The organism is Streptomyces sp. MMCC 100 (assembly GCF_041538145.2).
GTDB lineage: Bacteria > Actinomycetota > Actinomycetes > Streptomycetales > Streptomycetaceae > Streptomyces.
In genome coordinates this window covers 2,546,427-2,772,896 of record NZ_JBGORK020000001.1, presented here as the reverse complement: position 1 = coordinate 2,772,896, position 226,470 = coordinate 2,546,427, and the positions used below count along the sequence as shown (strand labels likewise).

General features: G+C 71.6%; 203 protein-coding genes, 1 tRNA gene and 7 pseudogenes (2 of these 211 running past the window's edge). 106 read left to right on the top strand and 105 right to left on the bottom strand.

Going from position 1 to position 226,470, the window contains the following annotated elements; translation table 11 throughout:
- The 5 genes from ABS735_RS12845 to ABS735_RS12825 all read left to right on the top strand — a co-directional run.
- Positions 1–712, top strand: the 3' end of a protein-coding gene (locus ABS735_RS12845) for an amino acid permease (protein WP_373905934.1). It extends 803 nt beyond the left edge of the window; 712 of the gene's 1,515 nt are visible here — the last part of the coding sequence; its start codon lies off the left edge, out of view; it ends in the stop codon at positions 710–712.
- Positions 713–921: 209 nt separating this feature from the next.
- The gene (locus ABS735_RS12840) at positions 922–2,001 is read left to right on the top strand and encodes a mechanosensitive ion channel family protein (protein ID WP_373905935.1); all 1,080 of its coding nucleotides are present in this window, start codon (positions 922–924) and stop codon (positions 1,999–2,001) included.
- 141 nt (positions 2,002–2,142) lie between these two features.
- Positions 2,143–4,362 carry an NADP-dependent isocitrate dehydrogenase gene (locus ABS735_RS12835; protein WP_373905936.1) on the top strand — a complete coding sequence of 740 codons (2,220 nt, stop codon included), beginning with the start codon at positions 2,143–2,145 and terminating at the stop codon, positions 4,360–4,362.
- A 100-nt stretch (positions 4,363–4,462) separates the two neighbouring features.
- On the top strand, positions 4,463–5,260 hold the full coding sequence (locus ABS735_RS12830) for an N-formylglutamate amidohydrolase (protein ID WP_373905937.1): 798 nt from the start codon (positions 4,463–4,465) through the stop codon (positions 5,258–5,260).
- Positions 5,261–5,333: 73 nt separating this feature from the next.
- Positions 5,334–6,557, top strand: a complete 1,224-nt coding sequence (locus tag ABS735_RS12825; RefSeq protein ID WP_373905938.1) for a cytochrome P450 — start codon at positions 5,334–5,336, stop codon at positions 6,555–6,557.
- A 24-nt stretch (positions 6,558–6,581) separates the two neighbouring features.
- Here the strand turns inward: ABS735_RS12825 and ABS735_RS12820 are convergent, their stop codons facing one another.
- From ABS735_RS12820 to ABS735_RS12810, 3 genes are read right to left on the bottom strand one after another with little or no spacing between them, the layout of a single operon-like run.
- Positions 6,582–7,127 carry a hypothetical protein gene (locus ABS735_RS12820; protein ID WP_373905939.1) on the bottom strand — a complete coding sequence of 182 codons (546 nt, stop codon included), beginning with the start codon at positions 7,125–7,127 and terminating at the stop codon, positions 6,582–6,584.
- A complete protein-coding gene (locus ABS735_RS12815; protein WP_373905940.1) occupies positions 7,124–7,762 on the bottom strand; it encodes an RNA polymerase sigma factor in 639 nt (212 codons plus the stop codon). Before ABS735_RS12815 ends, ABS735_RS12820 begins: the two co-directional genes overlap by 4 nt.
- Positions 7,763–7,770: 8 nt before the next feature.
- A complete protein-coding gene (locus tag ABS735_RS12810; protein WP_373905941.1) occupies positions 7,771–9,204 on the bottom strand; it encodes a S8/S53 family peptidase in 1,434 nt (477 codons plus the stop codon).
- 193 nt (positions 9,205–9,397) lie between these two features.
- Here ABS735_RS12810 and ABS735_RS12805 point away from each other — a divergent pair, with 193 nt between their 5' ends.
- Complete coding sequence (locus ABS735_RS12805) at positions 9,398–12,289, top strand: CHAT domain-containing protein (RefSeq protein ID WP_373906219.1); 2,892 nt, start codon at positions 9,398–9,400, stop codon at positions 12,287–12,289.
- A gap of 22 nt (positions 12,290–12,311) precedes the next feature.
- On the opposite strand, the gene ABS735_RS12800 is transcribed toward ABS735_RS12805, so the two are convergent.
- A complete protein-coding gene (locus ABS735_RS12800) occupies positions 12,312–14,114 on the bottom strand; it encodes a LuxR family transcriptional regulator AbsR2 (protein ID WP_373905942.1) in 1,803 nt (600 codons plus the stop codon).
- A 96-nt stretch (positions 14,115–14,210) separates the two neighbouring features.
- On the opposite strand from ABS735_RS12800, the gene absR1 reads away from it, so the two are divergent.
- Entirely contained in the window at positions 14,211–15,290 is a 1,080-nt protein-coding gene (absR1, locus tag ABS735_RS12795; RefSeq protein ID WP_373905943.1) for a beta-glucuronidase AbsR1, read from the top strand.
- A gap of 227 nt (positions 15,291–15,517) precedes the next feature.
- On the opposite strand, the gene ABS735_RS12790 is transcribed toward absR1, so the two are convergent.
- From ABS735_RS12790 to ABS735_RS12765, 6 genes are all read right to left on the bottom strand, one after another.
- Positions 15,518–15,591: transfer RNA gene (locus ABS735_RS12790), tRNA-Pro, on the bottom strand.
- Between the two features lie 117 nt (positions 15,592–15,708).
- Positions 15,709–16,782, bottom strand: a complete 1,074-nt coding sequence (locus ABS735_RS12785; RefSeq protein ID WP_373900917.1) for an Ldh family oxidoreductase — start codon at positions 16,780–16,782, stop codon at positions 15,709–15,711.
- 17 nt (positions 16,783–16,799) lie between these two features.
- The gene (locus tag ABS735_RS12780) at positions 16,800–18,509 is read right to left on the bottom strand and encodes a thiamine pyrophosphate-dependent enzyme (RefSeq protein ID WP_373900916.1); all 1,710 of its coding nucleotides are present in this window, start codon (positions 18,507–18,509) and stop codon (positions 16,800–16,802) included.
- Positions 18,510–18,522: 13 nt separating this feature from the next.
- Positions 18,523–19,383, bottom strand: coding sequence for an amidohydrolase family protein (locus tag ABS735_RS12775; protein ID WP_373900915.1), 861 nt, complete (start codon positions 19,381–19,383; stop codon positions 18,523–18,525).
- A gap of 161 nt (positions 19,384–19,544) precedes the next feature.
- Positions 19,545–20,744, bottom strand: coding sequence for an L-2-hydroxyglutarate oxidase (lhgO, locus tag ABS735_RS12770; protein ID WP_373900914.1), 1,200 nt, complete (start codon positions 20,742–20,744; stop codon positions 19,545–19,547).
- A 39-nt stretch (positions 20,745–20,783) separates the two neighbouring features.
- On the bottom strand, positions 20,784–22,232 hold the full coding sequence (locus ABS735_RS12765; protein ID WP_373900913.1) for an aldehyde dehydrogenase family protein: 1,449 nt from the start codon (positions 22,230–22,232) through the stop codon (positions 20,784–20,786).
- Positions 22,233–22,457: 225 nt separating this feature from the next.
- Between ABS735_RS12765 and ABS735_RS12760 the strand changes: the two genes are divergently transcribed.
- The gene (locus ABS735_RS12760) at positions 22,458–22,745 is read left to right on the top strand and encodes a putative quinol monooxygenase (RefSeq protein ID WP_373900912.1); all 288 of its coding nucleotides are present in this window, start codon (positions 22,458–22,460) and stop codon (positions 22,743–22,745) included.
- 51 nt (positions 22,746–22,796) lie between these two features.
- Here ABS735_RS12760 and ABS735_RS12755 read toward each other — a convergent pair whose 3' ends face one another.
- From ABS735_RS12755 to ABS735_RS12700, 12 genes are all read right to left on the bottom strand, one after another.
- Positions 22,797–23,801: a uroporphyrinogen decarboxylase/cobalamine-independent methonine synthase family protein gene (locus ABS735_RS12755; protein WP_373900911.1), complete on the bottom strand. Its 1,005-nt coding sequence runs from the start codon at positions 23,799–23,801 to the stop codon at positions 22,797–22,799.
- A gap of 3 nt (positions 23,802–23,804) precedes the next feature.
- Positions 23,805–24,284: a GlcG/HbpS family heme-binding protein gene (locus tag ABS735_RS12750; protein ID WP_373900910.1), complete on the bottom strand. Its 480-nt coding sequence runs from the start codon at positions 24,282–24,284 to the stop codon at positions 23,805–23,807.
- Positions 24,281–25,066: an alpha/beta fold hydrolase gene (locus ABS735_RS12745; protein ID WP_373900909.1), complete on the bottom strand. Its 786-nt coding sequence runs from the start codon at positions 25,064–25,066 to the stop codon at positions 24,281–24,283. The genes ABS735_RS12750 and ABS735_RS12745 overlap by 4 nt, the downstream gene beginning before the upstream one ends.
- Before the next feature lie 33 nt (positions 25,067–25,099).
- Positions 25,100–25,471, bottom strand: coding sequence for a VOC family protein (locus ABS735_RS12740; RefSeq protein WP_373900908.1), 372 nt, complete (start codon positions 25,469–25,471; stop codon positions 25,100–25,102).
- Positions 25,468–26,241, bottom strand: coding sequence for a fumarylacetoacetate hydrolase family protein (locus ABS735_RS12735; RefSeq protein ID WP_373900907.1), 774 nt, complete (start codon positions 26,239–26,241; stop codon positions 25,468–25,470). Before ABS735_RS12735 ends, ABS735_RS12740 begins: the two co-directional genes overlap by 4 nt.
- Complete coding sequence (locus ABS735_RS12730) at positions 26,238–27,686, bottom strand: NAD-dependent succinate-semialdehyde dehydrogenase (RefSeq protein ID WP_373900906.1); 1,449 nt, start codon at positions 27,684–27,686, stop codon at positions 26,238–26,240. Before ABS735_RS12730 ends, ABS735_RS12735 begins: the two co-directional genes overlap by 4 nt.
- 94 nt (positions 27,687–27,780) lie before the next feature.
- A complete protein-coding gene (locus ABS735_RS12725) occupies positions 27,781–28,701 on the bottom strand; it encodes a VOC family protein (protein ID WP_373900905.1) in 921 nt (306 codons plus the stop codon).
- A 109-nt stretch (positions 28,702–28,810) separates the two neighbouring features.
- Positions 28,811–29,722, bottom strand: coding sequence for a LysR family transcriptional regulator (locus ABS735_RS12720; protein WP_373900904.1), 912 nt, complete (start codon positions 29,720–29,722; stop codon positions 28,811–28,813).
- A 91-nt stretch (positions 29,723–29,813) separates the two neighbouring features.
- Positions 29,814–30,782 carry a sugar ABC transporter substrate-binding protein gene (locus ABS735_RS12715; protein WP_373900902.1) on the bottom strand — a complete coding sequence of 323 codons (969 nt, stop codon included), beginning with the start codon at positions 30,780–30,782 and terminating at the stop codon, positions 29,814–29,816.
- A gap of 100 nt (positions 30,783–30,882) precedes the next feature.
- Positions 30,883–31,905: an ABC transporter permease gene (locus ABS735_RS12710; protein WP_373900901.1), complete on the bottom strand. Its 1,023-nt coding sequence runs from the start codon at positions 31,903–31,905 to the stop codon at positions 30,883–30,885.
- On the bottom strand, positions 31,902–33,413 hold the full coding sequence (locus ABS735_RS12705; RefSeq protein ID WP_373900900.1) for a sugar ABC transporter ATP-binding protein: 1,512 nt from the start codon (positions 33,411–33,413) through the stop codon (positions 31,902–31,904). Before ABS735_RS12705 ends, ABS735_RS12710 begins: the two co-directional genes overlap by 4 nt.
- A complete protein-coding gene (locus ABS735_RS12700; protein ID WP_373901279.1) occupies positions 33,410–33,979 on the bottom strand; it encodes a carboxymuconolactone decarboxylase family protein in 570 nt (189 codons plus the stop codon). The genes ABS735_RS12705 and ABS735_RS12700 overlap by 4 nt, the downstream gene beginning before the upstream one ends.
- A gap of 233 nt (positions 33,980–34,212) precedes the next feature.
- On the opposite strand from ABS735_RS12700, the gene ABS735_RS12695 reads away from it, so the two are divergent.
- Both ABS735_RS12695 and ABS735_RS12690 read left to right on the top strand, forming a co-directional pair.
- Positions 34,213–34,623 carry a cupin domain-containing protein gene (locus tag ABS735_RS12695; RefSeq protein WP_373900899.1) on the top strand — a complete coding sequence of 137 codons (411 nt, stop codon included), beginning with the start codon at positions 34,213–34,215 and terminating at the stop codon, positions 34,621–34,623.
- Between the two features lie 92 nt (positions 34,624–34,715).
- On the top strand, positions 34,716–35,696 hold the full coding sequence (locus tag ABS735_RS12690) for a bile acid:sodium symporter family protein (protein ID WP_373900897.1): 981 nt from the start codon (positions 34,716–34,718) through the stop codon (positions 35,694–35,696).
- A gap of 131 nt (positions 35,697–35,827) precedes the next feature.
- Here the strand turns inward: ABS735_RS12690 and ABS735_RS12685 are convergent, their stop codons facing one another.
- The 6 genes and pseudogenes from ABS735_RS12685 to ABS735_RS12660 all read right to left on the bottom strand — a co-directional run bounded on the left by ABS735_RS12685 (position 35,828) and on the right by ABS735_RS12660 (position 42,525).
- Positions 35,828–37,141 carry an MFS transporter gene (locus ABS735_RS12685; protein ID WP_373900896.1) on the bottom strand — a complete coding sequence of 438 codons (1,314 nt, stop codon included), beginning with the start codon at positions 37,139–37,141 and terminating at the stop codon, positions 35,828–35,830.
- A gap of 238 nt (positions 37,142–37,379) precedes the next feature.
- Positions 37,380–38,210: pseudogene (locus ABS735_RS12680) on the bottom strand (Fe-S oxidoreductase); the annotation flags it as partial.
- 30 nt (positions 38,211–38,240) lie between these two features.
- Positions 38,241–39,203 carry an electron transfer flavoprotein subunit alpha/FixB family protein gene (locus ABS735_RS12675; protein ID WP_373905944.1) on the bottom strand — a complete coding sequence of 321 codons (963 nt, stop codon included), beginning with the start codon at positions 39,201–39,203 and terminating at the stop codon, positions 38,241–38,243.
- Positions 39,204–39,249: 46 nt separating this feature from the next.
- Entirely contained in the window at positions 39,250–40,035 is a 786-nt protein-coding gene (locus tag ABS735_RS12670) for an electron transfer flavoprotein subunit beta/FixA family protein (RefSeq protein WP_373905945.1), read from the bottom strand.
- Positions 40,036–40,102: 67 nt separating this feature from the next.
- A complete protein-coding gene (locus ABS735_RS12665) occupies positions 40,103–41,269 on the bottom strand; it encodes an acyl-CoA dehydrogenase family protein (RefSeq protein ID WP_373905946.1) in 1,167 nt (388 codons plus the stop codon).
- Positions 41,270–41,337: 68 nt separating this feature from the next.
- Positions 41,338–42,525, bottom strand: a complete 1,188-nt coding sequence (locus tag ABS735_RS12660; protein WP_373905947.1) for a CaiB/BaiF CoA transferase family protein — start codon at positions 42,523–42,525, stop codon at positions 41,338–41,340.
- A 227-nt stretch (positions 42,526–42,752) separates the two neighbouring features.
- On the opposite strand from ABS735_RS12660, the gene ABS735_RS12655 reads away from it, so the two are divergent.
- The 4 genes from ABS735_RS12655 to ABS735_RS12640 all read left to right on the top strand — a co-directional run bounded on the left by ABS735_RS12655 (position 42,753) and on the right by ABS735_RS12640 (position 47,222).
- Positions 42,753–43,724 (top strand): LysR family transcriptional regulator, encoded by a 972-nt coding sequence (locus tag ABS735_RS12655; RefSeq protein WP_373905948.1) that lies wholly within the window; start codon positions 42,753–42,755, stop codon positions 43,722–43,724.
- A 137-nt stretch (positions 43,725–43,861) separates the two neighbouring features.
- Positions 43,862–44,731 (top strand): HTD2 family dehydratase, encoded by an 870-nt coding sequence (locus ABS735_RS12650; RefSeq protein ID WP_373905949.1) that lies wholly within the window; start codon positions 43,862–43,864, stop codon positions 44,729–44,731.
- The gene (locus tag ABS735_RS12645; RefSeq protein ID WP_373905950.1) at positions 44,728–45,540 is read left to right on the top strand and encodes an HpcH/HpaI aldolase/citrate lyase family protein; all 813 of its coding nucleotides are present in this window, start codon (positions 44,728–44,730) and stop codon (positions 45,538–45,540) included. The genes ABS735_RS12650 and ABS735_RS12645 overlap by 4 nt, the downstream gene beginning before the upstream one ends.
- Positions 45,541–45,869: 329 nt before the next feature.
- On the top strand, positions 45,870–47,222 hold the full coding sequence (locus tag ABS735_RS12640; protein WP_373905951.1) for a phenylacetate--CoA ligase family protein: 1,353 nt from the start codon (positions 45,870–45,872) through the stop codon (positions 47,220–47,222).
- 104 nt (positions 47,223–47,326) lie between these two features.
- Here the strand turns inward: ABS735_RS12640 and ABS735_RS12635 are convergent, their stop codons facing one another.
- Positions 47,327–48,346, bottom strand: a complete 1,020-nt coding sequence (locus ABS735_RS12635; protein ID WP_373905952.1) for a zinc-dependent alcohol dehydrogenase family protein — start codon at positions 48,344–48,346, stop codon at positions 47,327–47,329.
- Positions 48,347–48,435: 89 nt separating this feature from the next.
- The gene (locus tag ABS735_RS12630; RefSeq protein WP_373905953.1) at positions 48,436–48,975 is read right to left on the bottom strand and encodes a YbhB/YbcL family Raf kinase inhibitor-like protein; all 540 of its coding nucleotides are present in this window, start codon (positions 48,973–48,975) and stop codon (positions 48,436–48,438) included.
- Between the two features lie 191 nt (positions 48,976–49,166).
- On the opposite strand from ABS735_RS12630, the gene ABS735_RS12625 reads away from it, so the two are divergent.
- The 4 genes from ABS735_RS12625 (at position 49,167) to ABS735_RS12610 (ending at position 53,653) form a co-directional block, all read left to right on the top strand.
- Entirely contained in the window at positions 49,167–50,732 is a 1,566-nt protein-coding gene (locus ABS735_RS12625; protein ID WP_373905954.1) for a helix-turn-helix domain-containing protein, read from the top strand.
- 660 nt (positions 50,733–51,392) lie between these two features.
- On the top strand, positions 51,393–52,196 hold the full coding sequence (locus ABS735_RS12620) for a hypothetical protein (protein WP_373905955.1): 804 nt from the start codon (positions 51,393–51,395) through the stop codon (positions 52,194–52,196).
- A gap of 66 nt (positions 52,197–52,262) precedes the next feature.
- Positions 52,263–52,799: a low temperature requirement protein A gene (locus ABS735_RS12615; protein WP_373905956.1), complete on the top strand. Its 537-nt coding sequence runs from the start codon at positions 52,263–52,265 to the stop codon at positions 52,797–52,799.
- A 170-nt stretch (positions 52,800–52,969) separates the two neighbouring features.
- Positions 52,970–53,653 (top strand): GntR family transcriptional regulator, encoded by a 684-nt coding sequence (locus ABS735_RS12610; RefSeq protein WP_373905957.1) that lies wholly within the window; start codon positions 52,970–52,972, stop codon positions 53,651–53,653.
- Positions 53,654–53,732: 79 nt separating this feature from the next.
- Here ABS735_RS12610 and ABS735_RS12605 read toward each other — a convergent pair whose 3' ends face one another.
- The gene (locus ABS735_RS12605) at positions 53,733–55,334 is read right to left on the bottom strand and encodes a sigma-54-dependent Fis family transcriptional regulator (protein WP_373905958.1); all 1,602 of its coding nucleotides are present in this window, start codon (positions 55,332–55,334) and stop codon (positions 53,733–53,735) included.
- Between the two features lie 271 nt (positions 55,335–55,605).
- Between ABS735_RS12605 and ABS735_RS12600 the strand changes: the two genes are divergently transcribed.
- Complete coding sequence (locus tag ABS735_RS12600; RefSeq protein WP_373905959.1) at positions 55,606–57,159, top strand: aldehyde dehydrogenase family protein; 1,554 nt, start codon at positions 55,606–55,608, stop codon at positions 57,157–57,159.
- Between the two features lie 24 nt (positions 57,160–57,183).
- Positions 57,184–57,525 carry a hypothetical protein gene (locus ABS735_RS12595; RefSeq protein WP_373905960.1) on the top strand — a complete coding sequence of 114 codons (342 nt, stop codon included), beginning with the start codon at positions 57,184–57,186 and terminating at the stop codon, positions 57,523–57,525.
- 53 nt (positions 57,526–57,578) lie between these two features.
- On the opposite strand, the gene ABS735_RS12590 is transcribed toward ABS735_RS12595, so the two are convergent.
- The 9 genes from ABS735_RS12590 to ABS735_RS12550 all read right to left on the bottom strand — a co-directional run bounded on the left by ABS735_RS12590 (position 57,579) and on the right by ABS735_RS12550 (position 66,250).
- Entirely contained in the window at positions 57,579–58,517 is a 939-nt protein-coding gene (locus tag ABS735_RS12590) for a LysR family transcriptional regulator (RefSeq protein WP_373905961.1), read from the bottom strand.
- A 51-nt stretch (positions 58,518–58,568) separates the two neighbouring features.
- Positions 58,569–59,705, bottom strand: a complete 1,137-nt coding sequence (locus ABS735_RS12585; RefSeq protein WP_373905962.1) for a CaiB/BaiF CoA transferase family protein — start codon at positions 59,703–59,705, stop codon at positions 58,569–58,571.
- Positions 59,695–60,942 (bottom strand): CaiB/BaiF CoA transferase family protein, encoded by a 1,248-nt coding sequence (locus ABS735_RS12580; RefSeq protein WP_373905963.1) that lies wholly within the window; start codon positions 60,940–60,942, stop codon positions 59,695–59,697. Before ABS735_RS12580 ends, ABS735_RS12585 begins: the two co-directional genes overlap by 11 nt.
- A gap of 1 nt (position 60,943) precedes the next feature.
- Positions 60,944–61,375 (bottom strand): Zn-ribbon domain-containing OB-fold protein, encoded by a 432-nt coding sequence (locus ABS735_RS12575; RefSeq protein WP_373905964.1) that lies wholly within the window; start codon positions 61,373–61,375, stop codon positions 60,944–60,946.
- Between the two features lie 27 nt (positions 61,376–61,402).
- Complete coding sequence (locus ABS735_RS12570; protein WP_373905965.1) at positions 61,403–62,614, bottom strand: thiolase family protein; 1,212 nt, start codon at positions 62,612–62,614, stop codon at positions 61,403–61,405.
- A 10-nt stretch (positions 62,615–62,624) separates the two neighbouring features.
- Positions 62,625–63,134, bottom strand: coding sequence for a MaoC family dehydratase (locus tag ABS735_RS12565; RefSeq protein ID WP_373905966.1), 510 nt, complete (start codon positions 63,132–63,134; stop codon positions 62,625–62,627).
- 24 nt (positions 63,135–63,158) lie between these two features.
- Positions 63,159–64,316 carry an acyl-CoA dehydrogenase family protein gene (locus ABS735_RS12560; protein ID WP_373905967.1) on the bottom strand — a complete coding sequence of 386 codons (1,158 nt, stop codon included), beginning with the start codon at positions 64,314–64,316 and terminating at the stop codon, positions 63,159–63,161.
- 152 nt (positions 64,317–64,468) lie between these two features.
- Positions 64,469–65,626: a CaiB/BaiF CoA transferase family protein gene (locus ABS735_RS12555; protein ID WP_373905968.1), complete on the bottom strand. Its 1,158-nt coding sequence runs from the start codon at positions 65,624–65,626 to the stop codon at positions 64,469–64,471.
- A gap of 141 nt (positions 65,627–65,767) precedes the next feature.
- Positions 65,768–66,250 carry an SDR family NAD(P)-dependent oxidoreductase gene (locus ABS735_RS12550; RefSeq protein WP_373905969.1) on the bottom strand — a complete coding sequence of 161 codons (483 nt, stop codon included), beginning with the start codon at positions 66,248–66,250 and terminating at the stop codon, positions 65,768–65,770.
- Positions 66,251–66,427: 177 nt separating this feature from the next.
- Here ABS735_RS12550 and ABS735_RS12545 point away from each other — a divergent pair, with 177 nt between their 5' ends.
- Positions 66,428–67,234 carry an SDR family NAD(P)-dependent oxidoreductase gene (locus ABS735_RS12545; protein WP_373905970.1) on the top strand — a complete coding sequence of 269 codons (807 nt, stop codon included), beginning with the start codon at positions 66,428–66,430 and terminating at the stop codon, positions 67,232–67,234.
- Positions 67,235–67,286: 52 nt separating this feature from the next.
- On the opposite strand, the gene ABS735_RS12540 is transcribed toward ABS735_RS12545, so the two are convergent.
- Complete coding sequence (locus ABS735_RS12540; protein WP_373905971.1) at positions 67,287–68,273, bottom strand: quinone oxidoreductase family protein; 987 nt, start codon at positions 68,271–68,273, stop codon at positions 67,287–67,289.
- 111 nt (positions 68,274–68,384) lie between these two features.
- On the opposite strand from ABS735_RS12540, the gene ABS735_RS12535 reads away from it, so the two are divergent.
- Positions 68,385–69,893 (top strand): MFS transporter, encoded by a 1,509-nt coding sequence (locus tag ABS735_RS12535; RefSeq protein WP_373905972.1) that lies wholly within the window; start codon positions 68,385–68,387, stop codon positions 69,891–69,893.
- Positions 69,890–70,534: a TetR/AcrR family transcriptional regulator gene (locus ABS735_RS12530; RefSeq protein WP_373905973.1), complete on the top strand. Its 645-nt coding sequence runs from the start codon at positions 69,890–69,892 to the stop codon at positions 70,532–70,534. The genes ABS735_RS12535 and ABS735_RS12530 overlap by 4 nt, the downstream gene beginning before the upstream one ends.
- Before the next feature lie 51 nt (positions 70,535–70,585).
- On the opposite strand, the gene ABS735_RS12525 is transcribed toward ABS735_RS12530, so the two are convergent.
- The 6 genes from ABS735_RS12525 to ABS735_RS12500 form a co-directional block, all read right to left on the bottom strand.
- Positions 70,586–71,116, bottom strand: coding sequence for an SRPBCC family protein (locus ABS735_RS12525; protein ID WP_373905974.1), 531 nt, complete (start codon positions 71,114–71,116; stop codon positions 70,586–70,588).
- Positions 71,117–71,184: 68 nt separating this feature from the next.
- A complete protein-coding gene (locus ABS735_RS12520) occupies positions 71,185–72,678 on the bottom strand; it encodes an aldehyde dehydrogenase family protein (RefSeq protein WP_373905975.1) in 1,494 nt (497 codons plus the stop codon).
- Between the two features lie 72 nt (positions 72,679–72,750).
- The gene (locus ABS735_RS12515; RefSeq protein WP_373906220.1) at positions 72,751–74,103 is read right to left on the bottom strand and encodes an MmgE/PrpD family protein; all 1,353 of its coding nucleotides are present in this window, start codon (positions 74,101–74,103) and stop codon (positions 72,751–72,753) included.
- Positions 74,104–74,249: 146 nt separating this feature from the next.
- Positions 74,250–76,205, bottom strand: coding sequence for a hydantoinase B/oxoprolinase family protein (locus ABS735_RS12510; protein ID WP_373905976.1), 1,956 nt, complete (start codon positions 76,203–76,205; stop codon positions 74,250–74,252).
- A 5-nt stretch (positions 76,206–76,210) separates the two neighbouring features.
- The gene (locus tag ABS735_RS12505; RefSeq protein WP_373905977.1) at positions 76,211–78,256 is read right to left on the bottom strand and encodes a hydantoinase/oxoprolinase family protein; all 2,046 of its coding nucleotides are present in this window, start codon (positions 78,254–78,256) and stop codon (positions 76,211–76,213) included.
- A 13-nt stretch (positions 78,257–78,269) separates the two neighbouring features.
- On the bottom strand, positions 78,270–78,491 hold the full coding sequence (locus ABS735_RS12500; RefSeq protein ID WP_373905978.1) for a hypothetical protein: 222 nt from the start codon (positions 78,489–78,491) through the stop codon (positions 78,270–78,272).
- Positions 78,492–78,795: 304 nt separating this feature from the next.
- Between ABS735_RS12500 and ABS735_RS12495 the strand changes: the two genes are divergently transcribed.
- Positions 78,796–79,743 (top strand): AraC family transcriptional regulator, encoded by a 948-nt coding sequence (locus tag ABS735_RS12495; RefSeq protein WP_373905979.1) that lies wholly within the window; start codon positions 78,796–78,798, stop codon positions 79,741–79,743.
- A 25-nt stretch (positions 79,744–79,768) separates the two neighbouring features.
- Here ABS735_RS12495 and ABS735_RS12490 read toward each other — a convergent pair whose 3' ends face one another.
- Positions 79,769–80,683: an alpha/beta hydrolase gene (locus ABS735_RS12490; RefSeq protein ID WP_373905980.1), complete on the bottom strand. Its 915-nt coding sequence runs from the start codon at positions 80,681–80,683 to the stop codon at positions 79,769–79,771.
- A 197-nt stretch (positions 80,684–80,880) separates the two neighbouring features.
- On the opposite strand from ABS735_RS12490, the gene ABS735_RS12485 reads away from it, so the two are divergent.
- A complete protein-coding gene (locus ABS735_RS12485) occupies positions 80,881–81,750 on the top strand; it encodes a helix-turn-helix domain-containing protein (RefSeq protein ID WP_373905981.1) in 870 nt (289 codons plus the stop codon).
- Between the two features lie 63 nt (positions 81,751–81,813).
- Here ABS735_RS12485 and ABS735_RS12480 read toward each other — a convergent pair whose 3' ends face one another.
- Entirely contained in the window at positions 81,814–83,310 is a 1,497-nt protein-coding gene (locus ABS735_RS12480) for a beta-propeller fold lactonase family protein (RefSeq protein ID WP_373905982.1), read from the bottom strand.
- Between the two features lie 178 nt (positions 83,311–83,488).
- Positions 83,489–84,169 (bottom strand): TetR/AcrR family transcriptional regulator, encoded by a 681-nt coding sequence (locus ABS735_RS12475; protein WP_373905983.1) that lies wholly within the window; start codon positions 84,167–84,169, stop codon positions 83,489–83,491.
- 102 nt (positions 84,170–84,271) lie between these two features.
- Between ABS735_RS12475 and ABS735_RS12470 the strand changes: the two genes are divergently transcribed.
- The 6 genes and pseudogenes from ABS735_RS12470 to ABS735_RS12445 all read left to right on the top strand — a co-directional run bounded on the left by ABS735_RS12470 (position 84,272) and on the right by ABS735_RS12445 (position 89,851).
- Positions 84,272–85,858, top strand: a complete 1,587-nt coding sequence (locus ABS735_RS12470) for an acyl-CoA mutase large subunit family protein (protein WP_373905984.1) — start codon at positions 84,272–84,274, stop codon at positions 85,856–85,858.
- Between the two features lie 168 nt (positions 85,859–86,026).
- A pseudogene (locus ABS735_RS12465) lies at positions 86,027–86,542 on the top strand (carboxyl transferase domain-containing protein); the annotation flags it as partial.
- 70 nt (positions 86,543–86,612) lie between these two features.
- Entirely contained in the window at positions 86,613–87,251 is a 639-nt protein-coding gene (locus tag ABS735_RS12460) for a DsbA family protein (RefSeq protein WP_373905986.1), read from the top strand.
- 158 nt (positions 87,252–87,409) lie between these two features.
- The gene (locus ABS735_RS12455) at positions 87,410–88,993 is read left to right on the top strand and encodes an FAD-binding oxidoreductase (RefSeq protein ID WP_373905987.1); all 1,584 of its coding nucleotides are present in this window, start codon (positions 87,410–87,412) and stop codon (positions 88,991–88,993) included.
- A gap of 73 nt (positions 88,994–89,066) precedes the next feature.
- A complete protein-coding gene (locus tag ABS735_RS12450; protein ID WP_373905988.1) occupies positions 89,067–89,504 on the top strand; it encodes a DUF6069 family protein in 438 nt (145 codons plus the stop codon).
- A gap of 74 nt (positions 89,505–89,578) precedes the next feature.
- Positions 89,579–89,851, top strand: a complete 273-nt coding sequence (locus tag ABS735_RS12445; RefSeq protein ID WP_373905989.1) for an acyl-CoA carboxylase epsilon subunit — start codon at positions 89,579–89,581, stop codon at positions 89,849–89,851.
- A 193-nt stretch (positions 89,852–90,044) separates the two neighbouring features.
- Here the strand turns inward: ABS735_RS12445 and ABS735_RS12440 are convergent, their stop codons facing one another.
- Both ABS735_RS12440 and ABS735_RS12435 read right to left on the bottom strand, forming a co-directional pair.
- On the bottom strand, positions 90,045–90,701 hold the full coding sequence (locus tag ABS735_RS12440; RefSeq protein WP_373905990.1) for a response regulator transcription factor: 657 nt from the start codon (positions 90,699–90,701) through the stop codon (positions 90,045–90,047).
- Positions 90,702–91,806: 1,105 nt separating this feature from the next.
- Positions 91,807–92,229, bottom strand: a complete 423-nt coding sequence (locus tag ABS735_RS12435; protein ID WP_373905991.1) for a secondary thiamine-phosphate synthase enzyme YjbQ — start codon at positions 92,227–92,229, stop codon at positions 91,807–91,809.
- A 55-nt stretch (positions 92,230–92,284) separates the two neighbouring features.
- Here ABS735_RS12435 and ABS735_RS12430 point away from each other — a divergent pair, with 55 nt between their 5' ends.
- Complete coding sequence (locus ABS735_RS12430; RefSeq protein ID WP_373905992.1) at positions 92,285–93,364, top strand: NAD(P)-binding domain-containing protein; 1,080 nt, start codon at positions 92,285–92,287, stop codon at positions 93,362–93,364.
- Positions 93,365–93,376: 12 nt separating this feature from the next.
- Here the strand turns inward: ABS735_RS12430 and mltG are convergent, their stop codons facing one another.
- Positions 93,377–94,132 (bottom strand): endolytic transglycosylase MltG, encoded by a 756-nt coding sequence (mltG, locus tag ABS735_RS12425; protein ID WP_373906221.1) that lies wholly within the window; start codon positions 94,130–94,132, stop codon positions 93,377–93,379.
- A 232-nt stretch (positions 94,133–94,364) separates the two neighbouring features.
- Complete coding sequence (locus tag ABS735_RS12420; RefSeq protein WP_373905993.1) at positions 94,365–96,167, bottom strand: ABC transporter ATP-binding protein; 1,803 nt, start codon at positions 96,165–96,167, stop codon at positions 94,365–94,367.
- A gap of 148 nt (positions 96,168–96,315) precedes the next feature.
- Here ABS735_RS12420 and ABS735_RS12415 point away from each other — a divergent pair, with 148 nt between their 5' ends.
- Positions 96,316–96,780: a MarR family winged helix-turn-helix transcriptional regulator gene (locus ABS735_RS12415; protein WP_373905994.1), complete on the top strand. Its 465-nt coding sequence runs from the start codon at positions 96,316–96,318 to the stop codon at positions 96,778–96,780.
- Between the two features lie 23 nt (positions 96,781–96,803).
- Here ABS735_RS12415 and ABS735_RS12410 read toward each other — a convergent pair whose 3' ends face one another.
- Positions 96,804–97,562: a hypothetical protein gene (locus ABS735_RS12410; RefSeq protein WP_373905995.1), complete on the bottom strand. Its 759-nt coding sequence runs from the start codon at positions 97,560–97,562 to the stop codon at positions 96,804–96,806.
- A 311-nt stretch (positions 97,563–97,873) separates the two neighbouring features.
- On the opposite strand from ABS735_RS12410, the gene ABS735_RS12405 reads away from it, so the two are divergent.
- The 4 genes from ABS735_RS12405 (at position 97,874) to ABS735_RS12390 (ending at position 102,824) form a co-directional block, all read left to right on the top strand.
- On the top strand, positions 97,874–99,763 hold the full coding sequence (locus tag ABS735_RS12405) for an ABC transporter ATP-binding protein (RefSeq protein WP_373905996.1): 1,890 nt from the start codon (positions 97,874–97,876) through the stop codon (positions 99,761–99,763).
- Positions 99,760–101,541, top strand: a complete 1,782-nt coding sequence (locus ABS735_RS12400; RefSeq protein WP_373905997.1) for an ABC transporter ATP-binding protein — start codon at positions 99,760–99,762, stop codon at positions 101,539–101,541. The genes ABS735_RS12405 and ABS735_RS12400 overlap by 4 nt, the downstream gene beginning before the upstream one ends.
- A gap of 476 nt (positions 101,542–102,017) precedes the next feature.
- Positions 102,018–102,488 carry a DUF5709 domain-containing protein gene (locus tag ABS735_RS12395; RefSeq protein WP_373905998.1) on the top strand — a complete coding sequence of 157 codons (471 nt, stop codon included), beginning with the start codon at positions 102,018–102,020 and terminating at the stop codon, positions 102,486–102,488.
- Positions 102,489–102,551: 63 nt separating this feature from the next.
- A complete protein-coding gene (locus tag ABS735_RS12390; RefSeq protein WP_030181930.1) occupies positions 102,552–102,824 on the top strand; it encodes a type B 50S ribosomal protein L31 in 273 nt (90 codons plus the stop codon).
- Between the two features lie 20 nt (positions 102,825–102,844).
- On the opposite strand, the gene ABS735_RS12385 is transcribed toward ABS735_RS12390, so the two are convergent.
- A complete protein-coding gene (locus ABS735_RS12385) occupies positions 102,845–103,639 on the bottom strand; it encodes a metal-dependent hydrolase (protein ID WP_373905999.1) in 795 nt (264 codons plus the stop codon).
- A 145-nt stretch (positions 103,640–103,784) separates the two neighbouring features.
- Between ABS735_RS12385 and ABS735_RS12380 the strand changes: the two genes are divergently transcribed.
- Together ABS735_RS12380 and ABS735_RS12375 are read left to right on the top strand one after the other, a co-directional pair.
- Positions 103,785–106,298, top strand: a complete 2,514-nt coding sequence (locus ABS735_RS12380; RefSeq protein WP_373906000.1) for a DEAD/DEAH box helicase — start codon at positions 103,785–103,787, stop codon at positions 106,296–106,298.
- 19 nt (positions 106,299–106,317) lie between these two features.
- Positions 106,318–107,184: an acyl-CoA thioesterase gene (locus ABS735_RS12375; protein WP_373906001.1), complete on the top strand. Its 867-nt coding sequence runs from the start codon at positions 106,318–106,320 to the stop codon at positions 107,182–107,184.
- Between the two features lie 13 nt (positions 107,185–107,197).
- Here the strand turns inward: ABS735_RS12375 and ABS735_RS12370 are convergent, their stop codons facing one another.
- Both ABS735_RS12370 and ABS735_RS12365 read right to left on the bottom strand, forming a co-directional pair.
- On the bottom strand, positions 107,198–108,199 hold the full coding sequence (locus ABS735_RS12370; protein WP_373906002.1) for a DUF6397 family protein: 1,002 nt from the start codon (positions 108,197–108,199) through the stop codon (positions 107,198–107,200).
- A gap of 140 nt (positions 108,200–108,339) precedes the next feature.
- Positions 108,340–108,753, bottom strand: coding sequence for a roadblock/LC7 domain-containing protein (locus ABS735_RS12365; protein WP_264331412.1), 414 nt, complete (start codon positions 108,751–108,753; stop codon positions 108,340–108,342).
- A 107-nt stretch (positions 108,754–108,860) separates the two neighbouring features.
- Between ABS735_RS12365 and ABS735_RS12360 the strand changes: the two genes are divergently transcribed.
- Positions 108,861–109,289: a PPOX class F420-dependent oxidoreductase gene (locus ABS735_RS12360; RefSeq protein ID WP_373906003.1), complete on the top strand. Its 429-nt coding sequence runs from the start codon at positions 108,861–108,863 to the stop codon at positions 109,287–109,289.
- A 28-nt stretch (positions 109,290–109,317) separates the two neighbouring features.
- Here the strand turns inward: ABS735_RS12360 and ABS735_RS12355 are convergent, their stop codons facing one another.
- From ABS735_RS12355 to ABS735_RS12335, 5 genes are all read right to left on the bottom strand, one after another.
- Positions 109,318–109,926 carry a GTP-binding protein gene (locus ABS735_RS12355; RefSeq protein ID WP_373906004.1) on the bottom strand — a complete coding sequence of 203 codons (609 nt, stop codon included), beginning with the start codon at positions 109,924–109,926 and terminating at the stop codon, positions 109,318–109,320.
- A gap of 64 nt (positions 109,927–109,990) precedes the next feature.
- The gene (locus ABS735_RS12350; protein WP_373906005.1) at positions 109,991–110,407 is read right to left on the bottom strand and encodes a DUF742 domain-containing protein; all 417 of its coding nucleotides are present in this window, start codon (positions 110,405–110,407) and stop codon (positions 109,991–109,993) included.
- 18 nt (positions 110,408–110,425) lie between these two features.
- Positions 110,426–110,863 (bottom strand): roadblock/LC7 domain-containing protein, encoded by a 438-nt coding sequence (locus ABS735_RS12345; RefSeq protein WP_373906006.1) that lies wholly within the window; start codon positions 110,861–110,863, stop codon positions 110,426–110,428.
- Positions 110,860–113,472: a sensor histidine kinase gene (locus ABS735_RS12340; RefSeq protein WP_373906007.1), complete on the bottom strand. Its 2,613-nt coding sequence runs from the start codon at positions 113,470–113,472 to the stop codon at positions 110,860–110,862. The genes ABS735_RS12345 and ABS735_RS12340 overlap by 4 nt, the downstream gene beginning before the upstream one ends.
- Positions 113,473–113,534: 62 nt before the next feature.
- Positions 113,535–114,317, bottom strand: coding sequence for an MHYT domain-containing protein (locus tag ABS735_RS12335; protein ID WP_373906008.1), 783 nt, complete (start codon positions 114,315–114,317; stop codon positions 113,535–113,537).
- A gap of 153 nt (positions 114,318–114,470) precedes the next feature.
- Here ABS735_RS12335 and ABS735_RS12330 point away from each other — a divergent pair, with 153 nt between their 5' ends.
- Positions 114,471–115,070, top strand: a complete 600-nt coding sequence (locus tag ABS735_RS12330) for a class I SAM-dependent methyltransferase (RefSeq protein WP_373906009.1) — start codon at positions 114,471–114,473, stop codon at positions 115,068–115,070.
- 1 nt (position 115,071) lies between these two features.
- Here ABS735_RS12330 and ABS735_RS12325 read toward each other — a convergent pair.
- Positions 115,072–115,413, bottom strand: a pseudogene (locus ABS735_RS12325) (alpha/beta fold hydrolase); the annotation flags it as partial.
- Here ABS735_RS12325 and ABS735_RS12320 point away from each other — a divergent pair.
- Positions 115,409–115,655 (top strand): annotated as a pseudogene (locus ABS735_RS12320) (PadR family transcriptional regulator); the annotation flags it as partial. The pseudogenes ABS735_RS12325 and ABS735_RS12320 overlap by 5 nt on opposite strands.
- Here ABS735_RS12320 and ABS735_RS12315 read toward each other — a convergent pair.
- Positions 115,641–116,540: an oxygenase MpaB family protein gene (locus ABS735_RS12315; protein WP_373906010.1), complete on the bottom strand. Its 900-nt coding sequence runs from the start codon at positions 116,538–116,540 to the stop codon at positions 115,641–115,643. The pseudogene ABS735_RS12320 and the gene ABS735_RS12315 overlap by 15 nt on opposite strands.
- Positions 116,541–116,634: 94 nt before the next feature.
- On the opposite strand from ABS735_RS12315, the gene ABS735_RS12310 reads away from it, so the two are divergent.
- The 3 genes from ABS735_RS12310 to ABS735_RS12300 all read left to right on the top strand — a co-directional run bounded on the left by ABS735_RS12310 (position 116,635) and on the right by ABS735_RS12300 (position 119,569).
- Positions 116,635–116,943, top strand: coding sequence for a hypothetical protein (locus ABS735_RS12310; RefSeq protein ID WP_373906011.1), 309 nt, complete (start codon positions 116,635–116,637; stop codon positions 116,941–116,943).
- Between the two features lie 141 nt (positions 116,944–117,084).
- The gene (locus tag ABS735_RS12305; protein WP_373906012.1) at positions 117,085–117,999 is read left to right on the top strand and encodes a hypothetical protein; all 915 of its coding nucleotides are present in this window, start codon (positions 117,085–117,087) and stop codon (positions 117,997–117,999) included.
- Between the two features lie 178 nt (positions 118,000–118,177).
- Complete coding sequence (locus ABS735_RS12300) at positions 118,178–119,569, top strand: tannase/feruloyl esterase family alpha/beta hydrolase (RefSeq protein ID WP_373906013.1); 1,392 nt, start codon at positions 118,178–118,180, stop codon at positions 119,567–119,569.
- Positions 119,570–119,573: 4 nt separating this feature from the next.
- On the opposite strand, the gene ABS735_RS12295 is transcribed toward ABS735_RS12300, so the two are convergent.
- Positions 119,574–119,756, bottom strand: coding sequence for a hypothetical protein (locus ABS735_RS12295; protein ID WP_061446050.1), 183 nt, complete (start codon positions 119,754–119,756; stop codon positions 119,574–119,576).
- A gap of 286 nt (positions 119,757–120,042) precedes the next feature.
- Here ABS735_RS12295 and ABS735_RS12290 point away from each other — a divergent pair, with 286 nt between their 5' ends.
- Entirely contained in the window at positions 120,043–122,907 is a 2,865-nt protein-coding gene (locus ABS735_RS12290; RefSeq protein ID WP_373906222.1) for a DEAD/DEAH box helicase, read from the top strand.
- Positions 122,904–124,172: an SWF or SNF family helicase gene (locus ABS735_RS12285; RefSeq protein ID WP_373906014.1), complete on the top strand. Its 1,269-nt coding sequence runs from the start codon at positions 122,904–122,906 to the stop codon at positions 124,170–124,172. Before ABS735_RS12290 ends, ABS735_RS12285 begins: the two co-directional genes overlap by 4 nt.
- A 196-nt stretch (positions 124,173–124,368) precedes the next feature.
- Here ABS735_RS12285 and xylA read toward each other — a convergent pair whose 3' ends face one another.
- The gene (gene xylA, locus ABS735_RS12280; RefSeq protein ID WP_373906015.1) at positions 124,369–125,532 is read right to left on the bottom strand and encodes a xylose isomerase; all 1,164 of its coding nucleotides are present in this window, start codon (positions 125,530–125,532) and stop codon (positions 124,369–124,371) included.
- 156 nt (positions 125,533–125,688) lie between these two features.
- On the opposite strand from xylA, the gene xylB reads away from it, so the two are divergent.
- From xylB to exaC, 5 genes are all read left to right on the top strand, one after another.
- On the top strand, positions 125,689–127,134 hold the full coding sequence (gene xylB / locus ABS735_RS12275) for a xylulokinase (protein ID WP_373906016.1): 1,446 nt from the start codon (positions 125,689–125,691) through the stop codon (positions 127,132–127,134).
- A gap of 259 nt (positions 127,135–127,393) precedes the next feature.
- Positions 127,394–128,602, top strand: a complete 1,209-nt coding sequence (locus ABS735_RS12270) for an ROK family protein (protein WP_373906017.1) — start codon at positions 127,394–127,396, stop codon at positions 128,600–128,602.
- A gap of 384 nt (positions 128,603–128,986) precedes the next feature.
- On the top strand, positions 128,987–129,592 hold the full coding sequence (locus tag ABS735_RS12265) for an N-acetylmuramoyl-L-alanine amidase (protein ID WP_373906018.1): 606 nt from the start codon (positions 128,987–128,989) through the stop codon (positions 129,590–129,592).
- 131 nt (positions 129,593–129,723) lie between these two features.
- Entirely contained in the window at positions 129,724–130,983 is a 1,260-nt protein-coding gene (locus ABS735_RS12260) for a GAF domain-containing protein (protein WP_373906019.1), read from the top strand.
- Between the two features lie 138 nt (positions 130,984–131,121).
- Entirely contained in the window at positions 131,122–132,645 is a 1,524-nt protein-coding gene (gene exaC, locus ABS735_RS12255) for an acetaldehyde dehydrogenase ExaC (protein ID WP_373906020.1), read from the top strand.
- A gap of 4 nt (positions 132,646–132,649) precedes the next feature.
- Here the strand turns inward: exaC and ABS735_RS12250 are convergent.
- Together ABS735_RS12250 and ABS735_RS12245 are read right to left on the bottom strand one after the other, a co-directional pair.
- Positions 132,650–132,799 (bottom strand): annotated as a pseudogene (locus ABS735_RS12250) (IS630 family transposase); the annotation flags it as partial.
- Between the two features lie 68 nt (positions 132,800–132,867).
- Entirely contained in the window at positions 132,868–133,599 is a 732-nt protein-coding gene (locus ABS735_RS12245; RefSeq protein WP_373906021.1) for a dienelactone hydrolase family protein, read from the bottom strand.
- Between the two features lie 483 nt (positions 133,600–134,082).
- Between ABS735_RS12245 and ABS735_RS12240 the strand changes: the two are divergent.
- Positions 134,083–134,388 (top strand): annotated as a pseudogene (locus ABS735_RS12240) (zinc-binding dehydrogenase); the annotation flags it as partial.
- A gap of 171 nt (positions 134,389–134,559) precedes the next feature.
- Here the strand turns inward: ABS735_RS12240 and ABS735_RS12235 are convergent.
- On the bottom strand, positions 134,560–135,288 hold the full coding sequence (locus ABS735_RS12235; RefSeq protein ID WP_373906022.1) for an SDR family oxidoreductase: 729 nt from the start codon (positions 135,286–135,288) through the stop codon (positions 134,560–134,562).
- 173 nt (positions 135,289–135,461) lie between these two features.
- On the opposite strand from ABS735_RS12235, the gene ABS735_RS12230 reads away from it, so the two are divergent.
- The 4 genes from ABS735_RS12230 (at position 135,462) to ABS735_RS12215 (ending at position 138,489) form a co-directional block, all read left to right on the top strand.
- Positions 135,462–135,968, top strand: coding sequence for an NUDIX hydrolase (locus ABS735_RS12230; protein ID WP_373906023.1), 507 nt, complete (start codon positions 135,462–135,464; stop codon positions 135,966–135,968).
- An 80-nt stretch (positions 135,969–136,048) separates the two neighbouring features.
- Positions 136,049–136,339 (top strand): hypothetical protein, encoded by a 291-nt coding sequence (locus tag ABS735_RS12225; RefSeq protein WP_373906024.1) that lies wholly within the window; start codon positions 136,049–136,051, stop codon positions 136,337–136,339.
- Positions 136,340–136,573: 234 nt separating this feature from the next.
- Positions 136,574–136,945, top strand: a complete 372-nt coding sequence (locus ABS735_RS12220; protein WP_373906025.1) for a DoxX family protein — start codon at positions 136,574–136,576, stop codon at positions 136,943–136,945.
- Positions 136,946–137,673: 728 nt separating this feature from the next.
- A complete protein-coding gene (locus tag ABS735_RS12215) occupies positions 137,674–138,489 on the top strand; it encodes an IclR family transcriptional regulator (protein ID WP_373906026.1) in 816 nt (271 codons plus the stop codon).
- 4 nt (positions 138,490–138,493) lie between these two features.
- On the opposite strand, the gene ABS735_RS12210 is transcribed toward ABS735_RS12215, so the two are convergent.
- The 3 genes from ABS735_RS12210 to ABS735_RS12200 form a co-directional block, all read right to left on the bottom strand.
- Positions 138,494–139,480, bottom strand: a complete 987-nt coding sequence (locus tag ABS735_RS12210) for a VOC family protein (protein ID WP_373906027.1) — start codon at positions 139,478–139,480, stop codon at positions 138,494–138,496.
- 296 nt (positions 139,481–139,776) lie between these two features.
- On the bottom strand, positions 139,777–140,160 hold the full coding sequence (locus ABS735_RS12205; RefSeq protein ID WP_373906028.1) for an EthD domain-containing protein: 384 nt from the start codon (positions 140,158–140,160) through the stop codon (positions 139,777–139,779).
- 47 nt (positions 140,161–140,207) lie between these two features.
- On the bottom strand, positions 140,208–141,416 hold the full coding sequence (locus ABS735_RS12200) for a cytochrome P450 (protein ID WP_373906029.1): 1,209 nt from the start codon (positions 141,414–141,416) through the stop codon (positions 140,208–140,210).
- Positions 141,417–141,426: 10 nt separating this feature from the next.
- On the opposite strand from ABS735_RS12200, the gene ABS735_RS12195 reads away from it, so the two are divergent.
- From ABS735_RS12195 to ABS735_RS12185, 3 genes are all read left to right on the top strand, one after another.
- Entirely contained in the window at positions 141,427–141,597 is a 171-nt protein-coding gene (locus tag ABS735_RS12195) for a hypothetical protein (protein ID WP_373906030.1), read from the top strand.
- A gap of 1 nt (position 141,598) precedes the next feature.
- Positions 141,599–141,880: a YciI family protein gene (locus ABS735_RS12190; RefSeq protein ID WP_373906031.1), complete on the top strand. Its 282-nt coding sequence runs from the start codon at positions 141,599–141,601 to the stop codon at positions 141,878–141,880.
- Positions 141,881–142,069: 189 nt separating this feature from the next.
- The gene (locus ABS735_RS12185; RefSeq protein ID WP_373906032.1) at positions 142,070–142,651 is read left to right on the top strand and encodes a hypothetical protein; all 582 of its coding nucleotides are present in this window, start codon (positions 142,070–142,072) and stop codon (positions 142,649–142,651) included.
- Here ABS735_RS12185 and ABS735_RS12180 read toward each other — a convergent pair.
- A pseudogene (locus tag ABS735_RS12180) lies at positions 142,646–143,350 on the bottom strand (IS5 family transposase). The gene ABS735_RS12185 and the pseudogene ABS735_RS12180 sit on opposite strands and share 6 nt — an antisense overlap.
- A gap of 311 nt (positions 143,351–143,661) precedes the next feature.
- Here ABS735_RS12180 and ABS735_RS12175 point away from each other — a divergent pair.
- Complete coding sequence (locus tag ABS735_RS12175; protein WP_373906033.1) at positions 143,662–144,222, top strand: MFS transporter; 561 nt, start codon at positions 143,662–143,664, stop codon at positions 144,220–144,222.
- 335 nt (positions 144,223–144,557) lie between these two features.
- On the opposite strand, the gene ABS735_RS12170 is transcribed toward ABS735_RS12175, so the two are convergent.
- A complete protein-coding gene (locus ABS735_RS12170; RefSeq protein WP_373906034.1) occupies positions 144,558–145,316 on the bottom strand; it encodes a YqjF family protein in 759 nt (252 codons plus the stop codon).
- Between the two features lie 114 nt (positions 145,317–145,430).
- Between ABS735_RS12170 and ABS735_RS12165 the strand changes: the two genes are divergently transcribed.
- The 10 genes from ABS735_RS12165 to ABS735_RS12120 all read left to right on the top strand — a co-directional run bounded on the left by ABS735_RS12165 (position 145,431) and on the right by ABS735_RS12120 (position 164,171).
- Entirely contained in the window at positions 145,431–146,519 is a 1,089-nt protein-coding gene (locus ABS735_RS12165) for a DNA polymerase III subunit beta family protein (protein ID WP_373906035.1), read from the top strand.
- Positions 146,520–146,640: 121 nt separating this feature from the next.
- Positions 146,641–147,495: a DUF4132 domain-containing protein gene (locus ABS735_RS12160; RefSeq protein ID WP_373906036.1), complete on the top strand. Its 855-nt coding sequence runs from the start codon at positions 146,641–146,643 to the stop codon at positions 147,493–147,495.
- Positions 147,492–152,672: a hypothetical protein gene (locus tag ABS735_RS12155; RefSeq protein ID WP_373906037.1), complete on the top strand. Its 5,181-nt coding sequence runs from the start codon at positions 147,492–147,494 to the stop codon at positions 152,670–152,672. The genes ABS735_RS12160 and ABS735_RS12155 overlap by 4 nt, the downstream gene beginning before the upstream one ends.
- 52 nt (positions 152,673–152,724) lie before the next feature.
- A complete protein-coding gene (locus ABS735_RS12150) occupies positions 152,725–153,894 on the top strand; it encodes an ATP-binding protein (protein WP_373906038.1) in 1,170 nt (389 codons plus the stop codon).
- Between the two features lie 71 nt (positions 153,895–153,965).
- Positions 153,966–157,823, top strand: a complete 3,858-nt coding sequence (locus tag ABS735_RS12145) for a vWA domain-containing protein (RefSeq protein WP_373906039.1) — start codon at positions 153,966–153,968, stop codon at positions 157,821–157,823.
- On the top strand, positions 157,820–159,712 hold the full coding sequence (locus ABS735_RS12140; RefSeq protein WP_373906040.1) for a hypothetical protein: 1,893 nt from the start codon (positions 157,820–157,822) through the stop codon (positions 159,710–159,712). The genes ABS735_RS12145 and ABS735_RS12140 overlap by 4 nt, the downstream gene beginning before the upstream one ends.
- A gap of 123 nt (positions 159,713–159,835) precedes the next feature.
- The gene (locus ABS735_RS12135; RefSeq protein ID WP_373906223.1) at positions 159,836–160,861 is read left to right on the top strand and encodes a LacI family DNA-binding transcriptional regulator; all 1,026 of its coding nucleotides are present in this window, start codon (positions 159,836–159,838) and stop codon (positions 160,859–160,861) included.
- A gap of 262 nt (positions 160,862–161,123) precedes the next feature.
- Positions 161,124–162,284 (top strand): glycoside hydrolase family 12 protein, encoded by a 1,161-nt coding sequence (locus tag ABS735_RS12130; protein ID WP_373906041.1) that lies wholly within the window; start codon positions 161,124–161,126, stop codon positions 162,282–162,284.
- A gap of 232 nt (positions 162,285–162,516) precedes the next feature.
- Positions 162,517–163,611, top strand: a complete 1,095-nt coding sequence (locus tag ABS735_RS12125; protein WP_373906042.1) for a lytic polysaccharide monooxygenase — start codon at positions 162,517–162,519, stop codon at positions 163,609–163,611.
- A 134-nt stretch (positions 163,612–163,745) separates the two neighbouring features.
- Positions 163,746–164,171, top strand: coding sequence for a luciferase domain-containing protein (locus ABS735_RS12120; protein WP_373906043.1), 426 nt, complete (start codon positions 163,746–163,748; stop codon positions 164,169–164,171).
- Here the strand turns inward: ABS735_RS12120 and ABS735_RS12115 are convergent.
- A complete protein-coding gene (locus ABS735_RS12115; RefSeq protein WP_373906044.1) occupies positions 164,134–165,735 on the bottom strand; it encodes an MFS transporter in 1,602 nt (533 codons plus the stop codon). The genes ABS735_RS12120 and ABS735_RS12115 overlap by 38 nt on opposite strands.
- Before the next feature lie 120 nt (positions 165,736–165,855).
- Positions 165,856–166,329, bottom strand: a complete 474-nt coding sequence (locus ABS735_RS12110) for a MarR family winged helix-turn-helix transcriptional regulator (protein ID WP_373906045.1) — start codon at positions 166,327–166,329, stop codon at positions 165,856–165,858.
- A 155-nt stretch (positions 166,330–166,484) separates the two neighbouring features.
- On the opposite strand from ABS735_RS12110, the gene ABS735_RS12105 reads away from it, so the two are divergent.
- The gene (locus ABS735_RS12105; protein WP_373906046.1) at positions 166,485–166,853 is read left to right on the top strand and encodes a DUF779 domain-containing protein; all 369 of its coding nucleotides are present in this window, start codon (positions 166,485–166,487) and stop codon (positions 166,851–166,853) included.
- A gap of 23 nt (positions 166,854–166,876) precedes the next feature.
- On the opposite strand, the gene ABS735_RS12100 is transcribed toward ABS735_RS12105, so the two are convergent.
- The 6 genes from ABS735_RS12100 to ABS735_RS12075 all read right to left on the bottom strand — a co-directional run bounded on the left by ABS735_RS12100 (position 166,877) and on the right by ABS735_RS12075 (position 172,269).
- Complete coding sequence (locus ABS735_RS12100) at positions 166,877–167,071, bottom strand: hypothetical protein (protein ID WP_061446032.1); 195 nt, start codon at positions 167,069–167,071, stop codon at positions 166,877–166,879.
- Between the two features lie 117 nt (positions 167,072–167,188).
- The gene (locus tag ABS735_RS12095; protein ID WP_373906047.1) at positions 167,189–168,052 is read right to left on the bottom strand and encodes a phosphatidylinositol-specific phospholipase C/glycerophosphodiester phosphodiesterase family protein; all 864 of its coding nucleotides are present in this window, start codon (positions 168,050–168,052) and stop codon (positions 167,189–167,191) included.
- 220 nt (positions 168,053–168,272) lie between these two features.
- A complete protein-coding gene (locus tag ABS735_RS12090) occupies positions 168,273–169,361 on the bottom strand; it encodes an acyl-CoA dehydrogenase family protein (RefSeq protein ID WP_373906048.1) in 1,089 nt (362 codons plus the stop codon).
- Positions 169,358–170,539 (bottom strand): acyl-CoA dehydrogenase, encoded by a 1,182-nt coding sequence (locus ABS735_RS12085; RefSeq protein WP_373906049.1) that lies wholly within the window; start codon positions 170,537–170,539, stop codon positions 169,358–169,360. The genes ABS735_RS12090 and ABS735_RS12085 overlap by 4 nt, the downstream gene beginning before the upstream one ends.
- Complete coding sequence (locus ABS735_RS12080; protein WP_373906050.1) at positions 170,536–171,591, bottom strand: NADPH:quinone oxidoreductase family protein; 1,056 nt, start codon at positions 171,589–171,591, stop codon at positions 170,536–170,538. Before ABS735_RS12080 ends, ABS735_RS12085 begins: the two co-directional genes overlap by 4 nt.
- A 102-nt stretch (positions 171,592–171,693) precedes the next feature.
- Entirely contained in the window at positions 171,694–172,269 is a 576-nt protein-coding gene (locus tag ABS735_RS12075; RefSeq protein ID WP_373906051.1) for a helix-turn-helix domain-containing protein, read from the bottom strand.
- A 76-nt stretch (positions 172,270–172,345) separates the two neighbouring features.
- Here ABS735_RS12075 and ABS735_RS12070 point away from each other — a divergent pair, with 76 nt between their 5' ends.
- The 8 genes from ABS735_RS12070 to ABS735_RS12035 all read left to right on the top strand — a co-directional run bounded on the left by ABS735_RS12070 (position 172,346) and on the right by ABS735_RS12035 (position 180,221).
- Positions 172,346–173,311 (top strand): NAD(P)/FAD-dependent oxidoreductase, encoded by a 966-nt coding sequence (locus ABS735_RS12070; RefSeq protein ID WP_373906052.1) that lies wholly within the window; start codon positions 172,346–172,348, stop codon positions 173,309–173,311.
- Positions 173,312–173,418: 107 nt separating this feature from the next.
- Positions 173,419–174,957, top strand: coding sequence for an ATP-dependent DNA ligase (locus tag ABS735_RS12065; protein ID WP_373906053.1), 1,539 nt, complete (start codon positions 173,419–173,421; stop codon positions 174,955–174,957).
- Complete coding sequence (locus ABS735_RS12060) at positions 174,954–175,415, top strand: NUDIX hydrolase (protein WP_373906054.1); 462 nt, start codon at positions 174,954–174,956, stop codon at positions 175,413–175,415. Before ABS735_RS12065 ends, ABS735_RS12060 begins: the two co-directional genes overlap by 4 nt.
- A 97-nt stretch (positions 175,416–175,512) precedes the next feature.
- A complete protein-coding gene (locus ABS735_RS12055; protein WP_373906055.1) occupies positions 175,513–176,898 on the top strand; it encodes an NADP-dependent succinic semialdehyde dehydrogenase in 1,386 nt (461 codons plus the stop codon).
- A gap of 25 nt (positions 176,899–176,923) precedes the next feature.
- Complete coding sequence (locus tag ABS735_RS12050; RefSeq protein ID WP_328559173.1) at positions 176,924–177,160, top strand: DUF6213 family protein; 237 nt, start codon at positions 176,924–176,926, stop codon at positions 177,158–177,160.
- A 117-nt stretch (positions 177,161–177,277) separates the two neighbouring features.
- Positions 177,278–178,480 (top strand): type III polyketide synthase, encoded by a 1,203-nt coding sequence (locus tag ABS735_RS12045; RefSeq protein ID WP_373906056.1) that lies wholly within the window; start codon positions 177,278–177,280, stop codon positions 178,478–178,480.
- Positions 178,477–179,691 (top strand): cytochrome P450, encoded by a 1,215-nt coding sequence (locus ABS735_RS12040; protein ID WP_373906057.1) that lies wholly within the window; start codon positions 178,477–178,479, stop codon positions 179,689–179,691. Before ABS735_RS12045 ends, ABS735_RS12040 begins: the two co-directional genes overlap by 4 nt.
- The gene (locus ABS735_RS12035; protein ID WP_373906058.1) at positions 179,688–180,221 is read left to right on the top strand and encodes a cupin domain-containing protein; all 534 of its coding nucleotides are present in this window, start codon (positions 179,688–179,690) and stop codon (positions 180,219–180,221) included. Before ABS735_RS12040 ends, ABS735_RS12035 begins: the two co-directional genes overlap by 4 nt.
- Here the strand turns inward: ABS735_RS12035 and ABS735_RS12030 are convergent.
- A complete protein-coding gene (locus ABS735_RS12030) occupies positions 180,218–181,444 on the bottom strand; it encodes an acyl-CoA dehydrogenase family protein (RefSeq protein WP_373906059.1) in 1,227 nt (408 codons plus the stop codon). The genes ABS735_RS12035 and ABS735_RS12030 overlap by 4 nt on opposite strands.
- A 170-nt stretch (positions 181,445–181,614) precedes the next feature.
- Between ABS735_RS12030 and ABS735_RS12025 the strand changes: the two genes are divergently transcribed.
- Entirely contained in the window at positions 181,615–182,271 is a 657-nt protein-coding gene (locus ABS735_RS12025) for a TetR/AcrR family transcriptional regulator (RefSeq protein WP_373906060.1), read from the top strand.
- A 31-nt stretch (positions 182,272–182,302) separates the two neighbouring features.
- Here the strand turns inward: ABS735_RS12025 and def are convergent, their stop codons facing one another.
- Positions 182,303–182,842, bottom strand: coding sequence for a peptide deformylase (def, locus tag ABS735_RS12020; protein ID WP_373906061.1), 540 nt, complete (start codon positions 182,840–182,842; stop codon positions 182,303–182,305).
- Between the two features lie 179 nt (positions 182,843–183,021).
- Between def and ABS735_RS12015 the strand changes: the two genes are divergently transcribed.
- The 5 genes from ABS735_RS12015 (at position 183,022) to ABS735_RS11995 (ending at position 187,621) form a co-directional block, all read left to right on the top strand.
- The gene (locus tag ABS735_RS12015; RefSeq protein WP_373906062.1) at positions 183,022–184,260 is read left to right on the top strand and encodes a Mur ligase family protein; all 1,239 of its coding nucleotides are present in this window, start codon (positions 183,022–183,024) and stop codon (positions 184,258–184,260) included.
- A gap of 23 nt (positions 184,261–184,283) precedes the next feature.
- Positions 184,284–185,012, top strand: a complete 729-nt coding sequence (locus ABS735_RS12010) for a type 1 glutamine amidotransferase (RefSeq protein ID WP_373906063.1) — start codon at positions 184,284–184,286, stop codon at positions 185,010–185,012.
- 217 nt (positions 185,013–185,229) lie between these two features.
- A complete protein-coding gene (locus ABS735_RS12005) occupies positions 185,230–186,255 on the top strand; it encodes a 6-phosphofructokinase (protein WP_373906064.1) in 1,026 nt (341 codons plus the stop codon).
- Positions 186,256–186,456: 201 nt separating this feature from the next.
- Positions 186,457–187,407 (top strand): cytochrome c oxidase assembly protein, encoded by a 951-nt coding sequence (locus ABS735_RS12000; protein ID WP_373906065.1) that lies wholly within the window; start codon positions 186,457–186,459, stop codon positions 187,405–187,407.
- A 43-nt stretch (positions 187,408–187,450) separates the two neighbouring features.
- A complete protein-coding gene (locus ABS735_RS11995; protein WP_107291848.1) occupies positions 187,451–187,621 on the top strand; it encodes a hypothetical protein in 171 nt (56 codons plus the stop codon).
- A 54-nt stretch (positions 187,622–187,675) separates the two neighbouring features.
- Here the strand turns inward: ABS735_RS11995 and ABS735_RS11990 are convergent, their stop codons facing one another.
- The 4 genes from ABS735_RS11990 to ABS735_RS11975 are packed head-to-tail and all read right to left on the bottom strand — an operon-like array spanning position 187,676 to position 191,855.
- Positions 187,676–188,881: a sensor histidine kinase gene (locus tag ABS735_RS11990; protein ID WP_373906224.1), complete on the bottom strand. Its 1,206-nt coding sequence runs from the start codon at positions 188,879–188,881 to the stop codon at positions 187,676–187,678.
- A gap of 8 nt (positions 188,882–188,889) precedes the next feature.
- Positions 188,890–190,698, bottom strand: coding sequence for a sodium/solute symporter (locus ABS735_RS11985; protein WP_373906066.1), 1,809 nt, complete (start codon positions 190,696–190,698; stop codon positions 188,890–188,892).
- Positions 190,695–191,090 carry a hypothetical protein gene (locus ABS735_RS11980; protein WP_373906067.1) on the bottom strand — a complete coding sequence of 132 codons (396 nt, stop codon included), beginning with the start codon at positions 191,088–191,090 and terminating at the stop codon, positions 190,695–190,697. The genes ABS735_RS11985 and ABS735_RS11980 overlap by 4 nt, the downstream gene beginning before the upstream one ends.
- Before the next feature lie 3 nt (positions 191,091–191,093).
- Complete coding sequence (locus tag ABS735_RS11975; RefSeq protein ID WP_373906068.1) at positions 191,094–191,855, bottom strand: LytR/AlgR family response regulator transcription factor; 762 nt, start codon at positions 191,853–191,855, stop codon at positions 191,094–191,096.
- A gap of 77 nt (positions 191,856–191,932) precedes the next feature.
- Between ABS735_RS11975 and ABS735_RS11970 the strand changes: the two genes are divergently transcribed.
- The 3 genes from ABS735_RS11970 (at position 191,933) to rocD (ending at position 194,630) form a co-directional block, all read left to right on the top strand.
- Positions 191,933–192,436 (top strand): Lrp/AsnC family transcriptional regulator, encoded by a 504-nt coding sequence (locus ABS735_RS11970; RefSeq protein WP_061446010.1) that lies wholly within the window; start codon positions 191,933–191,935, stop codon positions 192,434–192,436.
- Positions 192,437–192,561: 125 nt separating this feature from the next.
- Complete coding sequence (ddaH, locus tag ABS735_RS11965) at positions 192,562–193,410, top strand: dimethylargininase (RefSeq protein ID WP_373906069.1); 849 nt, start codon at positions 192,562–192,564, stop codon at positions 193,408–193,410.
- On the top strand, positions 193,407–194,630 hold the full coding sequence (gene rocD / locus ABS735_RS11960) for an ornithine--oxo-acid transaminase (RefSeq protein ID WP_373906070.1): 1,224 nt from the start codon (positions 193,407–193,409) through the stop codon (positions 194,628–194,630). The genes ddaH and rocD overlap by 4 nt, the downstream gene beginning before the upstream one ends.
- A 15-nt stretch (positions 194,631–194,645) precedes the next feature.
- Here the strand turns inward: rocD and ABS735_RS11955 are convergent, their stop codons facing one another.
- Positions 194,646–195,101, bottom strand: a complete 456-nt coding sequence (locus ABS735_RS11955) for an RpiB/LacA/LacB family sugar-phosphate isomerase (protein ID WP_373906071.1) — start codon at positions 195,099–195,101, stop codon at positions 194,646–194,648.
- 141 nt (positions 195,102–195,242) lie between these two features.
- On the opposite strand from ABS735_RS11955, the gene ABS735_RS11950 reads away from it, so the two are divergent.
- Entirely contained in the window at positions 195,243–196,757 is a 1,515-nt protein-coding gene (locus ABS735_RS11950) for an MFS transporter (RefSeq protein WP_373906072.1), read from the top strand.
- A gap of 105 nt (positions 196,758–196,862) precedes the next feature.
- Here ABS735_RS11950 and ABS735_RS11945 read toward each other — a convergent pair whose 3' ends face one another.
- Both ABS735_RS11945 and ABS735_RS11940 read right to left on the bottom strand, forming a co-directional pair.
- Positions 196,863–200,063 (bottom strand): M28 family peptidase, encoded by a 3,201-nt coding sequence (locus ABS735_RS11945; protein WP_373906073.1) that lies wholly within the window; start codon positions 200,061–200,063, stop codon positions 196,863–196,865.
- 235 nt (positions 200,064–200,298) lie between these two features.
- On the bottom strand, positions 200,299–201,729 hold the full coding sequence (locus tag ABS735_RS11940) for an NsdA family TPR-like regulatory protein (protein ID WP_373906074.1): 1,431 nt from the start codon (positions 201,727–201,729) through the stop codon (positions 200,299–200,301).
- Positions 201,730–201,945: 216 nt separating this feature from the next.
- Between ABS735_RS11940 and ABS735_RS11935 the strand changes: the two genes are divergently transcribed.
- Entirely contained in the window at positions 201,946–202,668 is a 723-nt protein-coding gene (locus tag ABS735_RS11935) for a lysophospholipid acyltransferase family protein (RefSeq protein ID WP_373906075.1), read from the top strand.
- An 83-nt stretch (positions 202,669–202,751) separates the two neighbouring features.
- Entirely contained in the window at positions 202,752–203,780 is a 1,029-nt protein-coding gene (locus ABS735_RS11930; protein ID WP_373906076.1) for an NAD-dependent epimerase/dehydratase family protein, read from the top strand.
- Between the two features lie 66 nt (positions 203,781–203,846).
- Here the strand turns inward: ABS735_RS11930 and ABS735_RS11925 are convergent, their stop codons facing one another.
- From ABS735_RS11925 to ABS735_RS11890, 8 genes are all read right to left on the bottom strand, one after another.
- Positions 203,847–205,460, bottom strand: coding sequence for an alpha/beta hydrolase (locus tag ABS735_RS11925; protein ID WP_373906077.1), 1,614 nt, complete (start codon positions 205,458–205,460; stop codon positions 203,847–203,849).
- 153 nt (positions 205,461–205,613) lie between these two features.
- Entirely contained in the window at positions 205,614–206,378 is a 765-nt protein-coding gene (locus ABS735_RS11920) for an urease accessory protein UreD (RefSeq protein WP_373906225.1), read from the bottom strand.
- Complete coding sequence (ureG, locus tag ABS735_RS11915) at positions 206,375–207,052, bottom strand: urease accessory protein UreG (RefSeq protein ID WP_373906078.1); 678 nt, start codon at positions 207,050–207,052, stop codon at positions 206,375–206,377. The genes ABS735_RS11920 and ureG overlap by 4 nt, the downstream gene beginning before the upstream one ends.
- Before the next feature lie 171 nt (positions 207,053–207,223).
- Positions 207,224–207,898, bottom strand: a complete 675-nt coding sequence (locus ABS735_RS11910) for an urease accessory protein UreF (protein ID WP_373906079.1) — start codon at positions 207,896–207,898, stop codon at positions 207,224–207,226.
- A gap of 8 nt (positions 207,899–207,906) precedes the next feature.
- Positions 207,907–209,628: an urease subunit alpha gene (locus ABS735_RS11905; RefSeq protein WP_373906080.1), complete on the bottom strand. Its 1,722-nt coding sequence runs from the start codon at positions 209,626–209,628 to the stop codon at positions 207,907–207,909.
- Positions 209,621–209,932 (bottom strand): urease subunit beta, encoded by a 312-nt coding sequence (locus ABS735_RS11900; RefSeq protein WP_373906081.1) that lies wholly within the window; start codon positions 209,930–209,932, stop codon positions 209,621–209,623. The genes ABS735_RS11905 and ABS735_RS11900 overlap by 8 nt, the downstream gene beginning before the upstream one ends.
- Positions 209,933–209,946: 14 nt before the next feature.
- Positions 209,947–210,249: an urease subunit gamma gene (locus tag ABS735_RS11895; protein WP_356868088.1), complete on the bottom strand. Its 303-nt coding sequence runs from the start codon at positions 210,247–210,249 to the stop codon at positions 209,947–209,949.
- Between the two features lie 281 nt (positions 210,250–210,530).
- Positions 210,531–210,812 carry a type II toxin-antitoxin system Phd/YefM family antitoxin gene (locus tag ABS735_RS11890; protein WP_373906082.1) on the bottom strand — a complete coding sequence of 94 codons (282 nt, stop codon included), beginning with the start codon at positions 210,810–210,812 and terminating at the stop codon, positions 210,531–210,533.
- Positions 210,813–210,925: 113 nt separating this feature from the next.
- Here ABS735_RS11890 and ABS735_RS11885 point away from each other — a divergent pair, with 113 nt between their 5' ends.
- The 3 genes from ABS735_RS11885 to ABS735_RS11875 all read left to right on the top strand — a co-directional run bounded on the left by ABS735_RS11885 (position 210,926) and on the right by ABS735_RS11875 (position 212,956).
- Entirely contained in the window at positions 210,926–211,570 is a 645-nt protein-coding gene (locus tag ABS735_RS11885; RefSeq protein WP_373906083.1) for an ATP-dependent Clp protease proteolytic subunit, read from the top strand.
- Positions 211,571–211,578: 8 nt separating this feature from the next.
- Positions 211,579–211,887: a hypothetical protein gene (locus ABS735_RS11880; RefSeq protein ID WP_373906084.1), complete on the top strand. Its 309-nt coding sequence runs from the start codon at positions 211,579–211,581 to the stop codon at positions 211,885–211,887.
- 595 nt (positions 211,888–212,482) lie between these two features.
- Positions 212,483–212,956, top strand: a complete 474-nt coding sequence (locus ABS735_RS11875; protein WP_373906085.1) for a C40 family peptidase — start codon at positions 212,483–212,485, stop codon at positions 212,954–212,956.
- Here the strand turns inward: ABS735_RS11875 and ABS735_RS11870 are convergent.
- Positions 212,927–213,439 (bottom strand): ATP-binding protein, encoded by a 513-nt coding sequence (locus ABS735_RS11870; RefSeq protein WP_373906086.1) that lies wholly within the window; start codon positions 213,437–213,439, stop codon positions 212,927–212,929. The genes ABS735_RS11875 and ABS735_RS11870 overlap by 30 nt on opposite strands.
- Before the next feature lie 216 nt (positions 213,440–213,655).
- Between ABS735_RS11870 and ABS735_RS11865 the strand changes: the two genes are divergently transcribed.
- Both ABS735_RS11865 and ABS735_RS11860 read left to right on the top strand, forming a co-directional pair.
- Positions 213,656–214,516 carry a helix-turn-helix domain-containing protein gene (locus tag ABS735_RS11865; protein WP_373906087.1) on the top strand — a complete coding sequence of 287 codons (861 nt, stop codon included), beginning with the start codon at positions 213,656–213,658 and terminating at the stop codon, positions 214,514–214,516.
- A 21-nt stretch (positions 214,517–214,537) separates the two neighbouring features.
- On the top strand, positions 214,538–214,768 hold the full coding sequence (locus ABS735_RS11860) for a DUF397 domain-containing protein (protein ID WP_373906226.1): 231 nt from the start codon (positions 214,538–214,540) through the stop codon (positions 214,766–214,768).
- Between the two features lie 42 nt (positions 214,769–214,810).
- Here ABS735_RS11860 and ABS735_RS11855 read toward each other — a convergent pair whose 3' ends face one another.
- The gene (locus tag ABS735_RS11855) at positions 214,811–215,938 is read right to left on the bottom strand and encodes an 8-amino-7-oxononanoate synthase (RefSeq protein WP_373906088.1); all 1,128 of its coding nucleotides are present in this window, start codon (positions 215,936–215,938) and stop codon (positions 214,811–214,813) included.
- 150 nt (positions 215,939–216,088) lie between these two features.
- On the opposite strand from ABS735_RS11855, the gene bioB reads away from it, so the two are divergent.
- From bioB to bioD, 3 genes are read left to right on the top strand one after another with little or no spacing between them, the layout of a single operon-like run.
- Entirely contained in the window at positions 216,089–217,336 is a 1,248-nt protein-coding gene (bioB, locus tag ABS735_RS11850; protein ID WP_373906089.1) for a biotin synthase BioB, read from the top strand.
- Entirely contained in the window at positions 217,329–218,615 is a 1,287-nt protein-coding gene (locus tag ABS735_RS11845; protein WP_373906090.1) for an adenosylmethionine--8-amino-7-oxononanoate transaminase, read from the top strand. Before bioB ends, ABS735_RS11845 begins: the two co-directional genes overlap by 8 nt.
- A 1-nt stretch (position 218,616) precedes the next feature.
- Positions 218,617–219,333, top strand: coding sequence for a dethiobiotin synthase (bioD, locus tag ABS735_RS11840; RefSeq protein ID WP_373906091.1), 717 nt, complete (start codon positions 218,617–218,619; stop codon positions 219,331–219,333).
- Positions 219,334–219,398: 65 nt separating this feature from the next.
- On the opposite strand, the gene ABS735_RS11835 is transcribed toward bioD, so the two are convergent.
- Entirely contained in the window at positions 219,399–220,073 is a 675-nt protein-coding gene (locus tag ABS735_RS11835) for a hypothetical protein (protein ID WP_373906092.1), read from the bottom strand.
- 244 nt (positions 220,074–220,317) lie between these two features.
- On the opposite strand from ABS735_RS11835, the gene ABS735_RS11830 reads away from it, so the two are divergent.
- Positions 220,318–220,995: a class I SAM-dependent methyltransferase gene (locus ABS735_RS11830; protein WP_373906093.1), complete on the top strand. Its 678-nt coding sequence runs from the start codon at positions 220,318–220,320 to the stop codon at positions 220,993–220,995.
- A gap of 12 nt (positions 220,996–221,007) precedes the next feature.
- Here ABS735_RS11830 and ABS735_RS11825 read toward each other — a convergent pair whose 3' ends face one another.
- Together ABS735_RS11825 and ABS735_RS11820 are read right to left on the bottom strand one after the other, a co-directional pair.
- A complete protein-coding gene (locus ABS735_RS11825; protein ID WP_373906094.1) occupies positions 221,008–221,382 on the bottom strand; it encodes a fic family toxin-antitoxin system, toxin component in 375 nt (124 codons plus the stop codon).
- 15 nt (positions 221,383–221,397) lie between these two features.
- Positions 221,398–221,625, bottom strand: a complete 228-nt coding sequence (locus ABS735_RS11820) for a toxin-antitoxin system HicB family antitoxin (RefSeq protein ID WP_373906095.1) — start codon at positions 221,623–221,625, stop codon at positions 221,398–221,400.
- A gap of 138 nt (positions 221,626–221,763) precedes the next feature.
- Between ABS735_RS11820 and ABS735_RS11815 the strand changes: the two genes are divergently transcribed.
- From ABS735_RS11815 to ABS735_RS11795, 5 genes are all read left to right on the top strand, one after another.
- A complete protein-coding gene (locus ABS735_RS11815; protein ID WP_373906096.1) occupies positions 221,764–222,654 on the top strand; it encodes an LLM class F420-dependent oxidoreductase in 891 nt (296 codons plus the stop codon).
- A gap of 75 nt (positions 222,655–222,729) precedes the next feature.
- The gene (locus tag ABS735_RS11810) at positions 222,730–223,155 is read left to right on the top strand and encodes a GNAT family N-acetyltransferase (protein ID WP_373906097.1); all 426 of its coding nucleotides are present in this window, start codon (positions 222,730–222,732) and stop codon (positions 223,153–223,155) included.
- Between the two features lie 82 nt (positions 223,156–223,237).
- Positions 223,238–224,602 carry a hemolysin family protein gene (locus ABS735_RS11805; protein ID WP_373906098.1) on the top strand — a complete coding sequence of 455 codons (1,365 nt, stop codon included), beginning with the start codon at positions 223,238–223,240 and terminating at the stop codon, positions 224,600–224,602.
- Positions 224,599–225,612, top strand: coding sequence for a hemolysin family protein (locus ABS735_RS11800; RefSeq protein ID WP_373906099.1), 1,014 nt, complete (start codon positions 224,599–224,601; stop codon positions 225,610–225,612). The genes ABS735_RS11805 and ABS735_RS11800 overlap by 4 nt, the downstream gene beginning before the upstream one ends.
- Before the next feature lie 81 nt (positions 225,613–225,693).
- Positions 225,694–226,470 carry the 5' portion of an SGNH/GDSL hydrolase family protein gene (locus ABS735_RS11795; protein WP_373906100.1) on the top strand. 6 nt of this gene lie beyond the right edge of the window, so the window shows 777 of its 783 coding nt (coding positions 1–777); it begins with the start codon at positions 225,694–225,696; the stop codon falls past the right edge of the window.

Sequence of the window (226,470 nt, the reverse complement as noted above, 5' to 3'; positions counted from 1 at the left end):
GCTGGCGGGTTTCGTACTGCTGGCCGGGCTGACCTTCGCGATCCAGGACTACGACGCGACCCGCGACACCGCGACGGGGGTGCCGCCCGCGCAGATCCTCCTCGACGGGCTGGGCACGGACGGTGCGAGCGCGCTGCTGCTGGTGGTGATCGTGGCGCAGCTGTTCTGCGGGAACGCCGAGGTGGCCGCCGCGAGCCGGATGGTGTTCGCGTTCAGCCGGGACGGCGCCCTGCCCGGCTCGTCGCTGTGGCGCAGGGTCTCCGCCCGTACCCAGACCCCGGTGGCAGCGGTGTGGCTGTCGGTGGTGGTGGCCTGTCTGCTGGCGCTGCCGTCCCTGTACTCGGCGACGGCGTACGGCGCGGTGACCGCCATCAACGTCATCGGCATCACCCCGGCGTACGCCATCCCGGTGCTGCTGCGGCTGCGGGCCGGCGACCGGTTCACGCCGGGGCCCTGGAACCTGGGCCGGTGGAGCAGGCCGGTCGGGTGGATCGCGGTGGTGTGGGTGGCGTTGGTCACCGTGCTGTTCTGCCTCCCGCAGTCGTCCCCGGTGACGGTCGACACGATGAACTACGCCGCCGTCGCCCTGGTCGTCGTACTGGTATTGGCCACGGTGTGGTGGTTCGTCGCCCGCCGTTCGTACGGCACCCCGACGACCGCGGCCTACGGCGACGACCGTGAGCAGGCGGAACTGGCCGAGGGCATCGTCTGAAACGCCCCGTTCCGCTCCTCGGCACGGTACGGAACACCGCCCGGGATGCGGCAGGATGAGCCCTCGCGCCGGTCGAACTGTCTTGCGGTTCCGCCGGATCGCGCATCCCCGACTTCCCGCAGGTATCGAGCAGGTGACGACGTGACGAGCAATCACATCCGGCCGTCGGCGAAGGGTTTCGCCGCGGCCGTGCCCCTTGGAGGTGGCCGGTGACCGACGAGCTGACCGTGGACCACCTGCTGCCCGCAGGCATCGCGCTGGGGGCGGGGCTGCTGGGCGCGTTCCTGCTGCGGATGCTGCTGCGGTGGCTGGCGGGTCACGCCGGGCGCACCCGCTGGAGCGGCGACGACGTGATCGTGGCCGCGCTGCGCACGGTGGCGCCGTGGGCGGCGGTCGCGGGCGGGGTGGCCGGCGCGGGGGCGGCGCTGCCGCTGACGCGGACCGTGCAGCACAGTGTCAACCAGGTGCTGACGGTACTGCTGATCTTCGTGGCGACGGTGACGGCGGCCCGGGTGGTCGCCGGTCTGGTGCGGACGGTGACGACCTCGCGCTCGGGGGTCGCCGGGTCGGCCACGATCTTCGTCAACATCACCAGGATCCTGGTGCTGGCCATCGGTTTCCTGGTGATGCTGCAGACGCTGGGCGTCTCCATCGCGCCGATGCTCACCGCCCTGGGCGTGGGCGGTCTGGCCGTCGCGCTGGCCCTCCAGGACACGCTGGCCAACCTCTTCGCGGGTATTCACATCCTCGCCTCGAAGACCGTGCAGCCGGGCGACTACATCCAGCTCAGCAGCGGCGAGGAGGGCTACGTCGAGGACATCAACTGGCGCCAGACCACCGTCCGCGAGCTGTCCAACAACCTGGTCGTGATCCCGAACGGGCAGCTCGCGAAGTCGAACATGACCAACTTCATGCGGCCCGAGCAGCGGCTCACGGTCCTGGTCCAGGTCGGGGTGTCCTACGACAGCGACCTGGAGCACGTGGAGCGGGTGACGACCGAGGTGATCGCCGAGGTGATGACGGAGGTCGGCGGCGCGGTGCCGGAGCACGAGCCGGCGATACGGTTCCACACCTTCGGCGACTCGCGGATCGGCTTCACGGTGATCCTCGGCGTGGGCGAGTTCAGCGACCAGTACCGGATCAAGCACGAGTTCATCAAACGGCTGCACAAGCGGTACCGCGCGGAGGGGATCCGGATTCCGTCGCCCGCCCGGACGGTCGCGCTCCAGCAGGGGGCCGTGGTCCTCCCGCAGCAGCGGGCGGGCGAGGACGTCGTCCCGCTCACCTGAGCATCCGTCGCCGTATGCACGTTCGATATCGGGGTCGCGTGGCCGGTTGTCCGGAATCACCGCGCGACCCCTGTCGAGCCGCGGTCGGTCACGAGATATCTTGATGTCGAGCAATGTTGCAGACGTGGAGCGGAGCACCCGGTGACTGACTCGACCATCATCTATACACACACTGACGAGGCCCCGGCCCTGGCGACGTATTCGTTCCTGCCGGTGGTCCGGGCGTACGCCTCGCAGGCGGGTGTCGCGGTCGAGACCCGCGACATCTCGCTGGCCGGCCGCATCATCGCCCTGTTCCCGGAGTACCTGACCGAGGACCAGCGCATCCCGGACGCCCTCGCCGAGCTGGGCGAGCTGGCCAAGACGCCCGCCGCCAACATCATCAAGCTGCCGAACATCTCGGCGTCCATCCCGCAGCTCAAGGCCGCCATCGCCGAGCTGCAGGGCCAGGGCTACGCGCTGCCGGCCTACCCGGACGACCCGAAGACCGACGAGGAGCGCGACGTCCGCGCCCGCTACGACAAGGTCAAGGGCTCCGCGGTCAACCCGGTCCTGCGCGAGGGCAACTCCGACCGCCGTGCCCCGGCGTCGGTGAAGAACTACGCCAAGAACCACCCGCACCGCATGGGTGCCTGGACCGGCGAGTCCAAGACCAACGTCGCGACCATGGGCGAGAACGACTTCCGCTCCACCGAGAAGTCCGCGGTGATCGCCGAGGACGGCACCCTGCGGATCGAGCTGGTCGGCGACGACGGCACCACCACGGTGCTGCGCGAGTCGGTACCGGTGAAGAAGGACGAGGTCGTCGACGCCTCCGTGCTGCGCGTCGCCGCGCTGCGCGAGTTCCTCACCGCGCAGGTCGCCCGCGCCAAGGCCGAGGGCATCCTCTACTCGGTGCACCTGAAGGCCACGATGATGAAGGTCTCCGACCCGATCATCTTCGGCCACGTGGTCCGCGCCTTCTTCCCGAAGACCTTCGCCCAGTACGGCGAGGTGCTCGCCAAGGCCGGCCTGACCCCGAACGACGGCCTCGGCGGCATCTACAAGGGCCTGGAGTCCCTGCCCGAGGGTGCCGAGATCAAGGCGTCCTTCGACGCCGAGCTGGCCGAGGGCCCGGAGCTGGCCATGGTCGACTCCGACAAGGGCATCACCAACCTGCACGTGCCCTCGGACGTCATCATCGACGCCTCCATGCCGGCCATGATCCGCACCTCCGGTCACATGTGGGGCGCGGACGGCGGCGAGCACGACGCCCTCGCCGTCATCCCGGACTCCTCCTACGCCGGCGTGTACCAGGCCGTCATCGAGGACTGCCGCGCCAACGGCGCCTACGACCCCTCCACCATGGGCTCGGTCCCGAACGTCGGTCTCATGGCGCAGAAGGCCGAGGAGTACGGCAGCCACGACAAGACCTTCGAGATCCCCACCACGGGCACGGTCCGCCTGGTCGACGCGGCCGGCAACGCGGTCCTGGAGCAGACGGTCTCCGCCGGTGACATCTTCCGCGCCTGCCAGACCAAGGACGCGCCGATCCGCGACTGGGTGAAGCTGGCCGTCACCAGGGCCCGCGCCACCGGCGACCCGGCCGTCTTCTGGCTGGACGAGGGCCGCGCCCACGACGCCAACCTGATCGCCAAGGTGAAGGCGTACCTGCCGGAGCACGACACCGAGGGCCTGGACATCCGGATCCTCAACCCCGTCGAGGCGACCAAGCTGTCGGTGGAGCGCATCCGCCGCGGCGAGAACACCATCTCGGTGACCGGCAACGTCCTGCGCGACTACCTGACCGACCTCTTCCCGATCCTGGAGCTGGGCACCAGCGCCAAGATGCTGTCGGTCGTCCCGCTGATGGCGGGCGGCGGCCTCTTCGAGACCGGTGCCGGCGGCTCGGCCCCGAAGCACGTGCAGCAGCTGGTCAAGGAGGACTACCTGCGCTGGGACTCCCTCGGTGAGTTCTTCGCGCTGGTGCCGTCCTTGGAGCAGTTCGCCGAGGTCACCGGCAACACCCGCGCCAAGGTCCTCGCCGACGCCCTCGACCGCGCCACGGCGACCTTCCTCAACGAGGACAAGTCGCCGACCCGCCGCGTCGGCGGCATCGACAACCGCGGCAGCCACTTCTACCTGTCCCTGTACTGGGCGCAGGAGCTGGCGAAGCAGACCGACGACGCGGACCTGGCCAAGGCCTTCGCCCCGCTCGCCGAGACGCTCACCGCGAGCGAACAGAAGATCGTCGAAGAGCTGAACGCCGTCCAGGGCAAGCCGGCCGACATCGGCGGCTACTACCAGCCCGACCCGGCCAAGGCCGCCGAGGTCATGCGCCCGTCGACCACCTGGAACGAGGCGCTGGCTTCCCTCGCCTGATCCTCGGGAACCGTTTCGCGTCCCACGGGCACCCCGTTTCCGCTCGGCGGAGACGGGGTGCCCGTCCGTCTGTCGTCCCCAGACCTCCGGAGCGCTCCGCATGACCGACGCCCCCGCTTCCTTCGAGCTCGTCCCGGGTGCCCCGCACTCCCCCGTGCTGCTGCACGTGCCGCACTCCTCCCGCGCGGTCCCTGCCGACGTCCGGCCCGGCATCGTCCTGTCCGACGCGGAGCTGGAGCGGGAGCTGGACCACATGACCGACTCGCACACCGCGGAGATCGCCGGGCGGGCCGCCGAACTGGCCGGTCTCACGCCCTGGCGGTTCGTGAACCGGGCGTCGCGGCTGGTGGTGGACCCGGAGCGGTTCCCGGACGAGCGGGAGGAGATGACGGCCGTCGGGATGGGCGCCGTGTACACGCGGACGTCGCACCGCGAGGTGCTGCGCCCGGACGGCACAGACCCCGCACCGCTGATCGAGCGGTACTTCCGGCCCTATGCGCGGGCGATGACCGAGGCGGTCGCCGACCGGCTCGCGGCCACCGGACGGGCCGTGATCATCGACGTGCACTCCTACCCGACCGAGCCGCTCCCCTACGAACTGCACGGCGAGGGTCCGCGCCCGCCCGTCTGCCTGGGCACCGACGGCTTCCACACGCCTCGCGAGCTGCTCGCCGCGGCCCGGGAGGCGTTCGCTCCCTGCGGGGAGACCGGCCTGGACAGCCCGTTCGGCGGGACGTACGTGCCGCTGGACTTCTACCGGAAGCGGAGCGAGGTCGGCGCGCTGATGGTGGAGATCCGCCGGGACACCTACATGACGGAGCCGGGCGGTCCGGCCGGGCCGGGCCTGTCCCGGCTCGCCGAGTCGCTCGCGGCGCTCGTGGACTCCGTGTCCCGCTGACCGCCGGCCGGCCGCCCACCGGCTGGAGCACTCCCGCGCGACAGCCGGGCGGGTGCGCGGCGAGGGTGGAGGGATGACGCAGGAGACCACCACCCTCACCGGCCAGTCGCCGCCCCCGGTACGGGACTGGCCCGCCCTCGACCTGGACGGCCCGGAGTTCGACCCGGTCCTCGCCGATCTCATGCGCGAGGGGCCGCTGACCCGCGTCCGGCTCCCGCACGGCGAGGGCTGGGCCTGGCTGGCGACGCGCTACGACGACGTGAAGGCGATCACGAACGACCCGCGCTTCGGACGGGCCGAGGTGACACGGCGTCAGGTCACGCGTCTGGCGCCGCACTTCAAGCCGCGCCCCGGCTCCCTCGCCTTCGCGGACCAGCCCGACCACAACCGGCTGCGGCGCGCGGTCGCCGGCGCGTTCACCGTGGGCGCGACGAAGCGGCTGCGGCCCCGGGCGCAGGAGATCCTCGACGGTCTGGTGGACGGGATCGTTGCCGAGGGGCCGCCGGCGGACCTGGTCGAGCGGGTGCTGGAGCCCTTCCCGATCGCCGTCGTCAGCGAGGTGATGGGCGTGCCGGCCGCCGACCGGGAGCGCGTGCACTCCTGGACCCGGCAGATCATCTCCACCTCCGGCGGCGCCGAGGCCGCCGAGCGGGCCAAACAGGGCCTGTACGGGTGGATCACCGAGACCGTCCGCGCCCGGGCCGGCAGCGACGGCGGCGACGTGTACTCGATGCTGGGCGCCGCCGTGGGCCGCGGCGAGGTCGGCGAGACGGAGGCCGTCGGGCTCGCGGGGCCGCTGCAGATCGGCGGCGAGGCCGTCACGCACAACGTCGGCCAGATGCTGTACCTGCTGCTCACCCGCCCCGAGCTGATGGCGCGGATGCGGGAGCGGCCCGAGGCGCGCGGCACGGCGCTGGACGAGCTGCTGCGCTGGATCTCGCACCGCACCTCGGTGGGCCTCGCCCGCATCGCGCTGGAGGACGTCGAGGTGCACGGGACGCGCATCGCCGCCGGCGACCCCGTGTACGTCTCCTACCTGGCCGCCAACCGCGATCCGGACGTCTTCCCCGACCCCGACCGCATCGACCTGGACCGCGAACCCAACCCGCACCTGGCGTACGGCAACGGGCACCACTTCTGCACCGGCGCCGTGCTCGCCCGGATGCAGACCGAGCTGCTCGTCGACACCCTCCTGGAACGGCTGCCGGGGCTGCGGCTCGCGGTCCCCGCCGACCGGGTGGCCTGGCGCCGCAAGACCATGATCAGGGGCCCGCGCACGCTGCCCTGCACCTGGTAGCCCCGTATCCGGGAGGCGGCGCGCTCAGGCCCGCAGCCACTCCGTGACGACCACCTCCCGGCCGGTGCGCAGTCGCAGCGCGAACGGGCCGGCAGGCGGGGCCTCGCCGGTGAACCGGCCCATGTCGTCGGCCGTCAGCCGCGCGTGCGCCCGCGGGCCGCTCAGCACCTCGATGCCGGCCGGACCCGGCGGCAACAGCTGGCCGATCAGACCGTCGGCGGTCACCTCGACGTCGACGGTCACGCCGTCCGTGCTGAAGGTCAGCATCCTCGGCGGGTCCGTCTCCCCCCTGACGGGGATGCCGTCCACCAGGGAGTCGAAGGTCAGCTCGGCGACGCGGGCGTCCAGGTCGTGCAGGGCGAAGGCGTCGACCGCGACGCGCCTCAGCTCGGCCGGGACCGGGTCCAGGATCGCGGCGGCCTGCCGCAGTTCCTCCTCCAGGAGACCGTCGTGCAGCTCCCCGTCGCGCTCGTCGTAGGCACCGCGCTCGTTGCGTTCGTCGTACTCGCCGGGCTCGTTGCGTTCGTCGTACTCGCCGCGCTCGTCGTGCTCGTCGCTCAGACCGCTCATTTCGTCCCCCGAGCCTCCATCCGGGCCCGCAGCCGGCGCAGACAGCGCTGGCGCATCGGCCCGATGCTGCCCACCGCGATACCCAGCGCGGCGGACACCTCCTGATAACTGGGCGGTGGCGAGGAGATCAGCACCCGCAGCAACTGGCGGCACCGCTCGCCCAGTTCCTCGAACTCCTGCCACAGCAGCCGGACGCGCTCGGTCTGCGCGGCGGCCTCCTCGGAGTCGAGCACCGACTCCTCCGGCGTGCGGTCCTCGCTCGGCCGGTCGAGCAGCTGCGGATCGTCGGTCGGCGCCCACCGTTTCGAGGCCCTGAGCAGCTTGAGGCACTCGTGCCGTGCCGTGCTCGCCAGCCAGGAGCCGGTCTTCTCCGGTTCCCGGATCCGACCCAGGTGCTGGGCGAACCGGAACCAGGCGGTCTGGTACACCTCGTGCGCGTCGGCGTCGGACAGCCCGTGCGACCTGGCCACGGACCACACGAGCGGGCCGAGTCCGTCCACCAGTGACTTCCAGGCCGCCGCGTCCCCGTCGGCCGCCGACTGGACGAGCGCCCCGACATCTGCACGGTCCACGGTCCCACCCCTCGTGTACGACGTGCCATCGTACGCCGTGGAGCAGGTGGTTCCGACCGGCATCAGACCGTTCACGACCCGCCGGCCGACGGGTCGACGGGGACCCGGTGCCAGGTGGGCGGCAGCAGCGCCGGCACGTGCGCCCCGCGCACCTCGGCGTACTCGGTGTTGGCCGCGAGCAGTTGCCGGCCGGCCGCGCGCGGATCGGTCTCCTTGTGCGCCGTCATGTGGGAGGCGACCAGGCCCGCGACCACCGGAGTGGCGAAGGAGGTGCCGCTCCACTGCGCGTGCCCCTCGAACATCACCTGGTCCGGCTTGGCGGGTGCCTCCCCCGGCTCGCTGAGCACCCCGTTGTGCCGGGGGTACTGGCAGGTGCAGGCGTAGGTGAAGCCGAACCGGCAGGCGTCGTACGTGGAGTGCCGGTAGACGTACGGCACGGGTGTCCCGAAGCCGGTGAGGGCGCTGGTGAGGCGCTCGCCGGGGGCGTAGGCCCGTACCCAGCCGCCGTGGTTGCTGAAGCAGGCGCCGAACTCGCCGTCGGAGCGCAGTGCGCCGACCGACAGCACGGAGTTCTCCCAGCCGGGCAGGGTGGCGTAGGCGGCGGGCCAGAAGGGCGTGGCGCTGGCGTTGTTGCCGGCGGCGGCGACCAGCAGGGTGCGCCGGCCGCGGAGTTCCTCCATGAAGGCGTGTACGCCGAGCAGGCCGTCGGTGCGGCCGTTGGAGGTGCCGGCGGAGAGGCTGAGGACCTCGGGCCAGCCGCCGCGGTCGACGGCCTCGAAGAGCTTCTCACCCAGCTCGGACTCCAGGATCGCGCCCGCGTCGTTGAGGGTGTTGCGGACGGTCACGTCGGTGTTGGGCGCGACGGCGGCGACGAGCCCGGCGATGAAGGTGCCGTGTCCGACGTACTGGCACAGGACGCCGTCGTCGTCGCACTCCCTGATCTGGGCGTCGCCCTCGGTGTGGGCCAGCAGCGGGTAGGACCGGTAGTCGTGCATGAGACCGGTGTCGATGACGAGGACGCCGACCGCGGTCGCCGCGTCGTACGGCGTCCCGTCGGCGGCCGGGTTGGGCGGCTCGCTCAGCGGGACGGGCACGGGTTCGTCGCCGGGGCAGGCGTTGACGGCGATGGAGACGACGTGGTTGCGGCTGATCAGCCGGCGGCCCGCGCGGCCCTCCATCGTCCTGAGGGAGCGCAGGGCGTGGGCGACGGTGGGATCGCCGTCGCCGTCGCCCTGGCCGGGGTCGGCGACCTGGATGCGGGTGATGCCGGTGCGGTTGGTCTCGGGGCTCGCCCGGCGCACGTGGTCCGGCGTCAGATCGGACATGGTGGTGAAGTGGTCGCGCACGGTGTCCTCGACGAGGCGGGCCTCCTCGCCGTCGCGGGCGAGGACGACGCCCTTCTCGTAGAAGAACTCGGCGGAGTCGTCCGGGCCCATCGCCAGCGGGACGTCCGGCATCGAGCGCTGGATCTGGTCGAACTGCTCGCGGAATCGCTGTGGTGCCATTCTTGTCCTCCACTGAGGCGGCGGCGGTGACGACGGTCTGGGCCGCGGTCGTGACCACGGTGGTGGCTGCGGTCGTCAATCAGAGTCCCGGGGTGGCCGATTGATACAGACTCGAACCTGTGTGGCGTGGTTCCGGAGCACTACCATCCGTGGGGTGACAGCGCGAAACGACTCGGTTCTCGAACTGCTGCCGATGGTGTTCGCCGCCCCGGGCGAAGCGCTGACGCGGGCGGAGGAGGTGCTCGGCTCCGATCCCTCGCCGCTGCACGCCTCGGTCGCCCATCAGGTGATCGGCATCTGGCAGCGGGACTTCGGCGACACCCGGCGGGCCCTGGCCCATCTGCGGCGCGCCCGTGACCTGGCCGCCCGCGCGGACTCGGCCGAGCGGGAGGCGGACGTCCTGGCCACGCTCGGGGTCGCGCTGGTGCACGCCGGGCGTACGCGGGCGGGGCTGGCGGCGTTCGAGCGGGGCGTGGCGCGCGGGAGCGGGCACACGCGCGCGCGGGTGCTGTTCCGGCGGGCGTACGTGTGGTGGGTGCTCGGCCGGCACGGCGAGGCGCTGGAGGACGTACGGCGGGCCATCCCGGTGCTGCGTCAGGTGGACGATGTGATCTGGACGGCGCGGGCGCTGACGCTCAGGGCGACCGTGCATCTGGCGCAGGGCTCGGTGGAGCGGGCCGACGCCGACTTCACGGCGGCGGAGGCGTTGTGGGACACCACGGGCCAGGAGCACGACAAGGCCGACGCGGTGGAGAGCCGGGGGCTGGCGGCGTTCCGGTCGGGTGACGTGCCGGCGGCGCTGCGGCTCCTCGACGAGGCGGAGGAGCGGTACGCGAAGCTGGGCACGCCGACGTTCATGCTCACCATCCGGCGCTGCGAGGTGCTGATGGCGGCGGGTCTCGCCACGGAGGCGCTGGCGGAGGCGGACGGGGCGGTCGCGGCGCTGGACGGGATCGGCGGGCAGTCCACTCGCAAGGCGGAGTTGCTGCTGGTCGCCGCGCGGGCGGCCCGGCTGGCGGGCGAGCCGCAGACCTCGCTCGCGCGCGCGGCCGTCGCCGTACGGCTCTTCGCCGGGCAGCGGCGCACCTGGTACGAGACGCACGCCCGGCTGGTGCTGCTCGAGGCGCGGGTCGCCACGGGGCGCGGGTCGGGCCGGCTGGTCGCGGACGCGGCGGCGGTGGCGGAACGGCTGGCGGCCTTCGGGGCTCCGGCGGCGCCGGAGGCTTCACTGCTGGCGGGCCGGATCGCGCTGGGCCTCGGCTGGACGGCCGACGCGGAACGGCATCTGGCGGTGGCCGCGCGCAGCCGGCACAGCGGGCCGCCGCTGGCCCGGATGACCGGCTGGGCGGCCCAGGCGCTGCGGGCGCGGGCGGCGGGTTCGGCGCGGGGCGTGCTGGAGGCCTGCCGGCGCGGTCTCGACGTCCTCGACGACCACCGGATGACGCTGGGCGCCTCGGAGCTGCGGGCCCGGGCCACCGCGCAGGGCGCGGAGCTGGCGGCGCTGGCGCAGCGGGCGTCCCTGGTCTCGGGCGGGCCGCGGCGGCTGCTGGGCTGGAGCGAGCGCTGGCGGGCGACGGTGCTGTCGGCGCCGCCGACCCGCCCGCCGGCCGATCCGGTGCTGCTGACCGCCATGACGGCGTTCCGGGAGCTCGCGGCCCGCGCGGAGGAGGCTCGCTCGGACGGCGGCCGGCCCGCTCCCGCGCTGGAGCGCGAACAGCGGCGCCTGGAGCGGGAGATCCGCTCCCGCACCCTGCACATGCGGGGCGAGGCACCGGGCGACGGCGACCGGTTCGACGTGGGACGGCTGCTGCGGCGGCTGGGCGACGAGGTGCGGCTGGTGGAACTGGCGGTGCTCGACGGGCGCGTGCAGGTGCTGCTGTGCGGGCAGGGACGGGTACGGCGGTTCGAGGCCGGGCTGCTGGCCGATGCGGAGGCGGAGGCGGAGCACGTACAGGCCGGTCTGCGGCGGCTGGCCCATCCGGGCGCCGAGGCGCGGCTGCCGCTGGTGGAGGCGGCCGGCGCGCGGCTTGAGCACCTGCTGCTGGGGCCGGCCGCGGCGCACCTGGGCTCCGGTCCGGTCGTCGTGGTCCCGCCGGGCCGGCTGCATCGCGTGCCGTGGGCCCTGCTGCCCGCCCTGCGCGAGCGGGTCCTGAGCGTGTCGCCGTCGGCGAGCAGCTGGCTGCGCGCGAAGGACACCGCTCCCCCGACCGGCGGCCGCCAGGTACTGGTGCGCGGCCCGGGCCTGGCGACCGGCGGCGCCGAGATCACGGAGCTCGCGCAACGGTACGGTGCGGCGCGGACACCGGGGGACGGGGATACGTGGCGCCCGCCGCCCGGGGGCGGGTACGGGGCCCCACGCGGGCCGGCCGACGGCAAACCGCAGACCCGGGTGACCGTCGGCGGAATCCCTGCCACGGCGGCAGGCGATGGGGACCCCTCTGCGACGGCCGGGCCAGGGCGCCCGCCCGCGACGGCCGCCCCGGGGAGCCGGTCCGCGACGGGCGGCGAGGGCGTGGGGGGTTCTGAGCCGTGCGCCGAACCGCGCCCCGCGGACGGCCGTTCACCGCGCGCGTCCACGGCGCAGCTCCCGGGCGGCCCGGCCCCGCACGGTGGGCCCACCGTGTTGGAGGGGGACGCGGCGCGGGTGCCGCGGGTGCTGCGGGAGCTGGACGGGGCGGCGTTGGCGCACATCGCGGCGCACGGGACCTTCCGGGCGGACAGCCCCTTGTTCTCTTCGCTGCGGATGGCGGACGGGCCGCTCATCGTGCACGACTTCGAGCGGCTCGACCGCAGCCCGTACCGGATCATCCTGCCCTGCTGCGACACCGCACGCTTCGCGTCGGTCGGCGCCGACGAGCTGCTCGGCCTCGTCACCGCGCTGCTGCCGCTGGGCACGGCCGGGGTGGTGGCGTGCACCGCGCCGGTCAACGACGCCGCCGCGGTGCCGCTGATGCTCGCGCTGCACAAGGGGCTGGACGCGGGACTGTCCCTGGCGGAGGCGCTGCGCGACGCGCGGGCCTCACTGCCGGACGACGCGGTGCACCAGGCGACGGGGTGGGCCTTCTCGGCGTTCGGGGCGGCCTGACACCCCGGGACCCGGCCACGGGTCAGGCGGGCTGGGGCTCGGGCAGTTCCATGAGCCAGGACAGGGCGCCACGGTCGCCCGCGCCGAGGCGGGTGTAGGCGCCGTAGAGGTGGTTGCCGACGGTGCGGACGGAGAGGGTGAGTCGCTCCGCGATCTGCCGGTTGCTCAGGCCGGCGGCGGCGAGCGTGACGATCTGCCGCTGCCGGGCGGTGAGTTCGCCGAGCACCAGGCCGGACAGCGCGGGGGTGCGGGCGCCCTGGCAGCGCCGGGCGAGGGCGGCGGCGCGGGTACGGGCGGTGCGGGCGGCGCGGGGGTCGCGGTGGGCGCGTACGGCCTGGGCGTGCGCCTCGGCCGCGAACAGCAGGAAGCCGTGCCGTTCCAGTTCCTCGGCGACCCGGTCGAGCGCCGGTCCGTCCTGGCGCGCGAGGGCGTCGGCGTGTGCCGCGAAGACGCCGGTCAGCCGGCCGGCCGCCTGCTCGGGCGCGCCGAGCCGGACGGCGTCGTACGGGTCGCCCGCGGCGGCCGCCCGGACCGCCTCGTCGAGGTCACCGCGCGCGGCGGCGGCCCAGGCGGCGCAGGCCCCCGCCGTACCGCCGCTCCCCGCCGGGTCGTCGCCCGACTGTGCGACGGCCAGGGCGAGTTCGCCGCGGCAGGCCGCATCGTCGTGGGCGTTCCGCAGGCCCTCGCGGGCCCAGGCCGCGGCGTCGCGCAGCCGGCCGCGCAGCCGTGCGTACCGGGCACGCAGCGCCGCGTACGGGGCCGGCAGCGGTGCGCCCTCGGCGGCCAGCCAGTCTCCCACGGGCGTCTCGACCGGTCGTACGTCCGCCTGCTCGACGCGCAGGGCGAGGGCGGCCCGCTCCGCCTCCAGGGCGGGTCTGGTCCGGTCGGGGGTGCGGGCCAGGCGCCGGGCCCGCAGCCGGCCCGCGGCGGCACGCAGCACCGGGCCGTGCAGCGGGTGGGCGAGACGGGTGGCGCCGTGGTCGTCGACGGTGACCAGTCCCTCGGCCTCCAGGTTCTCCAGGGTCCGCAGGTCGAGGGCGTCGAGGCCCAGGGGCAGCGGCTCGGCGAAGGCTAGGCGGTCGAGGGTCTCCCGCTCCTCGGTGCGGACGCGGTCGAGGACCCGGGCGGTGTGCTCCCGTACCGTCGGAGTGATCGGTACGGGTCCCCGCCACGCGCGCTGGTCCGTGCCCGGCACCGGCACGAGCAGGCCCTCCTCGCGCACGGCGGTCAGCAGCTCGCGCAGCAGCCGCAGGTCGCCCCGGCACAGGCGGTGCAGCCGGTCGACGGTGAGCGGTTCCAGGACGGTGTCCGCGCCTGCCGTGAGGAGTTCCGCGGTCTCCTCGCGGGGCAGCGGTTCCAGGGCGAGGCGCGGCAGCAGTTCCCCGGACCACAGCCGGGACACCGCGCCCGGTGCGGGGGCGCCGTCGGTGGCGACGACCAGGAGGCGGGTGCGGCCGTGTACGGCGAGCTGGTGCAGGAGGGCGGCGGAGGAACCGTCGAGCAGGTGCGCGTCGTCGACCAGCAGCAGCCGTACTCCGGACAGGAGACGGACCGCCCGGTGCAGGGTGACGGTCCCGGGCAGCAGGTGGGCGAAGGCGGCGAAGGGGATGTCCCGGGTCTCGGGCGTCCCGGCGGCCCGGGCCCAGTCCGCGCCGCGCACGGCCTCGGTCACGAGCCTCGTCTTGCCCGAACCCGCCGGGCCCGTCACCACGAGGCCGCCCCGTCCGGCCGCCACGGACCTGCGCACCAGCTCCAGTTCGTCCGCCCGCCCGGTGAACGGCCAGGGGGCCTCCAGCGTCTTCGCGTCCCGCAGAGAAGTCGTCACGGGAACATGAGTCGGCCTACTCAGCCGTGATACAGGGTGACTTGAGTACCCCTCGACTCAGGCGTCGGAGGCGGGTCGGACGGCACCCTGACGACCATGACCGCACGCTACTGCTCGCTCGCGCGGCAGCCCGCCCCCGTGCTCGCGCCGGGGCTGGCCGCCGAGCGCGCCGCCGCGCTCGTCGGCGGGCAGCGGATGTGGGTCAACGGAACCGTGCTGCACTACTGCTTCCTCGGCGGCGACATCGACACCTCGGTGGTCCCGATGCCGGGCACCGGCCGGCCGCGGCGGGGTTCGTGGGTGGGGACCGAGGAGCAGCGGGACGTGGTCCGCGACAGTTTCCGGGAGTGGCGGGACCTCGGCATCGGGCTCGATCTCACTGAGGTCCGCGACCGGTCGGAGGCGGAGCTGCGCATCGGCTTCCAGCCCGGCGACGGCTCCTGGTCGGCGGTGGGCAAGGACGCGCTCCGGGTCGGGCTCAACGACCGTACGATGAACTTCGGCTGGGACCTGACCGCACCGGGTGAGCGTGCGACGGCCCTGCACCAGATCGGGCACGCGCTCGGCATGCTGCACGAGCACCAGAGCCCGTTCGCCGGCATCCTCTGGGACGACGAGGCCGTCTACGCCGAGCTGGCGGGCCCGCCCAACCACTGGAGCCGGGAGCGGACCTTCCACAACATCCTGCGCAAGCTCGACGGCGACGAGGCCAACGGCCCGGTCTGGGACCCACAGTCGATCATGGAGTACCCCTTCCCCTCGGGTCTGATACTGGAGCCCGAGCACTACCGTTCCGGCCTGCACCCGCCCGGGGTCCTCTCCGCCGCCGACAAGGAGTTCGCCCTGCGCTGGTACCCGCCCACCGGCCGGCCCGGTCCGCTGGTGCCCTTCCGCTCGGTGCCGCTGGGTCTCGGGCCCGGCGAGCAGGCCGACTTCCGGGTGGACCCGCCGGAGACCCGCGAGTACACGGTGGGCACCTTCGGCGACAGCGACGCCGTCGTCGTCGTCTTCGAGGAGCGGGACGGCGTGCCCCGCTACTTCGCCGGACAGGACGACGGGGGAAGCCCCCGCAACGCCACGATCAGGGCCCGTTTCGTCAAGGGCCGCCGCTATGTCGTCCGGGTGCGCCTGTACTCCGCGTGGGGTGCGGGCGAGACGGCGGTCATGTACTGGTGACCGCACGGCTCGCAGACGCCCGGGCGCCGTGGCCACGAACCGGCGCCGGGGGCCGGCCGCGGAACGTCCCCTTCGGGGGAGGGCGGACGTTCCGCGGCCCACGCCGTGTCCGCCGCTGGGGGCGGCGGACACGGCCATGCGTTCGACGTGATCAGACGGGACGAAGCCCGTGCCCCAGCGAAAAGGGTCTCCGCGAGCTTCCGCCCGCGAAGACCCTCCGCACACCGTCGGGACGACAGGATTTGAACCTGCGACCCCTTGACCCCCAGTCAAGTGCGCTACCAAGCTGCGCCACGTCCCGGTGCGCGATCCGCATTTTCCGTGATCGCGCTGGTCAAGCCTACCCCATCCACGCGGCAGGGCGGAGTCGCCGGCCGGCCCCTCCCCTCCGGGGCGGCCGGCGACGTAAGGGTGCGCGCTACACGGTCGCGGGTGGGGTGATCCCGGACGCGGCCGCCCGCTCGGTGAGGTCGCGCCACACCTTCGGTGCCACCGGTACCCCGTCCGCGCCGCGTTGCACGGCGAGGGCGGCGCTGCGTTCGCCGGGGTAGTACACCCCGTCCGCGTCGTCCGCGACCGGCAGGCCCTTCAGGGTGGCGAGGGTGTCGTCGACGGCGTCGGTGAAGTCCTCCGCACTGCCGCCGAACGCGGCGGGGTCGAGGGCGCTGAGCAGGGCGTTCTGGCGGTGCTTGCGGCCGGCCGGGTCGTCGGAGTGGAAGGCGGCGAAGATCGGTGCCCCGACGAGCACACTGGTGAGCATTTCGAAGGCGAGGGACATGCCGGACCCCTTGGCGCCGCCCAGCGGCAGCGGCATGACCGCCTGCTCGGGGTCGGTGGTGGGGGTGCCGTCCGCGGTGGCGGCGGCGTTCTCGGGCAGCGGCGTGCCGTTGGTCTTCGCCTGGCGGATCTTGCCGAGCGCGATGGTGGCGGTGGCCATGTCCAGGAGGAGCGGGGCGCGGTCCGCGGCCGGGACCGCGACGGCGAGCGGGCTGGTGGCGACGGCGGCGCCCTTGACGCCGGTGTAGCCCATGTTGGGCATGCCGGCGACGAAGCCGAGGCCGACCAGGCCCTGTTCGGCGATCCGGGAGACGTAGTAGCCGATGGCGCCGGTGTGCACGGTGCGGCGCACGCCGACGGAGGCGATGCCGAAGGCGCGGGCCCGCTCGATGGCCTCGTCGGCGGCGGCGGTGAGCGCGACCGGGCCGGGAGCGCGGTCGGCGTCGATCACCGCGGCGGCCGGCCTGGTCGACTCGACCTTCAGATCCGGCGCGGCGTTGGCGACGCCCTTGGCGAGCAGGTCCAGATAGGCGGGGACGCGGGCGATGCCGTGGGACTCGACCCCTCGCTGTGCCGCCCAGACGAAGACGTCGGCGGTGGTGCGGGCGTGTTCGGCGCTCAGGCCGCCCTTCTCCAGGAGGGCGGCGGCGAAGGCGCGCAGGTCGTCGGCGGGGACGCGGACCTTCCCCGGCTTGGGGGTGGCGGTGTCGGTCATGGTGCGGGTCTCCTGGGTCAGCGGGTGACGAGGACGTCGACGACGGCGGTGGTGCCCTCCGCCACGGCCTTCAGCGCGCGCTCCAGGGCGGGCGCGAGGGCGTCGGTGGTGTCGACGGTCTCGGTGTGCATGCCGAACGGTTCGGCGAAGGCCGCGAGGCGGGGCAGCCGGTGCAGGTCGGTGCCGAGCCACTCGCCGGTGTCGGCCGCCGCGCCCTCGGGGTAGAAGCGGCGGTGGTTGAGGTTCATCGACTTGTAGACACGGTTGTTGAAGACCACGATCAGCACCGGCAGGTCGTAGGCCTTGGCCGCGTCGTACGACTGGATGACCGGGTTGTAGGTGAAGGCGCCGTCACCGATGGTGAGGACCACCGGCCGCTGCTTCGCGGCCAGTTTGACGCCGAGCGCGACGGCGATGCCCTGGCCGAGGCCGCCCTGGACGTAGAAGTACGAGTCGGGGTCGGCGGTCTGCAGGTGGCGCTTGACCACGCGGCTGTGGGTGATGGTCTCGTCGACGACGATGCCGTCCTGCCCGGCCAGCAGTCTGCGCAGGGTGGCGGCGACCAGTACCGGGTCGACGCCCTCGGACTGCTCCGCCTTGGCCTCGGCGGCGGCGACGGCGGCCTGTTCGGCGGCGTGCCGCTCCTCCTGCGCCGCACGCCGCGCCGCCACCGCCCGGCCGTCCAGGTCCTTCGCCCGCTTGGCCAGCTGGCGCAGGGTGTTGGCGACGTTGCCCTCCAGGTACACGTCCGCGAAGAGCACCTGGTAGACGATGTGCGGGCGCTGCGGCACCTGGTCGATGACGACGATCTTCGCCTTCGACGGCTTCCGGCTCGGCGGGTAGAAGGGGGCGCGGCAGTTGACCAGGAGGATCAGGTCCGCCTCGTCCATCCACGGGCCGATGTCGCTGCCGGCGTGCAGCGGGTGGGTGCGCGGGAAGTTGCCGCACACCGCCGAGTCGGGCTCGACGACCGGGATGTCCCACGCCTCGGCGAAGGCGACCAGGGCCTCGAAGCCGCCCGCCTCCCGGCCCGCGGTCTCGGTGACGATCACGGGGTTCTTCGCCTCGCGGATCAGCTGGGCGACCGGGTCGACCTCCTCGGGCGAGGAGTGCGTGGAGCCCGGCGCCACGGTCGGCTTGGCCTCGCGCCCGTCCCAGTCCTCCAGGAGGATCTCCAGCGGGATGTTCAGGTAGGCGGGTCCTGCCGGGGCCCGCCAGGCGAGTTCGGCCGCCCGCGTGATCATCGTGGGCAGGGTGCTGATGTCGGCGGCCTCGTTGGCCCACTTGGTGAAGGGCTGGGCCACGTGGTGCGGGCCGCCCACGATGGACAGGTTGCGGTACCACTGGCCGCCCGGGTCCTGGCCGGGGCCGTCGCCGTACGTGGTCGACTCGGAGGAGGCGACCAGCATCGGGACGCCGGCGAGGAGCGCCCCGTGCACGGCCATGGAGCCCTGGAGCAGGCCCGGCGCGGCGTGCAGCAGCACGCCCTGCGGGCGCCGTTCGACCAGTCCGTAGCCGGTGGCCATGCCGACCGCCACCGTCTCGTGGGTGAGGTCCAGGTACCGCGGCGCGGGCTCCCCGTCGCGGTGGCGGCGGGCCAGGGACTCCCACACCGGGGCCCACTCGGACCCCGATGAGCAGAAGATGTACTCGGCGCCGACGGCGTTCAGGGCGGAGACGACGGCGTCACCGCCGTCGGCGCCCGGCTTGTTCTTGCTGTCCGTCATCTCGTGTGTGTCCTCAGCCCTCGATCGGCCAGTTCAGGACCTCGGAGATACCGCGGCCCATGATCCATTCAAGCTCCTCGGGCGTGAAGTCCCAGTGCTTGGTGAACTGCTCGATCGTGTCGGTGTACGTGATGCCGTGGCCGAGCAGGCGGGTGATGTCGGTGCCGTAGAAGCACCGCTGCGGCCCCATCTTGTCGACCATCTCGCGGACGTACTTCTGGATGTTGTTGTTCGGGAAGGGCTGCGTGGAGTAGCCGGGCAGCGCCGAGACCTTGACGTAGATGTTGGGGTGGGCGGCTAGGTCGGCGGTCTCCGACACCCAGTAGCCGATCGCGTCGTCGACGCAGCGGGCCATGATGCCCATGTGGTCGATGATGATCTTCAGCTCGGGGTGCTTGGCGGCGATCTCGCCCAGCTCGCGCTTCCAGATCGGCGCGTGGACCATGGTGGGGATGCCGAGTTCCTCGGCGATCGGCCAGTACCAGTCGTTGGTGCCGTCGATCATCCAGTTGCGGTCCTGCGGGCGGTGGAAGGTGAGCCGGGTGCCCTTGATGTGCGGGTTCTGGGCGAAGTCCTTCAGCATCGCGGTGCCCTCGGCCTCGTTGTCCTGCGGGACGCGGGCCATGATGCCGAAGCGGTCCGGGTGGGCCTCGCAGGCCTCCAGGGCGTAGTCGATGCGGTTGCCCTCCCAGGACGGCGGGAGGATCAGCGCCCGGTTGACGCCGGCCTCGTCCATCAGCTCCAGGGCCTCCTCGTACGAGAAGGGGTCCTCGCGGTGGCCGTTGAGGCGGATCCGCTCGCGGGCGCCCGGGACCCAGGGGCGGTCCGGGGTCTCTTCCTTCCAGATGTGGATCTGGGTGTCGACGACGAACATGTCGTGGCCTCTCTCTTCTCGGACGTGCTGTCACGTGCCCGACGGGGTGGTGAGGTGGTGCGGCAAGAACGCTAGGCGGGTGCCGGGGACTTGCCGAGAGCCTGGGATGCAAGCTCTTGTTGCGCGGAGGACCCCTGTGAGCAGGGCATTCTCAGCATGCGTCAGCCGTCGCCGAAGACCTCGCCGGCGATGTGCTCGGCGATCGCCATGGACGCCGTGGCGGCCGGCGAGGGCGCGTTGCGCACGGCGGTGATCCGGCCCACCCGGTGGATGCGGAAGTCGTCCACGAGGGTGCCGTCCCGGTCCAGCGCCTGGGCGCGTACGCCCGCTCCGCCGCGTACGACGTCCGCCGCGCCGACGCCGGGGACGTAGAGCCCGGCGTCCTTCATGAAGGCCGTCCTGGACAGGGCGCCGCGGTACTCCTTGACGCCGGTGCGCCAGTGCTGCGCCGCCATCCGCCAGGAGCCGGGGTAGGCGGCGAGGCCGAGCAGGTCGCGTGGGCTGATCCGCCCGAGGGTGTAGCCCTCCCTGGCCAGGGCCAGTACGGCGTTGGGGCCGACCTCGACCGAGCCGTCGACGCGGGGGGTGAAGTGGACGCCGAGGAACGGGTAGCGCGGGTCCGGCACCGGGTAGATCAGGCCGCGGACCAGGTGGGTGCGGTCGGGCTTGAGCAGCATGTACTCGCCGCGGAACGGGACGATCTTCGGCTCCCGCCCGTCCCGGGCGAGCTTCGCGACGGCGTCGGACTGGAGGCCGGCGCACAGGATCAGCCGGTCCACCTTGACCTGGTCCTGCCCGGAGGCGACCTCGATTCCGCCGGGCACGGTGGTGATGCCGGTGACGGGGAAGCCGAGCTTCACCTCGCCCCCGGAGTCGGCGATGTCCTTGGCGAACTCGCGGGCGATCGCCGGGTAGTCGGTGATGGCGGTGCGCGGGGAGTGCAGGGCGGCGATGCCGCCGGCGTGCGGCTCCAGTTCCTTGATCTCGTCCTTGGAGACCTTCCTGAGGTCGGGCACGTGGTTGTTCTTCGCCCGCTCGTAGAGGTTCTCCATGCGGCCCAGCTCGTCCTGTCGGACGGCCGTCACCAGCTTTCCGATCTCCCGGTAGGGCAGCTCCCGGTCCTGGCAGTACTCGCGCAGCAGGGACACCCCGCGTACGCACAGGTCGGCCTTGAGGCTGCCGGGGGTGTAGTAGATGCCGGCGTGGACGACACCCGAGTTGTGTCCGGTCTGGTGCTGCGAGACCCTCTGCTCCTTCTCGAACACGACGACCCGGGTGCCGGGGCGCCGGAGCGCGATCTCGCGGGCCGTGGCCAGGCCCACGATGCCGGCGCCGACGATGCCGACCGTCTCGTCAGCCATCGGCATCCTCCTTCCTGTTCGTGCCGCTCTCCCGCGTGCTCACGCGCCGAAGTGGACGGCGACCGTCTTGACGCGGGTGGAGAAGCGCAGGACCTCTTCGCCCTGCTCCTTGTACGCCGTGCCGGACTCGCGGAAGCCGCCGAAGGGCAGGTGGACGTCCCAGCCGGTGGTGGTGGTGTTGACGGCGACCTGTCCGCACTCGGCCTCGTCGGCGAAGCGGTACGCGGCGGCGAGGTCGCGGGTGAAGACGGCGGCGGCGAGTCCGTAGTCGGAGTCGTTGACGGCCGCGACGGCGGCGGTGAAGTCGTCCACGGCACGCAGGGCGAGGACCGGGCCGAAGACCTCCTCGCGCCAGATCGCCGTCCCGGGGGTGACGTCGGCGAGGACGGTGGGCCGCACGTAGCAGCCGTGGGCGCGGTCGCCCTCGGTGTCGGCGGTGCCGCCGGTGAGTACGGTGGCGCCCTGCTCGACGGCCCGCTCCAGGTCGGCGAGGACGCTGTCGCGCTGGCGGGGGCTGGAGAGCGGGCACAGGGTGGTGGCCGGGTCGGTGCCGGGGCCGACGGTGAGGGCCTCGACCTCGGCGACCAGGAGGCGGGCGAACTCCTCGTACACCGGCCGCTCCACGATCACCCGGCTGGTGGCGGTGCAGCGCTGCCCCGCCTGGCCGAAGGAGGCGGCGACGACGCCCTTCGCGGCGGCGGCCAGGTCGGCGTCCTTGAGGACCACGGAGGCGTTCTTGCCGCCGAGTTCGCCCTGGAAGCGGACGTTGCGGTCGGCGAGGCGGCGGCGGATGCGGTTGCCGACGGCGTTGGATCCGGTGAAGGTGATGCCGGTGATCCGGGGGTCGTCGAGGAGGGCCTCCTCGATCTCGGCGGTGCGGCCGGTGACGACGTTCAGGACGCCGGCGGGCAGTCCCGCGTCGTGCAGGGCACGGGCCAGGTGCAGTCCCGACGCCGGGGTCTCGGTGGCCGGCTTGAACACCGCCGCGTTGCCCGTGGCGAGCAGCGGGGCGAGCTTGCGGGCCGGGGTGATCAGCGGGTCGTTCCAGGGGCTGATGACCAGGATGACGCCGATGGGCTCGCGCTGGGTGTGCGTACGGGTGTCGGGGCGGGCGTCGTGCAGGAGGGTGCCGTAGCCCTGGCGGGCGAGGCCCGCGTAGTAGTCGAGGAAGTCGGCGGCCTTGCCGGCCTCGCCGCGGGCCTCCGCGAGGGTCTTGCCGTTCTCGGCGGTGACGTCGGCGGCGATCGTGTCGAGGCGCTCGCGCAGGAGGCGGGCGGCGTCGGTGAAGATGCGGGCCCGCTCGAAGGGGCTGGTGCGCTTCCAGACCGCGAAGCCCTGCTCGGCCAGGTCGTAGGCCCGGGTGACGTCCTTGGCGGACAGGGCCGGAACACGGGCGACGGGGGCGCGGACGTCGGCCGGGTCGTGGACGTCGATCCACTCGCCGGTCGTCACCCACTCTCCGCCCAGGAGCGTTTCCACAGTGCGCATCAGATCACTTCTTCCTTCTCGACCGAGGTGCGAATGCCCGCGGTCCCAGCTGGTCGGCCATGCGGGGCCGGATGCGACAACACACCATGCGAGGGTTGGTTCACCAGCCCTGCGACGGCAGGCATTGGTTGCAGCGCGCGCAGGTCGGCGCGGGGTTGTTCCGTGCTGGAATCGGCCGGCCGGACGGTGTGCACGACGCCGCCGGGAACCGAGGAGAGTCGAGACATGGCCTACGCAGTCGTCGCCCGCTACCGCTGCGCCCCCGCCGACGAGGCGGCCGTGCGCGCCGCACTGCTGAGAGCGCGGGAGGGGACCCGGGCGGAACCGGCGAACCAGCTCTACGAGGTGCACGCCGTGGCGGACGAGCCCGGCGGCTTCCTGCTCTACGAGCGGTACGACGACGCCGCCGGGTTCGAGGCGCACAAGGCGGCGCCGCACTTCAAGGAGCAGATCGTCGAGACGGTGTGGCCGCTGCTGACGGAGCGGTCGGTGACGTTCGCCGAAGCACTGTGAAACGGAAGGTGGCGGGGAGGACCGGGTGCTCCCGGTCCTCCCCGCCACCTTTCAGAACTCGTTGCCCCAGCAGTAGCGGGCGATCGTCTCGACCAGGACCAGCTTCCTGCGCTGGTCCTCCGCGCTCAGCAGCGGCCGGGAGGCGATGTCGGCGAAGCCGCGGGACGGGGAGACGGCGGCGTCCTCGAGGTCCTTGAACTCGCCGACGGCGTCGACGCGGCTCATCACCGTGTCGATGTCCTCCAGCTCGGGCACGGTGGCGTCCACGACGCCCAGACACACGTCACGGTCCTCGGGCAGCGCCCGTACGAGGTCCAGTTCGGCCCGCGTGCCCTGGTCGAAGGGCAGCACCCAGCGGTCCGCCGGCACCTCGGTGTAGAGGCGCTCGGCCCGTGCCCGGTCCACGGCGGCCGGTGCCGCCCAGCCGGGCGCCACACCGATGCGTACGCCCTCGGGGCGCTCGTCCAGCCGTACCGCCGCCGCGTCCACCGCGAGCGCGTCCGCGAAGGACAGGGCGCTGCCGCCGGCCGGATCGACGGCGACGTGGTCCAGCAGGAGCGGGTTGTCCAGCTGGATCAGCCGGACGCCCTGGGCGACCAGCAGCGCGATCTCCGCCCGGACGATCTCGGCGAGCGCCTCGCCCAGTTCGCGGGCGGACGCCGGTCCGAGCCCGGCCTGGAACGTGGTGGCGGCGAGGTACGCCGGGGACGGCAGCGTCGCCTTCGGGGCGATCACCGTCAGCGCGGCGAGGCGGGTGCCGTAGTCGGGGAGCAGGGCGCCGTTCGCCTTCGGCACGGACTCGGCGACCCAGCGGACCAGGCCGTCGGGACCGGTCTCGCCGGTGCGGCGGAAGCCGTCGACGGCGTCGAGGACGGCGCCGCGGAAGTCCTCGCGGGGAAAGTCGCCGTCGGTGACGACGGTGGAGCGCAGCCCCCGCTGGAGGACGACCGCCTCCCGCACGGCCGCGTCCACCGACTCCGGGTCGTCGGTCGCGAGCCCGGCGGGCCGCACCAGGCTGCCGTGGTGGTCGATGCGGTAGTTGAACGTGTCGGCCATGGGTCAGGCGTCCTTTCCGGAGTCGCCGGCCGGCGTGCCCGCGACACCCCAGGCGGCGAACTCCAGTTCGTAGCCGAGGGCGGCGAGCACCTCGTCGGCGATCACCTGGTCCTCGTCGGCGGTGCCGCCGGCGATGCCGAGGCCGCCGATGATCTCGCCGTCCTTCTTGATGGTGACGCTGCCGTCGGTGGCCATGATGGGCATCGCGGCGCCGGGCAGCTGGGAGAGCTGGGAGAAGAAGACGGGCTGGCTCTCCTGCCACTTCTTGAGCATCTTGCCGGGGCGCTGCATGACGGCCGCGGTGTACGCCTTGGCGCGGGCGATGTCGGGGGTGAGGGGGCGGGCGCCGTCGGGGCGGCGGACGGCGACGACGAAGCCGCCCGCGTCGACGACGGCGACGCTCACCGCCTTGCCGATCGCCTGCGCGCGCTTGTGGGCGGCGGCGATGATCTCCTCGGCGGCGTCGAGGGTGATGTTGCTCATGCGGCTTCCTTCGGGGCGGTGAGGGTGCGGCGCAGGCGGGCGACGGCCGCGTTGTACGGCTCGGGTGTCTCCCAGTACATGGAGTGCGGGGCGCCTGGGACGATCTCCAGGTGCGAGCCGGGCAGCAGTTCGTGGGCGCGGGTCACCGTCTTGACGCCGAGGACCGCGTCCTTCTCGCCGGCCAGGAAGGCGACCTTGACGCCGGAGGCCTGGATCTCCTCCAGGGAGGGGCCGTCGGTGTCGAGGTTGCGCAGGTCCTGCATCCTGGCCACGTTGAAGGTGCCCATCTGCTGGAACAGGAAGGTGAGGTCGGCGCGCCCGGTCTGGAAGGGTTTGGTCAGCAGGCGGTCGATGACCGGCAGCTTGACGGCCTCGGCGCGGTCGGCGGCGGCCAGTTCCCTCAGCTCGGGGTGGCTGATGCCGCCGAGGGAGTGGCCGAGGACGACGCTGCTCACGCGCTCGGGCCGCAGCAGACCGGCGCGGAGCGCGGCGACCGAGCCGATGGACTGGCCGACCAGCATGACGTCGGTGAGGTCCTCGGCCTCCAGGACCGCGACCACGTCGCCCGGGAAGTCCTGGCCGTCGAACTCGGGCATGGACGAGTCGGACTTGCCGAAACCGCGCAGGTCGACGGTGACCACGGTGAACTCGTCGCGCAGCGCCGCGACCTGCTGCCACCAGGCGGCGTGGTGGCCGCCGCTGCCGTGCACGAACAGGATCGCCGGGCCGCTGCCGTGGCGTTCGTAGTAGATGGAGGTGCCGTAGGAGTCGGCGAGGGGCATGGGATGAACTCCTGAACTCCTGTGCGTGCCGGTCTAGTTGGGGCGCTTGGCGTGGTGGACCAGCTCGATCATCGTGTGGTCGGGGTCGTGGATGTAGCAGAACTTGGACTGGTTCTCGGGGCGCTGGATGGGCCGGGTGTGCCGGATGCCCAGCTCCTTGAGGTGGGCGAGGAACTCGTCCCAGTCGTCGACCTCGACGGCGAAGTGGTAGGGCGCCATGCGCTCCATCTCCTCGACCGGCGTGAAGTGCAGGTCGAAGTTGCCCCGGGTCATCAGCACCACACGGGTGTTGGACTTGGGCTGGATGCGCTTCATCCCGAACACCTTGGTGTACCAGGCGGCGGTCCGGTCGGGGTCGGTGGTGGGGAAGTTGACGTGGTGGATGTAGCGGGGTTCCGCGCTCATGACTGATTTCCTTCCAGGAGTACGGGGTTGGACAGCACACCGATGCCGCCGATCTCGACGTCCACGGTGTCGCCGGGCTCGAGGCGGCAGACGGACTCGGCGCCCATCCACAGCACGTCGCCGGGGTGCATGGTGTTGTGTTTGGTGATCTCGACGATGTAGGCGAAGGGGTCGAAGACCATGTCGCCGGTCGGGAACTCGGCGCGGGTGACGCCGTTGACGCGGAGTGTGGTGGTCTGGGCGAGGGCGTCGACGTCGGTCTCGATCCAGGGGCCCATCGGCTTGAAGGTGTCGCTGTTCTTGCTGCGCCAGAAGGTGCGGTCCTGGTGCTGCCAGGTGCGGGCGCTGACGTCGTTGCCGATGGTCCAGCCGAAGATCGCCTCGCGGGCCTCGTCGTGGGTGGCGTGGCGCAGGGTGCGGCCGATGACGGCGACGAGTTCGGGCTCGGCCTCGAAGCGGCCGGTGACGTCGGCCGGTTTGACGATGGGCGAGAGGTGGCCGGTGAGGGCGTTGTTGGCGCGGTAGCCGACCTCGGGGCGCTCGGGGGTGGCGGCTCCCGCGTGGGCGATGTGCCGGGGGTAGTTCATGCCGACGGCGTAGAAGACGGGCGGGACGACGGGCGGCAGCCACTGCGCGTCGCTGCGCCGGACGGTGGCGATGACGTCGCAGCCGGCCTCTTCGAGCGGGGAGCCGGACAGCAGCTCGACGTGCTCCTCCCCCACGCGGCCCCAGACCGCCCGCCCGCCGACCGAGATGCGCGCGTACCTCATGGCGCCAGCAGGTGGGAGACGCGCTTGGTGATCAGGTAGGCGTCCAGCGCCTCGGGGCCGCCCTCGCGGCCGTAGCCGCTGTCCTTGACGCCGCCGGAGGGCGCCTCGTGGACGGAGCCGCCGCAGTGGTTGAGGGAGAGGATGCCGGCCTCCAGTTCCCCGGAGAGCTTCTCGGCGGTCGCGGCGGAGCCGGTGAAGCCGTAGGCGGCCAGTCCGTAGGGCAGGGCGTTCGCGAGGGCGAGGGCGTCGTCGAGGTCGCCGAACGGGACGATCGGCGCGAGCGGCCCGAACGGCTCCTCGGAGAGCAGCTCCGCGTCCTCGGGTACGTCGGTGAGGACGGTCGGCGCGAAGAAGTAGCCGGGTCGGTCGAGGCGTTCGCCGCCGGTGAGGACCTTGGCGCCGCGGGCGACGGCGTCGGCGGTGAGGCGTTCCATGGCCACCAGGCGGCGCTCGTTGGCGAGCGGGCCCATGGTGGTGCCCTCTTCCCGTCCGTCGCCGACGACGACCGCCTCGGCCGCCCGGACGAACTCGGCGGTGAACTCCGCCACGATCGACTCGTGGACGAGGAAGCGGCTGGGCGAGGTGCACACCTGCCCGGCGTTGGCCCACTTGGCCTGCGCCGCCCTGCGGGCCGCCGTCACGGGGTCGGCGTCCGCGCAGACGATCACCGGGGCGTGGCCGCCCAGTTCCATCAGGGAGGGCTTCATGACCTCGCCGGCCCTGGCGGCGAGGAGCTTGCCGACGGGGACGGAGCCGGTGAAGGCGACGAGCCGGGTGACCGGGGAGGAGATCAGGTGCTCGGAGACCTCGGCGGGTTCGCCGAAAACGAGGTTGAGCACGCCGGGCGGCAGACCCGCGTCGGCGTAGCAGCGGACCAGTTCCATCGCCGTGGCCGGGGTCTCCTCGGAGGCCTTGATGACCAGGGAGCAGCCGGCCGACAGGGCCGAGGAGATCTTGCGGTTGGGCCCGCCGACGGGGAAGTTCCAGGGGACGAAGGCGGCGACGGGGCCTATGGGTTCGCGCCGGACGGTGAGCACGGTGCCGGGGGCGGAGGGGATGATGCGGCCGTAGGCGCGGCGGGCGTCGTCGGCGTGCCAGCGCAGGGTCTCGGCAGTGCGGCGGGCCTCGCCGGTGGACTCGCGCAGCGGCTTGCCCTGTTCGCGGGTCATGACCCGGCCGATCTCGGGGGCACGCTCGGCGATCAGGTCGGCGGCGGCGTGCAGGATGCGGGTGCGCTCGGCCACGGGGGTCGCGCGCCACACCTCGAAGCCCTTGGCGGCGGCGTCCAGCGCCCGGTCCAGGTCGGCGGCGGTGGCCAGGGGTACTTCCCCGATCACCTCCTCGGTGGCCGGGTCGACGACGGGGGCGGTGTCCTCGGTGCCGCCCTGGCACCACTGGCCCGCGATGTACATGCGGACGGCGGGGTAGCCGTGATCGGTGGTCATGGATGTATGCCCTCTCAGGGTCAGGACGGGGCGGAGGTCAGGGCGGGGCGCGTGGGTCAGGACGAGGCGGGGGTGTCGGGACAAGGCAGGGGCGTCAGGAAGAGGCGGGGGCGTCCTGGTCGCGGTTGGTGCGCAGCGCCCAGATGTGGTGGGGCGGGGTGGTCTCGTGGACGCGGGTCTCGTAGGTGTCGTCGACCCGGTCCATGTCGGCGGCGTACTCGACGCGACCGCCGCAGGGGGCGTGCAGGAAGCGGAAGACGTTGGAGCCGACGGTGTGGCGGCCGAGCCTGCGGGCCTCGCGCCAGCCGCGCTCGATCATGAAGTTGCCGCCCTCGATCACGTCGTCGAAGCCGGGTACCTCGTAGGCGATGTGGTTGACCCCGACCCGGTCGGGGCGGTGGCACAGCAGCATGGTGTGCTGGTCGTCGTCGCCGGGGGCCTGCATGAAGACACCCATGGGTTCGACCACGTCGGTGGGGCGGAAGCCGAGGAGGTCGGTGTAGAAGGCGACGGCCTCCTCCTTGCCCTCCTTGGCGATGTTGAGGGCCACGTGGCACATGCGCAGCGGGTGGGCGCGGGTGATCGGGTCCAGTGCCTGGTTCCAGCGGTCGACACTGCCCAGGGTGTTGGCGCGGCGGGGTTCGACGGTCGTCTTCTTCGGCCGGGCGAGGGTGAGTCCGACGCCGAAGCCGCTCAGGTCGGCGGTGTGGTGCACGCCGTCGGCGCTCTCGCGGACGTCGTGGTGCCGGCCGACGGCGGCGACCAGGCGGTCCAGTTCCGCACGGGTGTCGACGCCCCAGACGACCTCCCGCAGGGTGGGGCCGCTCTCGACGGGGGCCGGCAGCAGCGGTCCGGGGGCGGTGTCGAGGTGGAGCGTCTGCCCGGTGAGTGTCTCGAAGACCGCGTGTTCGTCGGTCCGCTCCACCAGGAAGAGCCCGAAGTCCTCGAAGAACCGCACACATGTGTCGAGGTCGTCGATGCCGTAGGTGGCCGATTCGATTCTCTGGATTCCCATGGATTCCTCGTTTCCGTCTCGCCCGGTGAGCGTAGGTTTGGGGGCGTGCCCGTCTCAATGGCCCGAGGTCCCCGGAGTTCGCAATCGTTTCTTGCGCCGTCGTCGGCGGTTACGAACGGATGGCGGGAGTGGGATTCCGGGAGAACCAGTCGGCGAGGAAGTCGAGGAAGACACTGACCTTGCGCGGGGTGTCCTGGCCGGGGCCGTAGATGGCGTACAGCGGGCGGTCCGGCACGGCCAGCTCCGGCAGCAGCTCCTGGAGGGCGCCGGAGACCAGCTCGTCGTAGACCGGACGCTGCGGGAGCAGGGCGATGCCCCGGCCGTGGACCGCGGCCTTCTGCAGGGCGAGGTAGGAGTTCGACGAGAAGGCGATGTTGCGGATCTTGTGCAGGGTGCTCGCGTGTCCGTGGCCGATGCGCCACACCGGGTCGTTGACGTGCACGAGGCAGTCGTGTGCGGCGAGGTCGTTGACGTGGGACAGCGTGCCGTGCTGCTTGACGTACTCCGCGGACGCGCACAGCACGAAGGGCAGCGAGGAGATCTTCTTCAGGCGGACACTCGAGTCGCGGAGGTCTCTGGTGTGGAAGGCGACGTCGAAGCCGCTGTCCAGGAAATCGTAGGTACGGTCCGACATCCCGCCCAGTTCGAACCGGATGTGGATTTTGGGATGGGCGGCGGAAAACGCGGCGATGGCGTCGCCGAGATCGAGGCTGCCGATCCATTTGGGACAGATGACGCTGAGCGTGCCTTCGGGGCGGTCGTGGCGCTGGGCGATGCCGGCGTCCTCGGCCTCGATCTCGTCCAGGATGCGGGCGGCGAATTCGGCGTAGCGCTGACCGGGTTCGGTCAGGCTCACCGAGCGCGCGGTGCGGTTGACGAGGCGGACACCTATCTGACGCTCCAGTTCCGCCACGTGCCGTGAGACCAGGGAGCCCGACGAGCCGAGTTTCTTGGCGGCCCCGGCGAAACTGCCCACCTGGGCGACGGTGACGAAGCTGTGCATCAGAAGCAGGCGATCCATGTTCTTCCTCCGAAGGCCGCCCCCCGCCCGACCGGCGCCGGGCGAGGAGCAGGGGTTCCGCCGTGACGGGCGCCGGTTCCCGGTGGGGGCCCTACTTGGGGCAGTACTGGGGAGCCTCGGTCAGGTTGTCCTTGGTGACCAAGACAAGAGGAATGTCGGAGATCTTGTCAACACCTTCCTCCTTCTTGTCGAGCAGCGAGACCGTGCTCTTCACCGCGGTCTGCCCGATGGTCGCCGCCGAGTTCGCGACGGTCGCGGAGAGGCGGCCGTCCTTGACCGCGGCGACGCCCTCCTCGGTTCCGTTGACGGACACGATCTTGACGTCCTTGGCTCCGGCGGCGTCGAAGGCCTTGCGGACGGCGAAGGCCATCTCCTCGTTGGCGACGAAGGCGTAGTCCAGGTCGGGGTGGGACTGGATCATGTTCTCGGCGACGTCCTGGGCCTTGGCGGGGTTGAACATGCCGGGCTGGTTGGCGACCACCTTCGCGGTCTTCGGCAGGGCGTCCTTGAAGCCGCCGACCAGCATGTCGGAGGCGGCGCCGGGGGCACCGGCGACGATGCCCACGCTCACGTTCTTGCCGCCCGCGTCCTTGCTGATCCACTCGGCGTCCAGGGCGCCGGCCTTCTTGAGGTCGACCACCGCGGCGCCGAGCACCTCGTCCATGTCGGAGGTGGCGACGGAGGTCAGGTAGATCGGGATGCCCGCGCTCTTGGCCTTGGCTATGTCGCCCTCGAGCGCGTCGACGTTCACGGTCTGGACGATGAGGGCGTCCACGTTCCGGGCGATCATGTCCTCGATGTTGGACAGTTCGGTGCCGGCGTCCTGCTTGGAGTTGGCCGAGTAGACCTTGGCGTCCTGCGCCTCGGCCTCCTGTTCGACGGCGCGGAGCAGACAGGTGTGGAAGTGCGTGTTGGAGCCGTTGACGAATCCGAGGGAGACCGAGCCGTCGGCGGCGCCCCCGGTGTCGTTCCCGGAGCCGCAGCCGGCGAGGACCAGGGCGGCGACGCCGGCGAGCGAGGCCGCGGCGGCGCGGCGGCGGGAGGGGGCGATGGACTTCATGGGGTCGGGCCTTTCCTGCGTCGTTGAAGAGAAGGTGCTTGCGTGGGGGCCGCGCGGAGTGTGGGGAGGCGCGAGGACATGGGGTCGCTCCGGCAGGCCGCTAATGGCCCGGTGAGGACTTGCGCTGGAACTCGTTGATGACCGCCGCGACCAGGAGTACGCCTCCGGTGACGACGAGTTGGTAGTTGCTGTTGACCTGGAGCAGGTTCAGGGCGTTGGCGACCACGCCGAGCAGGACCACACCGATGACGGTGCCGATGATGGTGCCGTGGCCGCCGGCGAGGGACGTACCGCCGATGACCACCGCGGCGACGGCGGTCAGCTGGGTCTGCAGGCCCGCGGTGTTGGGCGCGGCGGCGCCGAGCCGGGAGAGCAGCATCAGTCCGGCCAGGCCCGCGAGCACACCGGCGAGCGCGTACAGGGCCAGCTTGCGCGCGTTGACGTTGATGCCGCTGAGCCGGGCGACGTGTTCGTTGCCGCCCATGGCGTAGGCGTCGCGGCCGAAGGTGGTGAAGCGCATGGTCACGCCGACCAGCGCCAGGATCAGCACCGCCACGACGGTCAGATAGGGCACGCCGACGACCTCGTCGTTGCCGAGGGAGGACATCTTGTCGCCGATGGTGACGCTCATGCCGTCGAGGACCAGCAGGGCGACGCCGTCCAGCAGCATCGCCGAGGCGAGGGTGGCGACGAACGGGGCGACCCGTGTGTAGGTCACCACCAGGCCGTTGACCAGTCCGATCAGCGTGGCCAGCGCCAGACAGACGACCACGACGACGGGTGTGGACCAGCCGCCGTCGATCAGCTGCGCGCCCACGCACAGGGTGACGGCCGCGTTGCTGCCCATGGAGAAGTCCATGCCGCCGGCGGTCATCAGCAGGGTCAGGCCGGCCGCGATGACGGCGTTCACGCTGACCTGGCGCAGCACGTTGAGCAGGTTCTGCGAGGAGGTGAACGCGTCGGCCTGGACGGCGGTGAACACGCACACCAGGATCAGTACGACGACCAGCCCGCCGTGCGGGACGTGCAGCAGCCCACGGGCTCCGGAGCGGGAGGGGGCACGGCGTTCGGAGGGGCCGGGCGCCGCGACGTCCGGGGAGGCGGAGGGGGTTTTGAGGCTCACTTCGGTTGACCTCCGAGTGCGGTCGCGACGAGCTCGTCGCGGGTGATGGCGTTGATGTCGTGTTCGGCGACCGTGCGGCCGGCGCTCACGACGACGACCCGGTCGGCCAGCCGCATGACCTCCTCGGCGGAGGAGGAGGCGAGCAGGACGGCGACGCCGCGGGCGGCGAGGTCGTCGACGAGGGTGTGGATGTCGGCCATGGCGGCGACGTCCACGCCGTTGGTGGGGTCCTCCAGGAAGCAGGCGACCGGCTCGGTCTCCAGCCACTTGCCGAGCAGGACCTTCTGCTGGTTGCCGCCGGACAGGGAGCCGACGGGCGGGTTGCCGCTGAGGGCGACGACGCCGTAGGTGTCGCGCACCGGAGCGGCACGGCGGGCGAGGTGTCCGGTGCGGTGCAGCCTGCGCCGCGCGAAGCGGTCGCCGGCCAGCATCAGGTTCTCGTCCACGGTCATCCCCTGGACCAGGCCGAGCGAGCGGCGGTCCCCGGTGACGCAGCGCAGCCCGCTGGCGAGGGAGGCCGGGACCCGGCCGAAGGGCACGGCGCGCCCGTCGACGCGGACCTCTCCGGCGTCCGGGCGCTGCCGTCCCGACAGCAGGTCGAAGAGCCGGGACTGGGCGTCGCCGGCCGGGCCGAGCACGGCGACGATCTCGCCCTTGCGCACCTCGACGGTGAAGTCGCGGATGGCGCGGCCCTGGCTCAGACCCCGCACGACGAGCCCGTGGTCGTCCTTGGGAGCCGGGCGCTCGGGGCGGGTGGAGACCACGTCCCGGCCGACCATGCTGCGCACCAGCGAGGCGGGGTCCAGCTCGGCGGCCGGCGCGCTGCGGACCAGGCCGCCGTCGCGCAGCACCGTGACCCGGTCGGCGATGGACATGACCTCGTCGATGTAGTGCGAGATGTAGACGACGGCGACGCCCTCGTCGCGCAGCCGGCGCACCAGGGCGCGGACCTGCCCGGCGTCCCGGGCGCTGAGGCAGGCGGTCGGTTCGTCGAGGATCAGCACCTTGCCGCCGCGGCGGACCTCGCGCGCCACCTCGACCATGGTCTGCTCGGCGACGGTGAGCGTGCCCGCGACCCGGTCGACGTCGATGTCGATGCCGAGGCCGGACAGGGCGGCACCGGCCTGGACGCGGGCCGCCTTCCAGTTGACGGCGCCGAAGCCCCGGGTCGGCAGGTCGCCCAGCATGACGTTCTCGGCGACGGTGAGGCCCATGGCCAGTTCACGGCGCTGCGGCACCGAGGAGATGCCGAGCCTGCGGGCCTTGCGGACGGTCAGTCCGGCGTGCTGGTGTCCGCCCACCTCGATGGTGCCGCCGTCGGGCTGGTGGACGCCGCTCAGCACCTGTACCAGGGTCGACTTGCCTGCGCCGTTCATGCCCATCAGGGCGTGGATCTCGCCGGGGTAGAGGTCGAGGTCCACGCCTTTGAGCGCGGCGGCTCCGCCGAAGCTCTTGGTGACGCCGCGGACGCGGAGCACGGTCCGGGTCGTCGTCGCGGGCGAGCTCACGCCCGTGTCCCGTCGTTGCCCGGGGCGGCGGCGACCCGGCCGTAGCCGCGGACGTCGGGGAACGGGGGCTCCTTGTCGGCCTGGAGGTCCACCTGGAAGGTGTTCAGGCACATGCCGAGCATGGTGAAGTTGCCGAGCGCGCCGATGGTGTCGACCAGACCCTTGGCGCCGAAGTGCGCGAGCGCGGCGGCGAAGGTCTCGTCGGTGACGAAGTGCTCCTCAAGGATCTCGCGGCAGAACTGGTAGAACGCCTGGTCCGCCTCGTTGTCGAAGACCGCCTCGCGCTTCTCCGCGACGGCCTTGACGGCGGCCTCGGGGATGCCGGCCTCGATGGCCTGGTGCACGTGGGCGTTCCACGAGTACTGCGCGTCCCAGTTGCGGGCCGCCATGAGCAGCGACAGCTCGCGCAGGTGCTTGGGGAGGCTGCAGTCGAAGCGGGCGAAGGCGCCGAGGGACTCGGCCCGTTCGCACATCTCCGCGCTGTGCAGCCACACCCGGAAGGGGCCGCGGACCGCGCCGCGGCGGCCGGCGATACGAGCGGCCAGCTCCTGCTGCCGCTGGTCCATTTCCTCTTCGGTGAGAACGGGGAGCCTCATCTGGCCGATACCTGCCTTTTCTTTCCGGCGCGTTTCCGCAACGAGACGAGAGCCGTGCGGTGACAGGTGACGGTACAGCCGGGGAAAGGATGCTCACCCCTCTCGGATTGCAACGTAAACCTGCATGCCGGAGGGCACCGTTTCGCGTCGGCGCGACCTAACGTCGGTCGTCGCTACACGTTGGACTGGAGAGGAATCCCGGGATGACCACCATCATCAAGGCCGCGACGGTGCCCCTGCTCGACCGGGGCGGCGCCGTGGTGACGACGCCCCTGATCACCACGCCCTCGGCGGGCGGGGAGAACCGCATCACCAGCGGCATGAGTGTGTATCCGGTGGGCTCCGGGGCGCCTTTGCACTCGCACAACTGCGACGAGCACGTGACGATCCTGGAGGGTGAGGCGGAGGTCTGGGTCGACGGCGAGGTGACGAGGCTGGAGCGGTTCGACACCACCTACGTCCCGTCGCCCGTCCCTCACCTCTTCCGCAACGTCGGCGACACCCCGCTGCGCATTCTGTGGGTGTACTCGTCCGGCCATGTGACGCGGACGTTCACGGAGACGGGCAGGACGGTGGAGCACCTGTCGGCCGAGGACCAGATGGGCCGCGACTGAGCCCGTCCGCCGGTCACCCCCGCGAGCCGTCCCGATGATCACATCGCGAGACGGCCTTGCGTCGCGCCGCCCACCAGGCGTTGTCTCGCACGGTGCGAACCGAAAGAACCGAAAGTACCGAACGCGGCGAAGACCTGGGCAACGACGATGTCACCGGCGACCGCTCCGCGCGGCGCGCCGTCACCGTCTTCCCGGTCCTCGTCCTCCTGGCCGGCGCCCTCGGCCTGCTGCTCCCCGGGAGTTTCACCGGGTGGAGCGAGGCGGTGCCGTACCTGCTGGGCGTCGTGATGTTCTGCATGGGCATCACCATGACCCCGGAGGACTTCCGCGGGGTCGCGAAGCGTCCCTGGGCGGTGGCGCTCGGGCTGGTCGCGCACTACGTCATCATGCCGGGGCTCGGCTGGGCCATCGCCCACCTGCTCGACCTGCCCCCGCAGCTCGCCGCCGGCGTCATCCTGGTGGGCTGCGCGCCCAGCGGCACGGCCTCCAACGTGGTGACCTACCTGGCCCGCGGCGACGTCGCCCTGTCGGTCTCCGTCGCGACCGTCTCCACGCTGGTCGCCCCGCTGGTCACCCCGCCGCTGACGCTGCTGCTGGCCGGCGAGTACCTCCCGGTGGACGCCGGGTCCATGGTCACGGACATCCTCAAGACGGTGCTGCTGCCGGTCCTCGCGGGCGTCGTCGTACGGCTGCTCGCGGGACGGTTCGTGCGGCGGGCGCTGCCGGCGCTGCCCTGGCTGTCCGCGCTGACGATCGCCGTGATCGTGGCGGTCGTCGTGGCGGGCAGCGCGGACGCCATCAAGTCGGCCGCCGGGCTGGTTTTCGTCGCCGTCGTGCTGCACAACGGGCTCGGTCTGGCCCTCGGTTACGGCGCGGGGCGCCTCGGCCGGCTGGGCGAGCCCGGCAGCCGTGCCATGGCCTTCGAGGTCGGCATGCAGAACTCCGGCCTCGCCGCGTCGCTGGCCACCGCCCATTTCAGCCCCCTGGCGGCGCTGCCGGCCGCGGTCTTCTCCGTCTGGCACAACGTCTCCGGCGCGGTGGTGGCCGCGTGGCTGTCGCGCCGGGGGCGGTGACGTGACCTGCGGTCGGCTGAGCGGGGGCGCCGTGTCGTCCCTGCTTGCGGTCCGGCTGCGGATGCGTTGTGGCTCGCGCCCGCGCGGCGGAGCCGCACAATGTCACAGCCCCGCGCCCCTTCGGGGCGCGTTCAGTGGGCCGGGGCCAGCTTGTGCTCGGTCGGGGCGGCTGTCGTGCGCAGGGCCGCTATGCCGATGAAGACCATGGACGAGAAGCCGGCGATCGCGAAGGCGGTGAAGCCCCAGTCGCCCTTGTCCGCGGCGAGCAGCTGGCCGCCGAGCCAGGGGCCGAAGACGGCGCCGAAGCGGCCCATGCCGGAGGTCCAGCCGACGGCGGTGGCGCGGTTGGCCGGGGCGGAGCCGATGGAGACGGTCGCGTAGATCATGGTCTGGGCGCTGTTGAGGAAGACGCCGGTGAGGAAGACGACCACGAAGGTCAGTGCGAGCGGCATGTGGATGCTGAGCAGGAAGACGCCGCAGGCGGTCAGCGCGAACCAGATCGCCGAGATGCGCGGGGCGCCGAACCGGTCGGAGGCGCGGCCCGCGACCAGCATGCCGACGATGCCGCCGAGGTTGAACAGCACGACGAAGGTGAGTGCCGAGCCCAGTTCGTAGCCTTCGCTGCGCATCAGGGTGGGCAGCCAGGTGGCGACGCCGTAGACGAGGAGCAGTCCGCCGAAGGAGGCCAGCCAGTACAGCAGGGTCTGGATCCACTCGCGGCCGCGGAAGAGGCCCGCGAGGCTCTCCCAGCGGGCGGTGGCGGGCTTGCCGGCCGGGGTGGCGGGGAGTTCTACCTCGTAGCGGCCGGCCAGTGCGCGGGCCTCCTCGGTGCGGCCCTGGGCGACGAGGAAGCTGAGCGACTCGGGCAGGAGCTTCAGGAGCACCGGGACGAAGAGCAGCGGGACCACGCAGACCCAGAAGGCGGAGCGCCAGCCGAGCGGCTCGACGATCCACAGGGCCACGTAGGCGGACAGGATGCCGCCGGCGTGGTGGGCGGTCATCAGCAGGCCGATGGTGATCGCGGCACGGCCCCGGGGGGCGTAGTCGGAGACCATGCTGATCGCGGTCGGCAACAGCCCGCCGAGGCCCACACCGGCGAGGGTCCGGCCGAGCCCGAAGACGGCGACGCTTCCGGCGATCGCGCACAGGCCGGAGGCCAGTGAGAAGAGCGTGACGCAGGAGACCATCAGCTTCTTGCGGCCGATCCGGTCGGCGATCGTGCCCGCGGCCAGCGCGCCGACCAGCATGCCGAAGGTGGCGTAGCTGCCGAGGTCGCCGGCCTGGCCCGAGGTGATGCCGAGAGCCTTCTCTTCGAGCATGTGGGGCAGCACGGAGCCGTAGATGAACATGTCCAGGCCGTCGAAGAGGACGGCCAGCCAGCAGAGGCCGACGACCAGCAGGGCCAGTCTGCTGCCGCGGACGGACAGCGCGGGTGAGGAGGACATCGTTGTTTCCTCTCGTCCAGGAGGCGGTGCCTGGAGGGGACGTGTGATGGGGCGACGCTAAGGACCGCACTCCGGGAGTGTCAACGCTTTTGTTAACAATCTCAGCAACGATTTGGGGGTGGGTCGCGCACGCCGGCGTGCGTGCTCGGCAAACACGTCCCGCAGTCGCCCTCCGTCGTGTACGGCCACGGCGTCGCCCTCGGCCGACGCGTCCGCGACCTGCTCGGCGCCGAGGCNCGGGGTCGGTGAAGTCGATCGGCTCGCCGCCCGAGGTCATCGGGAGCAGCGCGCCCAGCGCGGTGCCGCCCTTCGCGTCGCGCTTGAACCAGATGTTCGGGAAGGCCAGGAAGCGGTGCCAGGCCACACCCATGTCGGTCTTCAGCGCGACCGTGATCATCCAGATGAACGAGGTCGCGATCTTCAGCATGGCCACCAGGTAGACCAGGTCCTCCAAGGCGGACGTGCTGACTCCGGCGAACATCGACACGAGCGGGTACGAGATGAGATACGAGGCCTCGTAGCCGTCCACGTGGTGGAGTGCGCCCTCCAGGCCGCGCAGCGTCAGGATCGCCAGGCCGATGATCAGGATGACGGCCTCGACGAAGTACGCCTGGCCGAAGTTGGAGCCCGTGAAACGGGACTTGCGACCGAGGCTCCTCGGGTGGTTCAGCTGGCGAATCACGATGAGCGTGAGGATGCCGCCTACGGTGAGCAGGCCGATGAGCTCGGTGAATACCTCGTACGGCGCCCAGTCCCCGATGAGCGGGAGGTACCAGTCGGCCCGGAAGAGCTGCCCGAAGGCGTTCACCAGGGTCAGGACGAGAGTGAAGAAGCCCACGGCCACGAACCAGTGCGCGACGCCCACGACGCCCCAGCGATTGAGGCGGGTGTGGCCGAGGAACTCCCTGAGCACGGTCAGGCTGCGCTGCTTGGGGTGGTCGGTGCGGCTGCCCGCGGGTAGGTCCTGCCCGAGCCGTACGAAGCGGTGGATCCGCACGACGGCTCGGGCGAACAGCGCCGCGCCGACCGCGGCCAGGACCAGCGACACGGTGATCGCGGCGAGTTGCATGGGGAACGCCTTCTGTGTCTCGGTGGAGGTTCAGCCCTTGCGGGACTTCACTTCCTCGGTGAGCTGCGGGACGACGTCGAAGAGGTCACCGACGACGCCGTAGTCGACCAGGTCGAAGATCGGGGCCTCGGCGTCCTTGTTGATCGCCACGATCGTCTTCGAGGTCTGCATACCGGCCCGGTGCTGGATCGCACCCGAGATGCCCGAGGCGATGTACAGCTGCGGGGAGACGGACTTGCCGGTCTGGCCGACCTGGTTGGTGTGCGGGTACCAGCCCGCGTCCACCGCGGCGCGCGAGGCGCCGACGGCCGCGCCGAGGGAGTCGGCGAGGGCCTCGATGATCGCGAAGTTCTCCGCGCCGTTGACGCCGCGGCCGCCGGAGACGACGATCGCGGCCTCGGTCAGCTCCGGACGCCCGGTCGACTCGCGCGGCGTGCGCGAGGTGACCTTCGTACCGGTCGCGGCGGCGGAGAACGTGACCGACAGGGCCTCGACCGCACCGGCGGCCGGCGCCGGCTCCACGGCCGCGCTGTTCGGCTTGACCGTGATGACCGGGGTGCCCTTGGAGACGCGGGACTTGGTGGAGAAGGCGGCGGCGAACACCGACTGCGTGGCCACCGGCTCCTCGGCGCCGGCCTCCAGGTCGACGGCGTCGGTGATGATGCCGGAGCCCAGACGCAGCGCCAGACGGGCGGCGATCTCCTTGCCCTCCGCGGAGGACGGCACCAGCACGGCGGCCGGCGAGACGGCCTCGACCGCGGCCTGCAGGGCGTCCACCTTCGGCACGACCAGGTAGTCGCCGTACTCGGACGCCTCGTGGGTCAGCACACGGGACGCACCGTGCTCGGCCAGCGTCGCGGCGCTCTTCTCCGCTCCCGCGCCGAGCGCGAGGGCCACCGGCTCGCCGACACGACGGGCCAGCGTCAGCAACTCCAGAGTGGGCTTGCGGACGGCACCGTCCACGTGGTCGACGTAGACGAGAACTTCAGCCATGGATCCTTGACCTTTCTCAAATGAACTTCCGGCCCGCGAGGCTGTGTCAGACGAACTTGTGCTCCGCGAGGAAGGCGGCGAGCTGCTTGCCGCCCTCGCCCTCGTCCTTGACGATCGTCCCCGCGGAACGGGCCGGACGCTTCGCCGCGTCGTCGACCGTGGTGTAGCGGCCCTCCAGGCCGACTTCCTCCGCCTCGATGTCGAGGTCGGACAGATCCCAGGACTCCACCGGCTTCTTCTTGGCCGCCATGATGCCCTTGAAGGAGGGGTAACGGGCCTCGCCCGACTGGTCGGTGACCGACACGACCGCCGGCAGCGACGCCTCCAGCTGCTCCGTGGCCGAGTCGCCGTCCCGGCGGCCCTTCACCACGCCGCCCTCGACCGAGACCTCGGACAGCAGCGTCACCTGCGGCACACCCAGCCGCTCCGCCAGCAGCGCCGGAACAACACCCATCGTGCCGTCGGTGGAGGCCATGCCCGAGACCACCAGGTCGTAACCGGCCTTCTCCACCGCCTTGGCCAGCACCAGGGAGGTGCCGATGGCGTCGGTGCCGTGCAGGTCGTCGTCCTCGACGTGGATCGCCTTGTCCGCACCCATGGACAGCGCCTTGCGCAGCGCGTCCTTCGCGTCCTCGGGACCCACCGTCAGAACGGTGACCTCCACGTCGTCGTCGGAGTTCTCAGAGATCTGCAGCGCCTGCTCGACCGCGTACTCGTCCAGCTCGGAGAGCAGACCGTCCACGTCGTCCCGGTCGACGGTCAGGTCATCGGCGAAGTGCCGGTCGCCAGTGGCGTCGGGCACGTACTTCACACATACAACGATGTTCACCATGAGGGTGTTTCCTGTTCTCCACGGCGGCCCGAAGGGGCCGCTTGCCTCGGTGCTTGCCGCGCACGTCCTACGCGTCGATGCCGCCGCGCTTGACGAGCTGGCTCGCGATCACGTTCCGCTGGATCTCGTTCGTGCCCTCGCCGACGATCATCAACGGGGCGTCACGGAAGTAGCGTTCGACGTCGAACTCGGTCGAGTAGCCGTAACCCCCGTGGATACGCACCGCGTTGAGCGCGATCTGCATGCCGGTCTCGGAGGCGAAGAGCTTGGCCATCCCCGCCTCCATGTCCACCCGTCGACCGGCCTCGGCCTCACGCGCCGCGTACAGGGTGAGCTGGCGGGCCGCCGTCAGCGAGGTGGCCATGTCCGCGAGGTAGTGGCCGATCGACTGGTGCTGCCAGATGGGCTTGCCGAAGGACTCGCGCTCCTGGGCGTAGGCGAGGGAGTCCTCCAGGGCCGCCCGGCCGACACCGAGCGCGCGGGCGGCGACCTGGAGCCGGCCGGTCTCCAGGCCCTTCATCATCTGGGCGAAGCCCTTGCCCTCGACGCCGCCGAGTACCGCGTCGGCGGGTGCCCGGTAGTCGTCGAAGGCCAGCTCACAGCTCTCCACGCCCTTGTAGCCCAGCTTGGGCAGGTCGCGGGAGACGGTGAGGCCGGGGCCGTGCTCGACGAGGAGGATCGAGATGCCCTTGTGGGCGGGGCTGGCGTCGGGGTGGGTCTTGCACATCAGCGCGATCAGCTTGGCGCGCCGGGAGTTGGTGATCCAGGTCTTCGAGCCGTTGACGAGGTAGCCCTCGTCGTCCTTGCGGGCGACGGTGCGCATGGCCTGGAGGTCCGAGCCGCCACCGGGTTCGGTCAGGGCCATGGTGGCGCGCATCTCGCCGGTGGCCATCCGCGGCAGGTAGCGGCGCTTCTGCTCCTCGGTGCCGAAGTGCACGAGCAGCTTGGCGACCACGGTGTGGCTGCCCATGGCGCCGGCCAGGCTCATCCAGCCGCGGGAGAGTTCCTCGGTGACGAGCACGTAGCAGGGCATGGAGACGGGGTTGCCGCCGTACTCCTCGGGGATGGCCAGCCCGTAGATGCCGAGCTGCTTCATCTGCTCGATCAGGGCCTCGGGGTAGGTGTTGGAGTGGTCGAGTTCCTGGACGACGGGCTTCACCTCCTTGTTGACGAAGTCGTGCACGGTACGTACGACGGACTGTTCGTCGTCGGACAGGGCGTCCAGGGTGCTCACGGTGTACTCCTTCTCGTTCTGTGCCGAACTCGTTCCATGCCGAACTCGTTCTGTGCCGTAGCGGGCTGTCAGACGACGCCGTCGGTCCGCAGTTGCGCGATCCGCGGTGCGGTGATTCCCAGTTCGTGCAGGACGCGGTCGGTGTGTTCGCCCGGGGCCGGCACGGAGTCCATGCGCGGGTCGACTCCGGCCAGGTCCGCCGGGGGCCGGAGGGCCGGTACCCGGGCCCCGCCGGGGATGCCCACCTCGTGCCAGCGGTTCCGGCCGGCGAGGACCGGGTGGTCGAGGAACTCCCGTACGTCGTTGACACCCGCGTTCGCTATCCCGGCCTCGGTCAGCAGCCGCATGGCCTCGGCGCCGGCGGACCGTCCGAACCGCTCGGCGACGATCGCGTTGAGTTCGTCCCGGTGGGTCACGCGCCCCGAGCCGGTGGCGAACCGTGGATCGTCCACCAGGTCCGGCCGGTCGAGGAAGTCCTCGCACAGCGCCGCCCACTCCCGCTCGTTCTGGACGGACAGCAGCACCTGCTTGCCGTCGGCGGCCGTGTAGGCGCCGTAGGGTGCGATGGTGGCGTGCTGGGTGCCGATCCGCGGGGGCTGGGTGCCGCCGTGCCGGGTGTAGTGGGCCGGCTGGCTCATCCATTCCGCGAGGGCCTCGAACAGCGACACCTCCACCGCTCGCGCCACTCCCGTGGTGGCCCTGGTGTACAGCGCGGTCAGGATCCCGGAGTAGGCGTACATGCCCGCGGCGATGTCGGCGACGGACACTCCGGCCCGGGCGGTCTCCTGCGGTGTGCCGGTCAGTGAGACCAGCCCCGTCTGGCACTGCACGAGCAGGTCGTAGGCCTTGCGGTCCGCCCAGGGGCCCGTCGTCCCGTAGCCGGAGATGGTGCAGGGGATCAGCGACGTGTGCCGCTCCGTGAGGGACGCGGTGTCAAGTCCCAGCCGCGCCGCCGCCCCCGGCGCGAGGTTCTGCACGAACACGTCGGCCCGGCCCAGCAGTTCCTCCAGCACGTCCCGGCCGGACGGGGCCTTCAGGTCCAGGACAACGGACTCCTTGGACCGGTTGAGCCAGACGAAGTAGCTGGACTGCCCGTGCACGGTGGTGTCGTACCGTCGGGCGAAGTCTCCGCCTCCCGGGCGCTCGACCTTGATCACGCGCGCCCCCAGGTCCGCGAGCTGGCGGGTCGCGAAGGGCGCCGCCACGGCCTGCTCGACACTCACGACGGTGATGCCGGTGAGCGGGAGTGCGGTCACTGCGGCCTCCGGGGACTCGACGGGGAAGGTGCTGCCGGGTGGGGGACGGCGGATCTCCGCGCAGGGATCACACGAAGATCCGCCGGTGCCGAGGGCTGTGCGGTAACCCTCGAGCCGCCCGATGCGCCAAGGGGCAGGCGCACTCTGGGAACCTCCCTCGTTCCCGCAGCAAAGCCATCATGGTTGCTCATGGAGCGGCCCGTAAAATGCCAATCCATGATGACCCCATGCCGGGGGCCGATGGAGCGGAGGAAGCGATGGACGTCAAGCAGCTCAGAGCGCTCGTCACGGTGGCCGAGGTGGGCAGCGTCACGCGTGCGGCGGAAGTCCTGCACCTGGTCCAGCCGGCGGTCACCCGGCAGATTCGCACCCTTGAGCATGAACTGGGCGTCGCCCTCTTCGAGCGCACCCGGCAGGGGATGCAGCCCACGGCGGCCGGCTCGACCATGGTCGAGCGCGCGCGGCGTGCCCTGAACGAGCTGGAGCGGGCCCGTGCGGAGATTCGGCCCACCCCCGGCGCGGTCTCCGGCATCGTGACCGTCGGCCTGCTCGACAGCGCCTGCAACCTGCTGGCCGAACCGCTGGCCTCCGTCGTCCTCCGCGACCACCCGGGCATCGAGCTGCGCCTGCTCACGGCGTACTCCGGCCATCTGCAGCAGTGGCTCGACGACGGCGACCTGGATCTGACCCTGCTGTACAACCTCTCCAGCACCCCCTCGCTCAACGTCGAACCGCTGGTGCGCGAGAGGCTGTGGGCCGTGGCGCCGCCGTCCGCCGGCCTGCGGGCCGACCGCCCCGTCCCGTTCGAGGAGGCCGTGGCCCATCCGCTGGTGGTGCCCGCGGCCGGTCACGGGCTGCGCGCCGTGATCGACGCGGCCGCGGCGCAGGCCAGGGTGGAGATGAACCTGATCGTTCAGACCAACTCCATGCACGTGCAGAAGCAGCTCGTGCTGGCGGGGCACGGGTGGACGATCCTGCCCGGTGTCGGTATCGCGGAGGACGTCGAGCGGGGCTCGCTGAGCGCCGCGCCGCTGTGCGATCCCGAGGTGTGGCGTTCCATCGTGCTCGGCACCTCCAGGTCCGGGCGGATCACCCCCGCCGCGGAAGTGGTGGCCCGCGAGCTGACCCGCCGGATCCAGTCGTCGGTGCGTCAGGGGTTGTGGCCGTCCGCGGAGTTGCACACCGCGAAGGACGCATGAAGGCACCTGCCTCGGCACGACCGTCATGCCCCTGCGACATGCCGCCATCAGACGTTTCTATTACTCAGCGTCATCCATCAGCGCGCATGATGGGTCCGGCCGGTCGCCAACGCCCAAACCGCTTGAGGAGAAGACCCGTGCAGAGCACACACAGCGGGCTCGGCCCGTACGTGGAGTCGTGGAGTCCCGGGGCCGTCACCGAGGACGATGTCCTGTCCCCCGGCCCGGTCGCCGCGCTCTCGGCCCTGCTGGACCGGCCGGGCGCCGTCGCCGCGGCCGGCGATCCACTCCCCCCGCTCTGGCACTGGCTGTACTTCCTCCAGTGGCCCGCGCAGCGCGATCTGGGGCCGGACGGGCACCCTCAGCACGGCCATTTCCTGCCGCCCATTCCCGACCGGCAACGCATGTTCGCGGGCGGGCGCTGCGACATCTCCTCGCCGTTGCGCATCGGCGAACGGGCCCAGCGCATCAGCAGCGTGAGCACGGTGACGACCAAGCAGGGTTCCACCGGGGAACTCCTCTTCGTCACGGTGCGCAGCGAGTATCTCCAGCGGGGCACGACGTGCCTGGTGGAGGAGCAGGACATCGTCTACCGGTCGGGGCGGAGCGCCGGACGGCATCCGGCGGGCCTCGACACCTCCGCGCAGCCGGGCTCCGACGAGGCGTGGCAGCTGCCCGCGCATCCGGATCCCACGCTGCTGTTCCGGTTCAGCGCCGTCACCGCGAACGCCCACCGCATCCACTACGACATGCCGTACGCGACCGGCGAGGAGGGCTATCCCGGCCTCGTCGTCCACGGCCCGCTGCTCGTACTCACGATGCTGGAGCTCGTACGCCGCGACGTGCCCTCCCGTCCCGTCGGATCGCTGTCCTACCGTCTGCGCCGCCCCGCGTTCGCGGGTGAGCGCCTGCTGGCTTCCGGGACACCGGACGGACACGGGGCCGCGCTGCGCATCGCCTCGCACCGCGAAGAGCGTCACGCCACGGCGGAGGTGACCTTCGCATGACCCTCTCCAGCAGGCGGCTCGAAACCGCCCGCAGTCTGCTGTTCGTGCCCGGACACCGCCCGGACCGCTTCGCCAAGGCGCTGGTGTCCGGTACGGACGCGGTCATCATCGACCTGGAGGACGCCGTCGCGGGGGCGGACAAGGACCGCGCGCGGGACAACGCCGCGGCCTGGCTCGGCGAGGGCAACGACGCCGTGGTCCGGATCAACCCGCCGGGCACGCCCTGGTGCGACGAAGACCTCGACATGGCGGCCCGTCACGGCGCCCCCGTCATGGTGCCCAAGTCCGAGGACCCCGCCGTGCTGGCCGACCTCGCCTGCCGTACCGCGGGGAAGTGCCTCCTGATCCCGCTCGTGGAGACGGCGGCCGGTGTCGAGCGTGCGGCGGAGGTGTGCGGCACCAGCGGCGCGGTACGGATCGCCTTCGGCAACGTCGACCTCGCCGGTCAGCTCGGCGTCGCCCACGACGACCACGCGGCGCTCGCCTATGCCCGTTCCCGGCTGGTCTCGGCGTCGGCGGCCGCGGGCCTGGGCGCCCCCGTCGACGGTGTCACCACGAACGTGAAGGACCTCGGCGTCCTCGCCGCGGACATCGCCCACGCACGTCGGCTGGGCTTCACCGGGAAGCTCTGCATCCACCCCGGTCAGATCGTGTCCGTGCGGGAGCGGTTCGCCCCCACGGAGGACGAACTGCGGTGGGCCCGGTCCGTGGCGGAGATCGGCGACTCGGTGGCCGTGGTCGACGGTCAGATGGTGGACAAGCCCGTGCTGGAGCGCGCCCGGCGCATCCTCGCCGCCGCCGACGGCTGACCTCGGACCGGTCGTTGCGAACCGGGTGCCGAGACGCGGGTCAAGCGCCTGGGACCAGTCGCGTGCCGTGGTCGCGGGGCCCGCCTGCGCGAAATCGCCCGCCACAGACAGCTCCTGGGCCTCGTCGACGACGACTTACCCGTAGGCGCCGGCCGTGCCGGACCCTCCGCGGCGACGTCCCGCGGTACACCTCGACCTGCCTCGACCCGGAACCCCCTAGAGAAGTCACATATGATATATAGTTTTTCGGGATTTCGATGACACCCGCACAGCGCGTGCAATGAGGATCGAGACGCCTGCAGGCATTTCGATAACAAGAAGGAGGCGTCATGGCAGCAGCGCCATTCTCGGAGAAGTACTGGAATTCGGTCGAGACCATTTCTCCCGCCCAGTCGCGAGCAGTCCAGGACGAACGCCTGAGAGAACAGATCGCTCACCTGGCTGCGAACAGCGTCTTCTATCGCGAGAAGTTCTCCGAACACCACGTCGACGTGTCGAGGATCAGGACGGTCGACGACCTGGCCGGCCTCCCGTTCACCGAGAAGCAGGAGCTCCGCGACAGTCTGGCCGGCTCACCGCCGCTGGGAGCGCACGTCGCCGTCGACGACGCGGACATCGTGCAGATCCAGGCGTCCTCCGGCACCACCGGAAGCCCGTCGTACGTGGGGCTCACGGCGAGCGACATCGTCACCTGGTGCGAGCTCGGCGCGCGGGCACTGTACGCGAACGGGTTCCGCCCGGGGGACCGGCTCCTGCACGCCTTCGGCATGAGCAAGGGCTTCGTCGGCGGACTTCCCGTCGTGCAGATACTCCAGTACATGGGCATCGTAGACATCCCGATCGGCGCCGAGGCCGGTGCCGAGCGGCTCCTTCGGGTGCAGGCGGACCAACGGCCGGACGCACTGATCGGCACGCCCTACTTCCTCACGCACCTCGCCGAACAGGCACCGCGGATCGTCGGCCGTGCCGCACGCGAACTCGGCGTCCGGGCGATCAGTGTGGGCGGCGAGCCCGGCGGCGGACTGCCGGCCGTGCGCGAGAAGCTCGAGTCGTTGTGGGGCGCGACCGCGCGCGAGATGCTCGGCGGCACCGACATCGCCTGCACCTACTGGGGTGAGTGCGAGGCGGGCGAGGGAATGCACTTCCTCTCCCCCGACCTCATGATCGCCGAGCTGATCGACCCCGCGACCGGCGAGCAGGTCGCACCCGTGGAGGGCGCGCAGGGTGAGCTCGTCTACACCGCTCTGCGCCGCCGGGCGTCCCCGCTGCTGCGTTTCCGTACCAGGGACCACGTCGTGGTCACCGGCACCGACTGTTCCTGCGGTCGCACCGGGTACAAGATCCGGTGCGTCGGCCGCACGGACGACATGCTCATCGTGCGCGGGATCAACGTCTTCCCGTCGGCGATCAAGCAGCTCGTCGTCGAGCTGGCTCCGGCCGCCACCGGCGAGATGCGCATCCGCGCGGACTTCGAGGGCCACTCGACCCAGCGGCCGCTCCCCCTGGTCGTGGAGCACGCCGCGGGAATGGGTCAGGCACAGCAGCAGGACCTGCGAGCCGCGCTCGAGCAGCGCATCAGGTCGGCGCTCAATGTGAAGACGGTCGTCGAACTCGTCCCCGAGGGGACGTTGAAGCGCCCGGACCACGTCAAGGTCGCCCTGATCGAGCGCGTGAAGCCGTAGCGCGCTGCCGCACCCGGACGGGGGGCGGCATACGACATCGACCCCAGGTCCTGCGATCGGCTCGAGGACCTGGGGTCGGTGCGCTGCAGGTCGTCGGAAGGCCGTCAGAACTCGAAGACACCCTTGCCGTCGGCCTGCTCGTCGAACCATGCGTACGCCTCGGCCGCGCGGTCGAGCGACCAGCTGTGGGTGTAGAGGCCGTCGACCGGCAGCCGGTGCGTGACGACGAACTCGGCGCAGCGGGCCTGTTCGACCGAGGACATCGTCCACGAGGTCATGAGGGTCCACTGCTTCTTGTACTGCTGCTCGGTCCTGAAGCCCACGTCGCCGGGCAGCCCGATGAAGCAGGCCCGGCCCCACTTGCCGAGGATCTCGAGCGCGTCGGCGCCGGCCACGCCCGATGTCTCCAGGATCACCTCCGCTCCCCGGCCTCCGGTGATGTCGGCGATCGCCTCGGCCAGGTCCGTCTCGGCGGAGTTGACGACCTCGGCCGCACCGAACTCGCGGGCGCGGTCCAGCCGCGCGTCCTTGACGTCCACGGCGACGACGCGGGCACCGAGGGCCGCCGCGAACATGGTCCCGGAGAGGCCGACCGGGCCCTGTCCCATGACCACCATGGTGGCGCCACCTATGTCGCCCAGGCGCTTGATGCCGCCCCATGCCGTTCCGGTCCCGCAGCCGATGGCGGCACCCGCCTTGTAGCTCAGCGCGTCGGGCAGCGGCAGGAGTGTCCTGGCCGGGACCACCATGTAGGGGGCGTGACCGCCGTGCGCGGTGATGCTGAGCGTCTGCCCGTTCTGCCGGTCGCACATCTGCGGCCACCCGGACCTGCAGTGCTCGCAGGCGTCGCAGCCCCAGTAGTGATGAATCATGACGCGGTCGCCGACGGACGCCATGTCCGCGGTGACCCCGGGGCCCACCGCATGGACGTCTCCGCAGGGTTCGTGGCCCTGGATGGTGTTCTCGCCCCCGCCGAACGACGCGGTGCCGCGGTAGAAGTGCAGATCGCTGCCGCACATCCCGGAGGCCCGCATACGCACGACCACTTCCCCCGGCCCGGGCTCGGGGTCCGAGAATTCCTTCAGAACCGTACGACGGTCACCGGGGAACGTAACTCCCTGCACAGATCTCTCCTCATTGTTCAAGTGAGAATTCTCGAATTCTCACTTCGTCATTTCGAAACCGGTATGGCATCGGGTCGTCGCCGTGGGCGTCAGGCCGGAGTCGCGAGCACCGGTGTGAGCATCGCCCGCGCCAGGGTGTGCCCGAAGAGCTGGAAGCCGAGCCAGGCAGGGGTCGCCTCCGGCGTGATGTCGAGCGTGGGAACGTCCAGCGCGTGCACGACGAAGATGTAGCGGTGCCGACCGTGCCCGGGCGGGGGTGCGGCGCCGAGGAAGCCCCGTCGCCCGGCATCGTTGGCCAGCGTCCTGGCCCCGTCGGGCAGGCTCTCCCCTCCGGGGTCACCCGCGCCGGCGGGGAGCTCGTGCACCGTCGCGGGAATGTCGTGAACCGCCCAGTGCCAGAAGCCGCTCACCGTCGGCGCGTCGGGGTCGTAGCAGGTCACCGCGAAGCTCCTGGTCCCGGCCGGGTGACCGTGCCAGGCGAGGTGCGGTGAGCGGTCCCCACCCGCGCCGCCGAACAGCTCGCTGCGCTGGGCGACGGGGAGCGTCTCGCCGTCGGCGATGTCGGTGCTGCGCAGGGTGAAGGTGGGGACGGGGGGAAGCGTGCGGTACGGGTCGAAGAGGTTGGCCATGTCGAACTCCTGGGTCTGAGCCCGTCCAGAAGATGGTATATTTTATTTCTATCCTGTTCCCGTCGCGTCGACAACCTGAACCGCAGAGCGCGCCGGCCTGAACCGCGAAGCGGTGGCCCACCCCGGGTTCGGCGTCCCCAGGAGTGGAGGGGTCCCGCGTGCACGATGCTCCGTACCTCTATGCGCGAAGGATGCAGCCCGAGATCGAGTCGTCGCGGACGCGCAGTCGATTACTCGGACTGACCGAGGACACGCAGCCGCACGTCACCTTCGCTCCGATCGCCACGGACGACGCGCTCGTGCGTGCCGCCCGGCCCGTGCTGGACCAGGTGAGACACGAACTCGACGGAGCGGCGGCCCTGCTCCTTCTCGCCGACCGGTCGGCCTGCATCGTCGATGTCCAGTGCGCCGACCGCTCGGTGTACCGGGAGATGACCGATCTCGGCATCGCGGTGGGCGTCCGGGCCGGTGAGGACCAGCTGGGCACCAACGCTCTGGGAACCCCCGCGGCGACCGGGCGGGACGTACTGCTGCGCGGGTCCGAGCACTTCATGGCGGCGTTCAATCCCTATACCTGTTACGGGCATCCCGTGGTCCACCCGGTGACGCGCCGGCTCGAAGGTGTCCTCAACATCGGCAGCCGCTCGACGGAGGAGCACCCGCTCCTACGGCCCCTGACCAGGCGCGTCGTCCAGGACATCGAAGACCGCCTCCAGCCCGACGTGAGCCGCGCCCAACGGTTGCTCGTGTCCGCCTTCCAGGCGGCGGCACGCCGACGGGGACGGGCGGTCATGGTCATCGGGCAAGGGCTCGTCCTGTCCACTCCCCCGGCGCTCGACCTGCTCCAGCCCGCCGACCACGCGATCGTCCGCGCGTGTGCGGAGACGACGGGCGCTGTCGGTGAGAGCGTCCAGCGGATCACGCTGAGCTCGGGCCGGACGGTCCGCCTGCGCTGCACGCGGACCGACGGAGTCGAAGGAGTGCTGGTCCACATCGTCCCGGAACAGGACGCTCTGCGCGGCGAGCCCGGCCCGGGGACGGCCTGGCCGCTGCTGATCGTCGGGGAACCGGGCAGCGGCCGTACCACCGCCGCACGGCGGGCGGCCGGCTTCGGCGCGACCGCGCTCGACGCGACGGACGTCCTGGGGCACGGCGAGCCGGGCTGGGCCAGGGCCGTGGGCGCACTCCTGGAGGCGGACGGGCCGGCGGTCGTCATCGAGAACCTCCACCTTCTGTCCGAGCGGCTGGGGACACTGCTGGCCCGGTACCTGCGTGCCACACCGCGGAAGGTCGTCCTGACCTCGTGCCCGGGTGACCGCCTCGAAGCCCTGCACGCGCCGATCGTCGCGGTGTGTGCCACCCGCCGGGACCTGGTACCCCTGCGGCGCCGCAGGCAGGACATCCCGCGACTGGCTCGGCAGATGCTCACCGAAGTCGAGGGCTCCGGGCGGCTGCGGCTCACGTCCGAGACCCTGCGCATGCTGGCCGAACAGCCGTGGCCCGGCAATCTCGCCGAGCTGCGCAAGGTGGTCGGGATCCTGGCGGAGATCCGTTCGGCGGGCGACGTCATCCCCTCGGACCTCCCTGTCTCGCACCGGGGCGCGCCGCCGCCCGCCTCGCCGTTCCGGCAGGCCGAGCGAGAGATCATCGTCGCCGCCATCGACGCGGCCGGCGGGAACAAGGTACGGGCGGCGCGCGCCCTCGGGATGAGCCGGTCCACGCTCTACAACAGGATGCGCGCACTGCGCATCCACTGACCGGGCTCCGCGACCGCCGCGTCGGTACCCCGCGAGGCGCACCGCGCCGCGGCGGAGCACCTCTGCCCGCAGCTCGGCGCCCTGTCCAATTTCTTGAACATCCGCGCCCGCGAGCCCTCTCTAACGTGAACGGCAGCCGCCGAGCAGCATCGGTCGGCGCCCCGCGTCGAAGCCGAAGGGGCCCGACTTCCCCGCCTCCGGAAGCAGTGCCGGGGCCGACTGCCGGCGCTCCCCCATCAGGTACCGCCCGAGCAGCAAGGCAACCCGTGAAGTTCATCGACATGTGGGACCTGGACGTCCGCCCCGGCCGGTTGACCGTGTGGCGGCCGGCGACCGGCGCCCCTCGCACCACCGGCTGGGTCCCCGACAGCAGGCCGGCGTCGTACCTCCAGGAGGCGCATCTCGGAGAAGCCCTCGGCTCCGCCGCCGGCCACCGCAGCCCCTCCTGGCTGGCCCTCTCCTTCGAACTGCCCGGCCCGCTCGACCCGTCCGCGCTCCGGACGGCGCTGCTCGGGTGGGTCGACCGGCACGAGACCCTCCGCAGCAGGCTGACCACGTACTCCGAGGCGGGCACCGTCCGGATGGCCCGCGCGACCCTGCCGCCGGGAACGGTCGGGCTGGCCAGTGACGACTGCGGCGCCTTCGCCGACCCCGCCCTACTTGCGTTCGCGGATCGAGGACATCCTCGACCGCGGTACCGACCCGCTGGGCTGGCCGTCCTTCGTGTTCCTCACCGTGACGCGGCCGGACGCCGCCACGGTGTACGTGGGGCTGGATCACCACCATGCGGACGGCTATTCGATCCTTCTGACCGCGGGCGAGATACACGAGCTGTACCTGGCAGCGGTCGAGAAGCGCGGTCCCGGTCTCTCACCGGTGGGCAGCTACCTGGACTTCACCGGTCCCGAACGCAAGGCCGCCGACCTGCTGCACGAGCGACACGGCCTGGTCCGGGGATGGCGGAACTTCGTTGCCGAGTACCGCGGCCTGTCGGTCGTGCACACGCGGCACGAGAGGCGCTGGCTCACCGCCCAGGGTTGGTTCATCCCTGGTCCCGGTCGCCTTCCCCCTCGCCGAGGCCGGCGATGCCCTGGCCCTGCCCAACTCCTCGCGAACGCCGGCACCGCGTTCCGCAACGCGTGCAAACTGGCCCGAGTCTCACCGCTGCGCGTCGCCGAGCTCGCCGGTCTGCCCCTGCAACCCGACGACTCCGCGGTGCTGCCGATCGTCTCCTACATCGACGGACGGCATGTCCCGGGCTCCCGCGACTGGGACGCCGCCGAGTGCAACGGGCTGTACGACTCGAGCCCGAGCAACGAGGTCCTGATGTGGGTGAACCGCCGTTGGGACCGGACCTACGTCAAGGTCACCCACCCGGACACCCCGGAGGCCCGCGTCAACGTGCCGCGCTTCTACGACCTCTTCGGGCAGGTGGTCAGGCGCATCGCCCGGGGAACCGCTTGAGACCGGGGGCAGGGGCATGCTGCACGGCTCCCGCAGGCGTCGTCACCGCCGCAGTATGGTGGGCGAATGGCGAAATATGCCCCCACTGAGCGAGGGTTGGCGATCCGGCTGCAGGTCTCTCCGCTCGAGTTGTTCTTCGACCTCGTCTTCGTCTTCGCCGTCTCCCAGCTCTCCCACCACCTGGTGGACCACCTGACGTGGAGGGGAGGGGCCGAGACCGCGGTGCTGCTGGTGGCCGTGTGCGGAACCTGGGCCTTCACCAGCTTCGTGGCCACGCTGCTCGACACCGACCGTCCACGGACCCGGCTGACGGTCGTCGTCGTCATGGGGCTGGGTCTCTTCATGAACGCCGCCGTCTCCCGTGCGTTCACCACCGCCGCCTGGCTGTTCGTGGTGCCACTGCTGCTGATCGTGCTCGGTGTCCAGGCGCTGACGGCGCCCACCGCCGCGCTGCGCCGTCACTACCGGCGCGGCCTGGTGTGGACCGCGGCGTCCACACCGCTGTGGCTGGCAGGAGCGGCCGCGACACCGGACTCACGCCTGTCGTGGTGGGCCGGGGCGCGGCGCTCCTGGCGCCGGCTTCCCTGGCCCTCCTCGACGTGATCCTGGTGACTGTCGCCGTCGTGCTCTCGCGCGTCCACCGTCGGCTGGTCGGCGAGGTCGCAGCCGCCCACGGCGGCCCGCAGCAGTGAATCGCGGGTCCGGCGGCCGGCCGACCCTATATGATGTTTCTGTTTCTGGCAGTCGGCCCGGGTGATGCGAGGCAGATCTTCATGGCACGTGACCGCGACCCCAAGCGGCAGCAACTCTCCGAAGAGGTGGCGAGCTACGTCCGTGAGCTGATCATCTCCGGCGAGGTCCGCCCCGGGGACTTCCTGCGCATGGAACCCATCGCCGAGGCCGTCGGGGTCAGCAACACCCCGGTCCGTGAAGGGCTCCTCACCCTGAGCAGCGAGGGATTCATCGAGCTGGTCCCCCGCCGTGGTTTCGTCGTCACCGCCTTCTCCCCCCAGGACGTGCGCGACCTGTTCTGGGTCCAGGCCCAGCTCGGCGGCGAACTCGCCGCCCGCGCGGCCAAGAGCATCACCGCCGAACAGCTCGACGGACTGGAAACCATCGTCAAGCAGCAGGAAGAGGCCATCGAGGCCGACGACGAGGAGGGCATGGTCGAGTACGGTCACGCCTTCCACCGCCAGATCAACCTCGCCGCCGACTCCCACCGTCTCGCCCTGCTCCTGCGTTCCGTGGTCAAGCACCTGCCCAATCGCTTCTACATCAGCATCGAGGGGCGGGCGTCCGCCACCCGCGAGGAACACCCGCTGATCCTCGAAGCCCTGCGCCGGCGCAGCTCACGCATGGCCCGGTCGCTCATGGAGCAGCACATGCTCGAGAGCGCCGACCACCTCATCGAGACCCTTGAGGCCCGGGGCCTGTGGCAGGACGCCCCCGCGTCCTGACCGCATCCCTGGGCAGTCCGGTGGTCCAGCGGTCCGGCGGTCGGCCGACGCACGACGAGGGCCGGGTGACTGCCCGGGGTCAGTGGATGTGCAGGGCCCGCATCCGGTTGTAGAGCGTCGACCGGCTCATGCCCAGCGCACGGGCCGCCTTGAGCCTGTTCCCGCCCGCGCCCTCGATGGCGGCGACGATGATCTCGCGTTCGGCCTGGCGCAGCGGTGACGTCGGAGCCGGCGCACCGCGGTGCGACAGGGGCAGATCCGACGGGGTGATGTCCCCCGCCGCCCGAGTGCCGGCGACGAGCTCGATCACTCGCCGCAGCTCGGCGAGATTGCCGGGCCACGGCTGCCCGGCCAGCACCCGCAGACTGTCGGCGGTGAGCCGGACCTGCCCCGAGCCCGCCGCTTCGGCCAGCATGCTCTGTGCCAGGCGGGGGATCTCCTGTCGGCGGCGGCGCAGGGGGACCAGGTCCCGGCGCGCGTCGCAGACGGCGACCAGCGGCGCGTGCACCCCGTCGAGATGTTCGCCGGGCGTCGCGGTCAGGACCGTCCTGCGCCGTGCGGAGCGGACACATCCGGCCGCCGGTGCCGTCGACTCCTCGGCCAGCAACTGGACGTTCTCGATGATCACCGCGGGTCCGTCGCTCTCCAGCAGCGCCGACATCTCCTCGACCCACTCCCGCTCCCCCTGCCACACGGCGTCGGTCGCGTCGAGGGTGCGGGCGTCGGCACCGGCCGCTCGCCGCGCCTCGGTGGTACGTCCGCTTCCGGGCTCGCCGACGACCAGGAGCGGCCAGCCGTCCGCGTGGTCGGCGGCGCCGGGCGCACGGCGGTCGAGCCGCTCGGGATCGATGTCGACCAGGACCCCCTCCGCGCCTTCGACCGGTGTGCACCGCAGTGCGACCGTCCGGCCGGTGGACAGGGTCAACCGGTGGTCGGCCCCGGCGCGCACGCCCTCCACGCACGCCTGGACAGCCGCGTGGTCCGCCGGTTCCAGGAGAGCCAGTGCGGACGGCGTGGCCAGTACGACGCCCTGCCCCACCACCATGACCGCCCGCCGGGGAGAGCGCGCCGCTGTCTGGAAGGCGGCCAGGAGGCGCTGCTGGCCCTGCGTCGAGTCCAGCCGGAGCCGGTCTTCTATGTCCCGGACCATCCGTCGCACCAGGGGCGGGAACAGCTGGTGCTGCGCCTTTGAAAGTCCGCCGATGTTCACGACTCCTTCCAGCCGCCGGGTGATCGGATGGATGACCGGATGCCCGTAGCAGGTGAACGCGTGGAACGCCGTCATGAAGTGTTCGGCGCCCCGCACGATCAGGCCCTGCCGGGTCTCCAGGGGTGTGCCGACCGCGTTGGTGCCCACCTGGTCCTCGGCGAGCCGCACGCCCGGCACGATGCCGAGGTCCGCAAGGGCGTGGCGGAACGAGGTGTCCGAGCACCGGATGTCGGCGACGCGCGCCTCCCGGTCGGCGAGGACCAGTGCCAACCGGGAGCCGTCGAGATCCGTCCGCCCGCGCTCCAGCACCGGTGCGGCGGCCCGGGCCAGGGCACCCTCTCCGGTCACCGGTCCGTGGCTGAAGGCCGGTGCGCCTTCCTCGTGCAGGCCGCTCAGGCGCGACCGGGTCCACGAGGACTCGATCTCGGGCCGCGGCCGTCCTGCGCGAAGATCCCGGGAAGTACTGTTCACGCGAGGCCGTCCCTTGTCCGTCGTTGCTTCCGGGTCATTCGATCCGGCTCGTTCGCGGCGGGGAAGGTGCCTTCCCGGAAGTGTCCAGGAAATTGGACACTCGATCCGCGGCACGCCCGCGCAGGGCCGGGGAGGTCCGCTCGACGACGCCGGCCGCGGCACGAGGTGTCCAAATTCCTGGACACGCTCACGCCCGATGCCTTCCTACCGTTGCAGCGAGGCCGCCGGGACGAGGTTTCGGCGGTGCGACCGTGAGCGAAGCAAGGAGTGGATGGTGGCGACTCGCGCCGAGGGCCCTGCGACGGACCGTCAGGGCGTCCCGCACTACCGCATGTTCATCGGGGGCGAATGGGTGGACTCCGACGAACACTATGACGTGATCAATCCGGCCACGGAGGAACTGGTCGCCACCGCCGCGAAGGGAAACGCCGGCCACGCGGACGCCGCCGTCGCTGCGGCCAAGCGGGCGTTCGAGGGCGGCGAGTGGCGCACCACCCCGCCGCTCGAACGGGCCGCCGTGATCGACCGCGTGATCGCCGCCCTCACCAGCCGCATGGACGAGTTCACCGAGACCGGCTCCCGTGAATGCGGCTTCCCGCTGCGCCTGTCCCAGGCGATCTGCGTCGGCTTCCCGCTGCTGCACATGCAGCACTACGCCGACCTGACCCGCCGGTACGAATGGGAGCGCCCGGGTCCGGTGGCCGGGCAGGTGCTGAGCGCCGGCCTGATCCGCCGCGAGCCCCTCGGTGTCTGCGTCGGCATCGTCCCGTGGAACTTCCCTCTGGTCCTGACCGTGTGGAAGGCGATCCCGGCGCTCGCCGCCGGCAACAGCGTGGTCATCAAGGTCGACGAGAAGACCCCGATCGCGGCGCTCGAGGTCGCCCGGATGCTGCGCGACGCCGGCGTGCCCGACGGCGCCTTCAACGTGGTCACCGGTGACGGCGAGAGCGTCGGCGCCCATCTCGTCGCACACCCCGACGTGCGGAAGGTGTCGTTCACCGGGTCCACGGCGGTCGGTCGCGAGGTGATGCGCAACGCCGCGGACACCATCAAGCAGGTGACCCTCGAACTGGGCGGCAAGGGACCCAACATCGTCCTCGACGACGCCGACCTCGACGCGGCCGTCGACGGTGCCGCCTACGCGTTCCTGCTGCACGCCGGGCAGGCGTGCGAGTCCGGCACCCGGCTCCTGCTGCCGTCCTCGCTGCACGACGAGTTCGTGCGCCGACTGGTCGAGCGCCTGAGGACCCTCAGGATCGGCGCCCCCCTCGATCCGGCCACCGACATCGGCCCCGTCATGGGACCCGCCCAGCACCGGCGCATCCTCGGCTACATCGAGCGCGGCCGGAAGGAGGGGGCCACGCTCGTGCACGGCGGCGCCGTCCCGAGCGGTCCGGGCTTCGAGAAGGGGTACTGGGTGGAGCCGACGGTCTTCACCGACGTCCGCAACGACATGTGCATCGCACGCGAGGAGATCTTCGGGCCGGTGCTGTCCGTGCTGCGCTACGACTCCGTGGACGAGGCGATCAAGATCGCCAACGACACGGAGTACGGCCTGTCCGCCGGGGTGTGGAGCCGGGACGTCCCCCGCGCCCTGGAGGTGGCCAAGCAGCTGCAGGCGGGCAGCGTCTGGATCAACGACTGGCACAACATCGCCGCGCACCTGCCCTTCGGCGGCTTCAAGCAGAGCGGGAACGGCCGCGAGCTGGGACCGGGCGCCCTCGACGAGTTCACCGAGCAGAAGTCCGTGACCGTCGACCTCTCCGGCCGCGTCGACCGGCGCGCCTACGGGCTCGTCCTCGGGACGCCCCCCACCACTGTCTGAGTGCCGATCGCAGGAGGCGACACCGTGCCCAAGTACACGTACATCGTGCTGACCAATCCGGTCGAGGGGAAGGAGGACGAGTTCAACGACTGGTACACGAACACGCACCTTCGGGACGCGCTCGACGTGCCTGGCTTCGTCTCCGCCCAGCGGTTCGAACTGGCCGGCGCCCAGCGCGCCGAGAGGCCCTACCCGTGGCGGTACCTGGCGATCTACGAACTGGAGACCGACGACCTGCAGAAGTCGGTCGACGCCCTGGCGGAGCGCTACAACACCCCGGCCATGGCCATCAGTGAGGCGCTCCACCCCGAGCGGCTGGGCCTGCTGTTCGAGGCGATGACGCCCCGGCTGGAGGCACGGGCCTGAGTGGCGGTGGGGCCGGTCCGTCCGGACCGGCCCCACCGGGACGACCGCCGTGCTCAGCCGCGGCTCGGACACGCGTCGTCCGCCGGGCGGTCGAGCAGCTGGTGGAGGAAGGCGCGCGTGGCCGGGCCCGGCGTGCGCCCGTGCGCCGTGGCGATGTGAATCTTCCGCACCGCCCACGGCTCGGCGAGCTCCAGCATCGTCACACGGGCCAGCACGTCCGGGGTGAGCAGGCATTCGGGTTGCACGGTGACACCGAGCCCCGCCTGGACCAGGCTGATCGCGACATCCGCGCCGCGCACGTGGTAGCCCGGCTCGAACTCCTGCTTCAGCCGGCGTGCGGCGGCGCGGAAGGCGCCCAGCAGGGAGTCGGCCGCGATCAGGTTCTCCGGCAGCAGGTCCTGGAACGTCACGCTCGCCCGTTCGCTGAGCAGGTGGTCCTGCGGCACCACGGCGACCAGGCGGTCTCGCCGGTAGGGCGTCACGTCGACACCGTCGAGGTCGAGCTCGTACGCCGCCGCGAACACGCCGATGTCCGCCTCGCCGTGGGCCACCTGCCGCGCGATCTCCGCGTTCTCGACATCGTGCACCGCCAGGTCGACCAGCGGGTACTCGCGGCTGAAGGCACCCAGCTCCCGTGCGAGGAACGGCACGAGAATGGTGCGTGCCGACGCGATGGAGAGGTCCCCGCGTACGCCTTCGGTGAAGGAGGCGATCTCGGAGCGCATGTCTTCGAGGCTGTCGAAGATCGTGCGGACGTATCTCGCCAGGACCGCCCCGGCGGGGCTCGCCACCACGCCCTTGGGCCCGCGTTCGAGGAGCTGGATGCCGGCGATGTCCTCCAGGACCTGGATGCGCTTGGTCGCCGTGGAGGCGGCGATGTTCTCTCGCATCGCCGCCCTGCCGATCTGCTGCTCCTCGATGGCCGAGAGGAACAGCCTCAGCGTGAACAGGTCGACCTGGCGGATCAGGTGGAGCCGGTTGAAGGTCCCCATGTCATCGCCCTCGCGTTCGCGCGGATTCCCGGATCGGCGGTGCTTCGCCTCTCACCGGAGTGGGCCCACCTGGTCGTTGTCCGCGCCGACCGCACGCGCGGCGTGCAGGGGCGGCGGACGCCTGCCGTCGAACGACAGGGGCAGACCGACCAGACCGATCTCGTCCTCGGAGGGCCTGCCGATGATGCCGAGCGCGCGCGTCTGCTCGTGGTCCACGATCTCCGCGGTGGTCTGGATGGGTGCCACGGGTATGCCGTGTGCCTGGAGCCGCTCCTGCCAGTGGGCTCGGGACCTCCCGGCGAGGCACTCCCCGATCAGCCGGTCGATCTCCTTGCGGTTCTCCAGCCGTCCCGCGTTCGTGGCGAACCTGTCGTCCGCGGCCCATTCCGGGTGCTCCAGCACCTCGCACAGCCGGGCGAACAGCGCGTCGTTCGCACAGCTGACGACCAGGTCCCCGTCGGCGGTCCCGTAGGCGCGGTGCGGCACGATGAAGGCGACACCCGAGCCGTGACGTCCGCCCGGCTCGCCGTCGGCGTTGTGGTTCGCGATGCCGACGGACATCCAGGCGAGGGCGGTCTCCAGCAACGAGCCGTTCACCGTGGCACCGCAGTGCTTGGCCTGCCGCCGGTGGAGCGCCGCCAGGATGCCGATGACGGCCCACATCCCGGTGCCGAAGTCGACGATGGAGACGCCGGCCCGCACCGGGGGCTGCCCCTCCTCGCCCGTGATGCTCATGATGCCGGAGAAGGCCTGCATCAGCGGGTCGTACCCGGGCAGCGTGTTCATGGGGCCCTCGTGCCCGAACGCCCCGATCTCGCAGCAGATCAGCTCCGGCTTGGTCACCCGCAGACTGTCCGCGTCCAGCCCGTACTTGCCGCTGGAGCCCGGCCGGAGGTTGTGGAGGAAGACGTCGGCCCGTTCGGCGATCAGCCGGTGCAGTACGGCGAGCTGGTCCCGGTCCTTGATGTCGATGCTGAGGCACCGCTTGCCGCGGTTGAGGGCATGGAAGGCGGCACCGCTCCCCTTCCACGTGCTCGGGCCCCAGCCCCGCGCGGAATCGCCCGACGGACGCTCCACCTTCCACACCTCGGCGCCGAGTTCGGCGAGGATCTTGCCGCTGAACGGTGCCGACGCACTGTCGCTCAGCTCCACCACCACGACACCCGCCAAGGGCAGATCACCCGGCATCGTGCCCACCGCCTTCCCTGTCGTCGGCCGCCACCTCGCGCACCCGCGGTCCGTGGACGGCGCCGCAATCCAGCAGATCGCCGATCTCGTCCTCGCTGAAGCCGTATTCGGCCAGCAGCTGCGCCGAATGCTCTCCGAGTCGCGGAGCGGGGTGGCGCAGTTCCGGGCTGCTCTCGCTCCACTGCTGCGGGATGCCGAGTGCGCGCAGCCTGCCCTCGGAGGGGTGTTCCTGGTCGACGAAGAAGCCGACCTCCTTCATGTGCGGGTCGTCGAGCAGCGACTCGGGCGTGTTCATCTCGATGACGGGTATGTCCGCCTCGGTGAGGAGCGCCACCCACTCGGCGGTCGTCCTCGTCTCGAAGGTCCGCGCCAGGAACTCGTAGAGCAGGCCGATGTGCTGCGTCCTGCCGTGGATGTCGGCGAAGCGCGGGTCCCGGCCCATGTCCGGGTGCCCGGCCAGCGTGAAGAACCGCTGCCAGTGCTGGTCGGTGTAGACGTTCACTCCCAGGTAGCCGTCCCGGGTGCGGTACGGCCGGCGGTCGGGGTTCATCATGCGGGCGTAGCCCCAGTCACCGATCGCGGGCCGGAACGTGTGCCCGTACAGGTGGTCGCCCATGACGAAGTGCGCGAAGGTCTCGAACATGGGGACCTGGACCTCCTGCCCCCTGCCGGTTCTCTCCCGGTGGAACAGTGCCATGGACACGGCGGACGTCGCGGCCATGCCGACCACACGGTCGGCGATGGCGGTCGCCACGTAGTCGGGCGGGCCGCTCTTGCGGCTCTGCAGCACCGGCATGCCGACCGCTGCCTGGATCAGGTCGTCGTAGGCGGGGCGGTCCGCGTAGGGGCCGTTCTGCCCGAATCCGTAGGTGCCGCAGTAGATGATCCGGGGGTTGATCTCCCTGGCCTCCTGGTACGACAGTCCCAGCCCGGCCATGGACCTGGGCCGCAGGCTGTACAGCAGCACGTCCGCGGTGCGCATCATCCGCTTCAGTGCGGCGTTGCCGTCGCGGCTCTTGAGGTCGAGGACGATGCTGCGCTTGTTCCGGTTGAGGTGCAGGAAGATCGCGCTCATTCCGGGGTGGCGGCAGGGCCCGACTCCGCGTGTGGTGTCACCCTGCCGGGACTCCACCTTCGAGACGTCCGCGCCCATGTCCGCGAGCAGCAAGGAGGCGTACGGGCCCATGAAGTTGGACGTCAGGTCCAGGATCCGCACTCCGTCCAGGGGACCGGCCATGTCAGCCCTCCTCGTCGGAGGTCACCAGCGTGAACACGGGAAGCTTCTGCTCGCCACGCCGCACGAAGCGCACGGAGACTTCCCCGCCGATCGCGATGTCGTCCGGTTCGCCCTCGATCTGGGTGAACAGGAAGTACCCCTCGTCCATCCGCACGAAGCCGACGGTGTACGGGGCGATGGCCGACCAGACGGGGGTCGGACCCCGCATGATCGTGCTGTACGAGTAGACGGTGCCGTGCCCGCCGGACTGCTCCCACGACAGTCCGGAGGCGCCGCAGTGTGTGCAGACGGAGTGCGCCGGCCACACCGCCTGCTCGCAGTCGGCGCAGCGCTGGAAGGTCAGCCGGTCGTCCGACAGGGCTTCCCAGTACGGCTGCGCGTCCATGAGGCGGTACGGCTGCGGCCAGTCGTTCGGTGCTTTCGCTTCACTCATGCCGTGCTCCCAGCTTCCGTCGGCTGCTCATGTCGAGGAGGACAGCAGTGCCACGCTGCCGGCGGCGAGCATGCCGCCGGCGCCCTGCACCAGCGCCGTCCGCGGGCGGCGTGCCGGTGCGAGTCCCAGGGGCTGTCCGCGCAGTTGACGGACCGCTTCGACCAGACTGTCCATGTTGCAGGAGATGCCGGGCTGGCCGAAGGACAGCCAGCCGCCGTTGGTGTCGGTGGGGAGGTCTCCGTCGATGCCGGTGCGTCCCTCGCGGTAGACGTCGATTCCGTGGCCCTTCTTCGCGAAGCCCAGGTCCTCCATGACGATCGGGCCCATGTGCGCGAAGTTCACCGAGATCTGCATCATGTCGACGTCACTCGGGCCGAGACCTGACATCCCGTACGCCTGGCGGGCGGCTTCCGCCGTCGCGGTGTGCGTCAGGTTGGGGAACGCGCCGAGGCCGGGGTACCGGCAGTGGCGCATGTTCATGCGGTCGCCCAGGTACTCGTGGGTCGTGGCCGACCCGTGGCCGAGGACGTACACCGGGTTGCGGGCCTGTCGTGCCTTTTCCGGCGAGGTGACGATCAGCGCGCCGCCGGTGCCGCCGCCCCAGGTGGAGCACATCCAGCGGCGCAGCGGGGTGGCGACGTAGGGCGAGGCGAGGACCGTGGCGCGGTCGATCTCGCCGTGCTTGCGCTTCGCGGCGTGCGGATGTCCGGCTCCCCAGCGCTGGTTGGCGACGGCGACGTCCGCGAGGTCCTCCTCGGTGAGGCCGAACTCGTGGAAGTAGCGGTGCGCGGCCTGGGCGTAGAGCGCCGGGATCGTGGGCCCGTAGGGCACTTCGAACTGCGGGTCGGCGTCGGCCTCGGCACCCATCGCCACCGCGTCGACGAACAACTGCGTGGCATCGCTCTGGAGGCAGAGGACGTACTCGGCGGCGCCGGCGGCGATCATGTGGGAGGCGACCGCGATGGTCGCTGTCAGGCCGGCGCCGTGCATGGTGAGTTCACTCGTGAGCGTCACTGGCATCTGCATGTGCGAGATGAAGATGTTGCTCCACTGCGAGCGCTTGTCGGCCCATGGCGAGCGGCCGGTGAACACCGCGTCGACCTGGTCCTTGCGGATCCCCGCGTCGGACAGGGCGGCCGTGGTGGCCTCGACGGCGAGCTGGAGCGGGTCCTTGCGGTTGTCGAGCGACGCGTAGGCGTCGCCCATGCCGACGACGGCGGCGACGGGTGCGGAGGGCATAGGGTGGACCTCAGGCCTTCTGGCGCGGCTTCTCGGTGGGCACCGACCCGGAGACCAGGGCCTCCAGATCCTCACGCCTGCGCAGCATGAGCAGGCTCCACTCGGACTTCTGGCACACGTCGCCGTGCTGGTTGAGCGCCTTCATCAGGAAGGTGACCACGCCGAACTTGTCGTCCTTCTCCTTCTTGCCGACGACCTCGCAGGTCACGTAGATGGTGTCGTTGATGTGCACCGGCTTGAGGTAGCGCAGGTTGTCGATGCCGTAGTTGGCCTGGATCGACGGGCCGAAGGTGATGAGGCCCGTCATGATCGAGTACGTGAGAGATCCCTGGACGAGGCGCTCACCGAAACGGGTCTGCGACGCGTAGTGGACGTTGGAGTGGATCTCGATCCAGTTGCCGGTCAGCGCACAGTAGTTGACGACGTCGGTCTCGGTGATGGTGCGGCCGCCGGAGCGGAAGACCCGGCCGACCTCGATCTCGTCGAGCGGCATGTCGATACGGTTGTCGATCATGGTCATGGTGGGTGGTGTCCTCTCCTGGGCTCAGGCGCCGACGGACAGTCGCATGGACTTGGCGATGATGGTGCGCTGGATCTGCGACGTGCCGCCGCCGATCGTGGACTGGACGCTCTCGCGCAGGTAGCGCTCCATGTCCGCCTCGGGGAGGTTGGCGTAGCCGCCCAGGATCTGCATACCGTCCAGGGCGCACTGCTTGAGCGTCTCCGAGCCGTAGAGCTTGGCCATCGACGTCTCCCGGGCGGCGGGCAGGCCCTCGGCCTTCATCTGGGCGGCGCGGTAGCAGAGCAGTCGGGCCGCGTCGACGCGGGTCTGGTTCTCGGCGAGCATGTGCTTGAGCACCTGGAACTCGTAGATCGGCTTGCCGAACTGAATGCGCTGCTGTGCGTAGCGGTTGGCGGCGTTCACGGCTTCCTGGGCGTTGCCGGTGTACGCCGCGGCGACCGCGCAGCGCTCCAGCTCCAGGTGGTCGGTGATGATCTTCCAGCCCTGGCCGGCCTCGCCGAGGAGGGCGTCGGCGGGGACGCGGACGTCCTCGAGGAAGATCTCGGTGGTGCCGGTCGCGTGGCGCGACAGGGTCGGCAGCTTGCGGATGTCGAGGCCCGGGGTGTCGTTCGGGATCAGCAGGACCGAGAGGCCGCCGTGCTTGTCGTTGTTGTCCGTGCGGACCAGCATGGCGATGACGGTGTCCTTGGCGGCGGCGCCGCTGCACCACAGCTTGGAGCCGTTGACGATCCAGTCGCCGTTCTCGTCGCGGCGGGCGTGGGTCTTGGTGTTGGAGGCGTCGGAGCCGGCGTCCGGCTCCGAGATCGAGACGGAGAAGCGGATCCTGCCGTCGATGAACGGCTTGACGTACTTGGCCCTCTGCTCCGCGCTGCCGAACTTGATGATGTTCATGGCCGTGAACGTGGGGACCAGCACCGAGCAGGCGAAGTCGAAGCCGAACTTGCCGAGGCCCTCGGCCATCAGGGAGTAGTCGAAGATGTCGCCGCCGGAGCCGCCCTCTTCTTCGGGGATGAGGATGCCCAGCCACCCCTGGCGCGCGATCTTCTCGTACGCCTCGTAGGGGTATTCGCGTTCCGTGTCGCACTTGCGCACGTATTCGACGGTGACTTCATTGTCCATGAAATCATTCACGGTCCTGAGCCAGTCGGTCTGGGCTTCGCTGAGGAAATTCGAAGACATTTCGCCACCTCTTCAAATCACTGTGATCGGTCCCGGCATTGCGGTTACACGAACATTAAAGGCGGGTTACGTGCGATCCAAGTGGCAAGTTTCGAAGCCGCGATTCGAAGGGCGTGAACCGGCATGTTCCGCAGGTTCGGTCCGGGCACCGGTCAGCAGATCACGCCCGCCGCGCGCAGCGCGGTCAGGTCGTCGGACGTGAGGCCCCAGTCGGTGAGGACTTCCTCGGTGTGCTGCCCCGGCCGGGCGGGGGCGCTCCGGACGGCTCCGGGGGTACGGCTGAAGCGCGGGGCCGGCGCCGGCTGGAGTACGCCCTCCACCTCGACGAACGTCCCTCGCGCCCGCAGATGCGGATGGTGGGGCGCTTCGGCCAGCGACAGGACCGGGGCGAAGCAGACGTCCTCGCCCTCGGCCAGCGTGCACCACTCGTCGCGCGTCCGGGTGCGGAACACCGCCGCGAACGTGTCGTGGACCTCCGGCCACCGGGACCTGTCGTGCTGGTCCGGCATGTCGTCCTCGTTCAGTCCGAGCAGCCGCAGGGAGTTGCGCCAGAACCGCGCCTCGTTGGACCCGACGCTCAGCCAGCGCCCGTCCTTGGTCTCGTAGACGTTGTACCAGGGAGCGCCCGAGTCCAGGCGGTTCGTGCCGCGCTCGTCGCTCCAGTACCCGGCCGCGTGGAGTCCGTAGAAGAGGGTCATCAAGGACGCCGAACCGTCCACCATGGCGGCGTCGATCACCTGCCCCAGTCCCGAACGCCGGCTCTCCAGCAGCGCCGACACGACGCCGAGCGCGAGGTACAGCGATCCTCCGCCGAAATCGCCGGCGAGGTTGAGCGGGATCGTGGGCGGCCCGCCCGCGGTACCGACGGAGTGCAGCACGCCCGTGAGCGACACGTAGTTGACGTCGTGGCCGGGAGTGTGGGCCAGCGGGCCGTCCTGGCCCCAGCCCGTCATCCGGCCGTACACGAGCGCCGGGTTCACGGCCAGGCAGTCGTCGGGCCCCAGACCCAGTTTCTCCGCGACACCCGGGCGGAAGCCCTCGACCAGTGCGTCGGCCCCCTCCACCAGCTTCAGGACCGCTTCGACGGCTCCTTGCTTCTTCAGGTCCAGTGCGGCGCTGCGCCGTCCGCGGTTGAGCAGGTTGAACCGCGGCTCGACCGGCGCTCCACCGTCGTAGCCCGGGGGCCGGTCGATGCGGATGATGTCCGCGCCGAGATCGGAAAGGAGCATGCAGCAATAGGGCACCGGTCCGACACCGCCCAGCTCCACGATTTTGATGCCGGCGAGCGGTCCGCTCGATTTATTCGCCATTTCATTCTCCTGTCTCGTGGCCGGGACACTATCCCGCGCTGCGAAGCAGGCCAATTGCAAATCTTCGAAGTCACGATTCGAAAGTGTCGTCCTGGTTCCGGACGGCCTCCGCGCCCACGGCAGCACCGCCCTGGCGCGGTCTCAGCGCGCGAGCCAGCCGCCCTCGACCGCCAACGCGTGGCCGGTGACGAACGAGGCGTTGTCGGATGCGAGCCACAGCACCGCCTCGGTGACCTCCTCCGGGCGCCCGAGGCGGCCCATGGGCTCGAGCGCGACCATGGATGCGCGTCCCTCCGGGGTGCCTCCACTGAAACTGGCCGCCATCGGGGTGTCGAACGTGGCGGCGTTGTTGAAGGCCACGTCCAGACCGCCGAAGCGTGCGACGGTCGCCGCGACGGCGCGTTCGACCTGGGCGGGGTCGGCCACGTCGGTCGGGAGGGCCTCCGCGGTACCTCCCCCGCCTTCGATCAGGGACGCCGTTTCCTTGAGGCCGCCGGCGTCGAGGTCCACGAGTGCCACGCCGGCCCCGGCCGCGGAGAAGGCCAGGGCGGTACTGCGGCCGATCCCGGATGCCGCGCCGGTCACGAGGACGGTCCTGCCGGAGAAGTCGTGGGCGAGTGCCATGAATGGGCTCCTGTGGTCGATGCGGGTCGGCAAGGTGCCGCGGAGCGCCGTCCCGACGACGGTTGCCGAGGATGAGGATGTCGGCGTGCGGCGTTCCGCCCCGGCCAATCCGTCGGCGGGAGGTTCGAGTGCCTCTGAAGCCTAGACCAAATATTTTCTGCATGATACATCATGCATATGAGGCACTTCACTTCTCCCGCATCCGCGTCCATCGGCGAGCTCATGGACCTCAGCGGCAAGACCGCAGTCGTCACCGGCGCCGCCATGGGGATCGGCCTGGGCACCGCACGCCGCCTCCACGAGGCCGGCGCCAACATCGTGATCGCAGACATCAACAAGGAGGCCACGGAGGCCGCCGCGGCGGAGTTCGAGGACTCGTCCAGGGTGCGGACGGTCGTGACCGACGTGAGCAAGCCGGAGGACGCGGACGCGATGGTGCGGACCGCCGTCGACGCGTTCGGCCCTCTCGACATCCTGGTGAACAACGCCGGCATCTACCAGGGTTCCCTGTTCCTCGACGTGGGCCTGGAGGTCGCGCGGCGCACCCTGGAGGTGAACCTGCTGGGCGTGATGCTCTGTTCGCAGGCGGCCGCCCGCCAGATGATCGAGCAGGGACACGGAGGCCGGATCATCACGGTCAACTCCGTCGAGTCCGTCAATCCGTCCGTGATCGGCCTGAGTCACTACGCCGCGTCAAAGCACGGTGTCGCCGGCATGATCAAGACGATGGCCCTCGAACTCGCGCAGTACGGCATCGCGGTCAACAATGTGTGCCCCGGCGGCACGAAGACGCCGGGTCTGGCTCCGTTCATGGACGACGAAGGCATCAAGGAACTGGAGAAGCGGATCCCGCTCGGCCGCATCGGCCTGCCGGACGACATCGGCCGCGTCGTGCTGTTCCTCGCCTCCGACCTCGGCGCCTTCATGACCGGTACGCAACTCGTCGTCGACGGCGGCCAGATCCTCCGCGGGGCGACCGTCTGACGGGCCGGCTCAAGAGCGCTCGCACACGGGCGGGGGTGCCGTGCCCCGCCCCTCAGGGCACCGTGAGGACGATCTTCCCGCACGCCTGGTGCGAGCGCAGGCGCCGTGCGGCCTCCGGGGCCGCGCCGAAGTCGTAGGTCGCGTCGATCAGCGGGCGCACGCGGCCGTCCGCGACGGCGGACCGGAGACCGGCCGCGGCCTCGGACAGCACGGCGCCCAGTGCCGCGGGCCGGGAGAACCCGAACGACACTCCACGCACCTTGAGGTGACGGTAGGCCAGGACGTCGAGGTCGACGGTGGACTGGGCCCGGTCGAGACGGCCGATGTTGACCACGGCCCCGTCGACACGGGTGGCGGGCAGGCAGGCGGCGAAGGTCTGCCCGCCGACATGGTCCAGGACCAGGTCCACGCCCTGCCCGCCGGTCGCGTCGAGGACGGCGGTCGTGAGGTCCTGCTCCGCGGTCGCGACGACGACGTCCGCCCCCACCCGCTCCAGCAGGTCACGCCTGGCGGCACTTCGGGTGGAGGCGATCACCGCCCCCGCGCCGAGGGCCCGGGCGATCCGGACGCCGATCAGGCCGATGCCCGACGTCGCGCCGGTGATCAGGACCGACTGCCCGGTCGAGAAACCACCACGCGCCAACGCTCCGTGCTCGGTCAGCAGGGCGGTGGGCAGCGCGCAGGCCTCCTCGTACGTGACGCCGTCGGGCACGGTGACCACGTGCCGGTGGTCGGCCAGGACGTACTGGGCGAAGCTTCCCGGCGTGGTTCCCATCACCCGTGTCCCGGGCGCCGGTCCGGTGACGCCCTCCCCCAGGGCCGCGACGTCGCCCGCGAACTCGTAGCCCGCCGTGTACGCCTCACCGGTGCCGCCGGCCGTGGGGTCGGCGGCGGCCAGCGCGACGGCGTCACCGTTGTTCAGGGCCGCGGCGCGGGCGCGGACCAGCACCTGTCCCGGTCCGACCGTGGGGACGGAGACCTCGCGCAGCTCCCAGTCGGGGCCGGAGCCGCCGAGCAGCGCACTCATGGTGTCGGACATCGTTCTCCTCGCGCACGGGTACTGCAGGATCAGGTCCGGTCGTCGCCGATATAGTATGTCATCGCTCAATGACATGCATTGAGGACACGTTCGTGGGAAGGACACCGCAGTATGACCGGCGCTCGACGATCGCGCCTCCTCCTGCCATCCCTGATGTTCACGGCGCTGACCGTGTCCGTGATCAGCACGCTCGGGGCGCCCATGGTGCCCACCATCGCGCGGGAGCAAGGGGTGTCGCTCAGCGCCGCCCAGTGGGTTCTGACCTCCACCCTGCTCGCCGGGGCGATCGCCGGCCCGGTGCTGGGCCGGCTCGGTGACGGGCCGCGGCGCCGGGGTGCCATCCAGGGAGCCCTCACCGCGGTGTGCGCCGGGAGTGTGCTCGCCGCGACCGCACCGGGGCTCGCGCTGCTGCTGGCGGGGCGCGTCCTGCAGGGCGTGGGCATGGGCCTGCTGCCGCTGGCGATCTCCGTCGCCCGTGAGCACCTCCCCGCGGACCGGATGCGCTCGGGCATCGCGTCGCTCTCGATCACGACATCGGTCGGCGCGGGCATCGGCTATCCCCTCACGGGCGTGATCGCCCAGCATCTGGACTACCGTGCCGGGTTCTGGTTCGCGTCGCTGCTGAGCGGTCTGGCGCTCGTGGTGGTGCGGCGAGTCGTGCCCGTCGGGTCGTCGACCCCCGGCCGTCCCCTCGACGTGACCGGAGCGGCGCTGCTCTGCTCGGGGCTGGCCTTCGTCCTGCTGGCGGTCAGCCAGGGCATGGCGTGGGGGCCGCGGTCGGGCGCCACGCTCGGGTGCCTAGGTGTCGGGGCCGCACTGCTGGCCCTCTGGGCCGTCCAGGCGCACCGGGCCCGGCATCCGCTGGTGGACGTGCGGCTGATGCGCAACCGCGCGGTGCTGGCGGCCAACACGACCGCCCTGCTCACCGGCGTCGGCATGTTCGGTGTGCTGTCCCTGGTCAACCTCTACACCCAGGTGCCCGCGGGAGCCGGGTACGGATTCCGGCTCACCCTCACCGGCGCGGGGCTGGTGCTGCTGCCGATGTCCGCGGGCAGCCTGGCGGCGAACCGTCTCGCCTCGGCCCTGGTGTCCCGGTTCGGACCCCACCGGGTCCTGCCCATGGGCTCCCTCGTGGTCACGATCGACCTGGTCGTGCTCGCCCTGTGGCGCGACCACCTGTCCGTACTCGTCCTCGGCACCTTCCTGCTCGGCGCCGGTGTCGGCGCGGCGTACGCGGTGATGCCGCTGCTCATCGTCCGCCACGTCCCGCCCTCCGAGACCGGCAGCGCCACCAGCTTCAACCAGGTGTTGCGCACCGTGGGAGGCGCTCTCGGCAGTGCCGCCATCTCGGCCGTCATGCTCGCCGGCACCCCGTCCGGTGGTCACGTCCCGCGGGACTCCGCATACACCACGGCGTTCCTCATGACCGGATGCGTGACGTTCCTCGGTGTCCTCGCCGCAGTCGCCCTGCCGCCGCGGCGCGACACCGCCGGCGCGCCGGTTCGCGGTGTGGTGCATCGTGGTCCGGCCGCCCGCACGTCGTCCGAGGAGTCCGAGGCGGATGCCGTCCCCCTCGGATCCGGCAGCCGACCGGACCCCGCTTCGAAAGGATCCGCATGAGCTCGCCTCCCGAACACCCGCGAGGCAGGAAACGTGACGCGGACGCGACCAGGACCGCACTGCTCGACGCCGCCCGGGAACTGTTCGGCCGCCACGGATACGAGGCGGTCACGCTCCGGGACATCGGCGAGCGGGCCGGAGCGGACGGTTCCCTGATCGCACGGTACTTCGGCAGCAAGGCCGCCCTGTACCGCTCGGCCGTCGCCGAGGACAGCCGTGACGCGGCCGCGCCCGCGGAGGGGCTTGAGCTGCGCCCCTACACCGTGGGCTCGCTGCAACGGGCCGATCTCAGGGGCGCCCCCGGGCCGCTCGTCCAGGCACTCCTGTCCCGGGGCGGTGCCGCGGAGGTGCGCGGCGCGGCGGCGGACGAGATCCGCACGCGTCTGGTGGAGCCGCTGGCCGCCGGGCTGTCGGCCGAGGGCGCCGACGACCCGGAGGCCGGGGCCGAGCTGCTCGTCGCGTGCCTGGTCGGGGTGATCGCGCTGCGCACCAGCGGCCACTTCGACGCCCTGGCGCGGACGAGTCCGGACGTGGTCGGGGCCGTCCTGGAGTCCGCGGCGCACGCGTACACCACGGAGGCACCGCGGGCTTCCGGGGCTCACGAGCGGCCCGGCCCGCGCGGAAGCGCCTCGTCGGTGTGACCGGACGTTCAACCTGCCGTGCCGCGTCTGGGCGCCGGCTCCCGAGCCCTCTCAGCCGGCCCGCTCCGCCAGTTCCTTGATGCCTGCCAGCGTCTTCTCCATCCCGGCACGGAGTTCGCCCACCCGGAAGGCGAGGATCTCCTCCCTCCGGTCCGGCCGGCGCTCGACGGCGAGGGTGACGCCGTTGCGGCCCGGTCCCAGGACCGCCTCCTGTCGCAGTCGGGTGCCGTCGCCCTCCGCCTCGAGTTCGTAGCGCCAGGAGGCCAGGGCCTCGGCGGGGCCGCCGGCCGGTTCCCCGAAACGGCCGTCCTCGTCCACGACGGCCCAGCCGAACGCCCGGTGCTCGTCGAGCCGCACCACGTGGGAGACGGTCCGCCACTCACCCAGCAGCGGGTGGCTGTTGTGGCCCTCGAAGCGCGCCCCGACCGCGGGTCGCAGCGCGCCGTCGAGCCAGGCCACCCGCTGCAGCTCGGGGCTGAGCCGGGCCGGCAGGTGAATGTCCGTCACGAGGTCCCAGACGCGCCGCACGGCCGCCCCGATCCACACGTCGCACTGCACCCGTGCCGGCCCCGCAGAGCTCATTTCGCACCCTTCCGTGTCCTCGGCGGCCCCCCGGGGGGCCGGGGCCCCTGGCGACCCGCGCTCGCACCCTAGTCGAGGTTGATGTACACGGCCTTCGGGTACAGGAAGCTCTCCACGTGTTCCCTCGCTCCCTTCCAGCCGTAACCGCTCATCTTGGTGCCGCCGAAGCCGATGGCCGGGTCCAGGACCCCGTAGCAGTTCACCCAGATCGTCCCGGCCGTGATCCCCCGCGAGACCTTGTGCGCGGTGGACAGGTTGCGGGTCCACACACCGCCCGCCAGGCCGTACGGGGTGTCGTTGGCCACGCGCAGCGCGTCGTCGACGTCGTCGAAGGGGATCACCGAGGCGACCGGTCCGAAGATCTCCTCCCGGGCGACGGTCATGTCGTTCGACGCACCGGCGAAGATCGTCGGCTCGACGAAGTAGCCCGACGCGAGGTCGCCCCCGAGGCGGCTGCCGCCGCCGGCCAGCCGGGCCTCGCCGCCGCCCACGTCGATGTAGTGCATGACCCGTTCGAGCTGCCGCTGGGAGATCAGCGGCCCCATCTGGGTGTCCGGGTCGAGTCCGTCTCCCACGCGGATCGTCTTGGTGAAGTCCTTCATGCGCTCGACGAACTCGTCGTGGACGGAACGCTGCACGAGGATCCGGGTACCGGCGACGCAGACCTGACCGCTGTTGGTGTAGACGCCCATGGCAGCGCCGGGCACGGCCTTGTCCAGGTCGGCGTCGGCGAAGACGATGTCGGGCGACTTGCCGCCCAGCTCCAGCTGCAGCCGCTTGAGGTTGCCGGCCGACGCCTGGACGATCGCCCGCGCGGTGCCCACCGAACCGGTGAAGGCGATGCGGTCGACGTCCTTGTGCTCCGCCAGGGCCTGGCCCGCGTCGGCGCCGTAGCCCGTCACGACGTTGATCACGCCGTCGGGCACACCGGCTTCCAGCAGCAGTTCGGACAGCCGCAGTACGGACAGGGAGGCGTCCTCGGCGGGCTTCAGGACGGCGGTGCAGCCGGTGGCCAGCGCCGGGCCGAAGATCCACCACAGGCCGATCAGCGGCCCGTTCCAGGGGATGATGCCACCGACCACGCCGACGGGGGCGAGGTGCTTCAGTGTCAGGAAGTTGCCCGGGAGCGAGTTCTGCGGCGCGGACACGCTCGCGCTGTCGCACTGCGAGGCGAAGAACTGGAGGACCTGCGAGGTCCACTCCTTGAGCCCCTTGGTCCGCGACAGGGGCGCGCCCATGTCGAGGGTCTCGATCATGGCCAGTTCGTCGAAGTGGTCGAGGACGACGTCGTGGATCCGCAGCAGCAGCTTGCGGCGCTGGTGCGGCGTCCAGCGGCTCCAGTCCCCCTCGAAGGCGCGCCGCGCCGCGGCGACCGCGAGGTCGACGTCGGTGGCGCCGCCCTGGGCGATGCTGCAGAGCGCCTGCCCGGTCGCGGGGTTGATGACGTCGATCTGTTCGCCGGAAGTCGGTTCGACCCACTTGCCGCCGATCAGAAGCCGTTTCGGGCCGGTGACGAACTCCGGGACCGCGGGTGGTGTCTCATGTCGGGTGGGCGTAGGCATTCGGTCTCCTCATTTCTGCTTTCCCTGCGCAGAAGCGGCTCGGTGAGAGGTCGTGCGGGAGAGGCCGGGCGATCAGATCAGCAGGAGCTTGGCCATCGTCCCGGCGGCCAGGCCCTCGTCGCCGTCGTTGATGGCCCGCAGCAGCGCCTCACTGCGTTCCTCGCCCATGCTCGTGACCGTCAGGTCGCGGAACTTGGCGTCGAGGTCCGTCTGCGACACCGGGTTCTCGGCGGTGCCCAGCGGGTTCTCGACGAAGAGGTGCTCACCCGTGCCGTCCCGGTAGGTGACGGTGATGTCGGCGACCCATTTGCCGGGGTGGGCGGTGTCGAGCTCGGGCTTGGGCGTGATGCGGATCCGGTTCGCCAGTTCCGCCGCCTCGCTGCCCTCGGACAGGTCGAGGCCTCCGTCCATGAAGGCACGGTGCGGCGTGAAGCCGTTGCCGCGGCCCAGGAGCGAGAGGGCGAACTGGAAGGGCAGGCTGTACTGCAGGTTCTCGATGCTCTGCGGCGCGTAGGCGTTGGCGTTGCGTGCGCCGACGATGATGTTCCCACCGGTCTGGATGCCCAGTTCGACGGTGTCGATGAGCTCCACCCGGTCCGCGAACCGCCGCGCGCCGTCGATGTAGGCGTGGTTGATGCCGCAGCAGCAGTAGGGCTTGATCCAGACTCGGGTGATCTCGAAGGGAGCACCGGGGGCGAACGCGGACGCGGCGTCCGGGCCCACCTCGCGCCCGACGAAGGTGCGGTAGAAGCCCTTGGCTCCCGTGAGGTAGGCCGTGGGTCCGGTGATGCCGGCCTCGGCCATCTCGGCCGAGCGAATCCCGTTCCGGGTGCCGATACCCGCGTGCACCCGCTTCACGGAGCCGCCCGACGACGTGTACTCGGTGGTTCCCGAGCAGTGGCTCATCGCGATGGCCAGGGCATGGGTGGTCTGCTCCAGGTCCAGTCCGCGCATCTTGGCGACCACCGCGGCGGCGCCGAAGTTGGACAGGAGCGCGTGCGGGTGGAAGCCGCGTTCGAGCAGTTCCGGTGCGGCGAGCACGCCGATGCGCGTGTACACCTCGTAGCCCGCGACGATGCCGAGCAGCACGTCCCGCATGGACGCGCCGATCTCCTCTCCCACCGCGAGGGCGGTCGACACGACGCAGCTGCCGGGGTGGCTGGAGCTGGCGCGGTGGGCGTCGTCGTACTCGAAGCCGTGACCGAACGTGGCGTTGACGAAGGCCGCGTCCGCCGCGCTCATCGTGTCGCCGGCGCTGACCACGTGTGCCGTGCCCGGAGCGTGCCGGTCCCGGGTCAGGTTCAGCACCACCTGGCTCCAGGGCAGGCTCGCGCACCCGATCTGCACGGCCAGCTGGTCCTGCATCAGCCGCCGGGCGCCCTGTACGGCCTCGGGCGGGAGTGAGTCGTACTCCAGCTCGACCACCAAACGCGCTACCGCTGCTTCGACTGGGGGGATGTTCTGCACGACGTGCGCCTCGCTTCCGGCGAAATCCTAGGGAGAAATGAAATATATTTTATTGCTGACGGCTTGGCTAGAGCCGGACTCGTCGAAAGCGGGGCGCACTCACCTCACGCCCGGTGGCCGGTGCGCAGGGCCGTGGTGGCCTCCATGTCGATGCGGAGCCCTTCCGGGTCGAAGTGGGGGTCGCCCAGTACGACGACGCCGTAGTCGCGAGCAGCGCCCTCGACGCTCACGTACTCGTCCCGCACGTCGGCGAGCACCTTCTCGGGGTCGCGTGCGAAGGGCGCCCCCCAGCCGCCGCCGCCGTTCGTCAGGCAGCGCAGCACCGCGCCGGCCCCCGTCCGCCATGTCTTACGGCTGGCGAAGTAGTGGTACGTGCCGTTCACCGGGTCCAGGACGTTCGTCTCCGGGTCGAGCACACCGGCCACCGGGACGCTGTCGGCGTAGGCGGCCGGCACGGTTGCGACGAGGCCTGCGGGGCCGTCGGTCCCATCCCGCGGCGGAAAGATCCACATGGCTCCGGCCGGTCCGGCCTGGCCACCGCCCGCACCCACTCCGCTCGGCTCCCTGGTACGGAACGGCGACAGGTAGTGGTCGGCTTCGGTCAGCCAGAGGGTGTCCTTGAGGTTGGCGGCACCGCCGCGGTGGACGCCGGGCCCGCCGGTGTCGATCGCGTGCTCCTTGCGGAGCACCACCACGGGGGAATCGTGCTCGATGGTCTCGGTCGCCGGGTCCAGGTTGTTCAGGTTGAACAGGACGGTGTAGCTGTCGCCGTCGCCCGCCTTGGTGGCTCCCCAGGGCCCGTGCTCGCCGCCGCACTGGGTGGCACTCGTCCACGGGGTGCCGTCCTGCCGCACGCCGTTGGCGTTGTGGGTGTTGGTGGAGCCGTAGTCACCGCCCACGGCGTTCTCGCCGAGGGCCGGGTTGAGCGCGTTGAAGATCGCCGCGATCAGGGCTCCGGAGGCCTCCCAGAACATCATGGGCGCTCCCTCCGGAGGCAACGCCGTCAGCAGGGTCCCCGGGGGCGCCACCAGGTCGAGATGGCGCCAGGTGCCGGAGGTGAACGGGATCGCCGGGTCGAGGAGCATCGTCAGGGCGACGCCCAGGGCGGTCTTCGCGTCGGAGATGCCGCAGTTGATACAGGTCCTGGCCTGCGCCGACGTCCCCGACAGATCGGCCTCCACGTCGTGGCCGCGCTTGCGCAGGGTGACGTGGACGGCGTAGTCGACCGTGTCGTCCAGTCCGTCCGCGTCGATCGTCGCGGACCCGGTGTAGTCGCCGTCGGGGATGCGTGCGATCGCCTCGCGCATCAGCTCCGCCGAGGTGTCGCAGGCGTAGGCGAGCGCGCCGAGGTGGGCGCCGGGCCCGTAGCGTTCGATGTTCTCCCGCACGAGCCGCTCGCCCAGCCGCAGTTGCTGGTGGATGCTCTTGAAGTCGGGCAGGAGTATCGCGCCCCAGCGTGTGTTGTCGAAGATGAGGCTGAAGGCCGAGCGCACCGGCTCGTCCTTCGACCACAGCAGGACGGGCGGGATCACCAGGCCGTTCTCGTAGACGTTCGCCTTCGTGGCCGAGAAGCCGCCGGGCACGGTGCCGCCCATGTCGAGCTGGTGGGCGCGCATGCTCACGAAGGACACGATCCGGCCGTCGACGAAGACCGGCCTGGTGAACAGCACGTCGTTGACGTGTGTGCCGCCGCGGTACGGGTCGTTGCAGATCAGTACGTCGCCCGGGGCGAGGTTGTCCGGTCCGTACTCCTCGACGGTGTTGCGTACGGCGTCCGGCATGGTGCCGAGGAACGGGGTGAGGCTGTTGCTGACCACGGCCATCCGGTAGTCCTGCTCCGGGGGCCCGCTGACCGTGCAGGCGAAGTCGTACCAGTCCCGGATGATGGGTGAGAACGCCTCCCGGAGGAACGCGGTGCTCATGTGGCCGACCGCGTACTTCAGCCGGTTCACGATGACGGACGCGGTGAAGCGGTCGCAGCCGTACGCGTCTTCGAAGGCTTCGTCGGTCAGGTCCCGGATGCGCGTCGGCTCGGTCGCGGGAATGTCGAGAGTATGCACGCCGCTCACTTCCTCCGGATGACGAGTTCGCCGTGACGGCCGACGACCAGGCGCTGGCCGGCGCCGACATGGGTGGTCGACAGACGCTCGTTGACGATGACCGGGCCCTCGATCTCGTCACCGGCGCGCAGCGCCGCCCGGTCGTAGACGGCGGCCTCCTGACCGGCGTCGTCGTCGATCGCGTCCAGGTCGCCGAGGTAGCGCAGCCGGACGGTCCGGGTCGGGGCGAGCTGTTCGTCCGGGCCGCGGCGCGGAAGCTCGGGATACTCGACCTTCTCCGTGTCCAGCACGGCGCGGACCCGGAAGGTGACGCCCTCGACGGGCAGCGTGTCGAAACGGTTGCCCGACCGCTCCTGGTACGTGTCGTGGAACGAGGCGATCATCGCGGCGACGGCATCGGCGTCGACGGCACCGGCCGGAACCGGCACGAACGGGGTCTCCCAGCTCTGGCCGACCAGATGGCCGTCGTAACTGCGCTCGAACGTGACGGTCGCGTCGGAGTCGACGCGTTCCCGCAGCCGGGTCTCCATCTCGGTGAACAGCGCGTCGATGCCCGGTGCCGCCTCGGGTGTGAGGACGGTGTAGGCGCTGCGGTTCGCGGTGAACACCTGGTCGGCCGAGAGCAGCCCCAGGGCCGAGAACAGTCCGGGGTTCGGTGGGACGACGACCTGCTTGCAGTGGACGGCGTCCATGGTGGCCGGCAGCAGCATCGGGCCCGCCGCGCCGTAGGCGATCAGGGTGTAGTCGCGTGGGTCGACGCCGTTCTTGATCGCCACGTTGAACACGCCCTCGGCGATGTTGTGCACCGCCATCTCGTAGGCGTAGCGGACGCGCTGCGCGAGCGTGAACTCGGTGCGCAGGTTCTTAAAGGCCGCACGCGCCTGCTCGACGTCGAGATTCAGTTTCCCGCCGGCGAAGGTCTCCGGATCGATGATGCCGATCATCAGACATGTGTCCGTGGTCGTCGGCCGGGTCCCGCCGCGGCCGTAGCAGGCCGGTCCGGGGGTGGAACCGGCACTGCCCGGCCCCACCCGGATCTCACCGGACTGCCCGATGGTCACGAGGCTGCCGCCTCCGGCGCCGATGGCGGTGACCTCGTTGGCGAGCGCGTTGACGACCAGGTCGTGCTCCAGCTCGAAGGTCGTGTCGACGTACGGCTCGCCTCCGGTGACGACGCTGATGTCGCAGGACGTGCCTCCGACGTCGGCGCAGAGCAGGTCCGGTTCGCCGATGAGCGAGCCGAAGTGGGCACTGGCGACCGTGCCCGCCGCTGGCCCCGAGAAGACGATCCGGAACGGCTGTTCCATGGCCCGGTTCGACGGCACCAGGGTGGCGGCGCAGTCGGCGAAGTTGAGCTGCCCGGTGAAGCCGATGTCCGCCAGCCCCTTCTCGAGGGTGGCGGTGTAGTCGGCGTAGATCAGCTTCATCAGCGCGTCGACCACCGTCGTCGACGCGCGGGTGTACTCCTTGGCCAGCGGGGAGACCTCGCTGGAGATGGAGCACGGCACGTCACCGAGCACCTCGCGCACCAGCTCGCGCAGCCGCTCCTCGTGTGTCCGGTTGACGTAGGCGTTGATCAGGCAGATCGCCACCCCGGTGACCCCGCAGCCGCGCAGGACCTCCAGTTCCGCCCGGGCCTGGGTCTCGTCCAGGCCGAACAGCACTCCGCCGTCGGCCGTGATCCGCTCCCGGATCCCGCGCCGCAGGTACCGCGGCACCAGCGGGCGCGCGGCGTCGCCGAAGCTGCGCCGCCAGTGCGGATCCAGCATCGCCTCGGCGGGCCGCCACACACGGCCCATGTCGAGGATGTCCCGGTGACCCTCGGTGGCCAGGAACCCGATCTTCGGGAGCCGGCGGGTGATCACCGCGTTGAGTCCGTGGGTACTGGCGTGGTTGAAGACGTGGGAGCCCTCGACCCCCAGCGCCGCCGCCCCCTCCAGCACCGGCTTCGTCACGTCCGTGTAGTCCGTGGACACCTTCGCCGTGTGGATGGCCCCGTCCCGAAGGGCGACCACGTCGGTGAAGGTGCCTCCTACGTCCACTGCGATCATCGTCGATCCTTTGCTACAGCAGGTCGGAGAGGAGCCGGACAGGTCCGAGGCGCGGTCCGCGGTCACGGCTGACCGACAGCAGGCAGTTCTGACACTTGACGACGTCGAACCACCCTCCTTCGGAGTTGACGGGATAGCCCCGCAACTCTTCGGCGCCGCAGCGGGGGCAGGCGCCCCGCCTCGGTTGCCGCTCGACGAGGAGCGGCCGGATCGTGGTGCGTGAGTCCTCGCTCATGTCGCACAACTCCACAGGTCGGCTCAAGGACGGCGCAGGTCTGCGCGTCGACGGCAGACGCTAGGCCGCGGCACAAGCACGTCACCATCCGCGGACCGCAGGAGGACATCCGCGAACCGAACGGCGCTTCCGGGCGCTCGTCCCCGTGCCCGCGGCGACCCTGTTCGGGGAGGGAAATATCGAATATCGTGTGTGCGCTTCTCGCCGCCATCGGCTTCGCAAGCCGGCCCGTACACGCGAGGGAACCCGTAACACGCGAGGGAATATGAACACCGATCGGCAAACGGTGCGACCGGAGCCTCGGTTGCGCTTTCGCACCACCGACCTCGACGTCGCCCGCACCCAGGTCACGAAGACGTTCGCGGAGCACGAGATGTCGGTCGGCGACAGAGCGACGCTGGACTGCCGGCTCGATCTGACACCCTCGGGCCGACTGACACTGGCACGGCTCGGATACGGCACCGACGTCACGATCTTCGGTCCTCCGATGGGGTCCGTCTACCACGTCAACCTGCCCCTCTCCGGCGCCAGCACGGTGCAGCAGAACGGCACGACCCGCACTTCGACGGCCGGGCGCAGTGGTATCGCCATGATTCCGAGCGGGCCCGTGACCATGTGGTGGAGTCCGGACGGTGTGCAGCACGCGGTCAAGATCCCCAGGGAGCTGCTGGAGGCCCACGCCGCGAAGCTGACCGGCCGGCCCGTCGACGGCCACATCCGGTTCGCCCTGGAATTCGATCTGAGTGGCGCACCTGGTCAGATGCTCGATGCGACGGTGGGTTTCCTGTACACGGAGCTGCTCCGGCCGAACGGCCTCGCCACCATGCCGACCGTCCGGCACGAACTCGAGTCGGCACTGATGACCCAGTTGCTGATGACCGTCCCCAACCAGCTCAGCGAGACGCTGCACGGCAGGCCCGCGCCCAGTCGGCGGGCCAGGATCCAGCAGGTCGTGGAGTACATCGACGAACACCCGCACCTGGAGCTGAGTACGGCCGATCTCGCCGCCATGGCCGGGATCGGTGAACGGTCCCTGCAGGCCGGCTTCCGTGACCAGGTGGGGATGTCACCACGCGCGTACGTGCGCGCCGTCCGGCTGGACCGGGTCCATCTCGAGCTGAGTACGGGAGCGCCCGGATCCGTCACCGACGTCGCGGCGCGCTGGGGCTTCTTCCACCCCGGGCGGTTCGCCCAGCAGTACCGGGACCGGTTCGGGGTGCTTCCGTCGGACACGGTGCGCTCGGCCCGCTGAGGGGCCGGGCGCACCGGTCGGATGCTCAGGCGCTCAGGTGCCTGCCGAAGAAGTCGGTGAGCTTGGTGACGGCGGGGGTGACGTACTCGTCCTTGTCGTAGAGGTCGACGTGGGTGGCGCCGTCGATCTCGAAGAGCTCGGCGTTGGCGCCGGCCTTCTCGACCGCCTCGTGGCTGAAGTAGGCGGTGTCCGCGGCGGTGCCCGCGATCATCAGCAGCGGCCGCGGGGCGATCAGCCCGATCATGGCGTAGGAGTCGTACTGGGCGATCTGGTCGATGCTGCGCAGGACCCACTCGTTGGTGGAGTTGCAGTGGCCGCCGCGCGGGGTGCGGTAGTAGTCCTGGGCCTCGCGGTACAGGACGGGGGCTTCTTCCAGGCCCTCGGGGCTTTCGGGAGCCCAGTTGAGGGTGGCGGGGGCTTCACCGCGGGCCTCGGCGGTACGCAGGGCGCCGGCCTGGTCGAGCATCGCCTGGAGGACCTCGGGGCCCTGGGTACGGCCGAGGCCTTCGACGAGGAGGCTGCGGATGTCGACGGCGGAGACGGTCGCCACGGCCTTGATCCGGTGGTCGGTCTGCGCGGCGAAGGGCACGTAGCCGCCGGAGGCGCAGATGCCCAGGGCACCGACGCGGTTCGGGTCGACGTCGTCGCGGGTGGTGAGGTAGGTGACGGCGGCGCGGACGTCCTCGGCGCGCTGGAAGGGGTTCTCCAGGCCCCGCGGGGTGCCCTCGCTCTCGCCCTGGTAGGCGGCGTCGAAGACCAGGGTCGCGTAGCCCTGGCGGGCCAGGCGCTCGGCGTAGGTGCTGGCGGTCTGTTCCTTGACGCCGCCGCCCGGGTGGGAGACCACGACGGCCGGCAGCGGTGCGCCGGTGTGGGAGTCCGGGGTGAACAGGATGCCGGCGAGGTTGAGGCCGGCGCTGGGGAAGGTGACGTTCGTCTTCATGAGCTGGTGGTGCATCCTTGCCGTTGTTCGCGCGGTTGCGCTGATCCGGTGCGTGGTCGCCGTTTCCTGCGGCCACGTATTCGAGAGTCGCGCCCACGGGTCCTGGGCAAAAGGGGCGGGAATCAGCCCAGGACAGCGGTGTCCTGGGACAGAACCGGCCCCCTCACGAAGGCCGGGTGTACTGCGAGACTGGGTGCATGGATCGCAACGCGCACCGCGGTGAGCTGGGTGACTTCCTCAAGGCCCGCCGCATGGAACTCGTCCCGGCCGCCGTCGGGCTGCCCGACACCGGCAGCAGGCGTCGGGTGAAGGGGCTGCGGCGCGAGGAGGTCGCTCAGCTCGCCTCGATCAGCACCGACTACTACACCCGGCTGGAACAGGGCCGCCGACAGGCGTCGCATCCGGTGCTGGACAGCTTGGCCCGCATCCTGCAACTGGACGAGGACGAGCGCGCCTACATGTTCGAGCTGGCCGGCAAGGACGCCACCCGGCCCCGCCGACGCACGACGCAGAAGGTTCACCCCCAGCTGCAACGGCTGCTCGACGGGCTGGTCACCGTGCCCGCCACCGTGCTGAACCGCCGCATGGACGTCCTCGCGTGGAACCCGATGGCCTCGGCCCTGCTGACGGACTTCGCGCGGATCCCGGAGAAGCAGCGCAACTACGTGCGCCTGGTGTTCACCGACCCCGCCGTGCGGGCTCTGTACCCGGACTGGGAGGGCGTCGCCCACACCTGCGTGGCCCAGCTGCGCATGGAGGCCGCCCGGGACCCCAACGATCCGCGGCTGACCAGCCTCGTGGGCGAGCTGTCGGTGCAGGACGAGGACTTTCGCCGTTGGTGGGGAGCCCATCATGTCGCGGTCAGGGGCATGGGCACCAAGGTGTTCCGCCACCCGGTGGCCGGTGACCTCACCCTCGACTGGGACACGCTCACCTCCGCCTCCAACCCCGACCAGCAGCTCGTCACCTGGACCGCCGAACCCGGCAGTCCCTCCCAGGACGGTCTGCGGTTCCTCTCCTCCTGGGCCGCGAGCGACGCCTCCCCGGAGACAGAGAGCTCACGCTGACTCCGGCAGGCCCGCGACGCCGTGGACGGACCGCCCTCGGGGCCGGCACGTTCACCGCGGTACCTACGGACGGCCCACGTCGATCCGCTCGGTCGCGCGAGCCCGTGCGCCGCCACGGCACTCGACCGTGGTGCCGTTGTAGACCAGCACGGTGGAGCAGCCCTCGTCGTCGGTCACGGTCACGGTCACGGTCACGGACACGGTCCGGGGGCCGGCGGTGGAGTACCGGTGTGTGACACGGGGCGTGGTGGTGGTCTCGGCGGATCCGTCCCCGAAGTCCCACCGGTAGCGGGCGACGCGTCCGTCCGGATCGGAGGACCCCGCGGCCGAGAACGTCCGGGTGGGTCCGCGGCCGTGCCCCTCGGCACGGAGCGCCGCGATCGGGCCCTGGTTCGGCGTGAGGAACGCGTTCGAGCCGTCGTGCCAGAACAGGCCGGTGCTGATGGACGGGAATCCGGTCGGGGTCAGGCTGCCGTCGGGCCGGACCGCGAGACTGGACACCTTGCCGCTGCGCCGCGGGGCACCGGTCATCGCGTAGAGGACCTGCGCGTCGGCGCTGAGTACGACGCGTGCGACACCGGGGCTCGAGTAGGGCGAACCGGGGAGCGGGCTCAGCCGGCCGTCCCGGCCGATCGACCAGCCGGTGATCGTGTCGCCCGCGGCGTTGGCGACATAGACGCGGCGGGAGTCCGGGGTGAAGACCGCCCCGTGCGGCGTGCCGCCGCTGACGTAGGGGGAACCCGGAAGGGGACTGAGCCGCCCGTTTCGCCCGATGGCGTAGCCGGAGACGTCGCCGCTGCCCTCGTTGCTGACGTAGAGGCGCCGGCCGTCGGGCGAGATCGCGGGAAGCGCCGGCTTGTCCCCTGTGGGGACGGGTGCGCCGACGGGGCTGAGGCCGGCGTCGGACGCGATCTCGAAGCTGGACATGTTGTTCGTCAGGAAGTTGCTCACGAAGAGGTGCCGCGCGTCCGGGCTGATCGCCACCTGGCTGACCGCGCTGGGCACCGGTACCGGCGGCGCGCCGGTCGGTATCAGGTCCCCGGACGGGGAGACCGAGTAGGACAGCACCTCGCCCGTCGTGCCCGTGGCGACGGTCACGAACAGGCGTGAGCCGTCCGGAGTGATCGCCGCGCCGATCACCGGGCCCGCGGCAACGGTCTCGCCCGTCTCGGTGAGTGTGCCGTCGGCAGCTGTCCGATAGCGGGTGATGCTCCCCGGCTGGAGCGGGAGGGAGCTGAGCTGCAGCCCCGCGCTCACCGAGTAGAGCGTCCGGCCGTCCGGTGTGATGGCCATTCCCAACGAGGAAGGACCGGAGGGGAACGGGGACGAGGACACCAGGCGCATCGCGCCGTCCCTGGTCACGGACGCTCCGGCGATCGCCGGGGAGGCGAATCCACCGACGTAGAGGTGTCTGTGCCGTTGCGCAGGTGCGGACGGGGCCGGGTCGGTGGCCGCCGGGACTCCGGTGGCGGACGCCGAAGTGGCGACCACCCCCGGAGCGACCAGCAGGGTCAGGGCGAGTGCGACATGCCTGGAACGAGCCATCGTGAACCTGGCCATACGGTTCTTCTCTCTCCTGGATCGAAGAGGCACCCCTGTCCGGGGCGCGCTCGGGTGAGGTCTCGCCGTCCGTCGCGTCCGGCCGGTGCTGTCCAGGAAGCCGCGCGACGAGGTGCTCCTCTGTCTACCGGAGAGAGTCCGCGCGATGTGTCCAGCTACTTGGACACCGGAACCCGCCTCACGGACCCCCCTCGACGAGCCGGCGCAGCGCCGGGAGCAGCACGGCGAGGTCCTGCCCGGTCCGGAAGGCGACGACCGTGCTTCCCCCCTCGGGCATGCCCTCCCGGGCCGCGGGCGCCGGAAACAGGGCCAGCACCTCGCGCATCGCCTCGTCGACCTCGTCGACCGGGTCGGAGGACTCGCCCCGCAGCCACCGCCGCAGCACGTGGTTGTGCGCGGCGACGACCGAGGCCGCCATGAGTTCGGCCCGCAGTGAGGCCGCCGCCGTCGGATCTCCCATCCACTCCGCGATGAACTCGCGGAACAGTCGCTGATAGCGGGCCACACTGGCGATCTCCCGGTCGCGCAGGGCGGCCACCTTGCTGGTGAGTGCGTAGCGCCGCCGCGCGAGCTCACCCTCCTCGATGTAGTGCAGGAGGACCAGGCGTACCGCGTCCGACACGGCGACCAGGGCGGTGCTGTGGCTGGACGTCGCCAGCCGGTCCCTGATCAGCTCCAGCAGCCGGTCGTGGTCGGGGAAGATCACCGCTTCCTTGGACCGGTAGTGCCGGAAGAACGTCGTACGTCCCACTCCGGCCCGTTCGGCGATGTCGTCGACGGTCGTCTGCTCGTAACCGCGCTCGTCGAAGAGCGCGAAGGCGGCGTCCGCCAGTCGGATGCGCGCGGGTGGCTTGCTCATGGGCGGCCATCCTTCCCTGTCTCGGCTCCCGGAGACCACTTGCCCAGTCCAACGGTACTGAGTACCGTCTATAAGATATTCAGTACCAGAGGAGGTCGGGGCATGGGTTCCGTTGCGCAGAGCGAGTCCGGACTCCCCATCCAGCCGGTCTACGACGGCTGGTCACTGACGGGCTTCGACGCGGACGCCAAGCTGGGCGCCCCCGGAGGGTTTCCGTTCACACGGGGCGTGTATCCGTCGATGTACACCGGCCGGCCGTGGACGATGCGGCAGTACGCCGGATTCGGCACCGCCAAGGAGTCCAACGAGCGCTACCACGAGCTGGTGGCCGCCGGGACCGGTGGCCTGAGCGTGGCCTTCGACCTGCCGACGCAGATGGGCTACGACTCCGACGAGGCCATCGCCCGCGGTGAGGTCGGCAAGGTCGGCGTGGCGATCGACTCGATCGAGGACATGCTGACCCTGTTCCGGGGACTGCCCCTGGACAAGGTGTCGACGTCGATGACGATCAACGCCCCCGCTTCGACGCTGCTCCTGCTGTACCAACTGGTGGCTGCCGAACAGGGCGTCTCGGGCGGGCAGTTGACCGGCACCATCCAGAACGACGTGCTCAAGGAGTACATCGCCCGCGGCACCTACATCTTCCCGCCCCAGCAGTCCCTGCGCCTGATCAGCGACATCTTCGGCTACTGCCATCGGGAGCTGCCGCGCTGGAACACCATTTCCATCTCGGGCTACCACATGGCCGAGGCCGGGGCCACGCCGGCGCAGGAGATCGCGTTCACCCTGGCCAACGCGAAGGAGTACGTCCGTGCCGCGCTCGCCGCGGGCCTGGACGTGGACGACTTCGCGCCGCGCCTGTCGTTCTTCTTCGTCGCCCGGACCACGCTGCTGGAGGAGATCGCGAAGTTCCGCGCCGCCCGCAGGATCTGGGCGCGCATCATGCGCGACGAGTTCCACGCCAGGAACCCCAAGTCGCAGATGCTGCGCTTCCACACACAGACTGCCGGCGTGCAGCTGACCGCGCAGCAGCCGGAGGTCAACCTCGTCCGGGTCGCCCTGCAAGGACTGGGCGCCGTCCTGGGCGGGACGCAGTCCCTGCACACCAACTCCTACGACGAGGCCATCGCCCTGCCGACGCAGAAGGCGGCCCGGCTCGCGCTGCGCACCCAGCAGGTCATCGCCTACGAGACCGATGTGACCAGGACGGTCGACCCCTTCGCCGGCTCCTACGTCATGGAGTCGATGACCGACGACGTCGAAGGAGCGGCCCTGGAACTCATCCAGGCGGTCGAGGACCGGGGCGGCGCGGTGGCGGCGATCGAACAGGGCTTCCAGAAGTCCGAGATCGAGAAGTCCGCGTACCGGATCGCCCTGGAGATCGACAACGAGGAGCGGACCGTGGTGGGCGTCAACAGGTACGCCCTCGACGAGGAGGAGCCCTACGAGCCGCTGCGCGTCGATCCGCAGATCGAGGCCGACCAGTGCGAACGCCTGGCGGTCCTGCGTGCCGAGCGCGACAACGGCGCCGTCGAACGGGCCCTGGACGCACTGCGCTCCGCCGCGCGGGGCACCGACAACGTGCTTCCGGCGATGCGGGAAGCGCTGCGGCAGCGCGCCACGGTCGGTGAGGTCTCCCACGCACTGCGCGACATCTGGGGCGTCCACGTCCCGCACGACACCTTCTGATCCGACGACCCCGGGGTGGAACAACCAGTGAACGACATCGACATCCACACGACCGCGGGCAAGCTCGCGGATCTCAGGCGCCGTATCGAGGAAGCGACGCACGCCGGTTCCGCACGCGCCGTCGAGAAGCAGCACGCCAAGGGCAAGCTGACGGCTCGTGAACGCNGCTTCGTCCAGATGTGCGACGCCTTCAACATCCCCATCATCACCCTTCTGGACGTACCCGGCTTCCTGCCGGGCGTCGACCAGGAGCACGGCGGCATCATCCGCCACGGCGCCAAGCTCCTCTACGCGTACTGCAACGCGACCGTGCCCCGGATCTCCCTCATCCTGCGCAAGGCGTACGGAGGTGCTTACATCGTCATGGACAGCCAGTCCATCGGCGCCGACCTCACCTACGCCTGGCCGACCAACGAGATCGCGGTGATGGGCGCGGAGGGTGCCGCCAACGTCATCTTCCGCCGGCAGATCGCCGACGCCGAGGACCCCGAGGCCATGCGGGCGCGCATGGTCAAGGAGTACAAGTCCGAGCTGATGCACCCCTACTACGCGGCCGAGCGCGGCCTGGTCGACGACGTCATCGACCCCGCCGAGACCCGCGAGGTGCTGATCAAGTCCCTGGCGATGCTCCACACCAAGCACGCCGACCTGCCCTCCCGCAAGCACGGCAACCCCCCACAATGAGAACGCACTTGACCAATTCGTCCCGTTGGAGGCAGGAATTTTGGAACAGCAGACGCCAAGGAACGCGACGGTGCGCGTACGGATCGCGCTGGACGTGATCTGCGTGCACTCCTATCTCGGCTACACCCGTTTCACCCGGGTGGCGGAGCGGCTGCGCGCCGAGGGCCGCCAACTGGCGGTGGAGTTCCTGCCGTTCGAACTGGCGCCCGGCGCGGGTACCGAAGGCGAGCCGCTGCTCCCCGTGCTGGAGCGGGTGTTCGGAGCACAGGCCGTTCAGCAGACGTTGCAGTTCGCCCGGCAGCTGACCGCGGAGGGCCTGGAGCTGCACTACGAACGCGCTGTGGCCACAGGCACCTTCGAGGCCCACCGGCTCATCGCGCGCGCCGCTCGGCAGGGCCTGGCCGAGCCGATGGTGGAGCGTCTCTTCCGCGCGCACTTCACGGACGGGCTGCACATCGGCGACCCCGCCACCCTCACGCGGCTCGCCGACGAGATCGGTGTCACGCCGGACAGCCCCGGTGCGGCACAGGCCAAGAGGGACGCGGAGACGGAACGGCTGCGCGCCGAACTCGTCCGGGTGCGCCGGCTCGGCGTCACCGGAGTGCCCGTGTTCTTCATCGACGGCGTACGGCAGCTGACCGGCTCCCAGTCGGAGGCGGCGCTGGCCGCGGCGCTGCGGGAGGCGGCCGGGACAGGGAACGGGTTCTGACCGGAGTGTGCGAAACCTCAACTTTTGCATCGAGACACCACAGATCCACGTCAAGCGCGGGGTGGCGGCCCCCGGGGACTGATTGGCTGACGTCCACCCCCGGGCCGCATGCGTCCATGCGGTGATTTCTCAACATCCCAGCACAGATAGGGCACAACATGGTTTCGCGACGCAGGTTCCTGGGCTCCTCGATAGCGGTGGCCGGCGCCACCGCCGGCTTCACCGCACTGACCTCGCCCACGGCCCGGGCCGCGCAGGCCGCACCGGAGGTGATCGTCAGACCGGGCGACGCTCGCTACGCCGAGCTCGCGGAGCGCGGATACAACAACCGCTTCGTGGCCACCCCGGACGAGATCTGGCTCGTGCACGGCGCCTCCCAGGTGGAGAAGGCGGTAAACCAGGCCATCGCCAACAACCAGCGCATCACGGTGCGCGGCGGCGGCCACTGCTTCGAGGGGCTCGTCGACGACCCGCAGTTCCGCATCCTCGTCGATCTGTCCGAGATGAAGGACGTCACCTTCGTTCCGACGATGAACGCCTTCGCCGTCCAGGCCGGGGCCCGCCTCGGTGAGGTGTACGAGGCGCTGTACCAGGGCTGGGGTGTCACGGTGCCGGGCGGTGTCTGCCCGGAGGTGGGCGTCGGCGGTCACGTCACCGGCGGCGGCTACGGCCCGCTGTCCCGCCGGTACGGCCTCATCGTGGATCACCTGTACGCGGTCGAGGTCGTGGTCGCGGACCGGGGCCGCCAGGCACGCACCGTCATCGCCACGCGCGACGCCAGGGACCCGAACCGCGACCTGTGGTGGGCGCACACCGGCGGCGGGGGGGGCGGGTTCGGCATCGTGACCCGGTTCTGGTTCCGCAGCCCGGGCGCGCACGGCAGCCCGTCGGCGCTGCTGCCGAAGCCGCCCGCACGGATGCGCAAGACCATCGTGACGTGGCCCTGGGCGAAGCTGACCGAGGCGGGCTTCACCCGTCTGGTGCTCAACCACGGTGCCTGGCACGCCGCGAACAGTGATCCGTGCTCCCCGTACAACTCGATGCACAGCTCGCTGCAACTGCACTCGTCGCTCGCGGGCACGGTCGAGCTGGAGATCCGCATGGACGCCACGCTGGCGGACACCCCCAAGCTGCACGACGACTACATCCGCGCGGTCAACTCGGGTGTCGGGCTGGAGCCGACGGTCGACGTCACGGAGGGAACCTGGCTGGAGATCGCCCTGGAGCCGACCCCCAGCTACGGCGCCTACTCGCGGCAGAAGTCCATGGGCGGGCATCTGCGCAAGCCGCTGAACCGGACTCAGGTCGGCGCGCTCTACCGCTCGCTGACCGACCCGAACCACTACGGGGCCGGCCTGGTGTACCTGGCGGCCTACGGCTGCGAGATCAACACCGTCTCGTCGTCGGCGAGGGCGATCCCGCAGCGCGACTCCATCCTCAAGCTCTGGTACTCGAACAACTGGGCCGATCCGGCCCAGGACGACATCGAGGTCAACTGGCTGCGCACCCTGCGCAAGAACGTCCACGGCGAGACAGGCGGCTTCCCGGTGCCGAACCGCCAGCAGGACGGCGGCTACATCAACTACCCCGACGTCGACATGCGCGACCCGGAGCAGAACACCTCGGGTGTGCCCTGGTACTCGATCATCTGGAAGGACAACTACCCCAGACTGCAGCGGGTCAAGAACACCTACGACCCCAACAACGTCTTCCGGCACGCCCTGTCCCTGAACCCCACCTGACGGATCGGTCGGGCGGTCGGTCCTCGCGCCGGAAGTACGCACCACCCATGAATACGACAGCCCGGAGGGCTCCATGACCAGCAGTAACCCCGCTGCCACCCGTTCCGCTCAAGGACGGCGCGCGCTGCCCGCGTGGCAGGCCGTGGTGGGGGGCGCGGCCATCGCCGCGGTCGTCAACCTGATCGTCCTGTTCATCGGCGATGCCGCCGGAGCCTCCCTGGTCCTGGAGCTCAACGGCAAACCGGACGAGATCGGCGCCAGTGACGTGATCTTCATGTCGGTGGCCGCACCGGTGCTCGGCATTACGGCCGCCGTGCTCCTGGCCCGCTGGAAGCCGGCCTTCCTGCGGGTGGGGCAGATCGCGGGCGGCGCGGTGGCGGTACTCACCGCGATCGGCCCGCTGACCCAGGAGACCGACGGCCAGACCGCAGCCACCTTGATCGCGATGCACCTGATCGTCGGAATCGTCGCGGTGGCCGCGCTGGAGGCGATCCGCCGGTCTCGCGTCTGACACGGCACAGCCGCCCGGCGGCCCTTTGGAACCGACCGGTTCCAAAGGGCCGCCGACTCGTACGAGGAGGAAGCATGACAGCAGAAGGCAACACCACGGTGGACACCACCACCATGCTGAGCACGCGGTACTGGCGCATCACGAGCGGGGACCCCACCGCCGAGGAGGTCGCCGCGGTGACGGTGGCACTGGCCGGCGCGCTCGCAGCGAACGCCGCCCAGGCGGCGCAGCCGGCGGACGCTCCTGCCGGTCGTCGCGGGGCGCCCTGGACGCCGTTCTCAGCCAGGCGCAGGACGGCCACCTCGTGGGCTGCCGGACCGCTGCCGGGGTGGCGCGGCGCGGCCTGAGTCCGCCCCGACCCGGGCGGATTCCCACTTGGTCATGATCCCGCATTCCGCGGCGGACCATTTCGTACGACTCAACAACGAAGAAGGACCGCCGATCGCCCTTGACCGGGGCCCCTTTCCGGATCACTGATCCTGGGCTCTTTCACGGGGTCCGTTCTCGAATACGAGAAGAACCCTCAAGAAAGAGACGATGTCAGGGATGCCCCAGGCGGAAGCCGACTCCACGGGCCGTAATAATCCAGCTGCTCGACCCCAGCTTGCTCCGCAGACTGCTGACATGGGTGTCGATGGTGCGCCCCGGCTCCGACCGGGAATCCCGCCAGACCTGCGCCATGATCTGCCCTCGGGTGACAACACTTCCCAGGCGGGAGGCGAGCAGGTAGAGCAGATCGAATTCCTTGCGTGTCAATTCCACGGGACGGCCGTCCAGACGGATTTCCCGGGCGCGGGGATCGATGCCCAGCGGGCCGACGGTGATGACCTCGTCAACCGTGACCGGCTGCCGCAGCACCCGGCGCATGACGGCCTCGATGCGGGCGACGAGCTCGGCCAGGCTGTAGGGCTTGGGCACGTAGTCGTCCGAGCCGGCCCGCAGACTGAGGACCCGGTCGAGCTCGGAGTCACGGGACGTCACGACGATGATGGGCACGTCGCACACCGCACGGATGCTGCGGCACAGTTCGACCCCGTCCAGATCGGGAAGGTTCAGGTCGACGAGGAGCAGATCGGCGTTCCGGTACTGCTGCAGGGCCTGTGCGCCCGTCGCCACGCTCTCCGCGTGGTATCCGTGCCGCCACAGGTCACGAACCAACTCTTTGGCCACTTCGGTTTCGCTCTCCACCGCGAGCACCCGTAAAGCGTTACGGACTCGCCTCACGCCGGGCACGGTGTGCGCACCCCGTAGGGGTACCTGACGCGGAGCGCGCGGTTCAAGAAGCCTCACGGACTGATGCCCCATCCGAAAATCCCCCATATTCGTCTGATCTAGCGGAGCGTCGAGCCAACGTCAAAGCAGATCTACGGGAAGGGTACAGACGACGCAATCGATCCGCCAAAGTTTAACCATTGACGACCCGAGTAAATGGGAAACCGAAACACCGGCGAAACATAATGAAACCGACCTCGTCGGAAAAGCCGTCCGGTGCACAGCGATTTGCCCCCGAGGAAACAACGGCCAAACGAAGAAAAATCGTCACGCCGCCAACTGCACCAGCCCCCCGTACAGACGTGTTCCAGCCTTTCTTGATACATCGTACACGTGCCAGCGTACTACGTACACGAGTGCTGGGTCACATGTTCGTGGCCGCAAACCTGCTCGCACGCAGAAGTCACCACACGAACACGATATCGATACCGTTCGTGAAGATTCAGTGGGGAATCGGCCACCCTCGGCGGCCGACACACGGCAGGACCGAAGGCACTTGACACCGTCGCCCTGGAGGGACGGTCGGCACATGCTCCCCCAGGCCTCCATGGCGAAGCGGTTCTCGTCGTTCTTCGGATCGTCGGGGTTCCGAACGGGCTCGTGCCCGTAGGTGACGAGGAGCTTCCCCCCGTCGCGCATTTTGTAGCCGGTGTTCAGGCAGTCGACGACGGTGCGGCCGAGCCGGTGAACAGCCGCAGCGACGATCCCGTTGTACTTGCCCCGTTCATCGCGCAGCCACGGACCGAGCTTCGGCGGTCATAGGGTCGGTGGCGACGGACACCTCCCAGTCATCCAGTCATCGGCCCAGGCGACGATGTGCCCGCCGACGGCAGCGGCGGCGGCAGCGGCAGCGGCAGCGGCAGCGGCAGCGGCAGCGGCAGCGGCAGCGGCAGCGGCAGCACATCCTCCCGCAGCCGTCGTACGGCCGCTCGATCTCTTCCAAGGTGGTGCCACGCACCCTTCTCCCGTTTCGAGCCAGAGCGTAGGGAGAATCGGCGGCCGCACCCAGGACGATCTTGGTCGCCCCGGGTCATCCCAGGAAACTCAACCGCACCTGCCGGTGGGGATTGTCCCTGTTGGTGTCCACCAGGCACACCGACTGCCAGGTTCCGAGTTCCAGGCGGCCGCCGATCACCGGCAGCGTCGCGTGCGGTGGTACGAAGGCGGGCAGGACGTGGTCGCGGCCGTGGCCGGGGCTGCCGTGGCGGTGCTGCCAGCGGTCGTCGGCCGGGAGCAGGGTGTGCAGGGCGGACAACAGGTCGTCGTCGCTGCCGGCGCCGGTCTCGATGATCGCGATCCCGGCGGTGGCGTGCGGGACGAAGATGTTGAGGAGGCCGTCGCGGCCGGACGCCGCCTCGCGGAGGAAGGACTCGCAGTCACCGGTGATGTCGGCGACCCGCTCCGCCGAGCCGGTGGCGAGGTTGAGGACTCGGGTGGTGAAGGCATCTGGCATGACCCCATCCTGACACCGGGGGAAGACCGGGGCCTCCGGCGCCGTTGGTACAAACGTGAACAACACACGCGAGGTCGAGGTCGTCGTCATCGGGGCCGGTCAGGCCGGACTCGCCGCCGCCTACCATCTGCGGCGCACGGGGTTCGAGCCGGAGCGCGACTTCGTGGTGCTCGACCACTCCCCCGGGCCCGGCGGCGCCTGGCAGTTCCGCTGGCCGTCGCTGACGTACGGCAAGGTGCACGGGATGCACGCCCTGCCGGGCATGGAGCTGACCGGCGCGGATCCGGCGCGGCCGTCCGCGGAGGTGGTGAGCGGGTACTTCGCGGACTACGAGCGGACCTTCGACCTGCGGGTGCTGCGGCCGGTCGACGTACGCGCCGTGCGTGAGGGGACGGACGGGCGACTGCTCGTCGAGACGTCGGCCGGGTCGTGGTCGACGCGTGCGCTGATCAACGCGACCGGCACCTGGGACCGGCCCTTCTGGCCGCGCTACCCGGGGCAGGAGACCTTCAGGGGGCGGCAGCTGCACACCGCGCAGTACGCCGGGCCCGAGGAGTTCGCCGGCCGGCGCGTGATCGTGGTGGGCGGCGGCGCCTCGGGGACGCAGCACCTGCTGGAGATCGCCCCGTACGCGGCGGCCACCACGTGGGTGACCAGGAGGCCCCCCGTCTTCCGTGAAGGGCCCTTCGACGAGGAGGCGGGCCGGGCGGCGGTGGCACTCGTGGAGGAACGGGTGCGGCAGGGGCTGCCGCCGAAGAGTGTCGTGTCGGTGACGGGTCTGCCGCTGAACGACACGATCCGGGCCGGGCTGGAGTCGGGCGTGCTGGACCGGCAGCCCATGTTCGACCGGATCACGCCGGAGGGGGTGGAGTGGAACGACGGGCGGCGGGTGGCCGTGGACGTCATCCTCTGGGCGACCGGGTTCCGCCCCGCCCTCGACCATCTGCGGCCGCTGCGGCTGCGGGAGGCGGGCGGCGGTATCCGGGTCGAGGGAACACGCGCGGTCGCCGACCCGCGGATCCATCTCGTCGGCTACGGACCCTCCGCCAGCACCATCGGCGCCAACCGGGCGGGACGCGCGGCCGTGCGGGACATCAGGCGGCTGACGGCCGAGGGGGAGCCGGTCGCCGCGTGACGCCCCGACCGGTCACGTGGCGGCCTCGGCCTTCTTCGAGGCGCTCTCCTGGAGACGGTTGAACTCGGCCACATTGCGCTGGTGTTCGGCGTAGTCGGCGGTGAAGCGGGTGTCGCCCGGCTTGACCGTGACGAAGTACAGCCAGTCACCGGGGGTCGGGTCGATCGCGGCGCTCATCGCCTCGTCGCCCGGATTGGCGATGGGGGTGGGCGGCAGACCCATGCGCTGGTACGAGTTGTAAGGACTGTCGATCTTCGTGTCCTTGGTGGTGGTCTTCAGAGTGGAACGGCCCAGGGCGTAGTTGATGGTGGAGTCCATCTGCAGCGGCATGCCGCGTTCCAGCCGGTTGAAGATCACGCGGGCCACCTTGCCCATGTCCTCCTCGTCGGCGGCCTCCGCCTGCACGATGCTGGCGATGGTGACCGCCTGATAGACGTTCAGCGCGTTGCGCTGGGCGCCCGCGGCGACCGGCGCGCCCGTGAACCTCTTGTTGGCCTTGTCGACCATGGCCGTCAGCAGCTTCTCCGGGGTGGGATTCTCACCGAGCGGATAGGTCGCCGGGAAGAGATAGCCCTCGGGGTTGCCCTCGGCGTCGTTCGGCAGCTTGAGGTCGGCCTTGGCCAGGGACTTCTTGGTGGTGCCCGCGGGCAGGGCGAGGACCTTGTCGACGGCCCCGTAGACCTGGGTCGCGCGCCAGCCCTCCGGGACGACCAGGGACGTGGGACGGGACTCGCCCTCCTCGTCCGTCGTCAGCAGCGGCACCGCCACCGCGGTACCGGCCACGACGGCGCCGACCGCGATCAGGGCGATACGGCCCCGGCGCGTCAGCCGGATCGCTCTCCTGGGGCTTCTGGGACCTCTGAGGTCTCTGGGGCTCCCGAGGCTCCTCCTGGGACCTCTGGCGCTCCTCGCGCTCCTCGCGCTCCTCGCGCTCCGTGGTGGAGTGTTCATCTGCATGCGGGCACGGTAACCCCCAAATGAACACAAACCCGGCATATCTTCATCTTGTCGGCTCCAGTCGGGCGTCCCGGCGGACCAGCGCGGCATACCTCCCGTCCTGCGCCAGCAATGCCTCGTGCGTGCCCTGTTCGGCCAGGCGTCCGGAGTCGAGGACCACGATCCGGTCGGCGCCCTGAACGGTGGAGAGCCGGTGGGCGATGGTGATCGTGGTGCGGTTGGCGGACAGGGCGTCGATGGCGCCCTGCACGGCGGCCTCGGTACGGGTGTCCAGGGCGCTGGTCGCCTCGTCCAGGACGAGGACGGGCGGGTCGCGCAGGATGGTGCGGGCGATGGCCAGGCGCTGCTTCTCGCCGCCGGAGAACCGGTGGCCGCGCTCGCCGACCACGGTGTCGTAGCCGTCGGGCAGGGCGGCGATGTGGTCGTGGATCTGCGCGGCCCTCGCCGCCGCCTCCAGCTCCGCGTCGCTGGCGTCCGGCTTCGCGAAGCGCAGGTTCTCGGCGACGGAGGCGTGGAAGAGGTACGTCTCCTGCGAGACGACGCCGACCGCGCGGGCCAGCGTGTCGAAGTCGAGGTCGCGCACGTCGACCCCGTCGAGGGTGACCCGGCCGTCCGTCACGTCGTACAGCCTCGGCACCAGGTGGCCGAGCGTGGACTTGCCGGCGCCGGTGGGACCGACGACGGCGAGGCTGCTTCCGGCGGGGACGGTGATGTCGATGCCGTCGAGCACCGGGCCGCCCTTGCCGTCGTAGCCGAACCGGACGCTCTCGAAGCGGACCTCACCCTTGACGTGGTCGAGGTGGACGGGGTCCTCCCGCTCGGTGATGTCGACCGGCAGGTCGAGGTACTCGAAGATGCGCTGGAAGAGCGCGAGCGAGGTCTGGATCTGCACTCCGGTCGACAGCAGGCTCACGGTCGGGCGGAACAGACCCTGCTGGAGCGAGACGAAGGCGACGATCGTGCCCAGGGAGACGTCCGGTCCGCCGAGTTGCAGGGCGATGCCGGCGGTCCAGTAGATGACGGCCGGCATGGCGGCCATGACGATCGTGATGACGGCCATCCGCCAGCGGCCCGCCATGTTCGACTTCACTTCCAGGTCGACCAGGCTCTCGGACTCGTCCGCGAAGGCACGGGTGAGCGAGTCGGACCGGCCCATGGTCCGGCCGAGCAGGATGCCGCTGACGGAGAGCGACTCGGTGACCGTGGCGGCCATCGCGGCCATCTGCTTCTGGCGCCGGGTGGTGATCTTCCTGCGCTCCTTGCCGACGCGACGGCTGATCCACACGAACACCGGGAGGAGGAGCAGCGAGACGACGGTCAGGCGCCAGTCGAGGACGACCATGGCGACGATCGTGGCGACCACGCTGGTGAGGTTGGAGACCAGGGAGGTCGCCGTGGAGGTGACGGTGGCCTGCATGCCGCCGATGTCGTTGGCGATGCGGGACTGGACCTCGCCGGTGCGGGTGCGGGTGAAGAAGGCGAGGGACATCTGCTGCAGCCGGCCGTAGACGGCGGTGCGCAGATCGTGCATGACTCGCTGACCCACGGTGGTGGAGATCAGGGTCTGCAGCACGCCGAAGACGCTCGTGAGGACGGCACCGAAGATCATGCCGAGGGCGAGCAGGCTCAGCAGGCCCGTGCGCCCCTCGGGGATCGCGACGTCGAGGATCTCCCTGAGCAGGAAGGGCGTGGCGACCGACACCAGGGAGGCGGCGCCGACCAGCAGGCCGACGACTGCGAGGCGGCCGCGGTAGGGGCGGAACAGCTTGAGGATGCGGCGCACCTGCCGGGGCTGTTCCTTGGCGTCGGCGGGTGCGGTCCAGGCGGATTCGCGATCGGGGTGCATGGGCTCCTTCGGAGGCGGCGACGGGAGGTCCGCGAAGCCCTCCGGGCGGCAGACCTTCGGATACTGCCACGGGCACGCGGGGACCTTACGGATCGTAGGTCATTGTTACCTATACTCACAATGAACGTCATCCTGATATTGTTCCCGCATGACCGCCCCCGATCCCGACGGCCTGCTCGCCGAGCAGTTGCTGCGGCTCACCCGCCGGGTGCACCGCATCCAGAAGCGCCATCTCGAGCACCGCGACCTCGGCATCACTCCGGCCCAGTCCCGGCTGCTGCGCACGCTGGCGCACTGGGGTTCGCCCCCGCGCATGGCCGACCTCGCCGAGCGCCTGGAGGTCGTGCCCCGGGCGGTGACGACACTGGTCGACGGACTGGAGACGGCCGGGAAGGTGCGCCGCGTCCCGGACCCCGACAACCGCCGCGTCATCCGGATCGAGCTGACCGACGACGGGCGCGCGGCCCTCAGGGAACTGCGCGCCGCACGCCGGTCCGCCGCCGAGGAGATCCTTGCCCCGCTGACCGACGATCAGCGCGCGGTGCTGGGCGGACTGCTGGACACACTGATCGACGGGCCCGACAGCGGCCGGGACCATCGTCACACGGCCTGATCCGGGCGCCGGGAGGCCCGTGCTCAGGCCTTCAGCTCCGCCCTGTCCCCCATCACCACCACGGGGTGCTGGTCCGGGTCCAGCGTGCGCAGCAGGTACTCCATCGCCGGCTTGGGCAGACTGACGCAGGCCGACGTACCGCTGCCGTGGTCCATGTGGAGCCAGATCGAACCGCCCTTGGACAAACCCTCGGGGCGGGTCGGGTCGTTCGGCGGGGTCCCCTTGACACGGTTGTAGTCGATGGCGATGACGTAGTCGAAGTCGTGCCAGTACGACTTCGCCCACCAGCGCGGTGCCGCGAAGCTCGAGGACCGGCTGTACGGCAGGCCGGTACCGGGGGTCGGGTCCGGGTCCGGGAGCACGCCGCCCGCGTCGCTGAGCGTGAAGACTCCGACAGGGCTGCGCTTGTCGTTCTCGTGGTGGCCGGCCGTCCAGCCCTTCGTGCCGTTGTGCGCCGCCCAACTGCGGGCGCGCTGCCAGGCGGACCCCTGCTTCGTGTAGAGCACGGCCGTGGAATCGGCGGAATCCCTGCCGTCGCCGTACACCGCGACGACCTGGCGCGAGTCGTCGGGGATGCGACGCTGGAGCCGGTCGCCGACGCCGGGGATCGTGGTCGGGTCGGCCGTCGTGCTGCTCCGGCCCGCTCCGCCGGGGGGCGCGCTCGCCCCGGTGTCCGCTCCGTGCCCCGTCGGGCCGCCGCAGGCGGACACTGCCGTCACCGTCAGCAGGGAGCCAAGGGCCGCCATCGCGACCGCCGTACGCCGTACGCCACCACTCACCATCCGTCCATCGTCGCACTCGTCCCGGGCATGCCGTCAGGACTGCGGCGGGCGAACGCGGGTGGAGTGCCTCGGGCGGGCGTGGGTGGGGTGCTGCGGGCGGGCGTGGGTGGGGCGCTGCGGGCCGGCGCGGGTGGGGCGCTGGGGGCGCTGGGGGCGCGTGTGGACGACGTGCGGCGGGCCGCAGCCGGTTTCGTGCCCCATCGCGGAAAACCGCTTGATTTTGGGCACGTGGCGACGCGAACCTTTCACGGTTTGCAGCCTCTTGATGCCGCACAGCAACGGCACCTCCTGACACGAGCCACTGGGACGTCATGCAGATCCAAGACCTTCCGTATCCCGACCCGGGCGTGCCTGACGCACGCTCGGGCCCCCGATTCCTGTGGTGGCTGTTCCGCAACCAGCTCGGTGGCCAACTCAAGGCACTGGCCTGGGGCCTGCTGCACTTCGCCTCCGTCTCCGCCCTGCCCTTCTGCGTCGGTCTCGCCATCCAGGCGGTCGTCGACCGCTCCGGCACCCGACTCGCCCTCGCGGGCGGCCTCATGGTCCTGTGCTGCGCCGGCAACGCGCTCGGCGACACCTTCCTGCACCGCGCCGCCGTCACCAACTGGATCACCGCCGCGGCCCGCGTCCAGCAGCTCCTGGCCCGCAAGACCGCGCTACTGGGCTCGGCACTGACCCGGCGCGTCGCGGCCGGGGAGGTCGTGGCCGTGTCCACCGGCGACGTCGAGAAGATCGGCTGGTTCGTGGAGGCCGTCTCCCGCTTCACCGCGGCCGCGGTCACCATCGTGCTGGTCTGCGTAGCACTGGTCGTCTACCAGCCGGCGCTCGGCGTCGTCGTGATCGTGGGCCTGCCGGTGCTGGCCCTCGCGGTACTGCCCCTGCTGCCCCGCGCCACCCGGCGGGCCGACGTCCAGCGCGACAAGGCCGGCCGCGCCACCGAGCTCGCCTCGGACACCGTCGCCGGGCTGCGCGTGCTGCGCGGCATCGGCGGCGAGGAACTCTTCCTCGACCGCTACCGCGAGGCCTCCCAGGAGGTGCGCCACGCGGCCGTGCGCAGCGCCCGCATGTGGTCCCTGATCTCCGCGATCCAGGTGCTGCTGCCGGGGCTGCTGCTGATCGCGGTGGTCTGGCACGGCGTCCACCTGGCCCGCGAGGGCCGCATCGGCGTCGGCGAACTCGTCACCGTCTACAGCTCCGTCATGATCCTCACCTACCCGCTGCGGCACTTCGAGGAGATCGCCATGGCGTACTCCTTCTCCCGGCCCTCGGCCAAGCGGGCCGCACGGGTGCTGTCCCTGGAGCGCGCCACGGACACCGCGGGCTCGCGCGCCGCCGAGATCCCCACCGGGGACCTGTACGACCCGGCCACCGGTCTCCTGGCTCCGGCGGGCCGGTTCACCGCCGTGGTGTGCGGTGACCCGGACACGGCCGGACGGCTGGCGGAACGGCTCGGCGGGCACCCCTCGGAGAAGGGCACATCGGCCCTGCTGGGCGGGGTGCCGCTGGACGAGCTGCCCCTGAAGTCCGCGCGCACCGCCGTTCTGGTCCAGGGCAAGGACCCGGTGCTGCTCTCCGGCACGCTCCGGGAACTGCTGGACGTGCCCGCGTCCGGTGCCGTCGCCGCCGAGGACGCGCTGAGCGCCGCCCAGTGCGGTGACGTGTTGACGGCGCTCGCGCAGGGCTCGCTCGGCGCCGACGACCCGATGGACGCCCGCATCACCGAGCGGGGCCGGTCGCTGTCGGGGGGCCAGCGCCAGCGGCTGGCACTGGCCCGGTCCCTGATCACGGACCCCGAGGCGCTGGTCCTGGACGAACCGACCTCGGCCGTGGACTCGCACACCGAGGCGCGGATCGCGGAAGGCGTGCGGGCCCTGCGTGCGGGGCGCACCACGGTGGTGTTCACCTCGTCCCCGCTGCTGCTGGACCGCGCGGACCGGACCGTGTTCCTGCACGACGGCGAGGTCGCGGCGGCCGGCGCCCACCGGGAACTGCTGCACACCGAGCCCAGGTACCGGGCGGTGGTGACCCGCGAGACCGACGAGGAGACCGCGGCGCACCACGACGGCGTACCGGCCGGGAGAAGGCCGGCGAAGCCCCTGACCGACGAGGGCCGCGACGACGGCCGCCGTGACGGCCGTGACGACGCCCTGAGCGACGACGACGTACTGCACCGACTGGAAGAGATCGAGGAAACGGCATGATCGGCGTCGCACCCCCGGCCTACGACCCGGCGGCTCCCACGACGGCGAGCACCCTGCCCGTCGGCGCTCGCCCGACCGTGCGCGCCTACGTGGGAGAACTGCTGCGCCGGCACCGTCGGGCGTTCCTCTTCCTCGTCACCGTCAACACCGTCGCCGTGATCGCCTCGATGGCGGGTCCCTACCTGCTGGGCGGGCTCGTGGAACGGGTCTCGGACGACACGCGCGAGTTGCGTCTCGGCCTCACCGCCACGCTCTTCGTGCTCGCCCTCGTCGTGCAGGCCGTGTTCGTGCGCGAGGTACGGCTGCGGGGGGCCATGCTCGGCGAACGGATGCTGGCCGATCTGCGCGAGGACTTCCTCGTGCGGTCGGTCGGACTGCCGCCCGGTGTGCTGGAGCGGGCCGGCACGGGTGACCTGCTCTCCCGGATCACCACGGACATCGACCGGCTCGCCAACGCCATGCGCGAGGCCGTGCCCCAGCTCGCGATCGGCGCCGTCTGGGTGGTGCTGCTGCTCGCCGGGCTGGTGGTCACGGCGCCGCCGCTGGCGCCTGCGGTGCTGATCGCGGTGCCGCTGCTGGTGATCGGCTGCCGCTGGTACTTCCGCAGGGCGCCCTCCGCCTACCGCTCGGAGGCCGCCGGGTACGCGGCGGTGGCAGCCGCGCTCGCCGAGACAGTGGACGCCGGGCGCACCGTCGAGTCCCACCGCCTCGACACCCGTCGCATCGAACTGTCGGAGCGCCGGATCAGGGAGTGGACGGCCTGGGAGCGCTACACGCTCTGGCTGCGGTCGGTGCTCTTCCCTGTCATCAACGTCACCCATGTGACCGTGCTCGCCTCCGTCCTGCTCATCGGCGGTGTGTTCGTCCTCCAGGGCTGGATCGGGGTCGGCCAGCTGACCACGGCGGCCCTGATCGCGCAGATGCTCGTCGACCCGGTCGGCATCATCCTGCGCTGGTACGACGAGCTGCAGGTGGCCCAGGTCTCCCTGGCCCGGCTGGTGGGCGTGCGGGACATCGAGCCGGACGCCGGTGACGCCACGCTGGCCCCCGACGGGCGGCACGTGCGGGCCGACCGCGTGCACTTCGGCTACCTCGAGGGCGTGGACGTTCTGCGCAAGGTGTCGCTGGAGGTCGCCCCCGGTACCAGGCTCGCCCTGGTCGGCCCCTCGGGCGCCGGCAAGTCCACCCTGGGCAGGCTGCTGGCCGGCATCTACGGTCCTCGTGAGGGCCGGGTCACCCTCGGCGGCGCGGAACTCTCCCGGATGTCCGCCGAACGGGTCCGCTCGCACGTCGCCCTGGTCAACCAGGAGCACCACGTCTTCGTGGGCTCCCTGCGCGACAACCTCCGTCTCGCCAGGACCGGCGCCACCGACGCCGAGCTGTGGGCGGCACTGGGCGCGGTCGACGCGGACGACTGGTCCCGTGGGCTCGACGAGGGCCTGGACACCGAGGTCGGCTCGGGCGGCTTCGCGCTCACCCCGGCGCAGGCCCAGCAGATCGCGCTGGCCCGCCTGGTGCTGGCCGATCCGCACACGCTGGTGCTGGACGAGGCGACGTCGCTGCTCGATCCGCGGGCCGCGCGCCACCTCGAACGGTCCCTGGCCCGGGTCCTGGACGGCCGCACGGTGATCGCGATCGCACATCGCCTGCACACCGCCCACGACGCGGACGTCATCGCTGTGGTCGAGAACGGCCGGATCAGTGAGCTGGGCAGCCACGGCGACCTCGTCGCGGCGGACGGCGCCTACGCGGCGCTGTGGCGGTCCTGGCACGGGTAGCCGTGCGCGCCTCCGTTCGAGGGTCGCGTCTCCCTTCGAGGGTGGAGTGGTCCCGGGCCGGGTGACTGGGACGGAACCGGCGGGCCAGGGCCGGGGCCGGTCGAATGCGGGCCGGCTCGGAGCCACCCGGCTCCGGCCGGGCCGGGCAGGGCACGGTGCTGCCGGACGACTCGGGCGGGGTCCCGGTGAAGGGCCGGGCGGTGGGCAGGGGGCCGACACGTCGCCCGGGCCGGGCCGGTCGGCGTGGGCCGGCCCCGGCCCGGTGGAACCGTAGGAGCGGGCGCGGCAGGTACCCCGGCGGGGTCCGTGCCGTTGCGCGGTCCCGAACGGGAGTGGAAGGCTGGGAAGAGGCACCGGCTCGAGGCAGGCCCCGGAACCGTGCGGTTCCGCGACGGGTGACGCCTGTGCCCCGTGCAGCGGCGACCCGCCGCGGTCCACGGTGAGAAGGGGCCGGTCCCCACCCCCTGGAGGTACCCGTGAACAGCGTCGACGGATGGGGAGATGACGTCTACCAGCCCGACGGATCCGAGCAGAGGGAGGACACCGGCCTGCTCGACGGCGAGGACACCCTCGAGGAGGACGGTGTCGACGATCCGCTCGACCGGGGCTGGTCCCCGCCCGAGCGCCCCTGGGCGGTGGAGCACACCGGTGTGACGGCCGCCGAACGCCACCGCGGTGAAACGCTGGACCAGCGACTCGCCGAGGAGCGTCCGGACCGGCTCGCGCCCGACGGCGACGGGCTGGGCGACTCCGACGGCACCGACGGAGAACTGCTGGACAACGAGGTCGGCGCGGACCGGTCCGGCCGGCTCGTGGCACCCGACGAAGGGGCGCACGAGGACGAGGAACCGGCGCTGGTGGCCATGGACGTGGGCATCGACGGCGCGGCCGCCTCCGCCGAAGAGGCCGCGATGCACGTGGTCGACGAGGACTCCCTGCCGGGCTGACGCCACTCGCGACGGCGGACCCGTGCCGTCGCCCCGATGATCCCTGCCGTACGAGGAGCAGCCATGCAGCAGGACAAGCACCCCGACTACCGGCCCGTCGTCTTCCGTGACCGCAGCGCCGGGTACGCCTTCCTGACCCGGTCCACCGCCACCAGCGACCAGACCATCGCGTGGGACGACGGCGAGACCTACCCGGTGGTGGACGTGGAGATCTCCTCGGAGAGCCACCCCTTCTACACGGGCAAGGCGCGAACGGTGGACTCGGAGGGGCGCGTCGCCCGCTTCGAGCGGCGTTACGGCGCGGGCGAGGGACAGGACGCCGGGGAAACCGGCTGAGACGGCCGGGCCCGCGTCGCTCAGATGAAGTTCAGTGCCGCCGCGCCGCCCACTCCGCCGAGCAGCATGAACACCGGCATCAGTACCTTCAGCTCCACCCAGCTGCCTGCCCGGAACCGCATGGCCTTCGGCGGGCCGATGGGGTACCACCGCTTGCGGCCCACCGGTATCGGCCAGAGGATCGGGCAGCCCGAGACGGTCAGCGCGTCCCCGATGTCGTGCACCAGCGCGCCGAGCACGATCGGCAGCCCCAGCCACAGGTACTCCTGGCCCGGCGCGGTGAACAGCCAGTCCGATCCACCGTCCGGCTTGTCCAGGATCCCGGCGAGTATCCACGCGCTGGTCCCGGCCAGCAGCCAGACCAGGACGTCGCTGCTGGAGCCGCGGGTGGCCCGCCAGAGCAGCCCCTCGATGGCCAGCACCATGTGCACGAACAGGATCGCCAGGACCGCCCAACGGCCACCCGCGATGGCCAGGACCGAGGTCCCCCCGCCGATCAGAACCGCCCACAGCCAGGTGTGCGTCAGCGTGCGGTGGCCGCCGGAGCGACGCGGGTCGCCCCGCTTCTTCGTGGCCTTGTAGACGGCATAGGACAGCTTGTCGACGATCTCGCACAGCCCCCGTGAGACCGGCCCGAAGGCCCGGGAGATGGTGGCCGCCTTGTGGTCGAGGTCCGGAGCGAGCGCCGCTCCGGCGCAGATCAGGGCTCCGGCGAGCAGCACCGGCCAGGGCATCGGGTGTCCCGCGGCGGCGGTCGCCGCTCCGACGCCGAGCCACGCCGCGGCGCCCGACAGTGAGTGTGCTGGTCCCATCATCGCCGTTGCCCGCCCCATTCCTCGTGTGCCGCTGTGCAGTTGTCCGGGTCCGCTGTTGCCGCGTCGGCGACCCAGCGTAGCGTTCGTGATCTTCACGCGGACAGCCGATTCCCCCATCACGGCCCCGGGCAGGCAAGATGGGGGCGTGACCCTCATCGATCAGCTGCCGCGGACCGCCGACCCCGATGCCCTGTACGAAGCCTTCGAGGCGTGGGCCCAGGAACGCGGTCTCACGCTCTACCCCCATCAGGAGGAGGCGCTGATCGAGGTGGTCTCCGGCGCGAACGTGATCGTGTCGACGCCCACCGGCTCCGGCAAGAGCATGATCGCGGCGGGCGCGCACTTCGCCGCCCTGGCCCGGGACGAGGTCACCTTCTACACGGCTCCGATCAAGGCGCTGGTGTCGGAGAAGTTCTTCGAGCTGTGCAAGATCTTCGGCACCGAGAACGTGGGCATGCTGACCGGCGACGCCTCCGTGAACTCCGACGCCCCCGTCATCTGCTGCACCGCCGAGGTTCTGGCGTCGATCGCGCTGCGTGACGGCAAGCACGCGGACATCGGCCAGGTCGTCATGGACGAGTTCCACTTCTACGCGGAGCCGGACCGCGGCTGGGCCTGGCAGATCCCCCTGCTGGAACTGCCCCAGGCCCAGTTCGTGCTGATGTCGGCGACGCTCGGTGACGTCTCGTTCTTCGAGAAGGACCTCGCGCGCCGCACCGGCCGTCCCACCGCGGTGGTCCGCTCGGCCACCCGTCCGGTGCCGCTGTCCTACGAGTTCCGCTACACCCCGCTCACCGAGACGCTCACCGATCTGCTGTCGGCCCGGCAGGCCCCCGTGTACATCGTGCACTTCACCCAGGCGCAGGCCGTGGAGCGGGCGCAGGCGCTGATGAGCATCAACATGTGCACGCGGGAGGAGAAGGAGCGGATCGCCGAGCTGATCGGCAACTTCCGTTTCACCACGAAGTTCGGCCGCAACCTCTCCCGCTACGTGCGGCACGGCATCGGGGTCCACCACGCCGGCATGCTGCCCAAGTACCGGCGGCTGGTGGAGAAGCTCGCGCAGGCCGGCCTGCTGAAGGTGATCTGCGGAACGGACACGCTCGGCGTGGGCGTCAACGTCCCGATCCGCACCGTCCTGTTCACGGCGCTGACGAAGTACGACGGCACCCGGGTCCGCACGCTGAGGGCGCGGGAGTTCCACCAGATCGCCGGCCGGGCCGGGCGCGCCGGGTTCGACACGGAGGGCTTCGTCGTCGCCCAGGCTCCCGAGCACGTCGTCGAGAACGAGAAGGCGCTCGCCAAGGCCGGTGACGACCCGAAGAAGCGGCGGAAGGTCGTCCGGAAGAAGGCTCCCGAGGGCTTCGTGGCCTGGTCGGAGAGCACGTTCGACAAGCTCATCGGCTCCGATCCGGAACCGCTGACGTCCCGCTTCCGGGTCACCCACACCATGCTGCTGTCGGTGATCGCCCGCCCCGGTGACGCCTTCTCCGCGATGCGGCACCTGCTGGAGGACAACCACGAGCCGCGCAGGCAGCAGCTCCGGCACATCCGGCGGGCGATCGCCATCTACCGCTCGCTGCTGGACGGGGGCATCGTGGAGAAGCTCGACCAGCCGGACGCCGAGGGACGCATCGTGCGTCTCACGGTGGACCTGCAGCAGGACTTCGCGCTGAACCAGCCGCTGTCCACGTTCGCCCTGGCCGCCTTCGAACTGCTGGACCCGGAGTCGCCGTCGTACGCGCTGGACATGGTGTCGGTCGTGGAGTCCACGCTGGACGACCCGCGGCAGATCCTCGCCGCCCAGCAGAACAAGGCTCGCGGTGAGGCCGTGGCCGCCATGAAGGCGGACGGCGTCGAGTACGAGGAGCGCATGGAGCGCCTCCAGGACATCACGTACCCGAAGCCCCTGGAGGAGCTGCTCTTCCACGCCTACGACACGTACCGCAGGAGCCACCCCTGGGTCGGTGACCACCCGCTGTCCCCGAAGTCGGTCATCCGCGACATGTACGAGCGGGCACTGACCTTCACCGAGCTGGTCTCCCACTACGAACTGGCCCGCACCGAGGGCATCGTGCTGCGCTACCTGGCCAGCGCCTACAAGGCCCTCGACCACACCGTCCCCGACGACCTGAAGTCCGAGGACCTGCAGGACCTGATCGAGTGGCTCGGCGAGATGGTGCGCCAGGTCGACTCCAGCCTCCTCGACGAATGGGAGCAGCTCGCCAACCCGGAGGAGATGACCGCCGAGGAGGCCCAGGAGAAGGCCGACCAGGTACGGCCGGTCACCGCCAACGCGCGCGCCTTCCGTGTGCTGGTCCGCAACGCCATGTTCCGCCGTGTAGAGCTCGCCGCCCTCGACCAGGTCGACGAGCTGGGCGAGATGGACGCCGACGCCGGCTGGGACGCCGACGCGTGGGGCGAGGCCATGGACAAGTACTGGGACGAGTACGACGACCTCGGCACCGGCCCGGACGCCCGCGGTCCGAAGCTGCTGCTCATCGAGGAGGAGCCGCAGAACGGGCTGTGGCGCGTGCGGCAGATCTTCGACGACCCGAACGACGACCACGACTGGGGCATCAGTGCGGAGGTCGACCTCACCGCCTCCGACGCGGAGGGCCGTGCGGTCGTCCGCGTCACCGATGTCGGCCAGCTGTGAGCACAGGAGAAACCCACCGATGACGAATCCGGCCGAGAGCCTCGTCGCCCTGCTCGACCTGGAGCAGATCGAGGTCAACATCTTCCGTGGCCGCAGCCCCGAGGAGTCGCTGCAGCGGGTCTTCGGCGGCCAGGTGGCCGGCCAGGCGCTGGTCGCCGCGGGCCGCACCACCGACGGCGACCGCCCGGTGCACTCGCTGCACGCGTACTTCCTGCGTCCCGGTCGCCCCGGCGTACCCATCGTGTACCAGGTCGAACGGGATCGGGACGGACGGTCGTTCACCACCCGCCGGGTCACCGCCGTGCAGCAGGGCCGCACGATCTTCACGCTCACCGCCTCCTTTCACAAGCCTGAGCAGGGGAGTTTCGAGCACCAGCTGCCGCCGGCCCGCAAGGTCCCCGCTCCGGAGTCCCTGCCGACGGTCGCCGACGAGGTGCGGGAGCACCTGGGTGCGCTGCCGGAGCAGTTGGAGCTGATGGCCCGCCGTCAGCCCTTCGACATCCGCTACGTCGACCGGCTGCGCTGGAGCGCCGAGGAGGTCGAGGGAGCCGAGCCCCGCAGCGCCGTGTGGATGCGCGCGGTCGGGCCGCTCGGCGACGACCCGCTCGTGCACACCTGCGCCCTGACCTACGCCAGCGACATGACGCTCCTGGACGCCGTGCGCCTCCCCGTGGAGCCGCTGTGGGGTCCCCGGGGGTTCGACATGGCGTCGCTGGACCACGCCATGTGGTTCCACCGGCCCTTCCGGGCGGACGAGTGGTTCCTGTACGACCAGGAGTCGCCGATCGCGACCGGTGGGCGCGGTCTGGCCCGTGGGCGGATCTACGACACGGAAGGACGGATGCTGGTGTCCGTCGTCCAGGAAGGGCTCTTCCGGTCCCTGTAGGTCAGGAGGCAGGTCAGGAGTCTCTGCGCCACAGCCGGCCGAACAGGCCGCTCAGCCGTCCGGGTCGCTGCTCCGCTTCGCGCGGCTCCTGGTTCTCCGTCTCGGGCGGCACGCGTCCCGCCGTCTCGTGCGGCAGGAGCTCCGCCGCCTCATGCGGCACGGCCCCGGGGCCTGGCCGGGCCGGCACGGCGTGCAGAGCCGGGCGGGGTGCCGGACACTGCCGGCGGGCCGCTTCCATCGCGTCCGCCAGGTCGGAGCGGAGCCAGTCGATCTCGTCCTGGTCGGCAGCCGTCACGATCTCCCCGACGAGCTGTGCGACCGGGGAGCCCGGCGAGCCGTGCGCCGTCGGAGCGGGACGGAACCGGCGCAGATGAGACCGCTCGTAGGGGTCGGAGACGACGTCCGAGACCTCGGCGGCGTCGAGCAGCGACGCCACGGCCGCGGCCCGGGCCCACGGGTCGTCGGTCGCCTGGCGGAGCAGGAAGCCCAGGTGCCTTCCCCGCCAGTTGCGGGGCCTCAGGTCCAGCCCCTCCCCCAGTTGGGCACGGAGTACTTCGGGGGTGCGGCCCTTCAGCAGTGCGGCGTTGCGCTCGTCGGCCGCGAAGCGCCGTAGCTCCTCGGCCAGATACAGCCAGACGACGGCGCGGTATCGGTTGACGTAGAACTTCACCGGCACCAGCAGCCCCAGCCGTGCCAGACGTGTGAACCGGGCTTTGGTCACGTCCATGAGGGCCGCACCCTGTGTGGTGCCGACGGCCCGGACACCGGTCCGAAGCTCCTCGGGGAAACCGTCCGCCGACCGGATCCGGTCGATCTCGTCGCGGGGGACTCGCCGCCCGCCTCCTCCGTCGTCGGGGACCGTGCGGATACGGCCGAGGTGCACCGCGAGGTCGAACTCGCTTCGCTTGAGCCCCAGTTCCCGTGCCGCGCGATTCGGCGCGACAGAGGTGTCGCGGGTGGTGCAGGTCCGCTCGGCGGCTACGGCGGTCTGGTGCGTGACGGTGTCGCCGGACATGGTTCGTCTCCCCCGTGGAGTGTGTGGCAGCAGGTGCCGTTCGCACCCGCTGACACAAAACCGTAGCCGCAGCCGCGACATCCGTGGCAGGCCTGTGGAAAACCCTCCGTCCGACCCCGTCGGCGCACCGAAAACGCAGGTCAGAGCTCGGTCGGCGATATGCGTCCCGGCTGCCGCGCATCGACGTCGAGGTGCTCACCCACTCGGTTCACGAGCAGTGTCATCTCGTACGCGATCTGCCCGATGTCGGCCTCCGCCCCACTGAGCACACACAGGCAGCTGCCCGAACCCGCCGCGGTGACGAACAGCACGGCGTCGTCGAACTCGACCATCGTCTGCCGTACCTGACCGGCGCCGAAGTGGCGGCCCGAGCCCTTGGCCAGGCTGTGCAGTCCGGACGAGACGGCGGCGAGGTGCTCGGCGTCCTCGCGTCGCAGGCCCGTACTCGCTCCGGTCACCAATCCGTCGTTGGACAGGACCAACGCGTGCCGTACGTGTTCGACACGCGCCGTCAGGTCGTCAAGCAGCCAGCCCAGTCCCTGGTTCTGCACCATGGTCCGATATCTCCCCGTGTCTCCCCGTACGCGTTGCCTCCCCCTGGCCGGGGGATCCGTCCGCCAGCCTTCACCACGCCCGTGCTCCGGGCAAGGAGGATGGGGGCATGGCACAGAAGATGACCGATGAGGAATGGCGGGCGTTCGTCTCGGACGGCACCCGCACCGGAAAGCTCTCGACCGTTCGGGCCGACGGCAGCCCGCATGTGGCGCCCGTCTGGTTCCTGCTGGACGGGGACGACCTGGTGTTCAACACCGGCAAGGAGACGGTGAAGGGGCGCAATCTGGTCCGTGACGGCCGCATCGCCCTGTGTGTGGACGACGACCGGCCGCCCTTCGACTTCGTCGTGCTGCAGGGGCGTGCGCGGATCTCGGAGGACCTCGGTGAACTGCGGCACTGGGCCGCCCGCATCGCTGCCCGGTACATGGGTGAGGAACGCGCCGAGGAGTTCGGGGCACGCAACGGTGTCCCGGGGGAACTCCTCGTCCGTGTCACCGTGGAGAAGGTCCTCGCCCAGAAGTCGGTGGCGGACTGAGCGCTGTCTGTCGTGGGCGCCGGTCCGGTCAGCGGACGGAGTCGAGGAGCCGGGCGGTGTGCATCCGCCCCGCGTACTCGACGAGCCGGATCAGCACCTCCTTGCCCGAGTCCCGGTCCCTGGCGTCACACAGCACCACGGGCGTTCCCGGGTCGAGGTCGAGAGCGCGCAGTACGCTGTGGGCGTCGTGGTGGCGTGCTCCCGTGAAGCAGTTCACGGCCACCACGAACGGGATGTGCCGGTGTTCGAAGTAGTCCACCGCGGGAAAGCAGGCCGCCAGGCGCCGGGTGTCCGCGAGGACGACGGCGCCGAGCGCGCCCTGTGCCAGTTCGTCCCAGAGGAACCAGAACCGGTCCTGCCCAGGGGTGCCGAAGAGGTACAGGGAGAGTCCGGAGCGGATGGTGATGCGGCCGAAGTCCATGGCGACGGTCGTGGTCACCTTCCGGTCGATGCCGTCGGTGTCGTCCACCAGCTGGCCGGCCTCGCTGAGCAGTTCCTCCGTGCGCAGCGGCCTGATCTCGCTGACCGCGCCCACCAGGGTTGTCTTGCCCACGCCGAACCCTCCGGCGACCAGGATCTTCAGGGCCAGCGCGGTCGTGTCGTCGCCGTCCACGGCGTCGGAGCGTTCGGTGACCATCGATCACTTCTCTCGGTGCGGGTGGTGGTGCACGTGCGTGCCGGACATGGTCTTTCGGCCTTCCCTACAGTGCGCGCAGTCCGTCGATCACTTCGCGCAGGATCCGTTCGTCGGGCAACTGCGCCGGCGGCACGGGGCGGCTGACGGTCACGCAACCCAGTTCCACCAGGTCACCGAGGAGCACCCTGACGACACCCACGGGCAGATCCGAGTCGGCGGAGAGCTCGGCGACCGACTGGGTTTCCGTGCGGCACAGGTCGATCAGTGTCCGGTGTTCCGGTCCGAGCGCGCAGTCGTCGACGTCCGGTGCGCCGACTGCGCGCGTGACGAGGGCGATCAGATCGAACCGCACTCCCGTGGGGCCCGGCCGGGTGCGGCCGCCGGTCATCGCGTAGGGGCGGACGAGGGGTCCGGCCTCGTTGTCGTACCACTGGCTGCCCGGCCCTTCCCGGCCGCCACCCGTCATGTCGTCGTCGGTCATCCGTGAGGCCCTTCCGGGTCATCGGCCGAAGGGCGGCCGGGCGGCGGCACGTGGCGCGGTGCGGAGGTGCTCGCCCACGCGTCTCACCAGCCGTGCCATCTCGTAGGCCACGAGACCGATGTCGGCGGTCACGCCGGTGAGGACGGCGATGCAGGAGCCGTCCCCCGCGGCGGCCACGAAGAGGAACCCGTCGTCCATTTCAACCATGGTCTGGCGCACGCCGCCGGCACCGAAGTGCCGGCCCGCTCCCTTGGCCAGGCTGTGGAAGCCGGAAGCGACGGCGGCAAGGTGTTCGGCGTCTTCGCGGTCGAGTCCGTTCGACGCTCCGACGGCGAGTCCGTCGTTCGACAGCACCACGGCGTGCCGCACGTCGTGTACGCGTACGACCAGGTCGTCCAGCAGCCAGTCGAGTTCACGGGTCCGCCGGGTGGTCCCCGTGCCGGGATCCTGGATCATGCGGGGTCTCCTTCGGTGCTGTTGCCGGACGGCGGCTGCGGCGGTACCGGCCGGCCGGGACGACGGCCGCCGCCGCGCGACCAGCCGTCGCGGTATGCGGCCATGCGGTCCCGCACGGCCACGGGGGTGCGCTCCTCGTCACCGCGCAGCCGGCCGGGGCGCGCCGGCGGTTCCGCGGGGCTCCCGTCGCGCAGTTGGGGGGCGAGGCTGGCCTGCCGTACGCGCCGGGGAAGGTCGTCGGACTCCCCTGTCGGCTGCGGCGGGTGAATACCTTCCCTCTGCGCGGAGGCGTCGGCGGCGTCGGGAGCGTCGGGAGCGTCAGAGGATCGGTGCAGTCGCAGGGCCGGGGCTCCCGGAGGCCTGCCCGTCGTGGTGGTGCTCGTCGCCGCCGGTAGGGCGGACGTCAGCGCAGGCCGGTCGACCGGTGCGGGAACGGGCTCCTGCCGACCGCCGACGTCGGACACGCGCGCGTGCAGGCGCTCCTCGGGCCGGGCCGCCTCGTGTGCCGCCCCGGGAGGAGTTGCCGCCGTTTCGGTGTGCAGGAGCGCGGTGGGCAGCAGGACGACTGCGGTGGTGCCGCCGTAGGGGGAGGTCTTGAGGTGCACCTTGATGTCCTGCCGGGCGGCGAGCCGGCTGACGACGAACAGGCCGAGCCGGTCGCTCTCGAACAGGTCGAGCGTCTCGGACCGTGTGATGCGTTGGTTGGCCTCGGCGAGGGTGTCCTTGCCCATGCCGAGGCCGCGGTCCTCGACCTCGATCGCGTAGCCGTTGCCGACGGGTTCACCGGTGACCCGCACGCGCGTGTGGGGTGGCGAGAACTGGGCGGCGTTCTCGATGATCTCGGCCAGGAGGTGGGTGACGTCGGCGACGGCCGCGCCGACGACGGATGCCCCGGGGAGCTGTCGTACCTCCACGCGCGCGTAGTCCTCGACTTCGGAGACGGCGGCACGGACCACGTCGGTCAGGGAGACCGGCATGCGCCAGGCCCGTCCTGGCGCCGCGCCGGAGAGGATGATCAGGCTTTCGGCGTGGCGCCGCATGCGAGTGGTGAGGTGGTCGAGCCGGAAGAGGTCACTGAGTTCGTTCGGGTCGTCGGAACGGCGTTCCATGCTGTCCAGGAGGCTCAGTTGACGGTGGACGAGGATCTGGCTGCGGCGGGCGAGGTTGACGAACACCCCGGCGATGCCACCGGCGAGTTCGGCGCGTTCCACGGCGGCGCGCAGGGCGGCCCGGTGCACGGTGGCCAGCGCCTCGGCGACCTGCCCTGCCTCGTCCTCGGCGTGCGGCAGCGGCGGCGCCTCGGACCGGATGTCCATCTCTTCTCCCGCGCGGAGCCTGCGCATCGCATCGGGGAGTTTGTGCCGGGCGATCTCCAGAGCGCTGTCGCGCAGGCTCACCAGTTCGACCACCAGGCCACGGCCGATGCGGACGGAGATGACGAGTGACGCGGCGACGGCGAGGAGGCCGAACAGGACCGCGGCCCCGGCCGGAGTGAGCACACCGCGGGTGAACGGGTCGGCCCGGTCGGCGACCGCGCGTCCGGCGTCCTGCTCGATCGCCCGCATGCCGTCACGCACGCGCGCGTGTGCGCCGTTCCAGGTGGACCGGGGCGCCGTGGCCTCGACCGGCTGTCCCTGCGAACCGATGTCGAGCAGCCGGTCCTCCGTCGCACCCACGGTCATGTACGCGCTGCTGCCGGCCAGTTCCTGCCAGGCGGCGCGCTCGGAGCCGCGCAGATCGGTGACGGCGGACTCGGTCAGCGTGCGGCGCGTGTCGACGGCGCCGGTGAACAGGCGCAGCCGCTCCCCGCCGAGCCCGTCGGCCAGGCGGGCGCCGGCCAGCAGGGCGTCCTCCTGGGCCAGTGCCTCACCCGCGCGGGCGAACTCGACCAGCACGCGTGCGTCGGATCCCGGACCGGCGTCCTGGACGTCGCTCAGCGCACCGCCCACGGGGAAGGCCGCCGAGATGGCCGCCGTGTACCGGCGGTAGGCCTCCTCCCAGTCCGCGCGGTGGTCGAGTACGGCGGTACGCAGCGACGCCAGCCGTTCGGCGCCGCTGACGAACGCCTCGAGCCGCCGGGCCGCTCCGGCGGGCAGTTCCTCGCCGTCGGCGACGGTGTGGCGGTCGCCGAGCCGCAGTTCCCCGACCGCGCGGTCGGTGCGCGCGGACAGTTCCCGGTAGTCGGCGCCGGGCACCGACGACGGATCGGTGGCGTGGCGGACGGCTGCGTACCGCTCGGCCTGCAGGGCGGCGACGGCGGCGCTGACGGGCGCCCGGACGCGGGCGTCCACGCGCTGAACCTGCCGCAGCCGGGAGATGTCCTGTGCGGTGGTGACGGTGGCGTAGGCCCACAGGGCCAGCAGGGAGACGACGGGCACCATCAGGAGGCAGATGACCCTGGCGCGCACGGTGCGGGGCTGTACGCGCCCGCGCCACGCGCGCGTGGCGGGCGCGTCGGGTGTCTTGGGTGCCTCGCCCGCGGGCTCCGCCGGGCCCTCGTCCGCCGGTGGTCCGGCGTGCGCGCGACGGCCGCGCAGGGGCGGCTGGGGCGGCGTCCGGGCGCCTGCTTCGGGCACGGTACGGGCGGGGCTGGTACGGGGTGGACGCATGGCCTCCTCGCTCGGGACGGGGTCGGTGCGCTGTCGCCGGGCCCTGACGCCCGGATCCGCCGTTACGGGGCGGTGGTGGTCCCAGCGGGCTGGTGTTGCCGGGCCGAGGCGGACGCCCCGTGCTCCCCGGCCGTCGGCGACAGCGCGACGAAGGCCGATGTCAGGAAGAGGTAGGACCCGAGGCCTACGGCGAGGGGGAAGATGAACTGCATCGCCGTGGCCCCGGACAGCGCCTCGCCGGAGGGCGTGACCCGCACGCTCACCGCGTACATGCCCGTGTAGTGCATGCTGCTCACCGCCGCTCCCATGGTCAGTGAGGCGATGGTGACCGCGAGGGGCGACTCGGTGTTGAGCGCCGCCCACAGGGCCGCGGTGGCGGCTGCGACGGCTATGAGCACGGAGAGTCCCACGCGTACCGGGTCGTAGCTCACCTCGCCGTGCAGGCGCATGGCCGCCATGCCCAGATAGTGCATGCTCGCGACGCCGAGCCCCGTGGTGAGACCGCCGAGCATGAGTGCTCGCGCACGGTTGCGGCCGTAGCCGACGGCGAAGACGCCGGCGCAGACGACGAGTACGGCGACGAGCAGACTCACGAGGGTGAGCGGTACGTCGTATCTGATGTCGGTGCCGCTGACCCGGAAGCCGAGCATGGCGACGAAGTGCATCGTCCAGATGCCCGTGCCGATCGCCGAGGCCGCGGTCAGGAGCCAGTTGCGGCGCGTGCGCCCGGTGGCGGCCAGGGCGCGCACGGTGCAGCGCAGCCCGAGGGCTGCGCCGGTACAGGCCATCGCGTACGACAGCGCGGGGGTCAGCCAGCCCAGGGCGGCGTGGTGCAGGTGTCCCATGGCCCCGGGACGGTAGTCCCGGAACGGGCGCACAACGGGGGCGCATTTCGAAAGGTGTTGCTATCTGACGCAGAGGAGCGCTGGAACGATCGCGTCATGCTCGAACGTGTGCGCTGCGGCATCATCCGCGCTCTCGGGGGGATCATGCGAAGCATGAGCGACGACCACACGCACGTGCAGGAATTCTTCGGTTCCCGGGCCGCCGACTGGGACCGCCGGTTCCCCGACGACGGACCGGCCTACGCGGCCGCGGTCGCCGAACTCGGACTTCGGAAAGGTGATCGCGTGCTGGACGCGGGGTGCGGCACCGGGCGCGCCCTGTCCCCTTTGCGTGCGGCGGTGGGGCCGTCGGGGCTGGTCGTCGGCGCCGATCTGACGCCTGCCATGCTTCGGGCCGCCGTACGGGCCGGGAGGGACCGTGACGGGCGCCTGCTGCTGACCGACGTGGCCGCGCTGCCGCTGCGTTCGCGGTCGCTCGACGCGGTCTTCGCTGCGGGTCTCATCGCCCACCTGCCCGACCCGGCCGGAAATCTGCAGGAGTTGGCCCGCGTCGTGCGTCCCGGTGGTGTGCTGGCGCTCTTCCACCCGATCGGCCGGGCGGCGCTCGCGGCCCGGCAGGGGCGGCAGCTCACTCCGGGCGACCTGCGTGCCGAGCCCAACCTCCGCCCGCTGCTGGCCGGTTCCGGGTGGGACATGACGGCATACGTCGACGAGGACGCCCGTTTCCTGGCCCTGGCGGTCCGCGCGGGCTGAGTCAGTCCCGCCCGTCGACCACCGCCGCTAACGCGTCGGGGCGGTCGAGCATGACGTTGTGCCCGGCTCCCGGCGCGGTCGTCACGCGCACGTCCGCTGCTTCCAGGGCCTCCCGGCCCTCCAGTTCACCACTGAGTTCGCTCTGAAGGTACACACGCTCCATCGCGAGCCCCTCGAGAAGCATGCGCGTGACAGGATCCGATCCCCGGCAGAGCCCGACGGCGGAGCGGTGCATGGCGCGGGGATCGGCCAGCCGCATCGTCGCCGCCCACCGGGGGCCGACGTCCTCCAGCACGCGCGCGTGGCCGCCGTCGACGAAATCGTCCTCCTTGTAGGAGGCGATCGAACGCCTGGAGAAGGCGGGCCTCCTCGCGCGGACCACGCAGCCCGGCTCCGTGGCCGCGCCGCGTCACGTTCTCACGCTCACCGAGGAGGGCCGGCGGGAGTTGCGCCGACGGCGACCGGCCACTGAGTGCCGAGGAGCTGGACGACCCGTTCCGGCATGGCGTCCTGCCCGTCGCGCGGGCCACCTCACGTGCCGAACTCAGCTGGCTGCGCGAGACGATCGCTTCACTCGACGGCTGACGTGTCGATGTCGCGGACCGGGCAGCCCCGGGCGCCGGGGACCGGGCGGGTGCCCAGCTCCGCCAGCCGGTAGCCCTTCGGATAGCCCTTGATCTCCCTGTTCTGACGGGCATGGTGCGGAGCACGCCTCGGCGGCAGCAGGCGGACCGCGCGCCCGCGCAGCCTGACGGCGCGGCGCACGACCGCGCGGGTGACGGGGCTCGGAGGGGCGTAACCGAAGGCCCGCAGGAGGGGCTCGTCGAGCAGGGCGAGGGTCCCGGCGCGCAGGAGCGGTGCGAGGGGGCGCGGATACCAGGAGGCCATGAGGTCGAGTGTGGCGTCGGAGACGCGACGCCCGCCCTCGTCCCAGGCGAAGTGGGCCTCCTCGTAGGCGTCGAGACAGGCTTCGAACTCCTCGTAGGAACCGGGAATGTCCTTGATGCCCATGTGCCGGCCCAGGGTGCGGTAGTGGACGGCGGAGGCGACGGTCTCGTGGCGCGACAACCGGCGCCATCCATAGGCGTCGATCCAGCGTTTGGGGATCACGACGAACGTGCACAGGACGTACCGCATGTCGTCGTTGGTGATGTCGTAGCTGCGGTGCATCCGGTTGATGCGCCGGATCGCCGTGCGGCCCTGCTCGCTGTCGAAGCCGTGCTCGACGACGGCGTCGAGCAGCAGCGCCGTGTCGTCGTACCGCTTCTGGGGCCGTTCGGTGAACTCCGCCGTCTCGGCGAGCAGCCGGCCGATGCTCGGCACGGCGTAGGTACGGTAGAGCGCCAACTCCAGGGCGCGGGCGAAATCCCAGGGGAACTCATGGGCGGAGGACAGCCGGTAGATCTCCGAGGCGTTCTCGTAGGGATCCATGCGCCTGATCCGTGCCAGTAGTTCGAAGCGCCGCACCATCGTCGCCCCCTTCTGCCGTCGGAACTTCAACTCTACGTTGAGCAGCAGGAGATGTACCGTCAGACAGGGTGATCGCAAGGGGAGGGTGGTCCACTTGTTCGGCAGGATCCGCGAGGCTTGGGAAAGATCTCGTACCGCTCGGCGCACGGAAGCGTCCAAGGAGGGGGGTGCGGGGGGCGGGCCGCGTTCGCACAACCTGTTCGAGGCCGCTGCCGCCTACGTCTCGGCGTGTGTGGACGACGACCAGGACCGGATCGACGAGGCGGCGGGCCGGGTGTCGCCGGAGGCCCTGTCCTTCGGGGTCAACGAACTGGCGTGCCGGGCCGTGATCGCACTCGCGCGGGAACGGGACGAGCCCCCGCGGGACGTGGCCCGCGCACTCCTGGGGCTGCCGGTGACCTGAGTGTCGTTCCTCGGCGCCGAGCGGTCGATTCGCCCCTGTCCAACCGGAAAGCTGCAGCTCGGGTGCGTCTGGGAGTCGTGACAAGGGCTTCCCGGGCACACTAGGGTGCCCGCCATTGGACGAACCGATGGGGAGGCTGGGATGGCCGGGACGGACGAGGACACCGTCGCCGCCGCGGACGATGCGCTCTATGTGCTCACGGCGGTGCTGCTGACGCCGGCGAAGTTTCCGAGTGTGCTGGGCGACGACTACCCGGAGGCGTGCGCCGCGCTCGGTCTCCCACCGCTGGCCGACGGCTACGGCCTGGTACTCGGTCAGGACAGTGACGGCGCCCGGTGGACCGTCGTCGTCGACGACGTCTCCCTGGTCGCCGTCGCCGTGGCGTCCTGGGACTGCGGCATGGAGTACGACCTGTCTCCGGACGAGCGTACGGTCGTCACCGCGCTGCCCGGCTGGCCTCTCGCGGTCGCTGTGGCGGCACCCGGTGTGCCCGTGCCGCACGACCCGGGGCCCGAGTCCGCCGACCAGCCCGCTCTGTGCCCGCCGGACACCACTGTCTGGGGTCCGGCTCAGCGCCGTCTGGGTGCCGACGAGATCGCCCTGCAGTGGGCACAGTGGCGGGAGCAGATCGACGACGCGGAGTTCCCGACGCCGGGCGGCGCCACCGGTTCCGCGGCCGACGCCCCCGACGGCGACGGTGTAGCCGATGCGAGCACCGGCGAGGGCGCGCAGGCCGCCGTGGGCGGGGCCGTCGCCACGGACGACCGGACGGTCGCGGGGACCTCCGGGCACGACGGCGTCCGGCGGGTTCTCGCGGAGGCCCGCGCCTACGTCGACACGCCGCCGCCGCTCGGCCGGGTCCGGTCGTCGTTCGCGCCGGGGGACGCACGGACGCTGCGTGCGGACGGCCCCGGCTGGTCGCTCGTCGCCAGGACCGACGACATCGCGTTCATCCTGCTCGACGAGGAGCCCGGTGAGGTGCTGCCGGTGGGGCGTGGACCGTCGCTGCCCGGACTCCTGGCGGCCCTCGACAAGATGGCCGTACGGCCGAGCTGAGCGGGGACAGGGAAGGCGTTCCACCGCCGGGAGCCGAGGAACCACGGGTCCCCGGCTGTCTTCAACCGCCATGGTCCGCCCTCCGCGCATGTGGCGCCGGCCCATGGAACAGGTCGTGGTGGGCCCGCACGATGGGGCAGCCCTCAGCTCCACTTCCCCGTCGTGCTCGGAGGACCCGATGCGTCTGTCCCGTGGTGTCCCGTTTCTCGCCGCCGCTCTGACCGCCGTCGCGCTCACCGGACCGTCTCCCACCGCCGCCGCGGCCGACGCCGGCACACACTGCGCCCGGAAGGAGCATGTGCGGGTACCGGGCGCGGCTGTTCAGCGCAGCGCCTGCCTGGGCGATCTGACGACCACGGGGCTGGCGGGGACCCCGTACACCGACCTCGCGGACCAGGCCGGGCTGACGGCTGGCGGCACCAGGACGCCGTCCGGGGTTCCCGGCATCCAGGTCGACGGGTACTTCCCGGATTCCTCGCATTTCAATGCCACGCACGGCTGGCGGCACGACGCCCAGTTCGTGATCCGGCTGCCGGATCACTGGAACGGCGGCCTGGTGGTGACGGGGGCACCGGGCACCCGCAAGCAGTACGCCATGGACAAGGCGATCTCCGACCGCGTACTGGCGCAGGGGTACGCCTACGCCGCGACCGACAAGGGCAACAGCGGAACGGACTTCTACCGGGACGGCAAGCACCCCGGAGACGCGGTCGCCGAGTGGAACACACGGACCACCCAGCTCACCCGGGCCGCCCGGCGGGTCGCCGCGCAGCGCTACGGACGCGCGCCACGGCGCACGTACGTCGCCGGCATCTCCAACGGCGGCTATCTCACCCGCTGGCAGCTGGAGAACCACCCCGAGCTCTACGACGGCGGCGTGGACTGGGAGGGGGCACTGTGGACCTCCGACGGCCCCAATCTGCTCACCTCGCTTCCGGCGGCGGTGGCCCGGACCTTGGGCGCGGCCCGGGACGAGGATCTGTACGCGGTGGGGTTCGCACGCGGGTCGGAGTTTCTGTGGCCATACCACGAGAACGCCTACTGGGGCGTGACGCAGAAGATCTACCGGGCCGACTTCGACCCGGCCTACGACCCCCACTGCCCCGGGGCCGGCGCCGGGACCTCACTCGAGGAGATCCTGGCGCCGTGCCCCTCTGACGCGGCGTACGACTACGCGGCACGCCCTGCCTCCGTCCACCGCGCGGTGGCACGAGTGGCACTGACCGGACGCATCGGGAAGCCGCTGATCACGCTGCACGGCGATCTGGACGCCCTGTTGCCCAAGGCCGCCGACTCCGACGTCTACGCCCGGATGATCGACGCGAGCGGGCGGGGCGGGCTGCACCGCTACTACACGATTCGGGGCGGAACCCACGTCGACGGGCTGTACGACACGTATCCCGACAGGCTGCGGCCGATCCTCCCCTGCTTCCGGTCCGCCTTCGACGCGCTGACCGGGTGGGTGGAGCGGGGCACCCTGCCGCCCGCGGACCACACGGTCGGCGAGCCCGCGGGCGGCGACGTGCTCAATTCCTGCGGTCTGGCCGAGCCGGCCACGTCGCGGCGTTAGCGCTTCAACGGCCTATCTCCTTGCGCGAGACACGGCGCAGCCTGCGCCGCTGGGAGGGGTCCAGGGCGAGGTAAGCGGCGGCCGGGACTCCCAGAACTATCAGCAGGGCAGCCCACCAGGGCAGCCAGATCAGCAGGATGAGTCCGGCCGCCACACCCCCCGCTGCGACCTTGGCGTTGTTCGACATGGTGTCGCCTCCTTCGCGGCCACTGCCGCTCTCTGTCCTGAAAACGGGCCCGCGCTCCCGGCAGTTCCGTACCTCGACCCTGAGAACCCCCTGAGGAACGACCCCTACGGGCCCCCGAGAGCTCGTCGGCGACCGAGTCCGGAGAGGCACCGAAGAAGCCCTTCCCCTTCTGAATAGTGACCCATTGAATAGTGACCCATGCCACACCTGGATCGCAGCCCGCAGCTCCGACAATCGGGTATGATCGGCCGCCGCGTCTCGGCTAGTCAAATTTGAGGAATACATCATCGCTGCGCAGAACGCTTCTCCCACTCCCTCCGAGATCTCCGCACTCGTCGGCTGCTGCGCTGTTTTCCTGCCCGGCGACCCGGGCCGCACCGGCACGGTCGCGTTCTGGCGGCCCGACGGCGAAGCACCCGGCGCCCTCCCGTCGGGGACTGCGGGAAGCCTGACGGTCGTACTGCCCGACGGCGACGGCGTGGAAGCGGTGAGCGTGCCCGCGGTGCTGCTGCCGGTACGGGCCGCTCTGCCGGTGCTCACGCGCGCGCGTGCCGGCGCCGACGGCCACCGGGCGTCGGTCTTCTGGGGCGCGGTCGCCGTCGAGGCCCTGCATCTCGTGGCGCGCGGGCTGTTGCTGCCCGGCCTGTCCGCGGCCGACCACGACGTCTGGCGCGCGGGCCCACTGGATGCGGAGGAGACCGAGCGGGTCCGCCATCTCGCCGCCGCCATGCCTCCCGAGGCGTACGCGGTCCCGATGGACGGCACCGATCCCCTGCGACTGCCCGACCCGGAAGGCCTGGTGCGATCCTTCCTGGACGCCGTCGCGGACACGCTGCCCCGCTCCCCCGCCGCCGAACTCCTGACGGCCGGGCCCGCCTTCGCCTCGTGGGAGCCCCGGCGGTCGCCCGAATTGCGTGAGTGGGCCTCGGACGTCGCCGCGGCACACGACACGGGCGTGCGGCTGTCACTGCGCGTCGAGGTGCGAGGGCTGTCTGCGTCGGCTGCCGCGGACGTCCGGCCGGCGTTCCGGGTGGTGCCCCAGGTGCACAGCGTCAGCGATCCCGCACTCGTCGCGGACACCGCTCAGGTGTGGGCCGGCGCCGTGGGCGAGGCGTTCGGCACGCGCGCGCGGATGGACGCCCTGCTGGCCCTGCGCCGGGCGGCACGGGCCTGGCCCTCCCTCACGCCCCTGCTGTCGGCGGCCGTTCCGCACGCCGTCGAGCTCACCGACGAAGAGATCACCGAGCTTCTCGGAGTCGGCACCCGGGCTCTCGCCGGCGCCGGAGTCGACGTGCACTGGCCGAGGGAGCTGGCCCGCGACCTGACCGAGCACGCCGAGGTGGGACCGCCCGACAGCGACCCGGCCTCGCGTGCGGCCGCGTCCGAGGCCGGGTCGTCGTTCCTGTCCGCCGACGCGCTGCTCGCCTTCAACTGGACGTTCGCCCTGGGCGGCGAGGGCCTCACGCGCGAGGAGTTGGACCTGCTCGCCGAGGCCAACCGCCCCGTCGTGCGCCTGCGCGATCAGTGGGTGCTCGTCGACCCCGAGGAGGCCCGCCGCGCCCGCGCCCGACAGGACCACAAGGTCACGCCGGTCGACGCGCTCGCCGCGGCCCTGACGGGCTCGACGGAGGTCGACGGACGCCGCGTGGAGGTGCGCCCCACGGGGTGGCTGGCGACCCTGCGGGAACGCCTCGCCGACCCCGAGGCGCAGGAGGCCGTGTCGCAGCCCGCAGCCCTCGACGCCACGCTGCGCGATTACCAGCGACGGGGCCTCGGCTGGCTGGTGCGCATGACGTCTTCGGGACTCGGCTGCTGTCTTGCCGACGACATGGGGCTCGGGAAGACCATCACGCTGATCGCCCTCCATCTGCACCGGCAGACGGACGGTGACGCCGCCGGTCCCACTCTGGTGGTCTGCCCGACCTCCCTGATGGGCAACTGGCAGCGGGAGATCGAGCGGTTCGCGCCCGGAACGCCGGTACGCCGCTTCCACGGCGCCCGCCGCGACCTCGACGACCTGGCGGACGGCGAGTTCGTTCTGACCACCTACGGCACCATGCGTCTGGACAGCGACCGGCTCTCCGCCGTGCCATGGGGCATGGTCGTGGCGGACGAGGCTCAGCACGTGAAGAACCCGTACTCCGAGACAGCGCGGCAACTGCGCACCATCGGCGCACGCGCGCGTGTGGCGCTCACCGGCACACCTGTGGAGAACAACCTCTCGGAACTGTGGGCCGTCCTCGACTGGGCCACCCCGGGACTGCTGGGCCGCCTCGGTACCTTCCGCCGGCACTACGCCCAGGCCGTCGAGGGCGGACAGGATCCGGCCGCGGCGGAGCGACTGGCCCGGCTCGTACGGCCCTTCCTGCTGCGACGGCGCAAGTCGGACCCCGGAATCGCACCGGAGCTGCCGCCCAAGACCGAAACGGACCATCCCGTATCGCTGACCCCGGAGCAGACGGGCCTGTACGAGGCGGTGGTGCGCGAGGCACTCGCGGAGATCGCCGGGGCCGATCACATGGCGCGGCGCGGCATGATCGTGAAGCTGCTGACGAGCCTCAAGCAGATCTGCAACCACCCGGCACAGTTCCTGAAGGAGGGCCAGCCGAAGATCACCGGCCGCTCCGGGAAGCTGGAACTGCTGGACGAGTTGCTCGACACGATCCTCGCCGAGGAGGCGAGCGTGCTGGTCTTCACTCAGTACGTGCAGATGGCGCGGCTCCTCGAGCAGCATCTGGTCGCGCGCGGCGTGTCGTCGCTGTTCCTGCACGGCGGCACGTCCGTGACCGCACGGGAGTCGCTGGTGCGGCGGTTCCAGGACGGCGAGGTCCCGGTCTTCCTTCTGTCGCTGAAGGCGGCCGGCACCGGACTGAACCTCACGCGCGCGGAGCACGTCGTGCACTACGACCGCTGGTGGAACCCGGCCGTCGAGGCACAGGCCACCGACCGTGCCTACCGCATCGGGCAGACCCGCCCCGTGCAGGTGCACCGGCTGATCGCCGAGGGGACCATCGAGGACCGCATCGCCGCGCTGCTGAACCGCAAGAGGGAACTCGCCGACGCCGTTCTGGGCACGGGCGAGGCGGCACTCACGGAACTGACGGACGCGGAACTGGCCGACCTGGTCGAGCTGCGAGGGGGTACGCGATGACTCGGTACGACAACGACGTGGAACGGACGTTCCTCGCGCTGCCGCCCGCGCAGGGACGGGGCTTCGCGCAGACCTGGTGGGGCCGCGCCTGGCTGAAGGCGCTGGAGGACGCGGCGATGGACACGGCGCAGGTGAAGACGGGGCGCCGCCTCGCGCGGGCGGGAGCGGTAGGCGCGGTTTCGGTGCGGCCGGGGCGCATCACCGCGGTCGTCCAGGACCGGGACCGTACGGCGCATCGGGCCGACGTCCTGCTGGAGCAGCTCTCCGACACACAGTGGGATCACTTTGTCGACATGGCGATCGAGCGGTCCGGGCATGTCGCGGCGCTGCTGGACCGCGACATGCCGCCGCATCTGGTGGAGGACGCCGCGGCCGCGGGCATCGACCTGCTGCCGGGCATGGGCGACTTGGAACCGGAGTGCGACTGCGGCGCCTGGGACCACTGCGGGCACACCGCGGCGCTCTGCTACCAGGTCGCCAGGTTGCTGGACCAGGACCCCTTCGTCCTGCTGCTGATGCGGGGGCGTGCGGAGAACGCCGTTCTCGACGCCTTGCAGACACACGGCTCCGCCCCCGCGGAGGAGGTCGCTTCCCGGACGGAGGGCGTGGACGCCGCCGAGGCGTACGCGGTGGGGCAGGTGCTGCCTCCGTTGCCCGCACCGCCCGGCCTCCGGGTGGGTCCGGGTGTACCTCCGTCCCTGGAGACGGAGGTGGCGCCCCCGCCTGGCGTCGACCCGTCCGACCTGGCCTTCTTGGCCTCGCGGACGGCGGCGGAGGCCCACCGTCTGCTCGCCGAAGCCCTGCGGAGCGGGCACGGCCGGCAGGCCGTGGGCCCGGAGCCGACTGTGGCGCAGGATGCGGTGCGCCTGGCCGCGGGAGATCCCGGACCGGGCATGCTGGACCGCCTCGGCGAGGGCTCGGGGCGCACCCCGGAGGAACTGGCCGTGGCCGTACGCGCGTGGCGGCTCGGCGGCGCGGCTGCTCTGTCCGTGCTCGAGGAGGGGTGGGCGGTGGAGGGCGACACGCTCGCACGCGCGCGTGCGGCACTGGAGTCGGCCTGGGAGGAGGACGAGCGCCCCTCGTTGCGGGCGCGGGCCAACCGGTGGACCGTCGTCGGCGCGCCGCACCAGCTCCGCCTGGACCCCGACGGGCGCTGGTGGCCGTACCGCAGGGAGCACGGCCGATGGGTCCCCGTCGGCGGCGCGGCCCGGGACCCGGCGACGGCCCTGGCGTCGGCGGCCCTCGCCACGGGGGACGAGCCCTGACATCCCGTCCTGTCCTGCCTTGCCCCGCCTCCTCGTCTCTTTCCCGTCCCGTAACGACGCGCACGGGTTCGGGCTGTTGACGCCCCGCACACGCTCCGGCCCCGTCCGCGATGGAGGGGGCCGGAGCGTGCACACGGGGGCCGGCCCGATCAGCGAGCGCCGAGCGGGCCGGAGCGCGCACACGGGGCCAGCCCGATCAGCGAGCGCCGAGGAGGTGGTCCATGGCGAGCTGGTCGAGGTGCTCGAAGGCCATGCCGCGCGCGGCGGCCGCGTCCACGTCGAAGGTGTCGTAGGCGCTCCGGTCGGCCAGCAGGGCGGCGAGACCGTCCTCGGCGGTGGGACGGGCCAGCTCGTCCAGCCGGGCCGCGGCCAGCGCCTCCTGCACCTGCGGGTCGGCACGGAAGGCCGCCGCCCGGTCCTTGAGGATCAGGTAGTTGCGCATGCAGCCGGCCGCCGACGCCCACACGCCGTCGAGGTCCTCGGTCCGCGGCGGCTTGAAGTCGAAGTGCCGCGGACCCGCGTACCCGGCCCGCTCCAGCAGGTCGACGAGCCAGAACGCGGCCCGCAGGTCGCCCGCGCCGAACCGCAGGTCCTGGTCGTACTTGATGCCCGACTGGCCGTTGAGGTCGATGTGGAAGAGCTTGCCCGCCCACAGCGCCTGGGCGATCCCGTGGGGGAAGTTGAGACCGGCCATCTGCTCGTGGCCGACCTCCGGGTTCACCCCGTACAGCTCCGGCCGCTCGAGACGCTCGATGAACGCCAGGGCGTGTCCCACCGTCGGGAGCAGGATGTCACCGCGCGGCTCGTTGGGCTTCGGCTCGATCGCGAACTTCAGGTCGTAGCCCTGCTCGGTGACGTACTCACCCAGCAGGTCGAAGGCCTCCTTCATCCGGTCCAGGGCGTCCCGCACGTCCTTGGCCGCGCCGGACTCCGCGCCCTCCCGGCCGCCCCAGGCCACGTAGACGCTCGCGCCCAACTCGACCGCGAGGTCGATGTTGCGGATCGTCTTGCGCAGCGCGTAACGGCGCACGTCCCGGTCGTTGGCCGTGAAGGCGCCGTCCTTGAACACGGGGTGCGTGAACAGGTTGGTCGTCGCCATCGGCACCTTCATGCCGGTCGCGTCCAGCGCCTGCCGGAACCGCTTGACGTGCGACTCCCGCTCGGTGTCGCTCGACCCGAAGGGGATCAGGTCGTCGTCGTGGAACGTGACGCCGTACGCGCCCAGCTCCGACAGACGCCGCACGGACTCCGCCGGGTCCAGGGCCTGCCTGGTGGCGTCACCGAACGGGTCACGGCCCTGCCAGCCGACCGTCCACAAACCGAACGTGAACCTGTCCTCGGGAGTGGGCTGGTAGTTCATTCCGCGGCTCCTCACTCGCTGCCGATCACTCGCTGCCGACTATTTCGTCATGGCGCTTTACAAATTAGTATGCACACACGGTCCTGGGAAGGGACAAGGTGTCCCCGAAGGAGTGAAGTCCGGGTCCCAGGACCCGCCGGAAGAGGGAGAAGCCCGATGTCAGCAGCCGAGGGTCCGCTCGTCGTCGGCGTGGACACGTCCACCCAGTCCACCAAGGCACTGGTCGTCGACGCGGCCACCGGCCGGGTCGTCGCGAGCGGCCAGGCGCCCCACACCGTGTCCTCCGGGACCGGCCGGGAGAGCGATCCCCGCCAGTGGTGGGACGCGCTGAGCGAGGCCCTGAGCCAGTGCGGCGAGGCCGCCCGCGAGGCCGCCGCGGTGTCCATCGGCGGGCAGCAGCACGGTCTGGTCACGCTGGACGCGCAGGGCGAGCCGGTGCGCCCCGCCCTGCTGTGGAACGACGTGCGCTCGGCCCCTCAGGCCCGCCGTCTGATCGACGAGCTGGGCGGCGCCAAGGCCTGGGCGGAGCGCACGGGCAGTGTGCCCAGCGCCTCCTTCACGGTCACCAAGTGGGCCTGGCTGGCCGAGCACGAGCCGGACGCGGCGCGCGCGGTCAAGGCCGTACGCCTCCCCCACGACTACCTCACCGAGCGCCTCACCGGTGAGGGGACCACCGACCGCGGCGACGTGTCCGGCACCGGCTGGTGGGCGTCGGGCACGGAGGCGTACGACGAGGGGATCCTCGCGCGCGTGGGGCTCGATCCGGCGTTGCTGCCCCGGGTTGTCCGGCCCGGTGAGGTGGCCGGTACCGTGCGCGACGGCCACGGCCTGCCGTTCTCCAAGGGCACCCTGGTCGCCGCCGGGACCGGCGACAACGCGGCCGCCGCGCTGGGCCTCGGACTGCGCCCCGGCGTCCCCGTGATGAGCCTCGGCACGTCGGGCACGGTGTACGCGGTGTCGCAGCGCCGGCCCGCCGACCCGACCGGCACCGTGGCCGGCTTCGCCGACGCGCGCGGCGACTGGCTGCCGCTGGCCTGCACCCTCAACTGCACGCTCGCCGTCGACCGCGTCGCTGCCCTGCTGCACCTGGACCGGGAAGCCGTCGAGCCCGGCACCGACGCCACGCTCCTGCCCTTCCTGGACGGCGAGCGCACCCCGAACCTCCCGCACTCCTCCGGCCTCCTGTACGGGCTGCGCCACGACACGACCGCCGGCCAGCTGCTCCAGGCCGCGTACGACGGCGCCGTCCACTCGCTGCTCGGCGCGCTCGACCTGGTCCTCGACGCCGACGCGGATCCGTCCGCGCCGCTGCTCCTGATCGGCGGCGGCGCCCGCGGGGCGGCCTGGCAGCAGACGGTACGGCGGCTGTCGGGGCGCCCGGTCCAGATCCCGGAGGCCAGGGAACTGGTTGCGCTCGGTGCCGCCGCGCAGGCGGCCGGCCTGCTGACCGGCGAGGACGCGGCCGCGGTCGCCCGGCGTTGGAACACGGCCGCGGGGCCGGTGCTCGAGGCAGTGGAACGGGACGAGGCGACGCTGAACAGGATCACCGGGGTAGTCTCCGACGCGGCACCACTGCTGGAAGGGGACGCGGCCTCCCACTGAGGACGCGCTCGCACGAGCGGGTCCACCGGCCGACACCCGTGAACCGTTCCTGCGGGGCGCCGCAGGAACGGGGCGCCCTCAGATCGGGACGGGGCAGGGCACCGCGACCGGCGCGTCCCGCCGTCAACCGCCGGGCACGTGGACCGCGACCAGTGGTCACCGGCCGAGGTCCCGTTCCGGGTGCCGGCCGCGACCCGCTCCGGCGGGACGGCGGCCCGGGACCGGACCGAGCGACGACAGACCAAGGACTGACGGAGGCATGACCGCACCGCCGCACGAAGCCCACCCGGCCCGCCCCGGGCGCGCGCTGCCGGACACCCAGCAGGGAATGCGCCGCCGCAATCTCGCGCGCGTGATGCACGCCGTCAGCGCCGAGGGCCCGCTGTCCCGGGCCGCCGTCGCCTCACGGATCGGGCTGACGCGAGCCGCGGTGTCGACCCTCGTGGACGAACTCGTCCGCTCGGGCCTGCTGGAGGAGCTGGGCCCCGAACGCCCCGGCCGCGTGGGCCGGCCCGGGTCCGCGCTCGCCGTCAGTGCGCGGGGCCCGGCCGGCATCGGGGCGGAGGTCGGTGTCGACCATCTCGCGGTCTGCGCGGTCGACCTGCGCGGGCAGGTACGCGCGCGTGCCGTACGGCACGGGAGCAACCGGGGCCGTTCGCCGGAGCCGGTACTCGAGCAGCTCACCGGCCTGGTGGGGCAGGTCGTCTCGGAGGCGGAGGCCGAGGGACTGTGGCCGGCCGGGCTCGCGGTCGCCGTGCCGGGTCTCGTGGCACGGGACGGCCGGACCGTCGTACGCGCCCCGAACCTGGACTGGCACGACGCGGACCTCGGCGCGCTGCTGCCCGCGGATATACCGCTGACCGTGGACAACGAGGCCAACTTCGGCGCACTCGCCGAACTCTGGCTCCGTGACGGCACCCCCCAGGACTTCTTGCATGTCTCGGCCGAGATCGGCATCGGTGCGGCCGTGGTGTTCGACGGCCGGCTGCTTCGCGGTACCCGCGGATTCGCTGGTGAGCTCGGTCATGTGCCGGTCCGTCCCGACGGGCCGGAGTGCGCTTGCGGCGGGCGAGGGTGCCTGGAGCAGTACGCGGGCGAGAAGGCGGTACTGCGCGCGGCGGGCGTGGGACCCGGGGAAGACCGGGTCGGGCTGCTCGCGGGGCGTGCCGCGGAGGGCGACGAGGACGTACGGCGTGCCCTGCGCGAGGCGGGCACGGCGCTCGGCATCGCCCTCACCGGTGCGGTCAACCTGCTGGACCCCGAGGGAGTGGTGCTGGGCGGCGCCCTGGCCGGACTCGCGCCCTGGCTGGTGCCGTCACTGCGCGACGAACTCGCCCGGCGCACGGCCGGCCCGGCCTGCCCGGTCGCGGTGTCGGAACTGGGCCCGCAGGGACCACTGCTCGGCGCCGCACACTCCGTGGTGCGGGCCGTCCTGGACGACCCGGGCGCGGTGGCGGAGCGGGCCTGACACCCACCGCGCCCCGCCACCGGCGACCACGGAGCGATCGCACGGCACTGTGCCACACGTCGGCCACATGCTGCGACGACCGTCGCGGTGACGGCTGAACCGCACCGCCGGAGGATTCACCGAGGAGCTGCCCCGCACCCCCCGTTCACTCGATCGAGTGAGCGCGGTGTCCACAAGGCGGCGGCTGTCCACGGAACGGCGCGGCGCTCTACTGCACAACCCCCGGTCCCCGTACGGTGATTCACGCGGACGCACCTCGCCCACGGGGCGGTCGGACGTCCGCGTCGGCGTTCTGCTCCGCAACCATGTCGCTCCGTCATGTCGAACAGTTGAGCACCCACCCCCCACCGGGCCCAGAGCCCCACCGACGAAAGGGCAATCCCCATGGACAGGGAAAGGACAGCACCCGTTCCGACCAGGCGGCGGCTCCTGAAGGGTGCCGCGCTGGCCACCGTCCCGTACACCCTGCTCTCCGGTACACGGGCCGCAGCACAGGTACGTGCCGTCGACTACCCCGCCGCCGAATGGCAGCCGGCGAGCGCGTCCAACTACAGCCGATCGAGCCGCCCCACGGCCTATCCCGTCGACTACGTGGTCGTCCACGTCACACAGGAGACGTACGCCGACGCCCTGTCCATCTTCCGCGATCCGGAGAAGCAGGTGTCCGCGCACTACGTCGTGCGGTCCTCCGACGGGCACGTGGCGCAGTGTGTCCGTGAGGCGGACATCGCCTGGCACGCGGGCAACTGGGACTACAACACCCGCAGCATCGGGATCGAACACGAGGGCTGGGTGGACCGGCCCGAGTACTTCACCAACGCCCTGTACGAGCAGTCGGCCCGGCTCACCGCGGCGATCTGCACCGCCTACGGCATCCCCAAGGACCGCACGCACATCATCGCGCACCACGAGGTACCCGGCAGCGACCACACGGATCCGGGACCCTTCTGGGACTGGACCCGCTACATCAGACTGGTCAACTTCGCCTGACCTGCTCGCCGGTCTTCGTCCCGTCCGCTCGGGATGCCACATTCGGGTGATCCGGCTGGTCGAAGTGGTTGTCCGTGCGTATCCACGGAGTCACGATGTCCCAAACCGCAACAGCGTCCGGGGAGGCCGAGTTGACTGATTCATGGCTGGCTCTGGAACCGGGGGCCGACCCCGTGGAGCGTGCGCGGACACTGCGCCGGGCCCACGAGACGTTCACCGAAGCGGGGACGGTGCCCCGGCCCGTGCGCGCCGTGGTGGCGGATTCGTGGCGGCGATCCGTCCGGGCGGGTGTCGGCCCGGACGGCACCGCGAGCGTGGAGCTGATGGACGGTGACCTCGGCGCCTACCGGTCCGAACACCCGCTGGCGCGGGTGATGCCGCTGGTCCGGGAGCTCCTGGGCACGTTCGCCGCCGACGGCGAGCATCTGCTCGCGGTGTGCGACGCGCACGGCAGGCTGTTGTGGGTCGAGGGGCATCCGGCCACCCGACGCCGGGCGGGACGGATGAACTTCGTGCCCGGGGCCCGCTGGGCGGAGTCGGCCGTCGGGACGAACGCACCGGGCACGGCGGTGGCCGTCGGACGTCCGGTGCAGGTCTTCGCGGCCGAGCACTTCATACGCCGGGTCCAGCCCTGGACCTGCGCCGCCGCTCCGGTGCACGATCCCCGCACGGGGCGGGTGCTGGGCGCCGTGGACATCACCGGTGGGGACGGTCTGGCGCATCCGCACAGCCTGGGTTTCGTACAGGCCGTGGCACGTGCCGCGGAGTCGCAGCTGGCGCTGCTCACTCCCGAGCGGCCCGGGACCGAGTCGGCCGAACTGACCGCGCTCGGCCGGGACGAGGCCCTGCTGAGCGCGGACGGTCGCCGGGTCCGGTTGAGCCGGCGGCACAGCGAGATCGTCGTGCTGCTGGCCCACCACCCGGAGGGCGTGACCGGCGACGAGTTGCTGTGTGCGCTCTACGAGGACGAGGCGGTGCCGCCGGTGACGCTGCGGGCCGAACTGGCCCGGCTGCGGGGCATCCTGGGACCCGGCCGGCTGGCCTCCCGGCCGTACCGGCTCACGATGCCCGTCGAGACCGACGCCGCCGTCGTCGAACGTCGGCTGCGGGCCGGTGCGGTCACGGCGGCCGCGACGGAGTACGCGGGTCCACTGCTGCCCGGCTCCCAGGCTCCGGCGGTGAAACGGCTCAGGCGCCGGCTGGCCGACGGTCTGCGGGCAGCGCTGATCGCCTGTGGCGATCCCGACCTGCTGGCCGACTGGGCACACGCACCGTGGGGGGAGGACGATCTCGACGTATGGCGCGCGCTCGCGGCGGTCCGGCCCACGGCGGCGACCAGCTCCCGGCTCGCGGCGCTGGAGTCCGAGCTGACGGCGGCGGACATGTGGTGAGCGCCCGCCGGCCGGCGGCGCTCCGGGAAACCGGGCGGTGACGACGGCGCACGCAACGTCACTGCAACGTCCCGCTTCCTAGCCTCACGCGCAGAGCTGTCCAACGGCGGGCAGCGCTCGTTGAGGGAGGCACACAGGATGACCCGTTACGCGGCGCCCGGCACCGAGGGCGCGATCGTCTCCTATCAGTCGCGCTACGACCACTTCATCGGCGGGGAGTACGTGCCGCCGGCGCGCGGGCAGTACTTCGAGAACCCGTCCCCGGTGAACGGCCTGCCGTTCACCGAGATCGCGCGCGGCACGGCGGACGACGTCGAGCGGGCACTCGACGCCGCGCACGAGGCCGCTCCGGGCTGGGGACGTACGTCGGTGACCGAGCGCTCCGACATCCTGCTGAAGATCGCCGACCGCATGGAGGCGAACCTGGAGCGCCTGGCGGTCGCCGAGAGCTGGGAGAACGGCAAGCCGGTGCGCGAGACACTGGCGGCGGACATCCCGCTCGCCATCGACCACTTCCGCTACTTCGCGGGTGCGGTCCGCGCCCAGGAGGGCTCACTCGGCGAGGTCGACGACGACACCGTGGCGTACCACTTCCACGAGCCGCTGGGGGTCGTGGCACAGATCATCCCGTGGAACTTCCCGATCCTGATGGCGGCCTGGAAGCTCGCCCCCGCCCTCGCCGCCGGAAACGCGGTGGTCCTGAAGCCGGCGGAGCAGACCCCGGCCTCGATCCACTACTGGCTGAGCCTGGTGGCGGACCTGCTGCCGCCCGGAGTCCTGAACGTCGTCAACGGCTTCGGTGTGGAGGCGGGCAAGCCGCTGGCGTCGAGTCCCCGGGTGGCGAAGGTGGCGTTCACCGGGGAGACCACCACCGGGCGGCTGATCATGCAGTACGCCTCGGAGAACATCAAACCGGTCACGCTGGAGCTGGGCGGCAAGTCGCCGAACATCTTCTTCGACGACGTCTGGGCGCAGGACGACGACTTCCGCGACAAGGCGCTCGAGGGCTTCACGATGTTCGCGCTGAACCAGGGGGAGGTCTGCACCTGTCCGTCCCGGGCGCTCGTCCAGCGCGGCAGCTACGCCGAGTTCATGGAGGCGGCCGTCGCCCGCACCGAGCTGATCAAGCCGGGTCACCCCCTGGACACCGACACGATGATCGGCGCGCAGGCCTCCAACGACCAGCTGGAGAAGATCCTCTCCTACCTGGACATCGGCCGCCAGGAGGGTGCCAAGGTACTCACCGGTGGCGAGCGGATCGAGCACGACGGCGAGTTGAAGGGCGGCTACTACGTCCAGCCGACGATCTTCGAGGGCCACAACCGCATGCGGATCTTCCAGGAGGAGATCTTCGGCCCGGTCGTGTCGGTCACGTCCTTCGACGACTTCGACGACGCGATCAAGACCGCCAACGACACCCTGTACGGCCTCGGCGCCGGAGTGTGGACCCGCGACATGAACACCGCCTACCGCGCGGGCCGCGCGATCCAGGCGGGACGCGTGTGGACGAACTGCTACCACGCCTACCCGGCGCATGCCGCCTTCGGCGGCTACAAGCAGTCGGGCATCGGGCGGGAGAACCACAAGATGATGCTGGAGCACTACCAGCAGACGAAGAATCTCCTGGTGTCGTACTCGCCGAAGAAGCTGGGCTTCTTCTAGAGACCATCTTCGCCACCGGCATGCCCTGCGCGGACAGCAGGACCATCTGGGCCCGCCGCCATGTCACCACTGACCCGGTGCCTCTGCAGGTGATCCGCAGCAGGCGCTGCCCCTCGTCATCGTCGATCTGTCGAGGCTGAACTCTGTCGGCCATGCCGACCGGTTTCAGCGAACGCGCCGATCGGGATCCGGTTCCCGATCGGCGCGTCGCAGGCCGCGGTATCAGCCGAGGTGCCGGGCGAAGAACCTCAGCGTGCTCTCCAGCTCGAATGCCGGGATCTCCCCGTGCTTGCCGGGGTTGGCGTGCATCGTTTTCTCGGCCGAGGCCAAGGCATCGAACAGCGCCATGCTCTGAGCCCGCGGCACCCGCTCATCGTCCCACTGCACCAAGAACTCCACTGGGACGGTGATCCGCGTGGCGGCCTCGGCCGACGCCGGCATCCCGCCCAAGCCCAGTACCGCCGCGCGGATCCGCGGTTCGGCAGCGACGAACGGAACACCGAGTCCGCATCCCAGCGAGACCCCCCAGTAGCCCACCGGGCCGGCGCCAACGTGCTCGAGTTGCTGGACCGCGTCCAGGACCGCCCGCCATTCCGGCACGGTCTGGCGGGCCACGAGCGCCTGGAAGTCGGCGATCAGCGGGGCCAACTCTTCACCGGCGTCCACGCGAGCCTGGTTCTCAGTCGCGATCCGGTCGTACTCCTCAACCTTCGGCCGGTCGCCATGGGCGGGAACGTCGACCGCCACGACCGCGAACCCGCATTCGGTCACGAAGCGGCGTGCACGAGCCAGGACGTCAGGGGCCTTCTTGTGCTGACCGCCACCGTGTCCCATCAAGACGAGCGGACGAGTGGCGACGGCACCCTCCGGCGTCCACAACACGCCAGGAATCTCGCCGAGGGTGAAGAGTTGTTCGCGGACGCCGTCGGACGACGTCTCAGAGATGAAGCGCATAGCGATTCATGCCTTTCGGGATGCCTCTACGGGCGCTCCCTAGGCCATGCGGGGGAGGGAGGCCCGACCTGTCAATGCGTTGATCGGTCTCACCTCCTCAGTTGCAGCGATGCACGGCGGCAGGAACCTATCACGACGGGCTCCACCCTGACCCGGGCGAAGGTGCCGACGGGGCGAACGTTGTCTGATACGGCACTGGACAGTCGTAGCGCTTCACCGCTCCCGGCCGAAACGGACGCCCTCCGTGAGCGACCCCGCGACCCCGCTACCCTGCAGCACATCGACACTTCGGTCCCGCAGTCGGCCCGGATCTGGAACTACTGGCTCCTGCCGAACGGCCTCCTCCGCGTCGGCATAGACGCCGCGCAGCGCCGGCCGAATGCCACTCCATCAGGGCACGACGCCTTCCTTGTACTGACCGGGGTGGCCTGGCTGAAGGCCGGCTGCACCGTCCTGGCACCAGGCATCGGCGGCTCTGTCGGCATGAGCGCCGTGGAGGTGGCCCGCGAGCTCGGCGCATCCCTGGTCCTGGCCACGGCAAGCCGCACCGACAAGGCGGAACACGCTCGCGCCGCTGGTCACCAGCACGTGATCGACCTGTCCCGCAGATCCTTGACCGACGGTGTCGCACGCATCACCGAGGGCAGAGGCGTCGACATCGTGGTCGACGGCGTCGCCGGCCTGCTGCTCGGTGACTGCATCGCCTCCCTCGCACGCGGAGGTGTCCACCTCGGCGTCGGATACGCCGGCGGCATCGAAGGAACGGTGAACATCACCGACTTGATAGGGAAGAACGCCACCGCCTGTGGCTACACGTTCACGACGACCCCGCGGGACGTCTCCCGGGCCGCCCGAGTGACAGTCGGCAACGGGAGCTGCCTGAATGCCCGCGGCCCGTCGGCGATGGCCGTCCGGGCGGCCTGGCGTCAGCCGTCGTACGGCGACGGGCGAGTGCACGGGTCAGACCTGTTCGAAGTGGAACGCCTTGATGAAGCAGTCACGAGGTTGGGCGACGGCGAAGAGGATGCACTCCACGAGCGACTGCGCCGTGAGCGCGTCCTCGGCTTCGCGCGAAGTGGTCTCCCACTCCTCGGAGAGCGGGTCGGCATTGTCGAAGTCGGGCGGGTAGAGCGAGATCACCCGGACTCCTTGAGGACGCAGGCGCCTGGAGAGGATCTCGGTGAACCCTGTCTGGGCACTCTTGGCCGCGTAGAAGGCGCCGTGCGCGTCGGACCGGTGGTGGCCCGGTGTTCCGCATGCGGAGACCATCGTCACGACATCCGGCTTGTCCGAGTTGAGCAAGAGGGGGAGGAAGCTCTTCGTGGTCAGGACCGTGCCGGTGGCGCCGGAGGCGATGGTGTCGACGACGTCGGCGTCGGTTGCGGACAGCAGGTCCGGCCCTGTCAGGTAGCGAGAGCCGTTGTTGATGAGTACGTCGACGCGCTCGGTGTGTTCCGCGACGCCGGAAGCGAAGTCGCGGATCGAGCCGGGCTCCGTCAGGTCGCAGGCGAAGGCGTGCACCCGTTGATGGCCACGGTCGCGGATCTCGTCGCGGACTCGTTGGGCGGCGGCGAGGTGGCGTGCCGAGAGGAAGACCTCGGCGCCGAGGTCCGCGAGGCGGATGGCCAGGGTTCGCCCGAAGTCCCGGCCGGCGGCCGTGATGACGACGCGGTGGTTGTCCCATCTCATGTTGTCGTTCCTGGTTCCTGGTTCCTGGTTCGCGGTTCGTGGATCGGGGGGTGCGGTGCATCGCGGCCACTGCGGTCTGCGGCGCAGGCAGCCCGGTCCCCGGCGGCTGCTCGCTGTCACCGACCACGACGACTCCGGCCAGCCGGGCGAGGGCCAGCTCTACGCTATCGGTCATGCCCACTCCCAAACGGTCGTTCACCGTCAACGACGATGTCGAGGTGCCCAGACCCGGTGCGGACGAGGTCTGGACCGTCGGCACTGTCATCCTCAACCGGGAGGGGCGTGCCTTTGCCCAGAAGCGGAGCTGGGACCGTCGCCTGTTTCCCGGTGCCTGGGACGTTGTGGGCGGTCATGTCGAGAAGGGGGAATCGCTTCTGGGGGCTCTCGCACGTGAAGTCGAGGAGGAGACCGGCTGGCGCCTGACCCACGTGCGGCGGTTCCTCGGCACCACGACCTGGACGGGGAACGACGGCGGTGGCCTGCGTCACGAGGCCGACTACCTGGTCGAGGTCGACGGCGACTTGGACCACCCAAAGCTGGAATGGTCCAAGCATTCCGCCTACGACTGGTTCGGCTCCGACAATCTCGCCCGCCTCAAGGAGAACTGCGCACCTGGGCAGTTCGTGATCCACGACCTCATAGCAAGTGCCATCGAAGATCGCCCGCGCACGTCTCCGTGACGTGCGTCGGAGGTTCTTCGGGCAGGCACTCGTTCCAGTTTCCGGCTCAGGTCACCAGGTCACCTTCTAGGGTCGTCCGTATGGTGATCGACACCGATGCCTCCGGCTCGCTATTCGATTCCCTCCGGGTGGACGCCCTCACCAGCCCGGACCAGCTGCGCGAGCTCTGCCCGCAGCCGAACCCGAACTCGCTGCGCAAGGAGACCGACCGCCTGACCGAGGAGACACGGGCGCTGATCGGCTGTTCCTCACTGGTGTTGCCAGCCGGATCCGCTTCCGGACCTCGCGCAGCTCGGCCGACTCGCCCGGCGTCGTTGCGGGGCTGGCGCCCTCGTCGGTGCAGGAGCGGCGCAGCCACTTCGCCGGCGTGATCGGGTGGACGCCGAATTCGGCATGAGCGCGCCGGCCTGAGACCCGGATGACAGTGCCCCAACGCGACACGGTCCGGATCGCCGCCTGTCAGCACCTCTGACAGCAACACCGGCGTCCTGGGGTCTTGCCGGCGGCCGGGTTGGCGAAGTAGTTCAGGCGCGAGTCCATCATGTGCTCCTCCACGTCCATCGATGCCTTCACCCCCGAGACGAGGCGGCCCGCACTCCTGTGACATGGCACGGTGTCACCCACGTCTCTCCGTTGTCTGTCTGGTGGGCAGCTCCAAAATGTTCGTGCCGCAGAAGAAGCTGGCCGCGGTGGGCCCCTCCGCGCAGTGGGTCCTGGAGTTCAGCCCCGGCGCTCTCCAGGCCATCGGCGCCGTCGAGCTGCCGGCTGCGGTCGGCCTGCTTCTGCCCGCAGTGCTCGACATCGCGCCGGTGCTGGTGCCGCTGGCCGCCACCGGACTCGTTCTGCTCTTTGCCTGCGCCGTCACCATGCGCCTGCGCCGTGGCGAAAAAGCCACCGTCTCCGGCGATGTGATCTACCCCGCCCTGGCTGCCTTCGTCGCATGGGGCCGGTTCGGTCCCATGCCCTTCACCGGCTGACCAGCGGGGCCGAGTGCCGTCCAGGCCCGGCTCGCTCCTCCTTGCCGCCATCGTCTTCGCCGCGCTGCACGGGGTGCGCCTGGGCACGGCCTTCGCGCCCGACCACCGAGACGAACGGCCTCGACGACGCCCCAACCGCCCAGAGCGCACGGCCTCGGTGTCACGAAGGCCGAGGTGACTGCGCTAGTCCACCAGGCCCCTCGTCGAACCCGTCGGCGACCCACCCGAGGCAGTCGCCACGCGGCATTCGGGACCGAAGCCCCTTCATCCCCGGCCGGCTCACCGGACTCGCCGGTCTCCTCGCCGGCGGCCTCGACCACGGACTGAGCCGCACCGACATCGATGCCATCGCGCGCTCGAACGGCCGTGCGTTCTTCGCCCGAGAGGTCCGATCCTGACCACGTCGCCCATCCTCCCATGGTCGGATCGGGACGGTCCCGTGCCGCCCACCGGGCGGCACGGGACCAGAGCACGGCCCTCCGCGGCCGCACGCCGGGCGGTCCCGGGAACTACGCTGCGTCACCAACTTCCTGGCTGGGTACATCTGGAGCCCCCGTCCGACCCTCCCGGCGATCCGCCGGCGCAACCGGTACTTCCTGAGGCGAGAGCCTCGCCTCGGGGGCTAACGTGAAAGGTGATCGGTGTTGGCTCACCGTGGCCCCACAGCAGTATGTACGCAGGTTCCCGGCCGCCGCCCTGAGCGTGCGTCGGGCGAAGGAGAGCGGCTCATGCCGGCCAACGGCGAGACGATGATCGAACGTGTGATCCGTATACTTGAGGTGTTCGACGACGAGCAGTCGCTGACTGCGTCCGAGATCGCGCGCCGCACCGGCATCCCGGTACCGAGCGCTCATCGGATCGTCACCGATCTCATCCGCTCGGGCCTGCTCGAACGAGACGGGCGCAACGGCATCCGTATGGGGCTGCGGTTGTGGGAGCTCGCCACCCGTGCGTCCGGTGCGCTCACGCTCAGAGACGTCGCCCTGCCCTACATGGAGGACCTGCACGCGGCGGTCCAACAGCACACGCAACTCTCGGTGCTGGACCGCAACGATGTTCTGTACGTCGAGAAGCTCACCTCCCCGCGCAGCAGCTCGACCAACATCACTCAGCCTGGCAGCCGTCTTCCCGTGCTCGCTTGCGCTGCGGGCCTGGTGCTCACCGCGTTCTCCTCCCGTCAGAACCGCGAGAGCATCCTGACGACAGCGAAGCTCACGAGGTTCACCGAGTCCACGGTCGTCGACCGTGGGCGACTCCGTGAACTCGTTGCCGATGTCCGCCAAACCGGTTTCGCCGTGGCCCGTGCCTGGATACATCCCGGCACATCCGGGACTGCGGTCCCCATCCTCGGCAGGGACGGCACGGCCATGGCGGCCCTGTCCGTGACAACGCCGCTGCCCACGGACGAACGGCTGACCCTCGTTCCCGCGCTGCGCACGGCCGCCCGAGCCATTGCGCGAGCCGCCGACACGGACGTGCGGGCGGCGGACCCCCGACTGAACGTGCTCAAGCAGAAGGTCCGCCGCGCGACGGCAGCCAGCTGATCAGTCATGCCTGATACGGAAGCTCCGCGATGAACCGCCAGCGCACGCCAAAGGCCTCACCAGGCTCGATCGTGACGACATCGTCGCCGAGGCGCTGCGGCGTGAGCCCTACAGAACGCAGATGCGTGTCCACCGTGTCGAGGTCGGCCACTTGCAGGCTGATCTCCGTGTAGTGGTCCTGCCCGTCGGCCACCGTCGCCAGGAGCGGACTGCCGGGATCGGGCACCGCGAACTCGACGACCGAGTCCCCCAGCGCCACGAACGTGCTGGTGGCAGCGAGTTCCCGGTTCAGTCGCTCGGCCAGCACGGTGCCACCCGAGGCATCGACGTAGAGCCGCAAGGCCCGCGCGAGATCCGTCGTGACGATCGTGTGGTGCGAGCTGCGGACGATCCGAAGCGGATCGTCGGTGGCGACACCGGGCCGCGTCCATCCAGGGCGCAGCCGGGGATCGGCCCTGCGGGAGTAGAACTCGTGGTGCCGGTGCCCGAGTTCCTCGAACTCGTGGCGCATGCCTGCCTGCTCCGGAAAGGTGAAGCCGACCAGGATGTCCTTGGCGATCGATGAAACCGGCGGGTTGTCCGCGCCGATCGTCCGTCCCCGCTGGTCGTGGGCCGGAAAACCGAATCGCGCGAGACGGTCGAACATCGCAACCGCGTCGTCGGTGTACCAGCCGATTCCGATCATTCCGTCAGGGACGCCACGGTATCGGGACTGCCCGGCCAGCGCTCCCCGCGCGTGCAGCTCAGGACAGAGGACCACGAAGTGAAAGTCCTTGATGAACATGAAGAAGGAGTAGTTCACGGGGTAGTCCGGCTCGAGCTGCGCGAGATCGAGAGTGTCCTCCCAGCGCAGTGTCGGAAGCTCGAAGACGCGGGAGAACCAGCTGCGCGCTGCCTCGAGGTCGTGTACCCCCAGGGTCGGGTGGTAGATGGCCGGTACGCGAGGGGCCTCGATGTCGTTGGAGCCGGGCCCCACAGATGTGGACGTCATGCCCGCCATGGTTTCCGCGCGTGAGCCCCTGCGGAACACGGCTTCTCGGTCACCGAGAAGAGATCGGACGTCGCAGACGTCAGGTCGGCAGATCGCCGCTCTCGATGCGGTGGAGAAATCCGTCGCGGCGGAGGCGCCGGACTTCCACCGCTGGTCCGGCTCGACCTCGTGGACTCCGCAACTCCGGCAGCACCAGCCACCAGGCACGTATCCCACCGGGCTTCCGCACGGGCGGCGCACCAGAACGAGCCGTTGCCGCCGCTCGATCCAGATACGGCAGCAACGACTCGAACTGCTCAGTCTGCCGAGTAATCGTTGACGACCACCGGATCAGCGTCGGGTATCCAGGTGATCCGCTCGACGCGCTGCGAGAAGGAATGGCTCGCGAAGCCGATGTCATCGTCCTTCGCGATCCTCCAATCCTCCGTATTCCGCATTTCCTCGAGTGCTTCCTCAGACTCAATCTTCATGATGACGTACGCGTCAGGGCGGGGGCGCTCCTGAGCTTGCCAGCTCGGAGTCGGGTGCTCGTTGAGGAAGGTCTCGTACCAGATGACGCCCGGGATCTTCTTTCCCAGCTGAGCGTGCACCTTGATGTAGTGCTCGCGGAATTCCTCGGGCGTGGTGCCGGCCCAACGGTAGACTTCGAACATGAGAGTGGGACGGTACGGCGTGGTCATTTTGCTCCTTCAGTCATCTCTCGTCGGCGCTGCCGGTCGTCGTGTCTCTAACTTCGCTTGGAGAGGAATCTCACCGGAATCTTCGTGAAGCCGAATCCCTGCATGTTGTCGGACACTTCCGGTTCCCCGGTCAGCTGCATGCTGTCCACGTGCGACAGCAAGGCGGTGAGTACGGCCCGGGTCTCCATCCGAGCGATGTGCTGTCCGAGGCAGGCGTGGATTCCGACGCCGAACGACATGTGCCCGGAGATGTTCTCCCGCCGAATGTCGAAGGCATCCGGGTTCTCCCAGAACCTCGGGTCCCGGCTGCCGCTCAACCACATCGTCATCATCTGAGCGCCCTCGGGGATGACATATCCGTCGACTTCCGACTCCACTGCGGCTACGCGTCCGGTGTAGCGGACCGGCGGGTAGTACCGCAGGACCTCCTCGATCGCGTTGTCGACCAGATCCGGATTCTCCTTGAGGAGTGCCCACTGGTCCGGATTGTCCGCGAAGGCGCGGATCGAGTTCGAGATCGATCCCACGGTCGTGTCGAAGCCCGCGGCGAAAACGAGCTTGACGAGCTGCTGGCCGTCCTCCTCGCTCAACCTGCCTTCGTCGACCATGGTATAGACCTGCTTGCCCCAGCCCTGCTGTCCGGCGGTCTCCCGCTTGGTGTTCTCTTCGACCCATTCAAGTGCCGGAGCGCCGATGGCGTGCTTGCGGTAGTAGAGGTCGTTCTTCGGTGCCGTCGAATTGAGCGCGGCATCGGCGAAATGCTTCAGCAGCTCACGTCCTTCCTCGGGTGCGCCGAGGGCGTCGAGGAACACCTTCGTGATGAACTTCGTGCCGATCGCGTCGACGGCGTCCAACTCCACCGCACCATCGGTCATCACGCCGGCGATGAGCTGTTCCGCCTCGTCCCTGAACGCGGCATCCAGTGCTTGCAGGTTTTCCTTGGAGAACAGCTCCAGGGCCAGCTTCTTGATCGCGGTGTGCTCGGGTGGATCCTGAAAGAGCATCAACGTCGGCTTGTAGGGCGACAGGTCGGCGAAGGCGCGCGATTTGTTCGAGAACTTCTTGCGATCGCGTCCCACCTGGCGCAACTGGTCCTGGCGGGTCACCGCGTACACGTCGTACTTGGTCAGGTGGACCACCGACGCGTACTCGCGCAGTTCTCCGTCATAGCGGATCGGATCGGCGAGCGCCTCGGTCGTGAAAGGGTCGTAGTCACTCGTGGGGACCGCGCTCGGCGCGCTGTCAGTCGATGTCACGATTGCCTCCTTGTTGCTGGTTCGGATGACCTTCGACGTCGTCGACCTCGATGCGGTCGAGGCACATCTGAAGAGCCACGGCGTCGGCCTGGGGCGGGTCGGTGACGAGCTCGTCACCGGCCCCCGCACCAGCTTCGGCGCGCGCTGGGGCTTCGTCTCCACCCACCAGAAGGAGTCCTGAGATGGCAAAGTTCCTCGTCCGGTACACCTACGACGCCGCCCTCGCCGACGACCGCGCCACGCAGCTCGACGACCACCGCGAGTGGCTCGCCGCTCTTGACGCCCGAGGCGATCTGCTGACCGCCGGCGCCTTCTGCGACGGCACCGGCGCCGTACTCGCGATCGTGGCCCCCGACGCGGCCGCGGCGGCCTCCACCATGGACGCTGACCCGCTCTGGACAAGGGGGCTCGTCGCCGACCGCTCGATCGACGAGTGGAACGTCCGCTGGGGCCCGCTGGCCTGAGAGTCACCAGGGGCCTGAAACTGCAACTTGGCGAACCTGTGGCTTCTGAAGCCAGGGCCCCGCGGACATGACCTAGTTGTATTGAGAACGCTGTTCGCGGTGCTCGTCGGTGACTACGGGCAGGGCTAGATGCACGAGCCGGGGGTTGTACGCGCCACCCGCTCAGTCACAGAGTTGAACACGTTCAACATGTCTGACAAGGTATCTCTCCACGGCTCACCCCTATCGGTTGGCCGATGCAGGCTGAGGGTGGGGGTCCTGGTGGCGGGCGGCAGCAGGTTGCGTGCGTGGGGGGCGGCTCTCGGCGGCTTGATGGTGGTTTTGGCTTTTCTGACGGCATGCGCCGGCCCCTATCAGTACTACGGGGGAACAGGGATCCACGACACCACGACGGCCGAAGTCACTGGGGGCTGGGAAAACGTCGAGGGGACCCGCGTGGCGCTTCGTAAAGACGGAACGGCTCTTCTCGAAAAGCTCGACGGGCAGGACTTCGACTTCGAGGACGGCTGGCGTCTGTCCGGTACGGGAACCTGGCAACTGAATGACGACGACGGCGGACAGGTCGTCCGACTCGCGCTGACAGCCCGGACCCGAGTGGAGAGCCGTTTCCCCGCGACGGCCACTGACACCTCGGCTCCCGAACCCCCATCGACATACGTGTGGTCCTTCTACGTGGATCGCGGTCAGCACGACGAGTTGAAGCTGTTCTTCTTCTACGGCGATCCCGACACCGGGAACACATACGTGATGACGCGCGAGACAAGGTCATAGCCATCCGTTGGTCGCTGCGACCAGCACAGTCGCCTCAAAGCGCACCGCGGGCTTGTCGCACCGAGTGGCAACAGCTCGGTGTCTCTTGAGGCGGTTGATCCCGCACTCGAGTCCGAATGACGCTCGCGGTAGTCGACTGGGTCGACGCGTGGCGGCCGGCGGCCACCGGGGGAACCGAGCTTCTGGCGGTTGCGCGCTTGGTCGGCCTTGTCGGGGATGGTGCAGTCTGGCTCTGCTCGACCGCCAGGTGAAGCTTGGTGGTGAACCCGCCGCGCGAGCGTCCCGGCCCGTGACCACCCGGCTCAGTGAAGACACCGCCCGGCGGCTCTTTCTGCAGGACCCTGCTTGCGGGCCCCGGCCGCATGCTGATGGGCACGACACACCGTGGAATCGACACTCAGGTTCCACGTGATCGCACCTCTCGCATCGGCCAGGGACTGCAGCCGGGTCAGGATGCGGTGCCAGGTGCCATCCCGCCGCCACCGGCGAAACAGGCTGTAGACCCGGGCCCCACGGCCCCTACTCGACAGGCACGTCTCGCCACGGAACACCGGTCCGGACCCGAAACCGTATGCCGTCGATCAGCCGCCGCCGAGGCCAGACCGGCGGCCGACCCGCCCTCGTGCCCATCGGGAACAACGGCTCCAACACCGCCCACTGCTCGTCCGGGAGATCCCCCGCCCCATGAACCGTGATCATTCACAGTCCAAGATCCACTTTTCATACACGACCTTAGAAGTGGTCGCGGACAATGCGATCGAACGCTGCCGTGAGGTCCGCGCGCAGGATCTGCGCGAGTTGCGTTGTCGTCCATGCGGCGCCGACAAGATCGAGGATCTTCCTCATTGCGGAATGTCGGCTCCAGCGGCCTGCTTCCCGCCCTACATTCCCGTCTCATCGTGGCCTGCACGCCTGGCTCCCGAATCACCGAGCGATCAAGGACGCTCCAGGCCGAACCGCGCAGCAGAACCATCTCAGTCCAGTGTTCCACAAGGTGACTGAGTGCGTTTATGCCCCTCGCATTCGCGACCAGCTTCGTGAAGATATCCGGAAGCGTGATGCTATGGGTGATGATCGCGGGTTACGCCGGGTGTCTGATCACTCAGCCGCTCGCCGCGATCGTCAGTGACAGAATTGGACGCCGTCCGGTGCTGATCGGCGGCTGCCTGCTTTGCGCGGGAGCGGTCTGGTTCTACTTCTGGGCGATCAGCACCGCCAACGTCGGACTGATCGTCGCAGGCTTGATCCTCGCCCTCGCCGTCGCCTACGGTCCGGTGAACGTCATACACCCGGTCCTCTTCGCCGAGTTGTTCAGCGTGCGTTACCGGGTCACAGGGATGGCCCTCGGCCTGCAACTCGGCGCTGTGATCTCGGGGTTCGCACCGTCGATCTCCCAAGCGATGGCCGGCGCCGACGGCTCGCGGTGGTGGCCGGCATGCGTCTTCGCCATGGCCGCAAGCCTGATCGCCGCTGTCACAGTGCTGTTCTCGCGGGAGACGTTCCGCGTCCCTCTGGACCAACTCGGAGCAGCGGCTTCCTCCCAAGCGTGCCCCCATGACTCCGTCCAGTAGAGAACGCGGCCCTCGCAGCCCCGCGTCCAGACCACGACTGTCGGCGTCGCTTGAATAGTGAGCCGTTCCCGGCGGGTGAAAAATGAAAGGCGAGGCCGGGATCGAACGCACCGGCGTGATCCGCATCCACAGATCCCCGACGAACTCGGGCTGGAGGTCGTCCCGTCTCGGCGGGATTGCTCAGGCCAACGCGAACGGACCGCAGGAGATGGATACGGCCGGTCGCTGCAGCGATCCACGAAATGGAATGTGCGTCGATGTCCGCGGCCTCGGGTTCGATGGGTGCGCCCTGTGGGTTCAGGCGGGCCACCGTGGTACCTCAAGCGCGCCCGCGGTCAAGGACCGACGGGCACGGCGGCGACCGGCCGGGCGGGGCGCCCGAGGCGCACCGGTACGCCGGGTGAGTAGAGGACGCTGACCGGGGCGTCCGTCGGGGCGGGTATCCCGGCGCTCGCGACCAGGTCCTCGTCGCAGGAGACGAGTCGGGCCCGGTGCAGGGGCCAGCGGGGATGGTGGTTGGGGAGGTACGCGGCCCCGCCGAAGAACATGTTGTGCGTGCCCCAGCGGGCGGTGAGGAAGTGTTCCAGGGGCGTGGGCTCGTGGATGCGTTCGCCGGTCCGCAAGGTGATGCGGCTGTGGGCGCCGCGCGGTCCCGGCCAGCGGCGGGTACTGGTGTAGGTCACGGTGTCGCCCACCGAGCGGACGGTCATGCGGGACCACAGGTAGGGCAGCCGGAAGCCGACACGTCCCATCACCACCGGTATCAGCCGTGAGGCGTCCATCGACCGGAAGACCACGCCGCGCCGCCCGTGCGCGTCCACGCTGTACAGGCGCACGTTGGTCTCCGGGAACGAGCCGAAGTAGGGGATCCCGGGCAGCCTGAACCACCCGACCCGGTGCATCCGGAACGCGACGAGCCCGACGTACGTGAGCCCGTCGTGGGTGTCGGGAACCGTGCCGCTCGGCATCAGTCCCGCCACGGCGGAGGGCTCTACGGCCCAGTGGACGAAGGCGAGGCCGAGCCACTCCTGGGTGAGGAGCGGCATCCGTATCGCCGTGGGGGCGTCCGGCGTGACGGCGCTGGGCTTGTGCACGGCGCAAGAATGACAGACGGCCGGGCCGTGCGAGCCGGCCGGCCACTACGGGGACGCCCCGTTCTTGACCCTCGACCTGGTCAAGGGGTCAGAGTTCCGGACGTGGAGAGCGAGATGCGCAGCATTGGGGAGATGGCCCGCGACAGCGGACTGGGCGTGAGCGCCCTGCGGTTCTACGACCGTGCCGGTGTGCTGGTCCCCGCCTGGGTCGATCCGGTGAGTGGCTACCGTTGGTACGCCCCCGAGCAGCTCGACGAGGCCAGGTTGCTGGCCCGGCTGCGGCGGGCCGGCATGCCGTTGGCGGACATCCGGCTGGTGCTGGCCGGCTGGACGGGCGCGGACACGGACCTGGTGCGAAAGCTCCTCCAGGCGCACGTGCGCCGTCTGGAAATGGGGCTCGCCGAGACGTGCAGCGAGTTCTCCACGCTCCGAGCACTACTCGATCACAGGGAGAACCCCATGACCTCTTCGCCGCGTACCGGCACCGTCCGCCTGTCCCTTCCCGCGCCCGAACTGGCGACCGCGCTCGACGCGGTGCGTTTCGCCGCCGGCCAGGACCCCGAGCTGCCGATGCTCGGCGGTGTCCTGTTCGACGTCGAGGGCGACGCGCTCCACGTCGTGGCCACCGACCGGTACCGGATGGCCGTCGCTCGCGTGGACGCCGTCGGACACGACGAACCGCGGGAACAGGTCGTCGTGCCCGCCCCGCTCGTCGACGCGATGCGTGCGCTGCTGGGTGACGACGAACCGGCCCGCTTCGCCGTCGAGGCCGACCGCGTGACGCTGGAGGCGGGGAAGCGCGAGGTGTCGGGAGAGCGCCTGGCCCACGACTTCCCCGACTACCGCCGTCTCGTCCAGCTGCCGGCCGGGCGGCGGATCGTCGTCGATGTGCCCGCGTTCCGGCAGGCGCTGGAGACCGGGCCCGTCCGCGTGACCGAGGCGAGCGAGCCCGGCCGGACCGCGCGTGATGTCAGCGTGCTGGCGACGACGGACGACCGTACGGTGACCGTCTGCGGGGACGGCGACGAGGACGGGAACAGCGTCGGCGTCGACCGGGGGTTCCTGCTGGACGCGCTCGCCGCCGCGGACCGGGACCGGCTCGTCCTGGAGTTCGGAGCCGCCCCCACGGCACCGCTGGCGATCCGAAGGGCGGACGACGAGGGTACGTTCTCCCTGCTGATGCCGGTCCGCCTGGACCACTGACGGCGAGCCCCCGCACCCTCCCCCACGGCCGCCCCGCCCTCCGTCCCCAGCGCTCACGGCGTTGTCAGTGGCCTCGCCTAAAGTCGTCAGCACTTGATCACTGCGGTGCGGGGAGGCACTCATGGGGTGGGTGACGGCCGGGGACTACGAGGTCGCCCTGGACGACGGGAAGGTGGTGTGCCGCAACGCCACCGGACGGCGGCTGAAGTCGGTGCCGGCCAAGCTCGCGGACGATCCCGCGGTGGTCGGACTGCGGCAGCTCGCCGAGTGGCTGGGGCGGCACGAACGCGAGTGCCTGAGCGACGTGGAGCGGTGGATGGTGCGGTCACTGCCCGTGCCCCTGGCCGTGCTCACCCGGGTGTGGCCCGACCCGGCCTGGCGCTCCGCCCTGCGCGACCTCGTGGTCACCGGCGCCGACGGCGAGGTCGCGGGCTTCCTGCGGGACGCCGACCCGGAGCGCGGCCTCGGCCTCGTCGACCTCGACGGAGACACGGTGCGCATCACTCCCGACCTCGTCCGTCTTCCGCATCCCGTGCTCCTCGAAGACCTGGAGGAGTTGCGGGAGTTCGCCGTAGAACTCGGCGTCGAGCAGCGGGCTCAGCAGCTCTTCCGCGAGGTGTGGCACCGCCCCGCCGCACTCGATGCCGAGGCCACCTCCGTCGAGGAGTACGCGGGCGGCGCCTTCAAGGAACTGCGTTTCCTGCACGGTCGGGTCGCCCAGCTCGGTCACCGCGTTCGTGGCGGGTACGCCGTCTGTTCCGCCTGGGAGGACGGCCGGGGCGTGGAGGCCCGCGTCTGGGTCGGCGACTACGACGGCTACGAGGAGACGGAGACCGGTCCCCTGATGTGGACCGACACCGCCGGGCGGGTGCTGGAGCTGGGCCGGGTCGGTCCTGTGGCCTGGTCGGAGGGCATGCGCATGGCCGCCGCGCTGTACGCCGGTCGCGACATCGAGGACGAGGAGCGGGCCGCATGAGCGCCATGAACACCACCACCACGGCCCACGGCGGCACCGCCGCGCACGGGGCCAGCGGCCCCGACGACGCCACCGCCTCCGCCCTGCTCGAAGCCGGCGCGCTGCTGCCGCCGGGCAGCAGCGGCCGGGAGGACGCCGACACCCTCACCGTCCGTACGTACACCCATGCCGCGCTGGGTGAGCGCAGCGTCGTCCGGCTGGTGCCGGGCACCCTCGGGGAGGCCGAGGACCTCGCTCTCGACTTCCTCGGACTCGTACGGGACGCGGAGACTCCCGAAGTCGGGCAGGTCAGGCGGGAGACCCTGGGATTCCCCGCCTGGGCCCTGGTCAACGACCCGGCCAACGGACACCACGCGCTGGCCCTGGTCAAGGACGTGGAGCGGCTCGCGCGCCAGGCCAAGTCCCGCCCCGGCACCGCCAAGGAGGGCTTCGAGAAGCTCGGCGATCGGCTCGGCCGTGCCGTGCCGCACTTCCTGCCGACCTTCTACGAGCAGGCCGCACGGGTTTTCCTCCAGTTCGACAACACCACCTACGCCGCCGCCTTCTTCGGCAAGGCCCGTGACGCGGAGCGGGTGCACGCGCTCGCCGTCGACGAGCAGCGACAGCGTGCCGTGTTCCTGGAGTTCGCTTTCGCCGGGGCCCTGACGGTCAAGGCGCTGAAGCAGCATGTGAAGGATCTCGCCGCCCGGTTGGACGCCGCCGAGGCGTGGGCGCAGTTCCGTCAGCTGGCCGTGGAACGCTGTGCGGCCGGTATGCCGCCGTACGCGTCGCTGCCGCAGGACGCGCGCGTGCTGATCAAGGCGGCCGGGCTGCCCAGGGTGGAAGCGGAGTGCGACCTCGTCGCCGACCTGGTCGCCTCGCCCGCCGCGGTCCGGGCACCCGCCTCCTTCTGGACCGCCTACCGGGCGACCCTGCGTGTCCTCGCCGAACGGCGGCCCGCAGTCAGGGAGCGGCTGCTGGAGATCATGCCGGCCGGACTGGACCACGACGCCAAGAGTGACGACTTCTGGCTCGAACTGCTGGCCGAGTGCGGTGCCGACCGGCTGTTGACCGGCGAGGACGCTGGGACGGCGGGCGGGAGCGAGGCGGCGGTCGAGGTCGCGTGCGGTGTCGACGCGGCGGACTGGCTGAGCCGTTGGGCCGCGCACCGCAAGCGCGGCGCCACGGTGTGCGACAGCTCCCCGGCCACGCTCGCCCTCGTCGCACGGATGGCACCCCGGTTGCGCGCCGAGGGACGGGCAGTCGACCTGTTCACCGGCCGTCGGCACGCGGGCGTCGACATCGCCCTGCTCGACCTGTGCGCGGCGCAGGAGATCCCCCTCGCCGTGCCGGCCCCCGACGTCGAGGTCCACCTCGGACTGGACCGTTGGGTGCGCGACGCCCGGCCCGGGCGGCGCGATCTGGCCGCGGTCGCGGCGGACGCGCGACTGCGCCCGCTGCTGCTGCGGGCGGTCGGGGCCGCGGGACACGAACGGCGGTCCGGCCAGGTGCTGGACCACCTCGCCGACCATCCCGTACTCGGCGGAGTGCTGCGCGAGTGGCTGGACGGCGCCGTCGGTGCACTCGCCGGCGCGGCGGGCCTGCCCGGGGCCCGCGAGGCACTGAACCGGCTGAGCCCCTACCGGTCGGTGGCTCCCCGGGCCAACCCCGAGGCCGTCACCCGTGTCGCCGGGTACGAGGCGGCACCGCTGCTCGGACGTACCGTGCGGGCCGGCATTCTCGACGAACTGGGCTGGCCCGCCCTCGAAGAGGCCTTGCGGCTGCTCGACGCCGAGACCCGGGCCCGGGCCGGAAAGGGGAACGGGGCCGGGGCGCACAGGGACCGCGACACCGCTCTGGTCGTGAACGAGGCGTGGCCCTTTCTGATCCTCAGCCGCGGGCACAAGGCGGTCGTCGTGGGCCCGGACAGGATCCTGCTCGAACACGACCTGCGGCTCCCGCCCGACCTGGACCGCTGGCAGCGTCCACAGTTCCGTTACACCGACGGGGAACTGCTCGTGGTGTGGTGGCAGGACGGCAAGCAGCGCGGCTACTGGTCCACGCGCCCGGCCGAGGTCCTGACACTGACCGGCGAGCGGATCTCCCACTGGTGGCGCAACGACGACGCGGGCGCTGTCTCCATCCCGTTGCCGGGCGGCGGCCGGGCCACCGGGGGACGCACCCTGCACGCCGGCGACAGCGTCCTGCCCGCGAGCCGGCCCGTCATCGGGGACGGCACCTCGTACTGGCGGCAGGGCAGGCAGGGGCGACAGCACGTGTGGCTGGAGTACGACCCCGCGACGGGCTCTCACAGTCGCGCGTCCCTGCCCGCCTTCCTCCGCCTCGGCATCAGCGACGACGCGACACTGCTGCAGGACCGGTGCGAGGTCCTGCCCCTGCAACCAGGTCTGGAGCAGAGCCCGTTCGGAACCGACGGCACCGTACTCGGGCGCTGGGTGAGGGCCGAGGAGGAGGCGGGTGAGGCACTGACCACCGCGGGTACGCCCGACGGCCGGACCGTCACCCTGCGGACCTCCCGGCACGGCGAACGCGTCGCCCCGCTCGGTGCGCTGCGGCTGCCCGGGGGCGCCGCGCCCGTCGTGGCCCGCACACGACGCCAGATCGCCCTGTTCGCACAGGACGACGGTAGCGACACGGGCGTACTCGGCCGAGTGACACCGAACGAGCGGGGCGGGGAATTCGCCGCGGGCACACCTCTCGTCCCGCCGGTCGCCTTCTGGCACGCGCTGCGGCCCCGGGACGAGCGTGCGTCGGCCGTGTTGCGTGCCTTCACCGACGAGGAGGCGGCCGGCCTGCTGCGTGCGGCGACGCGGGCACTGGCCGAACGCCAGGCACAGGTGAGCGCGGCGAAGGCCGCGGACGGAGCGGCCGGTGATCCCGGCGCGGACACGGAAGCGGCCACCGGCTCGACCGCCGCCGGGAACTGGCCGGCGGTGCCGTCCGCCGAGGAGGTGGTACGGCGGGCCGTGGCCCGTACGCTTCCCGGCCTCACCGACAAGCGGCTCCTCGCCGGTGTCACCGCCCTGGTCCGCACCACGGTCCAGATCGCGGACACGGTCACCCGATTCGTCACACCGCCCGCGGAGCAGCCGAAGCCGGAACGGAAGCGGACCGAGGGGATGTTCGCGGACTACCGGCCCCGGCACGGCGACGACCGGACCCTGCGCGCGGCCGCCGACGGCCTGGCCCGGATGTGGGGGTCGTGGGGCGGCGACGGTCAGTGGACCGCGCTCCGGCAGATCCGTGCCGTGAACCACGTGCTCTCGGGAAGGCCCGCCGACGGCAGGCGGCTGCCCGACCGCACCCGTCTGCCCGCCCTCGGCGACGGGTGGCACAGCGACGAGCACACCGTCCCCGGCATCGGCATGGTCTGGCCGACGCTGCTGGGCGCACTGCGGCCGCTGGCCTACCGGGCCACCGCACCGACCACGCCGGAGGCCGAACGGGAGGCGTTGCTCCTCCTGTTCGAGGCACTCGCCGAAGGACCTCTCGCCGCTCCCGGTGACGGCCTCCGGGAGATCGTCCTGGGCGAGCCGTACGACAAGAAGCGGCAGCAGGAGCGTGCGGGCCAGGTCCTGCGAAGGGACGGCCGAACCGTGGTCGTCCTCGGCTGCCAGAACATCGACTACGCCCGCGACCGCGTCAACTGGCTCGCGCTCGACCACGATCCGGCGGACACGTTCGGGGCGGTCGCCCACTTCACGCTGGAGAGGGAGACCCGGCACGCCACGACGCTCCCGGCCGACACGCTCGCCGCGGTCACCCGGCTGACCCGGGACAAGGGAGCCGCGCCCTGGCAGTCCGAGGCGCCCGCCGCCCTCGCCGCCGCCACCCACGGCGGCGTCGGACCACTCCAGGCCACCGTGCTTCTCGCGGGACAAGTCGAGAGTCTCGACGCCGGCGCGCTCGCCACGGCCGGGCTCAAGCCCCGTCAGCTGGACGCGGGCAACCGCATGCTGAACGCGCTCCCCGACACGGACCGGGCCGCGCTCATCGGCGCCCTGCTGCCCGACGACCCCGCCGAACTGTGGACGGCCGGGCCGGACACGGGCGCCGTGGGCAGGACGTGGGCCGAGCGTCTGGGTTCCCTCGTCCGCGTGCCCGAGGACCTGGCCGCAGCGCTGGACGGCCTGCCGACCGGGTCCGCCGAGGCCGTGCTCAACCCGGCGCGCACCCCCTGGCTCAGCCGCACCACGGTCCAACGGCCGGACAAGAACGGCCGGCTGGTCGCGGAGGACCCCGCCGCGGTACCCCGCCGCCATGCGCTGACCGGCGCCGTCGACGCCCTCGGTTCGCTCGCCTACGCCCTCCCCCACGGCCACCCGCTGCGCGCGGCCCTGCCGCAGGGTCTGGCCGCCTTGCGCAGCCGCCTCGCCGACCCGGGACTGCTGTTCGACCTGGGTCTCGAGTGGACGGAGAAGGGCGGCACCACCGCCGCCGAACTCCGCAAGGTCTACGGGCTGCCCGCCGCGGGCGGCGCCGACGCGGACGGTACGACCCGGATCGGTGAGGCCCTCGTCCTGCGCCCCTGGCACGGTGACAGGGAAACCGTACTGGTGCGACCGGCGGGTCTCACCGGCCCGGACGACGCCGTGTTCGGACTGGTCGAAGGGCTCGTGGGTGCCGCGCACGGCGCCGGGGTGCGGACCCTGCGCACCATCCTGGGGGACGAACTCGCGCGAGCCCTCGACGCCGGTCTGGATCCCGAGGGGACCACCGGGTCCGCCCAGAATCCCGCGGTCAGTGTTCCGGCACTCGTCACCGAGGCGGCGGCGGCCCACGGCCTGAGCGAGGACGCGGCCGTGCTCTACCTGCAACTGCTCGCCCTGCCCGACCCGACGGACCGCAACTGCGCCCGCTGGACCGGCTGGAGGCCCGCCCGGTCGAAGAAGGCCCGGGCCGAGCTCGCCGCCACGGAACTGGTCGTCGAGGCCAAGCGGCCGCGGGCCGGCCGTTCCCTCTTCCTGCCCTGTGGCTGGCGTGACCTCAAGTCGCCCGCCCTGCCGGTGGAGACGTGGAAGGAGGGCCTCTACCCGGTCGGCGAAGGGTTCCGGGCCCTTCCGCTGCTCCCGGTGCCCGAGTTGTTCACCCGTGCCTGGGAGCGGATGCGTGCCCAGGACGTTCCCGCCTACGAGGAACTCACCACCCGCGCCACGCGCAAGGGTCGCCGCCGGTGACCCCGCGCGAAGCCACTGTGACCGCCGCCCGATCCCACCGGAAGATCCGTCGATGACCACCACCCTCTCCCCCGACACTGCCCGCCAGATCGTGCCGCCCGAAGACCGGTACGCCTCGGAACTGGCCTTCCTCGCCGCCTACGACGACGGTCCGCGCCCGCCCGCCTGGCGGCTCACCCCCCGCGCCGTTGTCACCTTCGTCATGGGCAGCGACGGCCGTGCCCTGAAGTTTCCCGAGGACGCCGAGGCACCCGAGGGGGTGCCGCGCCGACTGGTGGTGGAGGGCAAGTTCGTCGGCGACCGGGCGCTGGTCGAGCGGTGCGTCGTCACGCTCGCCGGGGAGCGCGGTCTGCTGCTCGTCGGTGAGCCCGGTACCGCCAAGTCCATGCTGTCCGAGTTGCTGTCGGCGGCCGTGTGCGGCACCAGCGGCCTGGTGGTGCAGGGCACGGCGGGTACGACCGAGGACCAGCTCAAGTACGGCTGGAACTACGCCCTGCTGCTCGCCCAGGGCCCCAGCCGGACGGCGCTCGTGCCCTCACCGGTCCTGACCGCGATGACCCGGGGCGGCATCGCCCGCGTCGAGGAGGTGACCCGCTGCCTGCCGGAAGTGCAGGACGCCCTGGTCTCCCTGCTCTCCGAGCGGCGCATCGCCGTCCCCGAGCTCTCGGGCACCGAGGACGCCCTGGCACACGCCACACCCGGGTTCAACCTGATCGCCACCGCCAACCTCCGCGACAAGGGCGTCTCCGAGATGTCCGCCGCGCTCAAGCGCCGCTTCAATTTCGAGACGGTCGGCCCCATCCCGGACCTCGACGCCGAGACGGCCCTGGTCCGCAGCCAGGCACGGGCCTCGGTCGAACGGGCCGGGGCTCCCTTCCAGGTCGACGAGGTGGTCCTGGAAGCACTGGTCGTCGCGTTCCGCGACCTGCGCGAGGGGCGGTCGGCGGAGGGCTGGGAGGTCGAACGCCCCTCCACGGTCATGAGCACCGCGGAGGCCGTGTCGGTCGCGGGCGCGCTGGGGCTCGCCGCGGCCTACTTCCCCGGGGACCGCGACGTACTGGGGCTGCTGCCCGGGCATCTCCTCGGCGTGGTCCGCAAGGACGATCCCGCCGACGCGGCCCGGCTGCGCGGGTACTGGGACGGGCCGGTCCGGCGCCGCGCCGAGCAGGGTTCGGCCACCTGGCGCACCCTGTGGGACCTGCGCACGGTCCTGGAGGGCTGACGGCCGTGTCCCGCCCCTCGTCCTCCCCCGGCGCCCTTTCCTCCTCTTCACCGCTGTCCGCGGACCAAGCGGTGGAAGCGCTCACCGATCCCTCGGCGCCCTTCCTCATCGGCGTACGGCACCATGCTCCGTCCCTGGCCGCGGCCGTGCCCGCGCTGCTGGACCGGGCCGCTCCTGACGTGCTGCTGGTCGAGCTGCCCGCCGAGATGCAGGAGTGGCTCCCCTGGCTGGGCCACGTGGAGACGCGGGCGCCGGTCGCGCTGGCCGCAGCCGGCGCGGAGGAGGGGGCGGGGCCCGCCTTCTATCCGTTCGCCGACTTCTCCCCGGAGCTGGCCGCCGTGCGCTGGGCCTCCCGGCAGGGCGTCCCGGTCGTCGCCTGCGACCTGCCGTTGGCGGACCGGACGTGGCGGGAGGCAAGGCGCTCAGGGGCACCCACCGCACGCACCGGGCCCACCACACGTACCGGGCCCAGCACCGGCACCGCACCCACAACCCGCACGGCACTCACCGCGCCGGAGCCGGACCGTCCGGGCAGCGTGGACCGGGACCGTGCCGGGCTCAGCACGGCGCTGCGGGCGAGGCTCACCGGCCGTCCCGGCGAGGGCCTGTGGGACCGTCTCGTCGAGGCCACGGCGCCGGGTTCGGGGCCGGAGGCGTTGCGCCGCGCCGCGCTCCTGACCGGGTGGGCCCTGCGGGAAGAGGCCGTCGCCTCGGGAGGCGTCCCCGAGCTGGATCTGCGGCGTGAGGCCTGGATGCGCTCCCGTCTGGCCGCCGTTACCGCGGACGGTGCACGGGCCGCCCTGGTCGTCGGCGCGTTCCACGCGCCGGCACTGGTCTCCCCGGCCGCGGCGGCCGAACCCGGTCGGAGCGGCTCCGGCGAGCCCGCGCAAACGGCCGACCGGCCCGGCTCGGCCGACCGGCCCGGCTCGGCCGACCGGCCCGGGTGGGTCACGTCCCTCATCCCGTACACGTACGCCCTCCTGGACGAGCGGTCCGGGTACCCCGCGGGTATCCGGGATCCCGAGTGGCAGCATCTGGTGGTGCGGGCGGCCGGTGATCCCGCCGCGTTGGAGGAGGCGTTGACGCACGCGGCCGTACGTGTGTGTGCGGCACTGCGTGACCTCGGGCATCCGTCGGGGCCCGCCGACGCGCGCGAGATCGTGCGGCTGGCCTCGGACCTGGCACGGCTGCGCGGGCTGCCCGCGGCGGGCCGGGGTGAGCTGGTCGAGGCGGTGCAGACCGTGCTCGCACAGGGCGAGCCGTACGGCAGGGGGCGGGCCGTCGCCAGGGCGATGGAACAGGTCCTCGTCGGGACCCGCAGCGGCCGTCCCGCCCCGGGCGCGCCGCGCAGCGGCCTCGCTCCAGCGGTCGAGGCCGAGCTGACGGCTCTGGGGCTGCCCGGCCCGGACTCGGCCGCCGGCTCACGACCGACGGGGACGGGTGGCGCCGCACGCGGAACCATCGCGTCGGGCACCACCGTTTCGGCCGCGACCGCACGGGATCTGCGGTTGGACCCCCTGCGGTCCGACCTCGACCGCGCGCGCGATCTGTTGCTGCGCCGCCTGACGGTGTGCGGCGTGCCGTACGCCGAGGCGCGCGGCGTCGTCGGTGCGGGCGGCGCCGAGACCTTGACGACACGGTGGGAGGTGCGCTGGACGCCGGCCACCGAGGCGATGCTGAACGCGGTCGGCGTTCACGGTGTCACGCCCGCCCAGGCCGCCGAGGGGGTGCTGCGCGAGCGGTGGCGGGCGGAGCGGGACGAGGGCGGACCCACCGCCGCACAGACCCTGGACGGACTCCGGCAGGCGGCCGAGTGCGGCCTGCCTGACCTGACGGACGCACGGCTCGCGGAGACCGCCGACGTGCTGCCCGGTGCCGCCACGTTGCCCGAACTCCTCGGCGGTCTGGGCCTGCTCGACCGGTTGCGGGCGGGGCACGTCCCGGGGCTGGGTGCCGACGAGGAGCGTGCGGTCCGGGCCACCGCCGTGGCCGAGCTCCTCACCGCCGCGGCGGTACGCCAGGTGGACGGGCTCAGCGGCGCCGAGGACCCGGCGGACGCGCACGCCCTGCTGGAGCTCGCCCACCGCGCGGACGTGCTCGGGGGCGTCCGGCTGACCGACGCGCTGGCCCGGCTGGCCCGTGAGGGCTCGCCCCTGATGCGCGGCGCCGCGGGAGCCGTCCGGGTGCTCCTGGGACACGAGGACCCCGACGTACTCGGCGAACGCGTGGCGTCCTGGGTCGACACGGCACGCGACCGCGCGTCCCGAGCCGCGCTCACCGCCCGGCTCACGGGGCTGCTGACGGCCGCGGGTCCGCTGCTGGAGTCGGCGGCCCCGGCGCTCCAGCCGCTCCTCGACCGGGTGTCGGAGTTGGCCGACCAGGACTTCCTTGACCGGCTGCCGGCGTTGCGCGGCGGCTTCGACACGCTCAGCCCGGCCGCGCGCGACCGCCTCCTCTCCATCGTCGAGGAGCGCCTGGACGTCGACCGGCCGGCCGACACGGGTGGGGTGGATCCTGCCGCGCTCGCCCTGTGGACCCGCGCGGACCTCACGGCACGGTCCTTCCTCGGCGGGCTCGGGCTGCTCCCCCCGACTCCGGCTCCGACCCCAATCCCAACCCCGGCCCCGGCCCCGGCCTCGACCCCGACCCCGGCCCCGGCCCCGGCCCCGGCCCCGACCGCAGCCAACCCGGCCGACGAACCCGGCAAGGCCAAAGAGCCCATCAGGAGCGACACGGCCGACAAGGCCGACGCAGCGGGGACACCCGACAGCACCGCCGCGGCTGCCGCCGCCCCGTCCGTCGTCGGGGATCACCACCTCACCCCGGCCGACCGCTGGCGGCTCGTGCTCGGTCGCCGTACCGACCGGCTGTCCCCGGCGGCGGTCGCACCGGCCACCGCGTTGGACGAGCTGTACGGCAGCGGTCGCGGCGAGGGCAGCCGGGGGGACCTGACCGGGCCCGGTCGGGGCGGCTCGGGCGGCGGCCGGGAGCCGTCGTACCCGAGTGTGCGTGAGTGGTCGGAGGAACTGGCGGCGCTGTTCGGGCCGGGGATCCGCGAGGAAGTGCTGGCGGCCGCGGCCTCGTCGGGCCGGCCGGACGTCCTGGCCGAACTCGCCCCGGACAGCGTGCGGCCCTCCGTCGACCTGCTGCGCACCGTGCTCCGGCATGCGGGCGGCCTGCCCGAGACGCGGCTGGCCGCCCTCCGGCCGCTCGTGCGGCGCCTGGTCGAGGCGCTGACCCGGGAGCTGGCCACGCGCCTGCGCCCCGCACTGCACGGCACCGTGGTACCGCGTCCCAGCCGCCGCCCGGGCGGTGGCCTCGACCTGCCCCGCACCCTGCGGGCCAACCTGTCCTCGGCGCACCGCGGTGCGGACGGCACGGTCCGGGTCCTCCCCGAGCACCCCGTCTTCCGCACCCGGGCCAGGAGAACCGCCGACTGGCGGCTGATCCTGGTGACGGACGTGTCGGGCTCCATGGAGGCGTCCACGGTATGGGCCGCTCTCACCGCATCGGTGCTGGCGGGCGTGCCCACGCTGTCCACGCATTTCCTGGCCTTCTCCACGGAGGTCATGGACCTCACCGACCACGTCGACGACCCGCTGTCCCTGCTGCTCGAGGTCAGTGTGGGCGGCGGCACCCACATCGCCGCGGGGCTGCGGCACGCCCGCGAACTCGTCACCGTGCCGTCCCGCACCCTCGTGGTCGTCGTCAGCGACTTCGAGGAGGGCTGTCCGCTGGGCGGGCTGCTCGCCGAGGTCCGCGCACTGGTCGGGGCCGGCTGCCATGTGCTGGGCTGCGCGAGCCTCGACGACGCGGGCCGGCCCCGCTACTCCACCGGGGTGGCGGGGCAGCTGGTCGCCGCGGGCATGCCGGTCGCCGCGCTCAGTCCACTCGAACTCGCCCGCTGGGTAGGGGAGAAGATCGCATGAGCCCGCACCTTCCGCCGGTCAGCCCTTCGGTGACCGCCCAACTGGTCGCGGCGCTCTCCCCCAGGCTGCGCAAGCGGCTGGACGCCGGTGTCGCCAAGGTCACGGGGCGGCCCGTGGTCCGGGACGGCGACGTCGTACGCATCGCGGTCGACGACGACACCGACCTCGAACTGCACGCGTCCGGTGGGGTCGTGACCAGTGCCGAGGCGATCCGCTGCGGTTGCCTGCTCGCGCCCGACTGCCTTCACCGGGCCGCCGCGGCATCGGCGGCCCCGGTCGCCGACCTCACGGAACCACCGAAGACGGCACAGCCGACGTCGGCCTCGGCCTCGACTCCCGCTGCCGTCCCCACCCCCGCTCCCGCTCCCGCTCCCGCTCCCGCTCCCGCTCCCGCTCCCGCCTGCGACCCCTACCCCGAATCGGCCACCCCCGCCCAGTGCGCCGCCGCGGCCGCCCTGCGCGATGCGGCGGCCGCGGTGCTGGAGGCCGGCACCGACGGCGCCGGAGCCGTACTCCAGGCCGAGTTGCTGCGGGCGGCGCACACCGCTCGGCTCGCCGGACTCCCGCGCGCGGCCGGCCGTGCCGTGGCCGTGGTCACGGCGTTGCGTGCGGCCCGTGACGCCGACCCCGCCCACCGCCTGAGCGACCTCGCCGCCGCCCTGCGCGACGTCCTGGTCATCGCCCACCGCCTCCCGGAGGCCACCGGGCCCGAACTCGCCGGGCTGCGCGGCAGGGTACGGCAGCCATACACACCGGACGGCTCACTGCGCCTGTACGGGCTCTTCGCCGAACCGGTCCTCACGGCGACCGGTTACGCGGGCACCGTCACCTGGACCTCCGATGCCTCGGGGCGGCTCTGCACGGTCTCGGACGTGGCCCCGGGCGGCGCCGACCGGGCCACTGCGTCGGCGGACCGAGCCGTACGCATCGGCGACACCACTCTGACCCACCGTGAACTCTCCCGTGCGGGACTCGCCGTGTCCGGGGCGACGGTCTCCCCGACGGGGCGTCTGGGGGCGGGGGCGGGTGTACGGGCCGTGCGTGCGCCCGGCGCCTCGTGGTACGCCGAGCCGCTCGACCGCCTGTGGGCGGTGCCGGTGACCGAACAGGTCTCCCGGGCGCTGGCCAGCGGCCTCGACCTGCCCGACGCCGGCGGTGCGAGCGCGCGGGACGATCGGGACGGCCAAGACCTGCTGTTCCTCGACGTCTCAATCATCGGCACGGTCCGCGAGGCGGCGGGCGAGTGTCTGCTCGCCGACTGCGACGGTCTGGCCGTCCGGCTCGCCGCAGCCCACGACGACCCCGCGCTGTACCACCGTGAGAACCTCCGTCTCCTCGCGCTCCTCGCGTCCGCGCCGGGCGCCCGGCTGCGCGTGGTCGCCCGGCTCACGCCGGCCCCGCTCCCCCGCGCGTTGCTGCTGGCGGCGAGCCATCCCACCGATCCGGGCGCCCGTGTCGACCTCGGCCTCGACCGGCTCCGGCGCGCGGACCTGCCCGCAGAACCGGCTCAGGGCACCGCACCCGGCGCCCGGAGCGCACCGGCCGTGCAGCCGGCGCCCGTCGCCGACGAAGCTCCCGTGCATCTGCTGCGGCGCCGGGTCCACCAGGCCGTGTCCGGGGGCCGCCGCGTGCTCGCCTTCCCCGGAAGCCGGGAGTCGGAGGCCACGCGGCTGCGCCGGTACGGCCTCGGCACCGCCGGTGAGCTGCTCGCCGAGTTGCACGCCACCGCCGCGGAACGGGCACGCGACCCCTTCGGCCGACTGCTCCCTGCCGACACCGGGCGCTTCGCCCGCGCGTGGCTCGGCGCGGCCCTCTACACGGAGGAGGTCGACCGGGCCCTGTGCGCCGCCGCATGGGGCGCGAGCCTCCCCGGCCTCACCGCGCGGTGACCCCACCGTCCCGGCGGGCACCACGGAACGGGCCGATGGTCTGACGCCACCCTCGCGATCGCCCCGCCGGGCCGGGGCGGGTCACCGTAGTATCGGATGATCTCGTGGGGGAAGGCGGCGGACATGGGCAGGCAGCGTCCCGGTACGCCGACCCTGGAGGAGGTGGCCGCCCTCGCCGGCGTGGGCCGGGGCACCGTCTCGAGGGTCGTCAACAACGCGGCGGGCGTGCGGGATTCGACGCGCCGCGCCGTGCAGCGGGCCATCGTCGAACTGGGGTACGTCCCGAATCTCGCGGCCCGTTCCCTGGCGGGACACCGCGCCGACGCCATCGCGCTGGTGATGACGGAGCCGGACTGGCGGCTGTTCGGGGAGCCGTTCTTCACCGAGGTCGTCCACGCGGTCGGCGACGCCCTCACCGACACCCCGGTGCAGTTGCTGCTCACCCTGGTCCGTACGGACACCGAGCGGCAGCGCTTCGTGGAGTACGCGCGCGGCGGCCGGGTCGACGGCGTGCTGCTCATGTCCGTGCACGCCGAGGATCCGCTGCCGGACATGCTCGCCAAGGCGGGACTGCCCACCGTCATGCTGGGGCGGCGTTCCGGCGAGGAGGGCGTCACGTATGTCGACGCCGACAACGCGGGCGGCGCGCGGGTCGCGGTCACGTATCTTCTGGACGCCGGCCGGAGCACGATCGGGGCCATCAGCGGACCGCTCGACATGTACGTCGCCCAGTGCCGACTGCGCGGGTACCGGGAGGCGCTGGAGTCGGCGGGCGTGGCGGCCGCGGCGTCGCTGGTCGTCGAGGGGAGCGACTTCGCGGAGGAGAGCGGGTACCGGGCGATGACCGGCCTGCTCGCCCGGCACCCGGAACTCGACGCGGTTTTCGCCGCGTCGGACACGCTGGCCGCCGGGGCGCTCAACGCGCTGCGGGCTGCGGGCCGCCGGGTGCCGCAGGACGTCGCGGTGATCGGCTTCGACGACTTTCACCCGGCCCGCCCCACGGACCCGCCGCTGACGACGGTCCGGCAGCCGCTGGAGGAGATCGGCCGCACGATGGTGCGGCTGCTGCAGGAGGAGATGGAGGACTCCCCCGCCGCCTGGCGGCACGTCATCCTCCGTACGGAGCTGGTGATCCGCGACTCCGCCTGAGCGAGGCCTGGCACGACGCCTGGAACGACGCCTGGGACGACGCCTGAGTGCCATGTCCGCCGGGAGCGCTCCCGGCGAGGGCGCCTCTCACCTGTGTCTTCGAGATTCGTTCGACAACATGGGCGCGCACAGTCTTGTCAGGAACATGAACCACTCCTACAGTCCTCAATCAACCGGTAAGTGGGAGCGCTCCCATCAGTGGGGAGTTGGGAGCGCTCCCGCACCGGCCCCCTCCTTCCCCCCGCACCCCCGGAGAGGCCCCATGCGAACGTTACGGCCCCGACTCCGCGCCCGGCGTGGCCTCTTGGGCGCCCTGAGCGCTGCCTCAGTGGCCTTCGCCCTCGTCGCGTCGCTCGCGACCGCCGCGGCGCCGGCCCAGGCGGACACGACGATCTGCGAACCGTTCGGGACGACGACGATCCAGGGACGGTACGTCGTCCAGAACAACCGCTGGGGTTCCAGCGCCACCCAGTGCGTCACCGCCACCGACACCGGCTTCCGGGTCACACAGGCCGACGGCTCGGCACCGACCAACGGGGCGCCGAAGTCGTACCCGTCGGTCTTCAACGGCTGCCATTACACGGCCTGTTCGCCTGGCACCAACCTCCCCGTCCGGCTCGACACCGTCTCCGAGGCGCCTTCCAGCATCTCGTACGGCTTCGTCGACAACGCCGTCTACAACGCCTCGTACGACATATGGCTCGACCCGACCGCCCGGACCGACGGGGTCAACCAGACCGAGATCATGATCTGGTTCAACAGGGTGGGCCCGATCCAGCCCATCGGCTCACCGGTGGGCACGGCGACCGTCGGCGGACGGACCTGGGAGGTGTGGAGCGGCGGCAACGGATCCAACGACGTGCTGTCGTTCGTCGCGCCGTCGGCGATCACCGGCTGGAGCTTCGACGTCATGGACTTCGTCCGGGCGACCGTAGCGCGCGGACTCGCCGAGGACGACTGGTACCTGACGAGTGTGCAGGCAGGGTTCGAGCCCTGGCAGAACGGCGCCGGACTGGCCGTGAACTCCTTCTCCTCCACCGTCGAGACCGGCGGCACCCCGGGCGGCACGGACCCCGGTCCGGACCCCGGCGACCCGGGTGACGCGTCGGCGTGCGAGGTGTCGTACGGCACGAACGTGTGGCAGGGCGGCTTCACCGCCGACGTCTCCGTCACCAACACGGGCACGGCTCCGGTCGACGGCTGGCAGCTCGCCTTCGCCCTGCCCTCCGGCCAGCGGATCAGCAACGCCTGGAACGCCTCCGTCACGCCGTCCACGGGCAGTGTCACGGCGACCGGCGTGAGCCACAACGCCCGGATCGCACCCGGCGGCAGCCTGTCGTTCGGCTTCCAGGGCACGTACAGCGGCGCGTTCGCCGAGCCGGCCGGCTTCCGCCTCAACGGCATCGCCTGCACCACGGCCTAGCAGCCGGCCTCCCCGCCCCACCGCCTCCTCGCCCGTCCGGTCGAAGCGCCCGCCCCGGACGGGCGGGGGTTCCATCACAGCCAGTCCTCACTTTGACATGAACCGACCAACACGAAGAACGCGACCTGCACCGAGAACACAACAGAGGACCCACCCCGACCCAGACCCGTACCCCGACCCAGACCCGTACCCCGAACCGGAACCGGAACCGGAACCGAACCAGGAGACCCCTATGGCTCGACGCAGCAGATTCCTGTCTTTAGCGGCGGTGATGGCCACCCTGCTCAGCGCGCTCGGCGTGAGCTTCTTGCTCGGGCAGGGGCAGGCCCAGGCGCACGGCGTGGCGATGATGCCCGGCTCCCGCACCTACCTGTGCCAGCTGGACGCCAAGACCGGCACCGGTGCCCTGGATCCGACGAACCCTGCCTGTCAGGCCGCGCTCGACCAGAGCGGGGCGACGGCGCTGTACAACTGGTTCGCCGTGCTCGACTCCAACGCGGGCGGCCGCGGCGCCGGTTACGTGCCGGACGGCACCCTGTGCAGCGCGGGCGACCGTTCCCCGTACGACTTCTCCGCCTACAACGCCCCCCGCGGTGACTGGCCCCGGACGCATCTGACGTCGGGGGCGACGATCCCGGTGCAGTACAGCAACTGGGCGGCCCACCCGGGTGACTTCCGCGTGTACCTGACCAAGCCGGGCTGGTCGCCCACCTCCGAGCTGGGCTGGGACGACCTGGAGCTGATCCGGACGGTGACCAACCCGCCCCAGCAGGGCTCTCCCGGGACCGATGGAGGCCACTACTACTGGGACCTCGCGCTGCCCTCGGGTCGCTCGGGCGACGCGCTGATCTTCATGCAGTGGGTGCGTTCGGACAGCCAGGAGAACTTCTTCTCCTGCTCGGACGTCGTCTTCGACGGCGGCAACGGAGAGGTCACCGGCATCCGCGGTTCCGGCAGCACTCCGGGCCCGGATCCGACGCCGGACCCGACGGACCCGACGGACCCGCCGACGCACACCGGTTCCTGCATGGCCGTGTACTCCGTGGAGAACTCCTGGAGCGGCGGCTTCCAGGGCTCGGTCGAGGTGATGAACCACGGCACCGAGCCGCTGAACGGCTGGGCCGTGCAGTGGCAGCCGGGCAGCGGGACCACACTCGGCGGGGTGTGGAACGGTTCGCTGTCCAGTGACGCCGACGGCACGGTCACGGTCCGGAACGTGGACCACAACCGCGTCGTACCACCGGACGGGAGCGTGACCTTCGGCTTCACCGCCACGTCGACGGGCAACGACTTCCCGGCCGGCTCGATCGGCTGCGCCACCCCCTGACATCCTCTGAACCGCCTGACACACGTCGGCACACGGTCGGCGGGGCCCCCGCTGGGTTCCCCGCCGACCTCACGTGCCGGTTACGAATCGCTCAACCTCTGGTTGCGAAGCGGTGATCGAGCGACGATAGGGCCATGACTCTGGCCCAGCGCGCCTTTGAGCGGCTGCACGCCTGGCCCGACCTCTCCGCGGGTCCGGCCAGTTGCCGAACCGGACGGGCGCTGCGCTCCGTCCGCGACGAGATCGTCCACTTCCACTCGGACCGGGACGTGGACCTCCACCTCACCCATCGGGCCATCCAGCGCTTCCAGTACGACCTCGGCGGCTCCACCGCCATCCGCCTGGTGCCCGGCTCCCGTTGGGTGACCGTGCACCTGGACTGCGACGCGGACGTCGACCTGCTGCTGAGCCTGACGAGCATCGCGCTCAAGGCCCACCAGTCCCGGCCCCCGACCGACCTCACCTCGGGACCCTCGGGGTCCTCCGGGTCCTCGGCGCCCCCGGGGTGCAACTTCCACCGGGTCACGGTGCTTCCGCGCTCCGCGGCCGGGGAGGCCTGAGCCCCGCCGCGGCAAGGACCGCGCCGAGCACGCAGAGGGCGCCGGTGACGGTCACGGCCACGTGGACGCCGTTCATGAACGCCTGCCCGCTGCCCTCCACCACGGCGGCCCGCAGCCCGGCCGGCATGTCACCGGAGACGGGTGCCACGCCCATCGCCACGGCGTCCTTGGCCTCCTGGAGACCGTCCGCCACGGCCGGGGGCACCCCCGCCCCGGTCAGCTCACCGGTGAGCGTGGCGCCGACCTCGGCGCTGATCAGGGAGACCAGCACGGACGTGCCGAGGGCCCCGCCGATCTGCAGGGTCGTCGCCTGCAGGCCTCCCGCGACACCGCCGTCCTTGACGGGGGCGTTGCCCACGATGGCGTCGGAGGAGGCGGACATCACCATGCCGACGCCGAGGCCGAGCGCGATGAACGGCGGCCACATCGTGGCGTAGGAGGAGTCGGTCTGCCAGGTGAGCATGCCGAAGCAGGAGGCCGCCTGGAGCAGCATGCCCAGCGGCATCGTCAGCCGGGGGCCGAAGCGCTGGGTCAGGGCCGCACCCAGGGGCGAGGCCACCAGCGAGGCGAGGCTGAGCGGGAGCGTCCGCACGCCCGCCTCGACCGGCGTGAAGCCGCGCACGTTCTGCAGGTACAGCATGACGAAGAAGATCATGCCGAGCAGGACGAAGAAGTTCAGCGCGGTGACGATCGCGCCGATGGTCAGCGCGCGGCTGCGGAACAGGCGCATCGGCAGCAGCGGGTGCTCCACGCGGGTCTCGTGCCGGCCGAACACGAGCAGGAGTACGAGACCCGCGGCGACCGCGCCGAGGGTGCCTGCGGAGGTCCAGCCCCAGGTCTCTCCCTTGACGACGCCGAAGACGACGGCCAGGAGGCCGGCGGCGAGCAGGACGAGGCCGGGTATGTCGAAGCGCTCGCGGCCTGCGGCGTTGCGGCTCTCCGGGAGGACGAGGGCACCGAAGACGACGGCGACGACACCGATGGGGGCGTTGATGTAGAAGACGGATTCCCAGTCGACGTGCTCCACCAGGAGGCCGCCGACGATGGGTCCGAGGGCCGTCGCGACGGCGGAGACCATGGCCCAGATGCCCACGGCCATGGCGAACTTCTTCGGCGGGAAGACGGAGCGGAGCAGTCCGAGGGTGTTGGGCATCAGCAGTCCGCCGAAGGCACCTTGGAGGGCGCGGAAGGCGACGACGCCCTCGATCGAACCGGACAGGCCGATGGCGACGGAGGCGAGGGTGAAGCCGGCGACGCCGACCAGGTAGTAGGTGCGGCGGCCGAACCGGTCACCGAGCTTGCCGCCCAGGATGAGGGTGGCGGCGAGCGCGAGCAGGTAGGCGTTGGTCACCCACTGGAGTTGGGCGGTGGACGCGTGCAGGTCGCTGCCGATCTCGGGGTTGGCGATGGCGACGACGGACCCGTCGAGCTGGACCATGAACAGTCCGAACGCGACGGCGAGGAGAGTCAGCCACGGGTTGGACCGCAGGCGGCCGGCCGCAGGTGGGGCGGTGGCGGTCTCGGCCGCGGGCGTGAGGGGGTGATCCACGGACGTGGACGGCATGGCGGAGCCTTCTCTTCCGGATTCGGCGGTGCCGCAGCGAGGGGTGCTGCAGGGGGCGGTAGCGCAAGAAGGGGTGCTGCGGGAAAGGGAACGGCGCGCCGCGGGGGGCGGGCGCGTGTGTCAGCGAGCGCTGGGGTGGAGGTGCCGCGTCAACGCGTCGAGGGCGTCCAGGGCGGAGCCGAGCGCGCCCTGCTGGCCTTCGGTGAGGGCGGTCAGGGCGTGGCGGATGAACGCGGTCTCCAGTTCCCGCACCTCGGACAGCCGCTCACGGGCCATGGCCGTGAGGTGGAGGTGGGCGACCCGCTTGTCGGCGCTGTCCCGCCTGCGCTCCAGGTCGCCCTGCTCGGTGAGCTGGGAGACCAGGGCGCTGACGTTGTTCGGCTTCATCAGCAGGGCCTCGGCGGCCTCGCGCACCGTGGCGCCCTCGTGCTGCGCGACGAACCGCAGCAGGGCGAGCTGCCCCTCGGGGGGCTTGGGGTGCGGGTACCGGGCGGCGACCTGCCGGTCCAGCGCCCTGTGCAGCGCGGGAAGGCACGCCGCGAGCCCGGAGGCCATGCGGTCGATGTCCCGGCGAGGGGTGCTGGAGTCGGTCACCCGCCAACAATAGATATGAACAGATAGGTATGTCAAAAGAGGCAGTAGGGGCGACCGTCCGACCGCCACCCGGCTGCCCGGCCGCCCGGCCGCCTGACTCCCGCCACCGGCGCCGCGCAACGCACTCGCAACGTTCCCCGTGCTGACATGGCGGTATGGGCGACACATACGAGGAGACCCCGCGCGTCGAGCTGACCCCCGAGGCGTCCGCACTGCTGCGGCGGCTCCGCGAGGCGCACGGCCCGCTGATGTTCCACCAGTCCGGCGGCTGCTGCGACGGCAGCGCCCCCATGTGCTACCCGGCCGGCGAGTTCCGCACCGGCGCCTCGGACGTCCTGCTCGGCGAACTGGCCGTGGACGGCGTCGCGGAGCCGGTGGAGTTCTGGATGTCGCGCAGTCAGTACGAGGTGTGGAGTCACACCCGGCTGATCGTGGACGTCGTCCCGGGCCGGGGCAGCGGCTTCTCGCTGGAGGCGCCCGAGGGGGTGCGCTTCCTCATCCGTTCCCGGGTCGTGGACGCCTAGCCCTCGCGCACCTCCTCGACGTTCTACGGTCTGAGGCTGCTCACGATCTCCGCCGTCGCGGTCAGCCCACTGCTGATGGTCGGGGCGATGCTCGTGCTCGCCAGGTAGAAGCCGAGCAGCAGGCACACCAGTGCGTGCGAGACCTTCAGCCCGCCGTTGCGCAGGAAGAGCACCGCCAGGATGAACAGCAAGAGCACCACAGAGATGGAAACGGCCATCGTCAACCTCCTCCGCCACGTCCACTTCGCGGCGTTCGGCCGCAAGTGTGGCGTAGCGGAGGGTTCGTCCGTGCGGCTGACCTGTCCTCCGAACGAGTGGTATTCCGGCGCCTGCCCCTACCGCTCCCGGCGGGCGTCGAGGAAGGCCTCCAGACCGGCGAGGTCGTCGGTGTTGAGATGGTCGACACCGGCGGCGAGCAGTTCGCCCCACACGGCGTCCCGCGCGGGCCCGGCCACGTCGGGCGTGGCCCAGAAGCGCACCCGCTGCCCGCGGGCGTGGGCCGCACCCACGATCTCCCGCAGCCGGCGCCGCTCGGCCGCCGGGAAGGCGCCCACGCCCTGCCAGGTGAAGTTGAGCGTCCAGTTGTCGCTGATCAGAGGGACGAAGGAGGCCGGTGCGGCGGTGCCGAGATCGGTGAGCCGGCCGTCGTAGAAGGCCCGGCGGGTGCGCTGGGCCTCCATGGGCGCGCGGGCGGCCCGGTCGCCGGAGACCACCGCGGTGACCGCGCCCGGGAACACGCGTCCGTGGGCGCAGGAGGTGAACAGGTGCTGGTAGCGGCGCAGGTGCCGGTCGAGTTCGAGGTACGTCGACTCGCCCTCGGTCTTGATGTCGATCAGGAGTTGCAGGGAGCCGCGGTCCCGCCGGTACACGCGACCGTGGTTCGCGCGGACGCGGGCGGCGAGCGGGTCGAGGTAGAGCGACTCCAGGGTGCGGGACGGGTCGAGGTCCTCCGGGTCGTGGGCGACGAGGAGTTGGCCGCCGACCAGGTAGATGTCGGCCTCGACGCTGCCGAAGCGGTGGTCGAGGGCGTCGAGGAGGGGACGGGGGTGCTCGTAGTCGTTGTGGGCGTGCGCGCGCCACAACGGGCGCGGCCCGTGCCTGCCTTCGGACGCCAGCGCGGTGCCGGCGGGCAGGGCGACCGCGCCCGCGAGGGCGGCGCCGAGGGTGGTGAGGGCTCTGCGTCGGGTGGTGAGGGCCATGCTCTGCCTCCCTGGAAGTGCCGTACGGGACCCAGTGAGTATGGGGTCCCGGTGGCCTCACGGAGCAGAGCCGTGCGGGGAGTTGGCCGGACCGCCGCCGGTCGTTCACTTCCCCGCGCCGGGCGCACGGGAATGCCCGCCCCCGACGAGGGGAGCGGGCATTCCCGGTCGACGCGGCCGTACACGCGCACACGCGCACACGCGTACGGGTGTACGGGTGTCAGGGAGCTCGCAGGTCGACCAGTTCGGCCAGCGCCGCGCGGTGGGTGCCCGCGGCCCCGTATGCGATCGAGTCGGCCTTGGCCCGCTTGAGGTAGAGGTGGACCGGGTGTTCCCACGTCATGCCGATGCCGCCGTGCAGTTGCAGCGCCTCCTCGGCGGCGTGGACGGCGACCCGGGCCGCGTACGCCTGGGCCACGGCGACGGCCACGTCGGTGTCCTCGCCGGTCGCCAGGGCGTCGGCGGCGCTGCGGGCGGCGGCGCGCAGGCCCGCCACCTCCAGCCACAGCCGGGCGAGCCGGTGCTTGAGCGCCTGGAAGCCGCCGACCGGTCGGTTGAACTGCTTGCGTTCCTTGAGATAGCGGACCGTCTCGGTCAGCAGCCAGTCGGCGAGGCCCAGTTGTTCGGAGGCGAGCAGCCCGGCACCGGCCCGCAGGGCCCGGCGCACGGCGGGCCCCGCGTCGCCGAGCCGACGCCCGGACACGCCGTCGAGGGTCACCCGCGCCACCGGCCGGGTGAGGTCGAGCGACACCTGCGGAGTCACGGTCGCGTCGGCGGCGCGGACCGCGTACAGGCCCCCGTCGTCGGCGGGCACCAGCAGCACGTCGGCGACGGCGGCGTCCGCGACGGCCGTCAACTCCCCGTGCAGGCCCCCGCTCTCCAGTCGCACGCTCGGAACGGCGCCACCCGGTGCGACGTGCAGCCCGACGGCCAGCGCGGCGACGGTCGTGGCGGCAGCCAGCTCGGTGAGCAGGTCCTCGGCCCCGCAGGCCAGCAGCGCCTCGGTGGCGACGACGGCGCTCGTCAGGTACGGCACCGGCGCGACGGCACGTCCCAACTCCTCCAGGACCACGGCGGCTTCCCGGTGCGTGGCGCCCTGCCCGCCCAGTTCCTCGGGGATCAGCAGGCCCGCGAGGCCCATCGAGTCGGAGAGGGCCTTCCACACCGAAACGTCGTGCGGAGCGGCCGACTCGGTGCGGGTGATGACGCCCGCCGGGTCGCAGTGGTCGGTGAGCAGGTCCCGGACGGCGGCGCGCAGCGCCTCTTCCTCCTCCGAGTAGAGGAGAGCGGGTTCGGACTGTGCGCTCATCGGGCGAGGTCCTTCCATGCGACGTCCTTGTCGGTGCGCGGTTCGGCGGGCAGGCCCAGGACGCGCTCGGCGACGATGTTCAGCAGGACCTCGCTGGTCCCGCCCTCGATGCTGTTGCCCTTGGACCGCAGGTAGCGGTACCCGGCGTCGCGGCCGGTGAAGTCGACCAGCTCGGGGCGGCGCATGGTCCAGTCGTCGTAGAGCAGGCCCTCCTCGCCGAGGAGTTCCACCTCCAGGCCGCTGATCTCCTGGTTGAGGCGGGCGAAGTTCAGCTTCATGCCGGCGCCCTCGGGGCCGGGCTGGCCCGCCACCAGTTGCTGGCGCAGGCGTACGCCGGTGAGGCGGGCGACCTCGGCCTCGACCCACAGGCCGAGCAGCCGCTGGTGCAGGTCGTGGGTGCGCAGTCCGGGGCGCTCCCGCCAGGTCGCGGCGATCTTGCCGATCATGCCGCCCTCGCGGGGGATCGGGGTGCCGCCGATGGCGACCCGCTCGTTGTTGAGCGTGGTCTGCGCGACCCGCCAGCCGTCACCGATCTCGCCGAGGCGCCGGGAGTCGGGGATGCGGACGTCGGTGAGGAAGACCTCGTTGAACTCGGCCTCGCCGGTGATCTGGCGCAGTGGCCGCACTTCGACCCCGGGGTCGGTCATGTCGCACACGAAGTACGTGATGCCCCGGTGCTTGGGCACCTCGGGATCGGTGCGGGCGATGAGGATGGCCCAGCGGGCGAGATGGGCGCTGGAGGTCCACACCTTCTGCCCGTTGACGACCCAGTCCTCGCCGTTCCGGACGGCGCGCGTGCCGAGGGCGGCCAGGTCGGACCCGGCGCCCGGCTCGCTGAACAGCTGGCACCAGACCTCCTCCCCGGTCCACAGCGGGCGCAGCAGCCGGCGCTTCTGCTCGTCGGTACCGTACTGGAGGATCGTCGGTGCGGCCATGCCGAGGCCGATGCCGATGCGCCGGGGGTCGTTGTCGGGCGCGCCCTCGGCCGCCAACTCGGCGTCCACGACGGCCTGGAGGGAGCACGGGGCACCGAGTCCGCCGAGCCCCTCCGGGTAGTGCACCCAGGCGAGTCCGGCGTCGAAGCGGGCCCGCAGGAAGTCCAGGCGGTCCGTGGCGGCCGGTGGGTGCGCGGCCAGCAACTCGCGGGTACGTCGGCGCAGTTCCGCTGCGTCGGTCATGCGGCGGTTCCCTTCTCCAGCTTCTCCGGTACTGCCTTCTTCGGCACTTCCGTCTCCGGTACCGCCTTCTCCGGTACCGCCTTCTCCGGTACCGCCTTCTCCGGTACGACGGCCACCCGGCCGGTGGTCCTGCCGTCGGCGACGCGCTGCACGGCGTCCGCCGCCCCGTCGAGCGGCACCCGCTCGCTCACCAGCGGCTTGACGGCGCCCCGTGCGGTCAGCTCGGTGAGCTGCTCGTGGCAGTGCCGGACCAGTGCGGGGTTCTTGGTGTTGTACAGGCCCCAGTGCAGGCCGAGGATCGTGTAGTTCTTCACCAGCGCGTGGTTCAGTGCCGGGCTGGGGATCGTGCCGCTCGCGAAGCCGACGACGACGATCCGGCCCTCGAAGGCGACCACCTTGGCGGACTGGGCGTAGGCCGGGCCGCCGACGGGGTCGTAGATCACGTCGGCGCCCCGGCCGCCGGTGGCCTCCTTCACGGCGGCGACGACGTCCTCGCCGTGCCGGTCGACGACCACGTCGCAGCCCAGCTCGCGGGCGACGGCCGCCTTCTCCGGGCCACCGACGACGCCGATGACGGTGGCGCCGGCCGCCTTGCCGAGCTGTACGGCGGCGCTTCCGACGCCCCCCGCGGCGGCGTGGACGAGCAGGGTCTCGCCGGCCTCCAGTCGGGCCCGGCGGTGCAGGCCGAACCAGCCGGTCTGGTAGCCGATGTGCAGGGCGGCGGCCTCGGCGTCGTCCAGGGCGTCCGGCGCGGGCAGCAGGGCGCGCGCGTCCGCGAGGGCGTACTCGGCGAAGCCGCCGTGCGGCAGCGCCGGGTTCGCGATGACGCGGCGGCCGTCCTCGGTCTCGCCGCAGATCTCGACGCCCGGCGTGAACGGCAGCGGCGGCCGGACCTGGTACTGGCCCCGGCACAGCAGGGCGTCCGGGAAGTTGATGTTGGCGGCGCGGACCTTCAGCAGGACCTGGCCCTCGCCGGGCGTGGGCGGCGCCACGTCCGCGAGGCGCATCACCTCGCCCGGCTCGCCGTTCTCGTGCACCTGCCATGCCTGCATGCGGGGCCTCCACCGACTGCGTCGTCCGACCGGGTCCTCCGCATACTAAGCGGTCGCTTGCCGTTCGGGGAACAGCTTCCACGCAGTCGTACGTCACGACCGTCAGGACCGGGCGGGCCTCGCCCGTACGTGCATCCGCTCCCCCTGCGGGCCGAAGAGGCTCAGGAACTCGGCCGGCCCCTCCCCCGTCGACCCGAACCAGTGCGGAACCCGGGTGTCGAACTCGGCGGCCTCCCCCGCCGACAGCACCACGTCGTGCTCGCCGAGCACGAGCCGCAGCCGTCCGGAGAGGACGTAGAGCCACTCGTACCCCTCGTGGGTGCGCGGGTCCGGCTCCTGCCTGCGCTGGGGTTCCAGCACCTTGAACGCCTGGAGGCCGCCCGCCTGCCGGGTGAGCGGCCAGTGGGTGCGGCCGTGGCGCACGATCGGCTCGGCGCGCACCCGGGGGTCGCCGACCGGCGGGGCGCCGACCAGTTCGTCCAGCGGCACCTGGTGGGCCTGGGCGATCGGCAACAGCAGTTCGAGGCTCGGTTTGCGCAGGCCCGATTCCAGCCGCGACAGGGTGCTCACCGAGATACCCGTGGTCTCGGACAGGCTCGCCAGCGTCACCTCCCGCTCCCTGCGAAGCTGGCGGAGCCTGGTTCCGACACCGGCGAGAACGTCGTCTGCAGTCGTCATGTGCTTATTGCAGAACCGGCAAATACGTTTGTCAATCCCGGGGCATCGAGCGACCTTCTACGTGGAGGTGGTCACCATGACCCAGAACAGCACCACGACCGAGAAGAAGGATCTGACCGGGCAGTACGACGTGGTCGTCGTCGGTGGCGGCGCGGCCGGACTCTCCGCCGCGCTCGTCCTGGGCCGCTCACGGCTGCGCACCCTGGTCGTCGACGCCGGCGAGCCGCGCAACGCTCCCTCGGACCACATGCAGGGCTACCTGACCCGGGACGGCATGCCACCCGCCGAGTTCCTGGCCCTCGGCCGGGAGGAGATCGCGCGCTACGGAGTGGAGCTGGTCCGCGACCGTGCCGTGGACGTCCACCGCGGCGAGGACTTCGCGGTGGAGCTGGCCGGCGGGGACACCGTGCACGCCCGTCGGCTGATCGTCACCACCGGGCTCAGGGACGAGCTGCCGGCCGTGCCCGGGGTCGCCGAGCGGTACGGCCGGGACGTGCTGCACTGCCCGTTCTGCCACGGCTGGGAGGTGCGGGACGAGCGCTTCGGCGTCCTGGCCACCGGTCCGCTCAGTGTGCACCAGGCCCTGATGGTGTCCGGCTGGTCGGACGACGTGACGCTCTTCCTGCACACGGTCGCCGAGCGGGAACTGTCCGACGACGACCTGCGGCGGCTCGCCGCGGCCGGGGTCAAGGTGGTGCCCGGCGAGGTGGCCGGCCTGCGGGTCGAGGACGACCGGCTCACCGGGGTCCGGCTGGCTGACGCCACGGCGCACGACCGTACGGTGCTGTTCGTCGCCCCGAAGGCGGTCCCGCAGACCGGTCTGATGGAGCGGCTGGGGGCGGAGCTGCAGGAGACGCCGTTCGGCGCCTACCCCGTGGTGGACCCGACGGGCCGGACGACCGTGCCGGGCGTGTGGACCGCCGGCAACGCCATGGGCTTCGCCGAGCAGGTCGTCCACGCGGCCGGCGGCGGCTACCGCGCGGCGGCGGCGGTCGTCGGCGACCTGATCATGTCGGACCTGGACGCGGCCGTCGCGGAGTGAGGGCCCCGCAAAGCACTCGGGAGGGTGCACCCGGTACACGACGCCCCCGCGGGGCAGCCCGGCGTCCGCGGGGTGTACGTACGCCCTCTCCGGTGCACCATGACTGCATGCTGCTTGCCCGGTTGGCCCAGGTGTCCCGGGAGGTCGCCGCCACGTCGGCGCGGTCCCGCAAGACCGTCCTGCTCGCGGAGCTGTTCCGTGAGGCGGAGGCGGCGGACGTACCGGTCGTCATCCCGTACCTGGCCGGACGGCTCCCGCAGGGCCGGATCGGCGTCGGCTGGAAGGTGCTGAGCCGCCGGGTCGCGCCCGCCGCCGAACCGACCCTGACCGTCCGGGACGTCGACGCGCGGCTCACCCGGCTCGGCGCGGTGTCGGGCGCCGGTTCGCAGGCCGAGCGGGCCCGGCTGGTCGGCGAGCTGATGGGCGCGGCCACGGAGGACGAGCAGCGTTTTCTGATCGGGCTGCTCACCGGCGAGGTCCGCCAGGGCGCCCTGGACGCGGCCGCCGTCGAGGGCCTGGCCGCGGCCACGGAGGCTCCCCCGGCGGACGTGCGGCGCGCGGTGATGCTCGCGGGGTCGCTCCAGACGGTGGCCGAGGCCCTGCTGGCCGACGGTCCCGGCGCCCTGGACGGGTTCCGGCTCACCGTCGGCCGGCCCGTGCTGCCGATGCTGGCGCACAGCGCGTCATCGGTCGCCGAGGCCGTCGGCAAGCTGGGCACCGCCGCTGTCGAGGAGAAGCTGGACGGCATCCGCGTCCAGGTGCACCGGGACGGCGACGCCGTACGGATCTACACCCGCACCCTGGACGAGATCACCGACCGGCTTCCCGAGGTCACCGAGGCGGCCCTGGCGCTGCCCGGCGAGCGGTTCATCCTGGACGGCGAGGCGATCTCCCTGGATGCGAGCGGGCGCCCCCGCTCCTTCCAGGAGACCGCCGGCCGGGTCGGCTCCCGCACCGACGTGGCCACGGCGGCGCGGACGGTCCCCGTCTCGGCGGTGTTCTTCGACGCGCTGTCCGTCGACGGCCGCGACCTGCTCGACCTGCCGCTGACCGAGCGGCACGCGGAGCTGGCCCGGCTGGTCCCCGAGCCCCTGCGGGTACGGCGCACGCTGGTGCACGGCCCCGAGGAGACCGGTGCCGCGGAGAAGTTCCTCGCCGAGACGCTGGCGCGCGGGCACGAGGGCGTCGTCGTCAAGGGCCTCGACGCCGCGTACAGCGCGGGCCGGCGCGGCGCGTCCTGGCTGAAGGTCAAGCCGGTCCACACGCTCGACCTGGTGGTGCTCGCCGCCGAATGGGGCCACGGCCGCCGCACCGGAAAGCTCTCCAACCTCCACCTGGGCGCCCGTACCCCCGACGGCTCCTTCGCGATGCTCGGCAAGACCTTCAAGGGCATGACCGACGCGCTGCTGACCTGGCAGACCGAGCGCCTCCGGGAGCTGGCCGTCGAGGAACACGGCTGGGGCGTGACCGTACGCCCCGAACTCGTCGTCGAGATCGCCTACGACGGCCTCCAGCGCTCCACCCGCTACCCGGCCGGCGTCACCCTCCGCTTCGCCCGCGTGGTCCGCTACCGCGAGGACAAGCGCCCCGAGGACGCGGACACCGTGGAGGCCCTGCTCGCCGCTCACCCCGGGGTGGCCCCGTGAGACGCAGCGCGGGCCTGCTGCTGCACCGGCGCGGTCCCGGCGGGGAGTTCCAGGTGCTCCTCGGTCACATGGGCGGCCCGTTCTACGCCCGACGGGACGCCGGGGCGTGGACCGTCCCCAAGGGCGAGTACGACCCGGCGGAACCCGCGTGGGAGGCGGCCCGGCGCGAGTTCGAGGAGGAGCTGGGGCTGCCGCCGCCCGAGGGCGAGGCCGTCCCGCTCGGCGAGGTGCGGCAGGCGGGCGGGAAGGTCGTCACGGTCTGGGCCGTCGAGGCCGACCTCGATCCGGCGACGGTCGTCCCCGGCACCTTCCGCATGGAGTGGCCACCGAGGTCGGGACGGACCGAGGAGTTCCCCGAGCTGGACCGGGTGGCGTGGATCGGGCTGGAGAGGGCCCGCGAGGTGATCGTGAAGGCGCAGGCCGCGTTTCTCGACCGGCTGGCTGAGCACTCGCACTGACGAGACGCCACGAGGAACGACGCGACCCGTCCGCGTTGCGGCACCCCACGCCGCGCGCCAAGGTCGAAGCACGATTGCGCACCCAGGGAGGTCGGCCATGCCCATCGCGACGGTGAACCCGGCGAACGGCGAGACGCTCAGGACGTACGAGGCCATGGGCGAGGAGGAGATCGAGCGCCGGATCGAGCTCGCGGAGGCCACCTTCCGCACGTACCGGACCACGGGGTTCTACGAGCGTGCCGGGCTGATGCGCCGGGCCGCCGATCTCCTGGAGGCCGACCAGAAGGAGATCGGCAAGGTCATCACCACGGAGATGGGCAAGCCGGTCAAGCAGGCCCGCGCGGAGGCGGCCAAGTGCGCCAAGGCGATGCGCTGGTACGCCGACCACGCGGCGGAGCTGCTGGCCGACGAGGAGCCCGCCGACGCCGACGTGAAGGACTCCGGCGCCTCCCGGGCCCTGGTCCGCTACCGGCCGCTCGGCCCGGTGCTCGCGGTGATGCCGTGGAACTTCCCGCTCTGGCAGGTGATCCGCTTCGCCGCGCCCGCGCTGATGGCGGGCAACGTCGGACTGCTCAAGCACGCCTCGAACGTGCCGCAGACCGCGCTGTACCTGGAGGACCTGTTCCACCGGGCGGGCTTCCCCGAGGGCTGCTTCCAGACCCTGCTCATCGGCTCCGCCCAGGTCGACGACGTCCTGCGCGACGAGCGGGTGCGGGCCGCCACCCTCACCGGCAGCGAGCCCGCGGGCCGCGCGGTGGCCTCCACCGCCGGGGAGATGATCAAGAAGACGGTGCTGGAGCTGGGCGGCAGCGACCCGTTCGTCGTCATGCCGTCCGCCGACGTCGAGCGGGCCGCCGGGGTGGCGGTGACCGCGCGCACGCAGAACGCCGGGCAGTCGTGCATCGCCGCCAAGCGGTTCATCGTGCACACGGACGTGTACGACGCCTTCGCCGAGCGCTTCACCGAGGGCATGCGGGCGCTCAGGGTCGGCGACCCGATGGACGAGGAGACCGAGGTCGGTCCGCTCTCCAGCGAGCAGGGCCTGAACGACCTGGTGGAGCTGGTCGACGACGCGGTGCGCGGCGGCGCGACGGTGCTGTGCGGCGGCGAACGCCCGGACGGTCCCGGCTGGTACTACCCGCCGACCGTCCTGGCGGGCGTCACCCGCGAGATGCGCATCCACCGCGAGGAGGCCTTCGGACCGGTCGCCACGCTGTACCGGGCGGCCGACCTGGACGAGGCGGTGCTGATCGCCAACGACACGGACTTCGGGCTCAGTTCCAACGTGTGGACGCGCGACGACGCCGACGTGGACCGGTTCGTCCGGGACCTGGAGGCGGGCGGCGTGTACGTCAACGGCATGACGGCGTCCCATCCGGCGTTCCCGTTCGGCGGGGTCAAGCGCTCGGGCTACGGGCGTGAGCTGTCCGGGCACGGAATCCGGGAGTTCTGCAACATCACCACCGTATGGCACGGAGCGTGAGCCTTCCGCGACTACGATCCCCTTTGTGAACCGCGAAGTGACCCTGCCTCTGATCGTCGACGACCGCGGCACGCTCCAGGTCGCCGCGTCCGACGTGAGCAAGCTGCTGCGCACGGTCGGCGGGCGGTGGCTGCGGCTGGTGGAGACCGGCGAGGAGAGCCTGGACGAGGACACCGTCGCGGCCCTCACCATCGAGCTGGCCAAGCTGGCCGACCGGATCGACGTGGCATGCATCGCCCACAGCAGCGACCGCTCCTCCTGACGGCGCCTGGCCCGGCCGTCCCCGCTGTCCCCGCTGTCCCCGCTGTCCCCGCTGTCCCCGCTGTCCCCGAGACGGAGTAACCCGGCGAGAGATCACCGCCCCGGTGGGTGATCGTGGATGGGCACCCCTGAAAAGGTGCACCACTTTCCGGCCGGGGGGCGCAAGCCTTCCGCGAGGCGAAAGCAGGCACGGTTCATGGCGACTTTGTGCAGACCCTCGGTGTCCGTCCCGGAGCACGTGATCACGATGGAGGAGACGCTGGAGCTGGCGCGCCGGCGTCACACCGACCATCCTCAACTGCCGCTCGCGCTCCGGCTGATAGAGAACACCGGGGTCCGCACCCGGCACATCGTGCAGCCCATCGAGGAGACGCTGAAGCACCCCGGCTTCGAGGACCGCAACAAGCTCTACGAGCGGGAGGCGAAGTCCCGCGTCCCGGCCGTGATCCAGCGGGCCCTGGACGACGCGGAGCTGCTCACCACCGATATCGACGTGATCATCTACGTCTCGTGCACGGGCTTCATGATGCCCTCGCTCACGGCGTGGCTGATCAACGAGATGGGCTTCGACAGCACCACGCGGCAGATACCCATCGCCCAGCTGGGCTGCGCGGCCGGCGGCGCGGCGATCAACCGGGCGCACGACTTCTGCACCGCCTATCCCGAGGCCAACGCGCTGATCGTGGCCTGCGAGTTCTGCTCGCTGTGCTACCAGCCCACCGACATCGGCGTGGGCTCCCTGCTCTCCAACGGCCTCTTCGGCGACGGCATCGCCGCCGCGGTGGTCCGCGGCCGGGGCGGCACCGGAGTGCGCCTGGAGCGCAACGGCTCGTACCTGATCCCCAAGACCGAAGAGTGGATCATGTACGACGTGAAGGCGACCGGTTTCCACTTCCTGCTGGACAAGCGGGTGCCGGCCACCATGGAACCGCTCGCGCCGGCGCTCAAGAGCCTGGCGGGCGAACACGGTTGGGACGCCTCCGACCTGGACTTCTACATCGTGCACGCGGGCGGTCCGCGGATCCTCGACGATCTCAGCAAGTTTCTGCAGGTCGACCCGTACGCCTTCCGCTTCAGCCGGGCCACGCTCACCGAGTACGGCAACATCGCCAGCGCCGTCGTCCTGGACGCGCTGCGCAGGCTCTTCGACGAAGGCGGCGTCGAGGACGGGGCACGCGGGCTGCTGGCCGGTTTCGGCCCCGGCATCACCGCGGAGATGTCCGTGGGCTGCTGGCAGACCGCGGACGTGCGGCGGAGCGTGCGGCAGGACATGGCGCGGGACGTGTCCCAGGGTGTGACGCGGAGTGTGAGGCAGGCATGAGCGAAGAAACGATTCCCCAGACCGTGCCGCCCGTCCGGGACTGGCCGGCCGTCGACCTGCCCGGCAGTGACTTCGACCCGGTGCTGACCGAGTTGATGCGCGAGGGCCCCGTCACCCGCATCTCGCTGCCCAACGGCGAGGGCTGGGCCTGGCTGGTGACCCGCCACGACGACGTCCGCCTGGTCACCAACGACCCCCGGTTCGGCCGCGAGGCCGTCATGGACCGGCAGGTCACCCGGCTGGCCCCGCACTTCATCCCGGCGCGCGGCGCGGTCGGCTTCCTCGACCCGCCCGACCACACCCGGCTGCGCCGCTCGGTGGCCGCGGCATTCACCGCTCGGGGCGTGGAGCGCGTGCGTGAGCGGTCCCGCGGCATGCTCGACGAACTGGTCGACGCCATGCTGCAGGCCGGACCGCCCGCCGATCTCACCGAGGCCGTGCTGAGCCCCTTCCCCACCGCGGTGATCTGCGAGCTGATGGGTGTGCCGGCCACCGACCGGCACGCCATGCACACCTGGACCCAGCTGATCCTGTCCTCCTCGCACGGCGCCGAGGTCAGCGAGCGGGCCAAGAACGAGATGAACGCCTACTTCTCGGATCTCATCGGGCTCCGGTCGGACAGCACCGGCGAGGACGTCACCTCGCTGCTGGGCGCCGCCGTGGGGCGGAGCGAGATCACGCCGGCGGAGGCGGTCGGGCTCGCGGTGCTGCTCCAGATCGGCGGCGAGGCGGTCACCAACAACAGCGGGCAGATGTTCCACCTGCTGCTGACTCGTCCGGAGCTGGCCGAACGCCTGCGCTCCGAGCCGGAGATCCGTCCCCGCGCCATCGACGAACTGCTGCGCTGGATCCCCCACCGCAACGCCGTCGGGCTGTCCCGGATCGCCCTGGAGGACGTCGAGATCAAGGGCGTGCGGATTCGGGCGGGCGACGCGGTCTACGTGTCCTACCTGGCGGCCAACCGCGACCCGGAGGTCTTTGCCGACCCGGACACGATCGACTTCGAGCGCTCCCCCAACCCGCACGTGTCCTTCGGCTTCGGCCCGCACTACTGCCCGGGCGGGATGCTGGCCCGGCTGGAGTCGGAGCTGCTCGTCGACGCGGTCCTGGACCGGGTGCCGGGGCTGAAGCTCGCGGTGGCGCCCGAGGACGTGCCCTTCAAGAAGGGTGCGCTGATCCGCGGGCCCGAGGCCCTGCCGGTGACCTGGTGAGCGGCCTCGTGGCGGCGGCCGAGGGGCTGCTGGTGCCGCCGGGCCAGGGCCGGGTGGTGCAGGCGCCGGCCCAGCACGTGACCTTCAAGGTGACCGGTTCGCACTCGCGCATGGCCTCCACCTTCGAGGTCATCGTGCCCCCGGGCTTCGACGTCGGCGCCCATGTGCACACCCGCAGCGAGGAGCTGTTCTACGTGCTCGAGGGCGAGCTGGACGTGCTCGCCTTCGAACCGAGGATCCGCACGCCGGACAACTGGCAGAAGTGGGAGTCGAGTTCGGGCAACCGAGTGGTCCGCGCGACCCCGGGCACGGTCATCGTCGTACCCCCCGGCTGCCCGCACGCGTTCGCGAACCCGACGGGCGAGCCGGCCAAGATGTTCTTCCAGGCCAGCCCGCCGCCGGACCACGAGCGCTACTTCGAGGAGCTGCTGGAGATCCTGGGCGACGGGGGGCCGCCGGACCACGAGGCGATCGAGGCACTGCGGGCCAAGTACGACATCGAGCAGCTGACCCCGCTCAGGCACGGTTAGCGGATGGGCATGCCCGCCAGCGTCCGCGCGATCACCAGCCGCTGGATCTCACTCGTGCCCTCGAAGATCGTGTAGATCGCGGAGTCGCGGTGCATCCGCTCCACCGGGTATTCCCGCGTGTAGCCGTTGCCGCCCAGGATCTGGACCGCCTGGGCGGTCACCTTCTTCGCGGTCTCGCTCGCGAAGAGCTTGGACATCGAGCCCTCGGCCGCCGTGAACGGCTTGCCGTTGATGGCCATCCAGGAGGCCCGCCACACCAGCAGCCGCGCCGCGTCGATGGACGTCCGCATGTCGGCGAGCTGGAAGGCGACGCCCTGGTTGTCGATGATGGGGCGTCCGAACTGCTCCCGCGTCTGCGCGTACTCCAGCGCCACCTCGTACGCGGCCCGGGCCGTGCCCACCGCCATCGCGCCGACCGCCGGGCGGGACGCCTCGAAGGTGGCCATCGCCGCGTTCTTCACGCGCTCGCCGCCCTTCCTGGCCTTCTCCCGGGCGCGGGCCAGGCGGGCGTCCAGCTTCTCCTTGCCGCCGAGCAGGCAGGAGCCGGGGACGCGCACGTTGTCGAGGACGACCTCGGCGGTGTGCGAGGCACGGATGCCGTGCTTCTTGAACTTCTGGCCCTGGGACAGCCCCGGCGTGTTCGGCGGGACGATGAAGGAGGCGTGGCCCTTGGAGCCCAGGTCCGGGTCGACGACCGCGACGACGACGTGGACGTTCGCGATGCCGCCGTTGGTCGCCCAGGTCTTGGTGCCGTTGAGCACCCACTCGTCCTTGGCCTCGTCGTACACGGCGCGGGTGCGCATGGAGGCGACGTCGGAGCCGGCGTCGGGCTCGGAGGAGCAGAAGGCGGCGACCTTGACGTCGTTGGCGTCGCCGTACATCTGCGGAATCCAGGTGCCGATCTGCTCCTCGGTGCCGTTGGCGAGGACGCCGACGGCGGCGAGGCCGGTGCCGACGATCGACAGCGCGATGCCCGCGTCGCCCCAGAACAGCTCCTCCATCGCCATGGGGATGCCGAGGCCGGTGGAGTCGAAGTACTGCTGGGCGTAGAAGTCCAGGGAGTAGATGCCGACCTTGGCGGCCTCCTGGATGACCGGCCAGGGAGTCTCCTCGCGCTCGTCCCATTCGGCGGCCGCGGGGCGGATGACGTCGGCCGCGAAGCCGTGCAGCCAGTCCCGGACCTCCTTCTGTTCGTCGCTCAGCTCCATGGTGAACTCGGCCATGTCCCCTCCAGTGACGCCCGTGCATGTTACTTGCGGTAACCCCGAGTGTGTTACCCACGGGTAGGAAAAGTCAACTCCCGGGACCCCCTCGCCCTCCCGTTCGATGGCCCTCGTCCCGTGAGTGTTAGTTTGCGCAGGCGTCACCGAAACAGCACGGGTGGGGAGAGCACATGAACACCACGCAGCGGACCGATCAGCAGACGACCGCCGACCGCAGACGGCGCGAGCTGCTCGAGGCCGCCGACCGGGTGGTGCTGCGCGACGGTCCGCACGCCTCGATGAACGCCATCGCCGCCGAGGCCGGGATCACCAAGCCGATCCTGTACCGCCACTTCGGCGACAAGGGCGGACTCTACGCCGCCCTCGCCGTCCGGCACACGGACGCCCTCCTCGCCTCACTGCGGGCCGCCCTGGACGCCCCGGCTCAGCGGCGGCAGCGCGTCGAGTCCACCCTGGACACCTATCTGGCGGCCATCGAGGCCCGCCCGCAGGTGTACCGCTTCCTGATGCACCCGGCGGAGAGCGCCGGCGCCCCGGGCGACCAGGCCGAGCAGGGCTTCGACATCGGCAAGCACTCGGCGCCGCTGCTGCGCCGCATGGGCGAGGAGCTGGCCCAGGTCATCGAGGAGCGCCTCGACGTCGGACCGGGCACCCAGCAGCTGGCCCGGGTCTGGGGGCACGGGATCGTCGGCATGATGCACGCCGCCGGGGACTGGTGGCTGGGCGAACGGCCCTGCCCCCGGGAGGAATTGGTCCGTACCCTGGCCGACCTGCTGTGGGGCCGCCTCGCCGAGGCCGGGGACAAGGCGGGCGGCCCGGGGTTCTGAGGGCCTGATCCCCGCCCTCGGCGCGGCCCTCTCAGCGGTTCCAGGACGCCCGCGCCACCTGGCGCATCAGCTTCCGGTGCCGCCGCCCGGTCAGGCGATCGGCGTAGACCCGCCCCTCCAGGTGGTCGCACTCGTGCTGGAGGCACCGGGCGAAGAACCCCGTACCGCTTACGGTGACCGGCTCCCCGGTCAGCGTGAAGCCCGTCACGACCGCCTCGTCGTACCGCTCGGTCCCCGCCTCCAGACCCGGCAGCGACAGACAGCCCTCCGGACCGCGCACCACCACTCCGCCGGTCTCCACCAGCCGGGGGTTCACCACGTGCCCCAGGTGCCGCTCGTCCTCGTCGTCCGGACAGTCGTACACGAAGACGCGCAGCGCCTCGCCGATCTGGTTCGCGGCCAGGCCCACACCGTGGGCGGCGTACATGGTCGCGAACAAGTCCTCCACGAGCGCCGCGAGTTCCGGACCGAAGTCCGTCACCTCCGCGCAGGGGGCGTGCAGGACGGGGTCGCCGAGGAGGCCGAGGGAACGGACGCGCCCGTGGGCGCCCGGGATGGAGCCGTGTCGCATGGCGGTCAGAGTAAGGTCCCTGTGTCCCCCGGCGGCACGCGCCCACCGCCGGAACCCGGTGGCCGGTGCCGCGATTCGGGAGTGCGAATGGATCTCGATAGGCTGAGGTCCACACCACGTGGCCGTCAGGCTTCACAGGCTTCAGGCGCGGCGCGTACGGCAAGGAGGATCGAGAACTGATGGCAGGCAACTCGGACCCGCTCACGCCGCGGGCCAAGATCGCCGTGACCGCGGGCAAGGCGGTCGCGGCGGCATCGCGCGCCGCGGGGCGCGGCAGCGGTTCGGTGATCGGCGGCCGGGTCGCGCTGAAACTCGACCCCGACCTCCTCGGCCGGCTCGCCGGGCACCTGGACGTGACCCTCGTCTCGGCGACCAACGGCAAGACCACCACCACCCGGCTCATCGCCGAGGCGCTCAAGGCGGCCGGCCCGGTCGTCTCCAACGCGCTCGGCGCCAACATGCCGGCCGGCATCACCTCGGCGCTCGCGGGCGGCGCGGAGTCCCGGTACGGAGTCATCGAGGTCGACGAGAAGTACCTCGTCGGCGTCGCCCAGGCCACCGACCCGAAGTGCATCGCGCTGCTCAACCTCTCCCGCGACCAGCTCGACCGCGCCGCCGAGACCCGCATGCTCGCCGAGAACTGGCGCGAGGGCCTGGCCGGCTCGAAGGCCGTGGTCGTCGCCAACGCCGACGACCCGCTGGTGGTGTGGGCCGCGTCCTCCTCCCCCAACGTGATCTGGGTCGCCGCGGGGCAGATGTGGAAGGACGACGCCTGGTCCTGCCCGTCCTGCGGCGGCGTGATGCAGCGCCCCGGCGACGACTGGTTCTGCGGCGAGTGCGGCTTCCGGCGCCCGACGCCGAGCTGGGCCCTGTCCGGCGACCACGTCCTGGACCCGCACGGCTCCGCCTGGCCCATCCACCTCCAGCTGCCGGGCCGCGCCAACAAGGCCAACGCCGCCTCCTCGGCCGCCGTCGCCGCCGTCTTCGGGGTGCCGCCCCAGGTCGCCCTGGAGCGCATGTACCAGGTGCAGGCGGTCGCCGGGCGCTACGACGTCGTCCAGTTCCAGGGCCGCGACCTGCGCCTGCTGCTCGCCAAGAACCCGGCGGGCTGGCTGGAGACCTTCTCCCTGATCGACCCGCCGCCGGCCCCGGTGATCCTCTCGGTGAACGCGCGCGGCGCCGACGGCACCGACACCTCCTGGCTGTGGGACGTGGACTACACCCGGCTGACCGGCCACCCGATCTGCGTGGTCGGCGACCGGAAGCTGGACCTCGCGGTGCGCCTGGAGGTCGCGAACCAGCAGTTCCAGGTGTGCGAGGACCTCGACCAGGCGGTGCAGCTGTGCCCGCCGGGACGCATCGAGGTCATCGCGAACTACACCGCCTTCCAGGACCTGCGCCGCCGCGTCGGCAACTGACCGCGAGACTTCAGGGGATTTTCGTGAGCGACAACCAACTGCGGATCGTCTGGATCTATCCGGACCTGCTCAGCACCTACGGCGACCAGGGCAACGCCCTCGTCGTGGAGCGCCGGGCCCGCCAGCGCGGCCTCGACGTGGCCCGGCTCGACGTGCGCAGCGACCAGCCGATCCCGACCTCCGGCGACATCTACCTGATCGGCGGCGGCGAGGACCGGCCGCAGCGGCTCGCGGCCGAGCGGCTGCGCCGCGACGGCGGCCTGCACCGGGCGGTGGAGAACGGCGCGATCGTCTTCTCCGTCTGCGCCGGCTACCAGATCCTGGGCCACGAGTTCATCAACGACCTCGGCCAGCGCGAGCCCGGCCTCGGCCTGCTCGACGTGGTCTCGACCCGCGGCGAGGGCGCGCGGTGCGTCGGCGACGTCCTCGGCGACATCGACCCGCGCCTCGGCCTGCCCCCGCTGACCGGCTTCGAGAACCACCAGGGTGTCACCCACGTCGGGCCCAGCGCCCGTCCGCTCGCCCAGGTCCGCTTCGGCAACGGCAACGGCACGGGGGACGGCACCGAGGGCGCGTACAACGACACGGTCTTCGGTACGTACATGCACGGCCCCGTGCTGGCCCGGAACCCGCAGATCGCGGACCTGCTGCTCAAGCTGGCCCTCGACGTGAACGCGCTGCCGCCGACCGACGACCGCTGGTACGAGGCGCTCCGCAACGAGCGCATCGCGGCTGCGCAGCAGCCTGCGTAGGCACAGCTGCGCAGCAGCCTGCGTGAACACAGCCGCGCAGCAGCCGGCCCGAACCCTTCCCGACAGCCCGTCTGATGACGCATCCGCACAGGTGAGCGGGTGCGTCCAGTAGGCGGACGCGTGCTTCGGCCCCGCCCCCTCGTACCGCTAGGGTGGCGGGGATCGAGCCGGACAGCGCGGTCCGGACCCGTGCCACGTTGAGAAGGTATTTCGGGCTATGCGCATTGGTGTCCTCACGTCCGGCGGCGACTGCCCTGGTCTGAACGCCGTCATCCGGTCCGTCGTGCACCGTGCCGTCGTCGACCACGGCGACGAGGTCATCGGTTTCCGGGACGGCTGGAAGGGCCTCCTGGAGTGCGACTACCTCAAGCTCGACCTCGACGCGGTCGGCGGCATCCTGGCCCGCGGCGGCACCATCCTCGGCTCCTCCCGGGTCCGTCCCGAGCATCTGCGGGACGGTGTCGAACGGGCCCGCGGCCACGTCGAGGAACTCGGCCTCGACGCGATCATCCCGATCGGCGGCGAGGGCACGCTGAAGGCGGCCCGGCTGCTGTCCGACAACGGCCTGCCGATCGTGGGCGTACCGAAGACCATCGACAACGACATAGCGGTCACCGACGTCACCTTCGGCTTCGACACCGCGGTGACCGTCGCCACCGAGGCCCTGGACCGGCTGAAGACCACCGCCGAGTCGCACCAGCGGGTGCTGATCGTCGAGGTCATGGGCCGGCACACCGGCTGGATCGCACTGCACTCGGGCATGGCGGCCGGCGCGCACGCCGTGGTCGTCCCGGAGCGGCCCTTCGACATCGACGAGCTGACCGCGAAGGTCGGCGAGCGCTTCTCCGCGGGCAAGCGGTTCGCGATCGTGGTGGCCGCGGAGGGCGCCAAGCCGAAGGCCGGCACCATGGACTTCGACGAGGGCGGCAAGGACGTCTACGGCCACGAGCGCTTCGCGGGTATCGCCCGCCAGCTCACCATCGAGCTGGAGGAGCGGCTCGGCAAGGAGGCCCGGCCGGTGATACTCGGGCACGTCCAGCGCGGCGGGACGCCGACGGCCTACGACCGGGTGCTGGCGACGCGGTTCGGGTGGCACGCGGTGGAGGCGGTGCACCGCGGGGACTTCGGGAAGATGACGGCGCTGCGCGGGACGGACATCGAGATGGTGTCGCTGGCCGAGGCGGTGGAGTCGTTGAAGACGGTGCCGGATGCGCGGTACGCGGAGGCGGAGTGCGTGCTCTGATCTTTCGGGACCGTTGAGAACTCGGGTCCACTGGTTCGTCGCGGGCTGCGGGCAGTACGTGGTTGATCGCGCAGTCCCCCGCGCCCCTTCAAGGCGCGTTTCACCGCCCCCGGTCGCAGATGCGGACGGGGGCGGTTCTACGCTTGCTTCGGACAAGCGGCGTTCAACCGCGCTCAACCCCCACGAAACAGGAGCGGGCGGATGGATCACAGCGGGCACGGCATGACGATGGATCTGCCGCCGTTCACGCTGGGGCGGGGTCTCGCCTGGTCGGCGGATCCCTTCTTCCTGATCGCCTGCCTCCTGGGACTGGCGCTGTACGGCTGGGGCGTCGTCCGCCTGGTGCGGCGCGGTGACAAGTGGCCGGTCGGCCGGACCGTGTCCTTCGTGGCCGGTGTGCTGAGCGTCGCCCTGATGATGTGCACCAAGCTGAACGACTACGGCATGGCCATGTTCAGCGTGCACATGGTGCAGCACATGGTGATCAGCATGGTGTCGCCGATCATGCTGCTGCTCGGCGCCCCGATCACGCTGGCCCTGCGCGCGCTGCCCCCGGCGGGCCGTGGCCGCAAGGGACCCCGCGAGCTGCTGCTGATGCTGCTGCACAGCCGCTACATGCGGATCATCACGCACCCGGCGTTCACCATCCCGCTGTTCATCGCGAGCCTGTACGCGCTGTACTTCACGCCCCTCTTCGACGCCCTGATGGGCTCCCAGGCCGGGCACATCGCGATGATGGTGCACTTCCTCGCCGTCGGTGTGGTGTTCTTCTGGCCGATCATGGGCGTGGACCCGGGCCCGCACCGGCCGGGCTACCTGATGCGGATGCTGGAGCTGTTCGCGGGCATGCCGTTCCACGCGTTCTTCGGCATCGCGCTGATGATGGCCTCCTCCCCGATGGTCGAGACGTTCAAGAACCCGCCCGCCTCGCTCGGCATCGACGCGCTCTCCGACCAGAACGCGGCCGGTGGCATCGCCTGGGCGTTCAGCGAGGTCCCGTCCGTGCTGGTGCTGCTCGCGCTGCTGTTCCAGTGGTACGCCTCGGAGGAGCGTCAGGCCCGGCGCAGCGACCGTGCCGCCGACCGCGACGGCGACAAGGAACTCGCGGCGTACAACGCCTATCTGGCCTCGCTGAACACACGCGGCGGCTGAACGGGGCACCATGGAGGGCAACGGACACGAGGAGGGTGTTGCGATGCCCGGTTCCACGGACAGTTCGACGAAGACCATGGGGGCGCTCACCATCGGGGGCCTCGTCGCGGTGACGGCCTACACGGTGGCGCTCGGAAGCAACGGCTGGTTGTGGTTCGGCTGGGTCGTGCTCGGTCTGATCACCCTGGGGATGGTGGCCACCCGCAGCGCCTGAGCCCCGCCCGGGGCGCCCCGACCCACTCGCGGAACGGCTCACCCGACGCACGGCTCACTCACGGCCGAGCCGGCCCGCCGAGTGCACGCCCGGCTGGTACTTCGGCAGCCGGACCGTGATCTTCATGCCCGCGCCGACGGCCGTCTCGATGACGAGGCCGTGGTCGTCTCCGTAGACCTGGCGGAGACGGTCGTCGACGTTGGACAGTCCGATGCCGCCCGACGGGCTGACCTCGCGCGCGAGGATGCGGCGCAGCAGGTCCGGGTCCATGCCGGCACCGTCGTCCTCGATGACGACCAGGGCCTCGGCGCCCGCGTCCTGGGCGGTGATCTGGATGCGGCACCGGTCGGCCTTGCCCTCCAGGCCGTGCTTGACGGCGTTCTCGACGAGCGGCTGAAGGCACAGGAAGGGCAGCGCGACCGGCAGCACCTCGGGGGCGACCTGGAGGGTGACGGCGAGGCGGTCGCCGAAGCGGGCCCGTACCAGCGCCAGGTAGTGGTCGATGGCGTGCAGCTCGTCGGCGAGGGTGGTGAAGTCGCCGTGCCTGCGGAACGAGTAGCGGGTGAAGTCGGCGAACTCCAGCAGCAGCTCGCGGGCGCGCTCGGGGTCGGTGCGCACGAAGGACGCGATCACCGCGAGCGAGTTGAAGATGAAGTGCGGGGAGATCTGCGCGCGCAGTGCCTTGATCTCGGCCTCGATGAGGCGGGTGCGGGACTGGTCGAGGTCGGCCAGCTCCAGCTGGACGGAGACCCAGCGGGCGACCTCGCCGGCCGCGCGGACCAGGACGGCGGACTCGCGGGGTGCGCAGGCGACGAGGGCGCCGTGCACCCGGTCGTCGACGGTCAGCGGGGCGACGACGGCCCAGCGCACCGTGCAGTCCGGGGTGTCGCAGGTGAGCCGGAAGGCCTCGCCGCGGCCGGTGGCCAGCGGTCCCGCGAGGCGCTCCATGATCTCGGTGCGGTGGTGGGTGCCCACGCCGTCCCAGACCAGGACCTCTTCGAGGTCGGTCAGGCACAGCGCGTCCGTGCCCAGCAGGGAGCGCAGTTTGCGGGCCGACTTCCCGGCGGTCTCCTCGGTCAGGCCCGCCCGCAGCGGGGGCGTGGCCAGGGAGGCGGTGTGCAGGGTCTGGAAGGTGGCGTGCTCGACCGGGGTGCCCAGGCCGCCGAGGTGCTGCGGCCGGGCCGTGCGCCGCCCCAGCCAGAAACCGGCGGCCAGCAGGGGGAGCAGGGCGACGGCCAGGCCCGCCAGGAAACCGCCCACGGAGCCGCTCACCGCGTCGTCTCCCTGCGCCGACCGACCGCCGCCTGCGGATCGTCGGTACGCGGATCCTCCGTACGCAGGTCCTCCGTACGCAGTTCTTCCGCGCGCAGGTCCTCCGTGCCCAGCTCCTCCGGCAGGTGGAAGCGGGCCAGGATCGCCGCCGTCCCGGCCGGGACCCGGCCCGGGGTGGCCAGGGAGACCAGCACCATCGTGAGGAAGCCCAGCGGCACGGACCACAGGGCGGGCCAGGCCAGCAGCGCGTGCAGCGCCCCGCCGCCGCCCGGGAAGCCGCCCATCGTGGCCGCCACGGCGAGCAGGGCGGAGCCGCCGCCCACCAGCATCCCGGCGGCCGCGCCGGGCGGGGTCAGCCGCCGCCACCAGATGCCGAGCACGAGCAGTGGGCAGAAGGAGGAGGCGGACACGGCGAAGGCGAGACCGACGGCGTCGGCGACCGGCAGCCCGCCGACCAGCGCACTCGCCGCCAGGGGCACGGCCATGGCGAGCAGGGTGCCGAGCCGGAAGTGCGGCACGGCGCGGGACGGCAGCACGTCCTGGGTGAGCACGCCCGCGACGGCCATGGTGAGCCCCGACGCGGTGGACAGGAACGCGGCGAAGGCGCCGCCCGCGACCAGCGCGCCGAGCAGGTCGCCGCCCACTCCCCCGATCACCCGGTCCGGCAGCAGCAGGACCGCGGCGTCGGCTTCGCCGGTCAGGGTCAGCTCGGGGGCGTAGAGGCGGCCGAGGGCGCCGTAGAGGGGCGGCAGCAGGTAGAAGGCGCCGATCAGGCCGAGCACGGCGACGGTGGTGCGGCGGGCGGCGACGCCGTGCGGGCTGGTGTAGAAGCGGACCACGACGTGCGGCAGGCCCATGGTGCCCAGGAACGTGGCCAGGATCAGGCCGTACGTGGCGTACAGCGGGCGTTCCGTGCGGCTCTCGGCCCGGGAGGGTGACAGGGCGTCGTCGGCACCGCGTCCGGCGGCCGGGACGGGGGTGTCCGCGGCGAAGGTGAGGCGGGTGCCGGCCTCGATGCGGTGGGTGCCGGTGGGCAGGGCGACGCGGGTGCCGTCGTGGGCGCGGCCGTCCACGGTGCCGTCGACGGTGACCGTCAGCGGCTGCTCGAGCTTGAGGGTGAGGGTGTCGTGGACGCGGACCGAGCGCTGCTCGCGGAACGTGGCGGGTTCCTCGAAGGGGCGGCCGGGGGCGCCGTCGCCCTGCCAGGCCAGCACCAGGAAGAGGGCGGGGACGAGCAGGGCGGTGAGTTTGAGCCAGAACTGGAAGGCCTGGACGAAGGTGATGCTGCGCATGCCGCCGGCGGCGACGATGGCGGTGACGACGACGGCGACGATCACTCCGCCGAGCCGGTCGGGGGCCCCGCTGAGCACGGTCAGCGTCAGTCCGGCGCCCTGGAGCTGCGGCAGCAGGTAGAGCCAGCCCACCCCGACGACGAAGGCCCCCGCGAGCCGCCGTACCCCCTGGGAGGCGAGCCGGGCCTCGGCGAAGTCGGGCAGCGTGTAGGCGCCCGAGCGGCGCAGCGGGGCGGCGACGAAGAGGAGCAGGACCAGGTATCCGGCGGTGTAGCCGACCGGGTACCAGAGCATGTCGGGGCCCTGGACGAGGACGAGTCCGGCGATGCCGAGGAAGGAGGCGGCGGAGAGGTACTCGCCGCTGATGGCGGCGGCGTTGAGGCGCGGGCCGACGGTGCGGGAGGCGACGTAGAAGTCGGATGTGGTCCGGGAGATGCGCAGGCCGAAGGCGCCGACGAGGACGGTGGCCACGACGACGAGGGCGACGGCGGGTATGGCGTAGCCGGAGTTCATCGGTCCTCGACGAGGCGTACGAAGTCGCGTTCGTTGCGCTCGGCGCGGCGCACGTACCAGCGGGCGAGGAGGACCAGCGGGGCGTACAGGCCGAAGCCGAGGACGGCCCACTCCAGGTGGCGGGCGTCGGGCAGCGCCGCGAACAGCAGCGGGAGCGGGCCGACGAGGAGGCCGAGGACCGCGAGGGCGGTGAGACCGGCGCGCAACTGGCTGCGCATCAGGGAACGCACGTAGGTGTGGCCGAGGGTGGTCTGCTCGTCGATCTCGGTGCGCGGTCGGTAGTGGCCGGAGGACTGGGGGTACCGCCCGCGCGAGCGGAGCCGGGCGTGGGGGACGGTGCGCCGGGCCGGGCCGGTGACGGTGACGCGGCGTTCGGCGGGGTCCTGGGGCACGGTTCACGGCCTCCGCATGAGCAGGTCCCGCAGTTCGCGGGCGTGACGCCGGCTGACCTGGAGCTCCTCGGTGCCGACCAGGACGCTGACGGTCCCCGCGTCCAGGCGGAGTTCGCCGATGTGGCGCAGGGCGACGAGGTGGCGGCGGTGGATGCGGACGAAGCCCCGGGCGCGCCAGCGCTCCTCCAGGGTGGACAGCGGGATGCGGACGAGGTGGCTGCCCCGGTCGGTGTGGAGACGGGCGTAGTCGCCCTGGGCCTCGACGTGGGTGATGTCGTCGACGGGGACGAAGCGGGTGACGCCGCCGAGTTCGACGGTGATGTGGTCGGGATCGGGTTCGTGCACGGGTATGCGCGGGGCGGGCACGGCGGTGGTGCCGCGCTGTTCGGCGGCCCGGCGCACCGCTTCCGCCAGCCGCTCCCTGCGCACCGGTTTGAGCACGTAGTCGACGGCCTTGAGGTCGAAGGCCTGGACGGCGAAGTCCTCGTGCGCGGTGACGAACACGACCAGCGGCGGCCGGGCGAAGCCGGTGAGCAGCCGGGCGAGGTCCAGTCCGTCGAGGCCCGGCATCTGGATGTCGAGGAAGACGACGTCGATGGCGTCGGGACCGTCGGGGCCCGACTCCAGGGCCCGGTTGATGCGGCGCAGCGCCTCGGTGGCGTCGCTCGCGCCCTCAGCGGTGCCGATGCGGGGGTCGGCGTTCAGCAGGTACACGACTTCCTCGAGCGTGGGGCGTTCGTCGTCGACAGCCAGGGCGCGCAGCATGAAGGTGGAGTGTAGGGGCGATCCGAGCGCCTGCACACGCCTGCGACGTGCCGGTATCCGCTGGATACAGTGCCCGCATGAACAGCAGGCCCGCTTCCTTCGACGAACTCGACCGGAAGATCGTCACCGCCCTGATGGAGAACGCCAGGACGTCCTTCGCCGAGATCGGCGCGGAGATCGGACTGTCCTCGACGGCGGTCAAGCGCCGGGTGGACCGGCTGCGCGAGACGGATGTGATCACCGGGTTCACGGCGACGGTACGGCCCTCCGCGCTGGGGTGGCGCACGGAGGCGTACGTGGAGGTGTACTGCGAGGGTGCGGCGCCGCCGCGACGGCTCGCGGAGGTCGTACGGGGCTACCCGGAGATCACGGCGGCGATGACGGTGACCGGGGGCGCGGACGCGCTGCTGCACGTGCGGGCGCGGGACGTGGAGCACTTCGAGGAGGTGCTGGAGCGGATCCGTGCGGAGCCGTTCATCCGGAAGACGATCAGTGTGATGGTGCTGTCCCACCTGATCCCGGACAGTCCGGAGGCGGGAGCCGCCCTGCTCGCTCCGGACGGCGCAGCGGACGTGCGCTGACCGGGCGTACAACGCAGCGATCCTGCGGGAACACGCAGCTTTCATCGCTTGTCGGGCTCGGGCGTCACTTCCTACCGTGGTGTCAACACCCCGTCACACACCGTGAAAAGCGGAGGTACCCCTCTGTGACCGAGTCCCGTGTGCCGCGCCGGCGGCGCTTCGTGGTCTGCGAACCCAGACACTTCGCCGTGCAGTACGCGATCAACCCGTGGATGGCCACCGACCGACCGGTCGACGTCATCCGCGCCCTCGACCAGTGGCAGGCGCTGGTCGACACCTACCGTGCCCACGGCCACACCGTGGACACCGTGGCCCCGGTTCCCGGCCTGCCCGACATGGTCTTCGCCGCGAACTGCGCGGTCGTGGTCGAGGGCCGGGTCTTCGGTTCCCTCTTCCACGCGCCCGAGCGACGCCCGGAGTCCGTGCCCTTCGAGGCGTGGTTCAAGACGGAGGGCTTCGAGGTCCACCATCCCGAGTCGGTCTGCGAGGGCGAGGGCGACCTGGTCCCGGCCGGCCGCTGGATCCTGGCCGGCACGGGGTTCCGCACCACCCGCGCGGCGCACCGCGAGGTGCAGGAGTTCTTCGGCGTGCCGGTGATCTCATTGACCCTCGTGGACCCGTACTTCTACCACCTGGACACGGCACTCTTCGTGCTCGACGACGGAACGGGCGGGAACGGGGGGAACGGCGGGAACATCGCCTACTACCCCGGCGCCTTCTCGCCCGGCAGCCGCGAGGTGCTGGAGCGGCTCTACCCGGACGCGGTGATCGCCACCCGCGAGGACGCGATGGCGTTCGGGCTCAACTCGGTGTCCGACGGACGGCACGTGTTCATCGCGCCCGAGGCGCGGGAACTGGCCGACCGGCTCGCCGGGCTCGGCTACGTGCCCGTCCCCGTCGACCTGTCCGAGTTCCACAAGGCCGGTGGCGGCATCAAGTGCTGCACCCAGGAGATCCGGGAGACCCGCTCATGACCGCACCCGCCCGCGCCACCCGCGGCTCCGAGGAACTGATCCGCGCCGAGGAGCCCGTCCTCGCGCACAACTACCACCCGCTGCCCGTCGTGGTCGCCCGTGCGGAGGGCGCCTGGGTCGAGGACGTGGAGGGCCGCCGCTACCTGGACATGCTGGCCGGCTACTCGGCGCTCAACTTCGGCCATCGCCACCCGGCGCTGATCGAGGCCGCCCACCGGCAGCTGGACCGGCTCACCCTCACCTCGCGCGCCTTCCACAACGACCGTCTCGCGGGCTTCGCCGAGCGCCTGGCCGCCCTGACCGGCACGGACATGGTGCTGCCCATGAACACCGGCGCGGAGGCGGTGGAGAGCGGCATCAAGGTGGCCCGCAAGTGGGCCTACGACGTCAAGGGCGTCCCGGCCGACCGGGCGACGATCGTGGTCGCCGCGGACAACTTCCACGGCCGTACGACGACGATCGTCAGCTTCTCCACCGACGAGACGGCCCGCTCCGGCTTCGGCCCCTTCACCCCCGGCTTCCGGATCGTCCTGTACAACGACCTGGCGGCGATGGAGGCGGCGGTCGACGAGACGACGGCGGCCGTGCTGATCGAGCCGATCCAGGGCGAGGCGGGCGTGCTCATCCCGGACGACGGCTATCTGGCGGGCGTGCGGGAGCTGACCCGGCGCAAGGGCTGTCTGTTCGTCGCGGACGAGATCCAGTCGGGTCTGGGCCGCACGGGGCACACCCTGGCCGTCGAGCACGAGTCGGTCGTGCCGGACGTGGTGCTGCTCGGCAAGGCGCTGGGCGGCGGCATCGTCCCCGTGTCGGCGGTGGTGGGCCGCCGGGACGTGCTCGGTGTGCTGCACCCGGGCGAGCACGGTTCGACGTTCGGCGGCAATCCGCTGGCCGCGGCGGTGGGCACGGCGGTGGTGGAGCTGCTGGAGACCGGCGAGTTCCAGCGCCGGGCGGCCGAGCTGGGCACGGTGCTGCGCGAGGGTCTGGCCGCCCTGGTCGGCAAGGGCGTCGTCGGCTTCCGGGCACGGGGGCTGTGGGCGGGCGTCGACGTGGACCCGGCGCTGGGCAGCGGACGCGAGATCAGTGAGCGGCTGATGCGCGAGGGCATCCTCGTCAAGGACACCCACGGCTCCACGATCCGCCTGGCCCCGCCGCTGACCGTCACGGCCGAGGAGCTGTCGGGAGCCCTCGGGACGCTGGAGAAGGTCCTGACCTCCTGACCCGTCCGCCGGGGTTCACCGAGCGGCTCGGCCCCGGTCGAGCCGCTCCACGTGCGTGACGTTGTCCCGGTCCTCGGCGTCCTGGCTCGGCCCGGCCGCGAACCAGGCGTCGAGGATCTCCCGCAGCAGCGGCCCGGACGTCAGCCGCAGGCCGATCGCGAGCACGTTGGCGTCGTTCCAGCGGCGCGCCCCGTCGGCGGTGTACGCGTCGGTGCACAGGGCCGCGCGGACGCCCGGCACCTTGTTGGCGGCGATCGACGCGCCGGTGCCGGTCCAGCAGCACACCACGGCCTGGTCGGCCCGTCCCTCGGCGACCTCGCGCGCCGCCCGCTCGGAGCAGACGGCCCACCGCGGGTCCGCCCCGCGGTCCAGCGCGCCGTACGCGCGCACCTCGTGGCCGCGACCGCGCAGCTCTTCGACGAGGAGCCGGGCGACGGGTTCGTCCATGTCGGAGGAGACGGAGATACGCATGTGCGAAGCGTACTCACCGGCCGCTCACCTCATCGGCTCAATCACATGACCGAAGTCACGACCATACCCAGCATGATCGGGGGAACGGGTACGAGCTGAGAGACGTACGACCGAGCAGGACTCCGCCCGGAGTGTCTGCGCGTGGAAAGGGAGGCCGCCACGTCCCCCACCGAGAACGGCCCAGAGACCGACGCCGCGGCGGTGCGCCGCCACCCCGCCCTGTTCCGGGCCATCAAGCGTCGGAAGAACCCCCGACTGCGCCGGTCGGACATCACCATCACGGACGAGGCCGCGGTCAAGCGAGCCGTGAAGGCGGCCTCTCTCGGCAATGCCATGGAGTGGTTCGACTTCGGCATCTACGCCTACCTCGCGGGCACCATCGGCCGCGTGTTCTTCCCGTCCGGGAGCGACACCGCGCAGCTGCTCTCCTCGTTCGCCACGTTCGCCGTGGCGTTCCTGGTGCGCCCGATCGGCGGCATGGTCTTCGGCCCGATGGGGGACAAGATCGGCCGCAAGAAGGTGCTCGCGCTGACGATGATCCTCATGGCGATCGGCACCGCCGCCATCGGGTTCATCCCCAGCTACGACTCGATCGGCTTCTGGTCGCCGCTGCTGCTGATCCTGTTCCGCCTGCTCCAGGGCTTCTCCACCGGCGGAGAGTACGGCGGCGCGTCCACCTTCATCGCCGAGTACGCGCCCGACAAGCGGCGCGGTTTCTTCGGCAGCTTCCTGGAGCTGGGCACGCTGGCCGGGTACACCGGCGCCGCCAGTCTCGTCACCGCGCTGACGGCGGGGCTGGGCAGCGACACGATGGACGCGTGGGGCTGGCGGATCCCCTTCCTCGTCGCTGCGCCGCTGGGCATCGTGGGTATCTATCTGCGGCTGAAGCTGGACGACACGCCCGCGTTCCTGAAGCTGGAGGACTCCAACGTCCACATCTCGGATGCGGCGACCGCGGTGGAGACCACCGCGCGGGGCGACCTCGCCAAGATCTTCCGCACCCACTGGCGGGCGCTGGTGCTGTGCATCGCGCTGGTCGGCGCGTACAACATCACGGACTACATGCTGCTGTCGTACATGCCGACGTACCTGTCGGACGAGCTGGACTACAGCGAGAGCCACGGTCTGATGATCCTGGTGGCGACGATGGTGCTGCTGATGCTGATCATCAACCAGGTCGGCCGGCTCTCCGACCACTTCGGCCGCAAGCCCGTCCTGATGACCGGCATGATCGGGTTCTTCGTCCTGTCCGCCCCGGCGTTCCTGCTGGTGCAGGAGGGCAGTCTGCTCGCCGTCTCGGGCGGCATGCTGATGCTCGGCCTGTCGCTGGTCTGTCTCCTGGGCACGATGTCGGCGGCGCTCCCGGCGATGTTCCCGACCAACGTCCGGTACGGGTCGCTGTCGGTCGGCTACAACCTGTCGGCGTCGATCTTCGGCGGCACCACGCCGCTGGTGATCACCGCGCTGATCAGCCTGACGGACTCCGACATGATGCCGGCCTACTACGCGATGGCCGCCGCGCTGGTCGGTGTCGTGGCCGTGGCCTGCATGCGGGAGACGGCCCAGAAGCCGCTGGCGGGCTCCCCGCCGTCGGTGGGGAGCGAGGAGGAGGCGGCGGAGATCGTCGAGGCGCAGGCCCCGACGCCGAAGTTCTGACGCCGGAGGCGTGGGCACGCGCCGGCGGGGCGGTGGGGTTCTGTGCGAACCACACCGCCCCGTCGGCGTGTCGGGCGTGTTCAGTCGTGTGCCGGCAGACGGGTGTCAGAGGCGCTGCCACAGGGCGGGGACGTTCGGCGGCTCCCAGCCGGGGTAGGCGGTGTGGCCCTGGATGCACCGGTAGCTGACGCCGTCGTAGGTCACCACGTCACCGGCCGCGTAGGTGGCTCCCAGCTGCCAGGTGGTCTCACCGCCGTCGTCGCCGGACACGGTGAGGGTGTACGTGGTGGTGTGCGTGACGGTGCCCGTGCCCGTGAGGGTCAGGGTGTAGGTACCGGCGCTCGTGCCCGCGGCGACCTGGACCGTGGCGGTCGAGGACTGGCCGGAGGTGACCGCGTCCGGAGTGAAGCTCACGCTCACGCCGGTCGGCGCACCGGACGCCGACAGCCGCACGTTCTGCGCGTCGCCGCTGGTCGTGGCGGTGTTCACGGTGACCGTCGCGGAGCTGCCCGGCTCGACCGTGCCCGAGGACGGGTCGGCGGAGAGCGAGAAGTCGTCGGCCGGGGTGGACGTGTCGCCGACGGCGGTCTTCCAGATCGTGTACGCGATGCCGTCGGAGCTGCGGTTCAGGGCGGTGGCGCTGATGTTGGAGGTCGTGTCGCAGGCGGAGTGGTAGCACGGGTCGTAGGACCGGCCCGCGGTGCCGCCCCACTTGGCGGCCTCGGTGGACGACTTGATCGCGGAGGCACCGGTGGCGTAGCCCGAGGTGGGGATGCCGACCTGCTGGAACGAGTAGTCGTCGGAGCGGCCCTGGCCCTCGACGTTCTCCTGCGGCGCGAGGCCGAGGGAGGTCCAGTACTCCCGCATCGGGGCGGAGGCCGCGGAGGTCAGGTTGTTGATGAAGTAGCCGCCGTTGACGGAGGCGACCATGTCGAAGTTGTAGTACGCCTTGATCCTGGAGCGGTCGGTCGTGGAGAGGTTGCGGGCGTAGAAGTCGGAGCCGTTCAGGCCCTGCTCCTCGTCGGTCCACCAGGCGAAGCGGACGCGGTTCTTCATGGTCGGGTTCTGCTCGGCCAGGGTGAGTGCCGTCTGAAGGAGCGCGGCGGAACCGGAACCGTTGTCGTTGATGCCGGGGCCGGCCGAGACGCCGTCGAGGTGGGCGCCGAACATGTAGACGCTGTTCGCGTCGCCCTCGGGCCACTCGGCGATCAGGTTGTTGCCCGCGCCGGCGGAGCAGCCGGAGGCGCAGGTCTGCTCGGTGACGGTGTAGCCGGCCGCCTGGAGCCTGCCCTTCACGTACGCGAGGGAGGCGTCGTATCCGGAGCCGGTGGACCGGCGGTTGCCGCCGTTCTGCGCGGCGATGGAGCCGAACTGCGCCAGGTGGGCCTGCACCTGGGCGACGTCGACGTCGGGCGGCGTGCCCGGGTTGTTGCCGCCGCCCACGGTGAGGGTGTACTGGGCGGTGTGGCTCTTGCTGCCGGCCGTGCCCTTGACCGTGATCGAGTACGTCCCGGCGGCGGTGCCGGACGTGGTGGCGACGCGCATCGTCGAGCCGGCGCCGGAGGTCACCGTCGACGGGCTGAAGGTGACGCTCACGCCGGCCGGGGCGCCGGTGGCCGTCAGGGAAACCTGCTGGGCGCTGCCGGTGACGGTGGTGGTGTTGACCGTGGCGTTGACCGCGGAGCCGGCCTCGACGTTGCCGCTCGCCGGGCTGAGGGCCAGCGAGAAGTCGGTCTCCTGCCCGGCGCAGGTGGGTTCGCCGCTCTGGGCCGGGATGTCGATCGCGTTCCAGGCCGCCTTGGTGGCGTCGAACAGATCGCAGGACGCGTCCAGGTTCTTGGCCGCGGTGAGGGTGGCGGTGCGGTACCGCTTGTAGGTCATGCCGCTGGTCTTGAGCAGCATCGCGCCGTAGAAGATCTTTCCGGCGTTCTGGATGCCGACGCCGGTCACCTGGCTGCCGTCACAGGTGGGGCTGGAGGGCTTGCCGCCACCTGGGTCGGAGCCCTCGGCGAGGAGGTAGAACCAGTGGTTCATCGGCCCGGCGGCCGCGTGCTCCTCGGTGTTCGGGATGGAGGCGGAGTAGCAGGTGGGGTCGTTGTTGACCAGCCGGGGGTTGTACATGTTGCGGATCGGACCGCGGCCCTGGAGGTCGATCTCCTCGCCGACGGTGTAGTCCGGGGTGTCGTACGGGGACGGCTGGTTCGCGTAGGCCTCGGTCAGGGCGCCCATGATGTCGCCGGTGGCCTCGCCCAGGCCGCTCTCGTGGTTGGCGCCGCCGGGGGTGTAGCTGTCAAGGCCGTGGCCGAACTCGTGGCCCACCACGTCCATGCCGGCGATCCACTTGCCGGCGCTGTTGTGGCCGATGGTGACCCGGGAGCCGTCCCAGTAGGCGTTGAGCTGGTTGAGGCCGACGAGGACCGGCCAGCTGCCGCCGTTGCCGTTGTGGCCGTTGCGGCCGAGCCAGTCGCGGAGCATGTCCGACTCTTTCTGCGCCGCGTACATGACGTCGACGCAGCCGGTCTCCTTGCTGGAGGCGTTGCCGGTGCCCCAGTCGTCGTCCGGTCCGGTGAAGAGGCCGCCGTTGTAGTCCGAGCACTGCAGGCCGGGCCGGGTGGTGTCGCGCAGGGCGTACTGGCTGCCGGAGCGGGAGGTGTCGATGGTCAGCGGGTTCGGGCCGTTCCACTCGCTGTGGCCGGTGCCGGCCTTCACGTCGTCGTAGCTGTCGACGACCTTGCCGGTGCGGGCGTCGACGAAGACGTGCAGCTTGCTGGGCACGTGCTCCTTGGTCGTGCCGGTGAGCACGGTCTCCCAGGCGAGGGTCTGGACGTCGTCCTTGACCCGGACCACCAGCCGCTCGGAGTCGACCTTGTCGACCTTCGCGAGCCGCTCGCGGCTGGTCCTCACCGCCTGCTCGGCCTTGATCCCGGCCTTGGTGGGGACGGCGATCGCGGCCTCGGTGGCGGACTGGACGGCGCGGACCTTCCCCTTGCCGTCGGCGAGGACGACGGCGTCGCCGCCGACCACCGGCAGACCGTTGTAGGTGCGCTCGTAGGCGACGGAGAACAGGTCCTTGTCCCAGGGGGTGACCTGGTGGCGGTCGTACTGCTCGTCGGGGCCGCCGGCGACGAGGGCGTCGAGCCCGCTGCGTACGGCCTGGTCGGCCGCGGCGACGGCCCTCTCGACGGGGGTGGGTTCCGCCGCGGAGGGCGCGGACCGCTCCGAGGCCGAGGCGAGGGAGGTCGGTACCACCACCCCTGCGAGTGTCATGGCCAGGACTGTCCCGGCCACCGCGGTCTGTCTGAGCATCGTGGCTCCTTGTGAGAGTGGGGAGGCTCCTTGCGGGCCGGCCCGGGCCGTGACATGCCGGACGCGCACCCCTGGGGTGCGGGGACGCGTCCATCGGGTGTCATTTGCATGTCATGTCGCGGGCTGGCGGAACCCTCACACCCCGCCGCACCGGAATCAACGGCTCCGCGGGCGCGGTACCGTCCTGTCAAAATCCGGCAAGTACCGGTGCGCGTCGGAGAGGTGCCCCCGCGCCTCACTCCCCCGCGTCCAGCAGCCGCTCCCGGTATGCCCTGACCTCCGGCAGGTCGGCCCACTCCCCGGCGAGCCGGCTGTGCAGGCCGCGCAGTTCGGCGGTGACCATCGACTCGCGCGAGCGCAGGGCCTCCGGCAGGACCTCCGAGGCGAGGGCGACCGCGGCGCCGGGATCGCCGGCACACGCCCAGCTGTCCGCCAGCCGCAAGGTGAGCAGCAGCCGGGCGCCCCGCATCTGGGACGGTACCTGCGCGCGCGAGCGTGCGGTGGCGTCGACCGCACGCCTGGCCGCCGTACGGTCCCCGGTCGCCACGGCGAGGTCGCGCAGGGCGCCGCCGATCGCCGAGTCGACCCGCATCGCGCCCTCGGCCCCGGCCATCCACGGCGCCTCCAGGTGGTCCCGCCGGTCGAGGCGGGCGAATCCCCGCCGGGCCAGGGAGATGTGACGGCGGCACTGAGCCGCGTCGCCCGCCAGGGCGTGGCCCCGCGCCTGATAGAGGTCCGACAGGGTGGCCGTCCACCGGCGCCGCCCGTCCACCGCGCCGATGCCCTGCGCGTACCCGAGCATCAGCGAGGGGTCCCCGTCGAGCCGGACCAGGGTGCACATGTCACTGAGCAGGGTGGCGCGGGCCGGCGCGTCCTGGACGGCGTCCGCCCAGCGCAGCCCGTGGCCGAACCAGGCCATCGCCACGCCGATCTGCCCGCGCTCCATCCGCAGCCGGCCGGCGACCTGGGCGTACTGCGCGGCGAGCCGCAACTGCCCGTACGGCAGCCGCCCCGCGGAGTTGACCTCACCGGCCCAGCGCGCCAGGGCCCGCAGCAGCCCCTCGACGGCCGTCACGCGGCCCTCGTGCCGGAACGCCTCGCGGATCAGACAGGCCAGGACGGCGGTGAGGCCGTGCAGCAACTCCCCCTCGGCGACCGCCGCTCCGGTGCCCGTGCCCCACCAAGGGGCCGGACCGCCGCCCGCCGGAACCGGCCCGTCGAGCAGCGCCGGTAACTCGCCCGGCTCGGGCACCGCGCACCCGGCGGTGCCGTGCAGCGGGCACACCAGCCCCTCGGCGGGCAGCCGCGCGGGCCACATCCGGGGGTCCGGTGCCCCCCGCCCCTCGGGGGCGCCGGCGCCGGGCAGCGGCGCGAACAGCGCCGGGTCGGCCGGAAACCGGCCCGGTCGCCGCGGCGTCTCGCGCGGCGCGGCGACGATCGCGGCCAGCTCACCGCCCGTCTCCAGCACCGCGTCGAGCCGGCGCACCAGTCCCACGGGCGGCTCGCGCAGGCCCGCCTCGAGTTTGCTCACGGCCGAGTGGTGGTAGCCCACCCGCAGGCCGAGTTGCAACTGGGTGAGCCCGGCCGCCCTGCGCAGGGAGCGCAACTGCCGCCCGAACTCCGCCCACGGAGCCCCGGCCGCCGCCCGTGCCGATCCACCGGTCATCCGCCCTCCCCCGGTCGTGCCGCCGCCGCGGGCCGTGCGCCGCCCGGGCTTCGCGCATGCCGCTACCGGACAGCACAGAGGACGGGGTATGCCGCGTCAATCGAGTTGACCGAAGAGCGGCCGAACCGGTCCCGTCCGGTTTCGGCGCGGTCGGGCTACGATCGATCACCGGTCGCGGACGACCGGCCGAGAGCCCGGAGAACTGGGAGACACACCGTGTTCTACTACGTGCTCAAGTACGTACTGCTGGGCCCGCTGCTGAGGGTCGTCTTCCGCCCCCGGATCGAGGGCCTGGACCATGTGCCGGGGTCGGGGGCGGCCATCGTCGCGGGCAACCACCTCTCCTTCTCTGACCACTTCCTCATGCCCGCGGTGCTCAGACGCCGCATCACCTTCCTCGCCAAGGCCGAGTACTTCACCGGGCCGGGCCTCAAGGGCAGGCTGACCGCGTTCTTCTTCCGCAGCGCCGGGCAGATCCCCGTCGACCGCTCCGGCAAGGAGGCGGGACAGGCCGCGATCCGCGAGGGGCTCGGTGTACTGGGCAGGGGCGAGTTGCTCGGCATCTACCCGGAGGGCACCCGTTCGCACGACGGCCGGCTGTACAAGGGCAAGGTCGGCGTCGCGGTGATGGCGCTCAGGGCCGGGGTGCCGGTCGTGCCCTGCGCGATGATCGGCACCTTCGAGGCGCAGCCGCCGGGCCGGAAGATCCCGAAGCTGCACCCGGTGGTCATCCGCTTCGGCGAGCCCCTCGACTTCTCCCGCTACGCGGGCCTGGAGGGCGAGAAGGCCGTGCTGCGCGCCGTCACCGACGAGATCGTCTACGCGATCCTCTCCCTCTCCGGCCAGGAGTACGTCGACCGGTACGCGGCGGACGTGAAGGCCGAGGAAGCCGCGAAGGCCGCCCAGGGCCGTAGGTTCCCCCGGCTGCCGCACCGCTAGGGCCGCGTCCGGCCGGGGAGCCCTCGTCTGCCCTCGGCAGAAGAACGTGGCCGGACGGGCGGCCGGGCGCCTACCGTCGCCGTATGACACGTGCAGTGGTGATCGGGGCGACGGGACAGATCGGACGGGCGGCGGTCGACGCGCTGGCCCGGGACGGCTGGGCGGTGACGGCCGTCTCGCGGGGCGGCGACCGGGACGCGGGGTGGCCCGAGGACGTACGGGTGGTGCGGGCCGACCGGGAGGACGACGCGGCGCTGTCCGCGGCGGTGGGCGAGGGCTGCGACGTCCTCGTGGACATGGTGGCCTACGGGGAGCGGCAGGCGCGGCAGTTGGTCTCGCTCGCCGGGCGGGTCGGCTCGGCGGTGGTCATCTCCAGCGTGTCGGTCTACGAGGACGACAAGGGCCGCAACTTCGACACGCAGGCCGAGCCCGACGGCTTCCCCGAGTACCCGGTGCCGATCACGGAGGCGCAGCGCACCGTCCGCCCGGGCGACGACACGTACAGCACCGGCAAGGCGGCGCTGGAGCGGGAACTCCTCGCGGCGGGCGACCGGTTGCCGGTGACGCTGTTGCGGGCGGGCGCGATCCACGGCCCGTACTGCCGGAGTCCGCGCGAGCTGTACTTCGTCAAGCGCAACCTCGACGGCAGGCGCCGGCGCGTGCTCGCGTACGCCGGTGCGAGCCGCTTCCACCCGGCGAGCGTGCGCAACATCGCCGAGCTGATCCGGCTGGCCGCGCCTCGGCCGGGCACGCGCGTCCTGAACGCGGTGGACCCGGACGCCCCGACGGTGGCGGAGATCGCGGCGGCGATCGACGCGGTGATGGGCGTCCGGACGCGGGACGTGCTGGTGGACGGCCCGCCGCCGGTGGAGGGCGTGGGAGACACCCCGTGGTCCGGGTCGGCGCCGGTGGTGTGCGACATGAGCGCGGCCCGGGAGCAACTGGGCTACCGCCCGGTGGCCCGGTACGCCGACACCCTGCCGGAGACGGTCGCCTTCATCGAGGAGCGGCTGGCCGGGCGGGACTGGCGGGAGGCGTACCCGAAGATGTTCCAGGCGTACGGCGACCTCTTCGACTACGCGGCGGAGGACGCCTGGGCCGAGGGGCGGTAGCGACAGGCAAGGGAGGGGGCGACCGGTCGGACCGGTCGCCCCCTCCCTTCGTATCCGCCCGCCGGGCTACGGCTTGGGCGTGGCGTGCGGCGCGCAGGTCACGTCGCGGGCGTCCACCTTGCCGGTGAGCAGGTAGGTGTCGACCCGGTCGTTGACGCACGGGTTGACCAGTCCGGTGACGCCGTGCGAGCCGGCGTCCCGCTCGGTGATGAGCCGGGAACCCTTGAACCGCTGGTGCAGTTCGACGGCGCCCGCGTACGGGGTGGCCGCGTCCCGCTCGGACTGGACGATCAGTACCGGCGGAAGTCCCTTGCCGGTCTTGACGTTCAGCGGGGTCTGCTGCTTGACCGGCCAGGTGGCGCACGGCAGGTTCATCCAGGCGTTGGCCCAGGTCATGAACGGGTGGTCGCGGTGCAGCTTGGTGTTGTCGCGGTCCCAGGTGCGCCAGTCGGTGGGCCACTTGGCGTCGGTGCACTCGACGGCCGTGTAGACGGCGTTGCCGTTCTCCGCGGAGGCGTTGCCCGCGGTGTCGGTCAGGTCGGGGGCGGCGGCGTCGACGAGGGCCTGGGTGTCACCGGCGACGTACTTGCTGAAGATCTCGGCGGTCGGCGCCCAGGCGGAGTCGTAGTACGGGGCGCTCTGGAAGAAGGAGATCAGCTCGGCCGGTCCGACGATGCCGCCCAGCGGCTCCTTCGCGGCGGCGGCGCGCAGCTTCAGCCACTGGTCCTGCACCTCGGCGCGGGTGTCGCCGAGGTGGTAGGCGGCGTCGTTCGCGGCCACCCAGTCCTGCCAGTCCTTCCAGCGGCCCTCGAAGGCGACGTCCTGGTCCAGGTTGGCCTGGTACCAGATCTTGTCGCGGGACGGGTTGACGACGCTGTCGACGACCATCCGGCGCACGTGGCCCGGGAAGAGGGTGCCGTAGACGGCGCCGAGGTAGGTGCCGTAGGAGACGCCGAGGTAGTTGAGCTTCTTCTCGCCGAGCGCGGCGCGGATGACGTCGAGGTCGCGCGCGGTGTTCGGCGTGGTCATGTGCGGGAGCATCGCGCCGCTGCGTTCGAAGCAGCCCTCGGCGTACTCGCGGGCGAGCTTGCGCTGGGCGAGCTTGTCGGCCTCCGAGCCGGGCACGGGGTCGGCCTTGGGCGCCTTGACGAACTTCTGCGGGTCGACGCAGGAGATGGGCGCGGAGTGGCCGACGCCGCGCGGGTCGAAGCCGACGAAGTCGTAGGCCTTGGCCGTCTTGGCCCACACCGCGCTCTTGCTGGTGACGCGGGCCGGGAAGCGCAGGCCGGAGCCGCCGGGGCCGCCGGGGTTGTAGACGAGCGCGCCCTGGCGCTCGCTCTTGGTGCCGGTGTTGCCGATGCGGTCGACGGCGAGCTTGATCTGCTTGCCGAACGGCTTGGCGTAGTCCAGCGGCACCGTGACGTAACCGCACTGGATGGGCTTCGGCAGGTTCCAGTCGGCGGCGCAGTCCTCCCAGTCGACGCCCGCACGGGCGGCGCGGGCGGCGGCGACGGCGGCACCGCGCGCCTCCCGGTCCCAGCCCCGCGCGTGCCCGTGGCCGTCTGACGGGGTGGCGCTCGCGGCGGGTGCCGAGACGGCACCGGCTATCAGCGTGGCGGTGACCAGCGCTCCGGCCGTGCCGAACGCGGTCGCCCTCCGCGGCATGCTGCTCTTCCTCAAGTGACCCTCCCCGTACGTGTTCGCGACAAGTACGGGGATCCTCGCGGCTGTGGGATTCCTGAGAACAGAGCCAGTGCTACTTCTTTGCCAATCCGATAAACGGAGAAAGGCGTTCGATCGGCGGACCCGTCGGCCGACTCGTCGACGGGAACCTCAGTCCAGCGTGGCCAGCGCCCCGTCCAGCAGCCGTCGCAGCCGCAGCGCGTCCGGTGCCACGGCGGTCACCAGCGCGGCGGGCCCGGCGAGCGGCATGACGGCCGCGCCCTCCTCGAACACGCGCGCCGCCGGTGGCTCGCCGGCGAACCCGGGCCGTACGACGACCAGCTGGCCGACCGCACGGTGTCCCGCCAGCCCGGCCGGTCCGTCCCAGCCGCCCGGCGCGCCGGGCCCGCAGGCCAGCTCCTGGTCGAGAACGCACCGCCCGTCGATCCGTACGGTCAGACGACTGGTGAGGCGCCCCGGTTCCTCCCCGGCCCGCCCGAGCACCTGCTCCTCGCGCAGCAGCAGCCGCGCCCCGGCGGCGAGGTCGACGGACGTGGTGACGCTCAGGTCGCTGCCCCCGGCACAGATCAACTGCTCCGGCAGCCAGCACAGTTCGGCGTCGTCGTCGACGCTGAGCCGGACGTCGTAGCGGGCCCCGGCCTTGTCCTGGCCGGGCAGCGCGAGGGTGGCGGCGGCCGAGCCGACCCGCAACCGGGCTCCCGGGGCCGCGTGGACCCCCACCTCGAAGTGGTCGCCACCGAGGGGCCCGCTCATCGCGCCGACCAGCATCACCCGGGCCTCGGCACCGCTCCCCCGGGTCCGCCGCACGGCAAGGGGCCCCTCGCCCTCGAGGACCGGCAGCACGGTGCCACCGCGCCCGTCGCGGCGGGCGAGAACGCGGGCGCTCGCCCGGACACCGCCCGGGGCGGTGGTCACGCGGTCCACGCGGCGATCCGCTCCCGCACCCAGTCGGCGACCTCCCGCACCCCGTCCTCGCTCCGCAACGACTGGAGGACGACGGGCAGTTCACCGCGCGCCGCCTTGGCGTCGGCGGCCATGCGCGCGAGGTCGGAGCCGACGTACGGCGCGAGGTCGGTCTTGTTGACGATCAGCAGGTCGGCGGTGGCGACACCAGGTCCGCCCTTGCGCGGGATGTCGTCTCCGCCCGCCACGTCGATCACGAACACCTGCGCGTCGACGAGCCCCCGGGAGAAGGTGGCGGTGAGATTGTCCCCACCCGACTCCACCAGGACCAGGTCGAGCGGCCCGACCTCGTCCTCCAGGTCCTCGACGGCCTCCAGGTTGGCGGAGATGTCGTCCCGGATCGCGGTGTGCGGGCAGGCGCCGGTCTCCACGGCAGTGATCCGCTCGGGCGGCAGCACCGCCTCGCGGAGCAGGAACTCGGCGTCCTCCCGGGTGTAGATGTCGTTGGTCACCACGGCGAGGGACAACTCCGCCCGCAGCGCCCGGCACAGCGCGGCGACGGTCGCGGTCTTCCCGGACCCGACGGGCCCACCGAGCCCGATCCGCAGCGCCCGCCTGCTCCCGTCGGGCCGACGGGCGTCGGCGGAGACGGCGGCGGGCAGTTCGAGGTGATGGTCAAGATGCACGAAACAGCTCCTACGAAATCTGGGGTCGGCCCCCTCGGCCCGTCCGGCGCTTGAGGACGAGGCCGTTCAGGCCGAAGGGGGTTCCAGGGGGCAAAGCCCCCTGGCGGGGTCGAAGGGGCAGAGCCCCTGGGGTAGGGAACGGGAAAGGGCGGCGGGGGCGAACCGACCCACCTACGAGGCGAACAACCGCACCGGCCAAGCGGCATGCGCCTCCGCCCCGATCTCGAGCAACGGCGCGGACCGTGCGGGCAGCACACCGACCCCGTCGGTGACCACCCGCTCCGCCACCTCCACGGCGTCCGCGGCGGCCCGGTCCACATCCCCCGCGAGCCGCGCCAGCACCCCCGTCGCGTCGAACGGATCGAGACCGAGCAGCCGCACGACGGCCGTCGCGGGGCCGCTCACCCCCTCGTAGAGGGAGCAGTACGCCGCGTCGAGCGCCCCGAGCCCGGCCGCGCGTGCGGCCAGCCCGAGCACGACGGGCTGGTGGGAGCCCTTGGGGAACAGCGAGGCCAGGGCGTCGAGTTCGGGGCTCGGCCAGGTCGCCCGGGCGGCCCGCATCAGCTGCCGTCCCAGTCTGCGCGCCGCCACCCGCAGAGCGGGGGACGGGGTGCGGGCGTCGGCGGCCCGGTCGAGTTCCCCGGGGTCGACACCGAGGGCGGCGGCCGCCGCGACGCATGCCGCGACGACCCCGTTCGTGTGCAGCCGCCCCCGGCAGAACGCCTCCAGGCTCGCGGCATCCGTGATGCGTCCCGCCCGGACGGCGACCTCCGCCCCGCCGGAGTGCGCGTGCCCTCCGGCGGGGAAGCGGCCGTCCGCGAGGACGAGCAGTGCGGCGCGGCTCATGTCGGCGCTCAGAAGAGGAAGTACCGCTGGGCCAGCGGCAGTTCGGCGACGGGAGCGGGTTCGACGAGTTCACCGTCGATGGTCACGGCGAAGGAGTCCGCGGCGACCTCCACGCGGGGCAGTGCGTCGTTCTGCCGCATGTCGGCCTTGGTCCGGCCGCGCGTGGACCGGATGGGGACGAACGCCCGCCCGAGCCCGAGCCGCTCCGGCAGCCCGTCCTCGACGGCCTGCTCGGAAACGAAGTTGACCGAGTTGGTGGCGGGAGCGGCCCCCGTCGCGCCGAACATCGGGCGCGGCAGGACCGGCTGCGGCGTGGGAATGGAGGCGTTCGCGTCACCCACCTGCGCGTAGGCGATCTGGCCGCCCTTGACGACGAGTTGCGGCTTCACGCCGAAGAAGCGGGGGTCCCACAGCACCAGGTCGGCGAGCTTGCCGGTCTCGACGGAGCCGACCTCGTGCTCGATGCCCTGGGCGACGGCGGGGTTGATGGTGTATTTGGCGACATAGCGACGGGCCCGCAGGTTGTCGGCACGGGTGTCACCGGGCAGGAAGCCGCGCCGCCGCTTCATCACGTGCGCGGTCTGCCAGGTCCGCAGGATCACCTCGCCGATACGGCCCATGGCCTGGGCGTCCGACGACATGATCGAGATCGCTCCCATGTCGTGCAGGATGTCCTCGGCCGCGATGGTGCTGGGCCGGATCCGGGACTCGGCGAAGGCGAGGTCCTCGGGAACGGCCGGGTTCAGGTGGTGGCAGACCATCAGCATGTCGAGGTGTTCCTCGACGGTGTTGACGGTGTGCGGCCGGGTCGGGTTGGTGGACGCCGGCAGCATGTTCGGCAGCGATACCGCCGTGATCATGTCAGGCGCGTGGCCGCCGCCGGCGCCCTCGACGTGGAAGGCGTGCAGGGTGCGGCCCGCGACCGCGTCGAAGGTGTCGCCGACGAAGCCGGCCTCGTTCAGGGTGTCGGAGTGGACGGCGAGCTGGACGCCCGACTCCTCGCACACGTCCAGGCAGGCGGAGATGACGGCGGGGGTCGCTCCCCAGTCCTCGTGGATCTTGAAGCCGAGGACGCCGGCGCGCAGCTGGTCGCGCATGGACTCCTTCGACATGGTGCTGCCCTTGCCGAGGAAGCCGATGTTGACGGGGCTCGACTCCAGGGCGGCGAACATCCACGCGAGGTGCCAGGCGCCGGGCGTGACGGTGGTCGCCTTGCTGCCCTCGGCCGGGCCGGTGCCGCCGCCGATGAGGGTGGTGATGCCGGACGCGAGGGCCTCGTCGACGGCGTTCGGCGCGATGAAGTGGACGTGCGTGTCGATGCCGCCCGCGGTGACGATCTTGCCGTTGCCCGCGACGATCTCCGTCTCGGGGCCGATGACCAGGTCGGGGTGGACGCCGTCCATCGTGTCCGGGTTGCCGGCCTTGCCGATGCCGGTGATCCGTCCGTCGCGGATGCCGATGTCGGCCTTGACGATCCCCCAGTGGTCGATGATCAGGGCTCCGGTGATCACGGTGTCGGGGGCACCCTGGGCACGGGTGGTGCGCGCCTGGCCCATGGACTCGCGCAGTACCTTCCCGCCGCCGAAGACGGCTTCGTCGCCGGAGCGGCCTGGGCCGCCGGAGCGGTCCTCCTCGATCTCGACGAGGAGGTCGGTGTCGGCGAGGCGGACGCGGTCGCCGGTGGTCGGGCCGAACAGGTCGGCGTAGGCGGTGCGGGACAGTTCAGGCATCGAGGGCACCTCCGGTCTCGCCGCGCAGGCCCACGACGACACGGGCACCCGCGAGGGGGATCAGCCGTACGTCGACGGGGATGCCGGGCTCGAACCGGACGGCGGTGCCGGCGGCGATGTCCAGCCGCCTGCCGCGCGCCGCGGCGCGGTCGAACTCGAGACCGGGGTTGACCTCGGCGAAGTGGTAGTGGGAGCCGACCTGGACGGGCCGGTCGGCGGTGTTGAGCACGGTCAGGCGGGTGACTTCCCGGCCTTCGTTGAAGGCGACCGGCTCGTCGGCGAAAAGGATCTCTCCGGGGATCACGACTGCCGCCCCCGTCAGATGATCGGTTCGTGGACGGTGACCAGCTTGGTGCCGTCGGGGAAGGTGGCCTCGACCTGCACGTCGTGGATCATCTCGGGGACGCCCTCCATGACCTCGTCGCGCTGGATCAACTTGCGTCCGGACGACATGAGTTCGCCGACGCTGCGCCCGTCACGGGCACCTTCGAGGATGTGCGCGGTGATCAGCGCGACGACCTCGGGATGATTGAGCTTGACGCCTCGGGCGCGGCGCTTCTCCGCCACGTCCGCGGCCACATGGATGAGCAGTCTCTCCTGCTCGTGCGGGGTCAGTTGCATTTACCACCTCACAGGGCATGACGCCAGGACCCGACGGTCCGGCTGCCGCGGCCACCGCGACGGCTCTAGATGTAACACACATGAATGGGCCGGAATGCACCCACCGGTATTGCAAAGCCGCAGGTGGATCGGGGTGCAGAGTAGGGCTAGAGTGTTACGGCCACGTCACCCGGTTTTGACCGATTGATTACCGGTGCCGTCGGCGATCTCCCGCATGCCCCTTCTCGGTCGACGACGTCCCGCATGCCCACCCCAGGACGGGGACATCCCGCATGCGCGTTCTAGGACGGGTCGGGCCCGCGGTGCTCCGCGGCGATGCCGAAGCGGTGGTGCTCACGGGGTGCCGCGGCGGCCGTGTCGTGGACCGCGGCCACCGAGGTGATCACCTGGGCGTGCGAGGACTCCCGGACCTCCTCCAGTCGCTCGAGGTCGGCGGCGGAGACGAGGGCGACGAGAGGCTTGCCGTGCCGCGTCACGACGACGCGCTCACCGCCGTACACCACCCGGTTGATCAGGTCGGCGAGCTCAGCCCTGGCTTGCGTCACCGGAATCTCGTAGGCCATGACTCCAGCTTACGGTTCCGGCCGAATCCACTCCCCTGGAAAACGTACGTCCTGTACATTTTTTACGGAGACAGCGCAGCAGAAGACGGCTCTGCCCCAAGGAGGGGTTCACCGTGAACCGACCGTCCGCCCGCCATGTCCTGCCCGAGTTCACCGAGCGCACGAGTGCCGGGGCCCGGACGATGGACCCTTACTCCAAGCTGCTCCAGGAGCGGATCGTCTTCCTCGGCACGCCGATCGACGAGACCTCCGCGAACGACGTGATGGCGCAGTTCATGTACCTGGAGCATCAGGCGCCGGACCGCGACATCGAGCTGTACGTCAACTCGCCCGGCGGCTCCTTCACCGCCATGACGGCGATCTACGACACGATGCGCTACGTCGCCTGCGACGTGGCGACGACCTGCCTCGGGCAGGCCGGTTCGTCCGCCGCGGTGCTGCTGGCGGCGGGCACACCGGGCAAGCGCGCCGTACTGCCGGGCGCCCGGGTGGTGATCCACCAGCCGGCGCTGACCGAACCGGTGGAGGGGCAGGCGAGCGACCTCGCCGTCCACGCCGCCGAACTGGTCCGCATCCGCGCCCGCCTGGAGGAGATCCTCGTACGGCACACGGGCCGCACCCCCCGGCAAGTGAACGCCGACATCGAGCGGGACACGATCCTCGACGCCCAACAGGCGCTGGAGTACGGCCTGGTGGACCGGATCGTGCCGGACCGCAGGACGCCGTCCGCCGCGCCCGCCTCGCCCGGCGCGAGGTGATCCCGCCCGTGCAGCCACCCGAGTTGCCCCCACTGCCCGCCCTGACCCGCGCCGAGGCGGAGCTGATCGACCGCTATCTGGACGTCGTCGACCTGCTCGGACGCATCAACCCCGGGCGGGACGGCGACACGTACCGCGGGCTGCGGGCAGCCCAGGCGCTGGTCGGCAAGGCGACGGCACTGCGGGACGCGCTGGCGCTGATGCACCGCCGCGGCGAGACGGAGATGCACGCCGCCACCCTGGCCCGGGCGCTGCGGGTGCTGGACGGCGAGCGGCGGACGGCGCGGGTCGGCCTTCCGCCGCGTTCCGGAAGTTGAGGAAGCCCGAGCCGAGTCACCCGGCCCGAAACAAGCCCGCGCCGGAACAAGCCAGAGCCGAAGCGAACCCGAGCCGAAACGGACTGAGTCGAAACGGACCAAACGACGTACCCCCTTTCGGCGTAGGAACACACCCGGTTCGCAACTGGTCGAAGTTGCGGCACCCGCGCTCACGGTGTGCGGATCGCACCACTGCGCCGCTGGTCCCGGGGCCGCCGCCGCACTCGACGGCGCCTCGGGCGAGAGGGCGTCAACCCGAACGGCTGAGCGGCACGTAACAACACAAAGAGCACGTTCCGTTGGGAATTCCCCCTGGGGCGCGACAAGATCCGTGACTGACGACAAGCCCCCGCCGCAGCGGCGGGGCGGTCCGGGCGGACGCCGAGTCCTGCCGCCGTCCGGACGACCGGTCGCGAGGGAAGTGGATCGGCAGGAGTGGAGGACCCGAGCACGACGGGTCGCCGGCACGGCCGCCTCCGCGAGAGGCGCCGGGCCCAGCGGCCCTTGGGGTGAAGCCGCACACGTGCGGCCGGGCAACTTCGCCAGCCCGAATCCGACAGGTCATCCTTCACAGGCGGCTGACGAAGGGTTGCGCATGTCCGCGCTCAATCGTGTCCCGTCCCTGATGGCTCGTGCCGGTACGGCCTCGGCCCTCACCCTCGCCGCCGTGGGCGGCTCCGTCGTGGTCCCCGGTGTCGCCTCCGAGGCGGCCGCGGCGAGCCATGCGACGAAAGCCCTCAAGATCGCGGCTTCCAAGAAGGGTGCCCCGTACCGATGGGGCGCCACCGGCCCCTACCGGTTCGACTGTTCCGGCCTGACGTTGTACTCGTTCAAGAAGGCCGGCAAGAAGCTGCCCCGCACCGCGGCCCAGCAGTACAACAAGACCAGCCGCGTCTCCGTGAAGAACCGCAAGGCCGGGGACCTCGTGTTCTTCCACTCCGGCAGCAGCGTCTACCACGTCGGCATCTACGCCGGGAAGGGCAGGATCTGGCACGCACCGAAGACCGGCGCCGTGGTGCGCCTGGAGAAGATCTGGACGTCAAGCGTCTGGTACGGCCGGGTCAAGTAGCCCGCCCGCGGGGGTGACGGCGTTCTGCACCGCCGTCACCCCCGCGGGTGCGGCCGGCCGGCCCGGGGGCGTCCAGGGCAGTTCGATCGAGACGGTCTTGCCGCCCTCGCGCGTGGGCCGGACTCTCAGCTTGCCGCCGCACTCGGCGGTCAGCCAGCGGATGATCACCATGCCCCGCCCGTTGTCCTGCTGCACGGCTGCGGGCAGGCGCTTGGGGAAGCGCGGATGGCTGTCGGTGACGCCGATACGCAGCCGCTCGTCGCGGTCGAGGACGAGGTCCACCGTGAAGGTGGGCGACTGTCCCAACGTGTGCTGGACCGCGTTGGTCGCCAGTTCGGAGACGATGAGCCGGACGGTCTCGGACACGTCGGCGTCGGCCGGCAGCCCCCATTCCGCCAGGGTGCCGACCACATAGGTCCGCGCGGCGGCCACCGAGGCCGGATCGCTCGGCAGAGTGACGGATGCTTCCAGATGGTCTGCCATGGCGACGTCGTCCCTTTCTCACGGGACCGCAGGCCCGACACGGAGCGGATGGTTCGAGTACGGTCCCGGACTGGTGCTTCGCCGCCAGACTGCCATCACCAGACCCGTGAAGGGCGGCGATCCACCAAGATATGCATATATCTGTCGCTCGAAGCGGTGAACTCTGCGACGGCAGAGCGTATTTGGGCGGCTCATAAGGAGTAAGGGAGTTGTCCCATGCAGCACGGTCCCGTGGTGCGCCGCCGGAAGCTGGGCGCGGAACTGCGCGCCCTGCGCACGTCGGCGGGCATCACCAGCGGCGAGGCGGCCCGGCTCGTGGGCTGGCACCAGTCGAAGGTCAGCCGGATCGAGACCGGGACGAGCGGGGCGAAACCGGCCGACGTGCGGTTACTGCTGGACGTCTACGGCGTGCACGACGAGCAGTTGCGGGGGCTGCTGGTGATGCTGGCACGCTCCGAGGACGCGGGGGGCCGCAACCACTGGTGGCACGCCTACCGCGGGGTGCTGCCCCCGACCTACCGCGACTTCATCAGCCTGGAGTCGCAGGCCAGCGCGATGCGCACACTGGAGACCACGGTGGTCCCCGGCCTGCTCCAGACGCCGGAGTACGCCCGCGCGGTGACGCGGGCCGCGGTGGACGGACTGCCGGAGGAACGGCTGGACACCCTCGTGGAGGTCCGGCTGGCCCGTCAGGACGTGCTGCGGGGCGAGCCGCCCCTGGAGCTGAGCGCGGTCCTGGACGAGGCGGTACTGCGCCGGGAGGTGGGCGGGCCCGGAGTGATGGCCCGTCAACTGGCCAGACTGGTCGAGGCCGCGCGGCTCCCCCACGTCCGGCTCCAGGTCCTGCCGTTTGCCGCCGGGGCGCACATCGGTGTCACCGGCCCTTTCGTAATCTTCTCTTTTTCGAGCACTTCTGATCTCGACGTGGTTGTTCTCGACCACTTGACGAGTAGCCTGCACCTCGAACGGAAAGAAGACCTAGAGGCCTATACCGAGGCCTTCAACGCCCTTCTGATCCATGCCCTTTCGCCCGAGGACTCGTTGGACTTCATCGCCGCGACCGCGGCAGGCGCGTAAGGAGGCACCATGCCAGGCTCCATGTCCCAACTTCCCCGGAACATCCCTGTCAGCACCGATATGACCGGTGTCCGGTGGCTGCGCAGCAGCTACAGCACCGGAGCGAACAACTGTGTGGAGACGGCCCGTCCGTCGGCCGGCCCCTGGGCCGGGCTGCTCGCCGTGCGCGACTCCAAGAACCCGGCCGGACCCGCCCTGCTCTTCTCCCCCGGGAGCTGGACGGCGTTCACCGCCGGCGTCCACCGCGGCTGACCACGCCGGGCTCCGGACGACGCACGGCCGTGTCACGCCGACTCATGGCCGCGTTTCGCCGATCACCCGTACAGCGCGTTCGATCTGCTCCCCGGAGAGGTCCCCACGAGCGGTCAGCCTGAGCCGTGAGATCCCGTCGGGCACGGAAGGAGGGCGGAAACAGCCCACGGACAGGCCGGCCGCACGGCAGTCGGCCGCCCAACGCACGGCCCCCTCCGGGGAGGGCGCACGCACCGAGACGACCGCGGCGTCCGGACGTACCGCGTCCAGATGCGCGGCGGTCAGGCGCGCGTGCAGTTCGGCTGCGACGGCGCGGGCCCGCGCCGCACGCTGCGGCTCGCGGCCGAGCAGCCTGAGCGCCGCCAGGGCCGCCCCCGCCGCGGCGGGGGCGAGTCCGGTGTCGAAGATGAACGTACGGGCCGCGTTGACCAGGTGGTCGATCACCCGGGCGGGGCCCAGCACGGCGCCGCCCTGGGCGCCGAGCGACTTGGACAGCGTGACGGTCACGACGACGTCGTCGCGGCCCGCGAGTCCCGCTCCCTGCGGGGCGCCCCGGCCGCCGTCGCCGAGGACGCCGAGACCGTGGGCGTCGTCGACGACCAGTCCGGCACCGTGTTCCCCGCACGCCTCGGCGAGCGCCGCCAGGGGCGCGGCGTCGCCGTCGACCGAGAAGACCGTGTCGGAGACGGCCACGGCGGGGCCCTCGTGCGTCGCCAGCGCCTTGCGCACGGCGTCCGGGTCGGCGTGCCCCACGACCTGGGTGGTGCCACGGGCGAGCCGGCAGCCGTCGATCAGCGAGGCGTGGTTGCCCGCGTCGGAGACGACGAGACTGCCGTGCGGTGCCAGCGCGGTCACCGCGGCGAGGTTGGCCGCGTAGCCGGAGGAGAAGACGAGGGCCGCCTCGAACCCGCAGAACTCGGCCAGTTCGCCCTCGAGTTCGGTGTGCAGTGCGGTCGTGCCGGTCACGAGCCGGGAGCCGGTCGCGCCGCCGCCCCAGGTCCGCGCGGCCCGGACCGCCCCTTCCACGACCTCCGGGTGCCGGGCCAGTCCCAGGTAGTCGTTGCTCGCCAGGTCCAGCAGCGGCGAGGCTGCCGGACGGGGGCGCAGAACCCGTACGAGTCCGGCCTCCTGGCGCGCCCGGTCCTGCTCGTCGATCCAGCCGAACGCCATGGGGCGGTCCTCCGGGGTTTTGTAGGCAATGAACAGACATTAGCGGCCGGGCCACCCCCGCGAGGTGTGGCAATACCCACACGTCGATCTGTCAGTGTTGTGCAAAGTCTCCTTGGCCGCGGACGGCCCCTTAGGACAGGATCGGCTCTCATGGACCTGCTGAACACGCTGGTGGACAAGGGGCTTCGGCGCGAGTCGCCGACCCGCGAGGAGGCGCTCGCCGTCCTCGCCACTTCCGACGACGACGTGCTCGACGTGGTGGCCGCGGCCGGAAAGGTGCGCCGCCACTGGTTCGGCCGACGGGTGAAACTCAACTATCTCGTCAACCTCAAGTCGGGCCTGTGCCCCGAGGACTGCTCCTACTGCTCGCAGCGGCTGGGCTCGAAGGCGGAGATCCTCAAGTACACCTGGCTCAAGCCGGACCAGGCCTCGGCGGCCGCCGCGGCGGGGGTGTCCGGGGGCGCCAAGCGGGTGTGCCTGGTGGCCAGCGGACGCGGACCGACCGACCGGGACGTGGACCGGGTCTCGGACACCATCAGGGCCATCAAGGAGCAGAACGAGTCCGTCGAGGTGTGCGCCTGCCTGGGGCTGCTCTCCGACGGGCAGGCGGAGCGGCTGCGGGAGGCCGGTGCCGACGCCTACAACCACAACCTCAACACCTCCGAGTCGACGTACGGCGACATCACGACCACGCACACGTACGCCGACCGGGTGGACACGGTGAACAAGGCGCACGCCGCCGGTCTGTCCGCCTGTTCGGGGCTCATCGCGGGCATGGGCGAGAGCGACGAGGACCTGGTCGACGTGGTCTTCTCGCTGCGCGAGCTGGACCCGGACTCGGTGCCGGTCAACTTCCTGATCCCGATGGAGGGCACGCCACTGGCCAAGGAGTGGCACCTCACCCCTCAGCGGTGCCTGCGCATCCTGGCGATGACGCGGTTCGTCTGCCCGGACGTCGAGGTGCGCATCGCGGGCGGTCGCGAGGTCCATCTGCGCACGATGCAGCCGCTCGCCCTGCACCTGGCCAACTCGATCTTCCTCGGCGACTACCTCACCAGCGAGGGCCAGGCGGGCCATGCGGATCTGGAGATGATCGCGGACGCCGGCTTCGAGGTGGAGGGCGCGGGCGAGGTCACCCTGCCGGAGCACCGTGCCTCGGTGCGGGGTGGCGGCTGCGGTGCGCACGAGGACGGTGGCGCCTGCGGGTCGCACGCCGGCGCAGACGGCGAGGGCGCGGGTGCCGGGGGCTGCGGCTCGCACGCGGGCGGCGGGGTGTGCGCCCCGGCGCCCGCCGCCGCCCCCGCGCCCGCGGCGCCGCGCCTCGCCGAGGAGCCCCGTACGGACCTGGTGGCGGTACGCCGCCGCGGTGCCGGGACGGACCTCGCGCCCAATGCCTGAGCCCGCGCTGAACGTCGCCGAGCTGCTGACGCTGGACCGGCGGCACGTCTGGCACCCGTACGGACCCATGCCCGGCCGGCAGGACCCGATCGTCGTGGAGTCGGCGAGCGGGGTGCGGCTGCGGCCGGCCGGCGGCTCCGGGGAACTGGTCGACGGGATGTCGTCCTGGTGGTCGGCGATTCACGGCTACAACCACCCGGTGCTGAACGAGGCCGCGCGCGAGCAGTTGGAGCGGATGAGCCACGTCATGTTCGGCGGGCTCACCCACGAGCCCGCCGTACGGCTGGCGAAGCTCCTTGTCGACATGTCACCCGAGGGCCTGGAGCACGTGTTCCTCGCCGACTCCGGGTCGGTGTCGGTCGAGGTCGCCGTCAAGATGTGCCTGCAGTACTGGCGTTCGCTCGGCCGCCCCGGCAAGCGCCGCCTGCTCACCTGGCGCGGCGGCTACCACGGCGACACCTGGCAGCCCATGTCGGTGTGCGACCCGGAGGGCGGCATGCACGAACTGTGGTCCGGCGTCCTGCCGCGCCAGGTCTTCGCCGACGCGCCGCCGTCGGAGTACGAGGAGACGTACGCCGGCCACCTGCGGTCACTGATCGAGCGGCACGCCGACGAACTGGCCGCGGTGATCGTGGAGCCGGTGGTGCAGGGCGCGGGCGGGATGCGCTTCCACTCCCCCACGTATCTGCGGGTGCTGCGCGAGGCGTGCGACGCGCACGGCGTGCTGCTGGTGTTCGACGAGATCGCCACCGGATTCGGGCGCACGGGCGCGTTGTTCGCGGCGGATCACGCGGCGGTGACGCCGGACGTGATGTGCGTGGGCAAGGCGCTGACCGGCGGCTATCTGACGATGGCGGCCACCCTGTGCACGTCTGGGGTGGCCGAGGGCATCTCGCGCGGCGAGGTGCCGGTGCTGGCCCACGGGCCGACGTTCATGGGCAACCCGCTGGCCGCGGCGGTGGCGTGCGCGTCGATCGGGCTGCTGCTCGGGCAGGACTGGCTCGCGGAGGTCAAGCGGATCGAGACGGGCCTGGGCGAGGGGCTCGCGCCCGCCGCCGAGCTGCCGGGTGTGCGTGACGTACGGGTACTCGGCGCGATCGGGGTGGTGCAGCTCGACCACGCCGTCGACATGCGGGCGGCGACGGAGGCGGCGGTGCGCGAGGGCGTGTGGCTGCGGCCGTTCCGCGACCTGATCTACACCATGCCGCCGTACGTCACGGGCGACGCGGACGTGGCCCGCATCGCCCGCGCGGTGTGCGCGGCGGCACGGGAGGGATGACATGCCGGTACTGGTGATCACGGGCACGGGCACGGAGGTCGGCAAGACGGTCGTGACCGCCGCCGTCGCCGCGACGGCCCTGGCGGACGGCCGGTCGGTGGCCGTGCTGAAGGCCGCGCAGACGGGCGTGGGTCCGGACGAGGCCGGGGACGCCCAGGAGGTGGCGCGGCTCGCCGGGGACGTGACGGTCGCCGAAGTGGCCAGGTTCCCCGAACCGTTGGCGCCGGGCACGGCCGCGCGCCGGGCCGGGCGGGCGCCGGTGCACCCGCCGGAGGTGGCGGAGGCCGCGACCGAACTCGCCACCGGGCACGACCTGGTGCTGGTCGAGGGTGCGGGCGGGCTGCTCGTGCGCTTCGACGAGGCCGGCGGCACACTGGCGGACGTGGCCGGTCTGCTGGGCGCACCGGTGCTGGTGGTGACGTCGCCGGGACTGGGCACGCTGAACACCACGGAGCTGACGGCACGCGAACTGCGTTCCCGGGGCCTGGAGCTGCCGGGGCTGGTGATCGGCAGCTGGCCCGGATCCCCGGACCTCGCCGCCCGCTGCAACCTCGCGGACCTCCCGGACGTGTCAGGTGCTCCCCTCCTCGGCGCAGTCCCGGCCGGGTCGGGATCCCTCGCCCCGGCCGACTTCCGGTCGGCGGCACCGCATTGGCTGGCGCCGCCGCTGGACGGCACCTGGAACGCGGACGCGTTCGGCAGCCGGCACGGTCCGTGACCGGCGGCCGGCACGGACACCGCCCCGCGCTGCGCGCCGGCGCAGGGTGCGGGCCGGCATGGGGGTCAGGTCCCGCACCATGGCGTACAGAAGGACGCGCACCGACATGCGCATGGAACGGTCCGTCGGACCGACTGCGGACCTGGCCGGCCGCTGCGGCGCGCGAACGCCTTGACGTCTTCGCGGCGCCCCGGCTCGAACGCGTTCACCGTCCCCGCCCTCAGACCCGGGGTGTCCCGCCAGGTCCGTAGCTTGCGGGACACGCCCCGCACCTTGGGGCGGGCGGGAGCCAGAGCGACTTCGACGTGCGGCTCCTGCGGCGTGTCGAAGTCGCCGCCCCAGGCGACGGCACCGTCCAGCTCGGCCAGGATGTCCCGCACCACGACCAGCTCGTGCGGGTACAGCCCACCCCTCACACCCAGCGGGTAGGCGTAGGGCCGGATCGCGATCGCCGTTCCCGAGAGGTAGTTCGGCTCGTGGGGCCGACGGACCGTGCGGGAGGTGCGGTGACCCGTCACGTCGTCCGCACGGAGCTGGTCGATCTCGCAGTGGAACCGGCGGGCGACATGCAGCAGGAGCGTCGCGGCTTCGCCGCCCGCCAGGTGTACGGACCGGCCGCTGCCCTCGATGGGGTGGGACTCGGTCTGGGCGAGGATCTTCCAGCCGTTGGCCGAGCGTGGACCGCGCCAGGTGGTCGCTGCCTGGTCCGTGGGGCGGCGCAGCGCACGGAGAGTACCCACGACGACTGTGTGGTTCCGATCACTTCACAGGTCGGCCGGCCGGGCGGACCCTTCATTTTCACGACGCGGTCGCGCAGGTCTCCGCCTCCTTCGCCTCCCGGACCGCCCCGGCCGGTGCCGTACCGGCGTGCGGTCCACGCCCGCTCATTCAGAGGGTGCTCCCAGAGAGTCGCGTGCGCGGTGGGTGCGTGGGGCCGGGGCGGGGGAGAATCGCGGTAAGGCGCCGCCTCGTGAGGGAGGTCCCATGCCGCTGCGATCCGTCCGGGCCCGCGGGGTGCCGCGGGACGCCGTGCACCATCCGCTGTTCGCCCGCTACTACGCCCGGATCAGTGTGGGCGCCGAGACCCGGATGGGCATGGCGCGCGTGCGCGAACGGCTGCTCGCCGGGCTGTCCGGGCGGGTGATCGAGGTCGGCGCGGGCAACGGGCTGAACTTCTCGCACTACCCGGGCACCGTCTCCGAGGTCGTCGCCATCGAACCGGAGCGCGTACTGCGGCAGTTGGCGGTGGAGGCGGCGCAGCGCGCCCAGGTGCCGGTCGACGTGGCGCCGGGCGCGGCGGAGGCCCTGCCGGTCAAGAGCGAGGCCTTCGACGCGGCCGTGGTCTCGCTGGTGCTGTGCAGCGTCCGGGACGTGCCGCGGGCGCTCGCGGAGCTGTGGCGGGTACTGCGGCCCGGCGGACAGGTGCGGTTCTTCGAGCACGGCCGGGGCGGCGGACGGATGATGACCTTCACCCAGCGCGCACTGGACCGGACCCTGTGGCCTCCCCTGTCTGGCGGCTGCCACCTGTCCCGCGAACCGGTCGCGGCGCTGCGGGACGCGGGGTTCGTGCTCGGGCCCTACCGGCGGATGATGATGCCGGAGAACGGGCCGGCGCTGCCGAGTTCGTACTGCGTACTGGGCACGGCCTGGCGGCCCTCCTGAGCCGTGGCTCGGTCACGCGCTCCAGCGGCGCAGTTCGTCCGCGATCTCCTCGACCGACACCTCGCCCCTCTTGACCAGCAGCGCGAGATCCCGCACCTGCTCGGGCACGGGGGCGACCTTGACCCCGCTCGCGACCAGGTAGGCGTAGGCGACCGCGGAGGCGAACAGGGCGTTGGAGCGCTCGAGCGCCGGGACGTGGATCAGCAGCTGGAGCAGGGCGGCGGCGCGGGCGTGCGGTGTGGTGTAGACCGGGGTGTCGAATATCTCGGCCCGGTGGCGGGCGACGGCCGCCACGAGCGCTCCCCAGTCGGTGACCTGGGGGTCACCGGGAGTGCGCTGCTCGGCGAGCATCAGCAGCCAGGAGAGATCGATGGTGAGGTCGTTCATCCGGGGCGCGACAGCTCAGCGACGGCCCTCGCCGGCCTCTTCGGCGAACACTTTCTCGTACTGCCGCATGAAGTCGGCGGCGGCCTCCACGAAGGTGTGGCCGGCCTCGCCGGTGTCCTGCCGGACCAGTTCCTCGATGTAGCGGTTGACACTCATCCCCCGGGCCAGGGCCTTCTCGCGGGCCGCCCGGGCGGTGCCCTCGTCCACCCGCACGTTCAGCTGGGCCTTCTGGGTCTTCGCCATACCTAGAAGCTAGCGCCGAAACGCTAGCAGCGGCAAGGCCGGCCGGGGTCTTCCTGCTCGTGGTGCAGAAGTGGTTGACTCACCGTGACCGGAAGTCCCCCGTGCGTCAGGGGAAGTCCCCGTGCGTCAGGAGAGTTCATGTCGCGTCCGTTCCGCTTCGGCGTCAACCTGATGAGCGCCGCCCCTGCGGACGAGTGGGACGCCAAGTGCCGGCGGGCCGAGGAACTCGGGTACGACGTGATCCTGGTGCCGGACCACCTCGGCATGCCGGCGCCGTTCCCGGCGCTGGTCGCCGCGGCCCGGGCGACCGAGCGGCCCCGGCTCGGCACGTTCGTGCTCAACGCGGGCTTCTGGAACCCGGCGCTGCTGGCCCGGGAGGTGGCGACCACGGACGCCCTGACCGGCGGGCGCCTGGAACTCGGGCTCGGCACCGGCTACGTACGCGCGGAGCACGACACCGCGGGCCTGGCCTTCGGCTCGCCGGGCGACCGGGTGGACCACCTGCGGCGCACCGTCGAGGAGCTGGAGCGGCTGCTGGGCGACGCGGAGTACCTGCCCCGGCCCGTGCAGCGGCCCGGGGTGCCGCTGCTGATCGGCGCGAACGGCGACCGGATGCTGGAGCTGACCGCCCGGCACGCCCACATCGCCGCGTTCACCGGCGGACGCACCGTGCGGGGAAGTACGACGGGAGAGCTGGCGCCCGTCACCGCCGAGGAACTCGACGAGCGCGTCGCCCGGTACCGGGAGCTTGCGGCCGGCCGCAGGGAACCGGCGGAGCTGAACCTGCTCATCCAGATGGTCGTCGTCACGCAGGACCGTGCGGCCGCCGTCCGCCCCTACCTCGAGTACATGCCCCACCTCACCCCGGACCAGGTGCTGGAGCTGCCCGTCTTCCTCGCCGGGACCCTGGAGCAGATCACCGCGCAGGTGCGGGCCCAGCGCGAGCGGTACGGCTTCACCTACCTGACCGTGCTGGAGCCGTACATGGAGGCCTTCGCCCCGGTGCTGCGGGCCCTGCGCGAGGCCTGACCCCCGCGCGTGCCGCGCCGGTCCGCATGCCGGAATCGCCTCCCGGGTGTCCGGTGCGCGTGGTGGTATCGCGGCATGACTGATCTGCGCATACGGCCCGCCGGGCCCGAGGACCTGGACGCCGTGCTGGCCTTCTGGCAGACGGCCGCGGAGGGGACGAGCATCAGTGACGACCGGGACGGCGTCGAGCGTCTGGTGGCGCGCGACCCCGGAGCGCTGCTCCTGGCCGAGCGCGGCGGGGAGCTGGTGGGCACGGTGATCGCGGGTTTCGACGGCTGGCGCTGTCATCTGTACCGGCTGGCGGTGCACCCGGAGCACCGGCGCCGGGGCATCGGCTCCGCCCTGCTCACGGCGGCCGACGAGCGCTTCGTACGGCTCGGCGGACGCCGCGGGGACGCGATGGTGCTGGTGCGCAACGAGCGGGCCCAGCATGCCTGGCGGGCCGCCGGGTACGAGCCGCAGGAGCAGTGGCGGCGCTGGGTGAAGCACCTCACCGGCTGAGTGGCCGCGAGGCGAAAGGTTGAAGGCTTGAACATCGGGCGAACCTCCGGTTCCTGGCCGATCATGGATCCGAGGTGACCCGATGACCGAAGTGCTCCTGCTGCTGGTGGCGATCCTGCTCTCGCTCGCGTGCGGCGCCTTCGTCGCGGCCGAGTTCTCGCTGACCACCGTCGAACGGGGCGAACTGCAGCGGGCCGCTGCGCGTGGCGAGCGGGGCGCGGCGAGCGCCCTCAAGGGCGTCCGGAACCTCACCTTCCAGCTCTCCGGCGCGCAACTCGGCATCACGGTCACCAACCTGGTGGTCGGCATGCTCGCCGAGCCGTCGGTCGCGGCGCTGATCGCGGGGCCGCTGGAGGACCTGGGGTTGCCGCGTTCGGCAGCGTCCTCGCTGGCGCTGGTGCTGGGCACGGCACTGTCGACGGTCTTCCTGATGATCATCGGTGAGCTGGTGCCGAAGAACTGGGCGATCTCCTCGCCGCTGGCCGTGGCCAAGCGGGTGGGCGGCCCGCAACGCTGGTTCAGCACCGCCTTCCGGCCCTTCATCACCCACCTGAACAACACCGCCAACCGCGTCGTACGCCGCTTCGGTGTGGAACCCGCCGAGGAACTGGCGTCCGCGCGCGGGCCGCAGGAGCTGGCGGCGCTCGCCCGGCATTCCGCCAAGGAGGGCGCGCTGGAGGCCGACACCGCCGAGCTGTTCGTGCGCACCCTGAACCTGGCCGACCTGACGGCGCAGCAGGTGATGACCCCGCGGGTCCAGGTCGTGGCCCTGGAGGCGCGGGCGACGTGCGAGGACGTGGCGAACGCGACGCGGGCGACGGGGCTGTCCCGGTTCCCCGTCTACCGGGAGACCCTCGACGCCGTGGTCGGGACGGCGCACGTCAAGGACGTCCTGGCGGTGCCCGCCGAGCGGCGGCCCGAAATGCCGGTCGCCGAACTGATGCGCGAGCCGCTGCTCGTTCCCGAGTCACTGACCGTGGACCGGCTCCTGGACCGGCTCTCCGGACGGCGCACGATGGCCGTGGTGATCGACGAGTACGGCGGGACGGCGGGCGTGGCCACGCTGGAGGACATCGTCGAGGAGGTCGTCGGCCAGGTGCGGGACGAGCACGATCCGCACGAGACGCCCGACCTCGACCCGGCCGGCACGGACGAGGAGGGGCACGCGCTGTACTGGGCCGACGGCTCGGCGCGCGTGGACCGGCTCGAGCGGCTGGGGCTGCGGGTGCCCGAGGGGCCGTACGAGACGGTCGCGGGGCTGGTCGCGGCCGGTCTCGGGCGCATCCCCGCCGTCGGCGACAGTCTCGATGTCGCCGGCTGGCGACTGGACGTCGTGGACGCCACGGGGCGCAGGGCCGCCCGGGTGCTGATGCACGCTCCCCTGGATGACGCGGCCGGCTCCGGCTCGGACTCCGGCGGGGAGGACGAAGGGGAGGACGGCCGGTGACCGCCGTACAGCTGTTGATCGGTCTGGCGACGCTGGTCGTCAACGCGTTCTTCGTGGGCGCCGAGTTCGCGCTGATCTCCGTGCGTCGCAGCCAGGTGGAGCCGTACGCCGAAGAGGGCGACGCCCGTGCAAAGCGCGTGCTGTGGGGACTGGAGCACGTGTCGGCGCTGCTGGCCGCGGCCCAGCTCGGCATCACCCTGTGCACGCTGGTCCTGGGTGTGGTCGCGGAACCGGCGATCGCGCACCTGCTGGAGCCGGTGTTCCACGCGGTGGGTGTGCCGTCGGGCGCGGGGCACGCGGTGTCCTTCGTGATCGCCCTGGCACTGGCGACGTATCTGCACATGCTGCTCGGCGAGATGGTGCCGAAGAACATCGCGCTGGCCGAGCCGGTGCGCAGCGCGCTGATCCTCGGACCGCCGCTGGTGGCGCTGTCCCGAACCCTGCGCCCGGTGATCTTCACGGTCAACGCCCTCGCGAACGGGCTGCTCAAGCTGCTCAGGGTCGAGACGAAGAACGAGGTGGCGGCGACCTTCACGGACGCGGAGCTGGCGGAGATCGTCAAGGACGCCGGTGAGGCCGGACTGATCGACGACCGGGCCCGGGAGCGGCTGTACGACGCCCTGGAGCTGGGCAGGCGGCCGGTGCGGGACGTGGTGCTGCCGCTGGAGCGCGTCGTCCACGCGCGCGTGGGCATCACCCCGGAGCAGTTGGAGCGGCTTTCGGCGCAGTCGGGGTTCTCCCGTTTCCCGGTGGTGGACGACGGGCGGCGGATCGTCGGCTACCTGCACGTGAAGGACGCCCTGGACGCCTCGCCGCGGGACCTGCCGTTCCGGCTGCGGGACATGCGCCCCATCGCCCGGGTGCGCGAGCGCACCCCGCTGGACGACGTACTCACCGCCATGCGGCGCAGCCGCACCCACCTGGCGGCCGTACTCGGCTCCGACGGGCGGCTCGCGGGCCTGGTGACCATGGAGGACGTACTGCGGGAGCTGTTCGGGCAGCGGACCTGAGCGGCACCCGCGCGGACCCGGCGGCGGGCCCGGAGGGCGACCGACCGGCGGGTATGTGCAGGGGATACCATTTCCGTCGCCATGCAGACGAACCCCACGTACACCAGTCTCGTCGCCGTCGGCGACTCCTTCACCGAAGGCATGTCGGACCTGCTGCCCGACGGCTCCTACCGGGGCTGGGCCGACCTCCTCGCCGCGCGGATGGCGGCCCGCGCCCCCGGCTTCCGGTACGCCAACCTCGCGGTGCGCGGGAAGCTGATCGGGCAGATCGTCGACGAGCAGGTGGACGTGGCCGCGGCCATGGGAGCCGACGTGATCACGCTGGTCGGCGGGCTCAACGACACGCTGCGGCCCAAGTGCGACATGGCCCGCGTGCGGGACCTGCTGACCCAGGCCGTGGAGCGGCTCGCCCCGAACTGCGAGCAGCTGGTGCTGATGCGCAGTCCGGGCCGTCAGGGTCCGGTGCTCGAGCGGTTCCGGCCTCGCATGGAGGCTCTGTTCGCCGTCATCGACGACCTCGCGAAGCGGCACGGCGCCGTGGTCGTCGACCTGTACGCGGCTCAGTCGCTGGCCGATCCGCGGATGTGGGACGTGGACCGGCTGCACCTGACCGCCGAGGGCCACCGCCGGGTCGCGGAGGCGGTGTGGCAGTCGCTCGGCCACGAACCCGAGGACCCCGAGTGGCACGCGCCGATCCCGGTGACGCCGCCGCCGGGCTGGATGGCGCGCAGGACCGCGGACGCCCGGTTCGCCCGGCAGCACCTGCTGCCGTGGATAGGCCGCAGGCTGACCGGCCGCTCGTCCGGGGACGGCCTGCCGCCCAAGCGCCCGGAGCTGCTGCCCTACGAGGATCTGACG

What these genes read in the sequence shown, in the direction of transcription:
- ABS735_RS12830 (WP_373905937.1), top strand. Translation starts at nt 4,463, where the DNA reads ATGACCGACGCCCCCGCTTCCTTCGAGCTCGTCCCGGGTGCCCCGCAC.
- ABS735_RS12825 (WP_373905938.1), top strand. Translation starts at nt 5,334, where the DNA reads ATGACGCAGGAGACCACCACCCTCACCGGCCAGTCGCCGCCCCCGGTA.
- ABS735_RS12820 (WP_373905939.1), bottom strand. Translation starts at nt 7,127, where the DNA reads ATGAGCGGTCTGAGCGACGAGCACGACGAGCGCGGCGAGTACGACGAA.
- ABS735_RS12815 (WP_373905940.1), bottom strand. Translation starts at nt 7,762, where the DNA reads ATGCCGGTCGGAACCACCTGCTCCACGGCGTACGATGGCACGTCGTAC.
- ABS735_RS12810 (WP_373905941.1), bottom strand. Translation starts at nt 9,204, where the DNA reads ATGGCACCACAGCGATTCCGCGAGCAGTTCGACCAGATCCAGCGCTCG.
- ABS735_RS12805 (WP_373906219.1), top strand. Translation starts at nt 9,398, where the DNA reads ATGGTGTTCGCCGCCCCGGGCGAAGCGCTGACGCGGGCGGAGGAGGTG.
- absR1 (WP_373905943.1), top strand. Translation starts at nt 14,211, where the DNA reads ATGACCGCACGCTACTGCTCGCTCGCGCGGCAGCCCGCCCCCGTGCTC.
- ABS735_RS12785 (WP_373900917.1), bottom strand. Translation starts at nt 16,782, where the DNA reads ATGACCGACACCGCCACCCCCAAGCCGGGGAAGGTCCGCGTCCCCGCC.
- ABS735_RS12780 (WP_373900916.1), bottom strand. Translation starts at nt 18,509, where the DNA reads ATGACGGACAGCAAGAACAAGCCGGGCGCCGACGGCGGTGACGCCGTC.
- ABS735_RS12775 (WP_373900915.1), bottom strand. Translation starts at nt 19,383, where the DNA reads ATGTTCGTCGTCGACACCCAGATCCACATCTGGAAGGAAGAGACCCCG.
- lhgO (WP_373900914.1), bottom strand. Translation starts at nt 20,744, where the DNA reads ATGGCTGACGAGACGGTCGGCATCGTCGGCGCCGGCATCGTGGGCCTG.
- ABS735_RS12765 (WP_373900913.1), bottom strand. Translation starts at nt 22,232, where the DNA reads ATGCGCACTGTGGAAACGCTCCTGGGCGGAGAGTGGGTGACGACCGGC.
- ABS735_RS12760 (WP_373900912.1), top strand. Translation starts at nt 22,458, where the DNA reads ATGGCCTACGCAGTCGTCGCCCGCTACCGCTGCGCCCCCGCCGACGAG.
- ABS735_RS12755 (WP_373900911.1), bottom strand. Translation starts at nt 23,801, where the DNA reads ATGGCCGACACGTTCAACTACCGCATCGACCACCACGGCAGCCTGGTG.
- ABS735_RS12750 (WP_373900910.1), bottom strand. Translation starts at nt 24,284, where the DNA reads ATGAGCAACATCACCCTCGACGCCGCCGAGGAGATCATCGCCGCCGCC.
- ABS735_RS12745 (WP_373900909.1), bottom strand. Translation starts at nt 25,066, where the DNA reads ATGCCCCTCGCCGACTCCTACGGCACCTCCATCTACTACGAACGCCAC.
- ABS735_RS12740 (WP_373900908.1), bottom strand. Translation starts at nt 25,471, where the DNA reads ATGAGCGCGGAACCCCGCTACATCCACCACGTCAACTTCCCCACCACC.
- ABS735_RS12735 (WP_373900907.1), bottom strand. Translation starts at nt 26,241, where the DNA reads ATGAGGTACGCGCGCATCTCGGTCGGCGGGCGGGCGGTCTGGGGCCGC.
- ABS735_RS12730 (WP_373900906.1), bottom strand. Translation starts at nt 27,686, where the DNA reads ATGACCACCGATCACGGCTACCCCGCCGTCCGCATGTACATCGCGGGC.
- ABS735_RS12725 (WP_373900905.1), bottom strand. Translation starts at nt 28,701, where the DNA reads ATGGGAATCCAGAGAATCGAATCGGCCACCTACGGCATCGACGACCTC.
- ABS735_RS12720 (WP_373900904.1), bottom strand. Translation starts at nt 29,722, where the DNA reads ATGGATCGCCTGCTTCTGATGCACAGCTTCGTCACCGTCGCCCAGGTG.
- ABS735_RS12715 (WP_373900902.1), bottom strand. Translation starts at nt 30,782, where the DNA reads ATGAAGTCCATCGCCCCCTCCCGCCGCCGCGCCGCCGCGGCCTCGCTC.
- ABS735_RS12700 (WP_373901279.1), bottom strand. Translation starts at nt 33,979, where the DNA reads ATGGACCAGCGGCAGCAGGAGCTGGCCGCTCGTATCGCCGGCCGCCGC.
- ABS735_RS12695 (WP_373900899.1), top strand. Translation starts at nt 34,213, where the DNA reads ATGACCACCATCATCAAGGCCGCGACGGTGCCCCTGCTCGACCGGGGC.
- ABS735_RS12685 (WP_373900896.1), bottom strand. Translation starts at nt 37,141, where the DNA reads ATGTCCTCCTCACCCGCGCTGTCCGTCCGCGGCAGCAGACTGGCCCTG.
- ABS735_RS12675 (WP_373905944.1), bottom strand. Translation starts at nt 39,203, where the DNA reads ATGGCTGAAGTTCTCGTCTACGTCGACCACGTGGACGGTGCCGTCCGC.
- ABS735_RS12670 (WP_373905945.1), bottom strand. Translation starts at nt 40,035, where the DNA reads ATGGTGAACATCGTTGTATGTGTGAAGTACGTGCCCGACGCCACTGGC.
- ABS735_RS12655 (WP_373905948.1), top strand. Translation starts at nt 42,753, where the DNA reads ATGCCGGGGGCCGATGGAGCGGAGGAAGCGATGGACGTCAAGCAGCTC.
- ABS735_RS12645 (WP_373905950.1), top strand. Translation starts at nt 44,728, where the DNA reads ATGACCCTCTCCAGCAGGCGGCTCGAAACCGCCCGCAGTCTGCTGTTC.
- ABS735_RS12640 (WP_373905951.1), top strand. Translation starts at nt 45,870, where the DNA reads ATGGCAGCAGCGCCATTCTCGGAGAAGTACTGGAATTCGGTCGAGACC.
- ABS735_RS12630 (WP_373905953.1), bottom strand. Translation starts at nt 48,975, where the DNA reads ATGGCCAACCTCTTCGACCCGTACCGCACGCTTCCCCCCGTCCCCACC.
- ABS735_RS12625 (WP_373905954.1), top strand. Translation starts at nt 49,167, where the DNA reads ATGCAGCCCGAGATCGAGTCGTCGCGGACGCGCAGTCGATTACTCGGA.
- ABS735_RS12615 (WP_373905956.1), top strand. Translation starts at nt 52,263, where the DNA reads ATGGCGAAATATGCCCCCACTGAGCGAGGGTTGGCGATCCGGCTGCAG.
- ABS735_RS12610 (WP_373905957.1), top strand. Translation starts at nt 52,970, where the DNA reads ATGGCACGTGACCGCGACCCCAAGCGGCAGCAACTCTCCGAAGAGGTG.
- ABS735_RS12600 (WP_373905959.1), top strand. Translation starts at nt 55,606, where the DNA reads ATGGTGGCGACTCGCGCCGAGGGCCCTGCGACGGACCGTCAGGGCGTC.
- ABS735_RS12590 (WP_373905961.1), bottom strand. Translation starts at nt 58,517, where the DNA reads ATGGGGACCTTCAACCGGCTCCACCTGATCCGCCAGGTCGACCTGTTC.
- ABS735_RS12585 (WP_373905962.1), bottom strand. Translation starts at nt 59,705, where the DNA reads ATGCCGGGTGATCTGCCCTTGGCGGGTGTCGTGGTGGTGGAGCTGAGC.
- ABS735_RS12580 (WP_373905963.1), bottom strand. Translation starts at nt 60,942, where the DNA reads ATGGCCGGTCCCCTGGACGGAGTGCGGATCCTGGACCTGACGTCCAAC.
- ABS735_RS12575 (WP_373905964.1), bottom strand. Translation starts at nt 61,375, where the DNA reads ATGAGTGAAGCGAAAGCACCGAACGACTGGCCGCAGCCGTACCGCCTC.
- ABS735_RS12570 (WP_373905965.1), bottom strand. Translation starts at nt 62,614, where the DNA reads ATGCCCTCCGCACCCGTCGCCGCCGTCGTCGGCATGGGCGACGCCTAC.
- ABS735_RS12565 (WP_373905966.1), bottom strand. Translation starts at nt 63,134, where the DNA reads ATGACCATGATCGACAACCGTATCGACATGCCGCTCGACGAGATCGAG.
- ABS735_RS12560 (WP_373905967.1), bottom strand. Translation starts at nt 64,316, where the DNA reads ATGTCTTCGAATTTCCTCAGCGAAGCCCAGACCGACTGGCTCAGGACC.
- ABS735_RS12555 (WP_373905968.1), bottom strand. Translation starts at nt 65,626, where the DNA reads ATGGCGAATAAATCGAGCGGACCGCTCGCCGGCATCAAAATCGTGGAG.
- ABS735_RS12550 (WP_373905969.1), bottom strand. Translation starts at nt 66,250, where the DNA reads ATGGCACTCGCCCACGACTTCTCCGGCAGGACCGTCCTCGTGACCGGC.
- ABS735_RS12545 (WP_373905970.1), top strand. Translation starts at nt 66,428, where the DNA reads ATGAGGCACTTCACTTCTCCCGCATCCGCGTCCATCGGCGAGCTCATG.
- ABS735_RS12540 (WP_373905971.1), bottom strand. Translation starts at nt 68,273, where the DNA reads ATGTCCGACACCATGAGTGCGCTGCTCGGCGGCTCCGGCCCCGACTGG.
- ABS735_RS12535 (WP_373905972.1), top strand. Translation starts at nt 68,385, where the DNA reads ATGACCGGCGCTCGACGATCGCGCCTCCTCCTGCCATCCCTGATGTTC.
- ABS735_RS12530 (WP_373905973.1), top strand. Translation starts at nt 69,890, where the DNA reads ATGAGCTCGCCTCCCGAACACCCGCGAGGCAGGAAACGTGACGCGGAC.
- ABS735_RS12525 (WP_373905974.1), bottom strand. Translation starts at nt 71,116, where the DNA reads ATGAGCTCTGCGGGGCCGGCACGGGTGCAGTGCGACGTGTGGATCGGG.
- ABS735_RS12520 (WP_373905975.1), bottom strand. Translation starts at nt 72,678, where the DNA reads ATGCCTACGCCCACCCGACATGAGACACCACCCGCGGTCCCGGAGTTC.
- ABS735_RS12505 (WP_373905977.1), bottom strand. Translation starts at nt 78,256, where the DNA reads ATGATCGCAGTGGACGTAGGAGGCACCTTCACCGACGTGGTCGCCCTT.
- ABS735_RS12500 (WP_373905978.1), bottom strand. Translation starts at nt 78,491, where the DNA reads ATGAGCGAGGACTCACGCACCACGATCCGGCCGCTCCTCGTCGAGCGG.
- ABS735_RS12490 (WP_373905980.1), bottom strand. Translation starts at nt 80,683, where the DNA reads ATGAAGACGAACGTCACCTTCCCCAGCGCCGGCCTCAACCTCGCCGGC.
- ABS735_RS12485 (WP_373905981.1), top strand. Translation starts at nt 80,881, where the DNA reads ATGGATCGCAACGCGCACCGCGGTGAGCTGGGTGACTTCCTCAAGGCC.
- ABS735_RS12480 (WP_373905982.1), bottom strand. Translation starts at nt 83,310, where the DNA reads ATGGCCAGGTTCACGATGGCTCGTTCCAGGCATGTCGCACTCGCCCTG.
- ABS735_RS12475 (WP_373905983.1), bottom strand. Translation starts at nt 84,169, where the DNA reads ATGAGCAAGCCACCCGCGCGCATCCGACTGGCGGACGCCGCCTTCGCG.
- ABS735_RS12470 (WP_373905984.1), top strand. Translation starts at nt 84,272, where the DNA reads ATGGGTTCCGTTGCGCAGAGCGAGTCCGGACTCCCCATCCAGCCGGTC.
- ABS735_RS12455 (WP_373905987.1), top strand. Translation starts at nt 87,410, where the DNA reads ATGGTTTCGCGACGCAGGTTCCTGGGCTCCTCGATAGCGGTGGCCGGC.
- ABS735_RS12450 (WP_373905988.1), top strand. Translation starts at nt 89,067, where the DNA reads ATGACCAGCAGTAACCCCGCTGCCACCCGTTCCGCTCAAGGACGGCGC.
- ABS735_RS12445 (WP_373905989.1), top strand. Translation starts at nt 89,579, where the DNA reads ATGACAGCAGAAGGCAACACCACGGTGGACACCACCACCATGCTGAGC.
- ABS735_RS12435 (WP_373905991.1), bottom strand. Translation starts at nt 92,229, where the DNA reads ATGCCAGATGCCTTCACCACCCGAGTCCTCAACCTCGCCACCGGCTCG.
- ABS735_RS12420 (WP_373905993.1), bottom strand. Translation starts at nt 96,167, where the DNA reads ATGCACCCCGATCGCGAATCCGCCTGGACCGCACCCGCCGACGCCAAG.
- ABS735_RS12415 (WP_373905994.1), top strand. Translation starts at nt 96,316, where the DNA reads ATGACCGCCCCCGATCCCGACGGCCTGCTCGCCGAGCAGTTGCTGCGG.
- ABS735_RS12410 (WP_373905995.1), bottom strand. Translation starts at nt 97,562, where the DNA reads ATGGTGAGTGGTGGCGTACGGCGTACGGCGGTCGCGATGGCGGCCCTT.
- ABS735_RS12405 (WP_373905996.1), top strand. Translation starts at nt 97,874, where the DNA reads ATGCAGATCCAAGACCTTCCGTATCCCGACCCGGGCGTGCCTGACGCA.
- ABS735_RS12400 (WP_373905997.1), top strand. Translation starts at nt 99,760, where the DNA reads ATGATCGGCGTCGCACCCCCGGCCTACGACCCGGCGGCTCCCACGACG.
- ABS735_RS12390 (WP_030181930.1), top strand. Translation starts at nt 102,552, where the DNA reads ATGCAGCAGGACAAGCACCCCGACTACCGGCCCGTCGTCTTCCGTGAC.
- ABS735_RS12385 (WP_373905999.1), bottom strand. Translation starts at nt 103,639, where the DNA reads ATGATGGGACCAGCACACTCACTGTCGGGCGCCGCGGCGTGGCTCGGC.
- ABS735_RS12375 (WP_373906001.1), top strand. Translation starts at nt 106,318, where the DNA reads ATGACGAATCCGGCCGAGAGCCTCGTCGCCCTGCTCGACCTGGAGCAG.
- ABS735_RS12370 (WP_373906002.1), bottom strand. Translation starts at nt 108,199, where the DNA reads ATGTCCGGCGACACCGTCACGCACCAGACCGCCGTAGCCGCCGAGCGG.
- ABS735_RS12365 (WP_264331412.1), bottom strand. Translation starts at nt 108,753, where the DNA reads ATGGTGCAGAACCAGGGACTGGGCTGGCTGCTTGACGACCTGACGGCG.
- ABS735_RS12360 (WP_373906003.1), top strand. Translation starts at nt 108,861, where the DNA reads ATGGCACAGAAGATGACCGATGAGGAATGGCGGGCGTTCGTCTCGGAC.
- ABS735_RS12355 (WP_373906004.1), bottom strand. Translation starts at nt 109,926, where the DNA reads ATGGTCACCGAACGCTCCGACGCCGTGGACGGCGACGACACGACCGCG.
- ABS735_RS12350 (WP_373906005.1), bottom strand. Translation starts at nt 110,407, where the DNA reads ATGACCGACGACGACATGACGGGTGGCGGCCGGGAAGGGCCGGGCAGC.
- ABS735_RS12345 (WP_373906006.1), bottom strand. Translation starts at nt 110,863, where the DNA reads ATGATCCAGGATCCCGGCACGGGGACCACCCGGCGGACCCGTGAACTC.
- ABS735_RS12340 (WP_373906007.1), bottom strand. Translation starts at nt 113,472, where the DNA reads ATGCGTCCACCCCGTACCAGCCCCGCCCGTACCGTGCCCGAAGCAGGC.
- ABS735_RS12335 (WP_373906008.1), bottom strand. Translation starts at nt 114,317, where the DNA reads ATGGGACACCTGCACCACGCCGCCCTGGGCTGGCTGACCCCCGCGCTG.
- ABS735_RS12330 (WP_373906009.1), top strand. Translation starts at nt 114,471, where the DNA reads ATGAGCGACGACCACACGCACGTGCAGGAATTCTTCGGTTCCCGGGCC.
- ABS735_RS12315 (WP_373906010.1), bottom strand. Translation starts at nt 116,540, where the DNA reads ATGGTGCGGCGCTTCGAACTACTGGCACGGATCAGGCGCATGGATCCC.
- ABS735_RS12305 (WP_373906012.1), top strand. Translation starts at nt 117,085, where the DNA reads ATGGCCGGGACGGACGAGGACACCGTCGCCGCCGCGGACGATGCGCTC.
- ABS735_RS12300 (WP_373906013.1), top strand. Translation starts at nt 118,178, where the DNA reads ATGCGTCTGTCCCGTGGTGTCCCGTTTCTCGCCGCCGCTCTGACCGCC.
- ABS735_RS12295 (WP_061446050.1), bottom strand. Translation starts at nt 119,756, where the DNA reads ATGTCGAACAACGCCAAGGTCGCAGCGGGGGGTGTGGCGGCCGGACTC.
- ABS735_RS12285 (WP_373906014.1), top strand. Translation starts at nt 122,904, where the DNA reads ATGACTCGGTACGACAACGACGTGGAACGGACGTTCCTCGCGCTGCCG.
- xylA (WP_373906015.1), bottom strand. Translation starts at nt 125,532, where the DNA reads ATGAACTACCAGCCCACTCCCGAGGACAGGTTCACGTTCGGTTTGTGG.
- xylB (WP_373906016.1), top strand. Translation starts at nt 125,689, where the DNA reads ATGTCAGCAGCCGAGGGTCCGCTCGTCGTCGGCGTGGACACGTCCACC.
- ABS735_RS12270 (WP_373906017.1), top strand. Translation starts at nt 127,394, where the DNA reads ATGACCGCACCGCCGCACGAAGCCCACCCGGCCCGCCCCGGGCGCGCG.
- ABS735_RS12265 (WP_373906018.1), top strand. Translation starts at nt 128,987, where the DNA reads ATGGACAGGGAAAGGACAGCACCCGTTCCGACCAGGCGGCGGCTCCTG.
- exaC (WP_373906020.1), top strand. Translation starts at nt 131,122, where the DNA reads ATGACCCGTTACGCGGCGCCCGGCACCGAGGGCGCGATCGTCTCCTAT.
- ABS735_RS12245 (WP_373906021.1), bottom strand. Translation starts at nt 133,599, where the DNA reads ATGCGCTTCATCTCTGAGACGTCGTCCGACGGCGTCCGCGAACAACTC.
- ABS735_RS12235 (WP_373906022.1), bottom strand. Translation starts at nt 135,288, where the DNA reads ATGAGATGGGACAACCACCGCGTCGTCATCACGGCCGCCGGCCGGGAC.
- ABS735_RS12230 (WP_373906023.1), top strand. Translation starts at nt 135,462, where the DNA reads ATGCCCACTCCCAAACGGTCGTTCACCGTCAACGACGATGTCGAGGTG.
- ABS735_RS12225 (WP_373906024.1), top strand. Translation starts at nt 136,049, where the DNA reads ATGGTGATCGACACCGATGCCTCCGGCTCGCTATTCGATTCCCTCCGG.
- ABS735_RS12220 (WP_373906025.1), top strand. Translation starts at nt 136,574, where the DNA reads ATGGCACGGTGTCACCCACGTCTCTCCGTTGTCTGTCTGGTGGGCAGC.
- ABS735_RS12215 (WP_373906026.1), top strand. Translation starts at nt 137,674, where the DNA reads ATGCCGGCCAACGGCGAGACGATGATCGAACGTGTGATCCGTATACTT.
- ABS735_RS12210 (WP_373906027.1), bottom strand. Translation starts at nt 139,480, where the DNA reads ATGACGTCCACATCTGTGGGGCCCGGCTCCAACGACATCGAGGCCCCT.
- ABS735_RS12205 (WP_373906028.1), bottom strand. Translation starts at nt 140,160, where the DNA reads ATGACCACGCCGTACCGTCCCACTCTCATGTTCGAAGTCTACCGTTGG.
- ABS735_RS12190 (WP_373906031.1), top strand. Translation starts at nt 141,599, where the DNA reads ATGGCAAAGTTCCTCGTCCGGTACACCTACGACGCCGCCCTCGCCGAC.
- ABS735_RS12185 (WP_373906032.1), top strand. Translation starts at nt 142,070, where the DNA reads ATGTCTGACAAGGTATCTCTCCACGGCTCACCCCTATCGGTTGGCCGA.
- ABS735_RS12175 (WP_373906033.1), top strand. Translation starts at nt 143,662, where the DNA reads ATGCCCCTCGCATTCGCGACCAGCTTCGTGAAGATATCCGGAAGCGTG.
- ABS735_RS12165 (WP_373906035.1), top strand. Translation starts at nt 145,431, where the DNA reads ATGCGCAGCATTGGGGAGATGGCCCGCGACAGCGGACTGGGCGTGAGC.
- ABS735_RS12160 (WP_373906036.1), top strand. Translation starts at nt 146,641, where the DNA reads ATGGGGTGGGTGACGGCCGGGGACTACGAGGTCGCCCTGGACGACGGG.
- ABS735_RS12155 (WP_373906037.1), top strand. Translation starts at nt 147,492, where the DNA reads ATGAGCGCCATGAACACCACCACCACGGCCCACGGCGGCACCGCCGCG.
- ABS735_RS12150 (WP_373906038.1), top strand. Translation starts at nt 152,725, where the DNA reads ATGACCACCACCCTCTCCCCCGACACTGCCCGCCAGATCGTGCCGCCC.
- ABS735_RS12140 (WP_373906040.1), top strand. Translation starts at nt 157,820, where the DNA reads ATGAGCCCGCACCTTCCGCCGGTCAGCCCTTCGGTGACCGCCCAACTG.
- ABS735_RS12135 (WP_373906223.1), top strand. Translation starts at nt 159,836, where the DNA reads ATGGGCAGGCAGCGTCCCGGTACGCCGACCCTGGAGGAGGTGGCCGCC.
- ABS735_RS12130 (WP_373906041.1), top strand. Translation starts at nt 161,124, where the DNA reads ATGCGAACGTTACGGCCCCGACTCCGCGCCCGGCGTGGCCTCTTGGGC.
- ABS735_RS12125 (WP_373906042.1), top strand. Translation starts at nt 162,517, where the DNA reads ATGGCTCGACGCAGCAGATTCCTGTCTTTAGCGGCGGTGATGGCCACC.
- ABS735_RS12120 (WP_373906043.1), top strand. Translation starts at nt 163,746, where the DNA reads ATGACTCTGGCCCAGCGCGCCTTTGAGCGGCTGCACGCCTGGCCCGAC.
- ABS735_RS12115 (WP_373906044.1), bottom strand. Translation starts at nt 165,735, where the DNA reads ATGCCGTCCACGTCCGTGGATCACCCCCTCACGCCCGCGGCCGAGACC.
- ABS735_RS12105 (WP_373906046.1), top strand. Translation starts at nt 166,485, where the DNA reads ATGGGCGACACATACGAGGAGACCCCGCGCGTCGAGCTGACCCCCGAG.
- ABS735_RS12100 (WP_061446032.1), bottom strand. Translation starts at nt 167,071, where the DNA reads ATGGCCGTTTCCATCTCTGTGGTGCTCTTGCTGTTCATCCTGGCGGTG.
- ABS735_RS12095 (WP_373906047.1), bottom strand. Translation starts at nt 168,052, where the DNA reads ATGGCCCTCACCACCCGACGCAGAGCCCTCACCACCCTCGGCGCCGCC.
- ABS735_RS12090 (WP_373906048.1), bottom strand. Translation starts at nt 169,361, where the DNA reads ATGAGCGCACAGTCCGAACCCGCTCTCCTCTACTCGGAGGAGGAAGAG.
- ABS735_RS12085 (WP_373906049.1), bottom strand. Translation starts at nt 170,539, where the DNA reads ATGACCGACGCAGCGGAACTGCGCCGACGTACCCGCGAGTTGCTGGCC.
- ABS735_RS12080 (WP_373906050.1), bottom strand. Translation starts at nt 171,591, where the DNA reads ATGCAGGCATGGCAGGTGCACGAGAACGGCGAGCCGGGCGAGGTGATG.
- ABS735_RS12075 (WP_373906051.1), bottom strand. Translation starts at nt 172,269, where the DNA reads ATGACGACTGCAGACGACGTTCTCGCCGGTGTCGGAACCAGGCTCCGC.
- ABS735_RS12070 (WP_373906052.1), top strand. Translation starts at nt 172,346, where the DNA reads ATGACCCAGAACAGCACCACGACCGAGAAGAAGGATCTGACCGGGCAG.
- ABS735_RS12065 (WP_373906053.1), top strand. Translation starts at nt 173,419, where the DNA reads ATGCTGCTTGCCCGGTTGGCCCAGGTGTCCCGGGAGGTCGCCGCCACG.
- ABS735_RS12055 (WP_373906055.1), top strand. Translation starts at nt 175,513, where the DNA reads ATGCCCATCGCGACGGTGAACCCGGCGAACGGCGAGACGCTCAGGACG.
- ABS735_RS12045 (WP_373906056.1), top strand. Translation starts at nt 177,278, where the DNA reads ATGGGCACCCCTGAAAAGGTGCACCACTTTCCGGCCGGGGGGCGCAAG.
- ABS735_RS12040 (WP_373906057.1), top strand. Translation starts at nt 178,477, where the DNA reads ATGAGCGAAGAAACGATTCCCCAGACCGTGCCGCCCGTCCGGGACTGG.
- ABS735_RS12030 (WP_373906059.1), bottom strand. Translation starts at nt 181,444, where the DNA reads ATGGCCGAGTTCACCATGGAGCTGAGCGACGAACAGAAGGAGGTCCGG.
- ABS735_RS12025 (WP_373906060.1), top strand. Translation starts at nt 181,615, where the DNA reads ATGAACACCACGCAGCGGACCGATCAGCAGACGACCGCCGACCGCAGA.
- def (WP_373906061.1), bottom strand. Translation starts at nt 182,842, where the DNA reads ATGCGACACGGCTCCATCCCGGGCGCCCACGGGCGCGTCCGTTCCCTC.
- ABS735_RS12015 (WP_373906062.1), top strand. Translation starts at nt 183,022, where the DNA reads ATGGCAGGCAACTCGGACCCGCTCACGCCGCGGGCCAAGATCGCCGTG.
- ABS735_RS12005 (WP_373906064.1), top strand. Translation starts at nt 185,230, where the DNA reads ATGCGCATTGGTGTCCTCACGTCCGGCGGCGACTGCCCTGGTCTGAAC.
- ABS735_RS12000 (WP_373906065.1), top strand. Translation starts at nt 186,457, where the DNA reads ATGGATCACAGCGGGCACGGCATGACGATGGATCTGCCGCCGTTCACG.
- ABS735_RS11995 (WP_107291848.1), top strand. Translation starts at nt 187,451, where the DNA reads ATGCCCGGTTCCACGGACAGTTCGACGAAGACCATGGGGGCGCTCACC.
- ABS735_RS11985 (WP_373906066.1), bottom strand. Translation starts at nt 190,698, where the DNA reads ATGAACTCCGGCTACGCCATACCCGCCGTCGCCCTCGTCGTCGTGGCC.
- ABS735_RS11975 (WP_373906068.1), bottom strand. Translation starts at nt 191,855, where the DNA reads ATGCTGCGCGCCCTGGCTGTCGACGACGAACGCCCCACGCTCGAGGAA.
- ABS735_RS11970 (WP_061446010.1), top strand. Translation starts at nt 191,933, where the DNA reads ATGAACAGCAGGCCCGCTTCCTTCGACGAACTCGACCGGAAGATCGTC.
- rocD (WP_373906070.1), top strand. Translation starts at nt 193,407, where the DNA reads ATGACCGCACCCGCCCGCGCCACCCGCGGCTCCGAGGAACTGATCCGC.
- ABS735_RS11955 (WP_373906071.1), bottom strand. Translation starts at nt 195,101, where the DNA reads ATGCGTATCTCCGTCTCCTCCGACATGGACGAACCCGTCGCCCGGCTC.
- ABS735_RS11945 (WP_373906073.1), bottom strand. Translation starts at nt 200,063, where the DNA reads ATGCTCAGACAGACCGCGGTGGCCGGGACAGTCCTGGCCATGACACTC.
- ABS735_RS11940 (WP_373906074.1), bottom strand. Translation starts at nt 201,729, where the DNA reads ATGACCGGTGGATCGGCACGGGCGGCGGCCGGGGCTCCGTGGGCGGAG.
- ABS735_RS11930 (WP_373906076.1), top strand. Translation starts at nt 202,752, where the DNA reads ATGACACGTGCAGTGGTGATCGGGGCGACGGGACAGATCGGACGGGCG.
- ABS735_RS11910 (WP_373906079.1), bottom strand. Translation starts at nt 207,898, where the DNA reads ATGAGCCGCGCCGCACTGCTCGTCCTCGCGGACGGCCGCTTCCCCGCC.
- ABS735_RS11905 (WP_373906080.1), bottom strand. Translation starts at nt 209,628, where the DNA reads ATGCCTGAACTGTCCCGCACCGCCTACGCCGACCTGTTCGGCCCGACC.
- ABS735_RS11895 (WP_356868088.1), bottom strand. Translation starts at nt 210,249, where the DNA reads ATGCAACTGACCCCGCACGAGCAGGAGAGACTGCTCATCCATGTGGCC.
- ABS735_RS11890 (WP_373906082.1), bottom strand. Translation starts at nt 210,812, where the DNA reads ATGGCCTACGAGATTCCGGTGACGCAAGCCAGGGCTGAGCTCGCCGAC.
- ABS735_RS11875 (WP_373906085.1), top strand. Translation starts at nt 212,483, where the DNA reads ATGTCCGCGCTCAATCGTGTCCCGTCCCTGATGGCTCGTGCCGGTACG.
- ABS735_RS11870 (WP_373906086.1), bottom strand. Translation starts at nt 213,439, where the DNA reads ATGGCAGACCATCTGGAAGCATCCGTCACTCTGCCGAGCGATCCGGCC.
- ABS735_RS11865 (WP_373906087.1), top strand. Translation starts at nt 213,656, where the DNA reads ATGCAGCACGGTCCCGTGGTGCGCCGCCGGAAGCTGGGCGCGGAACTG.
- ABS735_RS11860 (WP_373906226.1), top strand. Translation starts at nt 214,538, where the DNA reads ATGTCCCAACTTCCCCGGAACATCCCTGTCAGCACCGATATGACCGGT.
- ABS735_RS11855 (WP_373906088.1), bottom strand. Translation starts at nt 215,938, where the DNA reads ATGGCGTTCGGCTGGATCGACGAGCAGGACCGGGCGCGCCAGGAGGCC.
- bioB (WP_373906089.1), top strand. Translation starts at nt 216,089, where the DNA reads ATGGACCTGCTGAACACGCTGGTGGACAAGGGGCTTCGGCGCGAGTCG.
- ABS735_RS11845 (WP_373906090.1), top strand. Translation starts at nt 217,329, where the DNA reads ATGCCTGAGCCCGCGCTGAACGTCGCCGAGCTGCTGACGCTGGACCGG.
- bioD (WP_373906091.1), top strand. Translation starts at nt 218,617, where the DNA reads ATGCCGGTACTGGTGATCACGGGCACGGGCACGGAGGTCGGCAAGACG.
- ABS735_RS11830 (WP_373906093.1), top strand. Translation starts at nt 220,318, where the DNA reads ATGCCGCTGCGATCCGTCCGGGCCCGCGGGGTGCCGCGGGACGCCGTG.
- ABS735_RS11825 (WP_373906094.1), bottom strand. Translation starts at nt 221,382, where the DNA reads ATGAACGACCTCACCATCGATCTCTCCTGGCTGCTGATGCTCGCCGAG.
- ABS735_RS11820 (WP_373906095.1), bottom strand. Translation starts at nt 221,625, where the DNA reads ATGGCGAAGACCCAGAAGGCCCAGCTGAACGTGCGGGTGGACGAGGGC.
- ABS735_RS11815 (WP_373906096.1), top strand. Translation starts at nt 221,764, where the DNA reads ATGTCGCGTCCGTTCCGCTTCGGCGTCAACCTGATGAGCGCCGCCCCT.
- ABS735_RS11810 (WP_373906097.1), top strand. Translation starts at nt 222,730, where the DNA reads ATGACTGATCTGCGCATACGGCCCGCCGGGCCCGAGGACCTGGACGCC.
- ABS735_RS11805 (WP_373906098.1), top strand. Translation starts at nt 223,238, where the DNA reads ATGACCGAAGTGCTCCTGCTGCTGGTGGCGATCCTGCTCTCGCTCGCG.